Here is a 226985-nt window from a genome sequence, read left to right as displayed (position 1 = left end):
TTGGACCTTGATAAGCTCTCCACCTGCCCATGTTCGAGCGGCAATGCGGGCTTGGAAATTCCGCAAGCGTTGGATGCGATCGCAGCTGGCACGGGGCCAAAAACTGTCGAGGCAGACCTTGCCTTAATCGAGGCCTATGTCGCGAACGCTGAAGTGCATTCCTGTAAAACGCTCGTTTGGGAGGCTACATCGAACGGCGCCATTTTCCACCGCTTTGAAGACGACACACCTGACGAACACACACCATTAGGTCGCAGAACGGTCTCGCAAGAGCTCTTAACGCATTTGCATGATCTCGCCGTGAAGACCCACGTTCCTGAAACGGAAAGTTCGCGTGCTGGTGGTGCAGGTGCCGGGTTGACCGATAACGACTAGGCGAACGGGTCTTCGGGGTAGCCCACTTCGGCGAGGTATAATCCTTGTGGCGGGCAAACTGGCCCGCAACGGTTTCTGTCTTTCGCTTCAAGTGCTGCGGTCACATCATCAGGGGTCCAGCTGCCGGCGCCGACACGTTCCAAGGTTCCGACAAAGCTGCGCACTTGATTGTGCAAGAAGGACCGCGCACGAACATGAAAGTTGAACTCTTGCGCCCCGTCCCTGCGGTCGACTTGTTCGATATCCAACACATCAAGCGTGCGCATCGGGCTGTTTGCCTGACAGATCGTCGAGCGAAATGTTGTGAAGTCATGGCGCCCTAAAAGGCGCTTCGCGGCTTCTTGCATCGCAGCGAGATCAAGCGGTTGGCGCACTTGCCAGATTTTTCCGGTTTCCAAGATCAAAGGTGCGCGACGGCTCACAAGGCGGAACAAATAACGGCGCTCAAGGGCCGAGAACCGTGCATGCCAGTCATCGTCAACACGCACGCAAGCAGTTATCGCAACCGGCGCAGGTTTAAGGTGGTAGTTCAATGCCTCGGACAGGCGGAATGTCCCCCAGTCCTTTTCCATATCGCAATGGGCAACCTGACCCGTCGCATGAACACCCGTGTCCGTCCGCCCAGCCGCGACAATCGCATGTTCTCGTGGTTCAAGCTTTGCCAAGGCGTCCTCAATCGCGCCTTGCACGGTGGGCAGGCTCGTTTGGCGTTGCCAACCGCAATAGGGCAGACCGTCGTATTCAATTTTGAGGGCATAACGAGGCATAGAGGCGGCTTAGGGGGACAAACGCGCGAAATCAATCCCTACACATCACGCGGCGTGCCCCCTATCTTAAGGGGGATAAGTTTTCGAAAGGTACCAAAGCGTGGTGATCACAACCGTAGCCGACACGATCACGCGTAGCGTTGGGGCCGTGACAGGCACGCTTTCGGCACCTTTTACGGATCCGGTGATCCGTCTGGGGGTGACAGGGTTAAGCCGTGCAGGGAAGACCGTGTTCATCACGTCGTTGGTGGCGAACCTGTTGAACCGTCGGCGCATGCCGCAATTGCAGGCCGCCGCGTCGGGGCGCATCCAGACGGTTTATTTGCAGCCACAACCTGACGATACGGTGCCGCGCTTTGATTACGAGAACCACCTTGCGGCCTTGACCGCCAAACAACCGTTCTGGCCCGAAGGGACGCAGCGGATATCCGAGTTGCGCCTGTCGCTGAAGGTTCAACCCAGCGGCTTTTTCAGCGGACTGCAAGGCCCGCGCACGGTGCATCTGGATATTGTCGATTACCCCGGTGAATGGTTGTTGGATTTGTCATTGCTCGACAAAGACTTCGCCACGTGGTCGGCGGAAACTTTGGAACGCATGCCCACGCGCCCTGCCGCGGACGCATTCGTGGCTGAACTCGGTGCATGCGATGCCGCAAAAGGATTTGAGGAACCTCAAGCACAAGCCCTTGCATCAACGTTCACGGCCCATCTGAACGCAGCACGCGAGGCCGGCTTTTCTGACTGCACGCCGGGGCGTTTCTTGTTGCCCGGCGACCTCGAAGGATCGCCTGTGCTAACGTTCGCGCCGCTCCCGCTTATTGAAAAGCCAGCACGCAAGTCGCTGTGGCGCGAGTTTGAACGCCGCTTTGAGAGTTATAAACGCAACGTCGTGCGCCCGTTCTTTCGCGACCATTTCGCCAAGATCGACCGCCAGATCGTGCTGGTTGATGTCTTGGGCGCGATCCATGCAGGCCCGCAAGCCGTTGAAGACATGCGCCGTTCCATGGGCGACATTCTAGGCGCGTTTCGCCCCGGTCGGAACAGTTTCCTTAGCCAGCTGTTACAAGGACGACGTGTCGACAAGATCCTGTTCGCAGCGACCAAAGCTGATCATTTGCACCACCAACAACACCCTCAGCTTACCGCCATCACTCAGGCCCTGCTTCGTGATGCGCAAGACCGCGCCGAATTTTCGGGGGCCACGACGAAAGCCATGTCGATTGCCGCGCTGCGCACCACCGTTGAGGACACGCGCAACCACAATGGTGCAAGCCTTGGGGTCGTCCGTGGCCAGTTGTTAAATACCGACAAACAGGCCGCATTCTACCCCGGTGCTTTGCCCAGTGATCCTGCGCATTTGCTTGGGCCTGCGCGTTCTGGCGCTGAAAACTGGCTGGACGCGGATTACGAAGTGATGAGTTTTGCGCCCGCACCCCTTACCCTGAAACCGGGCGATGGGCCGCCTCACATCCGGCTTGATCGTGCCGCGCAATTCCTTTTGGGGGACAAGCTATGACAAATGGTCCGGTGCTTTTTGACCTTGAAGAAGGCGATGATGTAACGCCATCGACCGCGCCGCCAGTTCCCGAGCTGGAAGTCGTGCAAACACCAGCAGCCATGCAGCGTGTGGCGAGTTTGATTGCGAAACGCCCGAACCGCTTGGCCCGTTGGTTCTGGGGTTTGCTGGTCTCGCTTGTCGGGTTTTTCGTTGGCGTCGCCGCGTGGGATGTCGTCATCGGGCTGCTCGCGCGGTCCCCAATTTTGGGTTGGATCGCAGTTGGTCTAATTGGGCTATTCTGCGCGGTTCTACTGCTGATCACCTTGCGCGAGCTGGCGGCCTTCGGACGCTTGCGCCGCGTGGACCGTATCCAGCTGGGCGCGTCAGAGGCTTTGGCGGATGACAATCTAAGCCGTGCACGCGAAGTCACCGCAAAGATCAACGCGCTGTACCGTGGGCGCGACGACACCCAATGGGGGCGCGAAGCATTTGCTGAAAGAAAAGGCGATGTGTTGGATGCGGACGGGCTATTGGGTCTCGCAGAAACGACGATCCTGTCCCCGCTTGATGCGCGCGCCCGTATCGAAGTTGAAGCGGCAGCACGGCAAGTCGCGACCGTTACGGCGATTGTTCCGCTTGCTTTGGCGGACGTGTTCACCGCGCTGACAGCCAATATGCGCATGATCCGGCGGATCGCCGAAATCTATGGCGGGCGGTCTGGGACCTTGGGGTCTTGGCGGCTGACGAAACAGGTCTTGTCGCACCTTGTGGCGACAGGCGCTGTTGCGGTTGGTGATAACCTGATTGGTTCTGTCGCTGGCGGCGGCGTGTTGTCCAAAGTGTCCCGGCGTTTCGGCGAGGGCATAATCAACGGCGCATTAACGGCGCGTGTGGGGGTTGCCGCGATGGAAGTCTGCCGCCCAATGGCCTTCACCACGGAACCGAAACCCTCTGTGACCTCGCTCGTGAAGCGCGCGTTGACGGGGCTGTTCGGTGGAAGCGCAAAGTCCGATCAACTTTAATACGCCTCTGAGAATCGGGTGAAAGGTTAACAACTTGACCCAAAAAAGGACGCTTATCCCCTGATTTCTGGTCCGAAACCCCGCTTATCCCCAAGAAAAGGGTTTACAGAACACCCCTTCAGAACGCACGATATGTAGTAAGGAAGGGGCTATGTATCCTTTCCGATAGAGCAGGACACCAGATATAGCCTCTGCCAAGGCGCTCTGGATTGCACAGGAGGCTACATCGTATGGCACTCATCGAGCACTTTGATAGCGGCGACGACACGCACCCGATCGACCTGGTCGAGCACATTGCGGAACACCACGCGTGGGAATTTGACCGTATCCACGACGACCAAATCGCGTTTCAGGTCGAAGGGCAGTGGCGCACCTATGCCATTACGCTTGCGTGGTCGGCCTATGACCAAACCCTGCGCCTGATTTGCACCTTTGAAATGGAACCACCAGCGGATCGCATGGCGGAGCTTTACGAATGTCTGAACCTGACCAACGATATGTGTTGGGCGGGCGCGTTTACCTATTGGGCCGAACAAAAACTGATGGTTTACCGCTATGGTTTGGTGCTTGCAGGCGAGCAGGTTGCGGGACCAGAGCAGATCGACACGATGATTAACGCCGCAGTCCTTTCGGCTGAGCGTTTTTACCCAGCTTTCCAGTTGGTTACATGGGCGGAACGCAAACCGGCCGACGCATTGCAAGTCGCGATTACGGAAGCCTACGGGCGCGCCTAATTCAGATACCGACTACAGCTTGAACCCCCGCTTGGCGCGTCTTACGATCCGCGCAAACAGGCGGGGGTTTTCATGTCACTGGCATCAATTGAAACACACGGAATGGTCCTTTTGGGCTGCGGGAAAATGGGGTCCGCTATGTTGGCGGGTTGGCTGGCCAACGGGTTGTCGCCGTCCTCCGTTTGGGTGCTGGACCCATATCCATCCGAGTGGCTGCAAAGCACGGGTGTCCACATCAACGAAGGTGTGCCGGAGGCGCCCGCGATTGCGTTGATCGCGGTGAAACCACAGATGATGGGCGAAGCCTTGCCGTCAATGAAGGCGCTGGGAAATAGCGACACGGTGTTCTTATCCGTCGCTGCGGGGACGTCCATTGAAACCTTTGCCGATGTTTTGGGAGCACAAAGCCCTATCATCCGCGCGATGCCGAACACGCCCGCCGCCATCGGGCGGGGCATTACGGCGATTGTCGGGAATGCCCATACCAGCGAAGCGCAAATGGACCTCGCCGAGGCACTGTTGAGCGCGGTTGGACAGGTGGTTCGTTTGGACGATGAAGGACAGATGGATGCTGTGACGGCTGTTTCAGGGTCCGGTCCGGCATATGTATTCCACCTTATCGAAACGCTTGCCGCTGCCGGAGTGGCCGAAGGTCTGCCTGCTGAACTGGCGATGCAATTGGCCAAAGCGACGGTTGGTGGTGCGGGACAGTTGGCTGAGGAGGCAGATGAGGACCCGAACCAGTTGCGGGTCAATGTGACCTCACCCAATGGAACGACGCAGGCCGCGCTTGAGGTCTTGATGGACGCAGAAGCGGGTTTTCCAAATTTATTACGCCGCGCGGTGAAAGCGGCTGCTGATCGTAGTCGGGAGTTAGGCAAATGAGCGAGATAACCTTTGATGATTTCATGAAGGTCGACATCCGCGTTGGCCGCGTGATCCGCGCGGAACCTTACCCAGAGGCCCGCAAGCCTGCGATCAAGATGTGGGTCGATTTCGGCGAGGAAATTGGTGAACGTAAGACCTCGGCCCAAATCACCGACCACTATACAATCGATACGCTCGTCGGGCGGCAGGTCATGGGCGTGGTGAACTTTCCACCGCGTCAGATTGGCAAATTCATGTCCGAAGTCTTGGTGCTTGGGGCCTATGACGACACTGGCGTTGTCTTGATAGCGCCGGACAAAGAAACCCCTTTAGGAGCGCGGATGTGCTGAAAACGCTTTTGATAACGCGCCCCATTGCAGAACCCGTATTGGCGCAAGCGCGTCAGGCTTTTGATGTGACCGTGCACGAAAGTGGGGCGTTGTCCGTTGAACAGGCAGCACAGGCATTGGCGGAATATGATGCCATTCTACCAACGCTGGGCGATGCGTTTACCGCTGACGCCTTTAGCGGTGACATTCGTTGCAAGATGCTCGGTAATTTTGGTGTCGGATACAACCATATCGACGCCGATGCCGCCGCCGCGGCTGGGGTTATCGTGTCCAACACGCCTGACGTTTTGACAGACGCAACAGCCGATATTGCCATGACGCTGCTCCTCGCGACTGCGCGGCGTGCTGGCGAGGGTGAGCGCATGGTGCGTAGCGGCGCATGGGGTGGTTTTGACGTTAAAGGGCTGCTTGGGACCCATGTAACGGGCAAGACCCTTGGCGTGATTGGAATGGGGCGGATTGGTCTGGCGATCGCGGAACGCTGTCACTACGGGTTTGGCATGAAAGTGGTGTTTCACAACCGATCCCCTAAGGCGACCAAAGTTGCCGCGTTGCAATTGGACGATCTGAATGCCGTCATGGCAGAAGCGGATTTTGTCGTGGTCGCCACCCCAGGCGGTGCCGAGACAACAAAGCTGATTGATGCCGCTGCGATTGCCGCAATGAAGCCAACGGGGATTTTCATCAACATTTCGCGCGGCGAAGTCGTGGATGAAGGCGCGTTGATAGATGCGTTGGAACGGGGTGCTATCGCGGGCGCGGGTCTGGATGTCTACGAAAACGAGCCGTTTGTACCTGAACGCCTGCGTGCTTTGGAAAACTGTGTGCTGTTGCCGCACTTGGGCTCTGCGACGCAAGAAACCCGCCAGGCCATGGGGCAGATGGCGCTGGATAACATCATTGTGTGGCGCGATGGGGGTAATCCACCGCAGCGGGTGAACTAGGTTTCACGGACGGTAGTTGAGTATTTAAGAGCCAATGAAAGGTGATGAGCTAGTCTTTTGGGCAGGTGGTGCCTTCGCCGCTTGCATATGACCAGTCGGCCGCGCAACCAGTGCTGTCAAAACCGAAAAAGGCGGCGTTTTCGTCTTCTGTGGACATGAAAAGCGCGGGCTGGATTTAAACGCGAAGCCAATTCGAAAGCCCAGTTGGAGCGTGGCGCCAAACAAAATCGTCTACGTCCTGCACGGCCCAATCGCGTCGGCTGGCTTCTTCAATGATTGCTTCGCGGGTCAGGCAAGAATGCACTCTAAGAGTAGCTAAAAAGTCATCACGCGCTGCCTGATGGCCATCATCCATACTGGAGAGGTCCCAAGAGGTTCCGCGAAAACTCAAGATGACATGGGCGAAAGCTACGGTGGCACAAATGGCGAGGCCGCCAATCGCGATCAGAGTGATCTTAAACCAGCGTGGCATCGCCATCTTCCATCGCTTCGCGCCAATGGCGACGGCATAGGCTGACGTAGGATTCATTGCCGCCGATCTGGACCTGATTGCCGCCTGTCACCACGTCACCGTTGGCATCTTTGCGGACGACCATCGTGGCTTTTTTGCCGCAAAAACAAATGGTTCTGACTTCGCGCATTTCATCAGCCAGTGCGAGGAGCGTGGCGGAACCTGGGAACAACTCACCTTGGAAATCCACACGCAACCCGTAGGCCATGACCGGCACTCCGAGGTCATCAACGGCGCGCGCGAGCTGCCAAACCTGTTCAGAACTCAGGAATTGGGCTTCGTCAATGAAAATGCAGGCGCAGGGCCCTTCAGCAAGCCGACGTTCGATCTTGCGGAACAGATCATCGCTGATCGAAAACGTGTCCGCCGCTTCGCTAATGCCGATGCGGCTGGCAATTTGACCGTCACCCGCGCGATTGTCGAACTGCGCCGTCAGCAGATAGGTCTGCATACCGCGTTCGGCATAGTTATGTGCCGCCTGCAGTAGCACAGTCGACTTGCCGGCGTTCATTGTTGAGTAATTAAAATAGAGTTTGGCCATGTGGCGGAAAATGACCCGCCGACGAAGGGGTTGCAAGCCTTCGCGGCGGATCAATTCAAGTGTTTCGTCCATGAGTGGCGAGCCAAAAACCGGCTCTACGAAACGGTGGGCCAAGGGAACCGGGTACAAATGGCAAGCCATCTGTCCTTTGGATGGGGTCCGGGCCTTGGCCCTTCGACGTTGGGGACGCCGATCTCTGTGGTGTTCTGGTCTTCCCAATCGAACCCTTCCTCTATATCTGTCAGGTATGGATGGGGTGGTTTATGGGAAAAGCTTTGGGGCATTCCCCTCACCACCAATAAAGGACGACACATATGGCTGGCATCGGCAGCTACTTAAAAAAGCACACTGAAGCTCTTGTGAAAGACGTGGGGATTGAACCTGCGTGTGAATTGACGGGTAAGTCTAAGGCAACACTTGGGCGGTATTATTCAGATTCTGAAGAGCATTCGGATCGGTTTATGCCTGTTGACGCAGTTGCGCAGTTGGAAGCCGCAGCGAGCTACCCGCATGTCACGTCAGCCTTGGCTGAGTTGCACGGCAGCATGTTGAACAAAGACACGGCGCCAAAAAATTCGGAAGGCGGAATCAATTCTGACGTCATCTCGTTGAGCCAGCGGTTCGCGATGTTGATGGGGGAATACCAGCTGTCTATTGAAGATGGCGTGATCACCGTGAACGAAGCAAAGCGTCTGTTGCGTGAGACAGTTGAGCTGCAAAAAGTGTTGATTGATATGAAGCTGCATTTAGAAAATGAAAGCAGCTGACGTCGACACCTCCGATATGCCCAATATCGTTGCGGGGGCATTGAAGAAACTGGATATAGCAGCGTTGGTAGGGCCAAATGAGCCCGACCATGCGCCGCGCATTTTACTGTTATACGGGTCCCTGCGTGAAACCAGCTATTCACGGGCAGCCGCCGAAGAAGGTGCGCGGGTTTTACGTGCCCTAGGGTGCGAAACCAAAACGTTTGACCCAAGCGGGCTGCCGTTGCCCGATGACGCACCAGAAGATCACCCAAAAGTCGCAGAACTGCGTGATTTGGTTATGTGGTCTGAAGGCATGGTTTGGTCATCACCTGAACGTCACGGCGCGATGACTGGGATTATGAAGACCCAAATTGATTGGATTCCTTTAGCCCCAATCGGTGGCATTCGCCCAACCCAAGGCAAGACCCTTGCTGTGATGCAGGTGTCAGGCGGGTCACAGTCCTTCAATGCTGTGAACCAGATGCGGATTCTGGGTCGTTGGATGCGTATGGTAACGATCCCAAATCAGTCTTCCGTTCCAATGGCTTGGAAAGAATTTGAAGACGGGCGCATGAAGCCGTCTTCGCTGTACAACCGGATTGTTGATGTCATGGAAGAACTGGCACGTTTCACGGTATTGACGCGCGGGCGCAAGGATATGCTGGTGGATCGCTATTCAGAACGCGTCGAAAGCCTCGAAGATGTCCACAAGCGGGTTACGAGCTAGATAAACGGAACCGACGGGATTCCGCCACATGCTGCAAGTGTGAGGAGGGCCGCCAAAGTGAAGATAACTTTCATCAAACTTGACCTATGCGCGTTCAAGAATAACCGAGCCAACAGAGTAGCCTGCGCCGAACGAACAGATTAGTCCTACATCACCAGCGTTAAGATCGGATGAGTAATTCGCAAATGCGATGATGGACCCTGCGGACGACGTATTGGCATAGTCTTGCAAGATATTTGGCTGCTCATCTGCTTCTGGCACGCGGCCCAGAACCTTCTTCCCAATATAGTCGTTCATGGTCTTGTTGGCTTGGTGTAACCAAAGCCGTTTGAGATCAGATGCTTGCACGTCCTCGTCGTTCATATGCTCAGCGATATGTTTGCTGACCATAGGCAGCACCTCTTTGAAAACCTTGCGCCCGTTTTGCATGAATTGCATGTCGCGACGGTCTTCCATTTGGTCCCGCGTGCGGCGCAAAAACCCGTTGTTGTTGCGGATGTTGTTGGAGAATTTCGTGGCCAGACGTGTAGATTTGATCTTGAAATGATCGCCTTGAAGGCCTTCGTCACGTTCAATCAGCACGGCTGTAGCGACGTCACCGAAGATGAAATGGCAGTCGCGGTCGCGCCATTCCAGATGTGCGGAACAGATCTCTGGGCAGACGACCAAGGCGCTGGAAATGCTGCCAGATTTGATCATGTCGGTGGCGGTTTGAATGCCGAAGGTCGCGCTAGAACAGGCGACGTTCATGTCGAAGGCGAAGCCGTTGATTTCCAGAAGTTGTTGAATTTCCACGGCAATTGCGGGGTAGGCGCGCTCATGGTTGGAGGCGGCACAAATTACGGCGTCGATATCGTCGGCGGATTTGCCAGCCTGTGCCATTGCCTGCAGTGACGCATCAACGGCCATCTCAGCCATCAGGCTGGGCTCATCATCTGCGCGGTTTGGCAGCTTAGGGAACATACGAGTTGGGTCAAGAACGCCTTCTTTATCAAGTGTATAGCGTCGTTCGATCCCAGATGCCGCGAGGATAAATTCGCTACTGGAATGTGGCTTGGCCTCAATCGTTCCGGCGGCAATTGCGGCGGCATTCTCGGCATTAAACAGGTCAGCATGGGCGTTGAATGCGGCAACCAATTCGTCGTTGGTGATGGTGTGTTCGGGGGTGAAAACCCCTGTGCCGGTAATTGCTGCGCTGAACATCGTTAATCCCCCAATTTCTGTGCAGTTATAGGGGCCTACCACCCGCCAAAACGCAAGCGTTACGGTGCGTACACATCCCGTACACAACCTGTACACATTGCGTATGTACGCCGTGCACCGCCCGCAGGGGCAGGATCGCGTTAACAATTCACGCGCAAACTGCCCCACCAAAGGGGGCGAACATGCGCAAGATTGAACCGAAAACCATGACCAAGACGGAAAAGATGCACTGGGGCTTTGCTGTGGATGCCATCAAGATGATGGAGCACGAGCTGATGGGCTATCTGGCCGAGTACAAAGCCCTGCCGCGCGACTGGGACCGCATTTGGGAAGACGAGGACCGCCGCGACCCCAAACGCACCCGCGTCACGATCAGGCTGGACGCGGATGTGGTGAGGTTCTTCAAAGGGCTGGGGCCGGGATATCAGGTGCGGATCAACCGCGTGCTGCGGGCGTTCATGCATTTCCGACTGGCGAAACTGATCGAAGGGCCGGACACGATGGACTACGTGCTGCGGCCCGACGAGGTGCTGGAGAAAGCGCGGAGGAGGCCGGAATGGGGCGATACGGACCGGATGTTGGCGGAGGGGGAGAGGGCGAAACCCGCGAAGGGAAAACCGCGCAAGCGGGTGCCGAAATGCACGGAGCGACCTTGGGTGAAGGGATAGGTGGATGGGCTGAAGGGGAGGTGAGGCGGAAGAACACCATGAAGGCCTACACATAAATTACACATTAATTTGACCTTTGCTAGTAGATGTGTAATTTATGTGTAGGCCTTCATGGTGAAGGTCTGTACAACAAAAAGGAGTAACCGCCCGATGTCCCCCAGACGTAAGATTAAAAACTTACGGGCAGGCTTTGTTGAAGACTTCAATATCATTGAGGTTGAAATAGAGTTTCTGGAGGATGGAACTGAAGTCTCTGAGCAAGAAGGCGACTTGTCGCTGGACTTGGAGGATGACCGCGAAGAAAGTGAAGAGAACACAACTCAAGTATACAGATTTGGCACTGGTGTGATTCTCGGGGTTTTTGGTGTTGGTTTAGGTTTCGTTTCTCTCTTCCTGTGAGAGTTGGAGGGGGTTCGCCCCCTCCGCCTGCAGGCGTTGAGGTGACATGTGTGGATAATACTCTTTTTAGAAATGGGAGACTGTTAATGTCTTGTAAACCTATGACGAAAACTCAGCTAGTAGCTGCATTGGCGGGCCGCGTAACCGTCTGTTTGAGTGATGCTCTATCATTTGCAATCGAGTGCATTTCCGCCGGGGTAACTGCGTTTCGCGGATTAATCTTAAGAGGGGTTGCCTCGGTCGCCTTTCTTTTGACGTTACCCACTCGGTTGGCGTCTCACTGGACGCGATCAAGTAATTCCAGCTTGAGATCATTTGGCCGAACTGTGAGAAAGCGGGTAAATGGAATGCTGTCACCAGCGGTATCAACGATTTCAGATGCTGCGGTGCTGGAAGGATGTGCCTAAATGTTGGCAAAAAAAGATGATGCGGGTAAGCATGCAACTAAGGTTGCAGTTGACAATGTTAAGGAGCTTCCATCTGTAGCGATTGAAGCAGACTCGGCACCTGCCAGGCTTCAATTGATCCTTCCGAGCCAATCTATGGCGCGGTTGACCTCAATAAAGGATGTTACCGAAGCAGCTTCGTATGCTGAAGTTATTCGCCGTTCATTGCGGATATATGAAGGCCTTTTGGCAGAGGTTCTTGATGGGTCTTCAGTTGTTGTTCGGAGAACTGATGGCAGCGAAGAGTGTTTGCCAATTGCAACCGTACTTTGAAACATTCCGAGCGCCACTCTGTGGCGCTCGGAGCCAGTCACCCCTGCAAGGCCCGAACCTTAACATCCCCATCAACCTTGGCTTTCATCGCCAAAGCTGCGGCGTGTGAGCCGCTGAGGGTTGTGTAGTAGGGGATGCGGTCGTTTAGGGCGACGGCGCGGATGGAGCGGCTGTCTTCCACGGCGGCGGTGCCTTCGGTGCTGTTGAACACAAGTGCGATTTCGCCGTCTTTCAGCAGGTCAGCGACGGTGCGTCCGCCCTCGTAGACTTTGTTCACCACGTCCGCTTTGATACCTTGCTCGGCCAGCCAAGCGGCGGTGCCGCGGGTGGCGCAGATGGTCATGCCGAGGTCGGTAACGATTTGCGCGGTCTCAAGCAGTTGCGGGGTTTTGTCGGTGTCTTTGATTGAGAAGAACACGGTGCCCTTGGTCGGCAGGTCAACGCCCGCGCCCATCTGCGCCTTGAGGAAGGCCCGATCAAAGCTGCGCGCCCAGCCCATGACTTCGCCGGTGGAGCGCATTTCAGGCCCCAAGATCGTGTCGACGCCGGGGAAGCGGTTGAACGGCAGAACGGCCTCTTTCACGGAGAACCACGGGGTTTTGGGGTCGGCCAAGGTGAAGGCGTCGCCCAGCGGCATGACGTCCATCGGGTCCGCAGCGGCGGCGTAGGGCGCGCGCATCGGGAAGTTGCTCAGCGGCTCACCAGCCATAAGGCGGGCGGCGATGGAAGCGATGGCGGAGTCGGTGGCCTTGGCCACAAAAGGAACCGTGCGGGAGGCGCGTGGGTTCACTTCGATCAAGAAGACTTCTTCGATGCCTTGATTATTGGCTTTGACGGCGAACTGGATGTTCATCAGGCCGACGACCTTGAGGGCCAAGGCCAGCGCGTTGGTTTGGCGCTTGATTTCCGCGACGATTTCGTCGGACAGAGTGTGTGGCGGCAGGGAACAGGCGCTATCGCCGGAGTGAACGCCGGCTTCTTCGATGTGCTGCATGATGCCCGCAACATGGGTTTCTTTGCCGTCCGATAGGCAGTCGACGTCTACTTCGACTGCGCCAGCGAGGTAGCTGTCGAGCAGGACGGGGCTGTCACCGGAAACCACCACGGCGGTTGAGATGTAGCGTTCAAGCTGGGACATGTCGCGCACGATTTCCATGGCGCGACCACCCAGAACATAGGATGGGCGGATGACCAGCGGGAAGCCAATGTTTCCAGCAATTTCAAGAGCTTGTGTATCTGTAGACGCGATGCCGTTCTTGGGCTGCAACAGGCCGAGATCGTTGACGAGGGCTTGGAAACGCTCACGGTCTTCGGCCCAATCAATACTGTCGGGCGAAGTGCCGAGGATCGGGATGCCTTCGTCAGCGAGAGCCTGCGCGATCTTCAGTGGCGTCTGGCCACCGAACTGGACGATGACGCCGTGCAGGGTGCCGTTTTCCTGCTCAACCCGTAGGACTTCCATGACAGATTCAAACGTCAGCGGTTCGAAATACAAGCGATCCGAAGTGTCGTAGTCGGTGGACACGGTTTCGGGGTTGCAGTTGATCATGATGGTTTCATAGCCCTGATCGGTGAGGGCGTAACACGCGTGACAACAGCAATAATCAAACTCGATACCTTGGCCGATGCGGTTTGGGCCACCGCCAAGGATCACGACTTTTTTGCGGTCAGATGGGCGGGCTTCGCATTCAACTTCGCCCATCATGGGGGCTTCGTAAGTGGAATACATATAGGGTGTTTGCGCCTCAAACTCGGCGGCGCAGGTGTCGATACGTTTGAACACAGCTTTGACACCAAGGTTTTGACGCGCACGGCGCACGTTGTCTTCGTCGCGGCCTGTCAGAGTGGCGAGGCGTGCGTCCGAGAAGCCGAGCATTTTGAGCTGGCGAAGGCCGTCTTCGGTCGTTGGAAGCCCGTCTTTTTTGACGACAGTTTCCGCGTCGATGATTTCGCGGATACGTTCGAGGAACCACGGATCGAATGCGGTGACGTTCTGAATTTCGCCGTCTGACAGCCCGTGGCGCATGGCCTGCGCGATGACGCGGATACGGTCCGGTGTTTGCTGGGCGAGGGCCTTGGTGATGGCGGCTTTGTCTGGTGCGTCCTCGATTTCGATATCGTCGAACCCAGTCAGGCCCGTTTCCATAGACGCGAGCGCCTTTTGCATGGATTCGTGGAAGGTACGGCCGATGGCCATTGCTTCGCCCACGGATTTCATCGCCGTTGTGAGGTATGGTTCGGAGCCCGGGAATTTTTCAAACGCAAAGCGCGGAATCTTCGTGACGACGTAATCGATGGATGGCTCGAACGACGCAGGTGTGACGCCTGTGATGTCGTTGTCGAGTTCATCGAGCGTGAAGCCCACGGCGAGTTTCGCGGCGATCTTTGCGATCGGGAAACCTGTGGCCTTGGACGCCAGCGCGGAAGAACGGGACACGCGTGGGTTCATCTCAATAACGACCATGCGGCCGTCCGCAGGGTTCACGGCCCATTGTACGTTGGACCCGCCGGTTTCGACGCCGATTTCACGCAACACGTTGATCGAATGCGTGCGCATCAGTTGGTATTCTTTGTCGGTCAATGTGAGGGCAGGGGCGACAGTGATGGAGTCGCCTGTGTGAACGCCCATCGGGTCCACATTCTCAATTGAGCACACAATAATGGCGTTATCTGCGGTGTCGCGCACAACTTCCATTTCGTACTCTTTCCAACCAAGCAGGGATTGGTCGACCAGAATTTGTGCAACGGGGGAGGCTTCCATGCCCGTGCGGCAGAAGTGTTCGTATTCCTCGCGATTATACGCCACGCCGCCACCCGTTCCGCCCATTGTAAAGGCTGGGCGAATGATGGCAGGCAGACCGATTTCCTCCAAGGCTTCCATCGCGATGGCGATACCAGCGGGAATGTCGAATTTGTCGGTGATGCGCGGCGCGGTTTTGTCTTTGGTTGGCGCGGTAACAATCGTCGCCTTCGGGTTTTCGATGCCAAGGCGATCCATTGCTTCGCGGAACAGCTGGCGGTCTTCGGCCATCTCAATGGCTTCGCGTTTCGCGCCGATCATTTCAACGCCAGCAACTTCGAGGATGGATTTATCCGCAGCGTCTGCGCCGAATTCTTCCAGCACGGCGTCCAGTTCAGCACCTTCAAACAGCTGGGAGATCGTCATCTCATCGGCGGCCAGCGCCGTGTTTAGGCCTGTCTGCCCGCCCATGGTTGGCAGCAGCGCATCTGGGCGTTCTTTGAGGATGATCTTGGCGACAACAGCGGGTGTGATGGGTTCGATATAGGTCGCATCCGCAAGGCCGGGGTCTGTCATGATCGTTGCGGGGTTGGAATTCACCAGAACCACGCGGTAGCCTTCTTCGCGAAGGGCTTTACAGGCTTGGGCGCCAGAGTAGTCGAATTCGCAGGCCTGACCGATAACAATAGGACCCGCGCCAATAATCATAATCGACTGGATATCGGTTCTCTTTGGCATGGCAGCCCCCATAATTTGCAAATTGTCCTGCGTTTAGGGAGTCTGGACGCAGGGTGCAAGCGGATTTGACCTGAAAAATGACTGCATTTTGCACGGCGGCCGTTAATCTTTTGGATCAATTGAAAAATGGGTTAATGTGACCCCATCAGAGATGAAAAATAGGGGGCGATCATGGGAATGATTTTATCAAATACGAGCTGGCTGGCGGTGATCGTCAGTCTGGTTTTGTGCATGGGGCTGGGGTTCGTTTGGTACAATCCGAAGTGGCCGACGGGGCAAATCTGGGCCGAAGGGGCCGGTGTCGCGGCGGATAGCCCGACCGATAACATGGCTTTGGCGATGGGAATGAATACTTTGGGGCTGTTTCTGGCGGCGATCTTTGTTGGCGGTGTCGGCTTGTCGGTGTCGATCCTTGCGATTTTGGCTTACGGCGCGCTGAACACGGCGGGCGGTTTGTTTGCGGGCAAATCGGTGAACGTCGGGCTGATCCACATCGGCTACTGGCTGGTCGGGGCGGTCATAATCACGATCGTTCGCGCCGTTCTGGGGTGATCTGACGCAACAAACAGGCGGTGCCCCTTAAAAGACGGGGCGCTGCCCTTGACTTAGCGCGTTCAAAGGGGTGTATCGGGCCGACCGTTTGACCCGTTAAGGACCGATATTATGCACGCCTATCGCAGCCACACTTGCGCCGAATTGAACAAGGATAACGTGGGTGAAACCGTCCGTTTGTCCGGTTGGGTACATCGTATTCGCGACCACGGCGGGTTGTTGTTCATCGATTTGCGTGACCATTTCGGCATTACGCAGGTGATGGCGGACCCTGACAGCCCTGTATTCAAAGAGATCGAAAAGGTACGTTCCGAGTGGTGTATCCGCATTGATGGCAACGTCATGGCGCGCGACGAAAGCCTTGTGAACGAAAAGCTGCCGACCGGCGAAATCGAAGTGTTCATTCGTGACATCGAAGTTCTGGGTGCGGCAAACGAGCTGCCTTTGATGGTGTTTGGCGATCAAGAATACCCTGAAGACACGCGCCTGAAGTACCGTTACCTCGACCTGCGCCGCGAGAAGATGCAGGAAAACATGAAGCTGCGCTCTGACGTTGTGTCATCTATGCGCAAGCGGATGTGGGACAAGGGTTTCCGCGAGTATCAAACGCCGATTATCACAGCATCCTCCCCTGAGGGCGCGCGTGACTTCCTTGTGCCGTCGCGTTTGCACCCGGGTAAGTTCTATGCGCTACCGCAGGCGCCACAGCAGTTCAAGCAGCTGATCATGGTGTCGGGCTACGACAAATATTTCCAAATCGCGCCGTGTTTCCGTGATGAAGACCCGCGTGCGGATCGTTCGCCAACTGATTTCTACCAGCTTGACCTTGAGATGAGCTTTGTTGAGCAGCAAGACGTGTTCGACACGATCCAGCCGGTGATCACGGGCATCTTTGAGGAATTCGGCAAGGGCCGTAAGGTTGATCAGACGTGGGAGCAGATTAGCTACCGTGATGCGGCGCTTTGGTACGGCACCGATAAGCCTGACTTGCGCAACCCGATCAAGATGCAGGTTGTCTCCGAGCACTTTAAAGGGTCCGGTTTCGCGATTTTCGCGAAGTTGTTGGAAAACGAAGGCACCGAAGTCCGCGCTATTCCGGCACCTACCGGTGGTGGCCGCAAATTCTGTGACCGCATGAATGCGTTCGCGCAAAAAGAGGGGCTGCCCGGCATGGGCTATATCTTCTGGCGCAAACAATCGGCGGATTCCATCGCGCAAGAGCGTGGGATCACCGTTAAAGAAGTGAATGCGCTGATCAAATCCGGCGAGATCGTTCTGGGCGAAGAGGCCGCTGGCCCATTGGCCAAGAACATCGGCCCTGAGCGCACGGAAGCGATCCGTCAGCAGCTTGGCCTTGGTGTTGGCGATGCGGCGTTCTTCCTTGGTGGTAAGCCGAAAGCGTTTGAAACCGTTGCTGGTAAAGCCCGCGCCGTAATCGGCGATGAGCTTGGCCTGACGGACCTGAACCGTTTTGCCTTCGCTTGGATCGTGGACTTCCCGATTTACGAGCGTGACGAAGAAACCGGCAAGATCGACTTTGAACACAACCCGTTTTCCATGCCGCAAGGCGGGATGGCGGCGCTGGATGGCGACCCTGAAGATGTGCTTGGTTATCAGTATGACCTTGCCTGCAACGGCTATGAGCTGGTGTCTGGTGCGATCCGGAACCACCGCCCTGAAATCATGTTCAAGGCGTTTGAAATTGCGGGTTACGGCAAAGACGAAGTTGAAAAGCGTTTTGGCGGCATGGTTAATGCGTTCCAATACGGTGCTCCGCCCCACGGTGGTTGTGCGGCTGGTGTTGACCGGATCGTCATGTTGCTCGCAGATGCCGACAACCTGCGCGATGTCATAATGTTCCCGATGAATCAACGCGCCGAAGACGTTATGATGGGCGCGCCAAGCCTGCCGATGAACGAACAAATGCGCGAGTTGAGCCTGCGGGTCGTGCCGCAAGAAAGCTAATCGGCCTGAAATATTGAACGATGGGCGGGGTAATTCCCCGCCCATTTTCGTTTTGAACACGGGACATGGGTTGATTGCGCGTATAAACTGCACAAATTGATCCCGTAGGAGGACCCGTTCGTGCCGTTTGACCCGACCATTGCAGCGATCCGTTTTGGTATGGGGCTGTCCCCGACGATTGCACCGCCCGTGTCCGTTGCAGATATGTTGGCGCGTTTGGCTGGGCCAGATACGATCGCGGCGGAATTTCCGATCCCGACATACAAAGATGTCTACCCGTCGCCGTTGGATTATCTTGACGCGACACGGGCGTTAAACGCTGCCCGCGGAACTGACGACGAGGCGGCGGCAGATGAACAGCGTCGGCAGGTCGGTCAAGATGGCGGCGAAGCGATGTTGTCATTCGTCAAAGCCGATTTGAACCGCGCGGCCCATACCGAAGACGGTTTTCGCGAACGTCTTGTGCGGTTCTGGGCCGATCATTTTACGGCGCGTTCGACCAAGGGCATCAACAGGCACTTGGTGTCGCCATATATCGAAGAGGCCATTCGCCCGTTTGTCATGGGCGACTTTGCTGAGATGTTGATAGCGGTGGTGAGCAGTCCGATGATGATCTGGTCTTTGGATCAGCATCAGTCGATGGGGCCAAATTCGCGCGCAGCACGCAATAACGTGAAAGGTCTAAACGAAAATCTAGCGCGGGAGCTGTTGGAGCTGCACACGTTGGGTGTTGGCAGCGCCTATCAACAAACTGACGTTCGAGAATTGGCTGAACTGCTGACAGGGGTTTATGCGAATGTCCAAGAGGGTGGTGTTTTCAGACCCGCGCGGGCTGAACCCGGTGCAGAGCGGGTTTTAGGTGTTGAGTATGGGGGCGGGGAGGTTGCCTCGATCGAGGAAGTGAACGCAGGATTGCGCGGAATCGCGATCCACCCTGATACGGCGCGACACCTTGCGCGTAAGCTGGTGGTGCATTTCATCACTCCGACCCCTGATGGGGGTTTGGTCGATGCTATGGCTGCGCGGTATTTAGAAGATAACGGCGCTTTGATGGGGATGTATGGGGTGATGCTAGAGCATGAGACCGCATGGGCGCCTGATGCGTTGAAGGTAAAGCAACCATTTGATTTTATTGCATCATCTATACGTGCGTTGGGCGTGTCGCGCGATGAAATTATGAACGCTGAGAAGGGCGTGATCCGCCGGTCCATACAGCGTCCAATGACAGTAATGGGGCAAACATGGCAGCGCCCTGTTGGGCCGGATGGTTGGCCTGAGGAAGAGGAAAACTGGATCACTCCGCAGGGGATGGCGGGGCGGATCACGTGGTCGATGCAGATGCCGAGGACGTTATTGGACCGGCTTCCCGATCCGCGTGATTTTGTGTTTACGGCGCTTGGCCCGAAACCGCCTGAGGCGGTTTTGTTTGCCGCGAATGCGGCTGAAACTGTGAGCGACGGGGTTGGTCTTGTGCTGGCGTCCGCCGCGTTTCAGAGGAGATAGGCGATGGATCGTAGAAAGTTCCTGATTGGTGGCACGGCACTTGGGTGTTCTGCTGCGGCGTCGCCGTTTGTGACGCCTGTCGCGATGGCAGCAGCCCCGTGGGACGCGCGCTTGGTTGTGATTATTCTGCGCGGCGCGATGGATGGGCTGGATGTGATCCAGCCTTACGGCGACCCTGCGTTGGCGGGGTTAAGGCCGACGTTGTTTAATGGAAATGCCGCTGACTTGGACGGGTATTATGCGTTGCATCCGTCATTTGAACCGCTGCGTCCGCTTTGGAATACGGGTGAGTTTGGGGCAGTGCATGCGGTGTCCACGCCCTATCGCGACAAGCGTAGTCATTTTGACGGGCAAGATATTTTGGAGGCGGGGTTGCCTAACCTGACTAGCGGAGGTCTGCGTGATGGGTGGTTGAACCGCATGTTGCAGGTGGTGCCGGGGTTAGAACCTGAGGTGGCGTTTGCGATTGGGCGCGAGCAGATGTTGGTCCTGTCAGGGGATGCGCCTGCGTCACGATGGTCACCAGATGCGCGGCTGACGATTTCACCCAATGCACGGGCATTGCTGAATGTTGTGCATCATGATGATCCGCTGTTTCGGGATGCCTCAGACGAAGCCATCGCCATTGCCGAACAGATTTCGCTGGAGGCGGATCTGGCGGAAGAAACCGAAGTGATGATGGCGCAAAGCCCGATGATGGAGACGGTTTCACGAGGTGGCGAGCATGTGAAAATTGCGGAATTCGCAGCGTCCCGTTTGCGGGCAGATACGCGGATCGCGTCGTTTTCTATCAACGGATGGGACACCCATGCACGACAAAGTAATGGTATGAGGAACGTGGCACGGGCGCTGACGGATACGATTTTGACGCTGAAGGCGGGACTTGGGCCCGCTTGGGATAAGACTGCGGTGCTGTGTTTAACCGAGTTCGGGCGCACGGCGCGCGAGAATGGCAGTGGCGGCACGGACCACGGCACAGGCGGTGCGATGCTGTTTGCGGGTGGTGCGCTTCGCGGTGGGCAGGTGATCGGGGATTGGCCCGGATTGGGCGACGGCGACCTTTATGCAGGTCGCGATTTGCTGCCAACGCGTGATGTGCGTGCACATGTTGCATGGGTTATGCGGGGGTTAATCGGCCTTGATCAAGCGGTGCTAGAGCAGGCCATTTTTCCAGGTCTCGAGTTAGGCCCGAACCCTGGGTTGGTGCGTTAGGGCAGTTATACGCCCGTGTTTGGGCCGATTTCTTCGACAACCGCAGACGTGTCTTCAGCAAGTGATTGTACCGGCTGACCAACAGTTGCCATAACAGCGGCGCCCAACAAAACGAGGCCGGCGGTCAAAACCATCCAGTCGATTGTTGTGTTACCGTCTTCTTCAGTCCAAAACTTCTTAACAAAACGTTCCATTTACTCGATTTCCTCTTGCTGCCCCAACTCGTACTGGGGACTGTATGATTGGGAAATGGGGCAACTTTCTGCCCGACCTGCGGCGGGCGTGGGGGCATTTGGGGGAATTGTAGTGAACAAAATTGAACGGCCAATTGGCCATAAGGTGGCTTTTGCGGAAGCTGAGTTTCCGACGGATGAGACGCTGATCGGCCGTTATGTCCGCATGGAAAAGATTGACCTTGAAACGCACGGGCCCGCGCTTTGGGCGCGGATGGTGGGCGAGGACCATTTGTGGGACTACCTTTATGAGGAAGTTCCGAAAGATGAAGCAGAGTTTTTTGCAGGTTTGCGTGTGTCGATTGGGCGTGCCGACTGGAGCGGTTACGCCGTGTGTTTGCCGGATGGATCGCCTGTGGGGTATGCGTTTTACCTCAATATTGTGCCTAGCATGGGTACGATTGAAGTCGGCAACATCAACTTTTCACCTGCCTTGCAGCGCACACCGGCCGCGACGGAAGCGATGTTTTTGATGATGCAGAATGCCTTTGATCTTGGCTATCGGCGGTATGAGTGGAAATGCAATGCGCTGAATGCGCCGTCCCGTCGTGCCGCTCAGCGGTTGGGGTTTTCTTGGGAAGGGATTTTCCGGCAGCATTTGATTGTTAAGGGGCGCAATCGCGACACCGCATGGTTGGCGATGACGGACGGAGAATGGCCCGCATTGAAGGCTGCGTTTCAGACGTGGCTCGCGCCAGATAACTTCGATGCGGATGGACATCAGCGCCAGGCGTTGCGGGCCCTAACCACGCCTTGTCGCGCGGCCAGCGACCCTGACCAAGCTGGTTAAGTGAGATTAGATCGGGCTTGTGCGCGCTATGCGGTCTTGCACCATGGCGGCAACACGGGCGACTTGCGATTGGACGGCTTCGCCAGATGTTTGCATTTCCGCTAATGTGTCCATCTCACGCTCAAGCGAGGTGTCGGCGACGCTGCGTGCCACACCGCCCAGAAACTGGGTCAGATACCGTAGTGAGCGTTGATCGGTTGCATCTTCAAGCACGACGGCAGCGGCCTCAAGATCGTCGCGCAGGGCGACTTCGTCAGGGATGATAACTTCATCATTGAGGGTGCGTAGGCCTTTGGGCTGACGATCGGCGGGCAGATGTTCAAGGATTTTGGATTGGAAGTAGCCGATGCTGGAAACCGGTTTGGGCATGAACCCGTCTGCACCCGCCTTGATTGCTAGGGCTTCACCGTCAGGATCGCCAGATGTGCCAATCACAACTTCAATTCGGCTGGGGCCTTGGGTGAGGTCGCGAATAAGATCGACGCCGGACCCATCGGGTAGGCCAAGGTCGATAATCACCACAGAGGGGCGGTAGACGGCTAGGTGGCGTTGGGCGTGAAACAGGCTGTCGGCCCGTCTGATCCGCGCACCAGAGCGTAGACAAAGCAGGCGCATAGCCTCAGAAGCGAAACGGCTGTCCTCGACGACGAGAACCGTTAATCCCAACAAAGGCCGCGCCGCTGTTGGCGGGCGCATCTGCATAAAATCATCCAAGCTGTCCATGATCGGTCCCCCGTTACGTGTTTCGACTCACTAGACGATATGTTGGTGAATCTTAGGTTAATGGAGCCGCCGAAATGCCCGCGACATGCTGTACGTTGCGCCCATGCGCGCCATGGCCGATAAGACTGCCAAATCTTAAAAAAAGGGTATCAAAATGATAGGACGTTTGAACCATGTGGCAATTGCGGTGCCAGACCTTGAAGCAGCCTGTGCGCAGTATCGCGGTGCATTGGGTGCCAATGTAGGTGAACCCCAAGATGAACCTGATCATGGGGTTACAGTCGTCTTTATCGAACTGCCCAATACCAAGATCGAGTTCCTGTACCCGTTGGGCGACAACAGCCCGATTGCTGGCTTCCTTGAAAAGAACCCCGCAGGCGGCATTCACCACATTTGTTACGAAGTCGACGACATTGAAGTTGCACGCGACAAGTTGCTGGCTGAAGGCGCACGTGTGTTGGGTGACATCAAGATAGGTGCGCACAACAAGCCTGTGCTGTTCCTGCACCCCAAAGACTTCAACGGCTGCTTGGTTGAGCTGGAACAAGTCTGATGGGCATTACATCTGCCATCGTCCTGTTTGCTGTCGTGTGGTTCATGACATTTTTCGTCGTGCTACCGCTGCGCATGAAAACGCAGGGCGAGGCTGGGGAAGTGGTCCCCGGAACGCATAAATCCGCACCGGCTGACGCACAGATCGGGCGCAAGGCGCGTATCACGACCTATTTTGCCGTTCCCATTTGGGCCACGCTGGTCGCGATCATCCTATCAGGTTGGATTTCGGTGCGTGACTTAGACTGGTTTGACCGCATGGGTCCACCGAGCAGTTCTCAGGATACGTCCAACTGAACCCAAAGCGGGCGGTGGTCGGACAGGTGGTACTTCACATGTTTGCGAAAGGCTGAGACCCGTTTGTCTTCGTCTTGGATATCCGACAGCCGGTCCCAGAGGCCGGCGAAGACGGCGTTGTCAAAATCAAACACATCGTAGTCGATGATCTTGCTTTGCAAACGGCCCGGCGCGAAGGTCATTTGGTCATATGTCTTGTCCCCCGCAAGGTTCGAGCCACCCACGCGGGACGTATATTTAAGCGGCTGCATGCCGTATTCGATTAAGGCGCGATAGGTGCCCTGTTTGGGGGTCATCGTTGGGATGTTCATATCGCCCAACAGAACAATGTCTTGATCGTATGTCGTGTCTTTTTCGCTGCGTTTATTGGCCCAACGTGCTAACGCGTGCACTTCCATGATGCGGCGGGCATAGGCTTTGCGTTTGATCTGTGTGGTCGGGTTGCCGCCTTTTCCATAATACAAATGCACGTTCGCCAAGGTTAAATCGAGCATGCCGCAGGCGAAGGACCCAATATAGGGATTGCGATCAAAGGGTTCGAACAACAATTTTTCGAAGGTCTCTGATTTTGGCTTTTTGTAATAGGTATAGTGAACGGTCACATCGCGCTTGGGGTAGTCGCTCGCGCGCAAGGCAATTTCGCCGAATAACTGTTTAGGGGTGACGCGGGAACGGTCGAACACGAAGGCGAGGCGTTCAGAATTTCCCGCCGTATCAGACATCACAAAGTCCCAAGTTGGTCCCAAACGTTCCACCATCTCCGCGAGGGGGTGCCAGTTTTCATTGACCTCTTGCACCGCAATCAAATCAAACTTGCCACAGATATGAGCGAGGATGTCCAATGCGCCGTCGCTGCGGTTTTGCACGCCAAAGTTTGCGATGTTCCAGCAAGCCAGCAACAAGCGGTCATCGGCACGGGGCGGAACATTTCGCAGATCGAAATGGGTATCCAGCGCGCGGATTTCGACAGAGGTGCGAAAGCGAAACGCGTCTTCGGGTTTGCCATGAGGGGGCATGGTGGATCTCCGAGTCAAACAAGGAACACCACAACCCTAGGGTAGTTTGTGCGATCTAGCTAACGTTTCGGGCTACCCGCCAAACGATGATAGAGATGGGTGAAGGTTGCTGCGCCCAAGATGGGGATGAACAGGTTCATGATCGGCACCACAAGTGGGATAGCCATTAAGACCCCCGCCATCCAGATTTCCGCGCGATGTGCACGTGCCATTTGCTTGGCCCTTACGCGCCCTTCGCGGCGAAGCGCTGCGACTGTGAAATACTCTCGTCCGAGCAGGTAGCCGTTGAGCAAGAAGAAGATCGGCACCGCGAAGAATGGCAAAAACCCATAGGCGATCAGCGCCAAAAGGTTTGCCCCGATCAAAACACCAAAGAATGTGATCGTGTCGATAAGCGCGTCAGAGAACGGCACTTTGGGCGCTGGCATGAGGTCGGGGTAGTGTTTGGCCTCAACAGCGTCGGCTACGTCTTCTAGGAAGAACGAGGTGATGGCAGAGGCGGTGGGGATCATTAGGAAGATTGAGGCGAGGATGAGGACGCCAAGCCCGCCCCAGCCAAGGAGCGAGCCGATCCATGTGACTTCACCAACAAACGGAATCGTAAGAGGGCCGTCGGCAAATGTATCAACAAGCGCAAGCCACGCGGCGTAAACTCCGACGAGAAGCGCAATCGTTAGGCCAAGGCCAAGAAACAGAACGCGGCGAAAAGCGCGGTCGTCCATCTGGCCGAGGGCCTTTAGGAAGTCGGTGAATATCATTGCGAAACCCACGTGACCTTTTGTTCAAGGTCAGGGCGTGGGCGTTCTGGCGGCGCGCTGGTTTCTGTCCCAAGATGAATAAGGCCCGCAACACGTTCATGGGTCCCAAGGCCAAGCCCGTCTTTGCAAAACACAGGATCATGGGATGCCCAGCCGGACAGCCAGTTCGCACCCCAACCCGCCGCAAGGGCCGCGTTCAGAAGCGAAAGGCAGACAGCACCAGCGGAATAGGTTTGTTCAATCTGCGGCACCTTTTCGGAGGCTACGGGGCTGTCCACAACCACAACGGCAAGGTCGGCATCCCGGTATTGCGCCACGGCTTTGATAAGCTTGTCTTCGGGGATATCCAGTGCTGCTGCGCGTGCGGGGACCATTTTCGCAAGGCGCGTAAGGGCCTGCTTTTCCAGCACAATAAATCGCCATGGCTCCAGTTTGCCGTGATCAGGTGTGCGGGCCGCTGCCGTAAGCAGAACCTCAAGCGTGGCACGATCCGGTACAGGCGTCGTTAGAGTCTTGGCGGGGCGTGAACGGCGGGTCAGCAGGAAGTCGAGGGCGGCTTGGTTGCGGTCTGGCATGGGTCTCTCCGATAGGGTGCTAAACAGATAGTCGCTTGGCCCATCCTCTGCTAGGTCACAGGGGAATATCAAAAGGAAAAACCATGATTGAACGTATTGAAACCGGTGAACGCTCAAGCAAGATCGTCAAACACAACGGGGTAGTTTACCTGACAGGGCAAGTGGCCGAGGGCGATACCATTCAGGAGCAGGTACAAGCCTGCCTTGATAAAATCGACGCGCTGCTAATCCAAGCCGGTTCATCACGTGAACAGATGTTGCGGGTTACGGTCTGGCTGGCGGATATGGATGACTTTGCGGGCCTGAACGAGGTTTGGAATGCGTGGGTGCCAACGGGCCACGCGCCAGCGCGCGCCTGCGTAAACGCGAAACTTGCCCGTGACGTGTTGAAGGTCGAATTCATGGTGGATGCGGCGTACGAATAGCCCACAAACAGCGTCGAGGTTGCGTGAGGTTTGATGACAGGTTCACCAAGAACGCTTCGTGAAAAGCTAACAGCGAAGCCCCCGCAGCTGGCGGCCGACAAGGATGGTTGGTCAGCCCATGTCTGGTATCTTTTCGCCAACGCTTTGGTTCTGACGGGATTGACCGTATTGCCGCTGTTATGGGCGCAAAATCAATCGCTTGGATGGTGGCTCGGGCCTGCTTTCTTGGGGTTGCTTTTGCTTTGGGCATTCATCGCTTGGGTTGGTCCGCGCAGCCCTAAGCGGCACAATAAAACGGGCAAACCTGCCAACGAACATTTCCTGCTCTCCCATGACCAAAATGGCTTCATGGGAGCGCTTGAACTCGACGCCAAGACGGCCGTTTTTGACGGTAGCAATCTATACCATTTCGGGGTGGATCAGGGCATCGGCACACAGCCCGTGCGCCTGATTGCCCAGCAATTGCGCCGCGAGGGGTATCGGATCGTCAGTTTCTTTGACGCCAACATCTTTTACACCCTGATCGAAAACGGGGACTACCCTGCGGGCCAACGTCATGAGCAAACGGGTTTGCGCAATGTATTCGGGCTAGCGGCGGATGAAACCTATATCGTCCCAAGTGGCGTTCAGGCGGATAAATACATCCTCAGCAGCCTGAAACACCTGCCCGTGTCCTTTGCGATCAGCAATGACCAGTTCCGCGATTACGCAAAGGTATACGGCGACCTGATGAAGGGCAACCTATGGCGCAAAAGCGTGAGCATTGAGGGCCACGAAATCCGGTTAACGCAGCATAGATTCAAAACGCCGCTACGGATTAACTTGGCGGCCTGACGTCATAGCGCCTGCAACATTTCGTCCAAAACGCCATCCACGAACCGATCAAAGGCAGCATTTGGCTGGCGTAGCGGAAAGACCTCTTCAAACGGATCAGGCGCAGTGATTGCGCTGCCCGCCATTTCCGCCAATACGTGGTGCCCGCAAAACGGCACGTAGACCTCGGAATATCCGCCTTCATGGGCCATCATCAGTTTTCCGCCGCATAGTTCTGCCGCAAGGGTTTTGACCTGCTGCGTCATCACCTGAAACGTCTCAGCCGTCGCCAACATGCGCCCCAACGGATCAATCGCGGCCGCATCATAGCCGCAAGCGATGACGATGACGTCGGGCTTAAACGCACGGATTTGTGGCAACACGATACGCTCCATCGTGGCAATGTACCCGATGTGCCCCGTGCCTGGCGGCAGCGGAATGTTCAGGTTGAAACCCTCGCCCGCGCCACGCCCGCGATCGGCAAAATCGCCGGTATCCATCGGGTAATTGCGTTCTTGATGCATGGAAATGGTCAACACATCAGGGTCTTCATAGAAGATCGCCTCGGTGCCGTTGCCGTGATGAACATCCCAATCCAGCACCACAACGCGTTCTGCCAACCCTTTGGCGCGCGCCGATTGAATGGCGAGGGCGAGGTTGGCGAACAGACAAAAGCCGTTCGGATAATCCGGCAAACAATGGTGCCCCGGCGGGCGAGACAACGCGTAAGCATTGTCGACCTCACCGCGCAACACCGCCTCAAGTGCGGCGATCGACAGGCCCGCCGACAGCGCCGCCATCTCGTATCCGCCCGGACCAAAGGGCGTGCGCCGCCCAAGCTCCCCGCCGCCTGCATCTGAGGTGGTTTTGAACGTCTCGAGGTAAGACACAGGATGCACCCGCAAAAGATCTTCGCGCGTGGCCTCGGGGGCATGGCGCAGGTCAAGCTCACGCGCCAGCCCCGTCACGTCCATCAGGTTCATCAACCGCCGCTTGCTTTCAGGGCTTTCAGGCAGCCCGCCGCCGGCCATGGGCTGCACCAAACCACCGACAGGCAACATGCCAGCGTAGTTTCCGCCACCATGCCAAAAGCACCGCTCGTCCCAGAAAAACCCCGTGCTCATATGCAGCTCCTCTTTCTCTTTCTTTGGCTCTTAAATACTCAAATTCCGAACAACGCTTAGTCATCTTTGCGCAAACGGTACGCGCCTTCGGGCAAATCTAGCGCATGGGACAGATCCCGCAGTTGCTCCATCGATAGGGTTACGACCACGGGCATGTCTGTGCGCGGGTCGATCTGGGTCAGGGTCACGCAATCTGCAAATGCGGAAATAACGACATCCTCACGCAGGGGCGCTTCGCCATCATCCACCAAGGTGACAACCGTTGCGTCAAATTCGTGTTCAATCGTAAACATTTGGCCCCCGTTCTTTCTGTCACACTGACGGCGTGGCGGTATAGCCGTCAAGGGCGCTTCACCGCTTACAACTTCGTGATGGGGCTGGCGGGCGGTCGGTTCTCTGTTAGATTATTGGCAACGAGGCACGAGATAGGGAACGCGCACATGCAGGTATTCAAAGGATTGGCTGTTGCCGCTTTTGCACTGGCGGGGTGTGATGTTGCGGTGCAGCCATCGGTGCCTCCTGTAAGCCAGCCACCCGTTGAAACGCCAATCCAAGCAGCGTCACCGAATACGCGGTTCGAAATACCGCGCACCGAGCGCGGTATGGCGCGGGCTTTCGTTGATGTGGTTCAACAGGTCGAACCGGTTGCAGAGCGCGAGTGCCGCAATCGCTCCCCTCGATTGAATTGTGATTTCCTGATTGTCGTCGATGACCGCCCGGGCCAGCCGCCAAATGCGTTTCAAACCGTTGATGAGCAAGGGCGGCCGATCATTGCCTTTACGATTGCCCTGATTGCAGACGCACGCAATCGCGACGAGATCGCCTTTGTTATGGCCCATGAAGCGGCGCATCATGTTGAAAACCACCTCGGCCGTCAGCGCGAGAATGCGACTTTAGGGGCCGTGGTATTTGGCCAGCTGGCGGGGGTGACAGGGGGCGGTGACGAGGCCGTTCGGACCGCGCAAGAACTCGGTGCGGCTGTGGGCGCTCGTTCTTATTCCAAGGATTTCGAGCTTGAGGCAGACCGACTGGGCACCATAATCGCTGCACGTGCTGGGTATAATCCGGTTCGCGGGGCGGACTTCTTTTTCCGTATTCCTGATCCGGGCAATCGCTTCCTAGGAACCCATCCGGCCAATGCCGAACGGGTGCAGATTGTGCGTCAAACCGCTGCGGGTCTTTAGGCCAATTCGGCCGGCATCGTTTCACCCTTAGAGGTGCGCACGCGCATGATGATCGCGGCGATCGAAATGCCGATCCAGAACATCTGGATCAAAGCGGATGCCAGATTGAACGAAAACGCCATTCCCGTCAGAACCATGCTTGCGGCAACAAGATTGATCGCGAAATAGGTTTTGCAATGGGATGTGACGCGATGAAATGTCAGCATCGTGTAGTTCAAAACGTATAGCCCAAACCCGAAAACGCCGATGACGTCAAAGAGGGTGGGAGGCAGTTCGGAAATAGTTTCAAGCATGGTCTTATCCTTTAAAAGTGGTGTCGTCTGAAAACGTCGTCTTAGGCAGGTCGATAAATACTGACCCTAAAGCGGCACAAAAAATTGCCGATCGAGAAATTCGATGGATTGAGACTAGGCGCAGGGATGCCTGCCGTCAGGTCAGCAATACCATACGGTCAGGAATTCCAGACTTCGGTTGGTTAGATTGTGGGGAGCACGCCAAGCGCGATGGCGATGCAAAAGCAGATAGATGCGGTCAGCACTAACCCGTGCCAAATTGCATTCTGAAACCGCAACCCGTCGATGCTGAAGACAACTGCGCCTAGCGAATAGACCAAGCCACCGATGATGATGAGCGAAAGTGTGGCCCCAGACACCAGTGGGACAAGTGAGGTTATTAAGGCCGCACTGAGCCAGCCTAGGCCTAGATATAGCCCAACACCCCAACGTGTCGGCCGCCCCCAGAAGAATAGTTTTGTAATGGCCCCGACCGCAGCAAGTGTCCAGACGATCCCAAGGATGCTGTAAGCAAAGGCAGACCCGATAAGCACGACCAACGGTGTGTAGGTGCCGGCAATCTTTAGATAAATCGCTGCATGATCAATGCGGCGCAAAAGGTGGCGCGGCCCTTCCCATGGGGTGAAGTGGTAGCACGCGGAGGCCACAAAGGACCCGATCAGGGCAACCCCGTAAATGCTGAGCCCAATGACTGTGCTCAGGCTCGTTTCACCGCTCGCCCAGACGATCAAAAGAATGGTCGCTGTGATGGCAAACGCGATTCCGAAGGCGTGCATAACACCATCTGCAACCCGCTCTGCGCGGGTGAATTCGGGGTAAAGGTCCGGCTTGGTCATTGGCCCAATGTAGGGTGCAGATCGTGTATTGGGGCCATGCCGTTGCGTCACGGTGCCAATAGGGAAGGTTCGCCGCTTACCGTGGCAAGACGCTTAGCGGTCATAAACCTGCCACGCGCCGTCGTTCCAAATGTAGCTTAGCGCGGACAAAGGGTGCGCGCCATCTGCAATGATTTCGTCGCGATAGTCATTCATGAACGCAACGGATTCACCTGCGCTGGCGGGTGTGAACATCAACAGATCACGTGCAGGGACGGCCATGATAATGTCATCGCCCAGCTGCTCCGAGAAACTTTCCCAAAGGGCGTTATCAACGACCAAAGAACTTTCATAGAACCCGTCATTCACCACGAGAATGATATCGCCATGTTGTTGAAATTCTGTGCCTTCGATTTTGCGGCTCAGGTTTCGTGCCGCCACCGCGTGGAGCGTATCCACTGTAAGGCCGTCATCGAAGTGATCCTTTGTGACATAGGCCACGTAGTCCGGATAATCGATCGCGTAGACACGGACCATGTCGCCAACAAAGGGTTCAGAGTAGAGCCCCAAACTGCCGTCATTTTCGACAAAGCTCTGATGCCGAACCACGGGGTAAAGAATCTCCAACGGGAGCGCGCCTTCAAGTCCGGCGTCCGTGTTGGCGGTAATCATGGTTGCAATAAACGCGTTCAGCTCAGCCTCACGGTCGGCCCCGTTCTCGAGGTTTCGCAAAACAGAATGAATGTTGTCTGGGTTGAAGATGACATTCCCGGACGGGTCCAACACGATGTTCCGGTTGGCGCGATTTATGCGTGCCTCAGGATAGGTCGGCAGCAAACGCTCAAGCATCATTTCCAGCGTGTCGTCAAGTGTTTCTGGCTTTGGAATGTCGGCCCGAACTGTTGAAGACAAGGCTATGAAAAGGAATAATAAAATCGCGCGCATAAAGGCCTCCGCTGAGTTTGGGGAAGCTTAGGTGACTGCATTGAGGCACGCAATATGGGGATCGCGAATTGTATCCATGGGAAGGCTGGGGCAGGGTGGCGCGATGCAGGTGTTTGAAAATATATTTACCGACCGCGGGTCCAAATATGCGGTGTCGGGTGGGCCTTGTGCCAGTGCGGCGCAGGCCAAGGCGTTCATCAAAACGCTGTGCCGCCGCAAGAAATTCGCCAAAGCCACACACAACACATGGGCCGTGGTTTTGCCCGATGGCACGCCCCTGAAAAATGATGACGGCGAGGCAGGCGCAGGTATGGTGATTTTGCGCATGTTGGAACGGGACGGGCGCGTCGGGGAAATCATCGTGGTGACACGCTGGTTTGGCGGCGTGCATCTGGGTGGCGACCGGTTTCGCCGCGTTCAAGACGCCGTGCGGTACTATCTGGAGGAGGGGTAAATGGGGTTTTTCGAGCAGCTAAAGTGGCGCTGCATCTGGTCATGGGCCGGCTTGCGCGACACATGGACGTCCGAGCATTCGTTCCGGTCTTGGGTCTGGGCGAATGTGGTGTCGGGCGCTTTGGCGATCTGGTTGTTGGATGGCGCGGAATTGGCACTGATATTGGCGCTGGGCATTTTGGTGTTGGCAGTGGAACTGCTCAACACGGCGATTGAGCGGGCGGTGGATTTGGTCTCGCTTGAGAAAAGCGAACTGGCGCGCATGGCCAAAGATGCAGGCAGCGCAGGGGTGACGTTTACGGCGATCGCTGCTGGGGTCGCGTGGGTCGTGGTGCTGGTGGGGTAGGCGCCCTAACCTTTTGGATAGGGTGACGCGGCGGAACGCTGGCGGTGACGTGCGAAACGGTGTTTTCCCCTGAATAGTTCGTTAAAAATCTGTGAAGTTACGCTTGTGAAACATGTACCCAACATAGACGGCACCGCGCCAAATTCCGACGCTGAACACTTGGACGTTTCAGATGTGTCTGCACCAGAGACGGATGAGCCCGTGACAGGGAAACTCGCTAAGTTCCTCGATCTTTTGGACAGCGAGATGGCTGAGCACTGGGCGCAGAACTCCGCCGCTTAGGGTGGTTTGGCTGGGTACTATTACTGATCCAAATTGTCGGAATTAAAGGGTTCTGTAATGCTCTTAGCAAGAGGGTAGCTTGGGTTGTGGTGTTCGGTAGTTGATTCTTCTTTTAGTTGCAAAGGTTGAGTGCAATACTGAATTGAGTATTTCCATGTATTGCGGAGCACCTTTTGAACGAAGAATCCTTTTATCAACACCCAATATGGGCAAAAATCGAAAATGTGGAGGCTTCACTCAAAGGCTTCTCCGACCCTAATCGCGCTGACCCCCGATATGAAGACCTATGCAAAAAAATTGGATATCTAAAGTGGGTGCTGGAAAAGAGTGACGCGGCTTTGATTTCTGAGCCTGAGTTAAATTCTTCTAACGGGGACCTTCAAAATATTGCAAATCACTTAGCAAATAATGCAAAAAACTGGCAGCACTACACCAATATTGAAAATTTCTTTGCCGCTGTGTTTGGAAGGTTCCCTTACCCCAGATTACAAAAGATTTTCCGGTCTGAGGCTAACGAAGCGATAGAGCAAGTCACTGGGCAAGCCGCTTTATTAGAGGTGACACTTGAGGCTAGGCTTGCAGAAGCCGATAATAAATTCGGTGAGTTGGACATCAAGTATTCGTCCGCTGAAAAGATGTTGTCTGAAGTTGACGCTTCATTGGATGTCCTGCGTGCGTCGGTGGAATCACAGCAAAGAAACTGGGAAGCCAATCTTGACGCAAAAGTCACGAACAAGCTGTCAGAGTGGACGGAAACGTTTTCTAACGATGAGGCGAGCCGACAATCGCGTTCGAAAGAAAAGCTTGATGAAATTGCTACTGCATTGACCGAGGTTCGGTCCAACCAAAAAGAACTGATGGCCGCCAATGACAAAGCTTTAACGAAAGCGTCTGCTGACCTAGAGAAAGCGCAACGGGAGTTCCAACTAAGTGCGGAGGAGTCGCTGGCCAAACTAAAAGGGATTTATGACCAAGCGGGTCAAGTTGCGCTAGCTGGCGGATTTGTAGAAGCAGCGGTGTCAGAGCATAAATCATTTAAGATGTATTCGATTTTCGCGGCCCTCTTAATGATTGGATCCGCAGCGATCTTGGTCGGAATTTGGCTTAGCCTTCCAGAAGAAACAGTTTTTACAGCAGGAACACTTTTGGCTAAATTACCAATCTCTGCGGTTCTATTGATTCCAGCTTTTTACTTGGCTTCCTTGGCGTCACGAGCACGGCGAACCTCTTTAGCGCTTCGGTCTCGGGGCCTCCGAATAAAGGCATTTGATGCATACTTAATCGATTCCAAAGAGCCTGAACGATTGGCTCTACGAGAAAAACTTGTTGATGAGTTTTTCATGGAAAAAGATGATCAGCCGCAAAAAGACAGAATATTCTCGTTCGGTGGCGGCAAAATGGCGGACATCACGGAGAAAATAATTGATAAGCTTCCTGGAGGAAACTAGCGAACACATCCCCACAAATCATACTCTCCAGCCTCATCCACCTCGACGCTGACAATCTCACCAACCTTCAAGCCCGCTGTTCCCTCGTCGATAAACAAGTTCCCGTCGATCTCTGGAGCGTCTGACTTGGTGCGACACGTCGCGATGCCGTCTTCGTCGATGTCATCAATAATGACGTCCATGATCTGACCAACTTTCGCGGCGAGTTTGGCCTCGGATATCGCCTGCGCTTTTTCCATGAAACGGTCCCAGCGGTTTTGTTTGACCTCGGCGGGGACGTGGTCGGGCAGGGCGTTTGAACGCGCACCGTCGACGTTTTCGTATTGAAAGCACCCGACGCGATCCAGTTGGGCCTCGTCCATCCAATCAAGCAGGGTTTGAAATTCTTCTTCCGTTTCACCAGGGTAGCCGACGATGAAGGTCGAGCGCAGGGTGATGTCGGGGCACAGCCCGCGCCATTCCTCAATACGGTCCAGCGTGCGTTCGGCGTGCGCGGGGCGGGCCATGCGGCGCAGGGTTTCTGGGTGCGCGTGTTGGAACGGGATGTCGAGGTAGGGCAGGATCAGGCCGTCCGACATCAGCGGGATCAGCTCGCGCACGTTGGGGTAGGGGTAGACGTAGTGCAGGCGCACCCATGCACCCAAGGACCCCAAATCACGCGCCAGCGTGGTTATCGGCTGTTCGGTCAACCCGCGGCGCTGCTCGGACGGCCAATCGGTGCCATAGGCGGAGGTGTCTTGCGAGATCACCAGCAGTTCTTTGACGCCGTTATCCACCAGCTTTTCAGCCTCACGCATCACCGCGTGGGCAGGCCGAGAGGCGAGTTTGCCGCGCATGTCGGGGATGATGCAGAACTTGCATTTGTGGTTACAGCCCTCGGAGATTTTCAAATAGCTGTAGTGGCGCGGCGTGAGGGAGACACCGGACGCAGGCAGCAGGTCAATGAACGGATCGGGCGAGGGCGGCACATTGGCATGCACGGCATCCAGCACCTGTTCATATTGATGCGGGCCTGTCACGGCGAGGATTTGTGGGTGGTGTTCGCGGATGTAATCCGGCTCGGCCCCGAGGCAGCCAGTGACGATGACTTTGCCGTTTTCTTTCAGCGCTTCGCCTATGGCATCAAGGGATTCTGCCTTGGCAGAGTCCAGAAACCCGCAGGTGTTCACGATGACCGCGTCCGCGCCGGAATACTCTGGCGAGATCGCGTAGCCTTCGGCGCGCAATCGCGTGAGGATGCGTTCACTGTCCACCAGCGCCTTGGGGCAACCAAGGGACACCATGCCAATGGTCGGCTGGCCGTCGCGGGTTGGTTCTTGGATTTTGACCTTAGGGGCCAAGTCGGGGCGGAGATTGGGCGGGTTCTGGGACATGACGCGCGTATAGGTGCTGGCTGCGCTGTTGGGAAGCCTTGCAGGTGAAGCGCGGTCTAGTATCGTGCAGGTTGTAAAGAGGAGCCTTGGATGGACGAGAGAAAACTAACCCCCGCGAATGAGAACCCATGGTATATTTTGATGACGCTGTATGGGGAGCAGGAAGGGGCACGGATTGATAAGGAGTTGGCGGAGAAGAACCGCGATGCTTGGAATAAGTGGTTTTGTCGGTTTCGCACACTTGATGAGTTCAAGAGCTTGGCCGCCGGAATGCACACTGCTTTCGAAAAGGCGGAAATGTTGCCTTCCGAAGGTAACAAATTCGATGCATACGTTGAGCAAGAGTTTCAAAGGCGATCCCCTGACGGAAGCATCCAGCCTAACCGAAGCGGGCCTATCCTCCCCTTTTTCCTCGGTCTTGGGTTGCGGACGCGGTTCAGGTTGCGTTGACCTTGTGTTCCGCGTCATAGAAGGGACAGATACGGGAGACACATGATGATCATCGGACATATCGGGGCACGTAAGGGATCTAAGGGTGTGCCGGGGAAGAATTTTCGCGACATGTGCGGCAAGCCGTTGATGGATTGGTCGCTGGATCAATTGCTTGAATCAACGCGCATTGATGCGGTGGTGGTCAGCACCGACAGCCAAGAAATGTACGACCATGCAGTTGCAAAGGGCGCGTTGGACATTGGGCTGCGGCCTGCGCATTTGGCGACGGATGATGCACCAAAGTGGGGCGTGTGGCAGCACGCGCTTGACGCAGCCGAGGCGATTGCGGGAAAGGCGACCGCGTTTGTTGACCTTGATTGCACGTCACCATTGCGCCTTATGGAAGACATTGACGGTGCGTTGGACCTGTTTGAATCCGAAGCGCCAGACATGGTGATGTCCTGCTGCATCGCAGGCAAGAACCCCTATTTCAACATGGTCGAACCGGATGAAACGGGGGCGCTGCGGGTGTCAAAGCCGCTTCCGGGCGGCGTTTGGGCGCGCCAGAATGCGCCTGTGGTCTATGAACACGCCGCCAGCACCTATGTGCTGTCCCCCGACTATCTGCGCAAAGCCAGCACCATTTATGAAGGGCGTGTGATCCCCTTTGTGATGCCGTCCGAGCGCTGCATGGATGTGGACGAGCCGCTGGACTGGAAGATCGTAGAATTTTTAATGAAGGACACTCAAAATGGCGCAACTTGACGGCAGAACAGTATTTATCACAGGCTCTGGCGGCGTTTTGGGCAGCACCTATGTGCGCCGGATGCTGGAGCAGGGCGCTAAGGTCGTGGCGACAGACCTGCCAGGGCATCGATTTGACGGGCTACAGGAAACGCACGGCGACAACCCTGATTTCGCGATCTACCCGCTGGATGTGGGATCAGAAGAGCAAATCGTTGAAATTTTCAAAACCGTAGAAGGCGACGGCTGGAAACCTGACGTCGTGCTGAACAACGCGGCCATCACTGGCGAGATGTTGATGGGTGCGGGCGGGAGTTTCCCTGACTTTGCGGACACCACGTTGGACGATTGGGAAAAGACCATGCGCACCAACCTGACGGGGGCGTTTCTGGTCGCGCGTCAGATGGACCGCGATATCGTGGGCAAACGCCCGACAACGCTGATCAACGTGGCATCCATGTATGCGCTGAATGGCGCACACCACCCGATTTATGATGGTATGCCGTTTAAGAACTTCTCGGCTTACGGCGTGACCAAAGCAGGTATCCACGGGTTGACGGTTTGGCTGGCGGGCTATTGGGCGAAACGCCAAGCGACGGTCAACACCATTGCACCGGGCGCTGTGTTTAACGGCCATTCCGAAGAGTTCCAAAAGCGCGTGGGTGAGCTGATTATGGCGGGGCGTATGTGTGAACCTGATGAGATTGCCGATACGATGTTGTTCCTCGCGTCCAAGCAATCGGGCTATATGACGGGCCAGTTGATCAACGTTGATGGCGGTTTCTCCGCGTGGTGATTTTGGTCATCGGGGCGGGGTCTATTGGGCGCCGTCATGCGGACAATCTGACCGCACTTGGCGAGGTGACTGAGCTGATCTCGTGGCGATCCTACGATCGCGCGGCGCTTGAAAAACGCAATGATGTGAAGGGTTTGGTGATTGCCACGGCCACGCAAGTGCGCCTTGAACTGGTCACGCTTTGCGCTGCCAAAGGTTGGCCATTTTACGTGGAAAAGCCCTTGCATTGGACGGCTGCCGGCGTGGCTGAAATCTACGATGCGGCTGGGGATTTGGCGAAGCGGTCCATGCTTGGGTTCATGGCGCGCTACCATCCGGTCGTGCAGGCGCTGGCGGCGGGCGATTTGTCCGACGTTTATGGGTTCTCGTTTGAGATCGGCCATGATGTGCGCCAGTGGCGGCAAAACTGGTCTTTTCCTGATAGCTATGCCGCTAAGCCCGATGGCGGCGGGGTTTTGTTGGATTTGTGTCATGAGCTGGATTTGGCGAAAGCTTTGTTCCCGGATTTGGCCGTGCAATCGGTCGCGTCCGTCGGGCACGCGGATTTCGACGGGGTCGATTTCGCCAGCCGGATAGCGCTTACGGGCGGCGCTGGGCGCACGGGAACCGTGGCGATGGATTATCTGTCGCCGGTTAGCCTGCGTCGGTCTGAACTGTCGGGGGGCCGCGGTTTACGCAAGCTCGATATGTTGGCGGCTAAGATCACGCGCGATGATGGCAACGGTCCAGAAACCAAAAGCTTCCCGTTTGAACGCAACGACATGTTCCGTGCAATAACGCGCGATTGGCTGGCGTTGATCGAGGATGAGAGCGCAACGCTGGCACCACTCGCGCCGCGTTTGTCGGACATGCGCAGTTCAAGCGATTTGATCGCGGATGCATCGGGAAAACGCGTGTTTTTCGGCACTGCGGAAATGGAATTCTAAGCCCTTAGAAGGCCCAGCAGATCATCCGCAATGCGCGAAAGCCCCTGTGCCGCAGTGGTGCGTACCTGCATGGCACGATCCGACATTTGCGGCAGTGTCGTATCGAGCAAAGCTTCAGCAATGTCTTCTGCGGTCTTGACCAAACGGGCGGCATCGGCATCCGTTAGTATGGCGTAATCCATCGCGAAATTCTGCACGCGCGGCCCGTGCAGGATGGCGCAGTTCAGGGCCACAGCCTCCCAAGGGTTGTGTCCTTCTGTGGCGTCAAATGTACCGCCGATTTGCGCGAGAGACGCGACGCGATACCATGTTCCCAGCTCACCAAAGCTATCAGCGATGAAGGTGTCACAGGCAGGATCTGGCAGTTGCTTGGCGCTGCGTTTCGTCCAAGTTAGACCTCGATCTTCACACATGTTCTCAATGGGTTGTGTGTCGGTAAGGATGCGCGGAGCGATGATCAGAAACGATGTGAAGCCATGCTTCTCACGGGCTAGTATCTGCGCATCCAGGGCGAGTTTAATGTCAATCAGATGAGCTGAGGCGACGACCCAAACGGGGCTGAAGTCCGCGTCGAAACTGGCCAACAGATTTGCGTCGCAGACCAATGGAGCAGCGGCGGCTTTCAATGAGCCCGTGATTTGAACGTCTGTCTCATCGCCCATCAAGTCCCGCAATGCTGATGCTGTGCGGTCTTCTTGCGCATGGCGGGCGTCGAGCAAACGATAGAGATCGCCGTAAGCATCGCCAAACCGCGACTTGGCCGCGGCAGATTTGTCGGTTATCCGCGCGGCGACATAGGCCTGTGGGATTCCACGACGCGCACAGGTGACGGCAAGGCGCGGCCAGACTTCTTGATCGGACCACACCGCGAGGTCGGGTTTCCAATGATTAAGGAAACGCGACACGGGGCCGGGCATGTCGAGCGGAAGGTATTGATGCTGTGTGCGGGGCGGCAGGTTCTTTTCAAAAACTTCGCCCGAGGACCGAGCCGAGGACGTGACGAGAAAATTCAAATCGGGTCGCTTAGTCGACAGTGCGATAATCAAGCCACGCAGGGCCATAACTTCGCCAACCCCAACGCCGTGCATCCAAATCAGCGGGCCGTTGGGCCGTGCTGCAGTGGGTTCACCCAGCTTTTCGCGCCAACGGGCGGGGTCTTCTTTGCCTTTTGCCAAACGCCGTTTCAGCAGCGGTTGGGCCAGTGGTGACAGCACCGCGCCAACACCAAGCACCAGCCGCAACATGGGGCCAATGCTCGGCTTATTGGTCATGGAACCGTTTTTGCAGATCGCCTGTCCAGAAGGCCTCGTCACTGACGATATCAGCAAACCGCGCGGCTGCATCGCCTTGGCCAAACGCAACGTGGCGTTCATAGCGCTTGCCCCATTCCTCGTGCAGGAAGGCCGCTATGCCATCCGTGTCTGACGCCGCTTTTGCGTGCAAAGACGGGGCTTGGGCGCGGTTGGTTTGGCGGGTGCCGATATCCAAGGACGGCGTGCCAAGGAACGGCGCTTCACGCACGCCTGCGCTTGAATTGCCGATCATACAGGCGGCATTTTTCATCAGCTCGGAAAAATGGGCGAACCGCATGGAGGGCAGCACGCGAAACCGGTCTTTGGGGAGGGTCTCAATCGCGGCAAAAATATCGTCCGATCCAGGGTCATTGTTCGGGGCGATCACCACAAAGGATTTGCCCGAAGCATCAAGCGCGCCAAACAGGTCGCGGGCCTGCTGGCCCATCGTGTCGGCTTCGGATGTGACGGGGTGGAAGACGACGATGCCGAAGTCATCTTTCGGCAAATCATAATGCGCCCGCACGTCACCGATGGTCACCCCAGACGGGCCCGAATGAAAATCGAGCTCGGGTGAGCCGATCACATGAATTTCGTCCTCAGGTTCACCCATGGCCATGACGCGGCGCTTGGCGTCCTCGGAACTGACAAAGTGGTGGCTGGCGAGTTTGGAATTACAGTGGCGGAAGATTTCATCAATCGTTCCAGACACTTCGCCGCCTTCAATATGGGCTGAACGAATGTAATTTGTCGCTGCGACAAGGGCGCAAGCGAGGGCTTCAATCCGATCACCATGAACGACAACCAAGTCCGGCTTATGCTCGGCCACGAAGTCAGAAAACCCCATAACAGTCTTGGCTAAAACATGATCCTGCGGATCACCGGGGCGTTGATTGAGGTACTCATGAACACCCACACCTTCAGTGCGCGCGACTTCTTTCTTGGTCAGCCCGTAACGGTCGAGCATGTGCATGCCGGTCACCCAAAACCCGACATCATGTCCCGCATCCCGCGCAGCAATAGCCAGCGGTTCCATTTTCCCGAAATCTGCACGGGTTCCGGTAACGAAGAGGATGGATTTTTCGGTCATATTTCTTATCGGCCGTCCGAGCGGTGAGGGTTACTGGTGGGGCTTAGTTCCATGTCACTAAGATCAACAAACTGATCCTTGAAGAATGGTCACTTAAAATCATCCCATGTGAGCTGCTGGTTCTTTGTTACGGCAACCTTGAGCGTCTTCCCGACAACTTTGTCAAAATCATAGCCCGCAATCGCGCCGGAACCGGGGCGGCGAGCCCAGATGTCGGCCTCGGTTATGGTGTGGCCTGCAGGCAGGTCGGCGTCGGCCACTACAGAGGCGCGGGCGAAGCGGTAGACGTCTTCTTCGGCAGCGGTGCGTTCTTTGGGGTTGTGCAGTGCCGTGTGGATTTCAACGGAGCGGTCAATCAGGTGACGCAGTTCGGATGGGTCCATTGAGCAGCTGATGTCGGGGCCTTTGCGATAGCGCGTGTCGGTGTAGTGGCGTTCCAGAATGCTGGCGCCAAGAGCCACGGACGCCAGCGCCATTTCTGGCCCGATGGAATGGTCAGAAAAGCCTACAACCGCGTTCGGGAATGCGTTGCGCAGGTCTGTAACGCCTTGCAAAGAAACGATTTCAGGAGGGGACGGGTACAGGTTGGTGCATTCCAGAAGCGCGTAGTCAACGCCGCTGTCTTCCAGAATTTGAACGCTTGCACGGATGCTTTCGATCGTCTGCATGCCCGTGGACATGATGACCGGCTTACCCTTGGACGCAACGTGACGAATGAGGGGCAGGTTGTCTGCTTCGCCCGAGCCGATCTTGTAGGCCGGCACGTCGAGGGTTTCGAGGAAATCACAAGCGGCGCGGCTGAACGGGGTGGAGATAAAGATCATCCCGAGGTCTTCGATGTAATCCTTCAGCGCGGCTTCATCTTCGCGGCTAAGGGCGCATTCCGCCATCACATCCCAAATCGACACATCGGCGTTCGGTGGGAAGATTTGCTTGGCTTCCTCCGTCATTTCATCTTCGACGATGTGGGTCTGGTGCTTGACCATTTCACAGCCGGAAAGGGCCGCCAAACGCGCCATTTCTTTCGCAACTTCAAGGCTGCCACCGTGGTTGATGCCGATCTCGGCAATCACGAGGGGCGGGTGGTCTGGGCCGATGTCGCGGTTGGCGATTTTCATGTGGTCACTCCGATTAATTGAAGCAGTTGTGACACGCACTGAGCGGAAACTCTAGACGTCGCGTGCATGCGTAGTTTTGGCTTAGCCCCAGCGTCGATGCACCCAGAAATATTGGTCGGGATGCGCGCGCACGCGGTCTTCTAGGCGGTCTGTCACATCGCGCATGATTTGCTCTGGTGTGGTCAGCTCAACAGGGGCTTCAACGGTCACATCAAAATTCAAACCGTCTGCGCGACGTGTGCCAAAGTAGGGCAGGATCAGCGCGCCGGTTTTTAGGGCAATCGCGCCAAGACCCGTTGAGGTATGCGCGGGATGGCCGAGAAATGGGATTTTCGGGTATTTCGTAACACGAACGTCAAACAGCATCGTCCCCATGCCACCACCGTTCAGCAAACGCATAAAGCCTGCCATGCCTTCGCGGTCGATTGGAAAAACGGGGCCTGAGACTTCGTTGATCGTGCTAAGGTAGTGTTCGTTGAAATAGGGGTTTGAAATTGGTTTGTAGATGCCGCCGATCGTATAGCCCAAACGGTTCAACACATGGCGCGGCGCGTCGTGGTTTCCCAAATGGCCGGTGACGAACAATACCGGGCGTCCCTCGGATTTGGCATTGGCCAGGTATTCGAGGCCGGGACCTTCGGGTATCGTGTTAGACAATTGCGCGGTGTAGTCTCCACGCGAATAGCCTTCGATCATGGTGCGACCAAAGTTGTTGCAGCAAGCACGGGCGAGCCGGTTGACTTCGGTGTCATCCATGTCGGGCCAGATCATGCTAATCTGTGTGCGCGACCGCTTGAGATATCCCGCTGTGGGGGCAACAAGCCGTTCTGCCATCGCGCCGAACCAACGCACGCGTTGCTTATAGGGCAACGCCATCGCGGTTGCGATGATCGCGCGCAGGGCGCGATCGGTGATCCAGTCGGAGCGGGTGGCGGTTTCAAAGGTACGCATCAGCGCTGGTTTAGGGCGGTGTGATGCCCCCTGCAAGTCCTGTGCGCTGATGCACAGCCTTGGTGGTTGTGCGTCAATTGAATGCAGGACCGCGCAAGGCTAGGTTTTTCTCACACAACCGTTGGAGGTACATATGTCCATTCGCCCAATTCTTGAGACCCGTAAAGCCGTATCAACAGTGGAGGGTGCGGGCGTTCAGTTGCATCGTGCGTTCGGGTTTCAGGACCCGACGGAGCTGGACCCGTTCCTACTGTTCGATGATTTCCGCAACGATGACCCCGCGCATTTCATGAAGGGTTTCCCATGGCATCCCCACCGCGGGATTGAGACGATCACCTATGTGTTGAACGGAACGGTTGAGCATGAAGACAGCCTAGGAAACGTCGGTAAACTGGGTGCGGGTGATGTGCAGTGGATGACGGCTGGATCTGGTATCATGCATCAAGAAATGCCGCACGGTAACGCGGCGGGGCAGATGCATGGGTTTCAATTGTGGGGCAACCTACCGAGCGCGCAAAAGATGACGGACCCGCGCTACCAGGATGTAAACGCGGGTGAGATTCCGGAAATCACGGATGATGACGGCACTGTTGTGCGCGTCATCACCGGAGAATTTTGGGGCAAGCGCGGGCCGGTGGATGGCATCGCAGCCGACCCGCAATACCTCGATGTAAAAGTGCCTGCGGGCGTTCGCAAGACCTTCAAGATCGACACATACCGCCGTGCGTTTGCCTATGTATTTGAAGGCACGGCTGCATTTGCTGACGCAAGTCCGCCGTCTGGTGTGCTGCTTGAAAAGGAGGTCATGGGCGAAGAGGTGAACATCCGCGATATGTCTGGAGACCGCACATTGATCCGCTTTGGCACCGGCGATGAGGTGACAGTTCAGGCCGGAGAGCAGGGCGTTCGTTTTTTGCTGATTTCAGGCGCGCCTATTGAAGAACCAGTCGCGTGGCACGGCCCGATTGTGATGAACACCAAAGAAGAGTTGCAAACTGCGATCCGTGATTTAAGGAATGGAACGTTTATTAAACCCGCGCACTAAACTGCCCGCGCTGCTTGCGCTGGTACACTTTCGGAATCGATCGGATAGGGGCGAAAAAAACGTCCTGCATCCGGATCAGCAGGAAACAAAGCCGAACGTCCTTCCGGATCCAGTTCGGGGAAGTCTAGGGGCACAAAATTGTAATAGATTGCGCGGACCAAATACCGCGCTGGCAATTCACCCTCAACCGCCAGTGTCCCGATGTCCCAAATCGCCTTTGCGGTATCGTCCCCGCTCAACCACAGCGAAGTTGCGGCCGCAAGCTCAGGGGAAACGGACCAAACATCATCTTGGGATAGGGCTGGTGTCGCCGCGCATAGTCCAAGCGCGACGAACAAAGATTGAAGGGTCCGATTGGCAAATCTAACCCAAGCCACGTTTTTACCGGCGGCGGTCGCGGCGGGATGACATTGGCTGGAATGCCACGCTCACGTGTGCTTCGCAGTATGGTTTGCCTTGCTGTACGGCCAGACCGCAGAACCAGAATTGTTCTGTCGCTGGGTCGCCGACGGGCCACTTGCAGGTCTTTTCGGTCAATTCCATCAGCGTGATCTTTTTGGCGGTCTTTTCGACCTCATTCACCTTGGCCAAGACCTCGGGGCTGATTTCATTGGCGGATGGCTGTGGCGGCAGAGGCTGCCCAGCCGGAATGATCTGACGGCGTGCGTGCGGCACTTTTGGTTGAGGGGCAGGAGACGCTGACTCGGTCTTTGGCTCCTGAATTTCATCTTCTCTTGGCGCGGCAGCCTTTTTGGGCGCGGCCTTAGGCTTGGCGGGTGCCTTAGGCTTGGCGTCTGCTTTGGGTGCGGCAGACTTACCACCACCGGAACCGGCGCGATTGCTCAGCCCCAAACGGTGCACTTTGCCGATCACGGCATTGCGGGTTACGCCGCCGAGTTCTTTTGCGATCTGGCTGGCGGATTGACCCTCGCCCCACATCTTTTTCAACACATCGACGCGTTCGTCGGTCCAAGACATATTTATTCCACTTATTTGGCCAGAGGTTTGGCATGGGCCCCAAACAACCAAAATGGCGGTTATGGGGTTGAGAATTCTTTGATCCCCTATTCTAAGCACCCCAGCGGCGGATACAACCACCCAGCGGTGAAAAAGGAATCAGCGATGCATAGCAGCAAGACCGATATGGGCGTAAGACGTTTCGGGGCCGTAAACTGGCTTGGCACTTGGACGCTGGCACGCCGCGAAGTGTTGCGGTTTTTGAACGTCTGGTCGCAAACGATTATGGGGCCGCTGGTGAACGCGGGTTTGTTTCTGCTGATCTTTACGATCGCCATCGGCCCGACGCGTGGTGATGTTATGGGTGTTCCGTTCATGGTGTTTCTTGCGCCCGGTATCATGACGATGACGGTGATCCAGAACGCTTTTGCAAATACCTCCAGTTCGATTGCCTCGGCCAAGGTTGGTGGCAATATTGTTGATACGCTGATGCCGCCGCTATCCGCATTGGAATTGCTTGTGGGTTACATCGCAGGAGCAGTGGCACGCGGAATGATCGTGGCCGTGGTGATTACCGCAGGCGCGATGTGGTTTATCGGGATGCCGATGGAGCATCCGCTTTGGGCATTGGTGTTTGTGCTTTTGGGGTCAATCCTGATGGGGGCGCTTGGGATGGTTGCGGCGGTGTTTGCCAACAAATTCGATCAGCTGTCTGCGATCTCAAACTTCCTCATCACCCCGCTCGCGTTCCTGTCGGGTACATTCTATTCTATCGAAGCATTGCCGCCCGTCCTGCAAACCTTCAGCCACTGGAACCCGTTCTTCTACATCATTGATGGTGTACGCTATGGCACTATCGGCGTCAGCGACAGCAGCCCGTTGCTGGGCCTTGGCGTTGTATCGCTGTGGTCGCTGATTGTGTTGGCCGTCGTGTGGAACTGGCTACGCACGGGCTACCGGATGAAGGCCTAACGGGTTGCCGCCTAAACCCCTGAAACCGTTTTGATGTCGACCGTTACACCGCGTGCTTCTAGCTCAGCTTCGATTTCGCGCGCAGATGGTAAGGCTGCAGAACTCACGCCAATGGGCTTGGCGTCTTTCATATGAAGGCGGAAGCTAAAGCCTGAGATGCCGCTTTCCCTCACGGAAAGACGGTCAATGTCCTCAAGGTTAATTGTGCGCGGCTTTCCCGTCGAGATGATCGTAAGCTCTGTGTCGGAAAGGTCTATTCCGCGCTTTGGGTTGTAGATCAAAGCCCATATCACCAAGCCTAGTAGCCCCCAATAAATGACCCGCAGAAACAGTGCGGGATCATTGCTGGCTTCTATTGCCCAAACCATGAAGAGCCAAAAGGCAAGCATGCCCCAGACTGTTGGGGCGCGTCCGTTTGAGCGATAGCGATAGATGTTTTCCATTGGCGTTACATAGCCTCCTCATTTCGCGATTTTAAGGTCGCCTTAGACTCGCCCACCAAGGCTGGCTGGAACGCGGCGCAAGCGGCTTCGGTTCACCGTCTCGCGCCAAGCTAGCAAGGCCGCGCCGGACACGATGATGCAGGCGCCCACGACGCTCACCCAATCGGGAACGGATTTGAAGATCGCCCAGTCATAAAGGCTCGCGAAGATCAGCGTCAGGTAGCTGAACGGCGTGACATAGGACGCATCTGCGCGCGCCATTGCGTTGATGAAACAAGTCTGTGCCGATGCCATCATCAGGCCCAACGCCGCCAACGCGCCCCATTGCGCCAATGTCGGGGGTGCCCAATAGGCCGCGGCGGCGAGGCTCATCAACACGCATCCTAGGGCGTTGTTGATCAGCAGGATTTGCAGCGGTGGTTCGCGGTCTGCCAGCTTTTTGATGAAAATCAGCTCAAGCCCCATCGTGAAAGCAGCCCCCAGCGCCAGCAATGCCGCGACCTGAAATGTATCCGGCCCCGGACGCAGCAGTATCAACGCGCCGACAAATGCAATGGCGGCCGCCGCCCAGCGCCACGGGCCGACCTTCTCCCCAAGAAACGGGATCGCCAGCAACATCCCGAACACTGGGTTCAGAAAGCTAATCGCCGTGGCGTCTGACAGCGGAATGAAGGCCACAGCTGCGAACATCAGCGTCACCCCCGTCGCGCCGCAAATCGTGCGCGAGATATGCAAACGCAGATTGGGATTGCTGATTTTCGGGCGCAGCACGGCCGCCACGCTGAGCAAACCAAAGAACGCAAACACAAACCGCCCTTGGCTGATTTGCAGCGAATGCAGACTGGGGCCCAGCGTCTCAGTCCCCAACGCCTTGGCACACAGGGTCGTGCCCGCAATAAACACGGTCGCCAGAACCATCAGCGCAACGGCAGCTGTCGGGTTCTGTGGGCGCGGCGAAGGCGGTTGCGTCTGTACCATGTAGTTCGTGTTTCACGGCGCTTGTGCCAGATCAAGGTGCGTCGTTCACCAAGCCGCTAGTATCACGTAGAGGAGAACGCCATGCCTGCTGCCACCACCAAGATCGGCCTTCTTGCCGTCACCCAAAAGGAGTTTACCAAATTGCAGAAGCTGATCGCGGACATCCCGGATGACGTCGCGACGAGAAAGCTTGAAGACGACACATCCATCAAGGACGTGATCGCCCACCGTGCCCATTGGATCACCCTGTTCTTGGGCTGGTATCGTGACGGGCAAGCCGGACAGGAGGTTTTCTTTCCTGCCAAAGGTTACAAATGGAATGAACTGAAAACCTACAATGCCAAATTGCGTGAAGATCAGGCTGATTTGGGCTGGGAAGAAGCAGGTCTTCAACTCGAACAGGGGCAATTCGATTTGATGCAACTCATCGGAGGGAAGTCGGACACGCAGCTTTATGGTGGGCCCATGAAAGGCGCCAACAATGCATGGACCACAGGGCGCTGGGCAGAGGCTGCAGGTTCTTCGCATTATCGTTCTGCCGCGAAGTGGGTTCGTGCCTGCCTGCGCGCGGCCTAGCCATTCGACGTATAATGCTTGCAAAACCGCTCTGACCCAGCGTAAGACAGCTCCATGATGATGAACACGACACAAACTGAACTGCGACGCCGACGCTGATCTATTGATCGCGCCGATTGGCATCTCTGACACGTTCTGTCGAAAAACACATCTAACATCCCAACATTATTGACACATGGCCCGCGTTCCAACACCTATGGGCCTTTCTTACAAAGGAAGATCAAAATGATCCCGTCTGTACTGCCCACTTACAACCGTGCGCCGCTGAACTTCGTCAGCGGTGAAGGCTCTTGGCTGGTTGAGGCAGACGGCCGACGTTTCTTGGATCTTGGCGCAGGGATCGCTGTGAATGTGCTGGGCCACGCAAACCCCGAATTGGTTGAGGCCCTGACAAAACAGGCCAACACGCTTTGGCACGTGTCCAACCTGTACCACATCGGCCCACAGCAAGAACTGGCGGATAAACTGGTCGAAAGCACCTTCGCCGACACTGTGTTCTTTACGAACTCCGGTACCGAGGCCTGCGAGCTGGCCGTGAAAATGGCGCGCAAGTATCACTTTGATAATGGCGCGCCTGAGCGCACAGAAATCATCACGTTTGACGGCTCATTCCATGGCCGCTCCAGCGCTGGTATCGCTGCGGCGGGCTCCGAGAAAATGACGGCGGGTTTTGGCCCGTTGCTCCCCGGTTTTGTCCACTTGCCATTCGCGGACCACGACGCACTCGCAGAGGCCGCGAAATCGCCGAGCGTAGGCGCGATCATGGTTGAGCCCGTGCAAGGCGAAGGCGGCATCCGCCCCCTGCCGGACGCCGACCTAAAGGCAATGCGCGACCTATGTGACGCGCACGGCCTGCTGCTGATCCTTGATGAGGTCCAATGCGGCGTCGGGCGCACCGGAAAACTCTTCGCGCACGAATGGGCCGGCATTACCCCCGATATCATGATGGTCGCCAAAGGTATCGGCGGGGGCTTTTCGTTGGGCGCAGTTCTGGCTACCGAAAACGCAGCCAAAGGCATGACCGCTGGCACCCACGGGTCCACCTATGGCGGCAACCCTCTGGCCTGCGCCGTCGGCTGCAAGGTGATGGATATCGTCGCCGAACCGGCGTTCATCGCCGAGGTGAACCGCAAAGCCGGCCTGTTTCGCCAGAAACTCGAAGGGCTGATCGCATCCCACCCAGACGTCTTCGAAGAGGTCCGCGGGACGGGCCTTATGCTGGGCCTCAAATGCAAAGCCGTGAACACAGATATAGTTACGGCGGGTTACGCAAATAATCTCCTCACCGTTCCGGCCGCAGACAACGTTATCCGTCTGCTGCCCCCGCTCAACATCACAGACGCAGAAATCGACGAGGCACTTACCCGCCTTGAGAAAGCAGCAACGCAAATCACCCAACCCGCGTAACGCTTTCTTAACCTAGCTTTTGTTTCCCAAATATCCTGGGGGCTTGGGGGCTAGCCCCCAATTCCACAGCCAACCACAAGCGATTAACCAATGACCCATTTCCTAGACATCAACACCACATCCCCAGCAGACCTGCGGGGCATTATCGACAATGCCGCGACCATGAAGGCAGCACGTGCAGGCCAGCCCAAAGGCACACCTGACGCGGATCTGCCGCTCGCCAATCACATGGTCGCGCTGATCTTTGAAAAACCATCCACCCGTACGCGTATCTCGTTTGATGTTGGTGTGCGTCAGATGGGCGGTGAAACGATGGTGCTGTCTGGCAAGGACATGCAGCTTGGCCACGGTGAAACCATTGCCGACACGGCCCGCGTTCTGTCCCGCTACGTCGACCTGATCATGATCCGCACGTTTGAGGAACAGACGTTGTTGGAAATGGCCGAATACGCGTCCGTCCCTGTCATCAACGGGCTGACGGATCGCACGCACCCGTGTCAGATCATGGCTGATATCCTGACATTTGAAGAACACAACGGACCGATCAAAGGCAAAAAGGTTGTGTGGTCCGGCGACGGGAACAACGTGTTCGCCTCCTTCGCCCATGCGGCCAAACAATTTGACTTTGATCTCGTGTTCACGGGCCCCGAAACCCTGCAACCCGAGGCCGCACTCGACGGGCTTTACACGACTGTGCGCGACCCGAATGAGGCGGTGCAGGGCGCCGATCTGGTCGTCACCGATACATGGGTGTCTATGCATGATCCACAATCCGCACGCGAACGGCGCCACAACCAGCTGCGCGGCTATCAGGTCAACGCTGATCTGATGTCAAAGGCCAAGGACGATGCCTTGTTCATGCATTGCCTGCCCGCGCACCGCGATGATGAAGCGACGTCGGAAGTCATGGATGGCCCGAACTCGGTCATCTGGGATGAGGCGGAAAACCGGCTGCATGCGCAAAAGGCCGTAATGCGGTTTTGTTTGGACAAATAACTTCGGAAACCCTGACTTCGTCACGACATTGTTTGCGCGCGCGGTTGAAGACCCCGCGCGTGCAGCTTAGGCGTTGGGTGACACAATTGAGGGCACCCAATGACCGACTCCGCGACACTTGGCCTGTATGGGCTTGGAACCATGGGCAGTGCGCTGTCCCTTAATATTCTCGAAAAAGGGTTTGCGCTGCATGTAACGAACCTTCGACCCGAAGTGGTTGGCGAATTTCAAGCGGAAGCCGCGGGCGCGGGCCTCGCAGGGAAGCTTCACGGCGCAGACAGTTTGAAAGACATGGTCGCGGCAATGGCCCCGCCGCGTGCAATTATCTTGATGATCCCGTCGGGCGACCCTGTTGATGAAACGATCAAGAAACTGACGCCGCTATTGGCCAAAGGTGACACGATCATCGATGCAGGAAACGCGGATTTTCATGTAACACGTCGCCGAACCGCCGAGGTTGAGGCGCTTGGGTTTACCTATATCGGTATGGGCGTGTCAGGCGGCGAAGATGGTGCGCGTCACGGCCCGTCTATGATGGTTGGCGGATCACCCGCAGCATGGAGCGGCATTCGCAGCGTTGTTGAAAGCATTGCGGCCAAATTCAACAGCGAACCCTGCGCGGACCACTTCGGGCCAGACGGGGCAGGGCACTTCGTAAAGACCGTGCACAACGGAATCGAATATGCCGACATGCAGTTGATCGCGGAAACCTATGGGTTGATGCGCAACGGGCTGGGGCGGACACCGTCCGAAATTGGCGATGTATTTGAGCGTTGGAATGCCGGCGTGCTGGAAAGCTATCTGGTTGAGATCACCGCGAAGGTTCTACAAGCGACAGATAAACAATCGGGCCAGCCCGCCGTTGATGTGATCGTCGACGCCGCTGGGCAAAAAGGCACGGGCCGCTGGACGATCATCGAAGCGGTGCGTTTGGGCCAATCTGCCAACGTCATTGAAGCTGGTGTCGCCGCGCGGGCATGGTCATCGGAGGGCAAAGCGCGGGTCGCAGGCAGTGAGGTTTTTGACACGCCGCTCGAAACGTTGGAGTTGAGTGACGCTGATCTGGAAGCCGCGCTTCTGGTGGGGCGCATCGTTTCTTACGCGCAGGGTTTCCGGATATTGAACGCCGCATCGGATGAGTATCACTGGTCCATCGATTGCGCGCGCGTGGCTGAAGTCTGGCGTGCTGGATGCATCATTCGCTCTTCGTTGCTAGATGATATCGCGTCGGCCTTTCGCGGTGATCTGCCTGAGGGGCAGCTGATATTCTCCGAAACATTCGCAAAGTTCATCCGCGATGGGTTTCCAGCCCTTCGCCGTGTCGTCAGTGTGGCCGTTGCGGGTGGCCACCCGGTTCCTGCTTTGGCCTCAGCGTTGGGTTTCTTGGACACGATGCGTGCGGCGCGGGGGACGGCTGATGTAATCCAAGCGCAGCGTGATTTCTTTGGACACCACGGGTTTGAGCATATTGACGGGCGTCGTGACCAACACGGTCCTTGGTGGGATTGATGCCGTTGGGATGATCTGGCGATCAGCGCTTGCAGCGGGCGGGGTGCAAATTTTCTTTGAAAATTTGATCCTTAAGTGTCGGGGAGAAAGTGGGGGCCAGCCCCCGTCCTTCGGACTCCCCCGGGATATTTATGAAACAAAGGCAAACGTAAGAGTGCTTATTTGCGTGGCTTTGCGCGTAGGGTTGGGTCGGCTTGTGTCGGGTCTTCGGGCCAAGGATGGCGTGGATATCGGCCGCGCATGTCTTTGCGCACATCGGCGTAAGATGTGGCCCAAAAGCGGGGGACATCCATCGTGGTTTGTATCGGCTTTTGCCCTGGGGACAGGAACGTCACGCGCAGCGGGCGACCTGCGACCGTAGGGTGGCGTGTGGTGCCGAACATTTCTTGGATACGCAAAGTGATTTCGGGGGCCTCAGTGCTGTAGTCTATGGGGGTGTGGCGACCGAGGGGGGTGGTGAATTGCGCGGGTGCTTCGCGGTCAATCAGCTGCATCTGCTCCCAAGTCAGGGTCGCGCGCAGGGCTTGCAGGGTGTCGTGGGATTTCCAGTGCGCAGCGGTTTGCACCCCGTTGAGATACGGGAGAAGCCAGTCGTCCAAGGTGTTGTTTAGCGCATCGTCGGACAAGTCGGGGATGCTTGGGTCGTTGGCGCGGACAAGGGCGACGCGTGCGCGGAAGCGCTCGGCGGCCGGCGAGAATTTGAACCCAAGCATTCGCACCCCGTCGAGCATCGCGCGGGCGATTTCGTCTGCTGGGGCATCTTTCCAAGCGGTGTCTGATAGAACTAGCGCGCCGAGCCGCTCTTGTTTTCGTGCCAAAACTTTTCCGTCCCGTTTAGACCAGGCGCAGGTGTTGATGGTGCTGATTAAAGTGTCTGCCACGTCGCGGATGTCCGCTTCGGAAATTGAGAGTGCGAAGCGGATTTTAGCCTCGCGAGGATTACCGTCCGTGTCGGTGACCACAAGCAGACGTTGCCCTGCGAGCGGGTCTGCGCTGTCCATGTACGCGCCTTTTCCGCCGGACAAAACATAGCGGGGTTCGTTGCCAGAGCGGCGCAGAGCAATGCGGTCAGGGTAGGCCATTGCGGCATAGATTTCAGGTGGCTGAAGGGGCAAGTCGGGCGCGAATTTTGCCAGCCGTTTGGCCTCTTGTTTGACGCGGGCGAGGGCGCTTTTGTGGACGGGATGTGGACCGCGTTCGCCTGATAGAATTTTGATACGAAGCGATAAATCACTTGGTGCGCCTAGCAAGATGTCGCGTTCTGACAGCAGCGCGGCGAGGGGGGCAGAGGGCTTGCCACCTGTCACCAACATATGTGCAAGGCGTGGATGCAGCGGCAGTTTCGCCAATGCGCGTCCGTGCGATGTGATGCGACCATCGTCCAATGCGCCCAGTGCCGTTAACAACACGCGTGCTTCGCTTAGGGCGTGTTCTGGCGGGTCGGTCAGGAAGGGCAGGCCATCACCGCCCCAGACGGCCAGCTCAACGGCGAGGCCCGTTAGGTCAGCCGCTTCGATTTCAGCGGGCGGGAACGCGGTGAGGGCGCCATCTTCGCCCTTTGACCACAGTTTATAGGCGAGCCCTTCAGCAACACGTCCCGCGCGGCCTGCCCGTTGGGTTGCTTCGGCGCGGGTGACACGTTCGGTGACAAGTCGGGACATGCCAGAACCGGGGTCAAAGCGTGCGCGGCGTGATTTTCCGCAATCCACGACCACGCGGATGTCTTCAATCGTTAGGGACGTTTCCGCGATGGAGGTTGCAAGGACCACTTTGCGCCCCGATGTGACGGGTGCAATCGCGGCGCGTTGTTCAGTGAATGGTAGGGCGCCAAACAGGGGGCGAATGGCGCAATCATCAGGCAATCGCCCGTCCAATCGCGCCTGAACGCGGTGGATTTCGCCCTCGCCCGGAAGGAAGACCAGAACCCCGCCTTGGGTTTCGCCCACGGCCTGCGCCACCAAGTCGGCGGCGGCTTGATCGAACCTGATTTCTTTATGCAGGGGGCGGTCTAACCAGCGCGGTTCGACCGCAAAGGCGCGCCCTTGCGAGGTGACGATAGGTGCGTTGACCAATTCGGCGACAGGACCTGCGTCCAGCGTGGCGGACATGACCATCAACACCAAATCAGGACGCAATGCTTCGCGCACTTCCAGAGTAAGCGCGAGGCCAAGGTCGGCGTTCAAGGACCGCTCATGAAATTCATCAAAAATCACTGCGCCGATGCCTGGCAACTCAGGGTCGCTCTGGATCATGCGGGTCAGGATGCCTTCGGTCACGACCTCGATCTTGGTCGCGCCGGACACTTTGGTTTCGCCGCGCATGCGGTAGCCTACAGTTTCGCCCGTGCTTTCGCCCAATTGCTGGGCCAAACGTTCAGCCGCTGCGCGGGCCGCTAAGCGACGGGGTTCCAACATGACAATTTTGCCTTGGACGATACCCGTATCCATTAACGCCAATGGCACGCGCGTGGTTTTACCGGCACCGGGTGGGGCTTGCAGAACGGCACAGCCACGGTTGCGCACTGCCTCGATCAGCTCTGGCATTACGTCGTCAATGGGAAGTGCTGCGTTCATTTGCCCTTCATCACGGTAGAAACGCTCACTTTCAACCTTTTGGGCAATTATTCGTAAACACAACACCCTGATCTGGACGCGAGGCGCCGGTGATCCCATAAAGCGCCTATGGATATTACGACGACAGCTGAGAAAATCCGCGCGGGCGAGCGCCGCGCATTGGCCCGTGCGATTACACTGGTGGAAAGCACACGTGAATCGGATCGTGCATTGGCGGCCGAACTGCTTGGGGCCGTCGGAACGGACCGCCAAGCACTGCGCATCGGGCTTTCTGGAACCCCCGGTGTGGGCAAATCCACGTTCATCGAATCTTTCGGCAAAATGCTGACGGGGCAGGGGCTTCGGGTGGCGGTTTTGGCGGTTGATCCAAGCTCAACCCGTTCTGGCGGATCGATCCTTGGCGACAAAACCCGCATGGATCTGCTGTCGCGTGACCCAAATGCGTTTATCCGCCCATCACCAAGCCAGTCCCAATTGGGCGGCGTCGCGCGGCGCACCCGCGAGGCGATCGCCCTGTGTGAAGCGGCGGATTTCGATGTGGTACTGATTGAAACGGTCGGGGTCGGGCAGTCTGAAACGGCTGTCGCGGAAATGTCCGATCTGTTCTTGCTGTTGCTCGCCCCTGCGGGCGGGGACGAGTTGCAGGGCGTGAAACGTGGCATCATGGAAACCTGTGATATCATCCTTGTAAATAAGGCCGATGGCGACTTGAAAGCCCAAGCAACGCGCACCTGCGCGGATTATGCGGGCGCCCTTCGTCTGATGCGCAAACGCCCGCAAGACCCTGATGATTTCCCCAAAGCGGTAGCCGTTTCGGCCCTGCAAGAAGACGGAATCACCGCCGCATGGGACGAGATGAAAGCGCTGGTCGATTGGCGCAAAGAACACGGCGTCTGGGACGCGCGGCGCACAGATCAAGCGCGGTTCTGGTTCCAAGAAGAGGTGCGCGCAGGGCTTTTGGCGCGCCTTACGTCGGATGATGCGGTCAAAACCCAGCTTGCTGCGCTGGAACAAGACGTCGCGTCCGGGAAACTACGTGCCGCCCAAGCCGCTGAAGACCTGATTTCACAGCTTTTTCCAGCCACTCGGTAAATTCATTTGCAACGCAGCGGCGAAAAGGCGTGAATAGCGCCTAGATGGGTGCCTTGGCACTTGACGAAGCAAAGGAATCCACCTAATTCCCGCTCAATGAATTCAGCCCATGCCGCGTGCGGGGCTTCAACGCTATGATAATAAGGGTCGCGCGCTACGCTGCTGGCCTTTGATGAACAAGGAAAACGCTATGTCTCGCCGTTGCGAACTGACCGGAAAAGGCCCTATGACGGGCAACAACGTGAGCCACGCGAAAAACCGTACGCGTCGCCGTTTCTTGCCAAACCTGCAGGACGTCTCCTTGATGTCCGAATCTTTGGGCCGCACGTTCAAGTTCCGCATCTCCAACGCTGCCTTGCGCACCGTTGACCACCGTGGTGGCCTGGATGCGTTCTTCGCAAAATCCAAAGACGCTGAGCTGTCCCCAGCCGCGTTGAAGGTTAAGAAAGACATCGCCAAGGCATCCGCCGAAGCTTAAGTCTCTCGACCAGACAGATTGAAAAGGCCCGAACATCGCGTTCGGGCTTTTTTCGTTTCCGCGTCAAGATTTATGATGAACGGTGCGTGAACAAGAAAGGTCGCATCCGAGTGATAACCTTTTGTTTAATTAATGGGTTCACTTGTTATTCAACGAGGAGACCTACCATGAGCTATCGGGCACACAGATATCCCACCGTTTTTCCAATCGAGTTGAAATGCGGCGGGAGTACGCAGAAGGGCCATATAACAAATATTGCCCCCTCAGGAGCGGGCGTTTTTGATGTGCAAGGATTGGAAATCGGGGACGAGGTCGTGCTGAGTTGTTCAGCGGGAAACTTTGCCGGCACCGTACGTTGGGCCGATGACGATCAATGCGGGATTATCTTCAAGCAAAAGCTTGGGCCGCGCCAGATGGAACAGTTGCGTCACGCGCCGACAACGACGGGCCATGTTTTGCATCGTCACACGCACGCATTTACCGAATTGCGCTGACCGGGCTAATTCCGTTGATTGCGGGAATTCGCCTTGCGACCTTTATGCACTTTTCATTGCGCGTGCAGGCCTGTTAATGATCTCGCAATGAAACGCACTGCTCACCTTTTGTCCTTTGCGCTTGCGCTGTTGATTGCTGTGACCTCACAGCAAATGGCGATGGCGCGCGGCATGGCGCGGGATGCGTCCGGTCAGGTGGTCCTATGCACTGGGCAGGGGGTGATGACTGTCACGCTGGACGCGCAGGGCGAACCGATGGGTCCTGTACATATCTGCCCTGACTGCGCATTGACGTTGATGGACTTCGCCGAGACGTCAATTGCCGTCGAAAGCGCGGCTATCCACATTCAAATTCTGGCGCAAACGCCCGTCGACGCGTTGCAAATTCCTGTTATCCCCACCTCTGCGCAGGCGCGTGGCCCCCCTTTGTTTGTCTGAAAACCCACTTTCACTTTTCCAACATTCAGATTGAACAAACAGGAGCGGCACATGTCCCTCAAATCTACACTTATCGGTGCTGTCACAGCACTGTCTTTTGCCATGCCAGCCTTCGCCGAAATCGAAATTCATGACCCATATGCGCGGTCGTCCAACACAATGGCGGGTGCGGCGTTCATGACAATTCACAACCACGGTGATGTCGATGATCACCTGCTGAACGTCACGTCTGATGCCTCTGCGCGGGTTGAGCTGCATACGCATATTGAGGACGCAGACGGCGTCATGCGCATGACCCACGTCGAAGAGGGTTTCGTCCTGCCTGCGGGTGGCGAAATCACCATGCAGCGCGGCGCTGAGCACGTGATGTTCATGGGCTTGAACGCACCGTTTGAGCAGGATGACGTCGTCACAATCACCTTCACCTTCGAAAACGCAGGCGAAGTTGTGGTTGAAATTCCCGTTGATCAAAACCGCGAAGAACACGGCGCGATGAGCGGCGAGATGGACCATTCCGACATGGACCACTCTGACCATTAAAACGAAAACGGGCGCCCATGAAACAGGGCGCCCGTTTATCTAACCTATGGGCGCTCCTGCCCTAGCCACACTGGCTGCGCGCTGACGAGATAAAGGCGCGGTAGCGGTCCCAGAACGCATCATTTGCACTGCTGTTGCTAATCTTGGTTTCATTCGCGATTTCGGGATCGGCCATAAATGTTGCCACCCTTGCGCGATCGCGGCTCGACAATTCGGCATTCGCGACCCGTTGCACACAGCCACACAAGCTCGGATTTGCGGCGGACCGATCCGCGGCCAAACACGCGCGGCTAATATCGCCCGTCGCACCACGTGTTGATCCTGAATTGCTCCGGTTGCCGCCCGAACAGGCCGTCAACACGACCAAAGCTGATAAAACTACTAATTTCTTCATATCGCCTCACTAACGGGCCCAACTTATTTCGGGGTATTCCCCGTTGGTGCCTCAAACTGCTAGCCCCAGTATGGCGCACTGCGCGGGTTTGGGGAAGAGGGCGCGAGATCACGATTGCGGATGCTTATTTGCTAGGAAGTGCACGCTCCTTGCCAGGACAAAATTTCGGCAGCGCCCGCACCTCCCCTACGGGGGGCAGGACACTCTTAAAATGAATGCACGTAGGAAGTGTAAATCACACTTGCCTTTACACCCAAATGGCATGCACCATTGCTTGAGTTTTAGGAGATTGAGCGTGAAATGCATTAACGAGTTAAGTCCAACTAGCCCTAAGCCAACGTTGATGGACAAGAATAAAAAGCCTGAGCGAACGTTGTTGTCGGTTTTCATGAGATTGTTAGAGCTGGTGCCCGAACTGCGTGGCGAATTTCTTGCTGAGTGTGGATTCGGATCAGGCAAAACATGTGCTTATGATAGCTTTATGGAGGTTACGTTTCCTTCCTCGAAGATTCCGGATTATCGACCAGACGGTTTGCTGACGTGCAAGCGTGGTTCATCGGAGTGGACAGCGTTTGTCGAAGCAAAAGCGGGTAAGAGTGAAATTCGACCTGAGCAAATCCAAGATTACGCCCATCTTGCGACGCTTCTAAATGTCGATTGCGTTGTTTCAATTTCCAACGAATTTGCCCGAAACCCGACAGAGCTACCGTATCATCTCGCCGCAAACAAACGCAGGAAACGAGAGATCCGTCATTTTGCTTGGGCTGAATTGCGTTCAATGGTTGATCGGTTTGCGCGTGACCCAGAGATTTCGGACCTTGCGCGAAACGTTTTAAATGATGCGGCGAGTTTCTTTTGGGATCAGAATTCTGGCATAGTAACATTTGACCACATGCCGAAAGAATGGGGTGAGTTCGTACAATCGTCGGGTGTTGGTGTCGGATTTAGTGCGAAAACACCTGGAATTACAGAAATCGTTCATGGCTGGCATCAAGAACGCCGTGATCTTCGCTCCAAAATCGCGCACCAGTCGGCTAAAATTGTTGACCTGCGTCATGAGCTTGGCGTTCGTGCAGAATTTGACGCGATATTAACGTATGACAGAAAACGGCTTGCGCAGGACTATGAACTGTCCGCCACTTACCTTTTTAAACATAGTAGATTGTCGGTCGATATCTTGTGCGAATTGCAGGATCGTAAAACCACGGTCTCGATTGAAATTCCGCCGCCTTCCGATAAGGGAGCAAAAGCAGCGACTACTTGGTTGGCAAAGCAAACGGAGGATTTCGATCCAACAAAAACAGCAATTGTTATGGCATGGAAGGGAGGTAAGGGGAACGAACGTCATACGTCTCTTGAAGCGCTGCGAACCGATCCGGACAAGTTGTTCGATGGTTTTAGAGAGGCGCCAAAATCAATTCGATTGATCCGCCAAGTTCACGACGTTCGTAGATTTAGGTCTGCGAAGAATTTTATCACCGATCTGGAAGGACTTGTTCTAAGCCTTACTGCCGAATTGGATCGTGGCGGTTTCCTTTAGAAGTGGCGGTATAGCCCCTCGACAAACGCAGCAAACCCCTACATATCCTCGGTATGACAGCACTTTCACACATCCGCAATTTCTCCATCGTCGCCCATATCGACCATGGCAAATCCACCCTCGCTGATCGCTTGATCCAGTCCACGAATACTGTGGCGGAACGCGATATGAAGGCTCAGATGCTCGATAGCATGGATATTGAGCGTGAGCGCGGAATCACGATTAAGGCCAACACGGTGCGCATTGATTACACCGCGCAGAACGGTGAGGCCTACGTGCTGAACCTGATCGACACCCCCGGTCACGTCGATTTCGCCTATGAAGTTTCGCGGTCTATGCGGGCGGTTGAGGGCTCACTCCTCGTGGTGGATTCCACCCAAGGGGTTGAGGCGCAGACGCTGGCAAACGTGTATCACGCAATCGAGGCTGATCACGAAATCGTCCCTGTTTTCAACAAGATCGACCTTCCCGCGTCTGACATTTCCCGCGTGGCCGAGCAGGTTGAAGACGTTATCGGCATCGACGCATCCGGTGCCATCGCGGTGTCCGCCAAAACCGGCGAAGGCATCAATGAAACGCTAGAAGCCATCGTGCAGCACCTGCCGCCGCCAACGGGCGACGCGGATGCGCCGCTGAAGGCGATGCTGGTGGATTCATGGTATGACAGCTACCTCGGCGTGATCGTTCTGGTGCGCATCATCGACGGGAAGCTGAAGAAGGGCGAGAAGGTTAAGTTCGTCTCCAACGGCACCATTCACCACGTGGACCGCATCGGCGTGTTCCGCCCTGAAATGACGCCTGTAGACGAACTCGGCCCCGGCGAGATTGGTTTTCTGACCGCGTCGATCAAACAAGTGCGCGACACACGGGTGGGCGACACGATCACCCATCAGCGCGATGAGGTTGAACCGCTGCCCGGTTTCCAGCCCGCGCAACCTGTTGTTTTCTGTGGTTTGTTCCCCGTGGACAGCGCCCAGTTCGAAGACCTGCGTGAAGCGATTGATAAACTGGCGCTCAACGATGCGTCGTTCAGTTTTGAGATGGAATCCTCCGCCGCGCTTGGCTTTGGCTTCCGCTGTGGCTTCCTTGGCCTCCTCCACCTCGAGGTCATCCGCGACCGGATTGAACGCGAATATGACATCGACCTGATCACCACCGCGCCGAGCGTTATTTACCACGTTCACATGCGCGACGGCACCGCGTTCGATTTGCACAACCCCGCCGACATGCCCGACATGACCCATGTGGACCACATTGAGGAACCACGCATCAAGGCGACGATTTTGGTGCCGGATGAATACCTCGGTGAGGTGCTGAAACTCTGCCAAGACCGTCGCGGCATTCAGGAAGACCTGACCTATGCGGGCACGCGGGCGATGGCGGTCTATGACCTGCCGCTCAACGAGGTGGTGTTTGATTTCTACGACCGCCTGAAATCCGTGACCAAGGGCTATGCGTCGTTCGACTACGCCCTCATGGGGTATCGCGAGGACAATCTTGTGAAGATGTCGGTGCTGGTCAACGACGAGCCTGTGGACGCGCTGTCGATGATGGTGCACCGCGACCGCGCCGAGACCCGTGGCCGCGCGATGGTTGAAAAGCTCAAAGACCTGATCCCGCGCCACATGTTCAAAATCCCGATCCAAGCGGCCATCGGCGGCAAAGTCATCGCCCGCGAAACCCTGTCCGCCATGCGCAAAGACGTGACGGCCAAGTGCTACGGCGGCGACGCGTCGCGGAAACGCAAGCTGCTGGATAAGCAGAAAGCGGGTAAGAAGAAGATGCGCCAGTTCGGTAAGGTGGATATTCCGCAAGAAGCGTTTATTTCCGCTCTAAAGATGGACAGCTAAAAGCTGGCCAATTTTAGAGCGCGTGCGTGGCAGCGAACTTGCGAAGCAAGTCGCGTACGCACTCAGGAGTTAGGGTGCGCGGCTTAGTCTGTTTGGAGTTGGAACACTGAAATGAGCGACGAGTCAGAAAAACTAGCGGCAAGTTTATTCAGATATAGATCAAGCAACACTAAGCACTTTTTCGAAGAGCTATCTAAAGCGATTTTGAACTCTTCGATCTTTCTATCAAGTGCAGCCAGCTTAAACGATCCTATGGATTTTCGACCATACTATGATGAACTAAGCCTGCCCGATTTTGTGAGAATGTTCAAAGAACCAAATCGGCGTAGTCGATTGATGAGTCGAGAACGATTTAATGAAATTTCGGGCCGGAATTTGTCTAGAGGGGAATTCCGAAAGCTACCAGGTAATAAATTGAAGGCAGTAAACTCCGCTAGCGTTAAGCGAAAAATACTGCGTACGATGGCTAGCGAGTTTCCACACCATACTCGAGTTGCTTGTTTTAGCGAGGCCGAATCTTCGATTCCGATGTGGGCGCATTACACTGACAACCATCGCGGAATTTGTCTAAAATACCGATTGGATTGGGCGCAAAACGATTTACCAGAAAAAGCGGATATTTTCCCGCTTAAGGTTCAGTATGTCGACGAGAGGCCAATTCTAACAACAGAGGAGTGGAATAACTTTTCTGATAGATCAGACTATGAAACGGGAAATTTTGGCAATAGCGATATCTTGTCGAAGATCTGCTTACATAAAAGCGAAGAATGGTCATATGAACGAGAGTGGCGGGTGTTCGTAAATGACAATTCAAAACCAAAATATTGGTACGCGCCAAGATTAACGCCTGTCTCTCTTAGGCTCGGCCTGAATATTGGTGAAGAAACAAAGCGGGAAATTCTAGCTCGTTTCTCGAGCAAAATTGAAATTTTGCAAGCGGTTCTATCACCGAGGGATTTCTCTTTGATGTATAGCCCCGTTTAGCAGAGTAGACTTGCTCCCAAGATCGCGGACATCCCCTCGGATCGGGCGCAACTAAGCCTTAAGCCCCCCAACCTTGACCCAAATCAAAGCGCTCCGTCCTGTCTCATGCCAATCTCCCCCCACGCGCACTGGCGCTATGTTGATTGACACTTAAGGAGCGATCTCATGCTCAACCTTGCTTCCATTTTATATTCCGTGATCGGCTCTTCGCTGGCGGGGACGTTTGTTATTGCTGCGCTGGTGACAGGGTATGACACCATGTGGCCGATCCTGATTGCGGCTGTTGCTGGTGGCATTCTGGCGATCCCGCTGACCTATTTCATCACACGGGCGATGACCGGAAAATAAATCCTAATCGCGCGACGGAAACGGGACGTCGGGCCGTATTACCTTCATGACCACATGAGAAGCCGGCCATGTATTATCTTCCGCACGTCTTTCTAGTTGCCGCTGGCGGCGCGTCGTTGTTGGTGTTTTTAACGTCCTGTTTGTTCTAGCCGTTGCTGTCGGGCACGACCCTATCGCGCCCATACCGGACCCATACCAAACCCATACGCGACCCATATCGGGTTTTTAGACGAAAAAGGCCCGCAGCGTCGCCTCAAACTCGCGTGGTTTTTGGGCGTGGAGCCAGTGGCCCGCGCCGGGTAGTTTGGCGAAGCGGGCTTTCGGAAACATGTCCTTAATCACGGGGCGATGGGCGGGCGTGACGTAGTCGCTTTCGGCGCCTGACAGGAACAAAGTCGATCCGTCGTAGCGGCCTGAAATGGCTGGGAAGCCGATGATTTTGGGCATTTCGGACTCTAGCACATCTAGGTTCAGCGTCCATTTTTTCGCTTTTACATCAAGGGATTGCAACAGGAAGTCACGGACCTCTGGGTCGAGGGTTTCACCGGCCTGTGAGCGGCGCTCAATCCCGCTAAGGTCAATCGCGCGCATGGCGTTGATGTGTTGGGTTTGGGTGTGGGTGTAGGCGATAGGCGCAATATCCGCGACGACCAGCTTTTTGACCAGATGCGGGTGTTTGAGGGCCAAGACCATCGCCGCCTTGCCCCCCATAGAATGGCCAACCACAAAGGTCGGGCCATTTAGCAGCTCGGCGAGATCGTCCGCCATATCGTAATAACTTTGCGTGTCATACCAAGGGCTTGCACCATGGTTTCGCATGTCCGGCGTGATGACATGGTAGGTGTCAGACAGGCGTTTGGCGATTACACCCCAGTTGCGTGCGGACCCGAAGAGCCCATGGGCGATGAGGAGATGTGGCAGCGAAGGATCGCCGTAGGTGAGGATATTCAGCATCGCTTTTGGTTAAGCGCAAAGCGTGCGAATTGAAAGGGTGCAGCACGCAGGCTAAGCCTGAGGGTATGACTGGGGATTCTGTTAACAAGTTCGCAGATGAGGTGCAGAGCCTTATCGAGGAGAGGCTGCGCATCAAAGGCCGCACGCTGGAAAAGGCGCTGGCGCGCGCGGGACGTTTGTTGCCCAAATGGGCGCATCGTGAGGGTCGTTATCTGGCGCAGGCGTCACAGCTTATGCAGCATCCGAAACTGCGCCTTATGATTGATGAAGCGAAGGTCGTGAAGGCGCGCGATATGCTTGTCGCACACCTGAAAACCATTGATCCAAAGGAGCGCCGCAAGACCCGCGTTTTGGGCATGCTTGGGGTGATCAGTTTCAACCTGATCCTCGTTTTTGCGGCGTTTATCGTCTACTTGGTGTGGCGCGACTACGTTTGATATCGAGCGGGCTGCGCTCGACGACCGTGACCGTAACGAAGGCCACATAAAGCAACAAATACCAGCTGCCCATTTTGCTAAACGACGTCATCTCAAACGCGGCAGATCCGGCGTAGACCCATGTGCCGGTTAGGGTGCCAACGTTTTCCGCGATCCAGAGAAAGAAGCTCGCGAAGAGGACCGCGAGGGGTAGGGGGATTGCGTAGGTTCGGCCCAGTTCGAACACGACCCGCGTGCGCCAGAACAGCACAGCCGTCGCGGCGAACAGAAGCAAGCGGATGTCGGGCACGAAGTGGTGGGCGAAAAAGTTGACGTAAATCGCTACGGCCAGCACAACGGTCATCCAAAATGGCGGGTAGGGTGTGAAACGCAAGTCAAACAGGCGGATTACGCGGGCGATGTAGCTGCCCACAGAGGCATACATAAACCCGCTGAACATCGGCACGCCGAGGATCATGAATATCGCGTCTTCAGGATAGGCCCACGATCCAGCGCTGACCTTGAACCACTCCATCGCAGTTCCAGTTAGGTGAAACAGCGCGATGACCTTGGCTTCTTGCCATGTCTCCAGCTTGAACACCAACATTGCTACTTGCATCGCCAGCGCAAAGCCAAAAAGAGCGTCATAGCGGTTGATAGGCCAGTCAGAGGACCAGACCGCTTTGGTGACGATCACCGCGATTAGGATGAGGCCCGCAAACAGGCAGGCCCACGCGTGTTTGAGCACAAATAAAACGGGGCCAGCCGCGCGTGCAGGTAGGCGTGCGCGGACGGGGCGTTCTATGCGTGTTTCAAAGGTGCTTGGAGCGGTCATGGCGCTAGAAAAGCCAAAGCCGCCGAGGATGTCCACGGCGGCTTTGATTACGATTTTTGCAGAGGGTCAAATGTTTGGATACATCGGAAAGCCTTCGCAGAAGGCTTCGACTTCGGCTTTGACCTTGGCTTCCACGGCGGCGTTACCCTCGGCGCCATTGGCGGCCAGCCCATCGACCACTTCAACGATCCAATCCGCGATCTGGCGGAAGTCGTCTTCGGTGAACCCACGAGTCGTACCCGCTGGCGTGCCCAAACGAATGCCAGATGTGACGGTTGGCTTTTCTGGGTCAAACGGGATGCCGTTTTTGTTGGTGGTGATATGGGCACGGCCTAGCGCCGCGTCTGTGATGTTGCCTGTCACGCCTTTGGGGCGCAGATCGACCAGCATCACATGTGTGTCTGTGCCGCCGGTAACTATGTCCAAGCCACCTTTGATTAACTGATCTGCCAGTGCATCGGCGTTGGCGCGCACTTGGCGCATGTAGGCTTTGAATTCTGGGCGCAAGGCTTCGCCAAACGCCACGGCCTTACCTGCGATTACATGCATCAACGGGCCACCCTGAATGCCAGGGAAGATCGCCGAGTTGACCTTCTTGGCGATCGCTTCATCGTTGGTGAGGATCATGCCGCCACGCGGGCCGCGCAGCGTCTTGTGGGTTGTTGTTGTCGCAACATGGGCGTGCGGGAACGGAGACGGGTGCTCACCCGCTGCAACCAGACCGGCGAAATGGGCCATGTCAACGTGGAGATATGCGCCAACGGAATCAGCAATTTCACGCATCTTGGCGAAATCAATGACACGTGGAATGGCAGAGCCACCGGCGATAATCATTTTTGGCTGATGCTCTGTCGCCAAAGCCTGCACCTGATCGTAATCCAGCAGGTTGTCTTCTTCGCGCACACCGTATTGCACCGCGTTGAACCATTTGCCGGACTGGTTTGGCTTGGCGCCGTGGGTCAGGTGGCCGCCTGCATCCAAGGACATGCCAAGGATCGTATCACCAGGCTGCAACAACGCCTGAAACACGCCTTGGTTCGCTTGGGAGCCAGAGTTTGGTTGCACGTTGGCAAACTCACAACCAAACAGCTGCTTGGCGCGATTAATCGCGAGGTTTTCGGCAACATCAACGTGCTGGCAACCACCGTAGTAGCGACGGCCCGGGTAACCTTCGGCATATTTGTTCGTCATCACGCTGCCCTGAGCTTCCATGACGGCGGCGGAGACGATGTTTTCAGAGGCGATCAATTCGATCTCGTTGCGTTGACGGCCAAGTTCGGCGCCAATCGCAGCAGCAATCTCAGGGTCACGGGTGGAAAGGCTTTCTGTGAAGAAACCGGTGTCTTTGGTGGCAGCGCTCATGGTGGTATCCTTTGGAACATGCGTTGGGGCCGCTGATAAGCCGTCCCTAGGCTGCATAAAACCCCAAATTCTTCATTATCTTTATATCGGTTCCGACAGTCTTGGCCTGATCCGCGACTTGCGTTTCAGATGATGGCGGGGGACAAAAGGTTTCAACCATGAAAGTTCGCCCATGCCCGTTGATACAAACGCTCAGACAAAGCTCGCATTTGTTGCCAGCGATGCGCCTATTGCGCAGCAGGCCAAGGCCGCGCTGACGTCACAATATGGCGGCGTTGAGGTCGACGAGGCCGATATTATCGTTGCCCTCGGCGGTGACGGTTTCATGCTTGAAACCCTGCACGGCACCCAACATTTGCCCGCACCAGTTTACGGGATGAACCGTGGCACAGTTGGCTTTCTGATGAACAGCTATTCGGCGCAAGGGTTGCGGGATCGCCTCGCGAAGGCCGAAGAAGAGGTGATCAATCCTTTGCACATGGCCGCGACCTGTGTCGATGGGACTGAACATAAGGCATTGGCAATCAACGAAGTTTCGCTATTGCGCGCTGGGCCGCAGGCGGCAAAGCTGCGCATCCATGTTGACGGCAAAATGCGCATGGAAGAGCTGGTTTGTGACGGGGCGTTGCTGTCCACGCCTGCCGGATCGACGGCCTACAACTATTCCGCCCACGGGCCGATCGTGCCGATTGGATCGAACGTTTTGGCGCTGACCGCCGTTGCCCCGTTCCGACCGCGACGTTGGCGGGGGGCGTTGCTGCCCAAAGCCGCACGGGTGACGTTTGAGGTCACGAACGCCAAAAAACGCCCTGTGAATGCGGATGCCGACGGAATATCCGTCAAAGACGTGGCCTCAGTTGATGTTTGGTCCGCGCCGGAAATCGAACACCGCATTCTGTTTGATCCGGGGCATGGATTGGAAGAACGCTTAATTAGAGAACAATTTGCGTGAAGTGTTTATCGTTCGTCGCCGCTGTCGCTACACTTTCCGGCTGCATGGAACCAGTGTATTCTGTTCAAGGGGCAATACCGTTTGCACAAGTGTTAGCTGAAACCGAAGGGCGCCCGTATGAATGCGTGGATTATGAACCCTCCACGAACAGCTGCTCGTCGATTTCGCAATTTGTTACCGTCGGTCCGAACGCGTTTCAACTGACCACAACAAGTCGGCCAACACCACATCTGCCAGCCATTGAGCTGACTACTGTTATGCGCGAACGCGGCGCTGTGATGTGCTCTGACCGTTCGAATATGGACCTTCGGTTCGCGCAAGCAGGGGCCACATTCCAGATGGAAGCGGTGCTGGCACAAGTCGAGATTGCAATCGCCGAAGACGAGCAATTCTGTGGTGGCTACGTCCGTGCCGGCGATAACTATATCTTCCGCGTCGTGTCGGGCGCCGCGACCGAAACCAAACCTATTCAAAACATTCAGTTTTTCGCGGAACCCAAAAGGCTTCGGGTCGAAGAATAAGGGTCCGCGTTAATCTTTCGCATATCCCATCGGCTTCAAGGCCTCTTTGATCTCATCCAAGATCGCGGGGTCATCAATCGTTGCGGGCATCTTATACTCAGCGCTGTCGGCGATTTTTACCATGATGCCGCGCAGAATTTTGCCGGAACGGGTTTTGGGCAGGCGATCAACGACGGTACAGAGCTTGAACGCCGCAACAGGGCCGATCTTCTCGCGCACCAGTTTGACGCAGTCTTTGATGACGTCTTCCTCGCTGGTGGTGGTGCCCTTGTTCAAGCAGACAAACCCCATCGGCAGTTGGCCCTTAAGCTGGTCTGTCACACCAATCACGGCGCATTCTGCCACGTCTGGGTGCGCGGCAAGGACTTCTTCCATGCCGCCCGTGCTTAGACGGTGGCCGGCGACGTTAATCACGTCATCGGTGCGCGCCATGATATAAAGGTATCCGTCTTCGTCGATCATACCTGCATCGCCGGTTTCGTAGTAACCAGGGAAGGTGTTGAGGTAGCTTTTGCGGTAGCGGTCTTCTGCGTTCCAAAGCGTTGGCAATGTACCGGGGGGCAAGGGCAGCTTGATCGCAATCGCGCCCAACTCGCCGGATGGCATTTCATTGCCCTCATCATCGAGGATTTTCATTTCGTATCCCGGAAGTGGAACAGACGGGCTGCCGAGTTTGACGTCCATCAGTTCGATGCCGACAGGGTTACAAACGCCCGGGTAGCCGAGTTCCGTCTGCCACCAGTGGTCGATGACCGGCTTTTGCAACTGGTCTTGCGCCCAGATGATCGTGTCAGGGTCGGCGCGTTCACCGGCCAAGAACACTTGGTCGAGGCAGCTCAGGTCGTATTTCTTAACGAATTCACCTGTCGGGTCTTCACGCTTTACGGCGCGGAAAGCGGTTGGAGCGGTGAAGAAGGATTTGACGTTGTGTTCTTCGATCACGCGCCAGAATGTGCCAGCGTCGGGCGTGCCAACGGGCTTGCCCTCAAACACAATTGTGGTGTTGCCGTGGATTAGCGGGGCGTAGCAGATGTAGCTATGCCCAACGACCCAACCCACGTCAGACGCGGCCCAGAACACATCACCAGGATCAACGTTGTAGATGTTCTTCATCGTCCAGTTCAGCGCAACCAAGTGGCCCGCCGTGTGGCGCACAACACCTTTCGGGGCGCCCGTGGTGCCGGATGTATAAAGGATATAGGCGGGGTGGTTGCCCTCGACCGGAACGCATTCTGCTGGCTCAACACCGTACTGGAAACCGTGCCAGTTGAAGTCACGGCCTTCGATCAGCTTGGCAACCTCTTGTTCACGCTGCAAAATGACGCAGAAGTCCGGCTTGTGCTCGGCCAGTTCAATCGCACCGTCAACAAGCGGTTTATAGTGGACCACGCGGTTTGGTTCCAAACCACAAGACGCGGCGATGATCGCTTTTGGGGTGGCATCATCTATGCGCACGGCGAGTTCGTTGGCCGCAAAACCACCAAACACCACTGAGTGCACAGCACCGATACGCGCGCAGGCAAGCATCGCTTCAAGCGCTTCAGGGATCATCGGCATGTAGATGATGACGCGGTCACCCTTTTCGACACCTTTGGCGCGCAGGGCACCCGCAAGGCTGGCGACACGGTTGCGCAGTTCCACGTAGGAAATCTCGCGCTTAGTGTGGGTGATGGGGCTGTCATAGATGATCGCGGTTTGCTCACCGCGGCCATTTTCAATGTGGCGGTCCACGGCGTTGTAACAGGTGTTTACCTTGGCATCGCTGAACCATTCATAGAGCGGGGCGTTTTCATCAAACAGCGCTTTGGTGGGCTTTTGATCCCAATCGATGGCTTCAGCTGCCTTCATCCAGAACGCTTCTGGATCGGACTGCCAATTTTCGTAAACGTCGCGGTATCCCATGGTATTCCCCCCTATTTGCCATAGGGATAGGCCGTGCAGGGGGCGTTGAGCAAGGCTGTTAGCGCCGAACCTGCGCAGAGTTTGCAAAATGTCGCAGGTGATGGTTGCAAATATTTGCAAACAGCAGTTCACCGCGCCTGTTTGCTAAGTCGCGCACGGCGTATTGCAAAGTTGCGAAAAGCTGGGCTTGCTGTTGGCAGGTGGATTCGTCATTTTGACGGACCAAGCATTCTGTAAAGGCTACCCTTATGTTTCGTTCATCGGCGCTGTCCGTTCTTATTTTGGCGCTAGCTGGATGCATGACACCAAGCGATGACGGACATGGCGCTGGGATAGCGGATACGCGTATTACCTTTGCGTCCCCAGATCCAGAAGGTGGCCCGATCATCTTTGAATTTTATGCAGACGGCACGGGGCTACTTGTCTTTGACGAGGTTGCCGAACGGGGGCAGACTCCGCTGAATTGGCGGGTTGAAGGGGCGCAGGTCTGTTTGTCTTCGCAGGAGCGTCCGCGCGATGAATGCAGTGCCTTCACACTAATTGGCACGACCTTAACGCTCGTCGATGTGGACGATATGGTTGGGACAGTTACGCCGCTTTAACCATAATTCTTGACCGGTGTTCCGGCAATCGCAGCCATATTTAGCAAACCGCGGGGCGTGATTGACGGCGTTACGATGTGTGCGCGATTGCCCATGCCCATCAAGATCGGCCCGACCTCAAGGCCTCCCGCTTTCATTTTCAGGATGTTGCGCACACCGCTTGCGGCGTCTGCATGGCCAAAGATCAGCACATTGGCAGCACCTTTCATCCGGCCATGTGGCAAAAGGCGTTCGCGCAGGTCTGGATCTAGCGCCGCATCTACGTTCATCTCACCTTCATAGGTGAAATCAACTTTCTGGGCGTCAAGAATAGACATGGCGGCGCGGATACGTTGGCCCGTGTCGCATTCCAGATTGCCGAATTGGGATTGCGCACAGAAGGCGATGTTTGGCGCGAGACCAAAACGTTTCACGTGACGTGCGGCGCCGATCGCGGTTTGCGCAATCTGTTCGGGTGTCGGTTCAGAGCGCACGTGCGTGTCGGCGATGAACAAAGGCCCGTCCTCTAAGATCATCATGCTCAACGCACCCTGAACTTTGTGGTCTTTGCCCAAGATCTGTTCGATGTAATTGAGGTGCCAGCGGAACTGGCCGAAGGTGCCGCAGATCAGGCTGTCAGCTTCGCCGCGCTGGACCATGACGGCGCCAATCGCTGTGGTGTTGGTGCGCATTACTGCACGAGCAATGTCAGGTGAAACGCCCCGGCGGGACATCAGAGAGTGATAGGTCCCCCAGTAGTCGCGGTAACGGGAGTCGTGTTCCGGGTTTACGATGTCTAGACTTCTGACGTCGATATCGAGGCCAGCTCGTTCTGCGCGGGCTTCAATAACCTCAGGGCGGCCAATCAAAACGGGTGTTTCTGTGGTTTCTTCCAGCACGGCTTGCGCTGCACGCAACACACGCTCGTCTTCGCCTTCAGCAAATACAATCCGGCGCGATGCGGTTGCAGCGGATTCAAACACCGGACGCATGAGCATTGCGGATTTGAAGACAGACGCGTCAAGTTCTGCTTTATACTCTTCCAAGTCGATCGTTTTGGTCGCCACGCCCGTTTCCATCGCTGCCTTTGCAACGGCAGATGCAACGACCCCCATGAGGCGTGGGTCGAACGGTTTGGGAATAAGGTAGTCCGTGCCGAACGTCATTTGCTCACCCTTATAGGCGGCGGCGGCTTCTGCGGATGTGGTGGCGCGGGCGAGGGCGGCGATGCCTTCAACACAGCCGATCTGCATCGCATCATTGATCTCGGACGCGCCAACATCCAACGCACCGCGAAAGATGAACGGGAAGCACAGCACGTTGTTCACCTGGTTCGGGAAATCGCTGCGCCCTGTGGCCATGATCGCGTCTGGCGCCACTTTGCGGGCATCGTCGGGCGTGATTTCAGGGTTCGGGTTGGCGAGGGCGAAAATGATCGGGGCCTTCGCCATTTTCTCTACCATTTCAGGCTTTAACACGCCGGGCCCGGACAGACCGAGGAACATATCCGCGCCACCAATTACATCATCCAATGTCGCGGGTTTGGTCCCTTGGGCGAACTCTGCTTTTTGCGGCGTCATGTCCTTTTCGCGGCCCTCATAAACAAGGCCCTCAATATCGCACAGCCAAACGTTTTCGCGTTTCACGCCGAGTTTGAGCAGCATATTCAGGCATGCAATTCCCGCCGCGCCGCCCCCTGTACTGACGATCTTGATGTCTTCGAACTTCTTTTTGGACACCATCAGCGCGTTCGTCGCTGCGGCCCCAACAACAATCGCGGTACCGTGCTGGTCATCGTGGAAGACCGGAATATTCATCCGCTCACGACACAGCTTTTCGACGATGAAACATTCCGGCGCTTTGATGTCTTCAAGGTTGATCGCGCCAAAAGTCGGTTCCAGCGCGCAAACGATATCGGCCAGCTTTTCGGGGTCCGGCTCGTTCAGCTCAATATCAAAACAGTCGATGTTGGCGAATTTCTTGAACAAAACCGCCTTGCCTTCCATGACGGGTTTACTGGCCAGCGCCCCGATATTGCCAAGCCCCAACACAGCAGACCCGTTGGTCACAACCGCGACAAGGTTGCCACGGGCGGTGTAATCCTGCGCCGTTGTCGGGTTTTCCTTAATCTCAATGCAGGCTTCTGCCACACCTGGGGAATAGGCCCGCGCAAGGTCGCGGCCGTTGGCCATCGGTTTGGTCGCGCGAATCTCCAACTTCCCGGGCTTCGGGTGACGATGGTATTCCAAAGCCGCCTGTCGCAGCGTTTCTTTATGGGCGTCTGAAGGTGTGTCAGCCATGCTTTTGCCTATCTATCAGAGGGCGGATTAAAATTAGTTTAACGTTAAACTATATTCTTGCGGTTACGAAAGCCCTAACCCCGCTATAGGCGTAAGACGCACTTACTTGCAAATCCGAAAGGTCAGAAGCAGTCTGCAAGTATGACCACTACACCCGAAATTCGTGCCGCTGTCTGCCTCTCCTCGACTGATTTGTCGGGGGATATCAATTTTTTCACCAAAACGTTGCAAATGCGGATGGAGAGCATTTATCCAGCGGACGACCCAACGACTGTTGTGCTTTTCGGGCATGGGCTGCGCGTGCGGCTGGACCTTTCGGGCGCGAGCGGGGCAGGACGGGTACAAATTCTGTCAGGTGATGCGGAGTTTGCGGAGAGTTCGCCGCTTACGTCGCCCGGCGGCACGGTAGTGGAAATAGATGCGCTCAATCCACCCCTTCATTTGCCCGAAACTGACCACGCATTTGTTGTGCGCCGCCTTGCGGACCAAGCGCCGTGGGTTATCGGGCGCGCGGGCATGCATTACCGCGACCTCATTCCTAATCGCCTTGGTGGGTCGATCATCGCCAGCCATATTCGCATTCCTGACGGCGGACCCGTGCCAGACATGGTGCATTATCACAAAGTCGGCTTTCAGCTGATTTATTGTTACCGTGGTTGGGTCGATGTTTTGTATGAAGACCAAGGTGGCCCGATCCGCCTCCATGCCGGCGATTGCTTTATCCAGCCCCCAGAAATCCGCCACCGCGTTCTTGAAGCATCAGACGGGATTGAGGTGATCGAGATTGGCGTTCCTGCGGAACATATCACTGAAATCGAACATGAAATGACGTTGCCGACACCTAACCTGCGGCCTGATCGCGAATGGCAGGGTCAGCGGTTTGTGCACTACGTTGGCGCGGAATCGCCATGGTCGCCGTTCCGCCTAAACGGGTTTATCGCCCGTGATACGACGATCAATGATGCCACCAAGTCTGTGGCGGGTGTGCAAGTGGTGCGGCGTGGCGAGGGTACTCCTGAATGGACAAGGCACGACGCCGACATTCATTTCACCTTTGTGATGGAAGGCGAGATGACGTTGGAGGGTGAGGGCAAAGATCCTTATAGGCTGGTCGCGGGCGATGCTTTTGTCCTCCCGCCGAACATGGCAACGCGATACAACGACCCCAGCGATGATATCGAACTGCTAGAAGTCACGCTTGCCGGAACGTTTAGCACTTCTGCGGCTTGAACTTACCGAGATTGCGGCCCACTCTGACCTGAACAAAGAGGAGCAGCCATGTCCTTGTTGGATGACGCCCGCGCTGTGCGCGAAAACGCCTATGCACCCTATTCGAAATTCAAAGTTGGTGCTGCGCTGCGTACGCCAAGCGGCGCTGTGTTTAAGGGCATAAACGTTGAAAACGTTGCCTACCCCGAGGGGACCTGCGCCGAAGCGGGGGCAATCGCTGCGATGTGTGCCGCCGGAGAGCGTGAAATCGCCGAAATCGCCGTGATCGCAGATGCGCCCGCACCTGTGCCGCCCTGTGGTGGCTGCCGCCAGAAGATCGCTGAATTTGCGGGGGCCGATGCGGTTGTCACTATGTCCACAATGGATGGCACGACGTTGCAAATGACAGTGGCTGATTTGCTTCCAGGCAAGTTCACCGCGGATCACATGGCGAAAACCTGACATGGATGCACGTGCGATCATAGCCAAAGTCCGTCGGGGCAAAGACCCTAGCCCAGATGAATTAACGTGGTTTGCCAATGGTTTGGCGACGCGCGCTGTGTCTGATGCGCAGGCGGGGGCGTTCGCGATGGCCGTGTGTTTGAAAGGGCTGGGTGACGAAGGGCGCGTCGCGCTGACGACCGGAATGCGCGACAGCGGCGACGTGATGAAGTGGGATTTGCCCGGCCCAGTGTTGGACAAACATTCAACGGGTGGTGTTGGTGATCCGGTTTCATTGATCCTCGCACCTGCGCTTGCGGCGTGCGACGTTTTCGTTCCAATGGTGTCAGGGCGTGGCCTTGGGCACACGGGCGGCACGTTGGATAAGCTTGAGGCGATACCGGGGCTGAGCACCGATGTCCCACCCGCCACATTCCGCGCGATCACCCGCGACATTGGGTGCGCGATCGTCAGTGCGACAAAGGCCATCGCCCCTGCTGATAAACGTTTATATGCCATTCGGGATGTAACAGCGACCGTCGAGAGTGTTGATTTGATATGTGCGTCCATCCTATCCAAAAAGCTCGCTGCGGGTCTTGAGGGGTTGGTGTTGGACGTCAAGGCGGGCAGTGGTGCCTTTATGAAATCCCCAGCAGAGGCTATGACGCTGGCAAATGCGCTGGTGTCGACGGCCAATGGCGCGGGCACGCCGACGGCGGCTTTCATAACCGATATGTCCCAACCCCTCGCCCCGAGTTTGGGGAACGCGGTCGAGGTTGCGACATGTCTTGAAATCCTTTCAGGTAACCGTTCTGCCGCGCCTCGTTTGCATGATCTCACGGTAGCCCTTTGTGCGCGTGTGTTGGCCTTGGCGGGTCATGCCGAAGGTGAAGCCGAAGAGCGCGTGAGTGCTGCGATTTCATCAGGCCATGCGATGGTGTGTTTTGCATCAATGGTGCGTGCCATGGGCGGGCCGCCGGATATTGCCGAAGATTGGCACACGCACCTACCTAAGGCCCCTGTTATTGGCGATGTGCTTGCGCCTAAAGACGGCACAATCGCGAGGATCGATGGTGAGAAGCTTGGCTTAACGGTGGTTCAGATGGGCGGGGGGCGGCAGGTCGAAACGGACCGGATCGACCCGCGCGTCGGGCTTTCGGATGTTTTGCCGCTTGGCGCCAAGGTGTCGCGAGGTGACCCTATAGCGACTATTCATGCCGCTGACGAAGACAGTGCGCAAGAGGCGGCCCATGCAACGCTTCGCGCGATTGAAATCGGTGAACCAACTGAAATTGAAGACCTTATTATTGAGCGGATCAACCCATGAGCCAAATCGAAAATCGTGCCTTTCTCATTGTGATCGACAGCGTCGGCATCGGTGGTGCGCCTGATGCCGCTGATTTTTTCAATGGTGATACGCCTGACACAGGCGCCAATACGCTGGGCCATATTGCGCAAGCTTGCGCGGCAGGGCAGGCAGAAGATGGTCGATCTGGCCCACTTAAAATTCCAACGTTGAATGCGTTGGGGGCGGGGGCTGCGATGACACTATCAACAGGTCTCGATCTTGGTTGGCCTGCGCCAACGGGTGCCTATGCATCAGCGCGTGAAGTCAGCATTGGGAAAGACACTCCTTCGGGCCATTGGGAGCTTTCTGGCGTTCCTGTTCCGTGGGATTGGCACACTTTCCCAGACGTAACACCGACTTTCCCAGATGACGTTACTGCGCGCATTTGTGAGTTGGCGGAGACTGATGGCATCCTTGCCAATTGTCACGCCTCAGGCCTGCAAGTGATTGAAGATTTTGGTGCTGAACATATCCGTACAGGCTGGCCGATTTGCTATACTTCGGTGGACAGCGTGCTTCAGATCGCAGCCCATGAGGAACATTTCGGGTTGGATCGGTTGCTTAAGCTCTGCCAAGATCTTGCGCCAATGCTGCATGATCTAAAAGTCGGACGCGTTATTGCGCGCCCGTTTGTGGGCAAAGACGGTAATTTCGAACGCACCCTTAACCGTCACGACTACGCCATTGCACCGCCGTCCCCAACACTTTGTGATTGGGTGCAAGAGGCGGATCGATCCGTGCAAGCAATTGGTAAGATTGGTGATATCTTCTCAATGCGCGGCATTGATGAGGTGCGCAAAGGGGCAGACACGACCCTTATGGAGCATCTGTCAGACATGATTGAAACCGCGCCGGACGGCGGATTTGTCTTCGCGAACTTTGTGGAGTTTGACAGCCTTTATGGACATCGCCGAGACGTGTCCGGCTATGCCCGCCATCTTGAATGGTTCGACGCGGAACTTGCGAAGTTGCTGCCAAAACTGCGGGATGGGGATATGCTTTGCATCACCGCCGATCACGGAAATGACCCGACATGGGTTGGAACCGATCATACCCGCGAACAGGTGCCGGTTCTTGTTCACGGGATTGGCGCACGCGACCTTGGGCAGATCGATTTTGTTGATGTCGCCGCTTCCATTGCGGCACATTTGAAGATACCCGCGCAGGGCAACGGACGGAGTTTTTTATGACCTATAAGTCGATGCCAAAAGTGGAACTTCACACCCATATTGAGGGCTGCGCGCCGCCTGCATTTATTCGCAGTCTGGCGAAGGAAAAATCGATTGATATAAGTGGGATATTTAATGCGGATGGCACCTATGCCTACCGTGATTTCAATCACTTTCTCGAAGTCTATGAAGCCGCCTGTACAACGCTGCAAGGGCCGCAGGATTTCTATCGGCTAACCAAAGCGGTATTGGAAGAAAGCGCATCTCACGGTGTGGTTTACCAAGAAACGTTCGTTTCTCCTGATTTCTGCGGCGGTGGCGATGTTTCTGCGTGGCGCGAGTACCTCGCGGCGATTGAAGATGCGGCAACTGAGGCGGAGCGAGACCTTGGTATTACGCTGAAATGTGTTGCCACCTGCGTGCGCCATTTCGGCGGGGAAAAGGCCCAAGCCGCCGCCAAATGTGCTGCTGAAACCAAAGGGGATTTCGTGACGGGGTTTGGTATGGGAGGCGCTGAAACATTCGGAAGGCCTGCTGACTACGCCTATGCGTATGATATGGCACGGGAAGCCGGCCTATCTTTGACTTGCCATGCCGGAGAGTGGGGCGGTCCGGAAATGATCGCGGAAACGCTGCGCGACCTAAAGGTCACGCGTATCGGCCACGGCGTTGATGCCATCAAAGACCCCGCCTTGATGCAACAGATTGTCGAAACAGATGTTACACTTGAGGTTTGCCCCGGCTCGAACGTGTTCCTTAAGGCGACTGGCGGTTGGGCGGATCACCCTATACAGAAGCTGCGCGATGCGGGGGTAAAGGTTACGGTGTCAACGGATGACCCACCGTTCTTTAGCACGACAATGACAGATGAATTTAACATGCTCGCCCAGACATTTGGCTGGACCGAGGATGATTTCAACGAAGTTAACCAGACAGCACTAGCTGCGGCGTTCTGCGATGCTGATACCCGCGCAACCGTCGCCAAACGATTGGAACAAGCATGACCAAACTGCCCCACCTTACCCACGTGCAACACCCGCTGGTGCAACACAAGCTGACGTTGATGCGCGACAAAGACACGCCAACGGCGGTGTTCCGCCAGCTTCTGCGTGAGATTTCACAGTTGCTCGCCTATGAGGTCACGCGCGAATTGCCGATGACGACGAAGCGGATTGATACCCCGATGGAGGCGATGGACGCGCCGACACTTGAGGGGCGTAAACTGGCGCTGATTTCGATTTTGCGGGCGGGCAACGGGTTGCTTGATGGGATGCTTGAGCTGATCCCATCGGCGCGGGTTGGCTTTGTCGGGCTCTACCGTGACGAGGAAACGCTGCAGCCCGTTCAGTACTATTTCAAAGTGCCCGATCACATGGATGAGCGGCTTGTGATTGCTGTCGACCCAATGCTGGCGACAGGGAATTCGTCGATTGCGGCGATTGATTTGCTCAAGAAATCGGGTGCGAAAGACATCCGATTCTTGTGTCTGCTCGCCTCGCCCGAGGGGATTGCTGCCATGAAAGAAGCCCATCCCGATGTGCCGATTGTGACAGCTTCGGTAGATAGCCATTTGAATGACAATGGATATATTGTGCCAGGGCTAGGGGATGCGGGAGATCGCATGTTTGGCACAAAATAAGGGGGACAATCCCTTTACAAATTAGGCATTGTTCGGCATTGTTCCACAATATCTTGTGGGGACAACTATGTATATTTTCAGTCGAAGCTCTGGCTTGCTTTCAACCGTTGCGGTGGTTGCTGCGTTGATCGGCGGTGCCGCAAGCGCGCAGAGCCTACGGAACTCAAGCGGTCCAGCAGAGATCCCGCCAGCGTCGTTCACCTCTAACCAATACATTGACAGTCGCGGGTGTGTTTACGTGCGCGCCGGAATTGGCGGGACAACGAATTGGGTTCCGCGAGTGTCGCGCAGCAGAGAGCAGTTGTGTGGTTTCCAGCCGAGCAGCTCATCAAGGCCAGCGACAGTAGCACAGGCCCCTGTAGAAACCCCAACACCTGAACCAACGCCAGCCCCCGCGCCAGCACCGGTTGTTGCTGCGGCTCCTGAACCTGCTCCAGCCGTTCGCGCGCCAGCGCCTACTCCTGCTGTACAGCCACCTGTCATTGCCGCGGCCCCCGCACCGCGTACAACACGTCCGGCGACATCTATCGGTGCGATTGCCCCGCAAAACGCGCCGACAGTAGCGGCTCGCCCTGCATCGCCATCACCACGGGTAATCACTGCGCCGGCCACACCGGAACCACGTGTCATAACACGTGCGCAGGCCTGCGCTGGTTTGACAGGTGTCCAGCCTAACCTAATCAGTCAGCGCACGGGTCAACCGATTGATTGCGGCGGCGCCCCTGCGCCACAAGTTGCAGCTGTTACGCCTCGTCCAGTTGAGCAAGCACCAGCCGCCGCGCAGTCCCGTTTGACCCGCGCACAGGCTTGCGCCGACATGGCAACGGCAGGCCGCCAGTATATCAGTGCGCGAACCGGTCTCCCGATCCAGTGTGGCCAACCAGAAGTAGCCACAACACAAGGTGCATTTGGACGTTTGCAAGCTGATCTAAGGTTGCCACGGCGCCCTTACTCAAACCCGCTTGATTATGCGCCTGGCTCAACTTTTGATCCACGCCCAGCGCAGATTGCGGCGCAGCTGAACCGCACTCCTTATTCCAACCCGTTCGATAGTGCTCCGGGTTCAACGTTCACACCGAATGTTAATACGCGTTTAGCGGCGGCGCCTTCAGGTGCTTTGGCCAACCAAGAGGTCGTGTCACGTGCGCGCTCATCTGTGTCTTCGCAAGGTTTCATTGGCGATCTTTTTAACCAAAACCCACCGCCATATTCCAACCCGACGAATAGCTATGCGCTTGCTGCGCCAACGGTGCCAAGTGGCTATGACCGCGTTTGGAGCGATGGTCGCTTGAACACACAGCGCGGCATTCCGGCTGGATCATATACGCAGCAATACCCGACAACTAACCGCGTTCAATATGCGACCGCGCGCCGTGCGCCTCAAGCCGCCGAAGTGCAGCAACCGCGCGTATCAACACCCGCTGTCGCGCCGCAGCCGCAGCGCCGTGAGCAGATCAGTGGTCATCGTTATGTGCAGGTCGGAACCTATGAGACCCGCAATCAGGCACAGTCCATCGCGCAGTCCTTGCGTTCACGCGGCTTGCCAATGCGGATTGGTGTGTTCAACCAGAATGGCCGTGAAATGCGCATCGTACTGGCGGGGCCGTTTGGTAATGACAGCCAGTTACAAAACGCATTGGGGACCGCACGTGGGGCAGGCTACGCTGGGGCGTTCACCCGCCGCTGAGAACCGAGTTCAAACTGTTCTCCCGAGGAGGGGCCTTGCATGACGACGCAGGGCCTCTTCTTTTCTAAGGGGGCTAGCCGCAAATACCTTGCAGGCTAATCCACTCAGCATCACTCAAAAGTTCAGAAGCGGCGGCACCTTGCATGGAGTCCGCTTCGATCAATCCTAGTGTGGATTCACCGGTCACATCGACGGCATAGGCGTATGGCGTGCTGGACAGCTGCGCATCGTCGAACATCTCAAGCAGGATGACATCGTTGGCACGATCCGGTGGATTTGCGAATAGTGTTTCTGCGTAGTTGCGAAGTGTGTCAGGGGCGATCTCACCTTGGGTCAGCAAGTTGAACGTCGTGCCGATGCCAGACTCTTTCAGCAGTGCTTCTAATGGGTCACGTGCACGCAATTGTGCGGCGGCGGCGATGATGTGGCCACCGACAACCGCCGGGTCTTCAGTGTCTTCAATGAGGTCGCGGTTCATCACGATCAACCCGCCGGGCAAATAGATGGCAGTGTCGGGGCCTGATGGCACGACAAATACCTGACCACCCGCGTCGGGCCCCAAGACCCGTGCGTGCAGTTTTTCCAACGCCGCCGTTCCAAGTTGGCTGCGGCAGGTCTGTCCGGTAATTCGCTGGATGTGGCCCAGCAACGTGGCTCCAATTTCACCGCGCTGTATTGGCGGAACGACGCTTTGCGCCTCGCGGATCAATGCATCCGGTAGCCAGACCGCAGCGCCAATAACCATTGCGCCCAAGGCGGTTATCAGCCCAATATTGCGTAAACGACCCGGTCTGCTGCGGCGGCGCTTCACCGTTTTGCGAACCTTTTCCATTGCGTCAATCATCATATCGTCGCTTATTTCCAGCGTTTCAGTGGCATCCGAGCCTGGCGAGAACAGGGCAGGGCGTTCTCCAACGTTCAAACGCTCGACAGCAGGTAATGACCAATGGGTCAACGGACGGTCCGCTTTATCAGAGATGATGAGTGTGGCGTTGCCGAAAGATACGGTTACCTCACGGCGTTGCTCATCCGGCGATGCACGCCATAGGCCGCCGCTTTCCAATCGATCAAATTCCGTCAGTGCTGTCATTTGGGGCTGCTCTGCCTCCTGTTTGCTCTATTTTAACGGGCATTTTCCCGTTTTGACAGACGTTTATCGACACTCAGATGACGTAAATTGTTTCTGAAGTGTCAAATTGAGTGTTAAGCTTTGCAAGTACGCGCTGAGGAACCGCGGCGATAAAAAAACATATGAAACACTATTCGTTTCGAAAGGAGAGGGACAAATGGCACTCAAGGAACCATTTACGGATCTGGAAATCCCAAAACAGGGTGGCGGATTTTATGAAGGCTACAGTCTTCCAATTGCTTTGATTTCAAAAGGCCTCATGGTCGCGCTCGTGTTGTGGGCATTGATTTGGCCAGTATCGGCGGGCAGCACGCTTGACGGCTGGAACTGGTCGTTGCTGGGCGTCTTTAACAGCTTTTACATCATCGCCGTTGGCGCATTCGCATTCTTCCTGATCATTTTGGCAATCTTGCCAATTGGTAAGAAAAAGCTGGGCCGCGCGGACGAAGCGCCAGAATTCTCGAACTTCTCATGGTTCTCCATGATGTTCGGTGCTGGTCTGGGTGTGGGCCTGATGGTCTTCGCGACTGCTGAACCGCTTGGCCTTTGGGGTTCTAACCCAGAAGTCGTGTCCGGCGCAGTTGTCGGGAATTCCCCAGAAGCGGTCCAAAGTGGATACCGCTATACGTTCCTGCACTATGGTCTGCATGCTTGGGCGATCTACGTGGTGACAGGTCTGTCGCTGGCATACTATGCCTACACACGTGATATGCCGCTGACGATCCGCTCTGCGCTGACACCAATCTTGGGCAAAGCGGCAAACGGTCCGGTTGGCCATGTTGTCGACGTGCTGGGTGTTGTTGCGACGATCCTTGGTGTTTCCGTAACCATCGGGTTCGGTGTTAGCCAATTCGTAGACGGTGTTTATGCTGTAACAGGTATGGAATGGCTGATGGCTGCGACTGAGGGCGATGCCCCACCGGCACCTTCAACGGTAGGTCTGTTGACCGGTCTTGCGCTGATTATGTTCCTGTCGATCCTGTCAGCTGTGTCCGGTGTTGGTCGCGGTATTAAGTACCTGTCGAACTTGAACTTGGTTCTGTCGGTCATCCTGCTTTTGACCTTCGTGATCTTCGGTTCGTTCATGTTCGCAATGACGACATATGGCACGGCGTTGGTTGACTACATCATCCACTTCTTCAGCCTGTCCTTTGGCGCATATGGCCCGCAGTCTGCTGGCGCATTTGCAGCAGCCCTACCGGCTGACGCGGCACCATTTGCAGACTCCTTGGGCGCCGCTCAAGGTGCATGGGGATCTTATGATGGCTTCGTGGCTGGTCTTGAAGGCGACGCAGCGGCGCTCCCACCTGAGACACTGGCGGCTGTTTATGAAGCTGGTAACCAAGGTCGTCAGTTCGGTTGGCAGTCTGGTTGGACCACGTTCTACTGGGCTTGGTGGATTGCGTTCTCGCCATTCGTGGGTCTGTTCCTTGCGCGTATCTCGCGCGGGCGCACAGTTCGTGAATTCATCCTAGGCTGTGTGATTGCACCGTCTTTGGTGTGTTTTGCATGGATGACGATCCTTGGCGGTACAGCGATTGATCTGGAACTTGCAGGTCAAGCGGAAGGCGCAATTATCGGCGCGTCTAACACCAATAAGCTGTTCGTCACACTCAGCTACATGATCGAAGGTGGCTTCCTTCAACTTATCACTGTGATGTGTGTGGTTCTGATCATGACGTTCCTCGTGACGTCCGCTGACTCCGGCATTCTTGTGATGAACACCATCATGTCCGGTGGTGAACAGGAAACAGGCATCAAGCACCGCATCATTTGGGGTGTGATCCTGACGTTGGTCATTGGCTCGCTTCTGGTTGCGGGTGGTCTGAGCACCACAGGTAATCCGTTTGACGCCCTGCAGGATGCGATGATCATCGGCGCGCTGCCTTTCACGATCGTAATGGTCTTGATGGTGATCTCGCTGATCAAAGCGATGTGGAACGACAGCCGCCGCGGCAAAGCAGGGGTCGGTGCTTCGGCACAACCGGCCGAGTAAGCCGCTAGATTCACAAAGAAACGGCGCCCTGAAGAAATTCGGGGCGCCGTTTTACGTTCTACACTAGGGCCGCGCCAACAGATCGTTCTGTAAAGACACGGATGTAGTCGCCCGGCGATGAGCCCGCCCAAAGAACATACAGCCGATCAGGGCGGTCGGGATCAATCCAGACTTCATCGTTTTCTTCTAACCCGCGCAGGCGCTCGCCGATGAATGTCGCCTTGGTGCGGGCCAGAAAATCTGTGGCGCCCATGGTGTCTTGATAGGCGGCTATGCCAAGGATCGGCGCATCGAATTCGACAAAGGCAAATTGTGTGTCGTTGATGCTGTCAAAGAACATACAGTGGCTCGCGACTTCGGTGCCTTGTGCGATCAGGCCGTTGAGCCCGCCACTATCCACGTGAATGGGTTCGGGCAGCACGATGTTTTGGTCTTCGTCAAAGGCATAAAGGTGGCAGGTGTTGAAGTTGTCTTTGCCGACTGTGAAACCATCGTTGGGATCTAGCAGCACAAACCGGCCCGCGCAGGTTTCTTGCAGGATATCACCTGCAATCACCAACCCCGCCGCGGGTGAGGCAAGTGCACTGGCCATCAGCCATAGTGCTTTCATCCGAATGTCTTACGCAGTTCGAACTTCTGGATCTTGCCGGTCGATGTTTTGGGTAATTCCCCGAACACAACTTTCTTTGGGCATTTGAAACCTGCCAGCCGTTCGCGTGTGAACGCGATAAGGGCGGCCTCGTCCTCGTCGCGGCCTTCCTTTAGCTCGACAAAGGCACAAGGCACCTCGCCCCATTTGTCATCGGGCATGGCAACGATGGCGCAGAGCATCACATCTGGGTGCCCCATCAACGCGCCCTCGACCTCAACGCTTGAGATGTTTTCCCCGCCCGAGATGATGATGTCCTTGGCGCGATCCGCAATCTGCATGGATCCGTCTGGGTGTTGGATGGCGATGTCTTCTGAATGGAAGTACCCGCCCTTGAACGCCTTGGCCGTGGCTTTGGGGTTCTTGAGATACCCCTTCATTACTGAGTTACCACGGATCACGATTTCGCCCTGCGTCGCGCCGTCCATCGGGACTTGTTGCATGTCGTCAGACATGACGGTGATGTCTTCCATTTGTGGGAAAGCCACGCCTTGGCGGGCCTTGATCACGGCTTGGTCTTCCGCTGAAAGCGCGTCCCAGTCTTTGTTCCACAGGCATTCGGTGACGTGGCCATAGGTTTCGGTCAGCCCGTAGACTTGTTGTACATTAAACCCAAGATCGCCAATCGCGGCCAGCGTTGCAGGGGCAGGGGGAGCGCCTGCTGTGAAGACTTCAACCGTGTGATCAAAGTCGCGGCGGTCGGTGTCTTTAGCGTTCACGAGTAGGTTCAAAACGATAGGTGCGCCACCAAAATGGGTCACGCCTTCATCGGCAATCGCTTTATAGATCGCCTCTGCCGTGATATCGCGACAGCACACCACAGTGCCGCCCAAACTGGGCATCATCCATGTGTGGTTCCAGCCGTTACAATGAAACAGTGGTACAATGGTCAGGTAGCGCGGGTGCAGCGTCATCCGCCATGTGATTGGCGTTCCTGTTGTCATCAAATACGCGCCACGATGATGACAAACGACACCCTTGGGTCGCCCCGTGGTGCCAGAGGTGTAGTTTAGCGAAATGCTTTCCCACTCATCTTCGGGCAAAATCCATTCAAAGTTTGGATCGCCAGCCTCCAAGAACGTCTCATAGTCTATCTGCTCGCCAATCTCTGGAACACCCGCTTGTGTGTCAGGCACTTCGACAACCAGCGGCGCTTCTCCCTCCATCAACTCAATCGCTTGCATGCAAACCGGAAGGAACTGGCTGTCGCACAACACGACCTTGGCTTCGCCGTGATCGAAAATATAGGCAATCGTGTCGACATCGAGCCTGATGTTGATCGTGTTCAAAACGGCACCGCAGGCTGGCACGCCAAAATGGGCTTCGGCTTGCGCGGGGATGTTAGGCAGGAGCGTGGCGACGACATCGCCAGGGTTTACGCCCGACATCTGCAACGCACTGGCAAGCTGGGACACCCGCGCATGATATTGCGCGTAGGTTAGCCGGAAATCACCGTAAACAAGAGCCTCGTGATTTGTGAAGACCTTCGCAGCGCGTGCCAGATGGCTCAGCGGTGACAAAGGCACATAGTTGGCGGCACATTTATCCAGTCCGGTTTCGTCTCTTAACCATCCCATTCGCATTTCCTCCCAGAAGCGATTTGGCGGACAGAATGTCGCAGAATTTTGAAATGATAAACTCCCAAAACTTTAATTGGGTCGCTTTTGGGCTGGCACTTTGTTGCGCCCTTGGAAAGAGTGCCGACATGCAGACGACTTTTCCAAAGCTTTCAATGATGTTCACCCTGTCAGGGATGTTCACGTTGGCACTAACCGACAATTTGATTGTGCTGGTCTCAGAAACCTCATCCTTGTGGTTTTTTCAGACCTTAAGGGGTGTTTTTGCGGTTGGGCTGCTTTTGTTGCTCGCGCTGTTTGGTGTTGTCAGCCTGCACGCAAACCGACCCTCGCGCGTAATCTTACGCAACACGTTTAATGCGACGGCTCTGCTGATTTATTTTGCCTGCCTAGCGTTTCTTCCGATCGGAATTGTCGCAGCGGGGTTCTTAACCGCGCCCATTTTCGTCCTTGTGCTGTCGATCTTGTTTAGGGGCGAACGCGCAGGGGTTTGGCGCTGGGGTGCTGTAACGCTCGGTTTCGTTGGGGCGCTGATGCTGGTCTGGCCGGAAGACGGGGCATTGGCATGGTATTCCGCGCTTCCGGTGGTGGCTGGCTTGTTTTATGCCGTATCAGCCCTCGGGACGCGCATGTGGTGCGAAGGGGAGAGCGTTTGGGTGATGACGTTTGCTTATGTCTCCATACTTGGGTTGTTTGGCGCAATTGGTTTGGTGGTTCTGACAATCTGGCCTATCGCAGAGATACCGGACGGGAGCGGATGGGTTCTACAGGGCTATGTAACACCCGATAGAACGATGCTTTGGGTGACGGTTGCACAGGCGCTCGGCTCTGTTGTCGGCGTTATGCTTCTTACGCGCGGCTATCAGCTGGGGGAGGCCTCATATGTGGCCATCAACGAATATTCGATGATTGTTTTTGCGTCGTTTTTTGCTTGGCTTTTGTGGGGGCAAACTTTGAGTACAGTCGCGTTAATCGGTATGGCGCTGATTATCATGTCAGGCACAATCATCGCATTAAGGTCTACCAAATGATTATCTCCCGCGGGCGCGGATATATCTTTGTTCACATCCCCAAAACTGGTGGCACAGCAATGGCACTAGCGCTGGAAGACCGCGCCAAGGCTGATGACATAATGATCGGCGACACGCCAAAGGCCATAAAGCGGCGCGGGAAGGTGAAGGGTGTGCGAACGGCTGGGCGTTTGTGGAAGCACTCAACACTGGCGGACGCTGAGGGGCTGATCACACGCGACGAGATGGAAGCGCTGTTCACATTCACACTCGTGCGCAATCCTTGGGACCGAATGGTCAGTTATTACCATTGGCTAAAGACGCAGGATTTCGACCATCCAGCGGTGGCGTTGGCGAAGTTACACGAGTTTTCGCGATTTCTGAATGACCCGCTGACCCGATCCACATTCAGCAACAACCCGTATGAGAGCTACATGAAAGATGGAGCAGGGCGAATGCATGCGGATTTGTATATTCGGTTGGAATACTTGGCTGAGGACATGGTTCCGCTCGCTGAACATCTAGGGTTCACACCTGAAATTCCTGTCGCCAATCAAAGTGCGCGCGCGCGTGACTGGCGTGGCTACTACACAGAATCGGACGCAGAACTACTCGGAGCGCTTTGCGAGTCGGACATCAAAGCGCATGGCTACAGCTTCGATCCAGCATAACGCCCTGATTATTGTTTCCAGTTTTAAAGTTAATCCGCCGTTAACCAGTTTATTACAGATCACCCCTGATCAATGCCCCAAACTTGCCCCTTTGTGCGCCAAGGAGCGCCTTGGGAATCACCCCTTATGGTTTTGTTGCTACGGACCACCTCGCTGCCGAGACGGTTCAAAAATATAAAAACCAGACATGGGGATGTCAAAAATGTTTGCTTGGAAGAACACCACTTGGGACGCTGCTAAAACCGAAACCACTCAGCCAAAGCTGGACGCTCGGACAACTGGAATGGTTTCCGGAACGAAGGTCGCGACACAGGCGGGCTGGGCGCCGATCGAAATCATCCGCGAAGGTCAGCAGGTTCTGACATTTGATGGTGGGTTGCAGACAGTTGTCGCGATTACACGTCACGCGCTGATGGCAGACACAATGGATATCGCAAGCTGGCCACTGTCCGTACCTGCCGGTGCTTTGGGCAATCGCGAAGACATGATGATCCTGCCACACCAGTCCGTCATGATCGAAAGCGATGCTTCTGAAGATATGACAGGTGACCCGTTCGCACTCATCCCCGGTGCGGCTCTCGTTGGGTTTCGTGGCATCACACAAGAACGTCCGGCTGAATGGGTTGAAGTTATCCAATTGCACTTTGCGCAAGACGAAATCGTTTTTGCAAACATCGGTGCATTGTTTCTCTGCCGCGCGCAGGCTGATCTGATGAGCGACATGGGTGCATCATCTTATGAAGTCTTGAACATGGATATCGCCGAAGACCTCGTAGATTGCCTGATGTTTGAAGATGACGCTCGCGCGCCATTCAACCGCCCAGTTTACCACGCTGTCGCATAAGCCGGCGGTACGAGTTGCAAATGGGGGCTGACCTCGTTTGTGACCGTCGGTCTGCGCTTTCCCCCAGAAAAACCGGACCGTACGGGCCCCGTCCTTGGTAACAAGGGCGGGGCAATTTTCGTTCAAATTAGAACGCCCACCAGATTTGTAATAACTGACTGATGATGAAGGACCCTGTGAGTGCAATTCATAGATACAGCAAGCGATACTTGACGCCTTTAGCCGTCTGATGAACAAGAGACAAACCTATGACAGTACATCAATCACCCGGTCCGCAAGACCATTCAGGCTTTTGGTTGGATCTGCCAGAGCATCGGGCGTGGCTGGCCGCTGACGCCAAGCGGCAGTTCACGTTTTTTGAAAAAAGCCTTCGACATGATGCCGGCTTCGCAACCCTTGATCACAGAGGTGCAGCGCTTGCGGACAAGACTCAAGAACTGCACACGACCACACGACTCGTCCATTCTTTTGCGCTTGGTCAAATCTGGGGCCAACCAGATGCCGATAAGATTGTTGATCGCGGAATGGCCTACCTTAACAGTTGTCATCGCGACCCCGTTCACGGGGGTTTTCTTTGGGCGCTACAAGGTGACAATATCGCTGACGATCGCAAACAGGCTTATGGGCACATGTTCGTCCTTCTGGCGGCCTCGACTGCCAAGATTGCAGGCCATCCGGATGCGGATGCACTGCTTACGGATGTAACTAGGGTTCTCGATCAGCACTTTTGGGAAGACGATGCCGGCCTGTATTCCGACGAGATGAACAGGGATTGGACACCCTTTTCATCCTACCGCGGCATGAACGCTAATATGCATGGCGTTGAGGCCCACCTCAGCGCATTCGAGGCCACGGGCAATCAGGTCTATCTAGATCGTGCGGGTCGGATCTTAGATTTCTTCACCAAGAAAATTGCACCGCAAAATGATTGGCGTCTGCCGGAACATTACACGGTGACCTGGAAGGTTGATCGCAACTACGCAGGCAACCCAATGTTTCGTCCTGCGGGTACCACTCCGGGGCATTCTTTCGAACTGGGCCGCCTTCTTTTGCAGTATTGGGACCTGTGTGGTCGACCAAGCGGCGATGCGCCGACGAGAGCACGGCAATTGATTGAGCGGGCGTTACAAGACGCGTGGAGGCCGGATGGAGGCTTTGCCTATACGCTGAAGTTTGGCGGCGACATTGACATCGCGTCACGCTACTGGTGGCCGGTCACTGAGGCCATTGGTGCGGTTGCGGTGCTTATTCAACTTGATCGAAACCAAGCGGACGAAATCTGGTACCGCCGCCTCTGGTCCTTCGCGAACACGCATTTCATTGACCATGAACGAGGCGGGTGGTTCCCCGAAATCGATGAAAGTGGCGACGTCACAAGCACCATTTTCGCAGGCAAACCTGACATATACCATTCTTTACAGGCTTGCTTGTTTCCCTTGGCAGGTGAGTTGTCGAGAATTGCTATTAAGCTTAAGGATCAATCAATAATACGATCATAGGCAGCGCAATACTTTAGTCCAAGTTTGGATTGGTGGGCGACGAACCAAAGCCTGAATAGCCCTAGATTTGTAGACGCTTTCTTCCCGAACTTTGAGGCATGGAGGCCGTTCTAGAGAAGCCAAAAGGCGAAGAGCGGCCGGACGCTTCTTCTATTCGGATGACGGTTCCGTCTGCAAAGCAGAAATTTAAACAAAGCTGCCTTGGATCGTGTTCCCGAGTAGAAAAAAAGGCCGCAACCTCATGCGCGGCCTTTCCCAATTCGTGCAGCGGCTTTATGCAGCTTTGCTGTCCACTCCGGCACCAAAACGCCCGTAGAAGCTTTGGCCTTTGTCGGCCATTTCACGCAACAAGGCAGGGCAGGCGAAGCGGTCGCCGAATTCTGCGGCCAGTTGGTCACACCGTTCTGCCGCATAAGGTGCGCCAAGAATGTCGAGCCATGAGAATGGGCCGCCGGACCAAGGCGCAAAGCCCCAGCCAAGGATCGCGCCGACGTCGCCTTCGCGGATGTCCATCAGCACGCCTTCTTCCAGCGCACGAACAGCCTCGAGGACTTGAGAGAAGAGCAAACGGTGCTGCACTTCGATAAGCTCTGGTTGGTCGTCTTTAATGCTGTAACGCTCACCCAAACCGGACCACAGGCCCTGACGTTTGCCTTTGGCGTCGTAGTCGTAAAAGCCTGCGTTTGCTTTGCGACCCAAACGGCCTTCGGCTTCCATCCAGAAGATCAGCTCATCCGCGCTGTCGTCATACTCAGCGCCCAATGCGGCCTTCGTTGCCTTAGCAATTTTAGCGCCGAGGTCGATGGAGGTTTCGTCGGTCAACTGCAACGGACCGAGCGGCATACCAACCAGTTTAGCGGCATTTTCGATCAGGGCAGGGGCGACGCCTTCTTGCAGCATCCGCACGCCTTCGTTGACATAAGGAAGGATGCAGCGGTTTGCGTAAAAGAACCGTTCGTCATTCACGACAATCGGCGTTTTGCGGATTTGGCGCACGAAATCGAGGGACTTCGCAACGGCCACATCGCCGGTTTCGCGGCCTCTAATGATTTCCACCAGCAGCATTTTGTCGACAGGGCTGAAGAAGTGGATGCCGATGAACTGGTCAGGGCGCACAGATGCCTTGGCAAGTTCTGTGATCGGCAAGGTCGATGTGTTGGTGGCAAAGATCGCGTCATCACCGATGATCGCTTCGACCTTTTTGGTCATCTCGGCCTTAACGCCGACGTCTTCAAACACGGCTTCAACGATCAGATCACAATCTTTCAATGCGTCCAGATCGGTGGTGGCATTGATCAGGCCGAGTACCTTTTCTTTCTTCTCTTCGGTCGCTTTTTTGTGGGAAATCCCTTTGTCCATATAGGCGGTGGTGTAGGATTTGCCCTTGTCAGCGGCCTCTTGATCACGGTCGATCAAGACGACCTCAATCCCCGCCAAAGCAGATACAAGACTGATACCCGCCCCCATCATGCCAGCGCCCAAAACGCCAACTTTCTTAACGGTTTGGTCCGCAACGTCCGGGCGGTTAGCGCCCTTTTCAAGCGCTTCTTTGTTGATGAACAAGCTGCGGATCATCGCCTCAGAACTTGGGTTCAGCAGAACATTGGTAAACCAACGCGCTTCGATCTTGATGGCCGTGTCAAAGGGCACCATTGCGCCCTCATAAGCGGCAGATAGCAATGCTTTGGCTGCAGGGTAAACACCTTGGGTCTTGCCGTTGATCATCGCGGATGCGCCAACGTAGGTCATGAAACCAGCGGGGTGATAGGGTTCACCACCTGGCATTTTGTAGCCCTTTTCGTCCCACGGCTTCACGATGTTCGGCTCTGACAGAACCCATTCTTTTGCCGCAGACAACAATTCATCTGCTGGAACGACTTCATCCACGAGACCCGCAGACTTTGCCTTTGCAGGGTTCAGCAATTTGCCTTCCAGTAGGTAAGGCGAGGCCGCCATCGCGCCCATTTTGCGCACAAGGCGGGTCGTGCCGCCCATGCCGGGGAAAATGCCAACCATGATTTCCGGCAGGCCAATCTTGGCCTTCGGGTTGTCAGCGACAAAGATGCGGTGGCATGACAGCGGGATTTCGAACCCGATGCCAAGGCCAGTGCCCTGCATGGCGCAAGCAATCGGCTTGCCGCCTTTGTTGGTCTTTGGGTCCATGCCAGCGCGTTCAATCTTGCGCAGGATCGCGTGGCTGGCCATCAGGCCTTCCATCAGCCCTTGTGCCGGATTGTCGCCCGCGCTTTCTTTCATCTTCGCGATGATATTGAGGTCCATGCCGCCCGCAAAACTACCATCTTTGCCAGATGTGATGATCACGCCTTTTACCGCATCATCAGCCAGCGCCTGATCGATCAGTGCATCGAGGTCCATAAACCCCTGCTGGTTCATCACGTTCATGGATTTGCCAACAGTATCCCACGTAATCGTGGCCACGCCGTCAGCATCGGTTTTCATTGTAAAATCAGTCATGTCGATGCCCCTTTAAACGCGTTCGATGATTGTTGCTGCACCCATGCCGGATGCAATGCACAGCGTTGCAAGCCCGACTTCTTTGTCAGAACGTTCCAGCTCATCCAGCAGTGTGCCGATGATGATCGCGCCCGTTGCGCCCAGTGGGTGGCCCATGGCGATGGAGCCGCCGTTCACGTTGACCTTTGAATGATCCACATTGAAGGCCTGCATGAAACGCAACACAACAGAGGAAAATGCCTCGTTTACTTCAAAAAGATCAATATCGGATATGCTCATGCCGCTGTCGGCAAGGATTTTATGGGTCACGGGAACCGGACCTGTCAGCATGATTGTTGGATCAGTCCCGATTTTCGCGGTCTGACGAATGCGGGCACGTGGTTTCAACCCGAACTTCTCACCGAACTCCTTGGAGCCAACAAGAACACCCGCAGATCCATCAACGATACCGGAAGAGTTACCCGCCGTGTGGATGTGGTTGATCCGCTCAAGGTGGGGGTATTTCATCAGTGCGACCTTATCAAAGCCAGGCATCACTTCGCCCATCGCTTGGAAGGCAGCGTTCAACCCACCAAGGCTTTGCATGTCGGTTTGCGGGCGCATGTATTCGTCGTGATCCAGAATAGTCAGACCGTTCTGGTCTTTGACGGGAACGATAGACTTAGCAAACCGGTTGTCATTCCACGCGGCTTCGGCGCGCTGTTGGGAGGCAACGGCGAGTTCATCTGCATCATCGCGTGAGAACCCATATTCGGTCGCGATAATGTCGGCTGAAATGCCTTGCGGGACAAAGTAGGTGTTCATGGCGATGCTTGGGTCCACAGCAATTGCAGCCCCGTCAGACCCCATCGGTACACGACCCATCATTTCAACGCCGCCAGCGATATAGGCATCGCCCGCGCCACCCGCGACTTGGTTCGCAGCGAGGTTCACGGCCTCCATGCCGGACGCACAAAAGCGGTTGATCGCGAGACCGGGGATGGATTGATCCAGATCGGACGCTAGCACGGCGGTCCGCGCCAGACAGCCACCTGCCTCTTTGACCTGTGTGACATTGCCCCAAATCACATCCTCAACGGCGTGGCCTTCGAGGTTGTTGCGTTCTTTCAGCGCATTCAAAACGCCAGCGGACAGTTTTGCAGAAGTCACTTCGTGCAAGGATCCATCCTTGCGGCCCTTGCCGCGCGGCGTGCGGATCGCGTCGTAAATATATGCGTCAGTCATCAGGTGGGTCCTTTCGAATTCGTCTTTATCTTGACGTGAACGTCAACACTGGACATTTCAAGCCTATCGTGGCGTCACTTACGCGTCAGGCACGATCCGCGGGCGATCCCGGCATGAGATCGTAAGGATGTTTGTACCCCTTCGTGTTCTCGATGCGGGTCATCCACGCGTCAATATGGGGAAACTTCGTGCGGTCGAACCCGAAAGGTTCCGGATAAAACAGGTAACCAACACAGGCGATGTCCGCGATCGTGAGGGCGTCTCCGGTTAGGTAGGGCGTTTCAGTCAATTGCGTTTCCACAACCTTCAAAGCGGAATTCAAACGCATCTGCATGAACGCAATGACATCAGCGTTTTGTTTCTCTTTTGGAAGGAAATTCATGTTGAACCGTAATGGACCAGCAATTCCGCTGAGTTTGTGGTTGTCAAAGAACAACCAGCGCAGGATGTCGCGTCGCTCAGCGGCGGAACGGCCACCTAGCTTACCGGTCTTGGAGGACACGTAGTCCTGAATAACGCCGGATTGCGTCAATACTAGATCGCCATCTTCCATCACAGGGACTTCGCCCATGATGTTAAGTTCACGAAATGGGTCCGTGCGTGTCTCACCGTTGAAAAAATCAACGTACACGGGCTCCCACTCCGCCTCTGATAACTCGAGGGTCAGGGCGGCCTTGTAGGCGTTCCCACTTTCACCAAAACAATGCAATTTAATCATGTGGTTCCCCCTCCCAAGGGCGTTGGCCTGTTGGCCGGGGCTACTTTTTGCGCGCTTCTAACTCGGAATTGAAGATGCGTAGACGATGTCCGAATGTGTCTTCGTCAATCACACTGTCAAAGTTTTCGAACAGAAAGGACAGCGCTTCGCCTTCATCCAACCCTGCCTCTTTGGAAAAACGCTTCAGACGGCGATAACCGTCTTCGGTCATGGCGCAGGGAAAACGGCGGGTTAGGCGAAAACGTTTGGGCATGTGACCTCTAATATAGGAATTGAACGGGGCGGATTTAACCCGCCCCAATCAAAGCTTAGAAGTTTGCAGCGTCCAATGCCATCACAGTATCGGCACCAGTGTTGATACGCGCTAGGTGCATGCCCGTCGCGGGAAGCTGGCGTGCCATGTAGTAGCGGCCCGTTGCGATCTTGGTCTCGTGGAATTCGGTGTCCGTGTCGCCCGCGGCCAGTGCATCCATTGACGCCTTAGCCATACGTGCCCACATCAAACCGAAACAAACGTGCCCCATCATGTGCATGAAGTCATAGGACCCAGCCAGCGCGTGGTTCGGGTTCTTCATGCCGTTTTGCATAAAGTACATGCCGGCCGCTTGCAGGTCTTTGGACGCGGCTTTCAGTGGCTCAAGGAAATCGGCGCCAAACGCTTCGTCGCCCTTGTTCTCAGAGATGTAGGTTTTGATCATCTCAAAGAACGCCAAAACGTGCTTGCCGCCGTCCTGTGCGAGCTTACGTCCAACAAGGTCGAGCGCTTGCACGCCGTTTGCACCCTCATAGATCATCGCGATACGGGCGTCGCGTGCGTATTGGGACATGCCTGTTTCTTCGATGTAGCCGTGGCCGCCGAAAACCTGCTGTGCAGCTACCGTGGTTTCGAAACCTTTGTCGGTCAGGAAACCTTTGATGACCGGTGTCATCAACGAAATCAGACCTTCAGCAGCTTCGTCATCGTTTTTGTGCGCGCGGTCAATCAGCGTGGTGCCCCAATAGGTCAGCGCACGTGCGCCTTCCACGAAGGACTTTTGGTCCATCAGGTTGCGGCGGATATCCGGGTGTACGATCAACGGATCAGCAGGGCCGTCAGGGTTTTCGTCACCTGTTACGGCGCGGCCTTGAAGGCGGTCGTTGGCATAAGCAACGGCGTTCTGATACGCGATTTCGGCCTGCGCGTAGCCCTGTAGGCCAACACCCATACGTGCTTCGTTCATCATCACAAACATTGCGCGCATGCCTTTGTGCATTTCGCCAATGAGATAGCCCTCGGCGTTGTCGTAGTTCATCACGCAGGTTGAATTGCCGTGGATGCCCATCTTTTCTTCGATCTTACCGACCTCAACACCATTGCGATCGCCCAATGAACCGTCTTCTTTGACGATAAACTTCGGCACGATGAACAGGCTGACACCTTTAATGCCGTCTGGCCCGCCCGGAATCTTCGCAAGGACAAGGTGAATGATGTTGTCGGCCATATCATGGTCGCCAGCAGAGATGAAAATCTTGGTGCCGGAAATCTTGTAGCTGCCGTCGTCTTGTGGTTCGGCTTTGGTGCGCATCAGGCCAAGGTCAGTACCACAGTGTGGTTCTGTTAGGTTCATGGTGCCGGTCCATTCGCATGTGACCATCTTTGGCAGGAATTTTGCCTTCTGTTCGGGCGAACCGTGCACGTGGATCGCGCTATAGGCGCCGTGAGTCAGGCCTTGGTACATCTGGAACGCCATATTTGCGCTGACCAGTGTTTCCTGTGCCGCCGTATGCATCACGTAAGGCAGACCTTGGCCGCCGTATTCAGGGTCGCAATCCATTGCGGTCCAACCGCCGTCTTTCATCTGCTGGAAAGCTTCCAAGAAACCTTTTGGCGTGCGGACCACGCCGTTTTCCAGCACGCAGCCTTCGGTGTCGCCCACCTCGTTCAAAGGTAGCAAAACCTCTGTCGCCACTTTGCCTGCTTCTTCCAACACGGCACCCGTAAAATCACGGTCCAGTTCCTCATACCCGTCGATATCCTGCTCTGAGACCTTCAAAACATTATGAAGGATGAACTGCATGTCCTTGGTCGGGGCGTTATAGATAGGCATAAGGGCTCTCTTCGTGTTTGGTAGACGGGGCTAGACTGCCACCGCCCGCTTGGGTTCTAGTTTTGCCAATCGCGCAGCACCCCAATCCATTTGGGCCTTAAGCTCAGCGATGGCTTCGTCGAGTTCAGCGCGTTGCGCTTCCATGCCTTCGAGGTGCTTTTGTGCCAAGACGTAAGTCTCGCGCAATTGCGTCTCTTGGCTATCGTCCATGTAGTATAGGTCCAGCAGTTGGCGAATCTCCTCGAGAGAGAAGCCAAAGCGCTTGCCGCGTAGGATCAACTTCAGACGTGCACGGTCACGTTTTCCGTACAGTCGTTTTTGTCCCTCGCGTTTGGGGAACAAAAGTTCCTTCGCTTCATAGAACCGAAGCGTTCGCGGGGTAACTTCAAATTCTTCGCACATTTGGCGAATGGTCATGGTCTGGTCCGTCATTGTCATTTTCCTCAAAGCGGTTTGGCTGACCGTGAGATGAGGTATGTGGCCCTCACCTTACAAGCATTGGTGACGCGAACGTAAACGTAACGCCGCGTCAAAACGGACTTTACGAAAGGTCAGGAAAGAAACTGCATGGATTTGAGCAATTTTCTAAGTGGGAAGAATGGCGGAGATTTCCCCGTAGGCCTTATTTTTAAGGGCTTTTCGGTATGGATTTCCATACCCCTGCATATAGGCGCCAACGCGTGCTCCACCAGAATTTCATGCAACTTTGCGTTTAGCATTATGGATTTGCGGCCGTTTTCCTGTCCGAAAAGTCCAATTACCACCCTCGATTGACGGTTCGGTAGGTCTCAAAGCACAAGTGGTGACTCGTAAATTTGGTATGTCGGAGGGGCGCACTAGGTCGGTCAATTTGAAATGTTGGGCGCGTATAGTGTGATCAACGAGACAAAAACCGTTGCGTCAATCGGTTCTGGATCGCGGCCATCACTGAATGCCGCGACTTTAGCCAAGTGTTTTGGCTGTTTCGTCCCTTAGCGTTTTGAGCTCTTGCATCGTTTCATCCAGCTGTGTGCGCTGTTCATTCAGTTCAGCCATCTGGCGATCTGCAAGTTCAAGCCAGGTTTTCATCTGGGTTTCAGTGCCCTCATGTTCATAGATCATGAGCCATTGACGAATGTCTTCAAGCGGAAACCCAAATTTACGGCCCCGCAAAATCAGCGTCATTCGGGCAAGTTCCTTGGCACCGTAGAACCGTGAACGGCCGACACGTTCAGGTGAAAGCAGCTCAATGTACTCATAATAACGCAACGTGCGTGGGGTCACATCATACTTGGCACACATTTCTTTAAAACTTAGACGCGGCTCGGTCATAAGGATCTCCTTACATATAAGATGAGTCTACGCCCCAGTCGCTTCTGGGGCAACTGGGGACAGCATTGTTATGATTTGGGGCTTGTGCGCACCTTCACGGCAGGGTTCAAACAGGGCATGAGCAAAGAACGCCAAACTATGATTGCCAAACAATTCATCTCTGCGCTGCCGCATGCGCATGCGCTGGGTATGGATGTAACCGAAATCGGGGATGGCCACGCGACCATCACATTGCCTTATGATGAACGGCTCGTGGGGGATCCTGAAACGGGGGTTATTCACGGTGGCGCTGTTTCGGCGTTGCTAGATACCTGCGCTGGCGCCTCGGTAATGGTTCATGAAAGCCTTCCACTGGGAACAGCGACGCTTGGCTTGAGGATTGATTATATGCGGCCAGCCACGCCGGGCGATATGATCACCGCACGGGCCGAATGCTATCACGTGACACGTTCTGTTGCGTTCGTTCGCGCTACGGCGATGGATGCAGATTCTTCGCGCCCAGTTGCTACCGCGACCGGGGCCTTCACCATCCAAACCGAAAAGAAGGGTAAGTCATGAAGCGCCCAGAGTCGGTCCAAGTGATCAAGCAACGCCGCGATACTGCCCTGCAGTCGCTCCTTGCGGGTGTGCCATACATCCAGTTCATGGGGTTCAAGTTCGATCGTCGTGGTGATGAGCTGACGGGGGTCATGCCCTACCAAGACATGCTGATCGGGAATCCAATGTTGCCGGCACTGCATGGCGGTGCAACGGCTGCCTTCCTTGAAACCACCGCGATTGTTGAACTCAGCTGGGCGATGATGTGGGACCGTATGGAAGCCGGAGAAGACGTCGCCGAGCAGCGCTTGCCAAAGACCATCGATTTTACTGTGGATTACTTGCGCACAGGTCTGCCCCGCGATGCGTATGCCCGCGCAACCGTGAACCGTTCAGGACGTCGCTATGCATCCGTGCATGTGGAAGCTTGGCAGGACAATCGCTCGCGTCTATTTGCACAAGCGACGGGACATTTTCTGATGCCACAAACCGACCAAAACACGTGATGGCACACAGTGGCTGATCTAAACCATCGCCGCATCCTTCATATTGCGGTGCCGGTGGTGCTGGCCAATATCACCATTCCGATCTTGGGATTGGTAGACACGGGTGTGGTTGGGCAGCTGGGCGAGGCCGCCCCAATCGGTGCAGTCGGCATTGGTGCAATCATTCTCACCGCGCTCTATTGGGTTTTTGGGTTCCTGCGGATGGGAACCACGGGGTTCGCCGCACAGGCTATTGGAGCGGGGGACGGTGCGGAACATGCTGCGATCCTGATCCGTGCGCTGGGCATCGCTGCGCTCGGCGGGCTTTTGATCATCGTTTTGCAACGCCCGCTGTTTGCCGCTGGCTTTTGGATGTCGCCTGCCAGCGCAGAGGTCGAAACCCTCGCGCGTAGTTATATGTCGATCCGTGTGTGGTCGGCTCCATTCCTGATTTCAACCTTTGCCATCACGGGCTGGCTCGTCGCCGCGGAACGCACACGCGACATTCTGGTGATCCAATTGGTGATGAACGGCCTTAACATCGGCCTCGATCTGTTGTTCGTTCCCGTCTTTGGCTGGGGCGTTCAGGGCGTCGCAGGCGCGACAGTTATCGCTGAAATTGCAGGTTGTGCCCTCGGCTTCTGGTATTGCCGCGCTGCGTTTCAAGCCGCCCCATGGAAAGACCGCGCGCGCCTGTTTGATCCAATAAAGCTGAAACGTTTTGCATTGGTGAACACCGACATCCTAATCCGCTCGCTGTTCTTACAGGCAATTTTCATGTCGTTCTTGTTCTTTGGGGCTCGTTACGGCGACACGCAGTTGGCAGCCAACCACATCCTGTTGCAGTTCCTTTCTATCACCGCCTATGCGATGGACGGGTTTGCCTTTGCGGCTGAGTCCTTTGTGGGGCAGGCACTCGGCGCCCGTAACCGTGCTGCTTTTCGCCGTGCCGCAATGATGGTGTCCAAGTGGTGCTTTGGCACCGGTGCGCTGCTGTCGGTTGTGTTTGTTTTGACGGGTGGCTTGATCATCGACGCCATGACGACCGCATCCGATGTGCGTATCGCCGCGCGTGACTACTTGACTTACATGGCGCTGACCCCGTTGATTTCGGCGGCACCATTCATGCTGGATGGAATATTCATTGGGGCCACCCGAACACGGGACATGCGCAATATGATGGCTCTATCGACAGCAATTTACTTCGCAGCTGCTTTAGCGTTGATGCCGCTGGCCGCAAATCATGGCCTATGGATAGCGCTGCTCATTAGCTTTGCGGCACGAGGTGCGACGTTGGCATGGAAATACCCCGCGCTCGAACGCTCTGTAACCTGATCTTTCTTTGGCCTAAAAATACTCTAGAGGATGTCCAAGACCGCTTCGGGTGGCCGCCCAATCGCTGCCTTGCCATCAACGATCACGATTGGTCGCTCGATCAGGATCGGGTTCGCGACCATCGCAGCAATCAACTCGTCCTCAGTCGCGTCACGTAAACCTAGCTCCCGGTACAGCTTCTCGCCCTTGCGCATCATCGCGTCGGCGGTGACGCCAAGCGCATTGCGCACGGCGACGATCTCAGCCTCGCTTGGGGCATCTACCAGATAAAGCCGAACAGCAGGCTGCTGGTCGTTTTCCTGCAGCAAGGCCAAAGTCTGACGCGACTTGGTGCAGCGCGGATTGTGCCAGATCGTCAGTTGAGTGGGCATCATAGCCAATCCTCCCTTGCGGTTCCGACGGCGTCCGTGACATTCGCAAAACCGTCGCGGTTGAGCAATTCATCCAACCCTTGCGCAATTTCTCCTGCAAGCGAAATTCCACCATAGACCAAGGCCGTGTAAAACTGCACCGCCGAGGCTCCGGCGCGGATCTTGGCGTAGGCTTGCTCGGCCGAGCCAATACCGCCGACGCCTATCAGTGGAATATCCGTCAGGGTGGACAGTTTCGCCAGTATGCGTGTGGATTTCTCAAACAGAGGTTGTCCGGACAAGCCGCCCGCTTCCTCTTTGTGCGCACTTCGCAAACCATCACGCGATAGGGTCGTGTTGGTGGTGATGACGGCAGAGACTCCCGACGATGCAACCACATCGGCTACGTCCTGAAGGTCTGCATCAGTCAGGTCAGGCGCGATTTTCAGGAACACCGGTATGCCCGCAGCGTTCGCTTCCATTACGCCCCCTAACAGAGCCGCCAACGCGTCTTTGCCTTGCAGGTCACGCAGCTTTTCAGTGTTAGGCGATGAAACGTTGACGGTTGCGAAATCCACATAGGGCCCACAATGGGCCAAAACGCGCGCGAAATCCGCAGCGCGGTCTTCGCTGGTTTTATTTGCGCCAAGGTTCAGGCCCACGATCCGCCCCTTAGGTCGACCCGCGAGCCGCTTCGCGATTGGTTCCATGCCTTCATTGTTAAACCCGAAGCGATTGATTGCGGCTTCATCTTCGGTCAGGCGGAACAAACGGGGGCGGGGGTTTCCCTCCTGTGGGAGGGGGGTCGCGGCCCCTACTTCAAGAAATCCGAAACCAGTGCGCCCAAGCGCAGCCAAAGCCGTTGCGTTCTTGTCGAAACCAGCGGCCAGCCCAACGGGGTTTGGCAGGTCGAGTCCGGCCAAGGTGCAGTGTAAACGATCAGACGTAACCGCGCCACCACTTGGGCCAAGTCCAGTGTTCAGCGCTTTCAAAGCCAGCCCATGTGCCGTCTCAGGATCAAAGGCCCGCAGGGCACGAAGGCCGGCTGTTTCAAGTAGCTTCATGAGAAATCCAGAACGTGGCGGCCATCAATAAGGGGCATTCCCCGCGCCCAGATAACTTCGGATCGCAGCATCGGGCGGTTGTAGATATGCGGGAACTCAGCGCCGCCACGCGATACTTCCCAAACCAGATCGTCCCCGTAGGTTTCTGCGTCCAACGCGGCAAGCATCAGCCCTTTGACGCCTGCGAAATGCTTGTCTGCCGTTTCTTGGGCCTGCTCGGCGGTGGAGGTGTGTATGTAGCCATCGGCCAGATCAATTGGTGCACCCTCAAAGGTGCCTGTCTGGTCCAGTTCGCTCCATTGCTCAGCGGTAAGTATTTTATAGATCAACATAGTGTCGAAGTGCCGCGCTCTTGGCCAAAGGTCAAGTGTCACCGACCCGTCACAAAGCGACGCTACGCCAACTTTGACGCTTGGGCTTTGACTCTTTGACCCGACTCAACCCAAGCTGGTGACAGAAAAAAACCAATGGGGGCTATTATGCTTACGAGACTTCTAGCAACGACAAGCGCGATGACGATGATCGCGGGAATGGCTGCGGCGGATTACACGCTGCATATCGTTCACATCAATGATTTGCACAGCCGTATTGAGCCGATCAGCAAATATGACGGCACATGTAATGCCGAAGACAATGCCGCTGGCGAGTGTTTTGGCGGCGTGGCACGTGTTGCGACAATGATTAACCAGCTGCGCGCTGAGCTGGACGGCGAAAACCTAATCGTTCTGGATGCGGGTGATCAGTATCAGGGCTCGCTGATGTATACGACATACAAGGGCGACGCCGAGATCGAGTTTATGAATGCTATTGGTTTTGACGCCATGGCTGTAGGCAACCACGAGTTTGATGACGGCGACGAAGGTCTAGCGAAGCTGGCAAATGGCGTGGAGTTCCCTGTTATTTCTGGCAACATCGACGTGAGCCAATCCAACATTCTGGCAGGCCTCGTGGACAACCACGTTGTGCTTGAGGTCGGCGGGCAACGCATCGGTATCGTCTCAGCGCTGGCTGCGGATACTGTTGAGACGTCCTCCCCATCTGACACAGTTATCTTTACGGCTGAGATGGAAAGCCTCGCAGCGGATGTTGCTGCCCTTGAGGGTGAAGGTGTAGACAAAATTATCGCGCTGAACCACGTGGGCGTGAACATGGATATGGCGATTGCCGAAGGTATTGACGGGATCGACGCGGTTGTCGGCGGCCATTCGCACACCGAATTTTCCAACACGGTTGAAGGTGCCATGGCCTACCCGACAATGGTTGGTGATGTACCTGTTGTGCAGGCCTACGCCTATTCCAAATACGTTGGTCACTTGACGCTGGTCTTTGATGACGCAGGCAACGTTACTTCTGCAACAGGCGACACGATCTTGCTGGATGCGTCCGTGGCTGAAGACGAAGCCATCGTCGCGCGTGTGGCGGAACTGGCTGGTCCTATCGAAGAGATGAAGACGCAAGTTGTTGCGGACACATCTGAGGTGATCGAAGGATCACGTGAAGTTTGCCGTATGATGGAATGCGCGATGGGGAACCTCGTGGCGGATGCCATGCTCGCGCACACGGCCGATCAGGGCGTTGTGGCCGCGATCCAGAATGGTGGTGGCTTGCGGGCGTCCATTGATGCGGGCGAAATCACCATGGGCGAAGTGCTGACTGTGCTGCCGTTCCAGAATACGCTGGCAACGTTCGAAGTGAGCGGTTCAGACGTTCTTGCTGCGCTTGAGAACGGTGTTGGCCAAGTGGAAGACGGCGCAGGCCGTTTCCCTCAGGTTGCCGGTATTACCTATACTGCGACGTTGAGCGCTGAGCCCGGCAGTCGGATCAGCGACGTGACGATCGGTGGTGCGCCACTGGATGAAGCGGCGACCTATCTGTTGGCCACGAACAACTATGTTCGTAACGGTGGCGACGGGTATTCCATGTTTGAAGGCGCAGCAAACGCCTATGACTTTGGCCCGGGGCTAGAAACTGTCGTAGCAGACTTTCTGATCGAAAACGCGCCATACCAGCCGTACACGGATGGCCGCATTAACATGCAATAAGCCGTCTTTCGGCGAAACCAGCCCCGTCGCAAGCAATTGCGGCGGGGTTTTTCGTGACATAGGCTGTTTGCATGTCCGATGTGCAGACCCAATACGAGACCTACCCCTATCCGGAACGCGACCCTTCGGATGAGGCCAAGCGCCTGATCACAGGGTCCCCGTCTGACCCTCGAGAAATTGATCACTATCTCTTTGGCGGTCATCGCGACTGGTCTAAACCGCTGTGTGCCATGTTTGCAGGTGGCGGGACGGGTGACGGGTTGATCCAACTGGCGCAGATGATGAAGAGCGCTGGGCGACCATATGAGATTACCTATATCGACCTGTCTAAAGCTTCTCGTGAGATTGCAGAGGCCCGCGCAACGGCACGTGGACTAACGGGGATTACGTTTCATACCGGCAGCCTTCTGGATGCTGCCGAATTCGGACCTTTCGACTACATCGATTGCTGCGGTGTGTTGCACCACTTGCCTGATCCGGCAGCGGGGCTCGCCGCTTTGCGAACCGCATTAGCACCGGGCGGCGGGCTTGGATTTATGGTTTATGCGCCGCTTGGCAGGTCCGGTGTCTACCCCTTGCAAGCAGCCTTTGGTGCTGTTCTAGCGGGCTTGCCACCGCGGGACCGGCTGGCGCAAGCGAAGAAGATTTTTGAAAGGTTGCCGGAGGGTCATCCGTTCAAAATCAATCCCCATGTTGTCGATCACAATACGACTGATGCTGGGTTCTACGACCTGTTGCTGCATACACAGGATCAGGCTTTTGACGTCGCTTCGTTGTTGTCCGTTTTTGATGACACCGGTTGGCAACTTCAAAGCTTTTGCGAACCAATGCGATATGACCTAACACGGTTTTGCACACCGCCAGAAGGAATGGGTGCCGCAGCGCAATTGGCTGCCGCTGAGCAGTTTGACGGGACGATAAAAACCCACGTGGGGTATGCGCGTCTGAAATCGGCAGGTCCGCTCAAACGTGATATGGCCTGCATTCCCCATTTGCGCGGCGCGCCCGCGGCCAAAATTGCGAAAGCTGTTGCACAAGGACAATCGCTGCCAATCACGCGCGCTGGGCAAACAGTGCATATTTCATTGCCCGCCGCGGCGGCTCCTTTGATTGCTGGGTGCAACGGACGTCGTAGCCTGAACGAGATCGCGCAGGCGACCAAGACCGACCCTATCGCATTCAACACGCTCTGGGCTCCGGTTGAAGCGGCCTTAACAGGCTGGGGTATGCTGCTATATTCCGACGTGTTGAAGGGGCAGTAGGCGTTATGTGTGGACGAATGGCAACGACACTTCCTCATGATGCCATGGCGCAAATTTTTGCGGCCGCGCCTGCCAATGATCTGCCGGATGTGCCGAATTATAATGTCTGCCCAACGGTTCAAGTGGCCGCTATAGCCCTTGATGAGGCGGGGCGCAGGTATCGGCCAATGCGCTGGGGCTTTATCCCGCATTGGTATCAAAAGCCGAACGGCGGGCCGTTGTTGATAAACGCCCGTGCTGAAACAATTGCCGAGAAACCGGCGTTCAAAGCAGCCTGTCGGGAACGGCGCTGCATTATTCCGACGGCGGGGTTTTATGAATGGACCCGACTGGAGGACGGCACGAAGCTACCGTGGTATATTCAACGCAGTGACGCAGCCCCGATTGCATTTGGTGCGATTTGGCAAGACTGGGGAGACCTTGGCGCAACGGTGGCCATTGTCACAACAATCGCAAACGAGGCGATGGGAAAGATCCACCACCGAATACCGGTTATATTGGAACCGGATCAATGGGCGCTTTGGCTTGGCGAGGAAGGCAAAGGAGCGGCCAAACTGATGCGAGCCACGGGCGAGGACACGTTGTCGTTTCACCGAGTCGACCCAGCGGTCAATTCCAACCGTGCGAGCGGGCCAGAATTGATCGATCCGCTGGACGTCTAAGTTTTAGGTAATCACGTCTGGGTCTACCCGCCCAATCGTTGCCTGCATCTCGCTGATCTCAAACGCGGCGTCGCGTACGTTTTGCAGCGCGGTTTGCGTGTCTTGGTTGATGTCACCGTTCTGGCCTGAGTATTGCCCAAGATAGAGACGCACTGTCGCGCCTTGGGTGCCAGTTCCCGACAGGCGGAACACCGCACGGCCGTCGCCTTCAAACGTGATGCGCAAGCCTTGGTTATTGCTGACCGAACCATCGACAGGGTCGAGGTATGAGAACTCATCAGCAGAAACGACCGTTAGGCCCGCAAAGGATTTCCCTGTTAGGCCGTCAAGGCGACCGCGCAGGTTTTGCATCATGTCATTGGCTTTGTCTGACGCCACCGCTTCAAAATCAAACCGGGAGTAGTAATCGCGACCAAACGTTTTCCAATGGTCAGCAACGATTTCAGACACAGATTGTTTGCGAACTGCGAGGATGTTGAGCCAAAGCAGAACTGCCCATAAACCATCCTTCTCGCGCACGTGGTTTGAGCCGGTGCCTGCGCTTTCTTCGCCGCAGATCGTAACCTTGTCTGCGTCCAGCAAGTTGCCAAAGAATTTCCATCCCGTCGGAGTTTCAAAGGCTTGGATGCCAAGCTTTTGCGCTACGCGATCACCCGCAGCGCTGGTCGGCATAGATCGCGCGATTCCAGCCAGCCCAGCCGCATAAGCAGGCGCGAGGTGGGCGTTTGCCGCGAGAATGGCGAGGCTGTCAGACGGGGTGACATACGCGCCGCGCCCGACGATCATATTGCGATCCCCATCACCATCAGACGCAGCGCCAAGGTCAGGTGCATTGTCTGACGTCATAACATCCATCAGCTCTTTGGCCCAAATCGGGTTGGGGTCGGGGTGGCCCTTGCCGAAATCCTCAAGCGGGATGCCGTTGGTCACGGTGCCAGCTGGTGCGCCGAGCGCGTTCTCTAGAATAGCAGTACCGTATGGACCCGTAACGGCATGCATCGCGTCAAACCGCATGGTGAAACCACTGACAAACAACGCGCGGATGGCGTCGAAATCAAACAGGCTTTCCATCAGAGCTTGGTAGTCTGAAACTGGATCAACGACTTGGATTGTCATGTTGCCATGGCTGGTTGTTCCAATGCGAGACAGGTCAATGTCGTCGGTATCGATGGTTTCGAAAGCGCTAATCGTTGTCGTGGCTTCAAATACCTTCGCCGTGAGAGCTTCGGAGGCAGGGCCGCCATTGGCCGCATTGAACTTTACACCAAAATCTTCGTCGATGCCGCCGGGATTGTGGCTTGCGGACAGGATGAAACCACCGTCGGCTTTGTTCAGCCGGATCAGGTGGGACGCCGCAGGGGTCGACAGAATGCCATTTTGCCCAACGATAACCTTCGTTGCACCGTTGCCCGCAGCCATTTTCAGGATCACCTGTATTGCATCTTTATTGAAGTAGCGTCCATCGCCGCCGACAACGAATGTCTTGCCTGCACCACCGCCAATGGCGTCAAACGTCGCCTGTATGAAGTTTTCCAGGTAATTCGGCTCCATGAAAACGCGCGTTTTTTTGCGCAAACCTGAGGTGCCAGGCATTTGGCCTTCAATGGGAGCTGTCTTTACTGTCTTGAACTTCAACTGTCTGTCCTTTGATCTTGATGCCGTAACACAATGCGATACGCCGCCTGCCAAAGCCTAACATGACAATGAACCGAGAAACATCTGGAGATCACAGTCGAGGCCACGACTAACGACATAGATCGTTTGTTTATTCGCGAAATGTCAGAAAGGTCACCAATGGCAGTCCCTAGGGGAATCGAACCCCTCTTTCCAGGTTGAAAACCTGGCGTCCTAACCGATAGACGAAGGGACCGCTGTTGGTGAGGGCGTATTTAGGGAACACTCTCGAAACACGCAAGTAGAAACTTAGCAAAAAATCACAGAATTTTTCAGGCGGCTGGCGCGGCATCTTCGAGGCGTAATTGTGGACGTTGGCGGCCTTGCCATGTGTTGATTTCCAAACGGCCTGCCAGATGAAACCGTGCACCGCCATGGTCACGCAGCATCGGGCCGATTGCGTTGTCCATTGCGCCAAAGGCAATGGCATCGATGCGCGCGCTCAACCCGTCTCCGAAGGTAACCTTCAGGTGGTTCGCACCAACAACCTTGGTGAAGTTGATCGTACAATCAGGGAAAACAAAGCGCGGGGCAGGGGCGCCGGCGCCAAATGGCCCAGCCTGTTCGATAATTTCTATCAGATCAACGGTTGCGGCGCCGGGCATCAAAAGCCCGTCGACCTTTAGGTCAGCAGGCCCGATATCGCCTGCGCCTTGTTTGCCGAGAAGCTCTGATAAGCGCTCCATTGCCGCATCAATCTTGTCGCGCGCAACGGTTAGACCCGCCGCCATCTTGTGACCCCCGCCCTTGATCAACAGGCCCTCAGCGGCGCAGCGCTGGATTGCGGCCCCAAGATCAATACCTGACACAGAGCGACCTGAGCCTTTACCCTCGTCGCCGTCCAGCCCGATCACAATAGCCGGTCGGTTGGTCGATTCTTTCAAGCGCGACGCAACAATACCAACAACGCCCGGATGCCAGCCTTCTCCAGCGGCCCAAACCAAAGGAGCGTCAGTACCGCGCACTTCAGCCTGTTCAATCGCCATTTCGCGAACCTGATTCTCGATCTCTCGGCGTTCGGTATTTAAGTCATCCAATCGCGCGGCTATGGATTGGGCCTCGCGTGGGTCTGTTGTCGCCAAAAGGCGCGCACCAAGGTCCGCTTTGCCAATGCGCCCACCCGCATTCACCCGTGGCCCGAGCAGAAACCCAAGGTGATAGGATGATGGCGCCGTATCCATGCGCGAAACATCCGCCAGCGCGACAAGCCCTGCTCGTTGCCGACGCGCCATAACTGTTAACCCTTGGCGCACAAACGCGCGGTTCACCCCAATTAGCGGTGCAACATCGGCCACTGTACCAAGGGCCACTAGGTCGAGTAAGGCCATTAAGTCAGGCGTCTTTGATCCTGCTTCACGCAGTTGGCGGTTTGCCTCAACCAATGCCAAGAACACCACACCCGCCGCACAAAGATGCGCAAGGTCCCCAGATTCATCTTGTCGATTCGGGTTCACGACAGCCAACGCAGGGGGCAAGGTTTCTCCACCCAAGTGGTGGTCGAGCACAACGACATCCGCGCCCACCGCTGCTTCAATCGGACCATGTGACAGCGTCCCGCAGTCTACACAAATGATCAGGTCATGATCGCGTGCCAGCGCCGACATGGCCTCGTCATTTGGGCCATAGCCCTCATCAATTCGGTCGGGAACATATAAAGTGGGCGACACGTTAAACCCGCGCAACCAATCGATCAGCAGCGCCGCAGAGGTCCCACCATCCACATCATAATCTGCGAAAATTGCGATCCGTTCCCGCGCCGTGGCTGCCGCGACAACCCGCGCTGCCGCCTTTTCCATGTCCCGCATTGAACGCGGGTCAGGCATGAGATCGCGTAAGGTTGGCGCAAGAAACGAAGCGGCTTCGCTGGCTTCCACTCCACGGCGCACCAAAGTGCGGCAAACAGGCAAAGGGATAGCCGTTTCCTGTACCATCGCTTCGGCTAAACGGTCGTCTTCAACGCTCGGGCCAACCCACCGGCGCCCGGTCGCTGACGCCTCAACATTTAAAAATGCGCCTTTGTTATTTGGTGTCTCATTCATCACTCAACACCATATGTGCCGATGCGAGGATTCGCCACGCCCAAGCTTCTTTGACTCAAAAATACTCACGTCTTAGCGCACCGAAGGTGCGCCCCCCGCTCCCCGCAGGGGCGAACCGCAAGGTTTATACAGGGTTGCGGTAGGTCATGCGGCGCACAGAACCCGTTTTGGATCGCATCAGAACTGTTTCAGTCGTTAGGAAACCTGGCTCGCGCTTGATGCCTGCCAGCAAAGATCCATCCGTCACACCAGTCGCGGCAAAAATCACGTCAGACGTCACCATATCATCGCGGGTATAGACGCGATCGAAGTTGGTGATGCCAGCCTTTGTTGCACGACCACGTTCGTCGTCGTTGCGGAACAACAGCTTGCCGAACATTTGCCCGCCCATGCACTTCAGGGCAGCAGCCGCCAAAACACCCTCAGGTGCGCCACCGGACCCCATGTACATGTCGATGCCAGTGGTCGCCGCTTCAGCGCAGTGCATTACGCCAGCAACGTCGCCATCTGTGATCAGCCGGATCGCCGCACCCGTGCTGCGCAATTCCGCGATCATATCCTCATGGCGCGGGCGTTCTAGGACACAAACTGTGATGTCCTCTGTCGAACATCCCTTAGCAGCCGCCAGTGTAGAAACGCGTTCGGACGGTGACATGTCCATCGTTACAACACCAGGCTTGAACCCTGGGCCAATCGCCAACTTGTCCATGTAAACGTCCGGCGCGTGCAGCATTGAACCGCGTGGCCCCATTGCAATCACTGTCAGCGCGTTTGGCATGTCTTTCGCAGTCAGCGTTGTGCCCTCCAGCGGATCAAGCGCGATATCAACACCCGGACCGTTACCAGAGCCAACTTCTTCACCGATAAACAACATCGGTGCTTCGTCGCGTTCACCTTCACCGATCACCACGACGCCAGCGATGTCCAGTTTATTCAGCTGCTCACGCATTGCGTTCACCGCCGCTTGGTCGGCAGCCTTTTCATCACCGCGTCCGATCAAGGTGGCACTGGCGATCGCTGCAGCCTCTGACACGCGGGCGAGGCCCAATGAAAGCATACGGTCGTTGAAGTCGAGGGTAGCCATGTGGAGATCCTTATCTGAGTTACCCCGACCTATCGTCATGCACGGCAGAGCTACAAGCCTGAGAGCGCTAACAATCGGAATTTTTTGGCGCGGCAACTGTTATTTTGCTTGCGCCAAGGGCAAGCAACGCAAGTGTCGTGATCCCGATTACGGTTGCGATGGACAGGATGCGCGCGATGTCAGCATAGGGCATCAATCCGGCGTCCGTTGTTGATATCGCGCCGGCGGAAAGGGCCACCGCAAAAGTGAGGCGGCCTACAAAGCTTTTAAGGGACAGCCACGTCGCCCGGCTATCATCTGACAACAGCGGTTGAATGCGGCCAAGAATGAATGGACGAGATAAGGCGTCAGGCACCATGCGCAGCAGTAAAAAAACGAGCACGATAGCGCTGTCTGTAAGTGCCATTACACCGCTGATTACGATCTGCAGCCCGTACGCGCTGAGAAGCAGCAGTGGAAGGCCAAGTGCATTGCGTAATTGCAGGGCCACAAGTGAAACAGCAACGGAAATCCCCATCATCAAGGCCGTGATTGCGCCGCTAACCAAGGGTGCGCTGCTGGCAAAGCCAACATCGTTCAATGCTTCAAGAATAAAGGGTTGTCCAAACACAAACGGCAGGTGGCTAAAACAGTACATCAAGACGGTAAGGGCGAAGAACCACAACAGCACGGGGTTGCGAAAGTTTGCCCCCAAATGCGAAAGCCGTAGCAATTCAACCCCTTCCGCCATTTCCGTTGTGCGCGGAGGTTCGACAAAACGCCAAGTCACCCAGACCAAACCCGCCATTGCGCCGCCGGTTGCGATGAACGGCAGGCGCGGGTCAATCAATGCAAGTGCGCCACCCGTTACGGCTGACAGCGCGAGGCCGACAAAGGAGAACCGCCATGCGACGACTTCCTGTGCCTCGATCTCACCCTCACGCCCTGTCGCGGCTAGGCTTTCGTAAAGCAATGCTTCGTCTGTGCCGCTTGAAAATGCGCTGCCTGCACCGATAAGAATTTGTGCTGCTATGAAAACGGCAAAGCTGCTTCCAAAACCGAGAAGGGTAACCCCGATGAGGGTTACAGCGGCACTGGCGATCAGCGTTTTGCGTCGCCCAAGACGGTCAGACATATAGCCGGACGGGACCTCAAGAACGGTGATCGCCACGTCGAGCACGACATATAGAAGGATCGCTTGCGCACCTGACAGAATGTCTTGGAAATACAGGAACCAGACCGCCTGCCAAAAGGTCAAGCTGCGCAGGAAACGCGACCAGCGGTAAAGTGAAATATTGCTGGTGACGTCTGGTTGCATGACGCCACCCTAACAGGTCACCTAAAGTAAGCTAGCCAACATCTTCGATGCGAATGGCGACGGGGTCTCTTTGCACAACGGATGTTTTGGTCATCGCTGCAAGCGCTTCGTCAAGTGCTGTGCGTGTGACTTTGTGGGTCACAATCAGTACAGGCGCTTCTGTGTCTTGGTGGCCGTACTGGCGCATCCGGTCAATCGAAACGCCTGCATCGCCCAAGACGGCGGCGACTTTGGCGAGTGCACCGGGTTTGTCGACCAGTTGCATACGTAGATAATAAGGCGCAGGGACCGCAGCCTTAGCAGCGCGCGCTTTGCGCAGGGTCGTTGCGGGTTGCCCGAAAGTTTTCAAACGCAATCCACGAGCAATATCGATCACGTCGGACATGACCGCGCTTGCAGTTGGACCTTCTCCAGCACCAGCGCCGCGCAACACGATTTGGCCCACAGAATCGCCCTCAATGACGACCATATTGGTGCCGCCTTCGAGTTGACCGAGCGGGGACTGATCTGGCACCAAGCACGGGGACATGCGCTGCTCAAGGCCACGGCCGGTCATTTGCGCGACGCCAAGCAGTTTAATGCGGAAGCCCATATCAGCCGCCGCATCGATGTCTTCAAGGGTGATTGCCTGGATGCCTTCAAGCTCTACCGCGTCAAAATCGACCTGAGTGCCGAAGGCGACAGAGGACAAAAGCGAAAGCTTGTGGCCCGCATCGATGCCGCCCACATCAAGGTTCGGATCGGCTTCAAGATAGCCGAGCTTGTCGGCCTCATCAAACAGGGCGTTGTACCCCTGACGGGTCGCCTGCATTTGCGTCAGAATGTAGTTACAGGTGCCGTTCATCACGCCCATAACGCGGGTGATTTCGTTGCCTGCCAGACCTTCGGTCAGAGCCTTCATCACTGGAATGCCGCCCGCAACTGCGGCTTCATAGCGGATGACCAAACCAGCTTTCTCAGCGGCTTCGGCTAGTTCTTGGCCGTGGTGGGCGAGCATGGCTTTGTTGGCTGTAACCACGTCTTTGCCAGCTTTGATCGCGGCTTCGGTTGCGTCTTTGGCTGGGCCCTCGTCGCCCCCCATGAGTTCAACAAACACATCAATATCATCACGCTTGGCCAATGCGACCGGATCGTCTTCCCATGCGTAGTCCGTCAATGGAATGCCACGGTCTTTGTCTTTGGACCGCGCGGACACCGCGGAAATTGTGATTTTGCGGCCGGTACGGGCTTCTAGCAAGTCAGCCTGTTTGCGAATGATACGGACAACGCCCACACCAACTGTTCCGAGGCCAGCAATGCCGAGACGAAGGGGAGTGGTCATGAGGGATAGTCCTTAGATTAGAATTAGGCGGGTGTTAGCGTGTTGGCAGCGGGACTTCAACGTACGCCGCGCAACATGCGTGTGCGTATTGCGGCGGGAATAACTGGGCCACGCAAACGCGCAGCGCGTGCACGCAGGTTCGCCAGACGCGGTTCAAGGTCTGTAATCGCTGCTTCTGTTCCGCCTGTGCTGGTGTTTGCTTGTGCCAGAAGCGGTGCGAGGGGCACAAGTTCAGGGAAGGGCGCATTGGCCTGTTCCGGCGTGACTGTTCCATCAAGTTCCGGAAATCCGGAGCATGATGGCAGTGCAGCAAGCATAGCTAAAAGGGCGAAAGCGAAGCGCATGTTTTATGTCCATTCGGAGTTGCGGCGACCATAGATGCAGGTGACGAGGTCAGCAAGGAAGGCTGTACGTTTTGGACGTCAGAACCCCTGGCTGGAATATTCTAGAAACAAAGACAAGACGTGTCGTGAATGAAACAGACGTGTCGGACGCATGCAGGGACGTTTTCCCAAACAGGAGAAAAATTATGAAAGTTGGATTTGTCGGGCTTGGGTCAGTGGGCGGAAAACTGGCGGGGTCAGTCTTGCGTAACGGGTTTGATTTGTTCGTGCATGATTTGGATGCTGAGGCCGTGGCTGGATTTGTGGCACGCGGTGCACGTGATGGCGGATCGCCTGCACAACTAATGGCGGAGTGCGATGTGGTCATTACGTGTTTGCCGTCGCCAAAAGCCTGCGCCGCTGTGGTTGAAGCGATGATGCCCAGTGTGACTGAAGGTAAGATCTGGCTGGAAATGTCGACCACGGATTCGGAGGAACTCAAGCGCCACGCGGCAGCCGTGACTGAGCGTGGCGGTTTTGCGGTGGATTGTCCGGTGTCTGGTGGATGTCACCGTGCGGATACGGGCAACATTTCTATTTTTGCGGGTTGTGACCGCGCGACGTTTGAAAAGGTGTTGCCGTTGTTGACCACTTTGGGGCGGCGGGTTTTGCACACAGGCGACATTGGCACGGCCAGCACGCTTAAGGTGATGACGAACTATCTGGCGACGGCGAACCTGCTGACTGTTTGTGAGGCTATGGTTACGATGAAAGCTGCGGGAATGGATCTGGCGACCACCTATGAAGCGATCAAGATTTCAAGCGGAACGTCCTTTGTGCATGAAACTGAAAGCCAAGTTATTTTGAACGGCAGCCGCGATATCGGGTTCTCGATGGGGCTTGTAAAGAAAGACATTGGGCTGTTTCAGCAGATTGCCGAGGACAATGACGTACCATTGGAGATCAGCCCGATGATGGTGAAGATTTTTGAAGAAGGTATCGATCGATACGGGTTTGACGCGCAAAGCGATGACATCATCAAACGATTAGAGGAAGCCACAGGGTTGGACATTACGGCGCCAGGTTTCCCTGCTGAGATGGTTGATGATGAACCTGAAGAACCAGGATATGAGGTGACGCCGCCCCGCTAGACGCTTTTAAAGCTCCCTCGAGTTGGCTAGAGGAAAAGCAAGCAATCAGGGGCCGACATGAAAAACGCCAAAGAAGATGAGATAATCGCCACGCTTCAAGTGTCACGGCTGCGCAGGCTTTTTGCGTATTTCGCGATTTTCGCCTTGGGGGCCATGCTTATTCTGTTGGCGTTCGTGAAGCCGCCGGAGTTTGGCTGGCAAGTTTACTTAATGTTGCTTGGCTCTGGCGCACTTATTGTTGCGGAACGATTGCGCCGTGCGACGATGCTCGGGCTTGTGCTGACGGAACGCGAGTTGCGCGACACATCAGGCCACGTGTTGACGGAATTGACGAACGTCAGATCAGTTGATCGCGGAGCATTTGCGTTCAAATCATCAAACGGCTTTGTCTTACGCCTGCATCGTAGCCAGCCACGCGCTTGGGCTCCTGGCTTGTGGTGGCGGTTTTCGACGCGTGTTGGGGTCGGTGGGGTGACGGAATCTGGTCCGGCCAAATACATGGCAGAACAGATTGCTTTGCGGATCGATTAGGATCGTAAGGGCGAAAGCTTAGGCGCCACCACCAACCGGGCAAATTTCACTGCCGTTTGCGTTACCGTTGTGGTCATAGCAGATACCATTGGGTGCGAAACGGGGACGTGTAAAAATTGCATTCTCGAAGGTGAAAGCACCAAGACCAATACTAAAGTTTGGCTCATAATCGACCCATGTTTGCACCAGGATCAGCGTTTCACGATGAGGCATGACCGGGATTTCGTCCCTTCCATCCATTTGTGCCAAACCATTGTTGTTGAGCGTACCAGCGCCACCTTTTTGACGGGACCAAACAACGAAATAGTCGCCATTGTCGGTGCCATCGTCAGTGTCATCAATGTACTGGATGAGCGTCACACGCATCTTTGTGAGATCGGTAGAGTTGGTTAAAAAGCGGTGCAAGCGCCATGTATTGTTAATGAACCGGTTGGTGATGTACAATTCTTCCCGGCTAAACGCCTCAGAGATTGTGTACGCAGCCTTAAGGTTAATAGACTGGTTTCGGAACGCGTCAAAGAAAACGAAGGTCGCGATCACGGCCGCGAACAACGTCGGGAACATGATCATCGCTTCGACAACCATTGCGCCTTCATCTTCGCGTCGGAACTGGCGGAGTTTTGATTTGAAGAACTTCAGCATTTATAAAGGCTCCATCACAAAGGCAGCGGTTGCCACCAACGGGTAGTTGCCGTCGCCCCGTATCCGGGACAAGAAATAACCCAGCCCGAATTCAGGCAACATAGGCGAGAATAAGCCGCAGGCGCGGACGACCATCAGTTCGTTCGGAACACCATTGGTATAGTTCCGCGGCGCTTGGTTTGGGTAATCCAAGTTCGTGCAGGATGCATGGCGTGGAATCTGGTTGGTCGCGTTAGATCCAGTGTGCCGCAGATCAATATTACGCATTTCAAGGCGCAAGTTGACCATACAATTTGGAATGATCCCCGCGGAATTGCAGACCATAGTTTTAAACTGCGTTTCTGTGAAGGGGACGCCTGTGTTCAGGCGTACTTCGCGAATAGCCATATCCAACCCACGCTCAACCATAACATGGCGCGTCATGAGCAAGCCAAGCTCAAAGCCCGAAACCGGGATCATGACAAACGGAAGGAATATCAGAGCGAGCTCTAATGATTCACTGCCGTCTTCTTCCTTGCGGAAGAGTCGCAAGAAACGCGCGAGGGATTTGATAGCAAAGATCATATCAATTTCCTTATCGCGTTAGTTTCAGCGCGCGAATGTCAGATGCAATCGCAGAGAATGCGTCCGAAATGTCTGTGCCGGCCACGTCAAAGTAGTGACTTGGCGTACTTGCACAGTCGCGCAGTGCTTCTTGGCCACCGGTTGGCGCTTCAAATGCAACTGTGTATATCACGACGCCTTCGTTGCGGGCGGCGTCACAGATGGCTGACAGGCGCGCATTGGCTTGGTTGCCGTTTACAATCGAATAGTTAAGCGCGTAGTCGGGATCAATGAAGTCAGGACGCCCAGATATGCCGCTTCTATAGGGTAATGCTCGGGCGTTTAGTGCATCCCTCAGAACGGCGTCGTTGACTCGGGACGTGAAATGGATCGCGAACAATTCCTGCCAAGATGCATTCCGGACACTGTTTTGATAGGTTGGGCCTTGCCCTACTGTCAGAACATTTCCTTGGGAGTTCGTACGCGCGGTGATATATTCCGACCGATTGCTAAATCCCATAGGGTAGGACCGAAAGCGGGAATTGTTTGATTGGCCATTCCAATAGAAACGGTCGTCCCAATGATTGTTCTTCGTATGGAAGCCCCTATATTGAACGGACCATCCATTCTGAGCTGCGTCTTGCAGAGGTTGCGTGTCGCTGTCCAAATCGTACCACACGAACGACAACCCAGTTTTGAAGGGCTCAACAAGATCCCATTGGCTGGTGTTTTGGCCATCCGTCATCAATACGAGGATTTTAAGGACGTCGGACTGACCGAAATTTTCGGGGCGGCCGGATGCGATTGCCGGAACACCAGAGTTAGCTGTGCCCGCAAGGTCCGTAATTATCGAACGCGTGCTTGGGTCAAGAAGGGCCACCCCCCACTTCACACCCATGTCGATCGCTGTGTTCCCGAATGCGTGTAGATTTTCGATGGCCGTATGAAGTCTGTCTTCATCTGTCGTGTGGGGAATAATTGCGTTTCTCGTGCCTGCGAAACACCATGGATTCTCTGAAACAGAGTTACCATAGCCATTGTAACCGAAATGAGCGACGTGATTATAGGACCCGTTCAAATCTAGTGCTGTCGACGTAAATTCACTCGCATCAAACAGCAAACACATTGAATGTTCATGGACCCGGTTCACGTTTGGAAAGTGGGGCTCAAGCTGTGGGCCCGGATTAACCACAGCGCTATAGGGGACGATCGAAATCGTAATCAGGCCCTTCGGCGCATTCGTGTTGTTGGCCAGAACCGTCGAAACAAAGTCCCGTGCAGCCGGGCGCAGGTTTTGAATGCGATTGTTCTGGTCCATCGAACTGGACACGTCCAAAACGAGCGAAACTTCAACATCGGTAACACGTTCTTCGGCAGTCGATGTGCCGGAAACGGTGAGCGACGAAAGCTCTGCTGAGAACGGAGAAGAGAAAACAGATGGCAAGTCATAGAAGAACAGCGGCATTTCAGCATCCGCAACCGCAGTAACAACCCGATAGTTGATGCCTTGATCTACGGTACACGTGTCAAGGAACTGGGACATGCCCGCTTTCTCGAAGTAATCGGCGCAAACCTCTGCTGGTGGCAAAACTTGGTCAAGGTCGGCAGCTGCAAGGACTGCGCGGTCCAGCGTACCCTGAAGCTTTGCCCGCGTTGTTTCGAAGCGCATCAGGTCAACGGCCATGCCACCGAACCACAAGATTAAGACGAACATCATTAACGAGAAGATGATGATTGAACCATCTTCGTCACGATGCAGTTTTCTGAAGAGCCCTCGTAGGGATGTTTCTGCAGATAGCAATTTTTTCATCTTCTGTCTCATATTAACCTTCCTCGGCCCTACGCCGCATTCGAATTGCGGACGGATTCAGCCTTGCTCTCGATGGTGCTTAGAACATTGAGGAGTGGCTAAATTAGGGCGAAATTGGGCAGCAAAGTGTTAACGCGCCGTCCATTTCGCGACAGAAGGCGTTAGAATAGGGGGATTGTTTAGAGGTCGAGGACAATCGCCGGATTTTCCTTATTGTCGCGGGAAAATGGTGCGTCAATTTGTCGGGAATTGTGGATTGCTCCCGTTTCTGACCAGATTTGAAACTAACCGACACGGCCGCATAGAATCGTGTTTAACTCGATCTCATCATTAACGTTCGCCGCTTAACCTCTCCGAAAAGTATGTGGTTTAAGTGGAACTGGAACAAGTCTTGAGAGGACAACCAATGAGCGCATCAAACGCAGCAATTAAAGAACCATCCTTCCGTGAGAGCGTTGATATTATGTTCAACCGCGCCGTCGCATTGATGGATCTCCCGCCCGGCCTCGAAGAGAAAATTCGCGTTTGCAATGCCACCTATACTGTTCGATTCGGTGTTCGTTTGCGCGGAAAAATCGAAACATTCACTGGCTACCGATCTGTTCATTCCGAACATATGGAGCCGGTGAAAGGAGGTATTCGCTATTCACTTGGCGTTAACCAAAATGAAGTTGAGGCGCTTGCGGCTTTGATGACCTATAAGTGTGCTCTTGTGGAAACGCCGTTTGGCGGGTCCAAGGGGGGGCTGTGCATTGACCCGCGCGAGTGGGAAGAAGAAGAACTTGAACGCATCACCCGCCGTTTCGCGTATGAATTGGCGAAGCGTGATTTGATCCATCCGTCCCAAAACGTCCCAGCCCCAGATATGGGTACAGGCGAACGAGAAATGGCATGGATCGCGGATCAGTACCGCCGGATGAACACTACAGACATTAACGCAGCAGCTTGCGTTACCGGTAAGCCGACCCACGCGGGTGGTATTCAGGGCCGTGTTGAGGCGACAGGTCGCGGCGTCCAATACGCATTGCAGGAATTCTTCCGTCACCCCGAGGACATCAAGATGGCTGGGTTAAGTGGACAGCTCGACGGCAAGCGCGTCGTTGTGCAGGGGCTAGGTAACGTTGGGTATCATGCCGCGGCGTTTCTTCAAGAAGAAGATGGCTGCGTTATAACCGGCATCATCGAGCGTGATGGTGCGCTGTCGGATGAAGGTGGGTTGGATGTTGATGCCGTCCGCGACTGGATCGCAAAACATGGCGGCGTAAAAGATTACCCAAATGCGACCTACATCGAAAGCGGCGCGCTGGTTCTTGAACAGGATTGCGACATCCTTATTCCCGCGGCACTCGAAGGTGTGATTAACCTCACCAACGCAGCAAACATAAAAGCACCCTTAATTATTGAGGCCGCCAATGGCCCGATTACTGCGGGCGCCGATGAAATTCTACGCGAAAAGGGTACGGTTATCATTCCCGATATGTACGCAAACGCGGGCGGTGTGACCGTGTCGTATTTTGAGTGGGTAAAGAACCTCAGCCATATCCGTTTTGGTCGGATGCAGCGGCGCCAAGAAGAGGCGCGCCATGAATTGATAGTTGGCGAACTTCAGCGCTTGTCTGAACATCTGGGGGACCAATGGTCCATGACGCCGAATTTTAAATCCAAGTACCTGCGCGGCGCGGGCGAGCTTGAATTGGTTCGTTCCGGCCTCGATGACACGATGCGCACAGCATACCAATCCATGCGCGAAGTTTGGCACGCACGTGACGATGTCAAAGACTTGCGCACTGCTGCTTATCTCGTCTCGATTGGCAAAGTCGCAGCGAGCTATCGAGCCAAAGGTCTATAATTCTCTCTCCCTCGGCTCGTTCCACTGGCCGAGGGATTTCGCCGCTACTTATTCAGTAAATGTCGAAATGGGGCGTTGCACCTCGGGCACACTAAAGTAGGGTTGTCTTGGCAAGATCGGTCAAGAGGACAGCATGGGCTATTCAGGGTTCAAGGTAATCAAAGAAGGTTTGTTCGGCCAAAAAGGGTGGAAACCCGTATGGCGTAATCCAGATCCCAAACCTGAATATGACGTGATTGTTATTGGTGGCGGCGGGCATGGGCTTTCAACAGCGTATTACCTTGCTAAGGAACATGGCATCACCAATGTCGCTGTTCTTGAAAAAGGCTACCTTGGTGGCGGGAATGTCGGTCGCAATACCACGATCGTTCGCGCCAACTACATGCTTCCGGGTAACTCCGAATTCTATTCCCATTCTCTGAAACTGTGGGAAGGGATGGAACAAGACCTCAACTATAACACCATGATGTCCCAACGCGGCGTGATGATGTTGTGCCATTCGGATGGCCAGCGTGACTACTTTGCGCGAAGGGGCAATTCGATGGTTAATCAGGGCGATGACGCTGAGTTGTTGACCCCCGAACAGGTGCGTGCCGAGGCGCCAATGATTGATTTCGACAACGTCCGCTTCCCGATTTACGGCGGCCTCATGCATCGTCGCGGCGGAACGGCGCGCCACGATGCGGTTGCGTGGGGCTATGCCCGCGGGGCGGATCAGTGCGGCGTCGATCTAATCCAGAACTGCGAAGTGACGGGGATTGATATTGAGGGCGGTGTCGTACGCGGGGTGCAAACCAGCCGTGGCGCGATCCGTGCGAAAAAGGTAGCGATCGTTGTTGCAGGGCGGTCAAGCCAAGTGGCGGCAATGGCTGGAATGCGGTTGCCGATTGAAAGCCATGTTTTGCAGGCGTTCGTGTCAGAGGGTCTTAAGCCAATACTGCCCAGCGTGATTAGCTTTGGGATGGGTCACTTCTATATCAGCCAATCTGACAAAGGAGGCTTGGTATTCGGCGGCGACTTGGATTTTTACGCTTCCTATGCTGCGCGTGGTAATCTTCCGATGAAGGAGCACGTGATGGAGGCAGCAATGACGCTGATGCCGTCGATTGGCAAAGCGCGCGTGTTGCGCAGCTGGGGAGGTATTATGGATATGTCGCCCGATGGTTCACCGATTATCGACAAAACTGAAACCGAAGGCCTCTTTTTGAATTGCGGTTGGTGTTATGGCGGCTTCAAGGCCGTGCCTGGGTCTGGCTATAGCTATGCGCACCTCATTGCCAAGGGAGAACACCATGCTCCTGCAGCCCGTTTCCGTCTTGATCGTTTCCGTACCGGAGTGGGTCTGATGGATGAAGAAGGCACCGGCGCTCAGCACAATTTACACTAGGATCAAACATGCGCCTGCCATGCCCCATCTGCGGTGATCGCGATCGCCGGGAATTTTACTACCAAGGTCACGCGACCATGTTGAATCGGCCCTCAGCTGATGCAGGAACGGCCACTTGGGATGATTACCTTCACAATCGAGAAAACCCAGCCGGTGAAACCCGTGATCTCTGGCACCACGAAGCAGGGTGCGGTGCGTGGATCGTTGTGACACGAAATACCGTCACCCATGAAGTGTCCGGCGCGGTTCTGGCAGAAAAGGCTAAGACATGAGGATCGCAGGCAAAGGTTTGAACCCAGACGGCGCGCCGCTTTCTTTTACGTTTGATGGCAAGCCATATGCTGGACGCGAAGGCGACACGCTTTCTGCGGCGTTATTGGCAAATGGAGTGCGCCTTATGGGGCGTTCGTTCAAGTATCACCGCCCACGTGGGGCTCTGACAGCGGGTTCCGAGGAACCGAACGCGTTGGTCACAGTCGGGGCCGATGCGCGACAGGACGCCAACATTCGCGCCACCACGCAATCGTTGTACGATGGGCTTAGTGCGCGTAGCCAGAATGCGTGGCCGTCGCTGAAACACGATGCGATGGCGGTGAATGATCTCGCCGCGCCGTTCTTAAGTGCTGGATTTTATTATAAAACCTTCATGTGGCCGAAAGCGTTTTGGGAAAGAGTGTACGAGCCGATCATTCGCCGTGCTGCCGGACTGGGCGCGTTGTCGGGCGACGCAGTTGAAGAGATCTATGAGAAAGCGTTCGCCTATTGTGATGTCCTGATTATCGGCGCTGGGCCGGCGGGTATCATGGCGGCGCTTACGGCGGCAAAGGCTGGCGCGGACGTGATTTTGGCGGACGAAGACACCCAAATGGGCGGTCGGTTGTTGGCCGAAACGGGTGAAATTGATGGCCACGCTGGTTCCGACTGGGTCAAGCGCCAGTTGGAAGCGCTCGCTCAGATGGACAACGTTCGCTTGATGCCACGCACCACCGTCACAGGTGTGTATGATCAAGGAACGTTCAGCGCGCTTGAGCAGGTGAGCGAGCAGAATGCACCGTTGAATACGCCCCGCGAGTGTTTTTGGCGCATTACTGCGAAACGCTCGATCCTGTGTGCAGGTGCTCTAGAGCGCCCTATTGCATTCCCGAACAACGATCGCCCGGGGATTATGCTCGCCTCGGCCGTTCGGGCCTACCTAAACCGTTGGGGTGTTGCGGCTGGCAAGGCTGTGACGGTTTTTGCCAATAACGATGATGCGCATCGCACTGCGATGGATTTGATTGATGCCGGCGTGCGTGTTGCGGGCGTTATCGATAGCCGTTCAGATGCAAAGGCGCAGGGTGACTACCCACTGTTCAAAGGCGCGCAGGTTATTGCCACCAAAGGGCGGCGTGGTTTGCAAAGTATTACTGTTCAAGATGCGAACGGCACCCATGAGATCGAAACGGATTGTCTCGCGATGTCAGGTGGTTGGAACCCGTCTGTGCATCTTACGTGTCATATGAATGGACGGCCAACTTGGTCTGATGACATCCTGAGCTTCGTTCCGATGGATGGGTCAATTCCTGATATGTCGGTTGCTGGCGCAGCGCGTGGAAAGTTTTCGACGTTAGAATGTTTAGAGGACGGGATTGCGGTTGCAACAGCGGCGGTCACGTCGCTTGATTTGAAGCCGCAAAAGACCGAGACTCCAACCGCAGAAGACACTCCGTATGCCATCGAAGCGCTCTGGCAGGTGGAAGGTAAGGGGCGGAAATGGCTCGATTTTCAGAATGATGTGCACGTGAAGGATGTGCGTCTCGCAGCGCAAGAGAACTTCCGCAGCGTTGAGCATATGAAGCGGTATACGACGCAAGGAATGGCCACCGATCAGGGGAAAAATTCGAATGTAGCCGCGCTCGCGGTGCTGGCAGATGCCACTGGGCGCGGTATTCCGGAAACGGGCACGACGACGTTCCGCCCGCCTTATGTACCAGTCTCGATTGCTGCGATGGGTGCTGGATCACAGGGCCACGGTTTCGCGCCTGAGCGCCACTTGACGTCCCACACCGCGAGCGTTGATCGCAATGCGCCGATGATTGAAGTTGGGCTTTGGTATCGTGCGAGCTACTTCCCGAAGCCAAACGAAACCACATGGCTTGAAGCCTGTAATCGCGAAGTGAACATGGTACGCAACCATGTTGGCGTGTGTGATGTTTCGACCTTGGGCAAGATCGATATTCAGGGGCCGGATGCGGCCGAGTTCCTCGATTTCGTCTACTGCAACACGTTTTCTAGCCTGAAAGAAAACCGTGTGCGCTATGGCTTGATGCTGCGTGAAGATGGGCATGTCATGGACGATGGCACCACTGCGCGATTGGGGCCGAACCACTATGTGATGACAACAACGACCGCTGCGGCGGGGCAGGTGATGAAGCACGTCGATTGGGTTAGCCAGGCCCTGCGTCCCGATCTGGATGTGCGTTTTGCCTCAGTCACCGAACAATGGGCGCAGTTTGCGGTTGCTGGGCCGAAGTCACGTGAGTTGTTAAACACGATTCTGGACGAGCAGATTGATAACGACAGTTGGCCGTTTATGGCTTGTGGCGACGTCAGCGTTGCAGGCGTTCAGGGGCGCTTGTTCCGCATCTCGTTCTCAGGCGAACACGCTTATGAAATCGCGGTGCCAGCGCGCTATGGTGCGTCGCTGTTTGGGCTACTTACGACACAGGCTGAGGCGATGGGTGGCGGGCTTTATGGGATGGAAGCCCTGAACGTGTTGCGGATCGAAAAGGGATTTATCACCCATGCGGAAATTCATGGTCGCGTGACGGCATTTGATATCGGGTTTGACCGCATGGTGAGCCAGAAGAAAGACTGCATCGGCAATGCGATGTCACGCCGCGAGGGGTTACTGGATTCGGAACGTGAACAGATGGTCGGGCTGAAACCTGTTGAAATTGCTGACAAGTTAACAGCAGGTGCACATTTGTTTGTCGAAGGTGCGGACGCCGTTAGTGAAAACGATCAAGGGTATGTCACCTCCGTTTGTCACTCACCTACGCTGGGGTATGATATCGGTTTGGGTTTCTTGAAGGACGGTCCAAACCGCTATGGTGAACGGGTTATGTTGGTCGACCACGTGCGCGACAATCACGTGCTGTGCGAGATTTGCCATCCTGTCTTCATTGATCCCGAAGGAGGGCTTGCCCGTGGTTAAATTGATCGCCAGAACCGCTTGTGCAGGGTTGCTTCCAAAGACAATCGGCACAATTACGTTGGCTGAAATTGCCGCCGCGCCGGTTACGTTGATTGCCCCACATAGGGGGCAGAAAAAGGCCACGTCAGACGCATTGAAAGCAGCTGTTGGCGTTGGGTTTCCTGCGCCCAACCGCTGCGTCGGAATAGCCCCGCGTGCGATGTGGTGCGGCAAGGATCAGGCGCTACTAATTGGGGTGGGTTGCCCGGAACTAAGGGGCACCGCTTGCATCGATCACTCGGATGCATGGGCGATTGTCCAGATTGAGGGTGCCGATGCGGTGGCGGTTCTTTCGCGCCTTACACCCATTGATCTGCGTGCGACCGAGTTCAAAGCTGGCCATACGGCCCGCACGCTGATCGGTCATATGACGGGCGGCATCACGCGCCTTGGGTCGCAAAGTTTCGAAGTTATGGTGATGCGTTCAATGGCAGGCACGTTGGTGCATGACCTAACCCAAGCGGCCGAAAACATTGCTGCACGAGCGGTAAATGCACGCTAGCAGACGATAACTGCGACCTCTTCTTTGACGGTTACTCCCTTTGCCTCAAGCTCGTCGATGACGGCCTGCTGCGCTTCGGAAAGTGACCACGGCGTGATGTAGATTTCGCGTAAATTCGGGATCGTTTTAAGAACCGAAAAGTCAGCCACTGTTGAGGTATCAAGATCAAGCACTTCTAGGCTCGGGTGACGGCGCAGGGCTTCAAGGCTGGTGACGTCCGCGTAGCTTAGATTGAGTGACTTAAGCTGCGTGAGTTGACGCACAAACGCCATATCGCCTAGATCGGACCCACCAAGAGCCAGTTCTTGCAACCCGCGCAACTGGCCGATGACGCCGTAATCCTGAGCGTTTAGGTCTTGTGCGTGAAGCAACGTCAGGCTGGTGAAGTTCGACAACCCGCTGAGGTCGGTGACTTGGGTTCGCCCGATGTGAAGTTCGTCGAGCTGTATCATCGGCGCGATGTCGGCGAGGTCATCAAAGTCAGTGAAGCTCGCCATGAACGCTGTGACGTGGTCCAGTTCGGCAACTTGCGCATAATCTTCAAGGTAACCGGAATCGAGGTTTAGCCGCCCGCAAACACTTGCGCGGCAGTTTTCGACTTTGGCTTGCGTGGCGGCCAATCGTTCGGCCTGCATGTCTTCATAGGTTTGTGGCGTCCCGCCAGTTTCCAACTGGCAGGCGGACAACATCAACACGGCAGCGGCGACGAAAGCGGGGCTTGGAAATGGCAGCATTGAAAACATCCTTGTCAAATACGTCACAAGGATGGCCCGATCTTATGGGAACACGCAAGTCGTGTATTTCTAGGTTGCATCCTTTGGGCTGATCCGCGCCAGTACACTGCGTTGCGTAATCTGGCCAAGGGCCTTGCCGTTCTCAGTGACCGTCAACGCGCCGAATTCACAGAGATCGTCAATGACTTGGGAAACCGGCGTTTCGGCATCCACCTCATGTCCGCCTGATCCGTCAATCATGACATCACGCGCGCAGAGCACGCCAAGTGGGTTCATATTGGCAACAAAGTCAGCAACATAACCGTTGGCTGGTTTGCTGAAAATTTCACGCGGTGTACCGCATTGCACGATGCGCCCGCCTTCCATGATCGCGATGCGGTTTCCGATTTTGAAGGCCTCATCCAGATCGTGGGAGACGAAAATGATGGTGCGGTTCAGGCGCTGTTGCAAGTCCAGCAGTTCATTTTGAAGACGGGTTCGGATCAGCGGATCAAGCGCGGAAAACGGTTCATCCATCAGTAGGATCGGCGCGTCGGTCACGAACGCACGGGCAAGGCCTACGCGTTGTTGCATGCCGCCCGACAGCTCGCCCACAAGCGCAGTCGCGCGGTCCGCAAGGCCAACGAGTTCCAGCTGTTCATCAACTTTGCGCCGCTTTTCGACCTTGTTCATTCCAGCCAGTTCGAGGCCAAGCCCCACGTTATCGCGCACCGTGCGCCACGGTAGTAGGCCAAACTGTTGAAAGACCATCGAAACGCATTCGCGGCGCAATTTGCGCAGGTCTTTGGCGGGGGCAGAGCCGACTTCGCAGGACCAGTCGCCATCGTGGACAACCACACCACCACGCACAACGGGGTTCAGTCCGTTGACCGACCGCAAAAGCGTAGATTTACCCGATCCAGACAGGCCCATCAGCACAAGGATTTCACCAGCATCCACGTCAAGCGAACAGTTATGAACACCCAGGACCTGTCCGGTCGCTTTCTGAACTTCGGCGCGCTCGCCGCCTTCGTCCATCAGGGGTAGTGCGCTTTCAGGTTTTTCGCCGAACACAATGGAAACATCTTTAAATTCAACAGCTTTCATCGTTTGGCTCCTATACGCAGCAATCGGTCAAGCATGATTGCGACCACCACGATGATCAGGCCACTTTCGAATCCTTTGGCCGTATCAACGGTGTTCAGCGCGCGCACAACTGGCACGCCAAGGCCGTCTGCACCGACCAGTGCCGCGATGACGACCATTGATAGCGACAGCATGATGGTTTGGTTCAACCCTGCCATGATCTGAGGCAGTGCTGAGGGGAGTTCGACCTTGAACAGCTTTTGTCGTTTTGTTGCGCCGAACGCGTCGGCGGCTTCCAACAGTTCGTTCGGCGTTGATGAAATGCCAAGCTGGGTTAGGCGGATCGGGGCGGGCAGCACGAAGATCACAGTGGCGATCAATCCGGGCACCATGCCGATACCGAAGAACACGATCGCAGGGATCAGATAAACAAACGTTGGTAGCGTTTGCATCAGGTCCAACACAGGGCGCATCCACGCGTATAAACGCGGGCGGTGCGCGACGGCGATGCCGATGGGCACGCCGATGGACATACAAACAACACAGGCCGACAACACGAGGCTGAGGCTTTCGGCGGTTTCTTCAAAGTAGCCTTGATCGATGATGAACAGGAAGCCGACGATGATCAGAAGCGTCACCGTGATTTTGCGATGTAGTAGATAGGCGAGAACGGCGAAGAGCGTGACGATCAGGAAGGCATGGGTGTCTTCGGTCCACCCTGGAATGTAGGGTTCAAACCCACGTCCGCCGAGCCAGTTTGTCCCCGGTGGGCGCAGCAAAAGCGCCAGAAGAAATTCGATGAAGGCTTCGGTCAGGTCGGAAAACCCGTCCAAGAAGGGGGCCGCGCCGTCTTTGACGTAGTCAAATCCCGCACGCGCGGTCACACCGACGGGCAGTTTTTCATCCGTCAGGCCCAGCAAACGCTGCGGCAGCCACGTGACGAACCAAATGAGGGCAGGGACGAGCCAGACTACGAAGTCCCACAGCGCGGTAAAACACCATAGAATTCCGTTGAAAAACGAGACAATCCCGTTTCCGATGCTTTGAAAAATGTTCATCCCGTTCCCCCAATAGAAAAAGGGCCGCCTGGATTAAGCGGCCCTTATCAGTATCTTACATGTCCAATGCGGTTTTGACGGCTTCAACAGCGTCGCCGCCGTCCATCGTCGTCACGCCATCAAGCCAGCCCATCACGACATCCGTGTTGTCGGCCATCCATGCAGTTGCGGCTTCATTCGGCTCAGTCCCGTCGTTCAGGATCGCGCCCATGATTTCATTTTCCATGGCCAGCGTGAATTCAAGGTTTGTCAGCAGCTTACCAACGTTCGGGCAGGCATCAACGTAGCCAGCGGTCGTGTTTGTAAACACGGTCGCACCGCCAAGGTCAGGGCCAAACCAGTCGTCGCCACCTTCAAGGTAAGTCATGTCGTAGTTTGCGTTCATTGGGTGTGGTTCCCAACCGAGGAACACAACAGGCTCGTCGCGATCATCAGAACGGCCTACCTGCGCCAGCATGCCAGCCTCAGACGATTCAACGACTTCCATGTCCGCTGCGCCAAGACCGAACGCATCGGCCTCGATCATGTCCATGATCAAGCGGTTGCCGTCGTTGCCAGCTTCGATTCCGTAGATTTTACCGTCTAGCGCGTCAGCGTTGGCTGCAATTGCCTCGAAAGATGTGATTCCGAGGGCGGCACCAGCCGCGTTTGTCGCGAGCGTGTATTTTGCGCCTTCGAGGTTTGCACGAACCGTGTCGACGGTGCCAGCTTCACGATATGCCGCAATGTCGCCTTCCATTGTTGGCATCCAGTTGCCCAAGAACACATCAACGTCGCCTTCAGCAAGTGATGTGTAAGTTACTGGAACGGAAAGAACTTTGATATCTGTTTCGTATCCAAGTGCGCCCAGAACTACGGTAGTGGCAGCGGTTGTCGCTGTGATGTCTGTCCAGCCAACATCGGAAAACGTAACAAGGCCACAGTCTGCGGACGCTGTTGTTGCTGCACAGATTGCAAGAATTGAGATGGTAGATTTCATGATACTCTCCCTGAGTGTTTTTTGTTGATTGACGAGTCAATAAAGAACGATTTAATTCACTTGGCAACCGTTAAGAGGAAATGATGCCAAAGCTTGGGATGGAACCTATACGCCGCGCGGCGCTGGTTAAAGCCACGATTGACTGTATCGGCGCACAAGGGTCGCTGGACGTCACCGTTAGCCAAATTGCAAAGAGTGCGGGCATGTCTTCGGCCCTTGCGCACCACTACTTTGGCGGCAAGGATCAAATATTCTTGGCGGCGATGCGGTCCATCCTACGTGATTTCGGTGTCGAGGTGCGTGGCAGGTTACGGGACGCACTAACACCACGCGGCCGCGCGGAGGCCTTGATTTCAGCGTCTTTTGCGCCTTCCTGCTTTGATCCTGCGACTGTCAGCGCATGGATGACTCTTTACGCGCAAGCAACGACACAGCCCGACATGCACAGGCTTTTGCGGCTTTATCAGCGTCGTTTGCAATCCAACCTGACACATGCGCTTCGGCCTTTGTCTGTTACGCCGGTTGACGATGCACACACGCTCGCGGCGTTGATTGATGGGCTTTACTTACGGGCGGCATTGTCGCGAAGCCCCAACCCAGAAGCTGCACAGGCCACTGCATTGCGCACCCTTGATCAGATGGCCGGAGCAAACACATGAGCAAGCCTAACATTCTAATCATTATGGTCGACCAGTTGAACGGAACGCTGTTTCCGGATGGCCCCGTAGATTGGTTACACGCCCCGAACTTGAAAAAGCTTGCGGCGAAATCGACCCGTTTCAAGAATACCTACACCGCGTCGCCCTTGTGCGCACCGGGGCGGGCGTCGTTTATGTCCGGTCAATTGCCATCGCGAACACAAGTTTATGATAACGCGGCGGAATTTGCGTCATCCATACCGACTTATGCACACCATCTTCGCCGCGCTGGGTATCAAACCTGCTTGTCCGGTAAGATGCACTTTGTCGGCCCAGATCAGTTGCATGGCTTTGAAGAACGCCTGACCACGGACATCTATCCACCCGATTTCGGATGGACGCCGGATTATCGCAAATCGGGTGAACGGATCGACTGGTGGTACCACAATATGGGGTCGGTGACCGGTGCTGGGGTTGCCGAAATCACCAACCAAATGGAATACGATGACGAGGTTGCCTACAACGCGACCCGCAAACTGTATGATCTGTCACGCGCCCATGATGAACGTCCTTGGTGCTTGACGGTTTCGTTCACCCATCCGCATGATCCGTATGTTGCCCGCAAAAAATATTGGGACCTGTATGAGGATTGCGAGCATCTGATGCCGGACGTCGCTCCGATCCCCTATGAGGAGCAAGATGCGCACTCGAAACGAATTCTTGATGCGAATGATCACGAGAACTTCGACATTACTGAAGAGCAAGTGCGTCGAGCCCGACGCGCCTATTTCGCCAATATTTCCTACCTCGATGATAAGGTTGGTGAGGTTCTGCAAACTCTAGAGGACACCCGCCAAGACGCGACGATTCTGTTTGTGTCCGATCACGGGGATATGCTCGGGGATCGCGGGCTTTGGTTTAAAATGTCCTTCTTTGAAGGTTCGGCGCGTGTGCCGCTGATGATTTGTGCGCCGGAAATGGAAGCGGGACTTTTGGAAACGCCAGTTTCAAACATCGACGTCACACCAACGTTGTGTGACCTCGCGGGTGTGTCGATGGATGAGGTTATGCCGTGGACGGAAGGTATGTCGCTTGTTCCAATGGGGCAGGGCGCTGAGCGCACCGAACCCGTTGCGATGGAGTATGCGGCGGAAGGATCTTACAGCCCGCTGGTGTGTTTGCGGTACGGAAAATGGAAATACACGCGCTGTTTGCTCGATCCAGATCAGTTATTTGATATTGAGGCCGACCCGAACGAGTTGAGCAACCTCGCAGATGTTGCAAAACATCAAGGGACGTTGGACCAATTGCGTGCCAAATCCGAAGCGCGCTGGGACCTGAACGCTTTCGATGAAGCCGTGCGCGAAAGCCAAGCGCGCCGCTGGGTCGTCTATGAGGCTTTGCGCAACGGGAACTACTTCCCGTGGGATTACCAACCGCTTCAAAAAGCATCCGAGCGCTACATGCGCAATCACATGGACCTCAATGTTCTTGAGGAAAATCAACGCTTTCCGAGAGGGGAATAGAGTGACCTACGATATCCAGCCAACCGCCAGCCATTTCATTGATGGTCAATACGTAGAAGACAAAAACGGCACGCCGATACCTGTGATTTGCCCCGTTTCTGAAGAACAAGTCGCGATTGTTTACGAGGCGACCCCTGCGATTGTTGAGCAGGCGTTGACGGCTGCCAAACGGGCTCAAGGTGCATGGGAAGCGATGACCGGAACCGAACGCGGCCGCGTGCTGCGCCGCGCAGCTGAGATTATGCGCGAGCGCAATTACGACTTGTCCGTTTTGGAAACCAACGACACCGGAAAACCGCTGCAAGAAACCCTTGTCGCTGATGCCACGTCTGCGGCGGATGCATTGGAATACTTTGGTGGTTTGGCTGGGTCGTTGACAGGCGAACACATCCAGCTTGGCGATGATTTTGTCTACACCCGCCGTGAGGCGCTTGGCGTTTGCGTTGGTATTGGCGCATGGAACTACCCGACACAAATCGCGGCGTGGAAAGCGGCACCTGCGCTCGCCTGCGGGAACGCGATGGTGTTTAAACCGTCAGAACAAACACCTCTCTGCGCGCTTAAAGTCGCGGAAATCCTTCATGAAGCTGGCGCACCTGCGGGCATCTACAATGTCATTCAAGGGATGGGCGATGTTGGGGCCGCGCTGGTCACAGACCCGCGTGTTGATAAAGTGTCGCTGACGGGATCCGTCCCGACGGGCCGAAAAGTGTACGCCGCGGCCGCCGAAGGCATTCGCCATGTGACGATGGAACTTGGCGGCAAGTCCCCCATCGTGATCTTTGATGACGCGGATTTGGAAGACGCGGTTGGGGGGGCCATTCTGGGGAACTTTTACAGTTCTGGACAGGTCTGTTCCAACGGCACGCGCGTCTTCGTGCAATCCGGCATCAAAGAGGCGTTTCTGAAACGCCTTTCTGAGCGGTTGAAGGACGTCAAAATGGGTGATCCGTTGGACGAGTCCGTTAACTTCGGACCTATGGTATCTGGGCGCCAGATGGAAATCGTACAAGGTTTTATCGCCAAAGGGATCGAGCAAGGCGCACGTCTGGTCACAGGCGGCCAACGCGAAGGCGATAAAGGGTACTTCCTGCAACCTACTGTTTTTGCAGACGTTACCGATGACATGGTGATCGCCACGGATGAGATTTTTGGCCCCGTTCTTAGCGTCTTGGACTTCGACGATGAAGACGATGTTCTGAAACGGGCCAACGCTACAGACTTCGGGCTCGCGGCGGGTGTATTTACCAATGACCTGAAACGCGCGCACCGCATGGTTGCCGGGTTTGAAGCTGGCACGACCTATATCAACACATACAACCTTGCACCTGTTGAGGCACCGTTTGGTGGGTCGAAACTCTCGGGGGTCGGGCGTGAAAACTCTAAGGCGGCGATCGAACATTACAGCCAATTGAAGTCGGTTTATGTTGGGATGGCTCCAGTGGAGGCGCCGTTTTGATGCAAGCTGAATGTATCATTGTCGGTGCGGGTAGCGCTGGGTGCGCGATGGCCTATCGACTGGCCGAAGCTGGTCGCAAGGTCATCGTGATCGAAACAGGCGGCACCGATATTGGGCCGTTCATCAACATGCCCGCCGCGCTGTCCTACCCCATGAGCATGAAGAGATATGATTGGGGGTATAAATCCGCGCCCGAACCGCATCTTGGTGGGCGTGAATTGGCATGTCCACGTGGCAAGGTGATTGGAGGGTCGTCCTCGATCAACGGCATGATCTACGTGCGTGGCCACGCTAAAGATTTTGACCACTGGGCCGAAAGCGGTGCGCAGGGTTGGGCTTACGCTGACGTGTTGCCGTATTATAAACGTATGGAAGACTGGCATTCCGGCGGGCGCGGCGGCGACAAGAACTGGCGCGGCAAGGGTGGCCCGCTTCATGTCACCCGTGGCCCTGGAACCAACCGGCTAACCCGTGCCTTTATCAAGGCAGGCGAACAAGCGGGATACGAGCTAACCTCGGATTACAATGGCGAGAAACAAGAAGGTTTCGGCCCGTTTGACGCGACCATCTGGAAGGGCAAACGCTGGTCCGCAGCATCGGCATATTTGCGTCCGGCACAAGCCACTGGAAACTGCGAAGTGGTTCACGGCACTGCCGCGCGTGTGATCATGGACAATGGCCGCGCTACGGGTGTTGAGCTGACCGATGGGCGCGTGTTTGACGCGAGCGTTGAAGTCATAATCGCAGCTTCAGCGATTAACTCGCCCAAGTTGTTGATGCTGTCGGGTATTGGCCCCGCGGAACACCTGTCCGAGCATGGGATCGAAGTCGTGGCGGATCGCGCTGGAGTCGGGCAAAACTTGCAAGACCATCTCGAACTTTACGTTCAGATGGCCGGAAAGGGTCGTCATAGCCTCTACAAATACTGGTCAATGATCGCCAAAGCATGGGTTGGCGCGCGCTGGTTGTTTACAAAGACCGGCATCGGCGCGTCCAATCAGTTTGAGGCGGCAGGTTTTATCCGGTCCAAGGCCGGATTGGACTATCCTGACATTCAGTTTCATTTCCTTCCAATTGCTGTTCGGTATGACGGGACAGGCGCACAGGAAGGGTTTCAGGCCCATGTCGGGCCGATGCGTTCCAAATCACGCGGTGCTGTGACGTTGACGTCGGCTGATCCGAATGCCGATCCGAAGATTTTCTTCAACTACATGTCGCATCCCGATGACTGGGAAGAGTTTCGCAACTGCATCCGCCTCACACGTGAGATTTTCAGTCAGGACGCCTTTGCAAAATACCGTGGCGAGGAGCTTTTGCCTGGGCCAGACGCGCAATCTGATGAGGCGTTGGACGCCGCCATTCGTGAGGACGTGGAAAGCGCCTATCATCCGTGCGGTACCTGTAAGATGGGTAGTATCGACGACCCTATGGCGGTCGTTGATCCACAGGGGCGGGTCATCGGGGTTGAAGGTTTGCGCGTCGCGGACAGCTCAATTTTCCCGCGTATCACCAACGGGAACCTGAACGCCCCGTCAATCATGGTAGGTGAAAAAATGGCCGATCATGTCTTGGGAAAAACGCCACTTCCCCCAAGCAACGATGCGCCGTGGATTCATCCAGAGTGGAAAACCGCGCAGCGTTAACCCGTTAATAAGTTCTGACTTGCGAAGTGACCCCGTTAACAATTAGTTAGCGGAATGTTCCGCATTTTGTCACTCATGTTGTGCCTCTCGTCTCCTGTTTTGGCAGATGTAGAAGGAACTGTTCGTGTGGTTGACGGTGATACCTTGGACGTTTCAGGCCAGCGCGTACGCCTTCATGGCATTGATGCCCCCGAGACAGAGCAAACTTGCGAAGACGCGCAGGGGCGTGTTTGGCCATGTGGTGCATTTGTTCGTGAAGAGGTCGCACGGCGCTATCAGGGACAGCGTGCGACATGCCGCGAAGTTGAGCAGGATAGGTACGGGCGCAGCGTTGCCAAGTGTTTCGTAGATGGCCGTGACATCGGGGAGGCCCTCGTTTCTGATGGTTGGGCGCGGGCATACCGTGAATACTCAATGGACTACGACTTGGCTGAGAAAACGGCGCAGGTTCTTGGTCTCGGGCTATGGGCCAGTTCAATGCAGGAACCTTCGGCTTATCGGGCCGATCAGCGCGTGCCGACGCCTGATACCGCCGCTCCGGATGCCAATTGTATCATCAAGGGTAACATTTCTGGATCCGGACGCATTTACCACATGCCCCACAACCGCGACTACGCGAACACTCGTATCAACGAGGCGAGTGGCGAGCGTTGGTTTTGTAGCGAAGCGGAAGCACGGGCGGCGGGTTGGCGTGCGGCACGCAACTGAGTGATTTGTTGATCCTGATCAAGGCGCCGCATGTCACGTCGTTCTAGTTTTCCTACGACACTTACAGGAGAACACCAATGTCACATACAGCCCACGAACTCGCAGATGAATTCCCAGAGCACGCTGAAAAGATTAGCCAGCTAAAGCAGTCTGATGCACATTTCGCAAAGCTGTCAGATGCGTATCACGAAGTGAATCGCGCGATTCACCGTGCAGAAACAGATGTTGAACCAACAGATGATTTGCACATGCAAGACATGCGTAAAGAGCGGATGTCTTTGAAAGATCAAATCTGGTCTATGCTTGCGGTCTAAGCCGCGTTTCGATGCAGTACCCAGCTGCCTTAGTCTAATTGATAGGGCAGCATGCCGCGTTCATTCGGGTCAACGCTCAACTGGCGTTCCAGTGGCGGAACCGACCTGTGCGGGCAGGATTTTCGCTCGCAGATGCGGCAGGAAATACCGATAGGTTCAAAGGCGTCTGTGTCTTCGGCCATCATGTGGTCTGCGTAGACAAGTTTTGAGGCGTGTTTGACTTCGCACCCTAATCCAATCGCGTAGCGGCGGGTCGGAACGCCCCACGCGCCACCGGGTTTGCTGACGTCCCGTGCGAGGCAGAAATATCGAACCCCATCAGGGGTTTGTGCCAGTTGACGCAACCAACGGCCCGGCGTTTCAAACGCACTATGAACATTCCATAACGGGCAAGCGCCGCCAAATCGTGCGAATTGCAGCGTTGTTGCTGAGTGGCGTTTTGTGATTGTTCCCGCTGGATCAACACGCACAAAGAAAAACGGAATACCCTTCGCACCAGGGCGTTGCAGCGTCGATAGACGATGGGCGGCCTGTTCGAGGGACACACCGAACTGATCGGCTAAGCGTTCAAGGTCATGCCGGGTGTTTTGGGCGGCCGTTAGGAACGCCTCATAGGGCATGAGTGCCGCACCTGCGAAATAGTTGGCCAGCCCGACTTTGGCGATGCTGCGGGCTTGGGGCGATTGAAAACGTGCAAGATCCAGCGTCGCTTCCAACAGGTTTTCCTGTTTGATCAAAGCGACCTGTAGCAGTAATTGAAAGCGCTGTGTCGCTGCTGCGGCTTTCGCGGAAAGCGTGAGGACTCGTGTGGTGGGGTCATAGTGGCGGATCCCGTCAATATCTGCGTAAACGATACGAACGCCGTCTTCCGCCAGTGCGCTTCGGGCCGCGCTGTCAATGTCCCCCGCAGCCGTGGTGGCGAAATGTTCAGCCGCGCGATCAACCGCATCAATGTAGTTGTCGCAGTAGTGAAAAAAGTCGCGCACTTCTTCCCATGGGCTGGCGGAGAGGCGGCTGTCTTCACGCCCTAAGGCTTCGTCCAATGACGCCAGCCGCTCATGGGTTTGGCGGTAGGCTGTGTGTAACTCAAGGAAGGCGCGGGCAAGGGCAGGGGCGTTTGATGCAGCGAGGCGCAGATCGACAAGCGGTGGCGTGGTACTGGTGAAAATCGGGTCAGCCAAAGCTTCGCGCATGTCCCCGACAAGGCGGGCTTCGTCACCAGACTGTAGCTCTGTGACGTCAAACCCAAATTCCTGCGCCAAGGCCAAGACCACAGTCGTCGAAACCGGACGGTTGTTGTTTTCCATTTGGTTTAGGTAGGGCAGGGATACGCCGAGCTTTTCAGCGAATATCTTTTGGGTACAGCCAATGCGTCCGCGCAGTTCCCGTAGCTTAGCGCCAGCGTAAAGTTTATGCGGTGCCATACCGTGTCCCCTAATCGTTGAAATGCAAATTTGATAATAGACTTTGCAAAGTCACGAGTCGAGTGGTCAGCTAGTTTGCATCCTCAACAATGGCCGAGCGCTTGATAACCCAAAGTGCGCAGAAGACCGCGATAACTGCGGTGACGAGCATCAAGATTATTAATGGCCGCGCACCTGTATCTGGCCCAAGGATGAACCCTGCGATCACGGAGAGCGCAGCGCCGCCACCAATCATGAACGCTCCGCCAAGGCCCGCGGCTGAGCCAGCAAGCGCGGGACGCACCGACAGCATTCCAGCGTTCGAGTTCGGGAGCATGATGCCGTTCCCCAAGCCGATTGAAATCATGAACCCAAAGAAAACAAACGGATGAACGATGCCGAGCAGATCAAAGAGCAATAACATTGTCATGCCGCTGGCGGCTATAAGGGCGCCAAATAACACCATGCGATTGATGCCGACGCTGACCGAGTACCGACCCGACAGCCCGTTCCCAACGAGATACCCGATCGCAGGTGCGCCGAAATACAGCCCGAGTTCTGCGGGATCCATGTTGAAAACCTCGCTGCCGACGAAGGGCGCTCCGCCGAGGTAGGCGAAGAATGCGCCGGAGGAAAAAGCTGCAGCGAGGCAATACGCCCAGAAACGTTGTGACAGTAACAATTTGGGGTATTCGCGAAGTTGCTCTCTAAAGCCGCCTTCGCGTTTGGTTAGGGTCTCTCCTTGGTCAAAAAATGCGATTACCAACAATAAAAGCCCGCCACCTGCGAGAAGCCAGAATGAGGCTTGCCAGCCAAAGGCTTCGTCCAGTCGGCCACCCAGTGCCGGTCCCAGCATAGGAACCACCGACATACCCATCGTTACATAACCGATCATAGATGCGGCTTGAGCCTGCGGAACCATATCGCGGATGACCGCGCGGCTGATCGCAAATGCAGTGGCGATTGCAGTTTGCAGTAGGCGGCAAATCAAAAACACCGTAAAATTGGGGGCGTAGATTGCGCCCACGCTGGCCAAAATGAAGATCGACACAGTTGCAAGGACGATTGGCCGTCGCCCATAACGATCAGAAATCGGCCCAATCGCGATTTGCACCACTGCCGTCGTCGCAAGGTAGGCTGATACCGATAGCTGCATAAGGCTATATTCCACGCCAAAATGTTCGGCCATCGATGGCAATGATGGTAAGAAAACATTGAGTGAAAGCGCCCCGATGCCAGCCATCAGGATAAGTGTCGCGATATGGGGCGGGGTGGTGCGATCAAGGAATCGCGACGTAGCTGAAGTGGACATAGGTTACAGCTAGTCTTGTGAAGTGCCTTCGTCCAATGCAATTACGTCGTTAAGGGCGTTTCTTCTGGCGGATTTGCTGTTTTGCAAATACAGGGACCAGTTAATGAGTGAGTTTGCAAATTTGCGAGAAGGGACTCGGATCGCGATGCGAATGAGGATAGTTTCGCCGAAATCAATAGGGACAGATTTATGACCGATATCCTGCAAGAGCTTGAAGATCGACGCGAAGCAGCCCGTATGGGTGGTGGGCAAAAGCGCATCGACGCTCAACATGGCCGTGGCAAACTTACCGCACGCGAACGGATTGAGTTGTTGTTGGATGACGGCAGCTTTGAAGAATACGACACCTTCGTGACGCATCGTAGCACCGACTTCGGTATGGAAAAGACGCGCCCTGCAGGGGATGGTGTTGTGACGGGCTGGGGCACGGTTAACGGTCGTCAGGTCTACGTTTACTCGCAAGATTTCACAGTCCTCGGCGGTTCGGTGTCTGCAACACACGCGGCCAAGATCGTAAAAATCATGGATATGGCGATGCAGAACGGTGCGCCGATTGTGGGGATCAACGATTCCGGTGGCGCACGTATTCAGGAAGGCGTCGATGCCTTGGGTGGTTACGGCGAAATCTTCCAGCGTAACATCATGGCGTCTGGTGTGGTTCCGCAGATCAGCCTGATCATGGGGCCTTGTGCCGGTGGTGCGGTTTACTCGCCTGCGATGACGGACTTTATCTTTATGGTGAAGGACAGCTCGTACATGTTCGTCACGGGTCCTGATGTTGTAAAGACGGTTACAAACGAAGTTGTAACGGCAGAAGAACTCGGTGGTGCGACAACGCACACACGCAAATCGTCCGTGGCGGATGCTGCGTTTGAGAACGATGTTGAGGCAATTGCCGAAGCGCGCCGTTTGGTCGACTTCCTGCCACTCAACAACCAACAGAAGCCGCCCGTTCGTCCATTCTTTGATGATGTCGCGCGTACGGAATCCAGCCTTGATACGCTTATTCCAGACAACCCGAACCAGCCCTACGATATGAAAGAGTTGATTCATAAGATCGCAGACGAAGGCGATTTTTATGAGATCCAGAAGGACTTTGCGGGCAACATCTTGACGGGCTTTATTCGCCTTGAGGGGCAGACGGTCGGTGTTGTTGCCAACCAGCCAATGGTTTTGGCGGGTGTTCTGGACATTGATAGTGCGCGTAAAGCGGCACGTTTCGTGCGCTTCTGTGATGCGTTCGAAATTCCAATCCTGACACTTGTTGACGTTCCTGGCTTCTTGCCTGGTGTGACCCAGGAATATAACGGCGTAATTAAGCACGGTGCGAAGCTGCTGTACGCTTATGGCGAAGCGACCGTGCCAAAAGTCACCGTCATTACGCGTAAGGCCTATGGCGGCGCGTATGTTGTTATGTCGTCCAAACACCTGCGCGGTGACTTGAACTATGCATGGCCAACTGCGGAAATCGCAGTGATGGGCGCGAAGGGTGCAACCGAGATCATTCACCGTAAGGATCTGGATGACCCGGAAAAGACCGCTGCACACACCAAAGACTACGAAGACCGTTTCGCGAACCCGTTCGTGGCTGCGGAACGTGGCTTTGTAGACGAAGTAATTGTTCCATCTTCTACGCGCAGGCGCCTATGCCGTGCTTTCGCCGGTCTGCGTGGAAAGCAAACAAAGATGCCTTGGAAGAAACATGACAACATCCCGCTTTAATAAGCACCCAAGTCTACTAAGTATTTGTAAGCAGGCTGTTTTCTTCGGCCTGTGCTCAATCGGTGTGCCCACTGTATTGGCCGCTGATGGTATCGTCGTGCCGTCAGGCCAGCCGGTGTCCTTCATCGAATTCATTTCCGAGGAGGCGACTAATACAGTCCGCTTCCGTTTTCTGACCCCAGAGATAGGCAAATCTTTCCAGTACATGGATGTCGCTGATGACTTCCAAGTGGTGTGCGATGAATTAGTGATGCCAGCGCTGATTGAAAATGCAATCGAACCTAACCAAATCGTTCTGTCTATGTCGGCTGCGAACATTCCGTTTGGGGAAGACGATCCTGACGTTTTGCAGTTTTTCGAGATTTTTAGCCACGAAAATGGCACCTGCATCTGGGAGGAATTTTAATGTTCCTACAACATGTTGCGGCCCAAAGCTCATCTACTTGTCGTTCTGATGCAGCGGAGTCACAGGCCTGCGTGTCGAAATCCGTCTCGTATCTTTTCCTCAGGTTTCCCGTTAGTTTTCCACATGGTTACTCCCAAGTGACCTACCCTCAGAATGCGCGAGGGAACCGACCCAATGTTGGTTCTGATCGTGTGAAAAACAGAGACAGGAGAATAACATGTCTAAGAGCATTAAGAGTCTTTGCGCCATGTCCCTGCTTGCCCTCGTGGCAGCATGTGGCGGCAACAGCGCAGGTGACGTTGAAGAATTCGTGGTCGTTGACCCAGTTCCAGTCACAGTCGAGCCAGTATACACTGGCAAGTACAACTAAAGAATTTCCGGGGCAGGCGGCAACGCCTGCCCCAACCCATCGTGCCCCATCTCGGAGGGTCAACTGATGGAAAAGCACCGCGGATTCCCAAGCCGCCTCCCGAGTTCCGATTTTCAGTTCACAATTCGCCGCCCCGTCAAGAAGGGCTTGCCGCCTAAGTTGTTCAAGCGCGAACGCTATGCGGATCGTCGTCCTGCAGATCGTCGCGCGGATGAGGGGTTCATGTGGGCGCTAAAGGAACACTTCGGCGATGTCCCGTTTGCACGCGGGAACCTTGATGCAGGACGTTTGAATTTTGTCTTCGGCCGCGAAGTCATTCCCGCCGAAGATCCATTCGATCCGGAAAGTTATGAAGCACTGCTAAAGGTCGACCTGAAGCGTACAGAACAGTCCTTCCCAGAGATTTTTCGCCCTGACTGGGCGCCGGGGCAGAACTGATGATCAATATAGCAATGCGCGACAATTGGCCGATAACTACGCAACTTTGGCGGGAAACGGCCCACATTGGGCAATCGCCGACCATGGCTGATGACAGCTGCGTTTCGCTGTGCAAATCTCAATTTGTAGACGGTTCGCACAACGAGCGGACGACCCTACATTGTCAATACCGTTACCCTTCCCCTCGTCGGTCTGATCCCATTTTAGGGTTCAGGCCGACACCCCTTTTCTCGGGTCCTTTGGTGGTTTTCCGCCACTGCTTTCGCGCAGTGCAGAAAATGCTTGTGTTGCAGACGCAAAACGCCGAATCTACGCGGAATAAAACCAAGCAAACTTCAATGCAAAATAAGGGCAGTAACCTATGCTTAAATTCCGTCTTATCCTCGCCGCGACAGCAATCGCTTCGCTTTCCGCATGTCTCGACAACGACCTTGAGCGCGGCCTTGCCGGCGCTGCAGCTGGTGCTGTCATCGCAGACGCAACAGGTGGCAACGTTGTCACCGGTGCCGTCGCTGGTGGCGCTGTTGGCGCCCTTTGTGACGAAGTCACAAGCATCTGCCGATAAAAACATCCCGTCCCAATTTGGGGCGAACCGAAATTTTGACCGCCGTTCAGGATATCCCCTGAGCGGCGGTTTTGCATTCTAAGGGGCTAACAATGTTCAAAAAAATCCTAATCGCCAACCGTGGTGAGATCGCTTGCCGTGTCATCAAGACCGCGCGTAAGATGGGCATCAAAACGGTTGCCGTCTATTCAGACGCCGACCGCAACGCGCTGCATGTCACCATGGCGGATGAGGCCTATCACATCGGGCCGCCCCCTGCGAACCAGTCCTACATCGTGATCGACAAGATCATGGAAGCGGTCAAAGCGACGGGTGCCGAAGCTGTGCATCCCGGTTATGGCTTTTTGTCAGAGAATGCGAAATTCGCCGAAGCGCTGTCTGCCGCTGGTGTTGCCTTTATCGGGCCCCCAGTTGGTGCGATTGAAAAGATGGGCGACAAGATTACGTCTAAGAAGATTGCGCAAGACGCAAAAGTGTCGACTGTTCCGGGCCACATGGGATTGATCGAGGACGCGGACGAGGCGGTCAAGATCTCCCAAGACATCGGCTATCCGGTGATGATCAAAGCTTCCGCTGGTGGTGGTGGTAAGGGCATGCGGATTGCATGGGATGATGAAGGCGCGCGCGAGGGCTTTCAGTCTTCGAAAAACGAAGCGGCGAACTCTTTTGGCGATGACCGGATTTTCATTGAAAAATTCGTCACCCAGCCGCGCCACATCGAAATTCAGGTTCTGTGCGACACGCATGGTAACGGAATCTATTTGGGTGAGCGCGAATGCTCCATCCAGCGTCGCCAACAAAAGGTTGTTGAAGAAGCGCCGTCGCCGTTCCTTGACGAAGCAACGCGCAAAGCCATGGGTGAGCAATCCGTAGCCCTTGCGAAGGCCGTTGATTATGCGTCGGCGGGTACGGTTGAATTCATCGTTGATGGAGACCGGAACTTCTACTTCCTTGAAATGAATACACGTTTACAGGTGGAACACCCTGTAACCGAGTTGATCACAGGCGTTGATCTTGTGGAGCAGATGATCCGCGTGGCTTACGGCGAAAAGCTGAAGATCGCACAAAAGGATGTCACGCTGACAGGTTGGGCGATGGAAAGCCGTCTTTACGCGGAAGACCCATATCGTGGGTTCTTGCCGTCCATTGGCCGTTTGACGGCGTACCGTCCACCGGCTGAGGTCTCGGCTGGCCCGTTGCTCGCGAATGGTAAATGGCAGGGCGATGCCCCTGAAGGCAAGCACGCGGTGCGCAATGACACGGGTGTCTATGATGGGGGCGAAATCTCAATGTATTACGACCCGATGATCGCCAAGCTGTGTACTTGGGCGCCAAGCCGTGCTGAAGCGATTGAAGAAATGCGCGTCGCCTTGGACAGCTTTGAGGTTGAAGGCATTGGCCACAACATCCCATTCCTTAGCGCAGTTTATGACCATGAGAAATTCACCTCTGGCAACATGACAACAGCCTTTATCGAGGAAGAATTCCCTGAAGGCTTTGATGGTGTTGAACTGCCAGATGCCACATTGGACCGGATCGCAGCTGCGACTGTCGCAATGTACCGCGTTTGTGAAATCCGCCGTACGCAGATTTCTGGACGTATGGATAACCATGAACGTAAAGTTGGCGAAGATTGGGTTGTTACGCTCCCAGGTCGTTCGCTAGAAGCGCATGTTAGTGCTGACAAGCAGGGCGCGAACGTAACGGTCAATGGTTCCAGCATGCGTGTCGAAAGCGATTGGGTTCCGGGTCAGCCGCTCGCTTCCCTTTTGGTGGACGGTGAACCGCTGGTTCTGAAGGTCGGCCATATTTCTGCAGGGTTCCGTGTGCGATACCGCGGTGCTGATATGAACGTTCGCGTGCGCACACCACGTCAGGCCGAACTCGCAACATTGATGCCAGAAAAGCTGCCACCAGATACATCCAAGTTACTGCTTTGCCCGATGCCGGGGATGATCGTGAAGATTGACGTCGAAGTCGGTGACGAAGTGCAAGAAGGGCAGGTGCTTTGCACTGTTGAAGCAATGAAAATGGAAAACAACTTGCGCGCTGAGAAGCGCTCAATTGTGACCAAAATCAACGCGGGGGCCGGCGACAGTCTTGCGGTTGATGACGTGATTATTGAGTTCGAATAATCCCGTGACCTGTGCGCATCATCATTCAAACCTCAGATCGTCGATTTCTTGCTGCCTCAGCGGCATTTTATCGATGGATCGGGTGATTTCGCGCACATCCCACGGGTTTGGCTTTCGCAATTCTACTTCGCCGTCTTTGCCGATGATAACCAACCCAAACCCGCGCGGGCGTAGACGCGTGCGCAGCGGGCTTTGCGCGGATGGATCGGTGTCCGTCAACACGATGACATCCCGTTCTGCGAGGTCATCTACGTTTTCGAGCAACAGGTCCATTTGTTCCCGGAAGCGTGGATCATTCGGGCTATCGGCAAAGACAACGACAGGGCGCGCCAGCCAGATAAGCGTATCAATATCCAACGACGTTGCATCGAATACTTGCGTTTTGTCAGCGGCCCATGCGTCCGCGACGGACGGTGTCTCGGCTTCTTGTGCAGTGGCAATGGATGCAAATAACACCCAAGTAAACAAAGCTAAAATACGGATCATGAACGCCCCCTTTGGCAATGATATAGGGGCGCCACTCCAAAAGGCTAAGGGTAAATCGCCCGCTAGCCATAACATTTTCCGGAAGTGCCTAATCATATGCTTCCCTTTTTCGAGGGATTTCGACGGGCTTTGCAAGGTTTTCAGCGAGAGCTGAAGTGACACACACCGCCGGATAAATACGGCGTTATTAAGAGGACGAACCGATGGGATCGAAAAAGGAATGGGCCGAACGCGCGCAGGCTGAACTACGTGGTAAGCCGCTGGACGACCTGACGTGGAACACTATCGAAGGCATCGACGTCCAGCCTGTTTATGGCGCGGATGATGTTGAGGGTCTTGATCATCTTGGCACCTTGCCAGGCGAGGCACCGTTTACGCGTGGGGTTAAGGCGACGATGTACGCTGGCCGTCCTTGGACGATCCGCCAATACGCAGGCTTTTCCACCGCCGAAGAAAGCAACGCATTTTACCGCAAGGCGTTGGCCGCTGGTCAGCAGGGCGTGTCTGTTGCGTTCGATCTGGCGACGCACCGTGGGTATGACAGTGACCATGAACGCGTTGTTGGGGATGTGGGCAAGGCCGGTGTTGCGATCGACTCCGTTGAGGACATGAAAATCCTGTTTGATGGTATTCCATTGGACAAGGTCAGTGTTTCCATGACGATGAATGGCGCTGTTATTCCGATTTTGGCGAACTTCATCGTTGCTGGTGAAGAGCAGGGACATGACCGTAGCGTTTTGTCTGGCACGATCCAGAACGACATTCTCAAGGAATTCATGGTGCGAAACACCTACGTATATCCGCCTGAGCCGTCGATGCAGTTGGTCGCGGATATTATCGAATACACCGCCAACGAGATGCCGAAGTTTAACTCGATTTCGATTTCCGGCTACCACATGCAAGAAGCGGGTGCGAACCTTGTGCAGGAACTTGCGTTCACGCTAGCAGATGGGCGCGAATACGTGCGCACAGCCATCGCGCGTGGCATGGACGTGGACAAATTTGCGCCACGCCTGTCGTTCTTCTTTGCCATTGGCATGAACTTCTTCATGGAAGCCGCCAAGCTGCGTGCGGCCCGTTTGTTGTGGTCGAAAATCATGTCGGAGTTTGAGCCAAAATCCGAAAAGTCATCCATGTTGCGCACGCACTGCCAAACGTCCGGCGTATCGTTGCAGGAACAGGATCCCTATAACAACGTGGTCCGTACAGCCTATGAAGCGATGGCGGCGGTTTTGGGTGGCACCCAGTCCTTGCACACCAACGCCTTGGACGAAGCGATTGCATTGCCGACTGAATTCAGTTCGCGCATCGCACGTAATACCCAGTTGATTTTGCAGGAAGAAACGGGCGTCACAAACGTCGTCGATCCGCTTGCAGGGTCTTACTACGTTGAAAAGCTGACCGCGGATTTGGCAGATGAAGCGTGGAAGCTGATCGAAGAAGTCGAAGAGATGGGTGGTATGACCAAGGCTGTTGCATCCGGCATGCCTAAACTTCGGATTGAGGAATCAGCCGCCAAGCGCCAAGCGATGATTGACCGCGGAGACGAGGTGATCGTCGGTGTGAACAAATACCGTTTGGACAAAGAAGACCCGATCGACATCCTTGATGTTGATAACGTCGCAGTGCGCGAAGCACAGGTCGCACGGTTGGAGAAAATCCGTTCCACCCGTGATCAAGCTGCCTGTGATGCGGCCTTGGCCGAGGTCGAACGTCGCGCCCGTGAGGGAGGAAACGTGCTTGAGGCCGCCGTTGCAGCAGCGCGTCATCGCGCAACAGTAGGGGAAATCAGCATGGCAATGGAAAAAGAGTTCGGACGCCACCGCGCTGAAGTAAAGACCTTGGCGGGCGTTTACGGTGCCGCCTATGAAGGCGACGAAGGCTTTGCCGCGATCCAGAAAGACGTCGAAGATTTCGCTGAGGCTGAGGGCCGCCGTCCACGCATGTTGGTCGTGAAAATGGGCCAAGACGGGCATGATCGCGGCGCGAAAGTTATTGCCACGGCGTTCGCCGACATCGGCTTTGACGTAGACGTGGGCCCACTGTTCCAGACGCCGGAAGAAGCGGCGCAAGACGCGGTGGACAACGATGTGCACGTCATCGGAATTTCATCGCAGGCCGCGGGTCACAAAACGTTGGCGCCAAAGCTGATCGAAGCGCTGAAGGCTGCTGATGCGAACGATATTTTGGTCATTTGTGGGGGCGTCATCCCGCAGCAAGACTATGATTTCCTTAAGAAAGCTGGCGTGAAAGCGATCTTTGGACCGGGGACCAACATTCCAGAGGCTGCGCGCGACATTCTGAAACTGATCCGCGCGACACGGTAATGAAACGGGCCGCCATCGCAATCGGGATGGTGTTGGGCGCAGTTTGGGCGGTCGCGATAGTCTTGCTTCCGCTTCGGCTAGGTCTGCCGTTCGTGCCGCCTGCGTTGGCTATTCCGGCGGCGTTCTTGATACCGGGGATCGTCATGGCGATGATGATCGGTGTCCTTGCTGCACGACGGTTTTTCAATGCGGACCTGATTGATGGCTCTGCCGCAATCACGGGAACGCGTGTGGATATCGACGAGCGCGTTTTGCTTAATACCGTAGAGCAAATGGTACTTGCGCTGCTTATTTGGCCGTTTATCGGTTTCAATCTTGGCGGCGTATCTATCCTTGCGCTTGGCGTCGGGATGGCTGTGGCCCGTTTGATCTATTGGGTTGGCTATCATGTCTCGCCTCCGCTACGCTCGCTTGGGTTTGCAGCCAGCTTTTACCCGACGCTGTTTGGTGCGTTTTGGGCTGTGTGGATATGGATTAACTAGGGGTGACTTATGAAGTTGGACCATCTAGCGATCGCGGCTGAAACGCTAGAGGAAGGCGTTTCTTGGGCTGAAGAGCGTATGGGCGTTACCTTTCAAGGTGGCGGCAAGCATGAGCGGTTTGGGACCCACAATAAGTTGCTGGGACTGGAAGACGACATCTACATCGAAGTGATCGCAGCTGATCCGTCTGCAAATAGTATGGGGCCGCGCTGGTTCGGGCTTGATGTTTTCAGTGGGCCGCCGCGTTTGGTGAACTGGATTTGTGAACCCTGTGTCTTGGAGCCGCTGTTGATCCACGGGATGGAGGCCGTCGAGATGTCACGGGATGAATTGCGCTGGGACATGGGCGTGCCACCAGATGGAACGTTGCCGATGGGGGGCGGTTTTCCGACGGTTTTGTCATGGAAAACAGACACGCCACCGGGGGCGAAGTTGATTTCTTCGGGGCTTAAACTTGAGGTTCTAACGGTTCGACATCCAAATGCGTTGGACATCGCGGCAGAGCTTGATGGCGTATTGAGGGATGACAGGGTCCGGTTTGCCGAAGACGCCACCATATCGCTGTCCGCGCAGTTTTGCAGCGAAAATGGTTTGATAACATTATGATTGTTCGTCCGGCCACCCAAGACGACAGCACTGCTATTGCGGCGTTTTGGAATCCGCAAATCCGCGAAACCGTGGTGACGTTTAACTCTGTGACGAAGTCACCCGACGAAGTGGCGCAGATGATTGCCCAACGGCCGTGCTTTTTGGTGGTTGAGATTGACGGCGTTGTTCTTGGCTTTGCGACATATGACCAGTTTCGTGGCGGCATTGGATATGCTCACACGATGGAGCACACCATCATTCTTGCGCCTGAGGCTTCGGGGCAGGGCGCGGGTCGGGCGTTGATGCAGGTTTTGATGGACCATGCCCGCGCCGCGGATACCCATGTGCTTGTGGCGGGCGTTTGCGAAGAGAACGCGGCGGGTGTCGCGTTTCATCGTGCATTAGGGTTTGAAGAAATTGCGGTGCTTCCGGAAGTTGGGCGCAAGTTTGACCGTTGGATGGATCTCGTGTTGATGCAAAAACGGCTCTAACATCCCACGACAGATTGGTTAAGAATATGCCCATGTCGATTTGGACCCGTATCACCGACGCAGTGTCGTCCCTAGCCGCTGGCGAAGGCCTGTCAGAAGTTTTTGCAAACCTGCGCACGCCGCCGGAACGTTCTGTCGCGTTCGCGATTGCCGTTATAGCACTTGGTGCGAAAATGGCGAAGGCGGATGGGCAGGTCACCCGCGACGAGGTAACAGCGTTTCGTGAGGTGTTCACCATTCCTCAAGGGGAGGAAAAGAACGCAGGTAAGCTGTTTGATTTGGCCCGCACCGATGTCGCTGGGTATGAAGATTACGCTTATAAAATCAAAGCGATGTATGGAGGCGATGTCGCTGCACCGCTGTGTGATTTGATGGAAGGACTGTTTCATATCGCCCTTGCAGATGGGCACTATCACCCAAATGAAGATGCGTTCCTAGCGCGGGTCGGCGAAATTTTCGGACTGGATGAAACCCGCTTCAAACGGCTGCGGTCGCAGTTCGTTCCAGATGCCGAGCGCGATCCCTATGACGTATTGGGCGTTACGGCGGGAACCTCGATGGAGGAAATGCGCAAGGCGTGGCGTAAGCTGGTGCGCGAAACCCACCCAGACCAGATGGTCGCGCGGGGAGTTCCGGAAGAAGCCGTGAAACTTGCTGAGAAAAAGATGATCGCAATCAATCGGGCGTGGGACGAGATCAACGAACGTGGTGCTGCGTGAAGATTGCCACCTATAACGTCGAGTGGTTTTCGAACCTGTTTGATGATGAAGGTACGCCGTACAACGATGACCGTTGGTCAGGGCGTTGGGATGTCACGCGTGCCCAGCAAACGGCCGCACTTGGTGCGGTGTTTCAGGCATTAGACGCTGACGGGATCATGGTTGTCGAAGCGCCGGACAGCCATGCGAACCGTGATGGTGTGGCTGCGCTAGAAGGGTTTGCTACAAAGGTCGGCATCAGGGCACGCAAAGCGATCATCGGCTATGTTAATGAAACGCAACAGGAAATTATCTTTCTGTTTGATCCGGACGTTCTAAATGTGCGCCATGATCCGCGCGAGGATGGAGCGCCGCGTTTTGATCAGGCGATAAAGATGGACCTTGATGTCGATGCGCAACTCGACTCGGTCAAATGGTCAAAACCGCCTCTGGAAATTGAGGTGACGCATACCTCAGGTGCCGTTTTCCGATTGATCGGTGTGCATGCGAAATCCAAGGCGCCCCACGGTGCACGCAACGATGCGCAAGCCATGCGCATATCAATCGCCAACCGACGCAAGCAATTGGCGCAGTGCATTTGGCTGCGACGACGGGTCGAAGCGCATCTTGAGGTGGGCGATAACATGATCGTTTTGGGGGACTTCAACGATGGTCCGGGCCTAGACGAATACGAGAAACTGTTTGGGCGGTCCGGTGTGGAAATCGTGCTGGGAGAGGGCAATGGAGAGCAGCTGTTTGACCCACATGCACGCTTAGCGTTGTCGCAACGGATCGGCGCAATGCCTGTGACCGCTCGATTTACCGTCGGCAAGGACCGCCATTTTATGTCTGCCCTGTTGGATTACATTATGGTGTCGCAAAGTGTGCGCGCGATGAACCCGACATGGAGCATCATGCACCCGTTTGATGACCCGAAATGCTTTGCAGACAAAGACCTTTGCGCCGCGCTGTTATTGGCCTCAGATCACTTTCCGGTGGTAATAGATATTCCGCTCTGATTGAGAAATGGTGTCAGCGTCCCTATATTGAGGGCATGAAACATCTCATCCTTGCTGCCCTCATCGCTTTGCCTGCCCCTGCACTTGCGCAAGAAGAGGGAGAAATCGAAGAAGGCTTTTCGCTGATGGAAGAAGGCGCGAAGCTTCTGTTTCGCGGCATCATGAGTGAGATGGAACCGGCGATTGACGACTTTTCTGACCTCGCAGAGGAACTGGAACCAGCGTTGGAATTGCTTGCGACCGAAATGGGACCTGCTTTGATAGAGCTGATCCAAACGCTTGATTCTGTGCGGTATTATGAACGCCCCGAGGTATTGCCGAACGGGGACATCATCATCCGTCGCAGCCCAGACGCGCCGGAATATGAACCACGCGAAGAGGGCGACATCATCGACCTTTAGGCCCTAACGCGTCGCGCCCCTTTGACACGGACCGAGGCTTCGGCGCCGAGTGAGCTGGCGAGCGACTCCAAACGGACTTGAGCGACTTCTCCAAACAAAGGCGCTGCCGCTTCTTTCAGGACCAGTTCAAGTGTGTTCGTTTTGGCGGAATACTTTAGCGTTCCCGGCTGTTCGTCTGCTTTAATCCACAACATCGCGCCCAATCGCATGGCTTTACCGAGGACCTCGGCGTTGAGCTGCTCTTTAGGGTCAAGTAACTCGAACAATGGCTCAAACCGTGTACCATCTCGTTTGTTCGTATAACGATGCAGCAATGCGATCCCGAGGAACACGCGTTCTGAATGCTTCAATCCACCCAAGTTTGCACGAGTTGTGTTGTCGAACACGACTTCGTGGCGGTAATCGGGATGCGCGCGCCAGCTTACGTCGTGGAGCAAACACGCCGCCCTGATGATACGTTTGCGTGCGTGGCTTGTGCGGCCAAACAGGGGCAGGACAAAATGATATAGCGTGCGGCCGAACCCAGGCAGACGGGCGTCTTTCGCTTCTGCAAAACGGCTGGCTTCGATAAGTGGATCACGCTCGCGAAGCTCAGCCGGCATTTGTTCATAAAGCATACCTTCACGGATGCCGTAGCTGGAAACCGTGATGTCCTTGGGTTTGAAGCGGACGACGACGGCGCGCAAAACATGAACCGCGTAAGGGACCAGTGCCATTCGGCTGTCGGAAATCCCACACCGTGAACGTAGGTCCTGCAGGTCACTTTCTTCGATGTATTTCAATGTTTTGGCGATGCGCGTCGGCGTCATTCGATATTCATGCAAAACCGTTAACGGGTAACCGCGGCGTTCCATATCAATCCGCGCAATGGCTCGCCAAGATCCACCAACGAGGAAAAGACGTTTGCCGGTTTCACCGCCCATCTTATCGAACAGCTCTGCCACGGTTTCTTTGATAAACGCACGGCGGGCTTTTTTGCTATTCATTTCGCGCAGTTTTAGTGGGCCGAGCGCGGAAGTCACACGTCGCCCAACGCGTCCCTCAAACAGGTCGGCGAGTTCCATAGAGGACCCGCCAATATCACAGACTAAACCGTAGCTGCCGGGCCAACCAAGCAAGACGCCTTGCGCAGACAGACGCGCTTCCTCTTGTCCGTCGATGACCCAGAGTTTTAGGCCGGTTTCACGCAATACATCGGCACGAAAGTCTGGTCCATCGCTTGCTTCGCGTACGGCGGCAGTCGCAACAGCCGTAAGGGGCGGAATACCAAGGCTTTGTGCGAGAGCGACAAAGCGGTGGATCGCTGAAAGGGCACGCACGCGGCCTTCGGGATTGAGGCGGCCCGTTTCAGCCATACCTGCACCGAGGCCTGCCATGATTTTTTCGTTGTAGAAATAGGCCGGGCTTCGTGCCGCGCCATCAAAGATCACCAATCGTACAGAGTTAGAACCAACGTCGACCACTCCGACACGTGAGAGTGCACGCGCTTTTGGATCATTGAAAAGCGGACGACCAAAGGGGCCCCAATCATGCTCAGCATCCGAAGTTTTGCCGTCGCTCATATCGCCCTCGTTTGGTTCTTCGTGACCATGGCTAGCGGTTTTCGTTGAGTCAATTGCGTCACTTAGTCTTCGGTGTGGGTCAACTGCGGCACGTCAGACGCGCCAGCGGAACCGCGACCAGAAAGAGAGGGATTTTCCATAAAGAAACGGTGGCAATTAAAGGCAAATGTGCCTTCTTCAATGTCCGCTCGTTCGAAAACTCCATCTGGTCCCATGATCCAGCTTTGCGCCACGTCAGCTAGGTTTGCTGCCATGATCTGGCTGACGATCTGGGCTTTGACGGTGTTGTTATTTACTTCGACCAAGGTTTCGACACGTCGGTTCAAGTTCCTACTCATCCAGTCGGCACTGGAAAAGAAAACGCGGGACTTTTTGGCAGGAAGGCCGTGGCCATTGCCGAAACAAACGATCCGCGAATGTTCCAGAAAACGCCCAACGATGGATTTGACGCGAATGTTGTCTGACAGCCCCTTAACGCCGGGGCGAAGACCACAGATGCCGCGAATAACGAGGTTGATTTTAACGCCTGCTTGGGACGCTTCATAAAGCGCATCGATGACATCGGATTCAATTAGACTGTTCATCTTCGCCCAGATTTCAGCAGGCTTGCCAGCGCGCGCGTGATCTGCTTCGGCGGCGATCATTTCCAATAGTCGCGGCTTTAACGTGATCGGTGAAATTGCGAGGTTTTCAAGGTCGTCCGGCTGGACATATCCGCTGAGGTAGTTGAACACTTTCGTCGCATCGCGCCCAAGGGCAGCATCACACGTGAAGAACGACAGGTCAGTATAGATACGCGCAGTGATGGGGTGGTAGTTGCCTGTTCCATAGTGGGTATAGGTCACCAACTCATCGCCTTCGCGCCGTACCACAGTTGAGATTTTTGCGTGTGTTTTAAGGTCCAAGAAACCGTAAACAACATGCGCACCCGCGCGTTCCAAGCGGCGCGATTGGCGAATGTTGGCGGCCTCATCAAAGCGGGCTTTTAGTTCAACCAAGGCCGTTACGGATTTGCCATCCTCGGCTGCTTCACACAGGGCTTCAACAATCGGGGATTTCTTGGAGGTCCGATAAAGCGTCTGTTTGATTGCAACAACATCAGGGTCGCGCGCCGCCTGTTTAAGGAACCGCACAACCATATCGAAGGTCTCGTAGGGGTGGTGCAGCAGCATGTCTTTCTTGCGAATGGCCGCGAACATATCGCCGTCGTGGTCTTGAACACGCTCTGGCACACGCGGTGCAAACGGTGGCCACAACAAGTCTGGGCGCGCGTCTAAAACCAGCTCACTGATATCAGCCATGCCAATGACCCCATCAATCTCTACGACTTCGTTTTCGGAAACATGCAACTCTCCCATGATCAGGTTGCGCAGCCCTTTCGGTGCCCCCGCAGAGACCCGCATGCTGACAACTTCGCCGCGACGGCGGCGTTTCAACGCAACTTCGAATTCACGCACGAGGTCCTCGGCTTCGTCTTCAACTTCGAGGTCGCTGTCGCGCAGGATACGAAAGGCGCAAGAGCCTTTAACTTTGTAGCCTGGGAACAACCCGTCAAGATTGTCCATCAGTAGTTCTTCAAGCGGCAAGAAACGATGGCCGTCTTCACTGGGGCAAGCGATGTAGCGGTCAACTTGGGCTGGTACAGGTAACAATGCTCGCAACGCGCGTTTGTCTTTGCTTCGCTCTAACTCCAACGCCAATGCGAACCCTTCGTTCGGTAGGAACGGGAAGGGGTGGGCCGGATCAATTGCAAGTGGGGACAGCACGGGGAAAACTTGGCGGAAAAATACATCCTTTAGAAAGACGCGATCTTCGTCCGACAGGTCTTCGCGTTTGAGAATCGAGATTTTCTCACGGGCCATTTCAGCGTGCAGGTCGGTAAATACCTTTTGTTGTCGCGCCAATAAGTTTCGGGTGTTCTCATCGATTAGCGCCAGTTGTTCTTCCGGTGTTAGCCCGTCCATTGACGGGGTGGTATTGCCGTTGTGGGCCAGTTCCCTTAGGCCCGCGACGCGCACGGTGTAGAACTCGTCCAAGTTGGTTGCCGAAATGGATAGGAACCGTACGCGTTCCAGCAGTGGAATGCGTGGGTTCTCGGCCTCTTCCAAAACACGCCAATTGAACCCCAGCCAGCTGAGTTCACGGTTAAAAAACCGCGAGGGACCATTCATATCGCCGTCTACAACCTGCGCTTCTGGGAAGTCGGCCCTTAGGAAGTCTGCCTTTGTCATCAGTGTCTTGTGCCAGTCATTTATGTCAGCAAGGTGACACTATCCCTCATCTTGGTGCAAAGTGTCCAGCACGGCGCGCACAAAGGGACGCGAAAGGGGTTTGGATTGGGCCAAAGCTTCGCGATCTAGCGTCTCAACGATGTTGCGTACAGTATCAAACGCCCGTGGCAAATGCTTGATTAGATAGGCGATGGCATCGGGTGTTGGCGCAAGTTGGCGATCTGCGAAGTGTTTTAGAAGCACCGCGGTAAGCAGGGCATCATCAGGGTTTTCAATCGTAACACTGGTGGCGGCAGACAGGCGGCTGGCCAAGTCTGGCAATGTGATGCCCCAGCGCGACGGAGGTGTTTTACCGGTTAGCAACAGCGCGTGGTTGTCCCGACGAAGGGCATTGTGGGCGTGAAATAACCATTCTTCGTTTGCTATTGCGAGGGCGTCCCCATCTTCAATGACAAGCGGGTCGATTGGCATTGGGGTATCCGGTGTGATGTCTCCGGCGTTTAAAATCGTCGCGCCCGTTTGCTCGGCGAATACGCGAGCAAGGTGTGTTTTCCCGGAACCCGCAGGCCCAACCAGCGCGAGCTTATGGTCCGGCCAAGTGGCAGGGGTTTGCAGCAGGGCGTAAGCCAACTCATTCGCGCGGGAGACAAAAAAGTCCTGCGCTTCCAGCCGCACATTTGCGGGCAGGTCAAAAGCCAATTGGCGCGCCATGGTTTAGGTGTCCTTGCCGATATGGCCTTTGTAAAGCTGGCCGGCCTTGTATTCACCGATGAGGAACCGCGTCAAAACACCGATGACCGCGGCAACAGGTACAGCAACAAGCATCCCAACGAAGCCGAACAAGCTGCCGAACACAGACAGCGCGAGGATCAACCAAACAGGGTGCAATCCAACGGAGCTTCCAACCAGTTTCGGCGTAAGGATGTTTCCCTCAAAAAACTGACCAAACCCGAAGATTGCAGCGACAATGCCGATGCGCAACCAATTGAATCCAAGCTGTACTGTTTCACCGTCGACGATTTCGGTTCCGCCCCACCACTGGAACAGTGCCAGACCGATTGCCAAGACACCGCCCACAAGCGCACCGATATAGGGGATGAACGAGATCAAGCCTGCGATAAAGCCGACGATCAGGCCGAAGTTCAAACCGGCGATCATTAGGGCAACGGCGTAATATGTCCCTAGTACCAAGCAAACTGTGCCTTGCCCGCGTATGAACGACGCTAATGTGTTGTCGATCTGGCGGGCCAACTTGCGGACAGTCTCTTGGTGGTCGCGCGGCAGCAGATCATCGATTTGGGCAACCATACGGTCCCAATCCATGAGCATGTAGAATGTCACGACTGGTACGATCACCAGCAAAACAACAACGTTGATGATCCCTTGGGCCGAGCTGACCAGAGCGGCGACAACATCCCCGCCACGCGATTGGATTGCGCTGCCAAGACCGACAAGTTGATCCGTCAGAAAGCTGCCCTGCAAATCAAGGCTCGGGAAACGGGTCGCGAGCCACTCTTTGAAGCTGACCCAGGTTTGGGGCAGGTTCTCGATGATTTCGCCGATGGTATTAATCAGCTGCCCCAACTGCCCAATAAGCGTCGGAATGACGAGCAAGAAAATCAGGAAAAACAATAGGATCGCAGAAAGCGTGATGATGACCGTCGCCATCGCGCGGCTTTGGCCCCACGCTTCAAGCCGGTCTGCGATTGGGTCAAGGAAATAGGCGATTGCGCCACCCAGAATGAATGGCGTCAGCACATTCCCGAGCGCCCAAAGCAAGAAAATGAGGACACCGGTAGCAAGACCCCAGTACTGGAACTGTTTTTGTGAAGGTAAGGCCATTTGAACTCTCGGTGCTACTTGTGTGGTACTTGTTATCTTAACTGGCGCAGGTGCGGGCCATTTGCAAGATTTCACGAAAAGAAAGGCCGCAGGTTTGGGCTGCGTTGCCTTGCCCTTGGGCAGGTGTCTGACTAAACAAATGCCAACCTTATTTGAAAGTGATGCACATGCTTCTCAGCCGTTATTTCCTGCCCGTCCTCAAGGAATCCCCCCGCGACGCCACAATCGTCAGCCACCAGTACATGCTGCGCGCGGGAATGATTAAACAATCCAGTGCGGGTATCTATTCATGGCTGCCGTTGGGGTTCAAAGTTCTGAAGCGGATCGAACAGATTGTGCATGAAGAACAAGAACGTGCGGGCCATATTGCGATCCAGATGCCGACGATCCAGTCCGCTGAACTGTGGCGTGAAAGTGGGCGTTATGATGATTACGGCGAAGAAATGCTGCGCATCAAGGACCGCCATGATCATGATATGCTGTTCACACCCACGGCTGAGGAACTGGTGACAGACATTTTTCGCAGCCACGTGAGCAGCTATAAGGCGCTGCCGTTGACGCTCTATCAGATCCAGTGGAAATTCCGCGACGAACGCCGTCCGCGTTTTGGCGTAATGCGCGGCCGTGAATTCTACATGAAGGACGGCTACAACTTCGACCTGACCAAAGAAGATGCGATGCACGCCTACAACCGCCACCTTGTGTCCTACCTGCGCACGTATGAGCGTATGGGCCTTCAGGCGATCCCGATGCGTGCGGATTCCGGCCCTATTGGTGGGGATGATACGCATGAATTCCTTGTGCTCGCTGAAACTGGTGAATCCGAGGTATTCTATGACAGCGCGGTAACTGACCTGACCTTCGGAGATCGCGAAATTGACTATGACGACGTTGCGCAATGCGCTGGGGTGATGGAAGAATTCACAACAAAGTACGCGCGCACAGACGAAACGCATGACGAAGCGTTGTTTGCTGAAGTCCCCGCCGACCGTCAGCGCACGGCACGAGGTATTGAAGTTGGGCAAATCTTCTACTTCGGAACCAAATACTCCGAAGCGATGGGTGCAACCGTGCAAGGGCCGGACGGCAAGCCGACGCCTGTTCACATGGGATCGCACGGTATTGGCGTTTCACGTTTGTTGGGCGCGATTATTGAGGCGTCCCATGACGATAAGGGCATCATTTGGCCCGAGGGCGTAACGCCGTTCCACGTCGGTATCGTGAATCTTAAGCAGGGTGACGATGAAGCAGACGCCGCGTGTCAGGCACTCTACGATCAAGTCGCCGCACTTGGACTTGAGGCGTTGTATGATGACCGTGATGAACGGGCGGGCGCGAAGTTCGGAACAATGGATCTAATCGGACTGCCGTGGCGTATCACCGTCGGGCCACGTGGTTTAAAGAACGGTGTCGTTGAATTGACATCCCGCAAGACTGGCGAAAGCGAAGAGATGGCGCCGGACGCTGCGATTGCCAAAATCGAAGACATTTACCGCAAGCACGGCTTGGTAAAGTAGCCAATAAGCGGCGCGTTTTTTCCTGCGCGCCGCCTTTTGCCTAACAACGACCGATGGACGTGGCATGGTTGACCATAAAGGCAAAGCGCCGTTAGGTGTCCGTAAACAATGAGGCATCAAATAATGGCAGGCAAAACCGCCCCTTTTTCGAAATTCGAATGGATGATCGCATGGCGCTATATTCGCGCCAAACGCGCCGAGGGTGGCGTGAGCATCATGACGTGGATTTCACTCATCGGCGTGACGCTGGCGGTGTTTGCCTTGATCGCAGTTTTGGCTGTGCGTTCTGGCTTTCGCGCGGATTTCGTCGATACGATCGTGGGGGCCAATGCCCACCTGACCGTGCGCGAGAATTACATGGAAACTGTGACCGTCACACAGGGCGATCAATCCGTTGACGTCACGCGCCGTGTTGACACGATTGCCAACGGCGAAGTGCTTGCTGCGCAATTGGGTGCTGTGGATGGCGTGACCCGAGCGGCCCCCATCATGCGCGGTGAAGGGCTGGCGTCGCAGGCCGACAACAGCAGTTTTGTGCAAATTTATGGTATCACACAGAGCGATCTAAAGGACATTCCACTGGTATTGAATCCTCAATCCAGTGCAGGCTCGATTGAGGATTTTGGGCTGGAGGTCGAAGGTGGCGGTATTGCGCTTGGTTCCGGTGTGGCGGGCAAGTTGCGCGTCCAAGTCGGGGACCGCATTACTTTATTGTCCGCTACCGGCGTGCAAACTGCCGTAACGCGAAGCGCACGACGTGTTACATTTGAAGTAGCCTACATTTTTCAAACAGGGCGCTATATTACTGACGTTAGCCGCGTGTATCTGCCTCTAGAAGCTGCGCAGAGTTTCTTTAGCCGTGATGGTGTGCATGACGAGATCGAAATCTACGTCGCCGATCCAGATCGCGTCGAAGAATGGATTCAACCGCTTTACGCGGAACTTGGGCCAGAGGCGTTTCTCTATAGTTGGAAAGACAATGAAGGCGCCTATCTGCGTGCCCTGACCGTTGAGGACAATGTGATGTTTGTGATCATGGCGATCCTCGTGCTGATAGCATCAATGAACATCATTAGCGGCTTGATTATGCTGGTGAAAAACAAGGGTCGCGATATTGGAATATTGCGCACGATGGGGCTGACAGAAGGGTCCGTTTTGCGGATTTTCTTCATTTGTGGGGCGGGGCTTGGGACCGTCGGAACGCTTCTTGGGGTGATCCTCGGGTGTCTGTTCGCGATTTACATCGACCAGATTTTTGCGTTCGTGAACTACGTCGCTGGCGGCGGTGTTTGGGACCCATCCATTCGCGGCATCTACAACATCCCCGCCAAACTTGAGCTCGATGACGTGTTAAAGGCGGTCGTCTTGTCGCTGTCTCTCAGTTGGATTGTAACCATCTTCCCAGCGCGACGAGCCGCACGCATGAACCCTGTGGAGGCCCTGCGTTATGAGTGATGTGACCCTAAAGCTTGACGGCCTAAAGAAGGCCTACAACCAGGGAAAGCCCAACGAGGTGCAGGTGCTGCATGGCGTATCTTTGCAGGTCAATAAGGGCGAAGTTGTCGCTTTGGTCGCGCCATCCGGCGCGGGAAAATCGACGCTGCTGCACATCGCCGGTTTGCTGGATACGCCAGATACCGGAGCCGTTGCAATTGCAGGCGAAGACCTGACTAAGCTGGGTGACAGGAAACGCACTGCGGTTCGGCGCAATGACGTCGGTTTTATCTATCAGTTCCATCACCTGTTGCCCGAATTTACCGCCATCGAGAACATCGTCCTGCCGCAACTCGCGAATGGCGTGTCCCAAGTTAGCGCCGAAGCACATGCGATGGATTTACTGTCGCGTGTTGGCGTAGATAGCCGCGCTGAACATCGCCCTGCAGCCCTGTCAGGCGGTGAACAACAGAGGGTCGCGTTTTGCCGTGCTTTGGCGAACAAGCCGAAGCTTTTGCTCGCGGATGAACCTACGGGCAACCTTGATCCAGGCACATCTGATCGCGTATTTGACGCCTTGATGGAATTGGTCCGCTCGTCCGGGCTATCCGCCCTAATCGCTACACATAACTTAGAATTGGCCGCGCGGATGGACCGCACCGTACGCTTAGAAGCAGGATTGATCGCATGAAGGTATTCGTTTCCGAAATTGAAGAGGTCGCAAAGGCGGCGATGATTGCCCATGGTGCTGGCGCGTGGCAAGCGAGCGAAGTTGCCCGCGCTGTTGGGCGCGCGGAGGCATTCGGGAACGTTATTTGCGGCCTCTACTACCTTGAGAGCTATTGCACCCAGCTAAAGTCTGGCCGCGTTGATGGGCAGGTAGAACCCGTCGTGACACGGCCCAAAGCAGGGCAGGTTGTCGCTGACGCGCGGTTTGGTTTTGCGCAACCTGCATTCAGTCGCGGTTTGCCCGAAGCAATTGAAGCGGCACGTGAAAATGGCGTGGCGACATTGGCCGTTGCGCACGCGCACACCTGCACCAGCCTTGGGTTTTTCACGGAACAGATTGCGGCGGCTGGGCTTGTCGGGATCGGTTTTACCAATGCGTCACCCGTTGTCGCGCCGCCAAATGGCAACAAGGCCGTCATCGGCACGAACCCGATTTCCATGTCTCTGCCTGATGGCGGCATGCACTGGGACTTTTCAACTTCGGCTGTCGCTTTGGGCAAGATCACGATGGCGAAGGCGGCAGGAGAGAGTATTCCGCTTGGCTGGGCTGTCGATGTGAATGGCGAGCCTACAACCAACCCAGAAGAGGCGCTGAAAGGCGCGCTAGTGTCTGCAGGCGGGTACAAAGGTTGGGGCTTTGGCTTGATGGCAGAAGTCCTCGCGGCAGGGATGACAGGTTCGGTTAACTCGTTGGATGTCAGTGGTTTAAAGCTGCCCGATGGTAAGCCACACGACCTCGGGCAATTCTACATTCTGATGGAGCCGGGCGAAGATTTTGGCGAGCGTTTGGCACGTGTTGCACAGGCTGTAGCAGAACAAGACGGCGCGCGCATCCCCGGACAGGACCGTCAGCCGATGGGTGAAATTGACGTGCCCGACGCGCTGTGGGCTGCATCACGCGCCCTCGCGAAGACCTAACAATAGCGTGAGACTTAAAACCTTTCGTTGAGGTTGGCCGGTCCTTCGGGGCAACGTGTTGCCAACAAATTGAAAGGTGTTCTTATGCGTTTTCTGTCCCTTGTCCTCCCTCTGGTGATTTCTGCGTCCGCCGTTGCAGCTGGTCCGATTTCATTTGGAAGCAGCTGGAACGAGCAACGCCTGCAGCTGTTCAATTCGAACGACTACTCCTTCAACGGCGGATCCTTGGGTATTGCATCTGACGGCGGGGTTTCCCTTGCGTGGACACGTACTGCGCGCGGCGACTGGGGCGCACGGTCGGCATCATGGAACTGGTCGGTTGACCAGTCGGTTCCGGCGACGGATTTGCGCCGCAAGGGTGGGGATGACCGCAATATCTCGGTTTATTTCGTATTCTTGCCGGAAGCGGACGCCGCCAATATGGAAGGCGCCAATATCCGTCAGCTGAATGGCAATCCGAACGTGCGCATTTTGCAATATGTCTGGGGCGGCAACCATTCACGCGGCTCCGTCCAGCAATCCCCATATGCGCCGGGCCAAGGCGCGAACGTGATATTGCGTTCCGCTGGAACAGGTAGCAATTCCGAAAACGTGAACCTCGCTAGCGACTTCGCGGCCGCCTTTGGGGGTACGCCGGGTGCGCTTGTGGGGATCGCCGTGTCTGGTGATAGCGATGACACAGGCTCAACCATCCGCGCATCAGTTTCCAACTTCGCCGTGCGTTAGTCGCAAATTCCTAACAAATCTGCATCTTCATGAACGCCGAGCACCTCAGCAGGTCTCGGCGTTTGTGTTGGGTGCTGCACAGGCATCACCGCTGACAGGGTGTCGTATAACCGCTGTGTTCGCGCCGCTTCGGGGGCCAATGTGCGACAGCAAATGTATTCCTCAACCAAGGATGCCTGCTGCTCATATCCCATATCAAGGAAACGTATTTCCTCTGTTGGATCAAATAGATACGGATCCACGCCCGGTTTATGTTCCGCAAGACCACGAAACGGGGAATAGCCTGTTGTGGCGCGGTTTTGCCATTGCCAGACATGGGTCATTTCATGGGCGAAATACATCGCTGCGACGAGGTTAATTCGCTCAGGATAGCCCTCAGCGTAATTGGTTAACGTCCAGTCAGGATTGGTTAAGACGTGCTGCCATGCGACCACACCCGCGGTGCGTGTTCGGATTGTCGGGCCACTGGGTGGCGGCGCGATCTTTTCGCGACAAGTTACCTGCGGGCGCGCGGGGTAGGTCCGTGTTCGCATACCGATAAAACCAGACTCTAACATCTTGATTTCATTACTATTAAAGCTATCGCCCATCAGCTCTCCCATGAGGGTGCGTTCGCTGTTTGTAATGCCACGACCACAGGCAGAGAGGAGCAAAAAGGCGATCAGAATGCGCATGAACCAAGGGTATGCTCGGCGTGGCAAAGTGCCAAGGGGCAGCGTGCACAACCCGTACACATTGCGTACACAACCTGTACACACCGCGTATGTACAGGTTTCGGCTGATCTGGATCAAAGCAGTGCGAATTTGGGGGCGTATATTGGGGCAAAACAGGAGGACCCCATGATGAAAACCCTATGGATTGCACCGCTTCTTTTGGCGGGCTGTGTTGAGCAAGAACTGGATGTCAGTGTCGAGGCGGGGGGCGTTTTGTTCCAAGAAAACTGCGCAGCCTGTCACGGGGTGGACGCTAAAGGTATGGGCGATTTTGGAGAGCAACTGTTCACGATGCCGCCAGACCTGACTGTGCTTGCGGCGGATAACGGCGGCAACTTCCCGCGTGACTACGTGTTGGGCGTGATCGACGGGTTTGAGCGCGGCTCCCACTTCAGCGCCGCGATGCCGGAATTCGGCGCGGGCGATATGGGGCCGACGGTGGTGGTGGAAGACGAATTCGGTTTGGGCACGCCAATTCCCGCACGTTTGCTCGCGCTTGGGTCTTGGTTGGAGAGTGTTCAGGAGTAAGGCGCGACCTATCCGAAAGGAGAGGGGTGGTATGCCAAAGAACCGATCCATGACCATTTGGGCAACTATCGCGCGGAGCGGTGGCATGGCAAAACGATAACAGCACTGTAGCTCCGCTGCCCAACACCTGCGTCAAGACCCCCCGGTCTGACACCACTCCGCAGACTGTTTGGCTGCAACCTCGGAACGGTCGATCCTGAGTAGCCTCACAGGGTCGGCCGTTTTGGTTTTGGGGGAAGGTTGGCACCAAGCCAAATCAAAGATTTGGCAGCGCCCGTACCTCCGCCGTTTTACCGGAGGCAAACCTACGGTTTGACGGGGAGGGCGCTTCTCGCCCACCCCTCGGTTCGGGCGCAACGATCCTTTAATTACTGGCGATAGCGGCTCTCTGAAACTTGTATTTCAACGGTTGAAGTTTCGAACATCACATCAAAGCTCCGATCAACTAAAATAGGTCGAGCAACTAATTGCTCGTCTGGTCGGAGACCATCTGGAAGTGAGCCCGAATAGAAAACTTGAAATTCATCTCGAACACCAATTTGCTGTTCTGAATTGCGCCCTACCAAGACGACTTTCAGGTACTCAAGTGTGCAAATGGAAGAATTTGTTACAACAAATTCTATTTGCCTTCCCCAGCCGCCCACGTTCACAGACTCGGCTTCCGACTGTATCTCAACATCCGAGAATACAATGTCGGTGGATTCGCACGCAATTGCGCTCGTGGCAGACATTATCCAAAAAACAATAGAACTTCTAAAAGAAATCAAACATCCAACTCCTCAACGAACCGTGCGTTCTCTTGGATGTATTGGAACCGCATCTCCGGTTTCTTGCCCATCAAACGCTCCACCAGGTCGCCTGTTTCACCCGGTTCGTCTTCGTCGATTGAGACGCGGATCAGTTTGCGGGAGGCGGGGTCCATTGTGGTTTCTTTCAGGTCTTTGTGGTCCATTTCGCCCAGACCCTTAAAGCGGGAGACGTCCATTTTGCCGGACCCACCCAAACCGCGGGCCAGAACTTCGTTCTTCTCGGCCTCGTCCAGACAGTAAACGCGTTTGGCGCCTTGGGTGACGCGGAACAGGGGCGGGCAGGCGAGGTAGAGGTGGCCGGCGTCGATCATCGGGCGCATCTGGCTAAAGAAGAACGTCATCAAAAGTGCTGCGATATGCGCGCCGTCAACATCCGCATCGGTCATGATGATGACCTTGTCGTAGCGCAGATCGTCGACGTTGAATTTCGCCCCGAGCTGCACGCCAAGCGCCTGTGTCAGATCACTAATTTCCGCATTGGTGCCCAGTTTATTAGACGCAGCGCCCATCACGTTGAGGATTTTACCTTTGAGCGGCAGCAGCGCTTGGGTATTGCGGTTGCGGGCCATTTTCGCGGACCCGCCCGCTGAGTCACCCTCAACGATGAACAGCTCAGTGCCTTCGCGGTTTTTGTTGGAACAATCGGTCAGTTTCCCGGGGAGGCGCAGTTTCTGGGTCGCGGTTTTGCGCGAGGTTTCCTTTTCCTGCTTGCGGCGCAGACGTTCTTCGGCCCGCAGCACAAGGAAATCAAGGATCGCGCCCGCTGATTTGGTGTCAGACGCCAGCCAGTTGTCAAAGTGGTCGCGCACAGCACCTTCGACCATTTTAGCGGCACTTTCATTGGAAAGGCGGTCTTTGGTTTGGCCGACATATTGCGGGTCGCGCACAAAGATGCTGACCAGCGCACAGCCGCCCGTTGTCAGATCGTCGCGGTTGATAAGCTTGGCTTTTTTGTTGGAAACGCGGTCGCCGTAGTCGCGGATGCCTTTCAGGATCGCGGTCCAGAAGCCTTGTTCATGGGTGCCGCCTTCGGGCGTTGGAACGGTGTTACAATAAGACAGCGTGAAGCCATCGCGGGATGGAGTCCAGTTGACGGCCCATTCAACCTTGCCGGCCTCATTATACTTGTCGCGAAAATCCACGGTGCCGGCGAAGGGGACGTCTGAATAAACGGTGGCACCATCAAGGCGTTCTTTCAGATAGTCAGACAGGCCGCCGGGAAAGTGGAACTTGGCCTCCATCGGGGTGTCGCCATCTGCAATCGCGGTTTTCCAGCGGATTTCAACGCCAGAGAAAAGGTAGGCCTTGGAACGCGCCATCGCGAACAGGCGCGCCGGTTTGAGCTTGAGGGAACCGAAGATTTCAGGATCAGGGTGGAATGTCACGGCCGTACCACGGCGATTGGGGGCAGCACCGACGGTTTCCAATTTGGTTTGCGGGATGCCGCGTGAAAACTCCATCGCGACGAGTTCTTTGTTGCGGGCCACTTCGACGCGTACATGGTCTGACAGCGCGTTGACCACAGAGGAGCCAACCCCGTTCAGACCGCCAGATGTTTCGTAGTTTTCACCAGAGAATTTGCCGCCTGCGTTCAGCGTACAAAAGATGATCTCGAGGGTGGATTTGGTCGGATCAGACGGATGCGGATCCGTCGGGATGCCGCGTCCGTTGTCGCGCACGGTGACGTGGCCGTTTTCGTGCAGCTCAACTTCGATCCATGTAGCATGGCCTGCAACGGCTTCGTCCATCGAGTTGTCGACGATCTCGGCAACCATGTGATGCAGCGCGCGGTCGTCTTTACCGCCGATGTACATACCGGGGCGCAGGCGGACGTGTTCCATGTCCTCAAGCACCTGAATGCTGGAGGCGTCGTAGTCGGAAGGCGTTTGCCCGCTTAATAGATCGTTTGCCATGTGCTGCTCATTTGGTTTTGGTTTGCGAGAGTATGCCACGAGGCCGCGGGAGGGGGAAGTGCGCTTACCGAGTTGTGGATAAGGTTTGCCCGTAGCTTTTTATCGGCCGTTGGGTGAGAAGAGAAAAACGCTTCACAGATTATCCCTTTGCGCCTAGCCCCATTTTCATCAACGTTTTGCGAAGCGGAGCGAGACCATAAAGCGCTTCGACGCCCTTTGCACGCAGGTCGCGCAGCAGTGGGTTTTCAGCTTGGGACGCGCGGTTCAGTAGGTCAACGCCTTTGACGCGTAGCGTGATGTCGGTGTGGCGCGCGCGGTGGTATTTCTTCAACATGTCAGCATTGCCCAACCCATTTGGGTTGGCTTGCGCAAGGTCAAGAAGGCTCGCCATATCCGCAAGCGACATGTTCAGCCCCTGCGCGCCGATGGGCGGCACAACATGGGCCGCTTCCGCAACTAAGGCCACGCGTTCGGAGTTTAGCGAGTCTGCAATCTGGCTGATGATCGGCCAAACCATGCGGCGGCTGGCAAGTGTAAGGGGCCCGAATACGCCAGCGCTACGAAGGGTTGCCTCGGCGTTGAACTCATCTACTGGCAAGGCGGCAAGGCGCGCTGCTTCTGGTCCGTCTTCCATCCAGACAACCGCTGAACATGGCTTGCCTTCGTGGTCGGGCAGAGGAACCAGTGTGAACGGTCCGCCTGTGCGGTGGACCTCGGTCGAGACGTTATCATGGGGGGCTTCGTGTGCGACCGCAAAGGTTACAGCCTTTTGCCCTAAACGATTGGTTTTGACTGCGATGCCCGCGGCTTGGCGGACTGGAGAGTTACGACCGTCTGCACCTATGACAAGTTTGGTGCTGATGCGTGTACCGTCCGTAAGTGTGACGCGTGCCTCATTCGTCCGCGTAAGCATTGAGGCGAACCCGACACCAGTGCGGAATTCGACATTTGGAAGCTCCTCCAAACGGGCGACCATTTCACGACGCAAAAGCCAGTTAGACAGGTTCCAACCGAAGGGCAGATCGCCGAGATCAGCGGCATCAAAGTCTTTTGTAACGCGGGGCTCAGGCGTTTCACCGCCCGCATCAACGATGCGCATGATCTGTAACGGGGCCGCGAAAGGCGAGAGGCGATCCCAAAGACCCGCGGCAATCAGAAAATCACGCGCCGGCTGAAGGAACGCGGTTGTGCGCAGGTCCGCGCCATCGGTTTCTTCATCGGTAATGGGCGGCATTGGGTCCGCGATGAGAACCGAAAAGCCAGCCGCGCCAAACGCAGCTGCAGCCGTAAGCCCGGCAACACCGCCGCCGGAAATGAAAATATCCGTTTGTTTCATATGCCCAAATATAAGGCCGATCGGGGCGGCATGTAAGGCGTGTTAGACAAGCTGCGACAAGAAATCCGCGAGGTCGTCTGTGTGATGGTGGATATGGTCGTGCGATTGCGCTGTCGGCGCCACATGAACGGTGCGCATACCCATGGCGTGGGGGGCGGCAAGATTACGAATGTCATCTTCAAACATCGCACCCTGTTCAGCGGTCAGACCATCTATTGCGAATACGGCCTCAAATGCGGCTTGTTCCGGTTTTGGGCGATAGCTCGCATGTTCGACCCCGTAAACAGCATCGAAAATTCCGTCTAAGGCACGAGCATTTAAGACGCGGCGGGCGTAGGGTTCGGTGCCGTTGGTGTAAACGATCTTTCGCCCTGGCAGTGCGCTGATAGCGGCGGCAAGTTTGGGCGCTTTGGGCAGCACCGTGAAATCAATGTCATGCACGGCAATAAGAAACGGATCCGGGTCGACGTTATGTTCCGCCATTAGCCCCGCAAGCGTGGTGCCATAGGTTTTCCAATAATGATCGCGCAGCTGATTGGCGTGGGCTCTGTCGACGCCCAACGTTTCGGATACGTAATCCGTCATCAAGACTTCGATTTGACCGAATAGGTCGACGCTGGGCGGATAAAGCGTGTTGTCGAGGTCAAAGACCCAGGCACGCACATGTGAGAACGATGACTTAACCATATGCCCTGTTTAGTTCTTCTCGCGCTGAATTTCGAGAGGGTTGATACCGTGAAGTACCGTGACGTACAGTGGCGCAAATTCGCAAATAGGACGTACTTTATGAAATCCCCGCAAAAAGATGCTTACGAGTTGATCCTAGAAGCGATTGATACCGGTACATACTCGCCCGGCAGTCGTCTGGTTGAAAGCGAGCTGGCAGAGCGTTTCGGCGTATCTAGAACGCCAATTCGTGAGGCATTACAACGTCTTGAAACCCAAAGCTTACTGACGCGGGATGGACGATCCTTGATTGTCGCCTCATTGGATCACGGCCAGCTGAGTGAGCTTTACGTTGTTCGCGGGGCGCTTGAAGGGTTGGCGGCGCGGCTTGCGGCGCGTCATTCAACGCCCGAAGAATTGGCTGTTTTGCGCGACATGTTGGATGCTGATCGCAAGCTAATTGATGATCCAGAAGCGATGAGCCGTGCGAACCGTCGGTTCCATAAACAAATCCACCTCGCTAGCCACAATCGGTTTTTGGTTCAGCAGTTGGACCTTGTGCATCGTTCAATGGCGTTGCTGGCGTCCACGTCAATTGCTGCCGAAGGTCGCCCCAGCGACACATTGGAAGAACACGAGCGCATTGTATCAGCAATTGAAGCGGGGGACGGCGATGCCGCCGACCAAGCACTGCGCGATCATATCAGTGAGGCATTCATTATTCGGCTGCGATTGGATGCGGCTGCGGTTGAAGCTGGTTAACTGTTTGGTCTGTCCCCTGTTTTGACTGGGTTGGGGCGAAAATTCCGTGGCTTGTCTTGTCCCAGTAGAATGGTTTCGTTGCGAGTTCGAACACGCCTTTGTAGGCGGCGAGTGCTGCGAGTGGAAAATACAGATGCAAGGTCGGCGTCCACTTAATGAGGTCGCGTTTGCCTGCTGATGTCACAGCGATTGCCGAGACCGTTACGCCGATGATTTCAGAGAGTAAAAATATAGCGGCGAACGTAAGGGCCACGCTCGGTGAGAGGACGCCATCAAGTGGGTGAGGGATGCCAAAAAGCATCAACCAAAAAGACCATAGCAATGGCGCGAGTAGAAACTGCGAGATTGTTCCTGCAAACAACATTTGCGTTCCGAAAAACCGCCATGCGCCGAGTTCCTTCCATAATTTCAAAGGGTTTCGCATGTGAACGCCATATGTGATTGCGTACCCCTTTAGCCAACGGGACCGTTGTTTCACCCAAGGCCACGCGCGTGCGTTAGCTTCTTCTTGGGTGACAGTGTTGATGATTTCAGTGCGGTAGCCGTGACGGGCCAAGCGGATACCAAGGTCCGCGTCTTCGGTCACATTATGGGCGTCCCACCCGCCAAGGTCTTCCAGGATTTCGCGCCGAAAGAACAAGGTTGTTCCCCCCAAAGGGATAACAAGTCCCATGCGTTCAAGTCCGGGTAAAACGATGCGAAACCACGTGGCATACTCGACGGTGAAACACCGCGCAAGCCAGTTCGAATGAGAGTTATAGAAGTCGAGGCGTCCTTGTAGGCACGCCACTTCTGGTCCGCAGTGCGCAAAGCGATCAACGACTATGTTAATCTGGTCAGGGTCGGGCGCGTCTTCCGCGTCATAGACACCGATGATCGACCCTTTCGCGAAACACAGCGCGTAGTTCAAAGCGCGCGGTTTGGTTTGAAGCGTGCCAAGGGGTACTTTTATGGCCCGCATCCAGAACGGTAACTGTGTAACTGCAAGCGCTTCTTGGGTTGTGGCATCGTCCGCCTCAAGCACGAGGCAAACATCAAGTCTATCGGTTGGATATTTGAGCTGCGAAAGGCGCTTGATTAATGCACCCGCGATGTCCCGTTCGCGAAAGAGGGGGACGAGGATAGTGACGATCGGGAGTTGGTCAGCTGGCCGTCTTGCAGGTACCTGCGGGTCAGGTCTGGCAAACAGGTGTAAGATCGCCGCGGCGGTTTTTAGGAGGGTGTTGGCAAGCAACGCGAAGACCGCCCAACCGCACAACACGAGGAAGCTGATCTGAGGCCACAGTGTGAGGCAGCATAAAACCGTGAGGACTATGGCCAACCCCCAACGAAATGCCATGCCGGAGTTCCAGTCCCGGCAGGATTCGTTTGATCCTGTGCGCATTTCGGCGTTTTCCATCAAGGTGTTATGGCACGCGCGACTGAAGGCAATATCAAGGTTCTCGCTGGTTGCGATTGCTAAATGAACAGGGCCGAATAGAACAGTTAACGCGTCACGTACTCGCAGAAAATCTTGCGTTGTAGCTGCGAGTATTGTCACCCGACCCGCTACGCTACGCCAAGGAAGAACCCGGTGCTTTAGGCACAGGTTGGCGCCGAATTTCGCGATGAGCCGCGGGTCAGCTGGCGTTTTGATTGGGTCGACGATGGAGGTTCCGGAGAGTCCGGCCTCCAACTGCGCGAATGTCGTCTGCGGAAGGCCCAGACGATGGCGCAGTGTGTCACCTATCGCTTGGGAATTACGATTGGCGACATCAGCCCGTGCCAATGCGCTTGCGGCGTTTACGCCGTCTTGCCCAAGTACTTCACCCGTTGGCAAAGGTTGCGCCAAACGTGCCGCCATGTCTTTTGTCAGCGGCAACTTTTGTTGTCGACGCGTGCTAAATATCGTAGCCATAAGGCCCTCGTTACCTGTCCCGCGCCCACATTGGACGATGAACTGTTAACGGAGCGTTAAGGATAAAGTCAGAAGTGTTAAGCGCTCACACCTGCACGTTCCGCCATTGCCACTGCAAAGCGTTCAAACAGGTAGTAACTGTCCATTGGGCCGGGCGATGCCTCGGGGTGGTATTGCACAGAAAACACGGGCTTTCCGTCTACCGCGATGCCACAGTTAGACCCGTCAAACAGGGACACGTGGGTTTCACGAACACCGTCTGGCAAGGATTGCGTATCAACAGTAAACCCATGATTCATTGAAGTAATTTCAACTTTTCCAGTGTCGTTGTCCTTCACCGGATGGTTGGCGCCGTGGTGGCCGTGGTTCATTTTTATCGTCTTGGCACCCAATGCGAGGGCCAGCATTTGGTGCCCCAAACAAATGCCGAAAACGGGAAGATCTTTGGCCAAGATGTCCTTGATCATTGGTACGGCGTAGGCGCCCGTTGCCGCCGGATCACCGGGGCCATTGGACAAGAATACGCCGTCAGGATTGTACGACATAACGTCTTCAGCGGTTGCTGTTGCGGGCAGAACAGTCACATCGCAGCCTGCAGATGCGAGGCAGCGAAGGATGTTGCGTTTTGCGCCATAATCAACGGCCACAACCTTGAATTTTGGATCGGTCTGACGTGGGAAACCTTCAGGCCATGCCCAACGCATTTCATCCCAGCGATAAGATTGCGCGCAGGTCACGTCTTTCGCGAGGTCCAACCCTTCGAGGCCTGCAAATGCCCGCGCATCGGCAACCAGTTTCTCGATATCGAAATTGCCCTCGGGGTCATGGGATAGTGCAACATGCGGTGCGCCTTGCTGACGAATGGCGCGTGTCAGGCGGCGGGTATCAATGCCACCGATGCCAATGCGCCCACGTGCTTCGAGCCACGGCTCAAGGCGTTCAACCGAGCGCCAGCTAGATGGCAAAGTCGGGTCTTGCTTAACAACCATACCTGCAGCGAATGGATCAGCGGTCTCGTCGTCTTCAGGTGTGACGCCAGTGTTCCCGATATGAGGGAACGTGAAAGTCACGATCTGGCCCGCATAAGACGGGTCGGTCATGATTTCCTGATAACCGGTCATCGCCGTGTTGAAGCAAAGTTCAGCCGTGGTCTGGCCCGTTGCGCCAAAACCCTTGCCGTAAAACACCGTGCCATCGGCAAGAACAAGGCAGGCTGTTGGTTTGTTGGTGCTGGCCATTGGTCGAATCCCCCGATGAGCGACAAATCTGGTCGCTATGCGGGCATTCGCACAGCGAATTTCCACGCTTCCTAAGGGGTGGGTAAGTCCGGGTCAAGGCGCTGAAATGACCTTGCGACGGGTTACTTAATGGGCGCTTGTTATACATGTGCACTTCGAAGTATGGTCCGCGCCTGTTACCGCTCACAAAATCAGGGATGATCGAGATGGAATTGCGCGCGAAGGTCTCAACGGCCCTAAAAGAAGCGATGAAGGCAAAAGACGCTGATCGTCTGTCCACGCTGCGGCTGATCAATGCTGCCATTAAAGACCGCGATATCGATGCGCGGGGCTCTGGTAGTGATGAGGGCGTCGGAGATGACGTTGTGCTCGCGATCATGGGGAAGATGGTCAAGCAGCGCCAGGAAAGCGCTAAAGTCTATGAAGAAGGCGGGCGTCTTGAACTGGCTGAAAAAGAGCTTTCCGAGATCAAGATCATCGAAGACTTCTTACCACGTCAGCTGAGCGATGAAGAAGCCGCTGCTGCGATTGAAGCCGCGATCACTGCCGTTGGTGCTGAAAGCATCCGCGACATGGGTAAAGTCATGGGCGAGTTGAAAGCCAAATACACCGGTCAGATGGATTTCGGTAAGACTGGACCGATGGTTAAAGATAAGCTTGGCTAGCGTTTGAACAAGCGTCCGTCGAGGATCGTGAGGCCAAGTGCCAAGAGCGCGAGGCCAACATAGACGTTTGGTGACAAGCTTTCGTCGAGGACCAATGCGCCAAGGACGATCGACACAGGCGGAATGAGCAGCGTGACGATCATGGTGTTGGCAGACCCTGCTGCCGCCAGAATGCGATAGTACAACAAGTAAGCACCTGCTGTAGCGAAGATCACATAGTATGCAATTGCTCCAACCGCTGTAAGGCTAAGGTCGAACGATGGTACTCCGTCGATCAGCAAAGCTGTAGGTACCATTACAATCGACGACCCTGTTAGCATACCCGCTGCCGCAACTTGTGGAGGTAGGTCACTGAGGTTGATGCGCGCCCAAACGCCTGCGAAGGCATAGGAAACCGTGCCGCCGATAACGGCCAGCTGCGCCAAAGACGTGATGTCAAAGTTGCGCACCGAATCCAATCCAATCGCTGTAGCCACCCCAAAGAACCCAATCAGTGAGCCAACAACCTTGCGGGTCGTAAGGCGTTCGTCAGCGAGGATAAGCGCCGCAATGATAACGCCAAAAATGGCTGTGCCTGCATTGAAGACCGATGTTAGGCCGGTAGGGATGTACAACTGCCCCCAAGCCATAAGGCTAAACGGAATGACGTTGTTGAGCAGCCCCATAACAAACAATGCCGCCCAGATTTTCGGGTCACGGGGGATCGAAAGGCCGCGAAACGCGACGTAGCCCCATAGAATCAGCGCGGCCCAGAATACACGGTGCGCGACTGAGGTAACAAAGGGGACCTCGTTTAGGGCCAAACGAATGGCGAGGAAACTACCGCCCCAAAGAAAGGCCAGAAGGAACAGTTCGACCCATGTTTGGGTGGTGATGGTACGTTGTGTGTTCATGGTTGGACGCTAGCAACATGACATTTGGCGCGCGACCCGAAACGTGCGCGATTTACGTTAGATCGCGAAGGCGCTGAGTGAGGTCATCATGGAGGCTGGCGCGTTCGTCTTCGGACAGAAAACGACCAAGCTCAACTTCACGGTTTGCGCCTTTGAGGGTGAGGTAGTTCACGATGCGCTCGTTCTTGCGATCAATCTTGACGTGGACCCAATAGGGATTTGCTTCCCAAGACTTCGTGCCGTGGCGTGGGTGGATATGGTCGAGGCTCATCCGGTCGGGCCAGATGCGCAGCTCTTCGAGGATTTCACCGTCCTTGTAGGACCGTTGCAGCGCGTACCAAATGCCAGCAACTGCGATAATAAAGAACGGAAGAAGTCCCCAAAGCACAGGGGAGCCGATGACGGCGAGCAATGGCACGACGATCAGCAGGACGGTGGCAGAAATGAACACGACGAAGTCGCGGCGTAACAGGGATCGGTAGGGCCACAGATGGAGTTCCGCGTTAGGGGCATCCGGGCCGCTGGGTTTTATCCATTCGTAGGGCATTAGGTTGAAGCCCTCGTGCGACACCAGCTCAGGATCGGGCGGGCGGCAGCGGTCAAGATCAGGGAGGGCCAGTAAACAAACATCATGCCTCGTCGGATTGGCTGCAAAGAAAAGGCCCCGGCGTTTCCGCCGAGGCCCGTATTTCTGAACCCCGTGGTTCTTAGTGGTCGTGCTGGTGATCCCAGTCAGACTGCTTTGGAAGTGTTTCGAATGTGTGCTCCGGTGGAGGGGACGGCAATGTCCATTCCAGCGTATCAGCAAATTCGCCCCACGGGTTGTTCTCTGTCGCGTTTTTCGGGCTTAGCAGTGTCTTGAACAAGATCACGATGAAGAACACGAAGGACGCAAACGAGATGAAAGCACCGATGGAGGACACGTAGTTCCATGTTGCGAACGCTTCGTTGTAGTCGATGTAGCGGCGCGGCATGCCGTTACGACCAAGGAAGTGCTGCGGGAAGAACGTGATGTTCGCGCCGATGAACATCAGCCAGAAGTGCGTGTGGCCAGCCCATTCAGGGATCATGCGACCTGCCATTTTTGGCAGCCAGTAGTAGATACCCGCAAAAATACCGAACACTGCACCAAGCGACATAACATAGTGGAAGTGTGCAACAACGTAGTATGTGTCGTGGTATGCCCGGTCAACGCCAGCCTGTGACAGCACGATGCCGGTCACGCCACCAACGGTGAACAGGAACAAAAACCCGAACGCCCACATCATTGGCGTTTTGAACGTTACAGAACCGCCCCACATTGTCGCGATCCATGAGAAGATCTTAACGCCGGTAGGGACCGCAATAACCATCGTCGCCAGCATGAAGTAGGACTGCTGTGTCAGGGACATACCGACGGTGTACATGTGGTGCGCCCAGACGACGAAGCCCAGAACGCCAATCGCAACCATCGCGTAGACCATTGGCAGGTAACCAAAGACCGGCTTCTTAGAGAAGGTTGCAACGATGTGGCTGATGATGCCGAATGCAGGGATGACGATGATGTAAACTTCAGGGTGACCGAAGAACCACAAGATGTGCTGGTAAAGGACAGGGTCGCCGCCGCCAGCAGGGTCAAAGAAGGTCGTGCCGAAGTTACGGTCCATCAAAAGCATTGTGATCGCGCCAGCCAGAACAGGCAGAGCCAGAAGGATCAACCATGCAGTAACGAAGATCGACCAAGCAAAGAGCGGCACTTTGTGCAGCGTCATGCCAGGGGCGCGCATGTTCAGGAACGTGGTGATCATGTTGATCGCGCCAAGGATAGAAGAGGCACCGGATACGTGAACCGCGAAGATCGCGAGGTCCATTGAGATGCCTGTTTCAGTTGTGGAAAGCGGTGGGTACAGAACCCAACCAACGCCAGAGCCGAGCTGACCGTTACCACCTGGTGCAAGCAGGGAAGAAACACCAAGCGCAACACCGGTACAGAACAGCCAGAAAGACAGGTTGTTCAAACGCGGGAATGCCATGTCAGGCGCGCCGATTTGCAGTGGCATGAAGTAGTTACCAAAGCCGCCGAAAAGCGCAGGAATAACGACAAAGAACATCATCAGCACACCGTGGTACGTGATCATCACGTTCCAGAGATGGCCGTTAGGTGTACATTCGTCGAGCGCCGCAGGGAACAGACGCGCGCCTTCCATACACATGTATTGAACACCGGGGTTCATCAGTTCCATGCGCATGTAAACCGTAAAGCATACAGACAAGAACCCGACAAAGCCGGCTACGAACAGGTACAGAATACCGATGTCTTTGTGGTTGGTGGACATGAACCAACGGGTAAAGAACCCGCGGTTATCTTCATGCCCATGGTCGTGGACGGCTGCATCTACCATGTGGCGTTCCCTTAGCTTTAAATAATCGAATGGGCAGACAGACTCGCCCGACCAGAATTAGTCTTGTTTTAGATTGCAGAGGGTTACAGCACAACCACCCATTCCTGTATTGGCATGGGTTAAAATGGCGCAGTCTGTGTCATGCAGGCGCCGCGAGCATTGGGGAGGGTTCGCGACGCACGACATAGTTGGTTGGCCACGATGTGGCTGTGGTTAACTAACGCCTTTTCGTGAGTGATTCCCTTGATTTAGGTCAAACCGTTGAAGGTTTGGTTGGTGTCCGTCGCACACAACAAAAGAAGCCGCAGGGTTGTCCTGCGGCCTCGCTCGTGATGGGACGGTGTCTTAGCCGATGGTCTGGCCGTCTTCGCGCCACACCGAAATGACGGAAGAACGTGGTTTGCCTTCCCCGTCCGGCCAAGAGCCGCCAGGGTGCTGAATGCCGACGAACATTGTCTTGAGGTCCGCCGACCAGCACAGGCCAGTGACTTCGGCACCGTAAGGCGCAGTCAGGAACCGCGCGATCTCTCCGGTTTGGGTGTCGCCAACCAACATCTGATTGTTGCCCATGCCCTCAAAATCGCCCTCGTTCTTGTAATCGCCGTCAGTCTGGATCCAGAGCATGCCCTTGGTGTCAAAGATCATGCCGTCCGGTGAGTTGAACATATTGCCTTCGGTGATGTTCTCGGAGCCCCCATATTCGTTGTCGTAGACGGTAGGGTTTCCGGCCATAACATAGAGGTCCCAAGCGAAGGTTGATGCTGTATGATCTTCATCCACAGGTGTCCAGCGTACGATCTGGCCGTAGCGGTTTGTTTCACGCGGGTTGGGGCCGCCCACTGGGGTTTCGTCACCCCCAGCGTTCGCCTTCACACCGCGGTTTTTGTTATTGGTCAGGGCGCAATAGGCTTCGACGCGGGTCGGGTTCACGGCAACCCACTCAGGACGATCCATGGTTGTGGCGCCAACAGCAGACCCAGCCATGCGGGCGAATACGAGGATTTCCTCAGCGGACATGCCGGTAGTTTCTGGTGTGAGATCAAGCCATTCACCCGTCTGGTCGTCGTTGAACTTGGCAACCGAAAGCACACCGTCAGACAACAGCGCGCTTGTGTCGCCGCCTTCTGTGTAGGTGCCGTTGGAGACGTAGCGATACAGGAACTCGCCGCGCTCATCATCACCCATATAGACAACCACGCGGCCATCGGTGGCTTGAACCATCGCCGCGTTCTCGTGCTTGAAACGGCCAAGGGCGGTGTGTTTGACGGGTGTGCTGTTGGGGTCGGATGGGTCGATCTCGGTGATCCAGCCGTGGCGGTGCGGTTCGTTTGGCTCGTTCGCGATGTCGAAACGGGCGTCGAACTTTTCGTAGGCGTAACGGCCTTCTGCACCGATACCGTAGCGTTCATTGCCAGCACTCGCAGGCTCTTCGCCCGTTGCGCCGAAATAACCGTTAAAGTTTTCTTCGCAGGTCAAATAGGTACCCCAGAGCGTGCGGCCCGAACCACAGTTGTTCATTGTGCCGATAGGGGACATGCCTTCAGGATCAGCTGTCGTTTGAACGAGCAGCGAACCGGCAGCAGGGCCGTCCATCGTCATCTGAGTGTTGTGGTGGATTCGGCGGTTCAACGGGCTGTCCTGCACGATCCGGTAACCTTCGTTGCTGGCTGCGACTTCCATCACCGTCACGCCTTGCAGGTTTTGCAGCAGTTTCACTTCGTCGGCGGTGCGTGGCGTGCCATCTGCATCAGAGGGCAGGTTGATCTTCGGGTTCACGTACTCGGAATTCACAGCAATGACTTCTTTGCCGTTCACTTCGAACAATTCCATCCCGTCGGTGTTTTCGCCGAACACACGCTCGGACATGGCGAGGTCTACACCTGTTTCAGCGGAATAGGCGCCATTGGCATCAGAGAAAAGCGCGTCACCCCAGCGGACCAGAGGTTTCCATTGGTAGCCTTCAGGCACGTGGATATCGAAATCTGTCGCAACGTCGATGGGGGTGAAGTCGAATGCGTTGCCTGCCGCCTTAACAGCCGTTGAGGACAACAGACCTGTGCCCATAGCAACCGCGCCAGAGCCGAACGCCAGCGCGCCACCAAGGAAGCCGCGGCGCGAAATGGCGCGTTCTACAACGGTATCAAAGTCATTTGTGTCAGGGCGGGGGGATTTCAGCTCGTCCCAGTCGTCCCAGGATAGCTCGGTTGTGTCGATATCAGTCATTTCACGTTCCTTGCGTTCGAAGTTCGGAAGCATTTCCGAGGCGCAAGTTGGATTGGACTGGATTCAACTATGTGACGGTTTGATAGAAGTTTTGTGACGGTTTGGCGGGTTAGCTGCGTGGTGTTACGCTGCCCTCGAACGTTTTTTGCAAGGCAACGTCGACATCGTTCATTGTAACTGGCAGCCCCAGATCCACGAGCGATGTGACGCCATGTTCGGTAATTCCACACGGAACGATGCCGTTGAAATGGCTGAGGTCGGGTTCCACGTTTATGCTGATCCCGTGAAAGCTGATCCATTTGCGTAAACGAATGCCAAGGGCGGCTATCTTGTCTTCGGGAGGCTGGCCGAGTGCGTTCAGCGGTTTGTCGTCGCGCTGCACCCAAACCCCAACACGACCTTCACGGATTTCACCCTTTACGTTGAACTCTGCCAGCGTCGCGATCACCCAGTTTTCGAGGTCTTGAACAAAGCGGCGGACATCATGGCCACGTTTGCCCACGTCGAGCATGACATATGCGATCCGCTGCCCCGGGCCGTGATAGGTGTACTGGCCGCCACGTTTTGTCGTATGGACGGGAAAGCGATCTGGTTCCACCAAATCATCGGGTTTGGCAGAGGTGCCGGCCGTATAAAGTGGTGGATGCTCAAGCAGCCAAATGCACTCGTCAGCCTGACCGCGATAAATTGCGCCGGCACGTTCTTCCATGAATGCTTCGGCGGTTGCGTAGTCCGTAAGCCCGTCTGTGGTAATCCATTCAACCATTCAGGTTCGAGGCAACAACCCCGCCTCCTTGATTTTCGATATATTCGCACGACTGACAGGTATGTCAGGGCCTTGGGACATCGATAAGACAGCACCGTCACCTTTACGGGCGACTGAAGTAACCTGATCCAGCGCGATCCAGTGGGACCGATGTACCTGAAGGCCCGGCGTGTCGCCCACCTCACGCATGGCATCGGCAAGGCGCATCAGTATCATCTCTTCCCCTTTGGTCGTTCTGACCCTCACATAATGGTCTTCTACGCTAACCGAGATGAGTGAACCACGTTTGTCAAATGGGATGCGGTCTTGCAGTGATGGGCCGCTGGCGGGGATTTCCGTTTTAGCATTGTGGCTGTTTGCAACGTAAAAAACCGCTGTGATGATGGCTGAAATCACAATGACGTTCGAAGCGATGACGACCAGCTCTCGTCCTGTTGCCCAGTAGTTAAGCGCCAGCCCATTCAAAATGTATACAACTGCCAGAACGCCAATCGCCGTGAGTGGCACTGCAACGAATAGGCGCCGAAGTAGACCGGCGCGTGGTCCTGCAAGATGGTCCGCGTAGATATTTCCGAAGTAGCCAACGCTGTAGCACAACACGACGATTATACCCCAATAGGCAAATCGGGGCAGGGCAAGCATAGCGGTATCCGTTTCAAACGGCCCAACGATTGCCAAAATTAAGGACGCGCCCAGAAAACTCGCAACGCGTGTCGGTTCGACCATATGGCTCCGCCATTCACGAAGCGCGGACTGCGGTGCGGTGTCTTTCACGATCTAGGTCCGCCGTTGGCCATAGTGCGTGTTGGGGTCTTTCTCATCATGGCCCAAGACATATGCAATTCGAAACCGAACGCCAACGTGAAAGGCTACCCGATGTCGCTTGATCCAATTTTGTCTGCTCCTGTTTATCTTCAAATCCATGTCGCTTCTGCTTTGGTGGCCGTTACACTTGGACCTGTTCCGATGTATCGGCGCAGGCGCGACATGGTTCACAAGGTGCTTGGCTATGTCTGGGTTGTCGCGATGGCATCTGTGGCGCTGTCGTCATTCTGGATACATAGTTTTGCGGTCATCGGACCTTTTAGCCCGCTGCATGGGCTGGCGTTGTTGACGCTGTGGTCCTTGTGGCGCGGTATTTCTTCTGCGCGGATGGGGGACATCAAGACACATCTTGCAACGTTCCGTGCTTTGTATTGGTACGGATTGCTGATTGCGGGATTAGCCAATTTCTTGCCCGATCGTCGTATCAACGAAATCGCGTTCGGCGGGCAGGACCAACTGGGATGGGTCGTTATTTCTCTTGGGGCCGCAGCGCTTCTCGCGCGTGCCTTAAGGGGGCGAAACACGCAGGTATTTTGGGACATTGGCGCGGCCCGGAAGATTTCCTAACTATCGCAGGCATTTTGCGCTTGAGAAGTCGGCATTCCGCCGCTAAATGCCTCTCACGCTTAAAGACCTGCGGTCGTGGCGGAATTGGTAGACGCGCAGCGTTGAGGTCGCTGTGAGGTAACACTCGTGGGGGTTCGAGTCCCCCCGACCGCACCACCTCCTATCTAAGGGAAGGTAACTAAAGCGATTAGTTCCCTATGAAATTGATGTAATTTAGGTTCGCCTTACGGCAGAACGCTGATCCATAGTGCAGTTGTCAGAACCGACAAAGCTGTGCCGATTAGAACCGCAGAAGCGGCGACACGTTTCGCGGTTCCATACATGTTTGCAAACACATAGGCATTGATTCCCGGCGCAACAGACGCCGTCAGGACTGCTGAGCGGAAAGCCTCAGTGGAGAGGCCGATCGCTGACCCTAGGGTCCAGACGATGATCGGGTGAAGGCAAAGGGAAACCGTGCAGACAAACAAAATCGTGCGTAAATCGCCTTCCGGTCGGTAGCGAAACAGCACGCCACCCAAACCGAACAAGGCAGCGGGTAGAGCGGCCCGTGCCATCAAACCGATTGCGTCGGTTAAGACTTCGGGCAGTGGGATGCCGCCCAAGTTGACGACAAAACCAAGCCCAATCGCGAGAACCAACGCATTTGAGAACATCGCTTTGACGACTTTGGTTGGTAGGTGACGCAGTGCTGTCCCTTTTGCGCGAGCAAATTCCATTGCGGTAATGCCGAGCAGGTAACCAAATGGTGCATGGATCGCGATGATTGCGTAGTTGCCCAGCAAAGCGTCCGAACCATAGGCCCGTTCTGTGATTGGCAAACCAAGCAGCAAAGAGTTTGAAAACAAGCAACAAAACCCGATTGCAACGCTGTCTTCCCAAGAGCGCGAGAAAAAGAGCCGCGCACCGAGCAAGCCGACGGAAAATGCCGCGACCACGCCGGAATAGAAACTGAACAGGAGCGGGACATCGAAGTTCTGTTGCAAATCTAGCGTTGAAATAGCGCTGAACAAGAGACATGGAATTGCGAAGTTTTGTGCGAACTTCATCAGCCCGTCGACAGCTATGTCAGTAAAGAACCCGCGCCAAACCGCCAGATATCCAAACCCGATAACAAAGAAGACCGGTAGGACGACGGTGAGGATGCTCAGCATTTCGTTACTCGGTAAGTGTCAGTTCCAACCCGTCAAAGGCAGGTTGGATGTGGTCGGCGGTCTCCGCCTTGAGCGTCTCATAATCCAGATCAATATGCATGTTTGTCAGCACAGCGCGTTTCGGTTTTACGCGGTCGATCCATTCAAGCGTCTTGGCAAGATGCGCGTGGGTCGGGTGCGGGTCTCGACGTAGAGCATCTACGATCCACAGATCAAGATTTTCCAGCGTTGGCCAGACAGCATCAGGAATATCTGATACATCGGGCAGGTATGCAGCATTGCCTATGCGGAAACCTAGAGCATCGATACTACCATGTTCGACCTCAAAAGGTGAGAGTGTGATCGGGCCACCCGCACCCTCAATCGTAACATCGCCATTGATTGTGTTGAGATCGCATATCGGTGGGTAGCTAGAGCCCTTGGGCTGTACAAACGCATAACCAAATCGCGCCAATAGCTGGTTTCCCGTATCACCATCGGCCCAAACCTGAAGGCGTTGGCGCATGTTGTAGACGACCATGCGGATGTCATCGAGGCCGTGGACGTGATCGGCGTGGGCGTGTGTGTAGATCAATGCGTCCAATTCACCGACCTCGGCGTCCAACAACTGTTGGCGCAGGTCTGGTGACGTGTCGATCAGAACGCGGGTGGTTCCGGTGTCGGTCGTGCGCGTCACCAGTAATGAACAACGTTTGCGGGTGTTCTTGGGGTTGCTTGGGTCGCATTCGCCCCAATGCCCGCCAAGGCGTGGAACCCCGCCGGATGATCCGCAGCCAAGAATGCGCAGGGTTGTTGTCATGGTGCCCACCCCGCGACTTTGTCGAACAGGCGTTCGAAATTGGCTGTGGTTTGCGCGGCGAAGTCTTCATAGCTGAGGCCGAATACTTCGGCCCCGACTTTGGCTGTGTGTGCAGTGTAGGCAGGTTCGTTGCGGCGGCCCCGGTGAGGTGGGGGCGCAAGATAGGGGCTGTCTGTCTCCACGAGAATTCGATCCACTGGTGCGGCGGCGAAGATATCGCGTAGCTCTTGGGATTTCGGGAAGGCCGCGATGCCGGACATAGACAGGTAAAACCCGTGATCAAGTGCAGTGCGCGCCAGTTCAGCGCTGCTGGAAAAGCAGTGCATCACACATTTAAAGGGTTTTGCTTTGTGCGCGGACCCCAAGATTTCCGCCATATCATCATCCGATGCGCGGTTGTGGATGATCAAGGGTAGGCCAGTTTCTTGTGCGGCTTGCACATGCACGCGCAGAGATTGCTTTTGAACATCGGCCGTTTCGGCGGTGTAGTGGTAATCCAATCCGCTTTCACCGATGCCAACCATCTTTGGATGCTGGGTCAAGGCGACCAATTCGTCAACCTTCGCCAAAGGCTCGTCAGCGGCACTCATCGGGTGGGTGCCTGCCGCGTAAAACACAGGATCATAAGTTTCAGCGATTGCGCGAACTTGTGGTTCAAGGCGCAGACGGGTGCAGATCGTGACCATGCGACTTACGCCAGCTTCAACTGCGCGCGCAATTACATCAGCGCGTTCGTCGTCAAAGTCTGGAAAGTCTAGGTGGCAGTGGCTGTCGACAATCTGTGGCGTGCTCATGTGATCCTCACTTAGGTCACGTCCTGCGCGGCCTTTTCGATCTTAAATAGCGTATCAAGGATGAGGGCGGCAGGGTCAAGATTGACGGCCATGCCATGGCGCGTGCGTTCGGACACGTCTTGGGCCAAAGTGGCCCAAGCGCGGGCGGCGCCGTCATGTGGCGACAGCTTTGCCAGAAGCGCGGCTTCGCCTTGGGCGGCCTGTGTCGCAGGCGGCCCTTGAATGCCAGCGCGAGCGGTGCGAGCGAGGAATTTGTCGATCAGGTCAAGCAGGAGCGCAAAACGCGTGGCGTTAGCTTTGCCTGCACAACTATCGGCGAGCTTAAGTCCACGCTGACGGTCAAACCGGGGTAAGCCACTGAACAGGTTTATCAATTCGGCGTAAACGGACAGGCCGTCGAGGTTCGTCAAGCGGATCGCTTCACCTACAGAACCACCCGAGAGCGCGGTAAGGGCTTCGCCCGCGTCCGTTTCGATGCCAGCGGCGGCAAGGGCGGCTGTTACGTCTTCCGGTCCAAGTAAACCACAGCGCAATTCGCGACAGCGCGACCGGATGGTGGGCAAAAGGCGGGACGGTTGGTGGGACAGCAAAAGGATCACTGCATCCGCTGGCGGTTCTTCTAGCAATTTCAGGATCGCATTGGCGGCGTTGACGTTCATTTCATCAGCGGGGTCAACAATGACCACACGGCGCCCGCCGTCAGCCGCGGACATGCCGAAGAAATTCTTGAGCTTTCGGACTTCGTCCACTGTGATGACGGACTTAAGCTTGTCTTTTTTGTCATCCCACGCGCGGCGCAGCACAAACAAGCGCGGGTGCGCGCCAGACCGGATAAGGCGCATATCAAGGTGGTCATCGTCCAATACTAGGCTGGTCGGTGGTGGCGGCGCGCCAAACATATCGTCTTCGGCAACAAGTGGTTGAGACAAAAGAAATGCAGCCATGCGCCATGCGAGCGTCGCTTTGCCCACACCTTGCGGGCCAGTTATCAGCCATCCAGAATGCAGCCTACCAGACGCAAAAGCATCCAGAAAATCAGCTTCCGCGCGGGATTGCCCGAAAAGATCGACCGTCTCGGATGGGTGCGGTGCACCTTCAATCTGGTCGGGCAGGGGGCGATCTTCGGGGGCGGTGGCCATCAGCTGGCCATCGCGCGGTCAGCTACATGCACTGCGATTTCAGCGGCAACGGCAGCAGGGTCACGATTGCCATCAATCAGCACGCAGCGATTTGGGTGGGCGTTGGCAAGGGCAAGGAACCCGTGGCGTAGGGTTTCCTGAAACGCGAGCCCCATGTCTTCAAAGCGGTCTTCGCCGGAGCCCCGCGCAAGGCCGCGGGCAAGCGCGACTGCAGGGTCCATGTCGATGATAAAGGTCAGATCGGGTTCGCGCCCGATCATGACATCATGCAGCGTATCAACTGTGCCACGCAGATCACCACGTGTCGCGCCCTGATAAACACGGGTACTGTCAGCGAAACGGTCACAAATCACGGTCTTACCTGCGTCAAGCGCGGGCTGGATGGTCTTTTCCAAATGGTCGCGACGTGCAGCCGTGAACAGCAGGATTTCGGTTTCAGCGGACCAACGGTCTGGATCGCCTGTCAGTAGCAACGCGCGAATTTCTTCGGCACCGGCGCTTCCGCCTGGTTCGCGGGTTAGGATCGCCTCGGGAATGCGGTCCTGTAGTAGCTTGGTTTGTGTCGACTTGCCGGAACCGTCGATCCCCTCAAAGGAAATAAACAACCCTTGCGGCGTGCCGTCATGCGCGTGTTCTGCCACGTTTATTCAACCTCAACCTGAGCGTCGTCAGGAGTTCTGACGCGTTCGACCAAAACATCTGCAGCAGTGCGCAATCGGGTGCTGAACCCACCGGCAGCAATGCTCGTATCTGCAACAAGCGGCACTCGGGTTTCTGGTAGGTTTTCGAGGCGGATCACTAACTCAGCGATTGAATCACCTTGGGTGATCGGCGCTTGGATCGGGCCGTTGAAAATGACTTCGGCGTCAATTTCGGCGCCACCAGCGGTTGGCACCAATAAAGACAGGTCTTCTTCAAGCATCAGGCCGACATGTGGCATTTCGCCCATCCAGACTTCGGCTTGGGCGATACGGGTGCCGCCACGGGCAACATCGCGCTGGGCGAACTGACGGAAGGCCCAGTTGACGATGCGCTCGGCTTCCTCAGCACGGGCTTGAGCGCTGTCGAGACCTGTGATGACGAAGATCACACGACGGTCACCTTGTTTGGCGGATCCCACCAGCCCGTAGCCTGCCTCAGACGTATGGCCGGTTTTCAAACCATCTGCGCCAATGCCAAGAGCTAGCAATGGGTTGCGGTTCTGGGTGTTTGCCGGATGTTCGCCGTCATAGTCGAACGATTGCTCAGAAAAGAGCGGGTAGAACGTTGGGTAGTCTGTGATTAGCCGATCCGCCAGTATTCCAAGGTCACGCATAGACATGCGCTGGCCCGCTGCGGGCCAGCCATTGGAGTTGGCGAAGCTGGAATTCATCATGCCAAGTTCACGTGCACGCATTGCCATCTGCTGGGCGAACCCTGCTTCCGTTCCACTGCGTGATAGGCCTTCGGCCAACACACAGGACGCATCGTTGCCTGACAGAACGATCACACCGCGCAACAGGTCTTCGACGCTCACACGGTCTGTAGTGTCCAGAAACATCGTTGATCCGGTGTAATCCATGCAGTGCTGGGACACGGGCAAAACGTCATCGACGGTCACGATTGGATCTTGCCCGTTCAGCGGGTTGATCGCCTCAAACGCCATATAAAGCGTCATTAGTTTGGACATCGACGCGGGCGGCAGTGGGTCGTCCGCGTTCTTTTCCAGCAAAACGATGCCTGTGGAATGGTCCAGGACATAGGCAGCCGTGGCGCGCGTGTCGAAGGTTTGCGCGCCGATCGGTGCGGCGCTTGTGATCAACAGTGCAAGTGAAGCGAGATGGCGGATCATAGGGCCTCTTGGTGGCGGTTAGTTGGTGACGAAATACGCGTCTTCAAAGCCTTGTGCTTTGACTTGGCGCAAAATCTCGGCGCGTTCGGATTCGGATGTGGCAGGGCCGACGATAACACGCCAGAATGTACGACCTTGGCTGGTTTGCTCAAGCACTGTGGGCACGATGCCGTTGCCGCGCATGCGATCCGCAGTTCCACGGGCGTTGTCTTCAACCGAGAAGATGCCGAGCTGGATGAACGGGCGTTCAAGGCTGGAGGACGCAGCGGGTGCCGCTGCTGGGCGCGGGGTCGGAACCGGCGCTGGCGCCACATCAGCTGCGTCAATCGCGGCGGCGGCGGCGGCAATCGGATCAGGCGCGTCGCCATCAAGCGGGGAGCTTTCAATCGGCGCCGCAGCGATGTCTGTCGGGGCCTCGAAGTCGGCGGTTGGCATGGCCTCGGGCGTTTCAGCAACCTCTTCGCGGCGAAGTGCTGTAACCTGAAGCTGCGTTGGCGCTCCGGCAAGCATTTCAAGCGCGGATGCCGCATCTGAAGAAACTTGTAACGCAGGGCCGGGGTTTTCGTGTTCACGGCGGAACAAGGCACCGATTACAAAGGTGCCGTTTGTTTGGTTGCGAATGATGACGCGTTCCGGCTCAGACACGTCTGGATGCGCGACCCAAACGCCACCAAGCGATGGGCGACCATCCCACAAACCGGGCTCCGTTACTTGAAAAGCTTCCGGCGCTTCGACGTCTCGTTCGACAAGTTGCACACTTTGGGATGGTGTGACGGTTGTGTCAGCGTTGCCGTTGTTTGCCATTGTAGGGAACGCAAATTCCCCGTTCTCGTCACACGCAGTCAGCGCCAATACCGATGTGACGGCCAGTGCCATGGATAATTTCTTTTTTGATACCAGTGCTTTGCCTGAAATGCCGTGTGCCATTTTTTGCCCTCTTTGTTGCGCCGGTTTTTAGGCGCGATGCCCTTTTGGGCTTGGTCTGCTCAAACTGATCAACCCGCGATAGCAGGCCTTTCGGGAACATTAGCCGCGCGCGCGTTGCATTGAAAGGCTTTGGTGCGCTTTCGGCGGATTTCCTCTTTGGGCCGCATAGACAGGTTTGATGCAATTGAGGTCGTAAAGGGACTTTCAGAATCAAACATCCCGCCTTAAAGGTAGCGCGCAGCGGAGGTTTGGCAGAGTGGTCGAATGCACCGGTCTTGAAAACCGACGGGCGTGAAAGCGTCCCCAGGGTTCGAATCCCTGAGCCTCCGCCATATGCCCTTTTTCGGGGGCGTTTTGGCTTCGTTATAACTGAAAAACATCACTTTTAACTGTAATTCGGTAAATGCCAAATGTGGGGTTGAATGTGGGGCTGCTTTTGGCGCAATCCCGATATGCCCAAAGCAAAAGCACCACATAGCGAGAAACGATTATCAGCAGCCTTTGTAAGGACGGCACCTCCCGGGAGGCATACTGATGGTGCTGGTCTGTACCTTGTTGTTAGCAAGTCAGGGGCGAGGCATTGGATGCTTCGCGCAGTTTTGCGGGGAAAAAGAATTGATTTTGGTCTCGGACCACTTCGGTCGGTCTCACTTTCAGACGCTAGGGAGGCGGCGTTTCAGTATAGGCGCAAAATATTCGCTGGATTGGATCCGCGCGTTGAGATGTCAAAAAAAGACCTCGGTATCCTAACTTTTGCTGAGGCAGCAGTTCAGACCCATCAAGAACTAGTCGCGAACACGGGGAAAAATGGAAAGCATAAGGACCAATGGATTAACACTCTGCGGACCTACGCATTCCCTCACATCGGGCATCTAAACGTGGACGATATTCATGCAAGGCACGTCATTGCTGCTCTGAAACCTATCTGGAATAAAAAACAGGTAACTGCTCGGCGCGTGCGGCAGCGGATTGGTGTTACACTCGATTGGTCGACGGCGCACGGATACCGGACAGGTGACAACCCCGCTGGTGCAATCAGTGCAGGATTAGCTAAGCAAAAATCGAACGCAAAGCATTTCGCGGCCATGAGACATGACGATGTTCCTTTTTTATTCGAGGAATTAGAACACCAAAAGACCGTGGGTGCTGATGCTCTGAAATTCACTATCCTGACTGCTTTGCGGTCGGGAACTGTTAGGCATCTCCGTTGGGACCATATAAACGCTTGTGAAGAGCGCCCCAACCACATCCCGCGCAAAGCGATTAATGTCGTCAATGATGACAACGCAGGTTTCCTTTTGCGCTTTCAGATACGCCAGCAGGGCAATCATGGCGGGACGATCAGCATCACCGCCCGATTTGTTGTCACTGAAGACCTCAAGCACCTCATAGCCCTTATAACGGGCGTATTCACGACAACGGCTTTCTTGCGATGCCAACCCGTCACCCTTCTTCAATTGAGCGACGCTCGAAACGCGGGCGTAAATGACGGCGTGTTGTTTTGTTTCCATTAAAGACTCCCTTCCTGTTGCGCGTCAGTCTCGGGGGCTGCGGCAGTTTCAAAAGTTGTTTTGGTATTGGGTAAGTTTAGCACATCCACAGCGGGCATTTCTGCCAAAGACACGTCTTTTCCACAGGCCTGTTGAACAGGATGGATACCAAAGCCGAGATCAACGAAGCTCACCATGATCGACCACAGAGCTTCAATCAGCTCGCGCTTGTCCTCTTCCGAGATATCCTCATCTTCGAAAAACGGCAGATAGGCGTCCCAATCGATGTGCAGCGCGGGTGGCGCGGTCTCGGGATTAAACTCTGGGGGGATATCGGTCATGGCCTGCCTCTTTCTGCCTCTCGGCGTTTCTCTGGTTTGGGGTCTCCTTTTCGCCTCTCAGCATGAGAGAACATAAGTGGAACATCATAGGATAATATTCCCAAAACCCAAAGCGCGAATTTTCTGGCTTCGGGATTTGGATATCCTAGAATACCGCTGTAATGGCCGTAGGTTGCGGGTAAAATCGGGTAGTTTTGAGGCAAGGATTTTGATGTGGATAACACTTGGAAGACAGCAACCAAAGCTGATCGCGCTGCCCTCTATCTCGTCGCCCGCGCAATCGCAGATACCACCAGCTTGAGCGTGGAAGCCAATATGGAGCAGGCCTTTGGCCACAAGTTGATGGTTGGGACCGATTATCTATCAAATTTCCGCAGCGGAGCCATCGGACGCGCCAAAGCCAAGCTGATCCACGCTTGGATCGCAGAGCATCACTCTGAAACGGCGCATGTAGTTGATCCCAGATTATTTCCAAAACTGCATACAGACGCATGGGCTGATTACCTCGAGAACCATGCCATCAAAGGAAAATTGAGCATCGCGCGTTTCGACAAATCAATGGGATTGGTGCAGCGCACCCGCAAAGTCATCCCGCCACTGTTTATCCACAGTTTTCTTTAGGGAGTCATTGCTTCAAATCGTTACTCAGCGCGCCTTAGAAAAGGGAACCCTTTTCTCAAGAGGAAAACACCATGAAACGCGTTTGTGAGAACGATTTTGACTGCTACGATTTGGGTATGAATGAAGCCAAAGGACAGGGACGCAAAATTGGATATGTGCGCGTGTCAGACAAAGACCAAAGCGAGGCTTTGCAGGTAGATGCGCTGAAGGCGGTGGGGTGTGATGTGATTTACGGCGATCATGGCGTGTCAGGCAAAATCAAAAACCGTGTCGGCCTTGATGACATGCTCACCAGCCTAAAGGCGGGTGACACGCTGGTGGTTTGGAAACTGGATCGACTAGGGCGCTCAACCATCCACCTGTTGCAACTGCTCAGCGATTTGCGAGATCGCAATGTGGACTTTCAGGCGATCACACAAGGCATTGATACAACGACAGCCGTTGGGCGCATGCTTTACGGTCAGTTAGCCGTATTCGCAGAATTTGAGCGGGAAAATATCAGCGAGCGCACCAAGGCAGGTATGAAGGCGGCCCGAAAGCGCGGCGTTCACGTGGGGCGACCATCCCCAAGGCCTGCATCAACGTCAAACGCATCCATGCAACTTCGGCCACGGCGCATTTTAAATCCTCTTCCAGCTCTGGATCGAGGATCAGCGTGCCTTGGTTCAGGTGTTTGGCAATTTGATTGAGGTTGTTCGGATGCCGCGTCTGGGCAAGACGGGCCAGCACCTCAGCCAAGAGCTGTTGCTCCGCAACAGGTGGTTTCCGCCGCTTCCGATATTTAGGAGCTTCAGCAGCAAAAACCACAGACTTGATATAGGACGCCAGCGGCATTGCCCCAGCTTGGTCTTCAAGCTGGGAACGTTCCTCTGGGGTCAGGCGCAATGAAAATGGTGCGAGGCGGCTCATAGGCGTGGCCCTCGCAGGTCATTTTTATGGTGCTTGAGAACCTCGTTCCAGTTCTCCAATTCCTCAAACAAGGTGTTCGAACAAAGTTGCTCTCTGTCCGCCATTTACCTTTAAATGTTAGTTTTTTATCAATAACTTAGGTGTGCCATGGTTGAGTTTGTCCCCCATTTTACCCGCCAAATTGACTTTGGTAGCTCTGCTTCCTGCTAGGGTGGTTGGAAGTTGAAAGAGTTCAACCTAGCATGGACGTTAGCGCCAAGATGCGCTTACCTCTTGAGGTCGAACGGCTTATTAAATGGGTTAATGAGAATGAGTGTAATATCCACCTCAAGGTTGTTAATTTGGAGCGGTGACGGCCCAAATCTACCTTTCACGACCAGTCAAGATGCTGCGGTTGCAGCCTGCTTTGCAGCCATTCACCGGACTCGCGAAATACCAACTAGTGTACTCAAGCTTGGCAGTCGAGGTGGGCCAGTGGAGACCAATTCTAAGTGAATCAGCTTATCTTTATCTACATTGTCAACGGGAACGAGCAGAAGCAGATATTTTGCATATCTCACTGTCAGCATAATATCGAGACTGATCGAATTGGGGGGGTATATTGAAGGTCGCTTTGTTCCGAAATTTCAAATAGTGTTGCCATGATATCCGACTACAAATTAGCGAAAATAGGTTATTGATTTGTCAGAAGCTCGCAACAACTTTAGGCTCCTTATCGCAAATTTAGCATGCATGTTTCTTGCTACTTTTGGCATGTTTTTAGGATCGAGAATTTTCGAATGGGATGTGTCAGCTGGGATGAATTTCGTTGATGGTTTACAGCTCTATGTAGTTTTTGGTTTCTGCATCGGAATACCATTAGCCATTGTTACTATCGGAGTTTGGTTGTTACTGAGGAGGTTAGAAATCAATTTGGTTTGGTGGTTGCCACCTTTGTTGTTGGCAACTTTTGGGGGATTTGTCCTCAAAGATCAAATTACCCATGTATTTTATGGAATTGGGCTTGGGGTCACGACTGGTCTTGCCTTTTGGCTGCTTGCTGTTGGACCCCGGAAAACAAGTATGATCAAGATCTGAGATGGATTCAGTCGCAATAGTTCTGCTCTGATACCTCTAATGATAAATCGCGAAGTGTTCCCAAATTGTTGTTACACTCCCTCTGGTCACCTTGCTGCGCGCATAACGCCACCGGCCTAAATGAGATCGCATTAACTTCTGCTAAGTGCTCAAGGGGACGGAAAACTAGCTTAGTTTCCGAAGAGCCGCCCTCAATTGCGCCATCTAAAGCCTTTATTTGGGAGATGCACACATTGAGACAAAGTTGATCGTTTTGGTCCCAGTATCGCACCAAACGGCGCTTCCGGCTGACTAGATCAGTTCACTCATCAATCACGCTGAATAACAAAGCGGGCGGCTATGCCCATTGCCGTGTCCTCAAATGAGAGGGTACCACCATGTAGCTTAGCTATCGTCGCAACAATCGTCAGACCCAAGCCGTGACCATCGATCGTCGCCGTGTTCTCGCCACGCTGAAACGGTGCTAACAGGTTTTCGATGTCAACAGCAGTGCTTTGAGACCCCTCATCCTCAACCAAGATGGTTGCAGTGCGCGCGTCCGTTTCCAACGATACAGTGGCACGGCGACCATATTTAAGTGCATTGTCTATCAGATTGGTTATGGCCCGTTCGAGAGAAACAGGCCGCCCAGAGACGACAACATCGCGATCGTTGGATAACACTCCGTAGCCTTGGCGGGACATGAAGATCGATTTCGCGCCGGGCATGATGACGTCTTTGACAATTCGGAATGTAACAGGCCTGCCGACGTCTTGGTAGTTTGCAACAATCGCATCCAAGAGCGATGTCAGCGACAGGTTGCGTGGTTTCTCAGCGCCCATTTCAACATGCGTATAGGTTAGCACACTTTCGATGATGCCCGTCATGCTATCGAGGTCTGCTTCGAATTTGCGCCGCAGTTCTTGATCTTGGACCAAAGCCGCACGCAGGCGAAGCCGAGTGGCCGGAGTACCAAGATCGTGGCTGACACCCGACAGAACCGCGGCTCGACCTGCCAATTGCTCGCGTTCAATTTCTAGGTAGCTGTTTACCGCTCCAACGATTTCCTGCAATTCCTGCGGGCCTTCGGCTTCATATCGAGTGGGTCCTCCGATGCGGCGGCGGTTTCGCAATTGCCCCGCAAAAGCGGAGAACGTGGAGGGGAGGTTCAGCGCCACCGTCATAAGAATGCCAGTCCCGATGACGGCTACCAACCCCGCCAGAATACGCCGATCGGGCGGCGAAGCGGCACAGCCCCAAATCCCTTGGCCATCAAAGTGGACCCAAGCGCCATCGCCCATGCGGGCCACCACAAACGGGTCGCTGCAAAAAACTGCCAGCTTACGGGTGATCTCTCCCATGGTTTCAGCGGCGGTCTGGCCGTCGCGATGAGGCAGATCCGCAAGGCCATAGGTGATGCTCGGGGATAGGATGACCATCGTCACGGCGGCCCCGGTTGTCTGATTGGCAGCATCGGGCAAGATTGGAACGATGGTGATCCGTGGCGCCGTTGGAGTGCCGCTGATTTGGCGAAATGTCCCAGCGTTTGCGTAAATTTGGTCGACGTCGGGTAAGGCGCGCAGCGATACCCCTTCCGGTGGTGCCGTGCCATTTTGCATCGCGTAATACAGCGTCACACCGGCAGCGTAGGCACTGGCGCCATGGGCACGCCAACTGGCGGAGGATTTCGTCCACGTCCAAAGGGTGCCCGCACCGATGACAATGGCGGCTAGCACCAGCGTAGGGCCAATCACGCGCAGGCTGTTGAACCTGACACTCACGTTTCAAAGACCTCAACGTCCACAGCAAAAACATAGCCAACGCCCCGCTCCGTCTTAAGTATCTGAGGGTCTTTGGGGTTGGTTTCGATCTTGTTACGCAAACGGCCAACAAGGACATCGATCGCCCGGCCCGAAGCTTCGTTTGCGGGCTGGGTTTCACCAGTGACATCCAAAGACGTCGCGATTTCTTCGCGAGTCAGGGGTATGTGCGGATTAGCGAGGAGCACTTGCAGTAAGGCGGTTTCACGGCGCGACAAGGTGACCTGGATATGGGCGGGTGACAGGATCTCGCCCGATTTGGCGTCATATAGCCAGCCGCTGAAACGGAATGATTTGGTGTTGCGGCGGTGAACAAGGGATGCGGAGCGGCGCGTGCGTGACAACACGGCCTTGATCCGGGCCAACAACAATTCCGGGTTAAAGGGTTTGGCAATGTAGTCGTCCGCGCCAACGGCATAGCCTTCCATACGTTGGCTGTCTGCGGATAGGGCGGAAACCATGATGATCGGGACATCCTGTTCTGTGCGCAATTGGCGGCAAATTTCCAATCCGTTTTCATCACCGAGCATTACGTCAAGCAACACGAGGTCAACGCGCCCTCCATCGATATGGGTTCGCACCTCTGCCTCGTTGGCGGCCGGCAGTGCTATTGTTCCATTTTGGCGCAGGAACTGCGTCATCATCTGACGCATGTCCATGTCATCATCAACAACTAGGATTCGTGGAATTGCCATGCATTGCCCCTTTCTGATCTAGTTCTATGTAACATCGTGCAACAGAATCCACGCATTCGTAACGTTGTGTAACGAACCTGCCGAATAATTGCATGATCAGTGTGAAAGGCCGCATCCCAGCCGTTGCATGGCTGGAGCTGGGGCACCAAGGTCACGGCACTCTGCCCGTGATGGGCATTTCTTTGGGAGGAAACCAAAATGAAATCTTACGTATTGAGCACCGCATCCGCGATTGCAGTTTGTGCCGCTGGCGCAGCTTTTGCTGAAGGTCACGCTGAAGCAGAAGTTCTGCACTACTGGACATCTGGCGGCGAAGCTAAGTCCGTTGCAGTTCTACAAGAAGAATTTGCGGCCAACGGCGGCACTTGGACTGACATGCCTGTCGCTGGCGGCGGCGGTGACGCGGCTGGTACAGCACTGCGTGCACGTGTTCTGGCTGGCAACGCACCGACAGCAGCGCAAATTAAAGGCCCAGCCATTCAGGAATGGTTCCAAGAGGGCGTTCTGGCTGACATCTCTGCCGTTGCAGAAGCTGAAGATTGGGCAAACTTGCTGCCAGCATCCATCGCAGCACACATGCAGTGCGAAGGCACTTGGTGTGCGGCCCCTGTAAACGTTCACCGCGTTGACTGGATCTGGGCAAACACAGAAATCCTTGCCGCTAACGGTATCGAGATGCCGACGACTTGGGACGAGTTCAACGCTGCAGCCGAAACACTGCAAGCGGCGGGTATCATCCCGCTCGCACACGGTGGTCAGGCTTGGCAGGACGCGACAGTGTTCGAAACTGTTGTTCTTGGTCTTGGCGGAGCTGAATTCTATCAGGCAGCCCTCGTAGACCTTGATCCAGAAGCACTGACATCTGACACGATGGTTGCTGTTTTCGACCAGATGCGCACCATGCGCGGCTACGTTGACGACAACTTCTCGGGTCGTGACTGGAACCTCGCTACTGCAATGGTCATGAACGGCGAAGCCGCTTTCCAGATCATGGGTGACTGGGCAAAAGGTGAATTCATTGCTGCTGGTAAAGTGCCGGGTGTTGATTTCACATGTGCGTCCACTCCGGGTGATGGTTACCTTTACAACGTCGACAGCTTTGCAATGTTCGAAGTTGACGGTGAGGAAAAAGCAGCTGGTCAGGCGCTTTTGGCTGAACTCATCATGGGGCCAAACTTCCAAGAAGTGTTCAACATGAACAAAGGCTCCATCCCAGCACGTACAGACGTTGATCTGTCCGGCTTTGATGAGTGTGCACAGATTTCCGCGGCTGACATGGCGTCCACCAACGAAGGCGGCACACTGATGCCATCTTACGCACATGGCATGGCGCTGTTTGGTGCGCAGTCCGGCGCGATCACGGATGTTGTGACAGCGCACTTCAACTCTGATATGTCCTCCGCCGAGGCTGTTCAGATGTTGGCGGATGCAGTTGCGAACTCCCTGTAATCGCTAACGATTATTGAAGTCGGCCCTATCCCGTTCGGGGTGGGGCCACCAAACAATAGGGGGGACATCACATGACACGCTGGTTGCAAGACAACATGCCAAAGATCGTATTGGCGCCATCATTCATCATCGTCATGGTGTTTGTGTATGGTTTTATCGCCTGGACCGCATGGGTGTCGCTGACTCGCTCGCGGTTGATGCCGCGCTACGAGATTGACAGCTTCATTCAATATGAACGCCTTGCCGCATCTCCGCGCTTTGAAACCGCGATGGTCAATCTCGCCATTTTTGGCACGCTGTTTATTGTGATCGCCATGGTGCTGGGCCTGCTTCTGGCCATTCTGCTAGACCAGAAAATCCGCACCGAAGGCGCGATCCGCACGATTTATCTTTACCCGATGGCCCTGTCGATGATCGTCACCGGCACCGCATGGAAGTGGATCCTGAACCCCGAACTGGGGATTGAGGCGACCGTCCAAGGATGGGGGTTTGCCGGTTTCGAGTTCGGATGGCTCGTTGATCCGGACAAGGCAATCTACACGGTTGTTATTGCCGCGATCTGGCAAAGCTCTGGCTTCGTGATGGCGTTGTTTTTAGCTGGCCTGCGGTCTGTGGACGAAGAAATCATCAAGGCCGCGCAGGTCGATGGAATTCCCACATGGCGCGTCTATTCTGCCATCATCATTCCGTCGATGGCCCCGATTTTCCTCAGCGCGTTTATCGTGCTCGCCCACCTCGCGATTAAGTCCTTTGACCTTGTCATTGCCTTGACCGGAGGCGGCCCTGGATATGCCACCGATCTCCCCGCGACCTACATGTACGCAATGGCGTTTTCGCGTGGTGATATTGGTCAGGCCGCCAGCTCGGCCATGGTGATGATGCTCGTCGTCTTCGCGATTGTTGTCCCTTACCTTTATTCGGAACTGAGGACCAAAGATGACTGATTTGCCTTATAACCCCTCCCGCGGCCAGAGCCAGATGACCAAAATGGTTTTGCGCATCGTGCTCTATGTCCTGCTGGGCCTGTTCGCACTGTTCTATTTGATGCCGCTGTTTGTGATGCTCACAACCTCGCTCAAATCGCTGGATGAAATCCGCACAGGCGATCTGGTCTCCTTGCCCCGCGAAGTCACCTTTGATGCGTGGCGCACCGCATGGTCGACTGCTTGTACGGGCATCCAATGCGAAGGCGTGCGCCCCTATTTCCTGAACTCGCTGCTTATAGCCATTCCTGCCGTTATGATCTCGACCCTCATGGGCGCACTGAACGGCTATGTTGTGGCGCAATGGCGGTTCAAAGGTGCAAACATCTTCTTTGCACTTATGCTTTTTGGCTGCTTCATTCCGTTTCAGGTGGTTCTGCTCCCAATGGCGCGGATGTTAGGGATCATGGGCGTCGCGGGCACTATTCCCGGTCTGATCTTTGTGCACGTGATTTATGGCCTCGGCTTTACCACGCTGTTCTTTCGCAACTATTACGTCAGCATCCCATCAGAGCTGACAAAGGCGGCGAAAGTTGACGGCGCAGGGTTCTTCCGCATCTTCTGGTCGATCTTCCTGCCCCTGTCTTTGCCGATCATCGTTGTGACTGTCATTTGGCAATTCACCCAAATCTGGAACGACTTCCTGTTCGGCGTGAGCTTTAGCCAAGCGGGCACACAGCCTGTGACGGTCGCCCTCAATAACATCGTAAACTCAACCACTGGCGTCAAAGAATACAACGTTGATATGGCCGCTGCGATCATCGCCGCCCTGCCAACTCTGTTCGTCTATGTCGTCGCCGGCAAATATTTCATCCGCGGTCTGACCGCAGGTTCTGTGAAAGGATAATTTCCATGGCCCCCATTCTAGAAGTGAAGAACCTGTTTAAGAACTACGGCAGCACCGAAGTCCTGAAAGACATCAATGTGTCCATAGACGAAGGCGATTTCCTTGTCCTCGTCGGCCCGTCGGGTTGCGGTAAATCCACGCTGCTGAACTGCATCGCAGGGCTGGAGCCGATTACAGGCGGCGATTTGTTCATCGGTGGTCAGAACATGACCAACGTTAGCCCCAAGGATCGCGACATCGCCATGGTGTTCCAATCTTACGCTTTGTACCCGACCATGACAGTTGCCAAAAACATCACCTTCGGCATGAAGGTGCGCGGCATTGATCAGGCGACACAAGACGCCAAGCTCAACCAAGTGGCGACGCAGCTTCAGATCGAACCACTTCTGCACCGTAAACCGGGGCAATTGTCCGGCGGTCAGCGCCAGCGTGTGGCCATGGGGCGCGCACTTGTGCGTGATCCGAAGCTGTTCCTGTTCGATGAACCTCTGTCTAACCTTGATGCCAAACTGCGCGTTGAAATGCGCACCGAAATCAAGGCACTTCACCAACGCCTTGGGGCATCCATGGTTTACGTCACCCACGACCAGATCGAGGCCATGACATTGGCCACCAAAATCGTCGTGATGAAGGGCGGGATCATCCAGCAAATCGGCACCCCTGCGGAAATCTACAACCGTCCCGCCAATCTGTTCGTTGCTGACTTTATGGGATCCCCTGCGATGAACCTTATCCCCGCCAGAACCCGTATGAACGGTAAAGGGATGCTGGTTGAAATAGACCGCAAAGACGGTGATCCGATTGTTTTGACCGATACACGCAACAAAGACTTGCCCGAGAATGTGATCCTTGGTGTGCGTCCCGAAGACATTGCCGATGCCGCACTTGGCCGCGCCGGAGAGACGCAGGAAGCGGATTGCGTGATCGACATCGTCGAACCTGCCGGCGCCGACACTTTTGCGGTGATGCAGCTTGGCGGCAAACATGTAACAGCGCGACTGCACGCCGAAACATCCGCGTCAGCGGGTCAATCCCAACGCCTTACATTTGATCTTGGCAAGGTGTCCTACTTTGAACCTGAAACTGGGCTTCGATTGAACTAGTACATGCGTTTAGTAGCTGACATTGGGGGGACCAACGCGCGTATCGGGTTGTGTGAAAACGGCGAGATCGTGCCAGAGACGATCCAAAGCTACGCAAATGACCATTGGCCCCACTTCTACGAAATGTTGGCGGGCTACCTTGAGGGCCAATCGACCGCGCAGGTCCGTGAAATGGTCATCGCTGTCGCAGGTCCTGTCAGAGGTGCCCGGGCTGAATTGACCAATCGAAGTTGGATCATTGAATCAGCTCAGCTGGAAAAGGCATTCGGTATCAGGCAGGCAACTCTACTGAACGATCTAACCGCATTGGGACATGCGGTGTCTGTTCTTACGCCTAAAAGCCTCCAATCCCTCTACAGAGGCCAGAGCCAAAATCCGCAGGTCGGGCAATCCTTGGTTGTCGGGGTTGGAACCGGCTTCAATGCGAGCGCCATCATCAAGACCAAGGGTTCGGTGAATTGCCTGAGCGCTGAGGCAGGGCATATTTCAATGCCACTCAGCATATCTAAAGGCCTTGAAAAGAACGGCGTGCAAGTTGACAGATTTCCAACCGTTGAATCCTTATTTTCAGGTCGGGGCTTCAGTGCATATTGCCAGATTGTCAGCAATGACAACAAGCTTCAGGGTGTCGACGCAATCGCAACGTACGGACAATCGGATGCGACCTTTGCAACTTCTGCTGTGGATCAATACGCGGCCCTCTTCGGCCAACTGTTACGCGAATTGTGTCTGGTCTACATGCCGGACTCCGGTATCTACCTTGCAGGCAGCGTAGCGAGGGCGGTAACTGCCAAAGCGGCGGGTCATTGTACTGAAGTCTTTGCAAGGCATTGCGATATCCGAGACGTACAACCTTCTGATCTGTTCACAATTTTGGATGACCACGCGGCACTCAACGGGTGCACTGCGTTCGTGCAAACGAGCTAGGTGTAGTCCGTGTGAACCTCGTTTTTCTTACACCGCAATTCGAAACGAGGCGTGTCCTAATCGTTCTGTACAATCGCGTCTTCCCATTCGCGAATGAACGCGTCGCGTTTCATCTGGTCCAAATAGGTCATTAGCGCCGGATTCAGGTTGATGGTTCGCTGTGGCGCGTTTTCATCAGAACGAACCAGAGGCGGCAGAGGGAACGTTGCGGGGTCGCCGGTCGCTTCAAGTCTCAAGAGATGCCGAACGAAGTTTTGAGCACTTTGTTCATTTGAGGCATCGGTGGAAACCAAGACGGTTCGCATCATGGTTATCGGAAAATCTGAGGGAAGTATTACCATCAGCTCATTTGACGCCTCGGCCTCTTTGCGCGCGTAGCTTCCCAATACGTTGTACGCGATGATCAATTCGCCCTCTCGCAAGTCGTCGATCATTTGGCCCGAACAACAGTAGAGTTTTGCGCCCAAGCGACCCATGACTTCCATTAATCGCCAATAAGTCTCGGACGCGCGGGCGTCTTGAGTGGCGAAGAGGTAGCCCAACCCCGATAGCCTGACGTCATACGTTGCGACCCGGCCTTGAAAACGCTCAGGGTCCCCGCGCATCAGTTCGATCAGATCCTGTCGGTTGCTTGGAACGGGTAGGTCACCCATCGCGTTGCGATTGATAACGATGGCCGCCGGTTCAGACGTGAACGCGAACAACCTGTTGTGCCATTGCGCCCAATCTGGATGATCAACGTCCTCGATAGGCGCTGCAAAGCCATCGTTTGTCAGCTTCAATTGCAGGTCCATCGCGCTGGAGATCACCACGTCGAACTGCTCTGGCGACGCGCGGAAGATGAGATCAATGTCGGCGGTCCCCGTGACAAGGTACTCGACAGAGATGTCTGGTGACGCGGCAATGAAGTCTTCGATGATCGGGGCAAAGAAGGACGTGTCCGTGCTGGACAGAATGCGCAAAGGCGCAGCCTCGCTTTGACCAAATACTTGTCTGTCTTCCCAATCTTGGGTGAAGCCCGCGATTGGGGTCAGCAAAGCGATCAGAACGATAGGGTAACGCATGCGCCGCCTTCCGGTTTGTTGGTCAAAGACATGGTCCCGCCATGGGCTGCGGCAACCTCTTGAGCGATGGTCAGCCCTAGGCCGGACCCAACCTTGTTGCCCATGTTTTTGCCGCGAACAAAACGCCCAGAGAGGGTCTCGATTTCATCATCCGCAAAGCCCGGCCCCTCGTCAGAAACACTCACGGTTAGGGTCGGGGCATTTGTTACCTTCACAATGACGTCCGTTTCTGCCGGCGCATACTTCAGCGCGTTGTCGATCAGGTTGCGTAGTGCATTTTGCAGCAAGATCGCATCCCCCAGCAGCATGGCCGGACGATCTAACTTAGTGGTGAGCGTGATGTCGTTCATCTCCGCAACGGGTGTCATGCGCAAGACCAATTCATCCAGCAAGTCAGCCAAGTCAACTTCGGAGCGTTCCAGGTTTTCGGCGCGAAACGTCACCATGGCGTGGTCTAGCAGCTGCCCCGCTGCGCGGCTGCTTTCATCTATCGCGCGCACCATGGCCTGCAGTGATTTGCGATTTTCCGTGCGTTCTACCCGCTGCAATGTTGCTTCGGCATGAGAACGAACCGTTGCCAGTGGGGTTCGAATGCGATGCGCGGCTTCGGCGATAAAGTCTTCGGATTGGGTTAAGGTATGATCCAGCCGTGACATGAACGTATTCAAGGACCCAACCAAAGGTGCCATCTCCGTCGGAACGGGTTTGGCGACGGGGCTTAGATCCTGCGGGCCACGTCGTGTCACGGATGTTGCCAGTCGGCGCATTTGACCGCTGGTCGTGGACGCTGCCCAGATCGCGACAGCGGATGACATTACAAAGAAGCCCAACCCAAGCAACGCGACATTTCGTGTGCTGGCGTTCAATGTGTCGGACAATGCGTCCTGCGTTTGCGCGATGGACACAAACACATTCCGGGGGCCATCGGGCCCAATCAAAGTGCGCGACCCCGTCGCGACACGCAATGGGTCGTCGGCAAATGTCGTGCTTTCAAAATGGGTGCCATCGGATGCCAGATCGCGTGGCGACACAAGCCAGTCGTAGCCAGACAAAAGGGTCTCGTCTTCGTAGATGGCATAGTAAACCCTGTCATCCGCACCGGTGGTGAGCATTGACAAGGACGAATACGGGAAATCAAGTGCCACCCGTCCATCCTGCAGAACGGCTGTGTCCAATATGGAGGACATCGACGCGTTCAGGATGTTGTCTTGCCCTTGCTGAGCAATCTGTGCGGCCAAGATGCGAACCACGACGTATAAGATGATGGCCAACAACGCAGCCCCGCCGGTCAGGATCACCACCAACCGGTTGCGCAAGGAGCCAGAGACGTTGACCTCAGGTGTCATGCTCTAGCCTGTAACCTATTCCGCGCAGAGTCACGATCCGCACGCTAGACCCTTCCAGATGTTTGCGCAGGCGTCCGATATAGACTTCGATTGCGTTTTCGGACACGTCATCATCGTAAGAGAAAAGCCGATCCACGAGTTTTTGCTTTGAGAAGACCTGCCCCTTTGCGGTGATTAGAAGTTCTAACAATCGCAGTTCGCGGTTGCGCAGGTTGATCGCTTTGCCATGGACGTGAAGCAGACCCGAGACGGCATCGAATTCGACGTCCCCAATGGTCTGCACCGATTGGGCAGAGCCTGCGTTGCGGCGCAAAACCGCGCGGCAACGCGCCTGCAATTCGGCGTGATCAAACGGTTTGGTCAGATAATCATCCGCCCCCAAATCCAGCAAACTGATTCTGTCGGACACCTGACTGCGTGCGGTCAAAACAATCACGGGTGTTAGGTTTTTACGGGCGCGATGTTGTTTTAGAAAGCTTCGTCCATCGCCGTCCGGCAACATAATATCCAGCAAGATCAGATCATAGTCAGCGGTGTCAGAAAAGGCGACCGCTTCGGCAATTTTTGCAGCGTGATCAACAGTATGACCATCCAAGCGGATGCGTGAGGCCACGGCATCAGCCAGTTCTAAATTGTCTTCTACAAGAAGGAACTTCATCGCTGGCGTTATACCTTTTTGGTGCATGACAGGTTTGTGTCAGGTTGCTGTGTTTAGCTTTTCAAACGGTGCCGTGAGGAGAACGGCTACCAAATGGGAGACTAAAATGACAACTTTGAAATTGGGCCGCCGTGCCCTGATCGCGACTGCGGTCGCAACACTCGGGCTTGGAACACCAGCCTTCGCAGACGGGCACCAGGTGCTCGATGAGATCCATTTCATCATTCCAGGCGGCGCTGGCGGCGGCTGGGACGGCACAGCACGCGGCACAGGCGAAGCCCTGACAGAATCCGGCCTTGTCGGAACGGCGTCTTACGAAAACATGTCTGGCGGCGGCGGTGGTGTTGCGATCGGTTACATGATCGAAAACGCAGAAAGCCTTGAAGGCACCTTGATGGTGAACTCGACGCCCATCGTTATCCGCTCGCTCACAGGTGTGTTCCCGCATAACTTCCGCGATCTGACTCTGGTTGCCGGCACAATTGGCGATTACGCGGCGATTGTTGTTCCCGCAGGCAGCGACATTTCCAGCATGGAAGATTTCCTTGCCGTTTATGACGCTGATCCGGCTGGCACACCCATCGGTGGCGGTTCTGTTCCAGGCGGTATGGATCACCTTGTTGCAGCCATGGTTATGGAGGCATCCGGTCGTGACGCGCTTGGTGTGAACTACATTCCATACGACGCTGGTGGCACCGCAATGGCAGCTTTGCTGTCAGGCGAAATTAAGGCTCTGTCGACCGGTTTCTCCGAAGCTGTCGATCTGGCCAACCAAGGCGAAGTTAAGATCATCGGTGTGACGTCTGAGGACCGCGTTGACGCGGCACCAGAGGCCATGACCATGATGGAGCAGGGCATCGACACCTTCTTCGTAAACTGGCGTGGCTTCTTTGGCGCTCCGGGCATGTCCGACGAAAAGTTGGCGGAATACCAAACGGCTATCGCAGCGATGTATGAAACCGAAGAGTGGGAAACTGTCCGCGCACGTAACGGCTGGGTCAACATTCACAACTCAGGTGATGAGTTCCGCACCTTCCTTGAAGAGCAGGAAACCGTAATTGGTGATCTGATGACGAAATTGGGCTTCCTCTAGAAACCCTCGAAACGTCAAAGAGGCGGAGCGTTCAGGCGCTCCGCCTTATCGAACTACAATTCTTGGGGAGGGGTTTCGAATGGCTTTGGATCGCTGGATCGCACTTATTCTTTTGGGCATCTGTATCGTCTATGGATACACCGCATGGTTCACCATGGATGCCGGCCTTGCGCCGTTCATGCGGCGAAACCCTGTCTGGCCGAGCAGTTTCCCCAAAGTTTTGTCCGTCTTGGGCATCGCCGCCTCGTTCATCATCCTGACTGGACTTGAGAAGAGCGAAGAAAAGATCGGCGAAATCGATCACCGCCGTCTGACTGATTACTTCCTCGGACAAGCGCTTTTGCTGTTGAGCCTGATGGTCGTTTACGCCCTTTGCTTGCGCCCACTCGGGTTTCTATTCTCGACGTCGGCATTCCTTATCATTGGTTCGTTCATCTTGGGCGAACGCAAATGGCACGTGATGATCCCCGTTGCGCTGATTGCAACCGGATCCGTCTGGTATCTGGTTCAAGAAGTGCTCGGCATCTTCTTGCGCCCCCTGCCAATGTTCATGGGAGTTTGACATGCTTGAAGGTATCCTGATTGGCCTGCAAACGGCCCTGTCCTTACAAAACCTGTTGGTCGTCATTGGTGGGTGCCTAATCGGTACATTCATTGGCATGTTGCCCGGCCTCGGGCCCATGTCGATCATCGCTATCATGATCCCCGTGGCGATCACGATGGGCGATCCATCCGCCGCGCTGATCCTTCTGGCGGGCGTTTACTACGGGGCGATTTTTGGCGGCTCGACGTCTTCCATCCTGCTCAATGCGCCCGGCGTCGCAGGCACAGTGGCTTCGTCCTTTGATGGCTACCCGATGGCGCAGCAAGGCAAAGCAGGTAAGGCGCTGACCATTGCCGCCATCGCCAGCTTTGCGGGCGGCACAATTGGCGCGATCCTGTTGATGATCTTCGCACCCATGCTGTCGACCGTTGCACTGCTCTTCCACTCGCCAGAGTACTTCGCGCTCATGGTTGTGGGCTTGTCGGCCATTGCGGCTTTTGCGGGCCCCGGCCAGGTGACCAAAGCACTCCTGATGACGATCCTCGGTCTGATCATGGCGACCGTCGGGGAAGGCGCGCTGTTCAACATGCCCCGTTTCACCGCTGGGATCATGGATCTGCAATCGGGTTTCGGTTTCATTACGCTGGCCATGGCCATGTTTGCCTTGCCCGAAGCGATTTTTCTTGTGTTGAAACCAAAGAACCTCGGGGATGACGGCGGCGAAATCAAAGACCTGCGCATCACCCGTGCCGAAGCCCGCGCAATTGCGCCCGTGATTGGTCGTCAATCCGTTCAAGGGTTCTTCATCGGCGTTCTGCCGGGGGCAGGTGCAACAATCGCCTCGTTCCTTGGCTATGCCGTCGAGCGCAACATCGCACCGAAACATGAGCAAGAAGAGTTTGGCAAAGGGTCGATCAAAGGACTTGCCGCACCGGAAACCGCCAATAACGCGGCCTGCACTGGGTCTTTTGTACCCCTCTTGACGCTTGGCATTCCCGGATCAGGTACAACTGCCATTCTGCTGGGTGCGCTGATCGCTTTGAACGTCACACCCGGACCGCGCCTGATGATCGACGAACCACAGATTTTCTGGGCAGTCATTATGTCGATGTTCATCGGCAATCTGGTGCTGTTGGTCCTCAACCTGCCTTTGATCCCCTACATCGCCAAACTGCTGGCCATTCCGCGCAATTTCCTGATCCCGTTCATCTTGTTCTTCACCCTAATGGGCGCCTACATCGGTCAGAACAACGCGACAGAACTGCTTATGCTTGTCGGGTTCGGTATTTGCGGCATTGCACTGAAATTCGCCAATTATCCACTGCCGCCACTTCTGATTGGGTTCATCCTTGGCGGCATGATGGAGGACAACTTCTCGCGGTCCATGCAGCTCTATGGTGGAGTGTCCTTCGTCTTGGAGCGGCCTATGACGCTTGGACTATTGTTGATCGCTGCGGCTTTGATCATCGTCCCCGTCCTGCGTACACGCCTTGCAAAGTGAACTCTGTATCTCTGGGGGCGGCCAGGCTTAGCAAAGGTAGGTGCCAGTGAAATCTGCGGCGATTCTGCTTCCTGGCCCCGCGATTGCAGCACGGCAGCGCTGAAGTCGAGGATGAATGTCGGCTTAGGGCCGTGAGTGGTGCCGGCATTTCTTCAGTAGAGGCGAGATGCAGCACCGCCTTGGACGTCCGCTCAGCGCTAAATCTCCAAGGTCAACGAATGGCTGCCTGCTGGCTACCGCGTGATTTTCCAGACTGGCCTCATAAAAAACCCGAGAATGCGCCGAACTCCTTAAAAGCATGTTGTCAGCCATTCACAAAATTCCGCTGAGGCGCGTTTCTCAGATGAGGCTGAGTTCCGCTGGATGACGTAGTGAGACTGACCGTTTGAGACAGGCTCCCCGACAATCCTGATTGGTCTTCCTGCCTCGATCGCTTGTTGTGCAAACCTTTCGAACATAATGGCGCACCCGTTTTCGGCGGCGGCCAGTTCACAGGCTGCGACAGAGGTATCAACAACGATACGCGGGGAAACGACGCCCGTTGGCAGACCATTGGCCGAGAGATAGCGGGCCCAATGGTCATCAAAACCCAGAACATGGACCTTTTCGCACTGCATCAAATCCACAGGCGTAAGGATGTTTGCTGAAGTGCGCGCGCCGCAAACGGGAACGATTCTTTCTTCCGAGAGCTTCACCATACGGTGGTCGGATTGGTTTTGTGCAGCTAGCACAATCTCGACATCTACGGGGTGTTTTTCCATCTCGTTTTGCCAAAGCGACGTCACCAGTTTGATCCCAGTGTTTGGGTATTTGTCCTGAAAGTCAGACACCCTCGCTGACAACCAGATGATCATTGCCGCAGAGGCCCGCACGACGATCGTGGTTCGCAGCTCCGGCCCAAAGAGCCCGCTGGTCGAGAAGTCAATATGTTCAAGTGCATCGCGAACCGAGATCAAATAGGCTTGTCCGATCTCTGTCAGCTGCAGGCTTCTGGCACGCCGAATGAACAAGTTTTGTCCCAACTTGGTCTCTAACGCCTTGATGTGTTGGCTAACGGCAGTTTGGGTCAGGCCCAAATCGTGGCTTGCGGCTGTGAAACTTAGATGGCGCGCGGCGGCGTCGAAAGTTCTCAGCCAATTCAGATTGAGGTTCTGCTTCATCCGATTAGCATAAGTTATTTATGTTCATCGAGGGAAATAGTTTCGTTTATCTTCTGGAATTTTCAAGTCTACCAATGGAAAACACCCACCCGAGCACCCACCGATTTTTTTTAGGAGAGCACTATGTCAAAGGCCGATCTTGGAGCTGAAACAGACATGGCCCTGAACCTTGTCGATCTTGCACGCTATCCAATTGCTGATCTGGACTCAGGTGCGGGGGCTGCGTTTCTGAAGGAATGTCAGGATCATATGGATACCCACGGCTGGTGCAACCTTGATGGTTTCATCCGCCCGGATGCACTTACTGCCCTTGAAGATGAAGCCAGCAACCTGCTGCCGAGTGCGGAGGTTCTGACCATCAAGCGAAACATCTATCAAGGGGCGATTGATCCTTCTCTGCCCGAAGATGATCCTCGACGTCGCGAATATACTCATGTCGCAACCCAGTTGGCCGATGACCAATTGCCCGCAGAGACGCTCATCCAGCAGCTTTATAGGTCTGATCTCCTGACGGATTTTGTGCGGCGCGTGCAAAAGAAGTCCGTGCTTTATCGTTGCGCGGATGAGTTTCAGGCCTTGAACGTTGTGGCGCTTCACCCCGGGAGTTGGCACGCATGGCATTATGATACGACGGAATGCACCGTTACGCTGCTCTTGAAAGCGGCTGAAAGCGGCGGCGACTTCGCCTTCCTGCCCAATTCCCGCACCGACGAGAGCGAAGACCGCGACGCCGTGGATCGCCTGCTGGCGGGGGACATGTCGCACGCACAAAAGTTCGATCGGGGCGCAGGGACATTCACCTTGTTCCGTGGCGGGTATTCCCTACATGGCGTCACCGAAGTCTTTGGCACACATCCCAGAATTACGGCGATTATGACCTATGATGAACAGATGGGCCGTGTCATCAGTGACGACATCAACGTGCGCATCTATGGCAAACGTGTCGAAAAAATTCTGGCAGACCGCAAAGCTGCGTTGGCGCAGGCATAAAAGGACAAATCTCGATGAAAACTGCTCTCCTCGTTATTGATGTGCAAATGGCGCTTGCCCATGAAGACGCTGCCGGTGCCGCGCGATCCTGCCCGCAAGCCTCCGAAAACATTGCGCGGTTGCTGTCACAGTTCCGCGCGTCCGGCGACAAGATCGTCCATGTCCACCACCACGGCACAGATGCGGACGACCCGTTTCATCCAGACGCACCAGGCGCTGCTGTTCAGCCATTTGCAGCCCCTAAGGGCGGCGAACAAGTGATCATCAAACATGTCTCAAGCGCGTTTGGCGGTACCACGCTGCAATCAGATTTTCGGGATGCGGGCATTGAACGCGTGGTCATTTGTGGCGCAACGGCCAATCATTGCGCTGAATCCGCGGCACGATCTGCCAGCAGTCTCGGGTTTGATATGATCTATGCCTCCGATGCTGTGTGGGCCTATGGCGCGACCGGCCCCGACGGGGTTGCCCATTCTGCCGAGCAAATCCACTCGGTGACGCTCGCAAATCTTCATGGCGAATTTGGCGCGGTTCAATCGACTGAAGAGATCCTCTCTGCTGTCTAATCAACACACATCGGCAGCCGTTTGCCAAATTTCAGGAGACGAACCATGCGAATTGGCTTTATCGGGCTTGGCACGATGGGTGGGGCGGCGGCCCTGAATTTGATCAAGAGCGGGCATCAGTTGGCCGTATGTGATTTGGACCCCGCACGCGCGTTGCGACACCTTGAACTTGGGGCGGTTTGGGCGGGCACGCCAGCGGATGCCGCCAAGGATGCCGACATCGTCTTCACGATGGTTTTTGGCCCTAAGCAGATCGAACAGGTGGTGCGCGGTGAAAACGGTCTTCTCTCAGCGATGGGGGCTGGGCAGGTTTGGGTCGATATGACCACCAATCAACCCAACCTCGCGCGCGAACTTGGCGGTGAACTTGCCGCAAAAGGCGTCCAAGCCGTCGATGCGCCGGTTTCTGGGGCCGTTGATGGGGCCCGCACCGGTAACATGCCTCAATTTGCGGGTGGCGACGAAGAGACCATCGCGCGCATCCGCCCCGTGATGGAACTGATGGGACCGATGCATTACATGGGCGAAAGTGGCAGCGGATCAATTACCAAACTGGCCAGCAACCAACTTTGGGCCATTCACGCCACGGCGATGGGCGAAGCACTGGTCATGGCCGTGAAATCCGGCGTTGAACTGTCCCGCGCATGGGAGGCCCTAAAGATCGGGGCCAGTGAAAGCTGGTGCATGCACCACGACGCCCCTTCGGTCTTTGCCGGGCATTACGATCCGTCCTTCACGCTAGACCTGTGCCAAAAGGATCTGGGGCTTATAGTCGAGGCCTGTGATGATGCAGGGACACCGGCCCCGGCTACCCGATTGGTTTGCGCCCAATTTGAGAAAGCCCGAGAGACATATGGCGGCGACAAAGGCGAGCTGCATGTGGTCAAACTCGAAGAAGATGCCGCCGGCGTCTCACTGCGTCTTGATGGCGATTGGGTGCCGCATTGGGAGAAGTAGCCAGAGAGGTGCCTCCAAATCGTTTGATTGGGGACTTAGGAGCATCTCCAGCAAAAGATCACCAAGTCCATAGTTCCGGCAAGCTCCGCCATGGGCAGCGACTGACCATGAGGAATCTACGTTTAGATCAGTCAAAAGTAGCTAGTTCACAAGCTGTCTCCAGCAAGTCATTGGTGCCTGATCGCCAGCTCTTACAAAATCATCGCAGGCGAAAAACAATGCGTTGTTCGCACCCGCAAGGTAACTCACGGCATTGAGCGAAACGAAGCCAACCAACAGCCATATCAACAGCCGCCTGTCTTTTATTTCCATAGCTTCCTGAGCCGACACGCTGAGCAAGATGAAGCCGACGTAGGGGATCGACAACAATGCGCCCCATTCCAATAGATCGACCAACCACGGGAGCGTGGTTTGCCAAAGTGCGCTGGTCATCAGCACAGTCGGCGTAGCGAGCAGGATAACGCCCCACCAAGTGGCGTAGCTTTCGCCTTCTTTGGTGCGCCTAACGACCAGCGCCCCGAACAGAGCGGCCAAAGACACAATCCAAAGGGTCATCAAGTCGGCGTAAAAGATTTCCCCGTATGCACCGAGGTTGAAACTGACCTGCCAAGAGGCGAGGGCCAGCGCGATCGTCGCGAGATAGAAGGCACCCGCCTCGTTACTGTTGAAGGGTTTAGTCATAGGTCAGCTCAATGGCGTCCGTGGCTGCCAAAGACTGGCAGGAAAGGATCGCGCCGTCGTCGATGTCTTTGTCCTCAAGCGCCATGTAGGCACGCATGTGGACCTCGCCTTTGATAAGCTTGGCTTTGCACGATCCGCAAACACCGGACTGGCAGGAAAACGGCGGCTTTAGTCCGGCGGCTTTGACAGCTTCGAGCACCGTTTGCCCCTTGGTAATGGCAACGTTCTGGGTCTGGCCGTACAGGGTCACTTGGGCCGTGGCGGCCATGCTTTCGACGCTGGTATCCAGTTTCGCCGATCCGCCATAGCTTTCCATGTGGATTCGATCCACTGGCACGTCGAGCGACATGAGCGCCGCCTTGACAGCTCCGTTCATTCCGCCCGGCCCACAGACATAATACTGCGCGTCCTGTGCGTAGGGCGGGTTTTCTGCGATCAACGCCTCGATCGCGGGTTTGTCGATGTAGCCGTTGCGCCAATACTCAGCCGAAGACCACCAGCCGGGTTTGGTGAAGACATGGTGGATCGACATGCGATCCGGATTTGCCTGCCAAATAGCGTTCAACTCATCCTCTAGCAGGATCGAATTCTCGTTGTGGTTGCCATAGGCCAGATGCGCGAAGGAGTTTGGTTCCGCCGCCATGACCGAGGTCAGCATTGCATAAAGCGGGGTGATGCCGGATCCCGCGCCAAAGAAGTAGTGAGTGCGTCGTTTGGTGCCACCGGGGGCGAGCGTGAAGGTGCCGTTTGGCGCGGCGGCCTCGATCACGTCGCCTGCCTTGATCGTGTCATTGATGACGTTAGACACCAATCCGTCTTTCACACGCTTCACACAGATGCGCAGACCATCTTCGGTGTGCGGAGAGGCCGAGATCGAATAGCTGCGCCGCACTTCTTCGCCATTGATGACCAGCCGGATCGGCAGATGTTGCCCCGCCGTCCAATCCCAATCGGGGGCGTCAAAAACCACGGTCTTGGCCAGGCCGCCGATTTCTTCACGGGTTTCGCGGACGGTGAGAGGGGTATATTCGCCGCTCATTTGACCTCTCCCAACCATTCCAGCACGACTTTCTGGTGATCCACCACAGGGCTTTCGCCTTTACCCGCTGGGCCGGTTTCAAAGAATGGTGACTTCAGGGATGCCTGCTGTTGCTCGCAGGCATAGATATCCTCTGCCGTGAAGTCACCACTGACCATCGGGTCGTTGTCGTCCATCGCGTCGTAATCGGCATATTTTCCGCTAAGGCCGAATTTGGTCCAGAAATAGGAAGACCGCATGGATTGCTTGGCAAATTCCCAGCCCGACGACTCCGAAACACGGCCACGGTTGGAAACGCGGGTCAACTCGGGGCCGAGCGGTTCGATGATGAACACGTTCCAACCATCTTCAGACGCGGCAAGGCCGATCCCGGGCCAAAGCATCGGCACCCACGCGCCGTTCATGTCTTCTGGGATCACACGCGGCGCGATCAGTTTCTTTTCCTGGTCCGCAGCGAAACTTTCGACAGGGGGTTCCCAGAACATATAGTGCGGGCCTTCCCAGTGGAATTTTGCAGCCTTATGATCATACATCTGAAGCGTGCCGGAATGCAGATGGCTTAGGTGATAAACGTCGATGTAATTCTCGACGACCACTTTCCAGTTCGCCTTGATTTCGTAGCTTTGGTTAAGTTCTTCGTACTCAACAAGGTCTTCGGGAACATGCGGGCCGATATGCGCCTCGACCGGCCCAAACCATTCTGTGATCGACGGTGCGTCAGGGTCTGGATGCACGAAGAGCATGGATTTCCAGATGTCGACCTTTGCAGGCTTCAGCCCAAGGCATGATTTGTCGACCTTGCCAAACTCTTCTTCCTCCTCGGGCACCGAAACCAGATTGCCCTCAAGGTCATAGGTCCAGTCGTGATAGGGACAGGTCAACGCCTTTTGGGTCTTGCCGACCGCTCGGATCAGTTGCGTTCCGCGATGACGGCAAATATTGTGAAAGGCCCGCAGGCGACGGTCACGGCCCATAACGATGAAAATATTGTTCAGCCCCGCCTGCACGGTGATGTATTGGCCCGGTTCAGAGACGTCTTCCATAAAGCCCGCATAGCGCCAGGTCTTTGAAAAGATGTCGCGTTGTTCGCGGTCGAACCACTCTTGCCTCGTGTAGGCCTCAACCGGCAACAGATGTAGCATATTGGTCATGTGAACTGCTCCTTAGGCCATGCTTGGGAAGAAATCGGCGGCGACCATCACTAGGCCAAGAACCAGCCATGCAATCTGGATCAACCAGAACAGGACCGGGTCTTCATCGCGGGTGACATTCGACAGCAGGAATGCGTAGCCGGAATAGAAGTTCGGGATCGTCCAGTAGAGAAACAACACCCCCCAGAGCGATTGATAGCCCATGGCCGTCGCAGCCATCAGCAACGCGAAGGATACGTAGTTCAACATGCGTGATTGAGACATTTTGGTTCTTTCAGGTTTTTCAAAAGTTTAAGTGCGTTCTCTCGCGCGTTCGTTTTCCATGTTCCTGACATGGCGAGCGGCGATAGTGACATCACGTTGAAGTAGAGCGCCGCGATGCCTTGGGCCGACTGATCACAAGTGGATTGATCTGCACGGGGTTGCTCGGCTTTGATCGCTTGCGCAATCCTGGCCTCAAATTGTGAGATGGAGGCCCGACACGCGGTCCTGAGGTCTATGTCATCCGCTGATCGAGCCGTCAGAGCGGCAAATGCCAGGGTCAGTTCAGGGTCCGTGCCGCCCGCGTCCGAGAATAGAATGTCGATGAGGGCCATCGCAGGTTCATCATCTGGCAAAGCAGACGCCAGTGCGTCGGTTTGATCGCGGAACGCTTTAAGAACATAGTCTTGAAGGGATTTCAGAATGTCATCGCGGTTTCCCAGATGGTGGCGGATCGAGGGGCGGGATAGCCCCGCCTCCTCAGCAATCGCCGCCAACGTCGCCCCTTCAATTCCGAACCGTGCCACACAATGCACCAACGCCTGCATGACCTGTTCATATCTTTCATCTCGGTTCGACGGGCGTCCGACCATGATATCACCAATATTTCATACGAAGAACCGACCGCGCATCATCACCGGCAGCAACGATTGCGTCTTCAAACTTTGGCGTCAGGTCGCTCGGACCTATTGCAACAAAGGAATAGCCCTCGGTCGGCACATCTCCGTCCATGTTCTGGTCGCCATCCATGTTTTCGTCGTGCATCGCAGCGACAGCATAGTTCCCAATCGGGAGATCATGCAAAGTAACAGAAACAGAACTGGACGCCGCCGGAACAAAGGTGAGAGTGACAGCGTTTTGAACGTCCAACGCCTCAAATGCAGCAATGATAACTGCACCATTGCCGTTCTGAATTCCATTCACGGTTATGTTGAGCGGTGCGGTACAAATGTCTTGCGCCATCACGCTTAGGTCGGTTGCGGCAATGAATGAAGAAAGTAAGGGCAGCGCAGTTCGCATCAGGAAATCAGTCTACTAATTGTCATTAGTGACAGATATATGCGGCGCACCCAGTATATTGTCAATAATGACAATTTAATGTTACCAAGACCTAACTGCGGAAATTCGTGCCGCCGTAGCGAATTCTAACTTGGTCGGCATGGCGACCATCGGCCCAACGTAAATGCTGCGCTACACTGTCAAGGTCCGCTTTGGGAAAGGTACGACGCGGAATAGTCGGGATCGGTCGATATCCGGTTTGAGCCAAACGCTCACGCACAGCAGCGATGTAGCGCCTCTGGTTCCAAACTGGATTGATTTGGGTGTGCATGCCTCTGCTGGTACAATAGAGTTCTCCTGCTGTGGTATTAAATGTGGTATTTATATTAGAATGATCGTTAGAAACGTTCATTTTCAAAAATATACGGTTTTGTGCTGCGGACTTAGCCTCTGCCACAACACCTAAAATCCAAACGGAAATTCCTTCGATGTTTCGACATCAGTACAATTTTTAGTTACTGGCGGTGGAAATCCTTCAGTAGGCGGGAAGCTATCGAGCCCTATTTCTAGACAAGTTGGATCGCGTTTTGTCGATTGTGCCGTTGTCGATTACGTCGACTGACGGTTGCCTGAAATCACAAGGCCTATTTGATCGATGTTAAAACCAAAGCGATGTGTTTAGCGATCTATCGTTCCCAGACGCGTACCAACCCCATTACGTGCCTGTAGCGCAAGCCACCAATCTTCGTTGTCGAGATACCACTGAACGGTTCGCTCGAGGCCATGGTGCAAGTCTACGGACGGGTGCCAGCCAAGGTCAGCGGCAATACGCGAGGCATCGATTGCATACCTTTCATCATGACCAGGGCGGTCGGAAACGAAGGTTATTTGATCGGCGTAGGGGGTATTTTTCGGGCGTTTTTCATCCAAAAGTGCACATATGGTTTTCACGAGGTCAATATTGCGGACTTCATTGCCGCCGCCGATGTTGTAGCTATGGTTTGCTTTGCCGGCTTTAAGAACAGTAAGCAAAGCATCGGCATGATCTTCTACGAATAACCAATCTCGCACGTTTTTCCCGTCGCCGTAGACCGGAATTTTTGTTCCGGCCAGAGCATTGATGATGACAACTGGGATCAGCTTTTCGGGGAAATGGTACGGTCCGTAATTGTTCGAACAATTCGTCAGCAAAACAGGTAGGCCGTAGGTTTCGCCCCAAGCCCGAACTAAATGATCGCTCGCAGCTTTACTTGCAGAGTAGGGGGAGCGGGGGGCGTAGGGTGTCGTTTCGCTGAACTTTCCAGTTGCGCCGAGGGAGCCGAAAACTTCATCGGTTGAGACGTGAAGAAAACGGAACGTGTCAGGGTGACCTTGGGCTTCCCAATGACATCGTGCCGCTTCGAGAAGGTTAAAGGTACCAGTGATATTGGTTTCGACAAAGATGCTTGGGCCGTCAATCGAGCGATCGACGTGGCTTTCCGCAGCAAGGTGGAGAACGGCGGTTGGATTATGTGTCTCGAAAATTTTAGCAAGGGCTGAGGGATCGCGTATGTCCGCTTTGACGAAGGAATACAGCGGGTTGTCTTGCACGCTTGATAGATTGTCGAGGCAGGCTGCGTAGGTTAGGGCGTCTATGTTCACAACGCGCATCCCACGTGAAATCGCCGTGCGAACGACGGCGGACCCTATGAAACCTGCGCCGCCGGTCACCAGCAAAGTCATGCGGTAACCTCCCAGGTAAACGGGCTTTGCAGGTCTACGAAGAAACTGGCCTGTGCATCTTTATCGGATAGGACGACGTCGGATGATAGCATACCCCAGTCGACACCGATACTAGGGTCATTCCAACGCAAACTATGTTCCGCGTGAGGGGCGTATTCGTTTGAACATTTATAAATGACTTCAGTTTCTGGCACGCGTGTCACAAAACCATGGGCAAACCCAGCTGGAACCAAAAGCTGGCGTCCGTTTTCAAAGCTCAGTTCAACCCCAACCCATTTGCCAAATGTCGGCGAACCTACTCGGATATCAACAGCCACGTCGAAACACGCGCCGCGCCCGCAACGCACCAGTTTTGTTTGCGCGTATGGTGGGGACTGGAAATGTAGCCCGCGAACCGTGTTTCTATTAAGGGAAAAGGAATGGTTGTCCTGCACGAAAAGGGTTTCAATTCCCGCGTCGGTGAGAGCGCTTTGATTATAGGATTCTGAGAAGAAACCGCGCGTATCCGTGAAACGATCCGGTGTTAAGATCAACACACCATCCAAGTCCGTTGTTTCAATTTGTACAGCCATTCTGAACCCTTCGCGCGCACCGATTTCTGCTACACAACGCTTGCATTTAAAAGTTAACGGATACGGTTTCAAAGTTAACGAAGTGTTACTCAGAGAACGAGCCAAGCGGAAATGCGGTCAAAACAAGAAATCGCCAGCGTCCAGTAAAGTGATGTCGACATTCTCTAGCAATACAGAGCTGTTCGAGCCTGTGATGATGATCACATCGCTACCGATTTGCGTCATTGCATTCAAAACGTCGGCATAGTTGGCGATTTGTGAAACAAGCGCGAAATCAATGCGTTCCAAGGTGTTGTTTGCGTCGAAATCTAAGATTATGTCGTGGCCGTGATTGTCTTCGAAGACGAATCGATCCGCATTGAAGTTGCCCGCGAGAATGTCGGCATCCGCGCCACCAACAATCGTATCAAAACCTGACCCGCCATAAAGCGTGTCCGCTCCATCTTCTCCTAACAGCATGTCATTGCCCGACCCGCCAAAGAAGCGGTCATCGCCCGTTCCGCCCCACGCAATATCGTTTCCGTCGCCACCAAAATGTCCATCATTGCCTTCGCCGCCTGACAATAGATCATTTCCGGTGCCGCCGAATAATCGGTCCAAGCCTTTGTCGCCGTAAAGGGTATCGTTTCCGTCATCGCCGTAGACATTGTCTGCTTGGTGGCCGCCATCCATGATGTCGTCTCCGTCGCCCCCGACCAATAGGTCGTAACCAGCACTGCCAAACATCGTGTCGTTACCCGCGCCCCCCCAAAGCCCATCGACAGTGATGCCGTAGTTGCTGCCTGCATCCATGTAGTCATCACCGTCGCCGCCATAAAGACGATCAGCAGTGGTGCCAGCCCATAAGAAATCATCCCCATTGCCACCGAACAACCAGTCGTATCCAGCACCACCGATCAATTGATCTGAACCATTGTCTCCATACAACGTATCCGCGTGATCTTCCCCAAACAGGACATCATTGCCTGACCCGCCGTGCAAAGTATCAAAACCGATGCCGCCAAAGATGTGGTCGTTACCTCCTTGGCCATCAAGGATATCACCGCCTCCATCTCCAGAGATTTGATCATGGCCCGATCCTGCTGCGATTGTGTCGTCACCTGAAAGGCCGAAGATCGTGTCGTTGGCGTCATAGGAGGTGATATTATCGGGGGCCGGAGTACCATTGGTCACGTTGCTGCCGCTTGACGGAGTCATGTTTGGCGTACCCAAACGTTGCAACGGGTCTGGCGCGGGGCCGGGAAGAACTGTTGGCGGAAGCTCGAGAACCGTGGGCGGAACGGGATCATAAAGTGACATGTCATAGAGCGACGGGTCAACGCCCATGCGATTGCCAACGATGACGTTCAAGTGAGTAAAATCATCGGCACCTAACGCGGTTCCATCAGCACTATGAACGTCGAGGACGGAGTCGAAAAATTGAAGCTCTGCGCCCCATGTGTAGGAGGTGATTTGAAGGTTGTTCAGCCCTCCGATCAAACTAAGTGCGGAAAGATCAATAACGTCTTCACTTGGGTCAAAATCGGTAATGATATCGGTGTATTCGTCTTTCACCAATATGAAGAGATCCGCACCATTTGCGCCGCTCATGGTATCGAGGCCGTCACCGTCCATGATGGTGTCCTCGCCGTTGTTCCCCCTCAGTGAGTCGTTGCCATCGCCGCCCAGAAGGACGTCGTCATCGGCTTGACCCGCTATCGTGTCATTGCCGCCGGTGCCATTCCTGACCTGACCGGTGTCGTTGAGGGTGACTTCATATTCGACCAAGTATGGCGCACCTTGGGTCGTTACGAAGATGCGCGCACCATTGGTGGTTTCGGTGGCGATGATGCCTGTGATCCCGTTCAAAGGCGAGTCGTTGCTGCCTGCAATCGTTTCGACATGTTGAAGACGACCTTCGCTTAACATCACATACAGGCTAATGCCATCATCCGCCCCCGCCGCAAGAACGTAATCCATGCCGTTCATCGTGATCGTCGTAACGTGAGATGCGGCCTCAAACCGTGTGTCGAGTGTATCAAACAGATGGTCGACAACACGCATTTCCTCCCCATTGGTCGAGACTTCCAGCACGGAAAGTGTGCCGCTCCCTGAGGAGGCAACGACTACGTACAACCCGCCATCAATGCCATTTACAAATGTTATCGCGCCTGGGTCGTTGACCCAGAGACCGTTGTCGTTGGTTAGGTCATGTTGATGAATAAGGTCGCCGCTGCCATCGTCACGAAATAGGGAAACGATATCTGATGCGCCGTAACTGACCAAAGCAATCGTGTCTCCGTTGTGGGTCGTCGTTTCGATATGCGTTGCAACCGCGCCGGAAAGGGTGCTTGGAACTGAGATGTTTTGGTAGCTTAGCGACCCGTTCGCGTTGAACGTCAGCTGCGCCAAGCCGCCATCATTAAGGGCTACGAGCCCGTTTGAGGCGCCATTCCAAAGGGCAATCGTGCTGATATCCGCGGCATCCATGCCCGACGCCGACCAATCCGTCGCGGTATCAAAAGGTGATGTGGTTCCGTCCGGAGAGAGTGCGATACCTTGCAAGTCATTGTCATCAAGCCCCGCTAAGAGCAGCTCAAATGTGTTGGCTCCTGTGGCACGGATTGCAATGTCTGTGGTTTCCAGCTGGAGGTATGAGGCATCAATTGCCCAAGCGCCAACTTCAACGCTATCGCCCGCGTCATTTCCCAGATCGAACGCCGTGACCCAGCCGTCGCCGCGCGTTGTGACAAACAACATCGGCCCGTCAGCAGTATCAAGAATCTGTGCGTCTGTTATGCCCACAAGCGGATTGTCCTCGATAGGACCGCCGAACACCGAGACGGCGCCATGAGCTGAAAAAGATGCAAACATCGCTGCCCCGAAAAGCCACTTCACTATGGGCATTTGTGCGGAATCGATAGGGTCAACGGCGGCGCGAAATCGGGGCGGAGGGGTGGCATTCCCGATGTATTTTAAGCGATCTTTCACGGTTTTTTGTGGCCCGAGGTGTTGCGCGAGCCGGAACGGGTGCGAACGCTCGGTTTCCGACTTCTTAAGTCGAAACTCAGACCGTGCAGCAAATGAACCTCAATACCATTTCTTGAACGCGCAAGATCTTCCCTTGAAAGGACGCCTTATGTCGGACCAATCCCCAATTCTATCAATGCCTTACATTCAGCCCGCACAGGCGCAAAAACATGTGACCCATAACGAAGCATTGTTCTTGCTGGATGCTGTGGTTCAGCTGGCTGTTGAGGACGCTACTTTGTCTGCACCACCGGCAAGCCCTGCACCGAACGCGCGCTACATCGTTGGTGGGTCCGCCACTGGGGATTGGGCGGGCAATGAGAACAGTGTCGCGCTTTATACCAACGGGGCGTGGACGTTCTTTGTGCCAATTGCAGGCTGGCATGCCGATATTCTGTCAACCGGTGCAACGTTGCGGTTTGACGGTACGGATTGGGTGAGCCCTGTAAGCGCCCCAATCCAAAACGTAGATCATGCCGGCATCAATGCGACTGCGGATGACACCAACAGGCTAACGGTTGCGGCCGATGCGACGTTGCTGACAAATGTCGGTGATGGGCACCAGTTGAAGGTGAACAAAGCGGCGCCTGCGGATACCGCGAGCCTTTTGTTTCAGACGGGGTATTCGGGGCGTGCCGAAATGGGCACCACTGGCACGGATGATTTCGCGATTAAGGTCTCGGATGACGGTGCGACTTACCGCGATGCTATTGTGGTCGAGGCCGACACGGGTGCTGTGCAGATGCCGCAGGGCCAGTGCTATTTGGAAGATGTGTTCATCATGAACGACACGTCATTCAACATGCCAATCCCGTTCTCGGACCCTGCGCGAATTCTGATGTGGCTGTCGGTTAATATCATCGGGCGGTTTTATCTATTTTCGATCACAGGGAACTTAAGCGGTGCAAATAATTTTGGTTCGATGTTTGTTTCCCCTCCGGGATCATTGAATTTCCTGAGCGGGCCATTGAACGGTACAACAGGCCCCGCCAGTTCAATCAATGTTTCAGTTGATTCAACGACTGCCACGAAACGGTTGTTTATCGAAAACCGCCTTGGTTCTAACCGTTTGTTTACTTTGTCCACGATGGGCAAGTAGCGCGATTTTCACCCTCAAATATTGATCGGAGAACGATATGACCAAGAAGAAAAAAACTGACGATTCCGCAAAGGAAACAGAGTACCGCATTTTTAACTTACCCGGTTACGGACGCGTGCGTGCGCCCGTGACCATGACCGAGGAAAGCTTGATCGAAGCGCTGATAGAAGATGACCCAGCGGCTGTGCCTAAGTAGAGGTTCGCGTAGGTTAATGGGTGTTAACCTTTGCTAAAGCATTCGGATGCAAGCTAAGGCTGTACTGAACGAGGGCCATTTAAACATGTCTAGGCGACGACGTCTTTTTCTAGTGCGATTTGGAAAGACTTGATGACAATTTTGGCCTTTGGAAGAACAGGGCAGGTGGCGACTGAATTGTCGTACCTGCCCAACGTTATGTGCTTTGGGCGTGATGATGCAGATCTGACAGATCCTGTGGCCTGTGCGAAACTGGTGGAAACGCATCGCCCGCGCGCGGTGATCAATGCGGCGGCTTACACAAATGTTGATCGCGCCGAAGTGGAAGAAGACATCGCCCATTTGGTCAATGCAGAGGCACCAAAGGCGATAGCGCAAGCCTGCGCCGACATCGACATTCCGTTTGTTCACATTTCGACCGACTACGTTTTTGACGGTTCAGGTCATGACCCTTGGCCGCCTGATGCGCGGCCTTTTCCGCTTAACACTTACGGTCGAACAAAGCTGTCTGGTGAGAACGCAATCAGTGAGGTTGGGGGACGGTACGTAATCCTGCGTACGTCTTGGGTATTTTCGCCAAATGGGGAAAACTTTGTGAAATCAATGCTTCGGTTAGGTGCGACGCGTGATGAACTCAGGATCGTGGCGGATCAGGTTGGCGGACCGACCCCCGCGCGAGATATTGCGCTGGCGTGTCACACCATTGCTAAAGAATTGATGGTCTCACCTGGTAAAGCTGGCGTGTACCATCTGTCTGGAACGCCGGACTGCAGTCGCGCTGATTTCGCCCGCGAGATTTTCACCATTGCGCAGATGCCTTGTGACGTTGAAGCCATTCTAACCTGCGAGTTCCCGACACCGGCTGACCGCCCCAAAAATTCAAGGCTCGACTGTGGCAGCCTAGAGCAGAGGTTCGGCATTTCGCGCCCCAATTGGCATTCGTATTTACAAGCTCAGTTAACCGAATGTTAACCGCGTATCGGCACTACTGCTTTCATGCGTAAAGGTATTATTCTTGCTGGTGGGACGGGCTCACGACTACACCCAATAACGCTTGGCGTGTCCAAACATCTTTTGCCGATCTATGACAAACCGATGATCTATTACCCGATCAGCGTTCTGATGTTGGCTGGCATCCGCGACATCGCGATCATTACAACCCCCCAAGATCAAAACCAGTTCCAACGCACCCTTGGCGACGGAAGCCAGTGGGGAATTTCACTGACTTATATTGTCCAGCCTTCGCCTGACGGCTTGGCGCAGGCCTATCTTCTAGCTGAAGGTTTCCTGAACGGTGCACCTTCGGCAATGGTATTGGGCGACAATATATTCTTTGGTCACGGATTGCCGGAAATCTTGAACGACGCGAACAAACAGATGAGCGGTGGAACGATATTTGGCTACCGCGTTGCCGACCCAAACCGGTATGGAGTGGTCGATTTTGGGGACGATGGTGTTGCGCGAAGGATTGTCGAGAAGCCTATTGAGGCGCCGTCTAACTACGCTGTTACGGGCCTTTATTTTCTTGACGCGGATGCACCCAAACTCGCCCGTGACGTTCGCCCGTCCCAACGCGGTGAACTTGAGATTACGTCACTATTGGAGATGTATCTTGAGGCAGGAAAGCTGCGTGTGAACAAAATGGGGCGCGGCTATGCGTGGCTGGATACGGGCACACACGCAAGTCTATTGGACGCAGGGAACTTTGTCCGCACACTTACCCAGCGACAGGGACTTCAGACAGGCTGTTTAGAGGAAATCGCCCACGCTCAGGGGTGGATCTGCGATGAGACACTCTGCGCCATTGCTGCGCAGTTTTCAAAGAATAGCTATGGTTCCTACTTGAACAGTCTGCTCGACTAAAAGCGCCTATTTAGCCGCGAGCGTATTCATCCTCGTAACGAACGATGTCATCTTCACCCAAATATGAGCCAGTCTGCACCTCGATAAGCTCCATCGGTACATGTCCTGGGTTTTCAAGTCGGTGTTTTGCACCCAAGGGAACATAGATCGACTGGTTTTCAGACACGAGGCGAACGTCATCTGAAACTGTTACACGTGCGGTACCCGCGACGACAATCCAGTGTTCGGACCGATGAACATGGCTTTGTAGGCTCAGCGACGCACCAGGTTTGACAACGATACGTTTAACTTGAAAACGGTCGCGCAAAGTAAGGGTTTCGAAGTAACCCCAAGGCCGATAGTCGCGCGGAAAAGTGTCGGCTTGGCGGACCTTGTGTTTACGCATTTCTTTCACGACGACACCCAAGTCCGCGACGCGGCTGCGGTCGGCAACCAATACCGCATCAGGCATGGCAATCGCCACGATATCGCTGAGGCCCAGCCCGACAATCTGCACATCATCGTTTTCAGAGCGCAGCAAAGTATTCGCACAATCAACGGCGAGGCTAGGGCCGTGGGTGCTGACCCCGTCGTCATCAGTGGGCATTTGCTTTTGGATGGCGTCCCAACCGCCAAGATCGGACCAGTCACCTTCGTGTTTGATGACCGCAAGATTGCTGGCCTTTTCCATGATCGCAAAGTCGATTGAAATATCTTCGCAAGCGGCCCACGCGGTTGGGTCAAGACGTAGAAAACCCAGATCGTGTTGCGCGGCAGAAACGGCTGTTGCTACCAACCCCAGCATATCTGGCGCATGTTTTGAAAACGCATCGACCAATGTGCTGGCCTTGTAAAGAAAGATACCGGCGTTCCAAAGGAACCGATCCGTAGCGAGCATGTCTTGTGCGGTTTTCAGATCCGGCTTTTCGACGAAACGATGTAATGCAGTGCAGCCATCCGCAGTCTCGTCCCCGAGTTCAAGGTATCCGTATCCGGTTTCAGGATGCGTTGGCAGGATGCCAAACGTCACGATCTGCCCATTGAGCGCACAAGGTACAGCGCGTTCAACGCTCGCAAGGAACGTATCGGTGTCTTTGATGAAGTGGTCAGATGGCGCGGCAAGAATGAGGGTGTCTGGATCATCCTCTATCACCTTCAACGCAGCCGCGAGGAGGGCGGGCGCAGTATTGCGTGCCTCTGGTTCAATCAGCACTGCGCCAGGATCAATGCCGATGTCGGACAGTTGTTGGGTTGCGGTAAAGCGGAAGTCGGAGTTTGTAACGACGACAGGGGCGGCAAATGCGGGCGACGTAAATCGGGACGCAGATTGCTGAAACAGGCTGTCGTTACCGATTAGTTTGGTGAACTGTTTAGGGTAGCTTTTGCGTGAAAGCGGCCACAGCCTCGTCCCTGATCCGCCACACAGGATTACTGGGGTGATGGGATGCTTGTTCATTGCGGTCACTCAAATACTCTTTTCGTCGCTGTATGGGCGTTTGGCCTGTGTTTTGCATAACAATAGGCCAAAGGTATGGCCAAATTTCTCACCCTCTTATTATTAGTTAACCTTAACGCTGTCTTAAGATTTCGTAGCTAGTTTCAGCTGATACGCAAGAAATTTGGACATAGTGCATGACGGCCAAAAGAACGTTTGGGAATCTGTTTTTAAGCATTGGCGCAATGAAAGCAGGGACCACGTGGCTCTATTCTGTGTTGGCGCGCCATCCTGAGCTTCATTTCGCGATGGAAAAGGAAATCCACTATTTCAATCATCGCTACGTCGATAACTCGCTATTAAGCGAGGAACGCCGATTGTCCGAGGCGCGCGAGCGGTATTTGTGGCGTTTTGACCCTAAGGTCGCCAATATCGATGCGATCCGCCAGAACTTGCATTGGGTGGCGGCTTACCTTGATCGGCCCGTTGATGATTTCTGGTATCGCAATCTGTTTCAGCTGCGAAAATTCCAGACTTATGCCTGTGATTTTTCCAATTTGAACGCGCATCTTCCTGTTGAGGCGTGGCCTGTGATTGCATCAAAATGCGATAGTTTACGTGTGCTTTTCACCATGCGCGATCCGGTGAAACGGCTATGGAGTCATACCAAATTTCACCTGCAGGTGACGGGCGAATTGGAGAAACTGGACAGTTGGTCGAAGTCCGAGTTTGAGGCTTTCATACGCCAGCCACATATTTGGAATAATGGCGAGTATGGTGCAGTTTTACGTCGCCTTTCCAAAGGCTTGTCGGGTGAACAGTACAAGGCAATCTTTTATGAAGACCTGCACGATAACCAGCGCAGCAGATTGCGTGAAATCGAAGCGTTCTTAGGTATTGCACCATTTGACTATCCGCAGGCCGCGTTGGACAGGCGGTTAACAGAAAGTAAAAAGCGTGAGATGCCCGGTTTTTTTGCGGATTTGGTCTCGGACGACGTCGCGCGTATCCGCAAGGAGGTTGAGGACGAAGGATACGTTTTGCCGTTGTCCTGGGGCTAAAGCAGCGCTTTGCACAGCATTCGGGCGGCTTTGTCGTGTAAAGCTGGACTTGCGTAATAGACGTTGAGTGCGCGTAAATTGTCAGGGCGGTTCGGAAAATTTTGCTGATCGAAGACCCGTTCGACAACATGGCTGTGATCATTGACAAGGATCTGTACCGGTTCTGGATTTAAGATGCATTCAATGACCTCAAACCCCATATCGGGCAGCTCGGAAACCATTTCGGCGGAAACCATGTGCGGGAATTTCCCGATTGCTGAGTTGCCATAGTCCAAGTTGTCTCCGGGGGCTTCGTTGGAGAGCCACAAGAAAACTTTGCGACCCGGAACTTGGCTTGCAAGGTCACGATGTTGTTCTACCCATTTCTCTTGCACCGTTTTACGTTGTTCTATCAATGCGTCTTCACCGTACTCGATTTTGAGTAGTCTGTAAGCTTCCTGTGCCATGAAACTCTCGCCTTTGCGCGGGCCGGATTGGAAGCACAGAACGCCGTTGTTGCGTGCTGTTTTGAAGACGCCGGCGCTCACGGATCGTGCGGACATGCTTTGCACGACTACCGTGTCCGACGTGGCCAGAAGCGCCATCAACTTCGGGCGTTGGAGATAAAACTCTACGCCAGCACCCGAAAACCCAAGGTTGGCAATAGGGCGTTCAAGGAATTGCCCGACTTGCCGTGGAAACGGGTCGTGCACGAACCGCCCAAAGGTTTGGGCTGCGCCGATAAAACTAATGCGATTGTCAGCGTGCAGGTCGCTTTGGGGCCCGCGCAGCGCAAGGTTCGGCAGGCCCGCGTCAAACCAGATGTCATAGTCAAACGCGTTGCGATCCGTTTTTTGGTAGCCCAGTCCCATATCAGCCCTCCTTCACAAAACGAGCGCAGTTAGCGCGTCGAGTTTTTCGACGTCAGTTATTTTCTTCACGTCCAGCGCGATCAACGCACGCAAGGCCATCGCAAATTTCACCGACGGAACGTGTTGGTAAGTTTCAATCAGGTGATCAACAGACATCGCACGATCGGTTTTCGTGATCCCCCCGCGCGAGCTCGCGAATTTCGGATCGGGCAGGGCTAGCCCCGCTGCATCCGGCATTAGGTCCTTTTGGTGTGGCTCCATCGGAACCGGAATGAGCGCCATTAGCCGCGCGGTCTCGGTTTCTGGTGAGGCGCAAAAACTGTCGTAGCTCACAATTCGGAAGTGAAACCGCCGTGCATTTTCACATATGAGCCGCAGTGGGGCCCGCTGCCGGTCAAAAAAATGGGCGACACTTTCCTCGGTGATATCGGTGAGTTTCTTTTCCTCCCAATGATCGCGCGATGCCTCAACTTGAGACAGGAATGCTTCGAAAGGACATCGCAAGATCAGAATGAGGCTGGTGTATGTACCGCTGTTTTGAACATTTTGGGCAAGCTCCAATGACAGCTCAACGTTCCGCAATCGGGTGGTCGTTTCTTTCAGGGCCAAGTTAGGTGTATCGGTGAAATCGAGGCTATGGTCGGCTTTAAAGTCGGCGAAGTCCGTCGTGCCATAACCGTTCGCGCGCCCGTGTTGATAGGGTTCATGAACTCCGCATACCGTCGAATGTGACATGAACGTATTGGCAATTAGCGTAGTTCCGCTGCGTGGTGGACCTATCAATAGCGTAAAACTCTTCGGCATGTCAGTCACAGTCATCGGGTCCTATTCACCGCGCTGCGTTTGAAGCAGATCACGCAGGGTGCGCAAAACCACGAGGTCATCTGCATTCTTTTCACGGAGCAGTTGATTTAGATTTTCTGACACAAGAATGCTGTTGGACTTGGACGAATTTTCGCGTGCGTGGACCCAATGAAAATCTGGGAAATCCGTACGCAATCGCTTGCTAAGCAATTGGATGGTTCCGTTGAAATCAGACACAAGGCCGATAACGCCGGTGGCATTGATCAGGCGAACACCATCAAACGCACGCATGAGTTCGGGCTGTTTGTTCTGGCTAAACGAGGCAAGCCGATGGGTCTGAAAGTTGCGGCACTGCCTGTCTTTCACGCGTTCCAGACGGGCGCGAACGTAGCCTTCAAAATCGTGCTGCTTTGCAAGTTGCGCCCCCCAACTGTCAGACGTTTGAGCGCGTTCAAACTGATAGGCCGAACGGATGCGGGAGACGGGGTCGCGCAGCAGCAATACGGGAATGATTTTCACGCCTTCGATTAACGGTAACGGCCCTTTCATTGTGTGGGACGAGAAGGCGCAAGCTTCCGGATTTTGGACAATCCAGTTTTCAACGTCAGGCGTGTTGGACGCCAACCCTGTATCAAACTCGGCGGTAACCCATGTTGTCCCGAAGTTGTGCTTCAGGATTTGGTCAAGCGACGTTCCGGCGTTCTTGAAAAGGTGATAATGCAAGACGACAGTGCGCTGGGGTGGTTTTGGTGTGCTCATCAATCTAGTCGACGGTGTTGTAGAGGTCAGCGGCTTCAAAAGCGGCCCGCATCTGGGCGCGGCCTCGGGCGAATGAAAACGCTTCGCGCATATAGGCTTGAGCGTTGAATGACATTGTGTGCCAAAGGTCATCGTCTTCGTTCAATCGAGCGATCGCGCTGGCCCATTCTGACGTGGTGTTCACGATGAAACAGTCATAGCCATTGCGAAGGCCGATCCCTTCGGCAGCGGTCGGGGAAAGGACGCAGGGAATACCGTGGGCCAGGGCACTTAATACCTTGCCCTTAATTCCAGCACCCGATCGCAAGGGGGCAACGAAAATGCGGTGATTGTCGTAGGCGACGCTGATGTTTTCGACGAAGCCCACGGGGTGAACGATGTCGCAGGCCAACGCTTTGATGTCATCATTTATTGCGGCGCCGTAGATTGACAGATCTATCGGGGCGTTGGTTGCGTTTGTAACGGCGGGCAAGATATCACGGACAAACCACGATACGCCTTCACCGTTCGGATGGTGACGAAAGCTGCCAAGGAATGACATGCCGCGCCGATCCTTAAGGGGCGCACAGGTTTCCGGCAGGTCAACAACCCACGGGCATTTTACGACCTTCGCAGCCCCATCTGAATAGGCCTGAATGACGGAATGTTCGACGTCATTATAGGACAGTACGACGTCGACATTGTTGATAATATCCATCTCATCCGTGCGGGTTTGACGCGCTTTGTCGAGCAAGGCTGGATCGTTTTCAGACTGTGCGGCACGCAGCTCACGAAGGAAGTGAAGGTCCGCGTTGTTGAAAAGAATCCGCGCTTCAGGGGCGAGTTTACGCAGCTGGCTTAATACATCGCGTGCGACGTAATAGCGGGTGATGTAGAACGCGTCGAATTCAACGGCGTGCTGCGCGAGGTATTCCGATTGGCTGAGATAAAAGGGCGCATAGATCACCTCAACACCCATCTTTTGCAGCTCTTCGGTGTAGCTTCCAAGGTGCGCCATATTGGACGGCAAAAAGCTGACCTTATAGCCAAGGGACTGCACCAAACGGATTTCCTGTATTGCGGCGTAGGATCCAGCGTCTTGATCCGGACGGGGTGTTGAATAATCGATGAACAACACGCGCCCAACAATACCGCGATCTTTTTCAAGGTCAGGCATATTGCCTTCTTTGCCGAACTTGGCAAAGTCTTTGGCCCAACGACGTTTGAATTTAGGGCGGTTCACTTCTTGGTACTTCTTGAACCCTGTCGTTACATCCGTGCCAGATGTCATGCCCTCAAAATGATAAACAACCGAGGAAGGGACGAACCAAGTGCTGTAGCCTGCCTCGCGCACCTTAAAAGCGAAGTCCGTGTCCTCAAAATACATCGGTTCCATGTAGGAGGAAAATCCATCCAGCGCGCGCCACAGATCTGCGGGCACCATCATTGCGGCGCCACACAGGTAATCCGCTTGGCGGGCATAGCTGAAACGCGGGTCTTCGGGGTTTTGGCGATTACCATAGTTCCACGGGTTGCCTGTGCCCCAAACGATACCGCCCGCGTCCTGTAATGCGCCATCAGGATAGAGCAACTTGGATCCCGCCAAACCGACATTGTCGAACCGATCAAACGCGTTAAGGAGTTCATCCAGCCAGCCGGATGTGACCTCAACGTCATTGTTCAGAATTGCGATGAAATCGCCCTTAGCCTCTTCCGCGCCACGATTGCATGACCGGATAAAGCGCTGGGCGGTGTCGTTGTGCAAAACCGTGATGCCGCTGACGATGTCTTCAAGATGGCGGGTGGCATCCGTTGACGCATCATCGACGACGATCACTTCAAACGTGGCATGGTTGTGGGCTACCAACAGCGAACACAGCGCAAGGTATGTGACCTCGACTTTGTTATGCGCGGGGATCACGACCGTAACCTTCGGCGCGTCAGGTCGCGTGAATTTCAGTGGTTTGAGTTTGACATTGTCATGACCGCCTTCAAGCACCGACATCGCGTAGGCAATCTGCGCCATATCTACGGACGGATCCGCAGTTTCCATATGGGCTTTCAGGCTCGCGAAGCGGCGCGGTGTTTGGGCGAATACAGTGGAAGGAAAGGGGGCGGCGGCTTCGCGTTGCATAACGTCTGCCGGCGTAATGATCGCGGGGGCGAGGTGCTGCGTTTGCCAATACGTGATCGAGCCCGACCGATCCTTGAAACAGAGGTGGCGAGTTGTGCCTGTTAAGAATTTAGATGGAAGGCGCACAACGTTGTGGCTTGCGCCAAAGTTGACCTGCTCAACAGGGGTGCCGTCAATGACGAGCAACAGTTCGACCGCTTGATCTGATTCAATGACCAACGTGTGGCCATAGTCTTCTTTTAGTGTCAAAATGGGGGGCGTGATGTTCAGCAATATCTGTTCGTTTCCGCCGACTGAAAGACGGATTTCGTCGCCATTCATCAGGTGGCTCGGAATGTCGCCTTCCATCCAAACCTTGGTGCGTTCTTCGCTGGGCTTGCCGATGCGGATCGGATCAACCAGTGAGGTCGAAGGAACACTCGGAACGCTCACGCGGGTGTCGGCTAAGAAGAAAAACGGTTCAACATCATGGCCGTTTGGCACGTACCCCAAGTACTCAACGGCAAGCCAAACCTGCCCTGCCTGAAAATCTTCAGGAAGAGGAATGCGAACGTGTTGGTAGTTCTCCCGTGCAATACCGCCTTTAAAGGCCGGATCAAAGGCAATGGAATGAGAGGTCGTGCGTTGCGTTTTTGAGCATGTGAAATGAACCAAAAGGTTGCCACGACCACGGTGTTGCGCGAGCCATGCTTCAA

The 226985-nt window shown here is 55.2% G+C and carries 228 protein-coding genes, 3 tRNA genes and 1 pseudogene (2 of these 232 cut by a window edge); 124 read left to right on the top strand and 108 right to left on the bottom strand.

Annotation, left to right across the window (positions count from 1 at the left end; translation table 11 throughout):
- Nucleotides 1-375: the 3' portion of a DUF3726 domain-containing protein gene (locus tag OCA8868_RS05100; protein WP_245848038.1), read on the top strand. The gene continues 138 nt to the left of window position 1, outside the view; 375 of the gene's 513 nt are visible here — the last part of the coding sequence; its start codon lies off the left edge, out of view; its stop codon occupies nt 373-375.
- Here the strand turns inward: OCA8868_RS05100 and truA are convergent.
- Nucleotides 372-1142 (bottom strand): tRNA pseudouridine(38-40) synthase TruA, encoded by a 771-nt coding sequence (truA, locus tag OCA8868_RS05095; protein ID WP_093995411.1) that lies wholly within the window; start codon nt 1140-1142, stop codon nt 372-374. The two genes, OCA8868_RS05100 and truA, sit on opposite strands and share 4 nt — an antisense overlap.
- Nucleotides 1143-1242: 100 nt before the next feature.
- Between truA and OCA8868_RS05090 the strand changes: the two genes are divergently transcribed.
- The 6 genes from OCA8868_RS05090 to OCA8868_RS05065 all read left to right on the top strand — a co-directional run bounded on the left by OCA8868_RS05090 (nt 1243) and on the right by OCA8868_RS05065 (nt 6557).
- A complete protein-coding gene (locus tag OCA8868_RS05090; protein WP_093995410.1) occupies nt 1243-2658 on the top strand; it encodes a YcjX family GTP-binding protein in 1416 nt (471 codons plus the stop codon).
- Entirely contained in the window at nt 2655-3662 is a 1008-nt protein-coding gene (locus tag OCA8868_RS05085) for a YcjF family protein (RefSeq protein ID WP_093995409.1), read from the top strand. Before OCA8868_RS05090 ends, OCA8868_RS05085 begins: the two co-directional genes overlap by 4 nt.
- 230 nt (nt 3663-3892) lie before the next feature.
- Nucleotides 3893-4396 (top strand): type III secretion system chaperone family protein, encoded by a 504-nt coding sequence (locus tag OCA8868_RS05080; protein WP_093995408.1) that lies wholly within the window; start codon nt 3893-3895, stop codon nt 4394-4396.
- Between the two features lie 72 nt (nt 4397-4468).
- On the top strand, nt 4469-5281 hold the full coding sequence (proC, locus tag OCA8868_RS05075) for a pyrroline-5-carboxylate reductase (RefSeq protein ID WP_093995407.1): 813 nt from the start codon (nt 4469-4471) through the stop codon (nt 5279-5281).
- Entirely contained in the window at nt 5278-5613 is a 336-nt protein-coding gene (locus OCA8868_RS05070; RefSeq protein ID WP_093995406.1) for a tRNA-binding protein, read from the top strand. The genes proC and OCA8868_RS05070 overlap by 4 nt, the downstream gene beginning before the upstream one ends.
- Nucleotides 5607-6557, top strand: a complete 951-nt coding sequence (locus OCA8868_RS05065) for a 2-hydroxyacid dehydrogenase (protein ID WP_093995405.1) — start codon at nt 5607-5609, stop codon at nt 6555-6557. The genes OCA8868_RS05070 and OCA8868_RS05065 overlap by 7 nt, the downstream gene beginning before the upstream one ends.
- Before the next feature lie 175 nt (nt 6558-6732).
- Here OCA8868_RS05065 and OCA8868_RS05060 read toward each other — a convergent pair whose 3' ends face one another.
- Together OCA8868_RS05060 and OCA8868_RS05055 are read right to left on the bottom strand one after the other, a co-directional pair.
- A complete protein-coding gene (locus OCA8868_RS05060) occupies nt 6733-7029 on the bottom strand; it encodes a hypothetical protein (protein WP_143849516.1) in 297 nt (98 codons plus the stop codon).
- Complete coding sequence (locus tag OCA8868_RS05055) at nt 7013-7609, bottom strand: thymidine kinase (RefSeq protein ID WP_093995545.1); 597 nt, start codon at nt 7607-7609, stop codon at nt 7013-7015. Before OCA8868_RS05055 ends, OCA8868_RS05060 begins: the two co-directional genes overlap by 17 nt.
- 314 nt (nt 7610-7923) lie before the next feature.
- Here OCA8868_RS05055 and OCA8868_RS05050 point away from each other — a divergent pair, with 314 nt between their 5' ends.
- Both OCA8868_RS05050 and arsH read left to right on the top strand, forming a co-directional pair.
- Entirely contained in the window at nt 7924-8376 is a 453-nt protein-coding gene (locus OCA8868_RS05050) for a phage regulatory CII family protein (RefSeq protein WP_093995403.1), read from the top strand.
- A complete protein-coding gene (gene arsH / locus OCA8868_RS05045; RefSeq protein WP_093995402.1) occupies nt 8363-9085 on the top strand; it encodes an arsenical resistance protein ArsH in 723 nt (240 codons plus the stop codon). The genes OCA8868_RS05050 and arsH overlap by 14 nt, the downstream gene beginning before the upstream one ends.
- 84 nt (nt 9086-9169) lie before the next feature.
- Here arsH and OCA8868_RS05040 read toward each other — a convergent pair whose 3' ends face one another.
- Nucleotides 9170-10288 carry a beta-ketoacyl-ACP synthase III gene (locus OCA8868_RS05040; protein WP_093995401.1) on the bottom strand — a complete coding sequence of 373 codons (1119 nt, stop codon included), beginning with the start codon at nt 10286-10288 and terminating at the stop codon, nt 9170-9172.
- A 182-nt stretch (nt 10289-10470) separates the two neighbouring features.
- Between OCA8868_RS05040 and OCA8868_RS05035 the strand changes: the two genes are divergently transcribed.
- The 3 genes from OCA8868_RS05035 (at nt 10471) to OCA8868_RS05025 (ending at nt 12074) form a co-directional block, all read left to right on the top strand.
- Nucleotides 10471-10956, top strand: coding sequence for a BrnA antitoxin family protein (locus tag OCA8868_RS05035; protein WP_218822667.1), 486 nt, complete (start codon nt 10471-10473; stop codon nt 10954-10956).
- A 150-nt stretch (nt 10957-11106) separates the two neighbouring features.
- A complete protein-coding gene (locus tag OCA8868_RS05030; RefSeq protein ID WP_143849514.1) occupies nt 11107-11355 on the top strand; it encodes a hypothetical protein in 249 nt (82 codons plus the stop codon).
- A 407-nt stretch (nt 11356-11762) separates the two neighbouring features.
- The gene (locus OCA8868_RS05025) at nt 11763-12074 is read left to right on the top strand and encodes a hypothetical protein (RefSeq protein WP_093995399.1); all 312 of its coding nucleotides are present in this window, start codon (nt 11763-11765) and stop codon (nt 12072-12074) included.
- Between the two features lie 37 nt (nt 12075-12111).
- On the opposite strand, the gene carB is transcribed toward OCA8868_RS05025, so the two are convergent.
- The gene (gene carB, locus OCA8868_RS05020; RefSeq protein WP_093995543.1) at nt 12112-15552 is read right to left on the bottom strand and encodes a carbamoyl-phosphate synthase large subunit; all 3441 of its coding nucleotides are present in this window, start codon (nt 15550-15552) and stop codon (nt 12112-12114) included.
- 171 nt (nt 15553-15723) lie between these two features.
- Here carB and OCA8868_RS05015 point away from each other — a divergent pair, with 171 nt between their 5' ends.
- From OCA8868_RS05015 to OCA8868_RS05000, 4 genes are all read left to right on the top strand, one after another.
- Entirely contained in the window at nt 15724-16104 is a 381-nt protein-coding gene (locus OCA8868_RS05015) for a DUF1761 domain-containing protein (protein ID WP_093995398.1), read from the top strand.
- Between the two features lie 111 nt (nt 16105-16215).
- Nucleotides 16216-18069, top strand: a complete 1854-nt coding sequence (gene aspS, locus OCA8868_RS05010) for an aspartate--tRNA ligase (RefSeq protein ID WP_093995397.1) — start codon at nt 16216-16218, stop codon at nt 18067-18069.
- Between the two features lie 120 nt (nt 18070-18189).
- Entirely contained in the window at nt 18190-19572 is a 1383-nt protein-coding gene (locus tag OCA8868_RS05005; RefSeq protein ID WP_093995396.1) for a DUF1800 domain-containing protein, read from the top strand.
- Nucleotides 19573-19575: 3 nt separating this feature from the next.
- On the top strand, nt 19576-20784 hold the full coding sequence (locus OCA8868_RS05000; RefSeq protein WP_093995395.1) for a DUF1501 domain-containing protein: 1209 nt from the start codon (nt 19576-19578) through the stop codon (nt 20782-20784).
- Between the two features lie 5 nt (nt 20785-20789).
- On the opposite strand, the gene OCA8868_RS04995 is transcribed toward OCA8868_RS05000, so the two are convergent.
- Entirely contained in the window at nt 20790-20978 is a 189-nt protein-coding gene (locus tag OCA8868_RS04995) for a Flp family type IVb pilin (protein ID WP_093995394.1), read from the bottom strand.
- Nucleotides 20979-21090: 112 nt separating this feature from the next.
- Between OCA8868_RS04995 and OCA8868_RS04990 the strand changes: the two genes are divergently transcribed.
- Entirely contained in the window at nt 21091-21807 is a 717-nt protein-coding gene (locus OCA8868_RS04990) for a GNAT family N-acetyltransferase (RefSeq protein ID WP_245848037.1), read from the top strand.
- Nucleotides 21808-21813: 6 nt separating this feature from the next.
- Here OCA8868_RS04990 and OCA8868_RS04985 read toward each other — a convergent pair whose 3' ends face one another.
- Entirely contained in the window at nt 21814-22530 is a 717-nt protein-coding gene (locus OCA8868_RS04985; RefSeq protein ID WP_093995392.1) for a response regulator, read from the bottom strand.
- A gap of 154 nt (nt 22531-22684) precedes the next feature.
- Between OCA8868_RS04985 and mce the strand changes: the two genes are divergently transcribed.
- Both mce and OCA8868_RS04975 read left to right on the top strand, forming a co-directional pair.
- Entirely contained in the window at nt 22685-23083 is a 399-nt protein-coding gene (mce, locus tag OCA8868_RS04980) for a methylmalonyl-CoA epimerase (protein WP_093995391.1), read from the top strand.
- Nucleotides 23083-23379, top strand: coding sequence for a DUF1467 family protein (locus tag OCA8868_RS04975; RefSeq protein ID WP_093995390.1), 297 nt, complete (start codon nt 23083-23085; stop codon nt 23377-23379). Before mce ends, OCA8868_RS04975 begins: the two co-directional genes overlap by 1 nt.
- Here OCA8868_RS04975 and OCA8868_RS04970 read toward each other — a convergent pair.
- Genes OCA8868_RS04970 through OCA8868_RS04960 form a run of 3 tightly spaced genes read right to left on the bottom strand, consistent with a single transcriptional unit; the run spans nt 23361 to nt 25728 of the window.
- Complete coding sequence (locus OCA8868_RS04970; RefSeq protein ID WP_093995389.1) at nt 23361-24395, bottom strand: endonuclease/exonuclease/phosphatase family protein; 1035 nt, start codon at nt 24393-24395, stop codon at nt 23361-23363. The genes OCA8868_RS04975 and OCA8868_RS04970 overlap by 19 nt on opposite strands.
- A gap of 59 nt (nt 24396-24454) precedes the next feature.
- A complete protein-coding gene (locus tag OCA8868_RS04965) occupies nt 24455-25153 on the bottom strand; it encodes an EI24 domain-containing protein (protein ID WP_093995388.1) in 699 nt (232 codons plus the stop codon).
- Nucleotides 25150-25728, bottom strand: coding sequence for a nitroreductase family protein (locus tag OCA8868_RS04960; RefSeq protein ID WP_093995387.1), 579 nt, complete (start codon nt 25726-25728; stop codon nt 25150-25152). The genes OCA8868_RS04965 and OCA8868_RS04960 overlap by 4 nt, the downstream gene beginning before the upstream one ends.
- Before the next feature lie 83 nt (nt 25729-25811).
- Between OCA8868_RS04960 and OCA8868_RS04955 the strand changes: the two genes are divergently transcribed.
- Complete coding sequence (locus tag OCA8868_RS04955; RefSeq protein ID WP_093995386.1) at nt 25812-26153, top strand: RidA family protein; 342 nt, start codon at nt 25812-25814, stop codon at nt 26151-26153.
- A 33-nt stretch (nt 26154-26186) separates the two neighbouring features.
- Complete coding sequence (locus OCA8868_RS04950; RefSeq protein WP_093995385.1) at nt 26187-26987, top strand: hypothetical protein; 801 nt, start codon at nt 26187-26189, stop codon at nt 26985-26987.
- A gap of 2 nt (nt 26988-26989) precedes the next feature.
- On the opposite strand, the gene OCA8868_RS04945 is transcribed toward OCA8868_RS04950, so the two are convergent.
- Together OCA8868_RS04945 and OCA8868_RS04940 are read right to left on the bottom strand one after the other, a co-directional pair.
- The gene (locus tag OCA8868_RS04945) at nt 26990-28090 is read right to left on the bottom strand and encodes a histone deacetylase-like amidohydrolase (protein WP_093995384.1); all 1101 of its coding nucleotides are present in this window, start codon (nt 28088-28090) and stop codon (nt 26990-26992) included.
- A gap of 56 nt (nt 28091-28146) precedes the next feature.
- Entirely contained in the window at nt 28147-28383 is a 237-nt protein-coding gene (locus OCA8868_RS04940; protein ID WP_093995383.1) for a DUF8831 family protein, read from the bottom strand.
- 147 nt (nt 28384-28530) lie between these two features.
- Here OCA8868_RS04940 and OCA8868_RS04935 point away from each other — a divergent pair, with 147 nt between their 5' ends.
- Nucleotides 28531-29274: a M48 family metallopeptidase gene (locus tag OCA8868_RS04935; RefSeq protein ID WP_093995382.1), complete on the top strand. Its 744-nt coding sequence runs from the start codon at nt 28531-28533 to the stop codon at nt 29272-29274.
- Here OCA8868_RS04935 and OCA8868_RS04930 read toward each other — a convergent pair.
- From OCA8868_RS04930 to OCA8868_RS04920, 3 genes are all read right to left on the bottom strand, one after another.
- Entirely contained in the window at nt 29271-29567 is a 297-nt protein-coding gene (locus OCA8868_RS04930) for a CBU_0592 family membrane protein (RefSeq protein ID WP_093995381.1), read from the bottom strand. The genes OCA8868_RS04935 and OCA8868_RS04930 overlap by 4 nt on opposite strands.
- Nucleotides 29568-29749: 182 nt before the next feature.
- Nucleotides 29750-30403, bottom strand: a complete 654-nt coding sequence (gene trhA / locus OCA8868_RS04925) for a PAQR family membrane homeostasis protein TrhA (RefSeq protein WP_093995380.1) — start codon at nt 30401-30403, stop codon at nt 29750-29752.
- A 93-nt stretch (nt 30404-30496) separates the two neighbouring features.
- On the bottom strand, nt 30497-31327 hold the full coding sequence (locus tag OCA8868_RS04920) for a DUF1444 family protein (RefSeq protein ID WP_093995379.1): 831 nt from the start codon (nt 31325-31327) through the stop codon (nt 30497-30499).
- A gap of 103 nt (nt 31328-31430) precedes the next feature.
- Here OCA8868_RS04920 and OCA8868_RS04915 point away from each other — a divergent pair, with 103 nt between their 5' ends.
- From OCA8868_RS04915 to OCA8868_RS04905, 4 genes are all read left to right on the top strand, one after another.
- On the top strand, nt 31431-31781 hold the full coding sequence (locus tag OCA8868_RS04915) for a YigZ family protein (protein ID WP_093995542.1): 351 nt from the start codon (nt 31431-31433) through the stop codon (nt 31779-31781).
- Complete coding sequence (locus OCA8868_RS04910) at nt 31782-32126, top strand: diacylglycerol kinase (protein WP_093995378.1); 345 nt, start codon at nt 31782-31784, stop codon at nt 32124-32126.
- A gap of 105 nt (nt 32127-32231) precedes the next feature.
- Entirely contained in the window at nt 32232-32408 is a 177-nt protein-coding gene (locus OCA8868_RS16605) for a hypothetical protein (protein ID WP_179214774.1), read from the top strand.
- Between the two features lie 173 nt (nt 32409-32581).
- On the top strand, nt 32582-33856 hold the full coding sequence (locus OCA8868_RS04905) for a hypothetical protein (protein WP_093995377.1): 1275 nt from the start codon (nt 32582-32584) through the stop codon (nt 33854-33856).
- Here the strand turns inward: OCA8868_RS04905 and rimO are convergent.
- Nucleotides 33853-35229, bottom strand: coding sequence for a 30S ribosomal protein S12 methylthiotransferase RimO (rimO, locus tag OCA8868_RS04900; protein ID WP_093995376.1), 1377 nt, complete (start codon nt 35227-35229; stop codon nt 33853-33855). The two genes, OCA8868_RS04905 and rimO, sit on opposite strands and share 4 nt — an antisense overlap.
- A 90-nt stretch (nt 35230-35319) precedes the next feature.
- Here rimO and OCA8868_RS04895 point away from each other — a divergent pair, with 90 nt between their 5' ends.
- The 4 genes from OCA8868_RS04895 to OCA8868_RS04880 are packed head-to-tail and all read left to right on the top strand — an operon-like array spanning nt 35320 to nt 38127.
- Nucleotides 35320-35679, top strand: coding sequence for a hypothetical protein (locus OCA8868_RS04895; RefSeq protein WP_093995375.1), 360 nt, complete (start codon nt 35320-35322; stop codon nt 35677-35679).
- A 42-nt stretch (nt 35680-35721) separates the two neighbouring features.
- Nucleotides 35722-36426 (top strand): acylneuraminate cytidylyltransferase family protein, encoded by a 705-nt coding sequence (locus OCA8868_RS04890; protein ID WP_245848036.1) that lies wholly within the window; start codon nt 35722-35724, stop codon nt 36424-36426.
- Complete coding sequence (locus OCA8868_RS04885; protein ID WP_093995374.1) at nt 36413-37201, top strand: SDR family NAD(P)-dependent oxidoreductase; 789 nt, start codon at nt 36413-36415, stop codon at nt 37199-37201. Before OCA8868_RS04890 ends, OCA8868_RS04885 begins: the two co-directional genes overlap by 14 nt.
- Complete coding sequence (locus OCA8868_RS04880) at nt 37195-38127, top strand: Gfo/Idh/MocA family protein (protein WP_093995373.1); 933 nt, start codon at nt 37195-37197, stop codon at nt 38125-38127. The genes OCA8868_RS04885 and OCA8868_RS04880 overlap by 7 nt, the downstream gene beginning before the upstream one ends.
- Here OCA8868_RS04880 and OCA8868_RS04875 read toward each other — a convergent pair.
- The 4 genes from OCA8868_RS04875 to OCA8868_RS04860 all read right to left on the bottom strand — a co-directional run bounded on the left by OCA8868_RS04875 (nt 38124) and on the right by OCA8868_RS04860 (nt 42578).
- The gene (locus OCA8868_RS04875; RefSeq protein WP_179214773.1) at nt 38124-39398 is read right to left on the bottom strand and encodes a 3-deoxy-D-manno-octulosonic acid transferase; all 1275 of its coding nucleotides are present in this window, start codon (nt 39396-39398) and stop codon (nt 38124-38126) included. The genes OCA8868_RS04880 and OCA8868_RS04875 overlap by 4 nt on opposite strands.
- Nucleotides 39388-40509, bottom strand: coding sequence for a UDP-N-acetylglucosamine 2-epimerase (gene neuC / locus OCA8868_RS04870; RefSeq protein ID WP_093995371.1), 1122 nt, complete (start codon nt 40507-40509; stop codon nt 39388-39390). Before neuC ends, OCA8868_RS04875 begins: the two co-directional genes overlap by 11 nt.
- Nucleotides 40510-40598: 89 nt before the next feature.
- Nucleotides 40599-41627: an N-acetylneuraminate synthase family protein gene (locus OCA8868_RS04865; protein ID WP_093995370.1), complete on the bottom strand. Its 1029-nt coding sequence runs from the start codon at nt 41625-41627 to the stop codon at nt 40599-40601.
- 81 nt (nt 41628-41708) lie between these two features.
- Entirely contained in the window at nt 41709-42578 is an 870-nt protein-coding gene (locus OCA8868_RS04860; protein WP_093995369.1) for a lysophospholipid acyltransferase family protein, read from the bottom strand.
- Between the two features lie 133 nt (nt 42579-42711).
- On the opposite strand from OCA8868_RS04860, the gene OCA8868_RS04855 reads away from it, so the two are divergent.
- The gene (locus OCA8868_RS04855) at nt 42712-43623 is read left to right on the top strand and encodes a pirin family protein (RefSeq protein WP_093995368.1); all 912 of its coding nucleotides are present in this window, start codon (nt 42712-42714) and stop codon (nt 43621-43623) included.
- Here OCA8868_RS04855 and OCA8868_RS04850 read toward each other — a convergent pair.
- Entirely contained in the window at nt 43620-44000 is a 381-nt protein-coding gene (locus OCA8868_RS04850; protein ID WP_143849510.1) for a hypothetical protein, read from the bottom strand. The genes OCA8868_RS04855 and OCA8868_RS04850 overlap by 4 nt on opposite strands.
- A 4-nt stretch (nt 44001-44004) precedes the next feature.
- The gene (locus tag OCA8868_RS04845; protein WP_093995366.1) at nt 44005-44601 is read right to left on the bottom strand and encodes a GcrA family cell cycle regulator; all 597 of its coding nucleotides are present in this window, start codon (nt 44599-44601) and stop codon (nt 44005-44007) included.
- A 144-nt stretch (nt 44602-44745) separates the two neighbouring features.
- Between OCA8868_RS04845 and OCA8868_RS04840 the strand changes: the two genes are divergently transcribed.
- Nucleotides 44746-45552: an ABC transporter permease gene (locus OCA8868_RS04840; protein ID WP_245848035.1), complete on the top strand. Its 807-nt coding sequence runs from the start codon at nt 44746-44748 to the stop codon at nt 45550-45552.
- 11 nt (nt 45553-45563) lie between these two features.
- On the opposite strand, the gene OCA8868_RS04835 is transcribed toward OCA8868_RS04840, so the two are convergent.
- Nucleotides 45564-45995 carry a hypothetical protein gene (locus OCA8868_RS04835; RefSeq protein ID WP_093995365.1) on the bottom strand — a complete coding sequence of 144 codons (432 nt, stop codon included), beginning with the start codon at nt 45993-45995 and terminating at the stop codon, nt 45564-45566.
- Between the two features lie 42 nt (nt 45996-46037).
- Nucleotides 46038-46973, bottom strand: coding sequence for a DMT family transporter (locus OCA8868_RS04830; protein WP_093995364.1), 936 nt, complete (start codon nt 46971-46973; stop codon nt 46038-46040).
- An 81-nt stretch (nt 46974-47054) separates the two neighbouring features.
- On the opposite strand from OCA8868_RS04830, the gene OCA8868_RS04825 reads away from it, so the two are divergent.
- The 4 genes from OCA8868_RS04825 (at nt 47055) to gnd (ending at nt 51461) form a co-directional block, all read left to right on the top strand.
- A complete protein-coding gene (locus tag OCA8868_RS04825; RefSeq protein WP_093995363.1) occupies nt 47055-47549 on the top strand; it encodes a ClbS/DfsB family four-helix bundle protein in 495 nt (164 codons plus the stop codon).
- Between the two features lie 225 nt (nt 47550-47774).
- Nucleotides 47775-48956, top strand: coding sequence for an aspartate aminotransferase family protein (locus OCA8868_RS04820; protein ID WP_093995362.1), 1182 nt, complete (start codon nt 47775-47777; stop codon nt 48954-48956).
- A gap of 90 nt (nt 48957-49046) precedes the next feature.
- On the top strand, nt 49047-49952 hold the full coding sequence (gene argF / locus OCA8868_RS04815; RefSeq protein ID WP_093995361.1) for an ornithine carbamoyltransferase: 906 nt from the start codon (nt 49047-49049) through the stop codon (nt 49950-49952).
- 99 nt (nt 49953-50051) lie between these two features.
- Nucleotides 50052-51461, top strand: a complete 1410-nt coding sequence (gnd, locus tag OCA8868_RS04810; protein WP_093995360.1) for an NADP-dependent phosphogluconate dehydrogenase — start codon at nt 50052-50054, stop codon at nt 51459-51461.
- A 158-nt stretch (nt 51462-51619) separates the two neighbouring features.
- On the opposite strand, the gene hrpB is transcribed toward gnd, so the two are convergent.
- Nucleotides 51620-54034 carry an ATP-dependent helicase HrpB gene (gene hrpB, locus OCA8868_RS04805; protein WP_093995539.1) on the bottom strand — a complete coding sequence of 805 codons (2415 nt, stop codon included), beginning with the start codon at nt 54032-54034 and terminating at the stop codon, nt 51620-51622.
- 108 nt (nt 54035-54142) lie between these two features.
- On the opposite strand from hrpB, the gene meaB reads away from it, so the two are divergent.
- The 5 genes from meaB (at nt 54143) to OCA8868_RS04780 (ending at nt 57076) form a co-directional block, all read left to right on the top strand.
- Complete coding sequence (gene meaB, locus OCA8868_RS04800) at nt 54143-55126, top strand: methylmalonyl Co-A mutase-associated GTPase MeaB (RefSeq protein WP_093995359.1); 984 nt, start codon at nt 54143-54145, stop codon at nt 55124-55126.
- A gap of 190 nt (nt 55127-55316) precedes the next feature.
- Nucleotides 55317-55604: a 50S ribosomal protein L28 gene (rpmB, locus tag OCA8868_RS04795; RefSeq protein ID WP_093995538.1), complete on the top strand. Its 288-nt coding sequence runs from the start codon at nt 55317-55319 to the stop codon at nt 55602-55604.
- 167 nt (nt 55605-55771) lie between these two features.
- Nucleotides 55772-56098 carry a PilZ domain-containing protein gene (locus tag OCA8868_RS04790; protein ID WP_093995358.1) on the top strand — a complete coding sequence of 109 codons (327 nt, stop codon included), beginning with the start codon at nt 55772-55774 and terminating at the stop codon, nt 56096-56098.
- 87 nt (nt 56099-56185) lie between these two features.
- Nucleotides 56186-56536, top strand: coding sequence for a hypothetical protein (locus OCA8868_RS04785; protein WP_093995357.1), 351 nt, complete (start codon nt 56186-56188; stop codon nt 56534-56536).
- A gap of 51 nt (nt 56537-56587) precedes the next feature.
- A complete protein-coding gene (locus tag OCA8868_RS04780; protein WP_093995356.1) occupies nt 56588-57076 on the top strand; it encodes a copper chaperone PCu(A)C in 489 nt (162 codons plus the stop codon).
- Between the two features lie 61 nt (nt 57077-57137).
- Here the strand turns inward: OCA8868_RS04780 and OCA8868_RS04775 are convergent, their stop codons facing one another.
- Nucleotides 57138-57470, bottom strand: a complete 333-nt coding sequence (locus OCA8868_RS04775) for an arginine transporter (protein WP_093995355.1) — start codon at nt 57468-57470, stop codon at nt 57138-57140.
- 211 nt (nt 57471-57681) lie between these two features.
- Between OCA8868_RS04775 and OCA8868_RS04770 the strand changes: the two genes are divergently transcribed.
- The 4 genes from OCA8868_RS04770 to OCA8868_RS04755 all read left to right on the top strand — a co-directional run bounded on the left by OCA8868_RS04770 (nt 57682) and on the right by OCA8868_RS04755 (nt 62192).
- Nucleotides 57682-59010, top strand: coding sequence for a hypothetical protein (locus tag OCA8868_RS04770; RefSeq protein ID WP_143849508.1), 1329 nt, complete (start codon nt 57682-57684; stop codon nt 59008-59010).
- A gap of 53 nt (nt 59011-59063) precedes the next feature.
- Entirely contained in the window at nt 59064-60860 is a 1797-nt protein-coding gene (lepA, locus tag OCA8868_RS04765; protein ID WP_093995353.1) for a translation elongation factor 4, read from the top strand.
- Nucleotides 60861-60971: 111 nt separating this feature from the next.
- Complete coding sequence (locus OCA8868_RS04760; RefSeq protein WP_093995352.1) at nt 60972-61844, top strand: DUF2971 domain-containing protein; 873 nt, start codon at nt 60972-60974, stop codon at nt 61842-61844.
- Between the two features lie 165 nt (nt 61845-62009).
- Nucleotides 62010-62192 (top strand): CTP synthetase, encoded by a 183-nt coding sequence (locus tag OCA8868_RS04755; protein WP_093995351.1) that lies wholly within the window; start codon nt 62010-62012, stop codon nt 62190-62192.
- Nucleotides 62193-62417: 225 nt separating this feature from the next.
- On the opposite strand, the gene OCA8868_RS04750 is transcribed toward OCA8868_RS04755, so the two are convergent.
- Entirely contained in the window at nt 62418-63146 is a 729-nt protein-coding gene (locus OCA8868_RS04750) for an alpha/beta fold hydrolase (protein ID WP_093995350.1), read from the bottom strand.
- A 65-nt stretch (nt 63147-63211) separates the two neighbouring features.
- On the opposite strand from OCA8868_RS04750, the gene OCA8868_RS04745 reads away from it, so the two are divergent.
- Nucleotides 63212-63583 (top strand): hypothetical protein, encoded by a 372-nt coding sequence (locus tag OCA8868_RS04745; RefSeq protein WP_093995349.1) that lies wholly within the window; start codon nt 63212-63214, stop codon nt 63581-63583.
- Here the strand turns inward: OCA8868_RS04745 and OCA8868_RS04740 are convergent.
- Both OCA8868_RS04740 and glyA read right to left on the bottom strand, forming a co-directional pair.
- A complete protein-coding gene (locus OCA8868_RS04740) occupies nt 63549-64397 on the bottom strand; it encodes a DUF817 domain-containing protein (protein WP_093995537.1) in 849 nt (282 codons plus the stop codon). The genes OCA8868_RS04745 and OCA8868_RS04740 overlap by 35 nt on opposite strands.
- Before the next feature lie 66 nt (nt 64398-64463).
- Nucleotides 64464-65759 (bottom strand): serine hydroxymethyltransferase, encoded by a 1296-nt coding sequence (glyA, locus tag OCA8868_RS04735; protein ID WP_093995348.1) that lies wholly within the window; start codon nt 65757-65759, stop codon nt 64464-64466.
- Between the two features lie 172 nt (nt 65760-65931).
- Here glyA and OCA8868_RS04730 point away from each other — a divergent pair, with 172 nt between their 5' ends.
- Nucleotides 65932-66711, top strand: coding sequence for an NAD kinase (locus OCA8868_RS04730; RefSeq protein WP_093995347.1), 780 nt, complete (start codon nt 65932-65934; stop codon nt 66709-66711).
- The gene (locus tag OCA8868_RS04725; protein WP_143849506.1) at nt 66708-67232 is read left to right on the top strand and encodes a hypothetical protein; all 525 of its coding nucleotides are present in this window, start codon (nt 66708-66710) and stop codon (nt 67230-67232) included. The genes OCA8868_RS04730 and OCA8868_RS04725 overlap by 4 nt, the downstream gene beginning before the upstream one ends.
- A 9-nt stretch (nt 67233-67241) precedes the next feature.
- On the opposite strand, the gene prpE is transcribed toward OCA8868_RS04725, so the two are convergent.
- Complete coding sequence (prpE, locus tag OCA8868_RS04720) at nt 67242-69134, bottom strand: propionate-CoA ligase PrpE (protein ID WP_093995345.1); 1893 nt, start codon at nt 69132-69134, stop codon at nt 67242-67244.
- A 248-nt stretch (nt 69135-69382) separates the two neighbouring features.
- Here prpE and OCA8868_RS04710 point away from each other — a divergent pair, with 248 nt between their 5' ends.
- The gene (locus OCA8868_RS04710) at nt 69383-69736 is read left to right on the top strand and encodes a hypothetical protein (protein ID WP_093995343.1); all 354 of its coding nucleotides are present in this window, start codon (nt 69383-69385) and stop codon (nt 69734-69736) included.
- Here the strand turns inward: OCA8868_RS04710 and OCA8868_RS04705 are convergent.
- The gene (locus OCA8868_RS04705) at nt 69733-72015 is read right to left on the bottom strand and encodes an NADP-dependent malic enzyme (RefSeq protein ID WP_093995342.1); all 2283 of its coding nucleotides are present in this window, start codon (nt 72013-72015) and stop codon (nt 69733-69735) included. The two genes, OCA8868_RS04710 and OCA8868_RS04705, sit on opposite strands and share 4 nt — an antisense overlap.
- 141 nt (nt 72016-72156) lie before the next feature.
- On the opposite strand from OCA8868_RS04705, the gene OCA8868_RS04700 reads away from it, so the two are divergent.
- Genes OCA8868_RS04700 through upp form a run of 6 tightly spaced genes read left to right on the top strand, consistent with a single transcriptional unit; the run spans nt 72157 to nt 77821 of the window.
- Complete coding sequence (locus OCA8868_RS04700) at nt 72157-73245, top strand: cupin domain-containing protein (RefSeq protein ID WP_093995341.1); 1089 nt, start codon at nt 72157-72159, stop codon at nt 73243-73245.
- Between the two features lie 48 nt (nt 73246-73293).
- Nucleotides 73294-73686, top strand: a complete 393-nt coding sequence (locus OCA8868_RS04695; protein ID WP_093995340.1) for a cytidine deaminase — start codon at nt 73294-73296, stop codon at nt 73684-73686.
- Between the two features lies 1 nt (nt 73687).
- Entirely contained in the window at nt 73688-74992 is a 1305-nt protein-coding gene (locus OCA8868_RS04690) for a thymidine phosphorylase (protein ID WP_093995339.1), read from the top strand.
- Nucleotides 74989-76203, top strand: a complete 1215-nt coding sequence (locus OCA8868_RS04685; protein WP_093995338.1) for a phosphopentomutase — start codon at nt 74989-74991, stop codon at nt 76201-76203. Before OCA8868_RS04690 ends, OCA8868_RS04685 begins: the two co-directional genes overlap by 4 nt.
- Nucleotides 76200-77186 (top strand): adenosine deaminase, encoded by a 987-nt coding sequence (locus tag OCA8868_RS04680; protein WP_093995337.1) that lies wholly within the window; start codon nt 76200-76202, stop codon nt 77184-77186. The genes OCA8868_RS04685 and OCA8868_RS04680 overlap by 4 nt, the downstream gene beginning before the upstream one ends.
- Nucleotides 77183-77821: a uracil phosphoribosyltransferase gene (upp, locus tag OCA8868_RS04675; protein WP_093995336.1), complete on the top strand. Its 639-nt coding sequence runs from the start codon at nt 77183-77185 to the stop codon at nt 77819-77821. The genes OCA8868_RS04680 and upp overlap by 4 nt, the downstream gene beginning before the upstream one ends.
- Before the next feature lie 234 nt (nt 77822-78055).
- Here upp and OCA8868_RS16770 read toward each other — a convergent pair whose 3' ends face one another.
- Complete coding sequence (locus OCA8868_RS16770; RefSeq protein ID WP_245848034.1) at nt 78056-78451, bottom strand: hypothetical protein; 396 nt, start codon at nt 78449-78451, stop codon at nt 78056-78058.
- Nucleotides 78452-78476: 25 nt separating this feature from the next.
- On the opposite strand from OCA8868_RS16770, the gene OCA8868_RS16765 reads away from it, so the two are divergent.
- Nucleotides 78477-79508: an SPOR domain-containing protein gene (locus tag OCA8868_RS16765; protein WP_245848032.1), complete on the top strand. Its 1032-nt coding sequence runs from the start codon at nt 78477-78479 to the stop codon at nt 79506-79508.
- 73 nt (nt 79509-79581) lie between these two features.
- On the opposite strand, the gene OCA8868_RS04665 is transcribed toward OCA8868_RS16765, so the two are convergent.
- Entirely contained in the window at nt 79582-80598 is a 1017-nt protein-coding gene (locus OCA8868_RS04665; protein WP_093995334.1) for a hypothetical protein, read from the bottom strand.
- A gap of 196 nt (nt 80599-80794) precedes the next feature.
- Between OCA8868_RS04665 and OCA8868_RS04660 the strand changes: the two genes are divergently transcribed.
- Nucleotides 80795-82633: a BCCT family transporter gene (locus OCA8868_RS04660; protein ID WP_093995333.1), complete on the top strand. Its 1839-nt coding sequence runs from the start codon at nt 80795-80797 to the stop codon at nt 82631-82633.
- 58 nt (nt 82634-82691) lie between these two features.
- Here the strand turns inward: OCA8868_RS04660 and OCA8868_RS04655 are convergent, their stop codons facing one another.
- Nucleotides 82692-83243, bottom strand: a complete 552-nt coding sequence (locus OCA8868_RS04655) for a hypothetical protein (protein WP_093995332.1) — start codon at nt 83241-83243, stop codon at nt 82692-82694.
- Nucleotides 83240-84859 (bottom strand): AMP-binding protein, encoded by a 1620-nt coding sequence (locus OCA8868_RS04650; RefSeq protein ID WP_093995331.1) that lies wholly within the window; start codon nt 84857-84859, stop codon nt 83240-83242. Before OCA8868_RS04650 ends, OCA8868_RS04655 begins: the two co-directional genes overlap by 4 nt.
- A gap of 128 nt (nt 84860-84987) precedes the next feature.
- Here OCA8868_RS04650 and OCA8868_RS04645 point away from each other — a divergent pair, with 128 nt between their 5' ends.
- The 4 genes from OCA8868_RS04645 (at nt 84988) to OCA8868_RS04630 (ending at nt 88883) form a co-directional block, all read left to right on the top strand.
- On the top strand, nt 84988-85890 hold the full coding sequence (locus tag OCA8868_RS04645; RefSeq protein WP_093995536.1) for a DMT family transporter: 903 nt from the start codon (nt 84988-84990) through the stop codon (nt 85888-85890).
- On the top strand, nt 85887-86540 hold the full coding sequence (locus tag OCA8868_RS04640) for a sulfotransferase family 2 domain-containing protein (RefSeq protein WP_093995330.1): 654 nt from the start codon (nt 85887-85889) through the stop codon (nt 86538-86540). Before OCA8868_RS04645 ends, OCA8868_RS04640 begins: the two co-directional genes overlap by 4 nt.
- Before the next feature lie 202 nt (nt 86541-86742).
- Nucleotides 86743-87384, top strand: a complete 642-nt coding sequence (locus OCA8868_RS04635) for a Hint domain-containing protein (protein ID WP_179214772.1) — start codon at nt 86743-86745, stop codon at nt 87382-87384.
- Between the two features lie 248 nt (nt 87385-87632).
- The gene (locus tag OCA8868_RS04630) at nt 87633-88883 is read left to right on the top strand and encodes an AGE family epimerase/isomerase (protein ID WP_093995328.1); all 1251 of its coding nucleotides are present in this window, start codon (nt 87633-87635) and stop codon (nt 88881-88883) included.
- Between the two features lie 273 nt (nt 88884-89156).
- Here OCA8868_RS04630 and OCA8868_RS04625 read toward each other — a convergent pair whose 3' ends face one another.
- The 7 genes from OCA8868_RS04625 to OCA8868_RS04595 all read right to left on the bottom strand — a co-directional run bounded on the left by OCA8868_RS04625 (nt 89157) and on the right by OCA8868_RS04595 (nt 96698).
- Entirely contained in the window at nt 89157-91358 is a 2202-nt protein-coding gene (locus tag OCA8868_RS04625; protein WP_093995327.1) for a 3-hydroxyacyl-CoA dehydrogenase NAD-binding domain-containing protein, read from the bottom strand.
- Between the two features lie 12 nt (nt 91359-91370).
- A complete protein-coding gene (locus OCA8868_RS04620; RefSeq protein WP_093995326.1) occupies nt 91371-92582 on the bottom strand; it encodes an acetyl-CoA C-acetyltransferase in 1212 nt (403 codons plus the stop codon).
- Between the two features lie 85 nt (nt 92583-92667).
- Nucleotides 92668-93300: a glutathione S-transferase family protein gene (locus tag OCA8868_RS04615; RefSeq protein WP_093995325.1), complete on the bottom strand. Its 633-nt coding sequence runs from the start codon at nt 93298-93300 to the stop codon at nt 92668-92670.
- 40 nt (nt 93301-93340) lie between these two features.
- Nucleotides 93341-93553, bottom strand: coding sequence for a hypothetical protein (locus OCA8868_RS04610; protein WP_093995324.1), 213 nt, complete (start codon nt 93551-93553; stop codon nt 93341-93343).
- Nucleotides 93554-93608: 55 nt separating this feature from the next.
- Nucleotides 93609-95387 (bottom strand): acyl-CoA dehydrogenase C-terminal domain-containing protein, encoded by a 1779-nt coding sequence (locus OCA8868_RS04605; protein ID WP_093995323.1) that lies wholly within the window; start codon nt 95385-95387, stop codon nt 93609-93611.
- Nucleotides 95388-95417: 30 nt separating this feature from the next.
- Nucleotides 95418-95819: a MerR family transcriptional regulator gene (locus OCA8868_RS04600; RefSeq protein ID WP_093995535.1), complete on the bottom strand. Its 402-nt coding sequence runs from the start codon at nt 95817-95819 to the stop codon at nt 95418-95420.
- A gap of 510 nt (nt 95820-96329) precedes the next feature.
- A complete protein-coding gene (locus OCA8868_RS04595) occupies nt 96330-96698 on the bottom strand; it encodes a MerR family transcriptional regulator (protein ID WP_093995322.1) in 369 nt (122 codons plus the stop codon).
- 117 nt (nt 96699-96815) lie between these two features.
- Here OCA8868_RS04595 and OCA8868_RS04590 point away from each other — a divergent pair, with 117 nt between their 5' ends.
- Genes OCA8868_RS04590 through OCA8868_RS04580 form a run of 3 tightly spaced genes read left to right on the top strand, consistent with a single transcriptional unit; the run spans nt 96816 to nt 99055 of the window.
- Complete coding sequence (locus OCA8868_RS04590) at nt 96816-97256, top strand: PaaI family thioesterase (RefSeq protein ID WP_093995534.1); 441 nt, start codon at nt 96816-96818, stop codon at nt 97254-97256.
- Entirely contained in the window at nt 97253-97741 is a 489-nt protein-coding gene (locus OCA8868_RS04585) for a PaaI family thioesterase (protein ID WP_093995321.1), read from the top strand. Before OCA8868_RS04590 ends, OCA8868_RS04585 begins: the two co-directional genes overlap by 4 nt.
- A 9-nt stretch (nt 97742-97750) precedes the next feature.
- Nucleotides 97751-99055 (top strand): MATE family efflux transporter, encoded by a 1305-nt coding sequence (locus tag OCA8868_RS04580; RefSeq protein WP_093995320.1) that lies wholly within the window; start codon nt 97751-97753, stop codon nt 99053-99055.
- A gap of 23 nt (nt 99056-99078) precedes the next feature.
- On the opposite strand, the gene arsC is transcribed toward OCA8868_RS04580, so the two are convergent.
- From arsC to OCA8868_RS04565, 3 genes are read right to left on the bottom strand one after another with little or no spacing between them, the layout of a single operon-like run.
- Nucleotides 99079-99429: an arsenate reductase (glutaredoxin) gene (arsC, locus tag OCA8868_RS04575; RefSeq protein WP_093995319.1), complete on the bottom strand. Its 351-nt coding sequence runs from the start codon at nt 99427-99429 to the stop codon at nt 99079-99081.
- The gene (locus tag OCA8868_RS04570; RefSeq protein WP_093995318.1) at nt 99426-100469 is read right to left on the bottom strand and encodes a quinone-dependent dihydroorotate dehydrogenase; all 1044 of its coding nucleotides are present in this window, start codon (nt 100467-100469) and stop codon (nt 99426-99428) included. The genes arsC and OCA8868_RS04570 overlap by 4 nt, the downstream gene beginning before the upstream one ends.
- A complete protein-coding gene (locus OCA8868_RS04565; protein WP_093995317.1) occupies nt 100466-100801 on the bottom strand; it encodes a DUF952 domain-containing protein in 336 nt (111 codons plus the stop codon). Before OCA8868_RS04565 ends, OCA8868_RS04570 begins: the two co-directional genes overlap by 4 nt.
- A 147-nt stretch (nt 100802-100948) precedes the next feature.
- Here OCA8868_RS04565 and OCA8868_RS04560 point away from each other — a divergent pair, with 147 nt between their 5' ends.
- From OCA8868_RS04560 to OCA8868_RS04550, 3 genes are all read left to right on the top strand, one after another.
- The gene (locus OCA8868_RS04560; RefSeq protein WP_093995316.1) at nt 100949-102511 is read left to right on the top strand and encodes a bifunctional metallophosphatase/5'-nucleotidase; all 1563 of its coding nucleotides are present in this window, start codon (nt 100949-100951) and stop codon (nt 102509-102511) included.
- Nucleotides 102512-102582: 71 nt separating this feature from the next.
- Nucleotides 102583-103773 carry a class I SAM-dependent methyltransferase gene (locus OCA8868_RS04555; protein ID WP_093995315.1) on the top strand — a complete coding sequence of 397 codons (1191 nt, stop codon included), beginning with the start codon at nt 102583-102585 and terminating at the stop codon, nt 103771-103773.
- A gap of 5 nt (nt 103774-103778) precedes the next feature.
- Nucleotides 103779-104435 carry an SOS response-associated peptidase gene (locus OCA8868_RS04550; protein ID WP_093995314.1) on the top strand — a complete coding sequence of 219 codons (657 nt, stop codon included), beginning with the start codon at nt 103779-103781 and terminating at the stop codon, nt 104433-104435.
- A gap of 3 nt (nt 104436-104438) precedes the next feature.
- Here OCA8868_RS04550 and OCA8868_RS04545 read toward each other — a convergent pair whose 3' ends face one another.
- From OCA8868_RS04545 to OCA8868_RS04515, 7 genes are all read right to left on the bottom strand, one after another.
- Complete coding sequence (locus tag OCA8868_RS04545) at nt 104439-106070, bottom strand: alpha-D-glucose phosphate-specific phosphoglucomutase (protein WP_093995313.1); 1632 nt, start codon at nt 106068-106070, stop codon at nt 104439-104441.
- Between the two features lie 160 nt (nt 106071-106230).
- Nucleotides 106231-106305 (bottom strand) — tRNA-Glu (locus OCA8868_RS04540).
- A 76-nt stretch (nt 106306-106381) separates the two neighbouring features.
- Complete coding sequence (gene recJ, locus OCA8868_RS04535) at nt 106382-108148, bottom strand: single-stranded-DNA-specific exonuclease RecJ (protein ID WP_093995312.1); 1767 nt, start codon at nt 108146-108148, stop codon at nt 106382-106384.
- A gap of 124 nt (nt 108149-108272) precedes the next feature.
- Entirely contained in the window at nt 108273-109232 is a 960-nt protein-coding gene (gene glpX / locus OCA8868_RS04530; protein ID WP_093995311.1) for a class II fructose-bisphosphatase, read from the bottom strand.
- A gap of 67 nt (nt 109233-109299) precedes the next feature.
- On the bottom strand, nt 109300-110529 hold the full coding sequence (locus tag OCA8868_RS04525; protein ID WP_093995310.1) for an MFS transporter: 1230 nt from the start codon (nt 110527-110529) through the stop codon (nt 109300-109302).
- A 31-nt stretch (nt 110530-110560) separates the two neighbouring features.
- Complete coding sequence (locus tag OCA8868_RS04520; protein ID WP_093995309.1) at nt 110561-111850, bottom strand: homoserine dehydrogenase; 1290 nt, start codon at nt 111848-111850, stop codon at nt 110561-110563.
- A gap of 56 nt (nt 111851-111906) precedes the next feature.
- Entirely contained in the window at nt 111907-112194 is a 288-nt protein-coding gene (locus OCA8868_RS04515; protein ID WP_093995308.1) for a hypothetical protein, read from the bottom strand.
- Between the two features lie 185 nt (nt 112195-112379).
- On the opposite strand from OCA8868_RS04515, the gene OCA8868_RS04510 reads away from it, so the two are divergent.
- Both OCA8868_RS04510 and OCA8868_RS04505 read left to right on the top strand, forming a co-directional pair.
- Nucleotides 112380-113324 (top strand): NAD(P)-dependent oxidoreductase, encoded by a 945-nt coding sequence (locus OCA8868_RS04510; RefSeq protein WP_093995307.1) that lies wholly within the window; start codon nt 112380-112382, stop codon nt 113322-113324.
- A 57-nt stretch (nt 113325-113381) separates the two neighbouring features.
- Nucleotides 113382-113855, top strand: a complete 474-nt coding sequence (locus OCA8868_RS04505; RefSeq protein WP_093995306.1) for a hypothetical protein — start codon at nt 113382-113384, stop codon at nt 113853-113855.
- Between the two features lie 18 nt (nt 113856-113873).
- On the opposite strand, the gene OCA8868_RS04500 is transcribed toward OCA8868_RS04505, so the two are convergent.
- Genes OCA8868_RS04500 through OCA8868_RS04490 form a run of 3 tightly spaced genes read right to left on the bottom strand, consistent with a single transcriptional unit; the run spans nt 113874 to nt 116850 of the window.
- The gene (locus tag OCA8868_RS04500) at nt 113874-114497 is read right to left on the bottom strand and encodes a TadE/TadG family type IV pilus assembly protein (RefSeq protein WP_093995305.1); all 624 of its coding nucleotides are present in this window, start codon (nt 114495-114497) and stop codon (nt 113874-113876) included.
- The gene (locus tag OCA8868_RS04495; RefSeq protein ID WP_093995304.1) at nt 114498-115061 is read right to left on the bottom strand and encodes a TadE/TadG family type IV pilus assembly protein; all 564 of its coding nucleotides are present in this window, start codon (nt 115059-115061) and stop codon (nt 114498-114500) included. It abuts the gene before it with no gap.
- A gap of 10 nt (nt 115062-115071) precedes the next feature.
- Nucleotides 115072-116850 carry a TadE/TadG family type IV pilus assembly protein gene (locus OCA8868_RS04490; protein WP_179214771.1) on the bottom strand — a complete coding sequence of 593 codons (1779 nt, stop codon included), beginning with the start codon at nt 116848-116850 and terminating at the stop codon, nt 115072-115074.
- 406 nt (nt 116851-117256) lie between these two features.
- On the opposite strand from OCA8868_RS04490, the gene OCA8868_RS04485 reads away from it, so the two are divergent.
- The 5 genes from OCA8868_RS04485 to OCA8868_RS04465 all read left to right on the top strand — a co-directional run bounded on the left by OCA8868_RS04485 (nt 117257) and on the right by OCA8868_RS04465 (nt 123823).
- Nucleotides 117257-118699, top strand: a complete 1443-nt coding sequence (locus OCA8868_RS04485; RefSeq protein ID WP_093995302.1) for a Glu/Leu/Phe/Val family dehydrogenase — start codon at nt 117257-117259, stop codon at nt 118697-118699.
- 133 nt (nt 118700-118832) lie between these two features.
- Nucleotides 118833-120086 carry a sarcosine oxidase subunit beta family protein gene (locus OCA8868_RS04480; protein WP_093995301.1) on the top strand — a complete coding sequence of 418 codons (1254 nt, stop codon included), beginning with the start codon at nt 118833-118835 and terminating at the stop codon, nt 120084-120086.
- A gap of 8 nt (nt 120087-120094) precedes the next feature.
- Nucleotides 120095-120358, top strand: coding sequence for a sarcosine oxidase subunit delta (locus OCA8868_RS04475; RefSeq protein ID WP_093995300.1), 264 nt, complete (start codon nt 120095-120097; stop codon nt 120356-120358).
- Nucleotides 120355-123282 (top strand): sarcosine oxidase subunit alpha family protein, encoded by a 2928-nt coding sequence (locus OCA8868_RS04470; RefSeq protein WP_093995299.1) that lies wholly within the window; start codon nt 120355-120357, stop codon nt 123280-123282. Before OCA8868_RS04475 ends, OCA8868_RS04470 begins: the two co-directional genes overlap by 4 nt.
- Nucleotides 123275-123823 (top strand): sarcosine oxidase subunit gamma, encoded by a 549-nt coding sequence (locus OCA8868_RS04465; RefSeq protein ID WP_179214770.1) that lies wholly within the window; start codon nt 123275-123277, stop codon nt 123821-123823. Before OCA8868_RS04470 ends, OCA8868_RS04465 begins: the two co-directional genes overlap by 8 nt.
- Here the strand turns inward: OCA8868_RS04465 and OCA8868_RS04460 are convergent.
- The 4 genes from OCA8868_RS04460 to choX form a co-directional block, all read right to left on the bottom strand.
- The gene (locus OCA8868_RS04460; RefSeq protein ID WP_143849504.1) at nt 123820-124557 is read right to left on the bottom strand and encodes a leucine-rich repeat domain-containing protein; all 738 of its coding nucleotides are present in this window, start codon (nt 124555-124557) and stop codon (nt 123820-123822) included. The genes OCA8868_RS04465 and OCA8868_RS04460 overlap by 4 nt on opposite strands.
- Nucleotides 124558-124626: 69 nt before the next feature.
- Entirely contained in the window at nt 124627-125643 is a 1017-nt protein-coding gene (choV, locus tag OCA8868_RS04455) for a choline ABC transporter ATP-binding protein (RefSeq protein ID WP_093995296.1), read from the bottom strand.
- Nucleotides 125640-126680, bottom strand: coding sequence for a choline ABC transporter permease subunit (gene choW, locus OCA8868_RS04450; RefSeq protein ID WP_093995295.1), 1041 nt, complete (start codon nt 126678-126680; stop codon nt 125640-125642). The genes choV and choW overlap by 4 nt, the downstream gene beginning before the upstream one ends.
- A 55-nt stretch (nt 126681-126735) precedes the next feature.
- A complete protein-coding gene (gene choX, locus OCA8868_RS04445; protein ID WP_093995294.1) occupies nt 126736-127659 on the bottom strand; it encodes a choline ABC transporter substrate-binding protein in 924 nt (307 codons plus the stop codon).
- Between the two features lie 83 nt (nt 127660-127742).
- Here choX and betI point away from each other — a divergent pair, with 83 nt between their 5' ends.
- The 6 genes from betI to OCA8868_RS04415 all read left to right on the top strand — a co-directional run bounded on the left by betI (nt 127743) and on the right by OCA8868_RS04415 (nt 133947).
- Nucleotides 127743-128318 carry a choline-binding transcriptional repressor BetI gene (betI, locus tag OCA8868_RS04440; protein WP_093995533.1) on the top strand — a complete coding sequence of 192 codons (576 nt, stop codon included), beginning with the start codon at nt 127743-127745 and terminating at the stop codon, nt 128316-128318.
- Nucleotides 128315-129823 (top strand): choline-sulfatase, encoded by a 1509-nt coding sequence (gene betC / locus OCA8868_RS04435; RefSeq protein ID WP_093995293.1) that lies wholly within the window; start codon nt 128315-128317, stop codon nt 129821-129823. The genes betI and betC overlap by 4 nt, the downstream gene beginning before the upstream one ends.
- Before the next feature lies 1 nt (nt 129824).
- A complete protein-coding gene (betB, locus tag OCA8868_RS04430; RefSeq protein ID WP_093995292.1) occupies nt 129825-131282 on the top strand; it encodes a betaine-aldehyde dehydrogenase in 1458 nt (485 codons plus the stop codon).
- Complete coding sequence (gene betA / locus OCA8868_RS04425; protein WP_093995291.1) at nt 131282-132925, top strand: choline dehydrogenase; 1644 nt, start codon at nt 131282-131284, stop codon at nt 132923-132925. The genes betB and betA overlap by 1 nt, the downstream gene beginning before the upstream one ends.
- A 126-nt stretch (nt 132926-133051) precedes the next feature.
- Nucleotides 133052-133633, top strand: a complete 582-nt coding sequence (locus OCA8868_RS04420; RefSeq protein WP_370737982.1) for a thermonuclease family protein — start codon at nt 133052-133054, stop codon at nt 133631-133633.
- A gap of 77 nt (nt 133634-133710) precedes the next feature.
- Nucleotides 133711-133947, top strand: coding sequence for an HP1242/YdcH family protein (locus OCA8868_RS04415; protein WP_093995289.1), 237 nt, complete (start codon nt 133711-133713; stop codon nt 133945-133947).
- Between the two features lie 29 nt (nt 133948-133976).
- Here OCA8868_RS04415 and OCA8868_RS04410 read toward each other — a convergent pair whose 3' ends face one another.
- Nucleotides 133977-135371 carry a helix-turn-helix domain-containing protein gene (locus tag OCA8868_RS04410; RefSeq protein ID WP_093995288.1) on the bottom strand — a complete coding sequence of 465 codons (1395 nt, stop codon included), beginning with the start codon at nt 135369-135371 and terminating at the stop codon, nt 133977-133979.
- A 70-nt stretch (nt 135372-135441) separates the two neighbouring features.
- On the bottom strand, nt 135442-136662 hold the full coding sequence (locus OCA8868_RS04405; protein ID WP_093995287.1) for a multidrug effflux MFS transporter: 1221 nt from the start codon (nt 136660-136662) through the stop codon (nt 135442-135444).
- A gap of 189 nt (nt 136663-136851) precedes the next feature.
- Here OCA8868_RS04405 and OCA8868_RS04400 point away from each other — a divergent pair, with 189 nt between their 5' ends.
- From OCA8868_RS04400 to OCA8868_RS04380, 6 genes are all read left to right on the top strand, one after another.
- Nucleotides 136852-138384, top strand: a complete 1533-nt coding sequence (locus OCA8868_RS04400) for an acyl-CoA carboxylase subunit beta (protein ID WP_093995286.1) — start codon at nt 136852-136854, stop codon at nt 138382-138384.
- The gene (locus OCA8868_RS04395) at nt 138365-138790 is read left to right on the top strand and encodes a DUF6497 family protein (protein WP_245848030.1); all 426 of its coding nucleotides are present in this window, start codon (nt 138365-138367) and stop codon (nt 138788-138790) included. Before OCA8868_RS04400 ends, OCA8868_RS04395 begins: the two co-directional genes overlap by 20 nt.
- A 217-nt stretch (nt 138791-139007) precedes the next feature.
- Entirely contained in the window at nt 139008-139160 is a 153-nt protein-coding gene (locus OCA8868_RS16600) for a hypothetical protein (protein WP_179214769.1), read from the top strand.
- A gap of 66 nt (nt 139161-139226) precedes the next feature.
- Nucleotides 139227-139598 (top strand): hypothetical protein, encoded by a 372-nt coding sequence (locus tag OCA8868_RS04390; protein WP_179214768.1) that lies wholly within the window; start codon nt 139227-139229, stop codon nt 139596-139598.
- A 361-nt stretch (nt 139599-139959) separates the two neighbouring features.
- Nucleotides 139960-140163, top strand: coding sequence for a hypothetical protein (locus OCA8868_RS04385; RefSeq protein WP_093995284.1), 204 nt, complete (start codon nt 139960-139962; stop codon nt 140161-140163).
- A gap of 92 nt (nt 140164-140255) precedes the next feature.
- On the top strand, nt 140256-142298 hold the full coding sequence (locus OCA8868_RS04380) for an acetyl-CoA carboxylase biotin carboxylase subunit (protein WP_093995283.1): 2043 nt from the start codon (nt 140256-140258) through the stop codon (nt 142296-142298).
- A gap of 21 nt (nt 142299-142319) precedes the next feature.
- Here OCA8868_RS04380 and OCA8868_RS04375 read toward each other — a convergent pair whose 3' ends face one another.
- Nucleotides 142320-142784, bottom strand: a complete 465-nt coding sequence (locus tag OCA8868_RS04375) for a DUF4174 domain-containing protein (protein WP_093995282.1) — start codon at nt 142782-142784, stop codon at nt 142320-142322.
- A 203-nt stretch (nt 142785-142987) separates the two neighbouring features.
- Here OCA8868_RS04375 and scpA point away from each other — a divergent pair, with 203 nt between their 5' ends.
- The 7 genes from scpA to OCA8868_RS04340 are packed head-to-tail and all read left to right on the top strand — an operon-like array spanning nt 142988 to nt 148790.
- Nucleotides 142988-145111: a methylmalonyl-CoA mutase gene (gene scpA, locus OCA8868_RS04370; protein ID WP_093995281.1), complete on the top strand. Its 2124-nt coding sequence runs from the start codon at nt 142988-142990 to the stop codon at nt 145109-145111.
- On the top strand, nt 145111-145593 hold the full coding sequence (locus OCA8868_RS04365) for an MAPEG family protein (RefSeq protein ID WP_093995280.1): 483 nt from the start codon (nt 145111-145113) through the stop codon (nt 145591-145593). The genes scpA and OCA8868_RS04365 overlap by 1 nt, the downstream gene beginning before the upstream one ends.
- Before the next feature lie 9 nt (nt 145594-145602).
- The gene (locus tag OCA8868_RS04360; protein WP_093995279.1) at nt 145603-146199 is read left to right on the top strand and encodes a VOC family protein; all 597 of its coding nucleotides are present in this window, start codon (nt 145603-145605) and stop codon (nt 146197-146199) included.
- Nucleotides 146196-146672: a GNAT family N-acetyltransferase gene (locus OCA8868_RS04355; protein WP_093995278.1), complete on the top strand. Its 477-nt coding sequence runs from the start codon at nt 146196-146198 to the stop codon at nt 146670-146672. Before OCA8868_RS04360 ends, OCA8868_RS04355 begins: the two co-directional genes overlap by 4 nt.
- 32 nt (nt 146673-146704) lie before the next feature.
- On the top strand, nt 146705-147391 hold the full coding sequence (locus OCA8868_RS04350; protein WP_093995277.1) for a molecular chaperone DjiA: 687 nt from the start codon (nt 146705-146707) through the stop codon (nt 147389-147391).
- A complete protein-coding gene (locus OCA8868_RS04345; protein WP_093995276.1) occupies nt 147388-148389 on the top strand; it encodes an endonuclease/exonuclease/phosphatase family protein in 1002 nt (333 codons plus the stop codon). Before OCA8868_RS04350 ends, OCA8868_RS04345 begins: the two co-directional genes overlap by 4 nt.
- A gap of 35 nt (nt 148390-148424) precedes the next feature.
- Nucleotides 148425-148790 (top strand): hypothetical protein, encoded by a 366-nt coding sequence (locus OCA8868_RS04340; protein ID WP_093995275.1) that lies wholly within the window; start codon nt 148425-148427, stop codon nt 148788-148790.
- On the opposite strand, the gene OCA8868_RS04335 is transcribed toward OCA8868_RS04340, so the two are convergent.
- From OCA8868_RS04335 to OCA8868_RS04320, 4 genes are all read right to left on the bottom strand, one after another.
- Entirely contained in the window at nt 148787-150352 is a 1566-nt protein-coding gene (locus tag OCA8868_RS04335) for a Ppx/GppA family phosphatase (RefSeq protein WP_093995274.1), read from the bottom strand. The genes OCA8868_RS04340 and OCA8868_RS04335 overlap by 4 nt on opposite strands.
- A gap of 62 nt (nt 150353-150414) precedes the next feature.
- Nucleotides 150415-152583 (bottom strand): RNA degradosome polyphosphate kinase, encoded by a 2169-nt coding sequence (locus OCA8868_RS04330; RefSeq protein ID WP_093995273.1) that lies wholly within the window; start codon nt 152581-152583, stop codon nt 150415-150417.
- A 39-nt stretch (nt 152584-152622) separates the two neighbouring features.
- Entirely contained in the window at nt 152623-153294 is a 672-nt protein-coding gene (locus OCA8868_RS04325) for an HdaA/DnaA family protein (protein WP_093995272.1), read from the bottom strand.
- Between the two features lie 3 nt (nt 153295-153297).
- Nucleotides 153298-154425: an AI-2E family transporter gene (locus OCA8868_RS04320; protein WP_093995271.1), complete on the bottom strand. Its 1128-nt coding sequence runs from the start codon at nt 154423-154425 to the stop codon at nt 153298-153300.
- A 167-nt stretch (nt 154426-154592) separates the two neighbouring features.
- Here OCA8868_RS04320 and proS point away from each other — a divergent pair, with 167 nt between their 5' ends.
- The 5 genes from proS to OCA8868_RS04295 all read left to right on the top strand — a co-directional run bounded on the left by proS (nt 154593) and on the right by OCA8868_RS04295 (nt 159749).
- On the top strand, nt 154593-155942 hold the full coding sequence (proS, locus tag OCA8868_RS04315) for a proline--tRNA ligase (protein ID WP_093995270.1): 1350 nt from the start codon (nt 154593-154595) through the stop codon (nt 155940-155942).
- Nucleotides 155943-156065: 123 nt separating this feature from the next.
- Nucleotides 156066-157397 carry an ABC transporter permease gene (locus OCA8868_RS04310; RefSeq protein WP_093995269.1) on the top strand — a complete coding sequence of 444 codons (1332 nt, stop codon included), beginning with the start codon at nt 156066-156068 and terminating at the stop codon, nt 157395-157397.
- Entirely contained in the window at nt 157390-158067 is a 678-nt protein-coding gene (locus tag OCA8868_RS04305; protein ID WP_093995268.1) for an ABC transporter ATP-binding protein, read from the top strand. Before OCA8868_RS04310 ends, OCA8868_RS04305 begins: the two co-directional genes overlap by 8 nt.
- Nucleotides 158064-159023: an Ldh family oxidoreductase gene (locus OCA8868_RS04300; RefSeq protein ID WP_093995267.1), complete on the top strand. Its 960-nt coding sequence runs from the start codon at nt 158064-158066 to the stop codon at nt 159021-159023. Before OCA8868_RS04305 ends, OCA8868_RS04300 begins: the two co-directional genes overlap by 4 nt.
- 84 nt (nt 159024-159107) lie before the next feature.
- Nucleotides 159108-159749, top strand: coding sequence for a DUF3047 domain-containing protein (locus tag OCA8868_RS04295; protein WP_093995531.1), 642 nt, complete (start codon nt 159108-159110; stop codon nt 159747-159749).
- Here OCA8868_RS04295 and OCA8868_RS04290 read toward each other — a convergent pair.
- Complete coding sequence (locus OCA8868_RS04290) at nt 159746-160423, bottom strand: hypothetical protein (protein ID WP_093995266.1); 678 nt, start codon at nt 160421-160423, stop codon at nt 159746-159748. The genes OCA8868_RS04295 and OCA8868_RS04290 overlap by 4 nt on opposite strands.
- Nucleotides 160424-160589: 166 nt before the next feature.
- On the opposite strand from OCA8868_RS04290, the gene OCA8868_RS04285 reads away from it, so the two are divergent.
- On the top strand, nt 160590-160991 hold the full coding sequence (locus OCA8868_RS04285; RefSeq protein WP_306456102.1) for a c-type cytochrome: 402 nt from the start codon (nt 160590-160592) through the stop codon (nt 160989-160991).
- Nucleotides 160992-161359: 368 nt separating this feature from the next.
- Here OCA8868_RS04285 and OCA8868_RS04280 read toward each other — a convergent pair whose 3' ends face one another.
- The 4 genes from OCA8868_RS04280 to OCA8868_RS04265 all read right to left on the bottom strand — a co-directional run bounded on the left by OCA8868_RS04280 (nt 161360) and on the right by OCA8868_RS04265 (nt 165736).
- A complete protein-coding gene (locus OCA8868_RS04280) occupies nt 161360-161758 on the bottom strand; it encodes a hypothetical protein (protein WP_143849502.1) in 399 nt (132 codons plus the stop codon).
- A complete protein-coding gene (locus OCA8868_RS04275) occupies nt 161755-163713 on the bottom strand; it encodes a DNA gyrase/topoisomerase IV subunit B (RefSeq protein ID WP_093995264.1) in 1959 nt (652 codons plus the stop codon). The genes OCA8868_RS04280 and OCA8868_RS04275 overlap by 4 nt, the downstream gene beginning before the upstream one ends.
- A gap of 139 nt (nt 163714-163852) precedes the next feature.
- Nucleotides 163853-165049: a UbiH/UbiF family hydroxylase gene (locus tag OCA8868_RS04270; RefSeq protein WP_093995263.1), complete on the bottom strand. Its 1197-nt coding sequence runs from the start codon at nt 165047-165049 to the stop codon at nt 163853-163855.
- Between the two features lie 42 nt (nt 165050-165091).
- Nucleotides 165092-165736 carry a pyrimidine 5'-nucleotidase gene (locus tag OCA8868_RS04265; protein WP_093995262.1) on the bottom strand — a complete coding sequence of 215 codons (645 nt, stop codon included), beginning with the start codon at nt 165734-165736 and terminating at the stop codon, nt 165092-165094.
- Nucleotides 165737-165835: 99 nt separating this feature from the next.
- On the opposite strand from OCA8868_RS04265, the gene OCA8868_RS04260 reads away from it, so the two are divergent.
- Nucleotides 165836-166477 (top strand): GntR family transcriptional regulator, encoded by a 642-nt coding sequence (locus tag OCA8868_RS04260; protein WP_093995261.1) that lies wholly within the window; start codon nt 165836-165838, stop codon nt 166475-166477.
- Here the strand turns inward: OCA8868_RS04260 and OCA8868_RS04255 are convergent.
- A complete protein-coding gene (locus OCA8868_RS04255) occupies nt 166434-168374 on the bottom strand; it encodes a glycosyltransferase family 2 protein (RefSeq protein ID WP_093995260.1) in 1941 nt (646 codons plus the stop codon). The two genes, OCA8868_RS04260 and OCA8868_RS04255, sit on opposite strands and share 44 nt — an antisense overlap.
- Nucleotides 168375-168451: 77 nt before the next feature.
- Nucleotides 168452-169612 carry a glutamine-hydrolyzing carbamoyl-phosphate synthase small subunit gene (gene carA, locus OCA8868_RS04250; RefSeq protein ID WP_093995259.1) on the bottom strand — a complete coding sequence of 387 codons (1161 nt, stop codon included), beginning with the start codon at nt 169610-169612 and terminating at the stop codon, nt 168452-168454.
- Between the two features lie 206 nt (nt 169613-169818).
- Here carA and OCA8868_RS04245 point away from each other — a divergent pair, with 206 nt between their 5' ends.
- A complete protein-coding gene (locus OCA8868_RS04245) occupies nt 169819-170277 on the top strand; it encodes a GatB/YqeY domain-containing protein (protein WP_093995529.1) in 459 nt (152 codons plus the stop codon).
- On the opposite strand, the gene OCA8868_RS04240 is transcribed toward OCA8868_RS04245, so the two are convergent.
- From OCA8868_RS04240 to OCA8868_RS04215, 6 genes are all read right to left on the bottom strand, one after another.
- Nucleotides 170274-171170, bottom strand: coding sequence for a DMT family transporter (locus tag OCA8868_RS04240; protein ID WP_093995258.1), 897 nt, complete (start codon nt 171168-171170; stop codon nt 170274-170276). The genes OCA8868_RS04245 and OCA8868_RS04240 overlap by 4 nt on opposite strands.
- Nucleotides 171171-171222: 52 nt before the next feature.
- On the bottom strand, nt 171223-171717 hold the full coding sequence (locus OCA8868_RS04235; RefSeq protein ID WP_093995257.1) for a DUF2244 domain-containing protein: 495 nt from the start codon (nt 171715-171717) through the stop codon (nt 171223-171225).
- Nucleotides 171718-171877: 160 nt separating this feature from the next.
- Nucleotides 171878-173551 carry a cytochrome c oxidase subunit I gene (gene ctaD, locus OCA8868_RS04230; RefSeq protein ID WP_093995256.1) on the bottom strand — a complete coding sequence of 558 codons (1674 nt, stop codon included), beginning with the start codon at nt 173549-173551 and terminating at the stop codon, nt 171878-171880.
- A gap of 345 nt (nt 173552-173896) precedes the next feature.
- Nucleotides 173897-175774, bottom strand: coding sequence for a PhoX family protein (locus OCA8868_RS04225; RefSeq protein WP_093995528.1), 1878 nt, complete (start codon nt 175772-175774; stop codon nt 173897-173899).
- 109 nt (nt 175775-175883) lie between these two features.
- Complete coding sequence (gene lipB, locus OCA8868_RS04220) at nt 175884-176540, bottom strand: lipoyl(octanoyl) transferase LipB (RefSeq protein WP_093995255.1); 657 nt, start codon at nt 176538-176540, stop codon at nt 175884-175886.
- Nucleotides 176541-177314, bottom strand: coding sequence for a LytTR family DNA-binding domain-containing protein (locus OCA8868_RS04215; protein ID WP_143849500.1), 774 nt, complete (start codon nt 177312-177314; stop codon nt 176541-176543).
- A gap of 48 nt (nt 177315-177362) precedes the next feature.
- Between OCA8868_RS04215 and OCA8868_RS04210 the strand changes: the two genes are divergently transcribed.
- Both OCA8868_RS04210 and OCA8868_RS04205 read left to right on the top strand, forming a co-directional pair.
- Nucleotides 177363-177932 (top strand): DUF2306 domain-containing protein, encoded by a 570-nt coding sequence (locus OCA8868_RS04210; RefSeq protein WP_245848028.1) that lies wholly within the window; start codon nt 177363-177365, stop codon nt 177930-177932.
- A gap of 69 nt (nt 177933-178001) precedes the next feature.
- A tRNA-Leu gene (locus OCA8868_RS04205) sits at nt 178002-178088 on the top strand.
- A gap of 68 nt (nt 178089-178156) precedes the next feature.
- Here the strand turns inward: OCA8868_RS04205 and OCA8868_RS04200 are convergent.
- From OCA8868_RS04200 to OCA8868_RS04170, 7 genes are read right to left on the bottom strand one after another with little or no spacing between them, the layout of a single operon-like run.
- The gene (locus OCA8868_RS04200) at nt 178157-179086 is read right to left on the bottom strand and encodes an AEC family transporter (RefSeq protein ID WP_093995253.1); all 930 of its coding nucleotides are present in this window, start codon (nt 179084-179086) and stop codon (nt 178157-178159) included.
- A gap of 4 nt (nt 179087-179090) precedes the next feature.
- Complete coding sequence (locus OCA8868_RS04195) at nt 179091-179885, bottom strand: MBL fold metallo-hydrolase (protein WP_093995252.1); 795 nt, start codon at nt 179883-179885, stop codon at nt 179091-179093.
- Nucleotides 179882-180679, bottom strand: a complete 798-nt coding sequence (locus tag OCA8868_RS04190) for a TatD family hydrolase (protein ID WP_093995251.1) — start codon at nt 180677-180679, stop codon at nt 179882-179884. Before OCA8868_RS04190 ends, OCA8868_RS04195 begins: the two co-directional genes overlap by 4 nt.
- Before the next feature lie 11 nt (nt 180680-180690).
- Nucleotides 180691-181818 carry a DNA polymerase III subunit delta' gene (locus OCA8868_RS04185; RefSeq protein ID WP_093995250.1) on the bottom strand — a complete coding sequence of 376 codons (1128 nt, stop codon included), beginning with the start codon at nt 181816-181818 and terminating at the stop codon, nt 180691-180693.
- Nucleotides 181818-182459 (bottom strand): dTMP kinase, encoded by a 642-nt coding sequence (tmk, locus tag OCA8868_RS04180; protein ID WP_093995249.1) that lies wholly within the window; start codon nt 182457-182459, stop codon nt 181818-181820. The genes OCA8868_RS04185 and tmk overlap by 1 nt, the downstream gene beginning before the upstream one ends.
- Nucleotides 182460-182461: 2 nt before the next feature.
- Nucleotides 182462-183649, bottom strand: a complete 1188-nt coding sequence (locus OCA8868_RS04175; protein WP_093995248.1) for a D-alanyl-D-alanine carboxypeptidase family protein — start codon at nt 183647-183649, stop codon at nt 182462-182464.
- A gap of 18 nt (nt 183650-183667) precedes the next feature.
- The gene (locus OCA8868_RS04170; RefSeq protein ID WP_093995247.1) at nt 183668-184576 is read right to left on the bottom strand and encodes an SPOR domain-containing protein; all 909 of its coding nucleotides are present in this window, start codon (nt 184574-184576) and stop codon (nt 183668-183670) included.
- Nucleotides 184577-184818: 242 nt separating this feature from the next.
- On the opposite strand from OCA8868_RS04170, the gene OCA8868_RS04165 reads away from it, so the two are divergent.
- A tRNA-Ser gene (locus tag OCA8868_RS04165) sits at nt 184819-184908 on the top strand.
- A gap of 90 nt (nt 184909-184998) precedes the next feature.
- Nucleotides 184999-185595, top strand: a pseudogene (locus tag OCA8868_RS16995) (tyrosine-type recombinase/integrase); the annotation flags it as partial.
- Nucleotides 185596-185697: 102 nt separating this feature from the next.
- On the opposite strand, the gene OCA8868_RS16475 reads toward OCA8868_RS16995, so the two are convergent.
- Nucleotides 185698-186087, bottom strand: coding sequence for a recombinase family protein (locus OCA8868_RS16475; RefSeq protein WP_143849498.1), 390 nt, complete (start codon nt 186085-186087; stop codon nt 185698-185700).
- Entirely contained in the window at nt 186087-186407 is a 321-nt protein-coding gene (locus OCA8868_RS04155; protein WP_093995245.1) for a hypothetical protein, read from the bottom strand. Before OCA8868_RS04155 ends, OCA8868_RS16475 begins: the two co-directional genes overlap by 1 nt.
- Nucleotides 186408-186620: 213 nt before the next feature.
- On the opposite strand from OCA8868_RS04155, the gene OCA8868_RS04150 reads away from it, so the two are divergent.
- The 3 genes from OCA8868_RS04150 to OCA8868_RS04135 all read left to right on the top strand — a co-directional run bounded on the left by OCA8868_RS04150 (nt 186621) and on the right by OCA8868_RS04135 (nt 189014).
- Nucleotides 186621-187028 carry a hypothetical protein gene (locus OCA8868_RS04150; RefSeq protein WP_093995244.1) on the top strand — a complete coding sequence of 136 codons (408 nt, stop codon included), beginning with the start codon at nt 186621-186623 and terminating at the stop codon, nt 187026-187028.
- A gap of 71 nt (nt 187029-187099) precedes the next feature.
- Entirely contained in the window at nt 187100-187717 is a 618-nt protein-coding gene (locus tag OCA8868_RS04145) for a recombinase family protein (RefSeq protein WP_245848025.1), read from the top strand.
- A 901-nt stretch (nt 187718-188618) separates the two neighbouring features.
- Entirely contained in the window at nt 188619-189014 is a 396-nt protein-coding gene (locus OCA8868_RS04135; protein WP_143849496.1) for a hypothetical protein, read from the top strand.
- A gap of 308 nt (nt 189015-189322) precedes the next feature.
- On the opposite strand, the gene OCA8868_RS04130 is transcribed toward OCA8868_RS04135, so the two are convergent.
- Entirely contained in the window at nt 189323-190774 is a 1452-nt protein-coding gene (locus OCA8868_RS04130; RefSeq protein WP_093995241.1) for a sensor histidine kinase, read from the bottom strand.
- Nucleotides 190771-191508, bottom strand: coding sequence for a response regulator transcription factor (locus OCA8868_RS04125; protein ID WP_093995240.1), 738 nt, complete (start codon nt 191506-191508; stop codon nt 190771-190773). Before OCA8868_RS04125 ends, OCA8868_RS04130 begins: the two co-directional genes overlap by 4 nt.
- 198 nt (nt 191509-191706) lie before the next feature.
- On the opposite strand from OCA8868_RS04125, the gene OCA8868_RS04120 reads away from it, so the two are divergent.
- The 5 genes from OCA8868_RS04120 to OCA8868_RS04100 all read left to right on the top strand — a co-directional run bounded on the left by OCA8868_RS04120 (nt 191707) and on the right by OCA8868_RS04100 (nt 196817).
- Nucleotides 191707-192957: an ABC transporter substrate-binding protein gene (locus tag OCA8868_RS04120; RefSeq protein ID WP_093995239.1), complete on the top strand. Its 1251-nt coding sequence runs from the start codon at nt 191707-191709 to the stop codon at nt 192955-192957.
- 71 nt (nt 192958-193028) lie between these two features.
- Nucleotides 193029-193901: a carbohydrate ABC transporter permease gene (locus OCA8868_RS04115; RefSeq protein ID WP_093995238.1), complete on the top strand. Its 873-nt coding sequence runs from the start codon at nt 193029-193031 to the stop codon at nt 193899-193901.
- Nucleotides 193894-194787, top strand: coding sequence for a carbohydrate ABC transporter permease (locus OCA8868_RS04110; protein WP_093995237.1), 894 nt, complete (start codon nt 193894-193896; stop codon nt 194785-194787). The genes OCA8868_RS04115 and OCA8868_RS04110 overlap by 8 nt, the downstream gene beginning before the upstream one ends.
- A gap of 5 nt (nt 194788-194792) precedes the next feature.
- The gene (locus OCA8868_RS04105) at nt 194793-195890 is read left to right on the top strand and encodes an ABC transporter ATP-binding protein (RefSeq protein WP_093995236.1); all 1098 of its coding nucleotides are present in this window, start codon (nt 194793-194795) and stop codon (nt 195888-195890) included.
- Between the two features lie 3 nt (nt 195891-195893).
- Complete coding sequence (locus OCA8868_RS04100) at nt 195894-196817, top strand: glucokinase (RefSeq protein ID WP_093995235.1); 924 nt, start codon at nt 195894-195896, stop codon at nt 196815-196817.
- Nucleotides 196818-196873: 56 nt separating this feature from the next.
- Here the strand turns inward: OCA8868_RS04100 and OCA8868_RS04095 are convergent, their stop codons facing one another.
- Genes OCA8868_RS04095 through OCA8868_RS04085 form a run of 3 tightly spaced genes read right to left on the bottom strand, consistent with a single transcriptional unit; the run spans nt 196874 to nt 199885 of the window.
- On the bottom strand, nt 196874-197881 hold the full coding sequence (locus OCA8868_RS04095) for an ABC transporter substrate-binding protein (RefSeq protein WP_093995234.1): 1008 nt from the start codon (nt 197879-197881) through the stop codon (nt 196874-196876).
- Nucleotides 197860-199227: a sensor histidine kinase gene (locus tag OCA8868_RS04090; protein ID WP_093995233.1), complete on the bottom strand. Its 1368-nt coding sequence runs from the start codon at nt 199225-199227 to the stop codon at nt 197860-197862. The genes OCA8868_RS04095 and OCA8868_RS04090 overlap by 22 nt, the downstream gene beginning before the upstream one ends.
- The gene (locus OCA8868_RS04085) at nt 199217-199885 is read right to left on the bottom strand and encodes a response regulator (RefSeq protein ID WP_093995525.1); all 669 of its coding nucleotides are present in this window, start codon (nt 199883-199885) and stop codon (nt 199217-199219) included. Before OCA8868_RS04085 ends, OCA8868_RS04090 begins: the two co-directional genes overlap by 11 nt.
- Before the next feature lie 106 nt (nt 199886-199991).
- Here OCA8868_RS04085 and OCA8868_RS04080 point away from each other — a divergent pair, with 106 nt between their 5' ends.
- From OCA8868_RS04080 to OCA8868_RS04070, 3 genes are all read left to right on the top strand, one after another.
- Nucleotides 199992-200978 carry a Bug family tripartite tricarboxylate transporter substrate binding protein gene (locus tag OCA8868_RS04080; RefSeq protein ID WP_093995232.1) on the top strand — a complete coding sequence of 329 codons (987 nt, stop codon included), beginning with the start codon at nt 199992-199994 and terminating at the stop codon, nt 200976-200978.
- A 79-nt stretch (nt 200979-201057) separates the two neighbouring features.
- Nucleotides 201058-201540 (top strand): tripartite tricarboxylate transporter TctB family protein, encoded by a 483-nt coding sequence (locus OCA8868_RS04075; protein ID WP_093995231.1) that lies wholly within the window; start codon nt 201058-201060, stop codon nt 201538-201540.
- 1 nt (nt 201541) lies between these two features.
- The gene (locus OCA8868_RS04070; protein WP_093995230.1) at nt 201542-203023 is read left to right on the top strand and encodes a tripartite tricarboxylate transporter permease; all 1482 of its coding nucleotides are present in this window, start codon (nt 201542-201544) and stop codon (nt 203021-203023) included.
- Nucleotides 203024-203313: 290 nt separating this feature from the next.
- On the opposite strand, the gene OCA8868_RS04065 is transcribed toward OCA8868_RS04070, so the two are convergent.
- Nucleotides 203314-204183, bottom strand: coding sequence for a LysR family transcriptional regulator (locus OCA8868_RS04065; RefSeq protein ID WP_093995229.1), 870 nt, complete (start codon nt 204181-204183; stop codon nt 203314-203316).
- A gap of 123 nt (nt 204184-204306) precedes the next feature.
- Between OCA8868_RS04065 and OCA8868_RS04060 the strand changes: the two genes are divergently transcribed.
- The 3 genes from OCA8868_RS04060 to OCA8868_RS04050 are packed head-to-tail and all read left to right on the top strand — an operon-like array spanning nt 204307 to nt 206696.
- A complete protein-coding gene (locus tag OCA8868_RS04060) occupies nt 204307-205173 on the top strand; it encodes a HalD/BesD family halogenase (protein WP_093995228.1) in 867 nt (288 codons plus the stop codon).
- Between the two features lie 14 nt (nt 205174-205187).
- Nucleotides 205188-205739, top strand: a complete 552-nt coding sequence (locus OCA8868_RS04055) for an isochorismatase family protein (RefSeq protein ID WP_093995227.1) — start codon at nt 205188-205190, stop codon at nt 205737-205739.
- 45 nt (nt 205740-205784) lie between these two features.
- Complete coding sequence (locus tag OCA8868_RS04050; RefSeq protein ID WP_093995226.1) at nt 205785-206696, top strand: NAD(P)-dependent oxidoreductase; 912 nt, start codon at nt 205785-205787, stop codon at nt 206694-206696.
- A 141-nt stretch (nt 206697-206837) separates the two neighbouring features.
- Here the strand turns inward: OCA8868_RS04050 and OCA8868_RS04045 are convergent, their stop codons facing one another.
- The 9 genes from OCA8868_RS04045 to OCA8868_RS04005 all read right to left on the bottom strand — a co-directional run bounded on the left by OCA8868_RS04045 (nt 206838) and on the right by OCA8868_RS04005 (nt 215974).
- Nucleotides 206838-207377 carry a hypothetical protein gene (locus OCA8868_RS04045; protein ID WP_093995225.1) on the bottom strand — a complete coding sequence of 180 codons (540 nt, stop codon included), beginning with the start codon at nt 207375-207377 and terminating at the stop codon, nt 206838-206840.
- A complete protein-coding gene (locus tag OCA8868_RS04040; protein ID WP_179214767.1) occupies nt 207370-208416 on the bottom strand; it encodes a ferredoxin--NADP reductase in 1047 nt (348 codons plus the stop codon). The genes OCA8868_RS04045 and OCA8868_RS04040 overlap by 8 nt, the downstream gene beginning before the upstream one ends.
- Entirely contained in the window at nt 208413-209567 is a 1155-nt protein-coding gene (locus OCA8868_RS04035; RefSeq protein WP_093995223.1) for an aromatic ring-hydroxylating oxygenase subunit alpha, read from the bottom strand. Before OCA8868_RS04035 ends, OCA8868_RS04040 begins: the two co-directional genes overlap by 4 nt.
- 12 nt (nt 209568-209579) lie before the next feature.
- Complete coding sequence (locus tag OCA8868_RS04030; RefSeq protein ID WP_143849494.1) at nt 209580-209831, bottom strand: hypothetical protein; 252 nt, start codon at nt 209829-209831, stop codon at nt 209580-209582.
- Nucleotides 209810-210421, bottom strand: a complete 612-nt coding sequence (locus OCA8868_RS04025; RefSeq protein WP_093995221.1) for a TetR/AcrR family transcriptional regulator — start codon at nt 210419-210421, stop codon at nt 209810-209812. The genes OCA8868_RS04030 and OCA8868_RS04025 overlap by 22 nt, the downstream gene beginning before the upstream one ends.
- 4 nt (nt 210422-210425) lie before the next feature.
- Nucleotides 210426-210848 carry a DUF2141 domain-containing protein gene (locus OCA8868_RS04020; protein WP_093995220.1) on the bottom strand — a complete coding sequence of 141 codons (423 nt, stop codon included), beginning with the start codon at nt 210846-210848 and terminating at the stop codon, nt 210426-210428.
- 657 nt (nt 210849-211505) lie between these two features.
- The gene (rfbB, locus tag OCA8868_RS04015) at nt 211506-212549 is read right to left on the bottom strand and encodes a dTDP-glucose 4,6-dehydratase (protein WP_093995219.1); all 1044 of its coding nucleotides are present in this window, start codon (nt 212547-212549) and stop codon (nt 211506-211508) included.
- A complete protein-coding gene (gene rfbC, locus OCA8868_RS04010) occupies nt 212546-213121 on the bottom strand; it encodes a dTDP-4-dehydrorhamnose 3,5-epimerase (protein ID WP_093995218.1) in 576 nt (191 codons plus the stop codon). The genes rfbB and rfbC overlap by 4 nt, the downstream gene beginning before the upstream one ends.
- 117 nt (nt 213122-213238) lie before the next feature.
- Nucleotides 213239-215974 (bottom strand): calcium-binding protein, encoded by a 2736-nt coding sequence (locus OCA8868_RS04005; RefSeq protein WP_179214766.1) that lies wholly within the window; start codon nt 215972-215974, stop codon nt 213239-213241.
- Nucleotides 215975-216239: 265 nt separating this feature from the next.
- Between OCA8868_RS04005 and OCA8868_RS04000 the strand changes: the two genes are divergently transcribed.
- The 4 genes from OCA8868_RS04000 (at nt 216240) to rfbA (ending at nt 219288) form a co-directional block, all read left to right on the top strand.
- Nucleotides 216240-217229, top strand: coding sequence for a DUF2793 domain-containing protein (locus OCA8868_RS04000; RefSeq protein ID WP_179214765.1), 990 nt, complete (start codon nt 216240-216242; stop codon nt 217227-217229).
- A 37-nt stretch (nt 217230-217266) separates the two neighbouring features.
- Complete coding sequence (locus OCA8868_RS16595) at nt 217267-217425, top strand: hypothetical protein (protein ID WP_179214764.1); 159 nt, start codon at nt 217267-217269, stop codon at nt 217423-217425.
- A 132-nt stretch (nt 217426-217557) separates the two neighbouring features.
- Nucleotides 217558-218397: a dTDP-4-dehydrorhamnose reductase gene (gene rfbD, locus OCA8868_RS03995; RefSeq protein WP_093995215.1), complete on the top strand. Its 840-nt coding sequence runs from the start codon at nt 217558-217560 to the stop codon at nt 218395-218397.
- Nucleotides 218398-218421: 24 nt separating this feature from the next.
- Entirely contained in the window at nt 218422-219288 is an 867-nt protein-coding gene (gene rfbA, locus OCA8868_RS03990) for a glucose-1-phosphate thymidylyltransferase RfbA (RefSeq protein WP_093995214.1), read from the top strand.
- 10 nt (nt 219289-219298) lie between these two features.
- On the opposite strand, the gene OCA8868_RS03985 is transcribed toward rfbA, so the two are convergent.
- A complete protein-coding gene (locus OCA8868_RS03985; protein WP_093995213.1) occupies nt 219299-220723 on the bottom strand; it encodes a mannose-1-phosphate guanylyltransferase/mannose-6-phosphate isomerase in 1425 nt (474 codons plus the stop codon).
- 224 nt (nt 220724-220947) lie between these two features.
- Between OCA8868_RS03985 and OCA8868_RS03980 the strand changes: the two genes are divergently transcribed.
- A complete protein-coding gene (locus OCA8868_RS03980; RefSeq protein ID WP_245848023.1) occupies nt 220948-221763 on the top strand; it encodes a sulfotransferase in 816 nt (271 codons plus the stop codon).
- On the opposite strand, the gene OCA8868_RS03975 is transcribed toward OCA8868_RS03980, so the two are convergent.
- The 4 genes in view from OCA8868_RS03975 to OCA8868_RS03960 are tightly spaced (at most 12 nt apart) and all read right to left on the bottom strand, a layout consistent with a single transcriptional unit that may run on beyond the window.
- Entirely contained in the window at nt 221760-222614 is an 855-nt protein-coding gene (locus OCA8868_RS03975) for a DUF6473 family protein (RefSeq protein WP_093995211.1), read from the bottom strand. The genes OCA8868_RS03980 and OCA8868_RS03975 overlap by 4 nt on opposite strands.
- Before the next feature lie 12 nt (nt 222615-222626).
- A complete protein-coding gene (locus OCA8868_RS03970) occupies nt 222627-223427 on the bottom strand; it encodes a hypothetical protein (protein ID WP_179214763.1) in 801 nt (266 codons plus the stop codon).
- Nucleotides 223428-223439: 12 nt separating this feature from the next.
- On the bottom strand, nt 223440-224177 hold the full coding sequence (locus OCA8868_RS03965) for a sulfotransferase family 2 domain-containing protein (protein WP_093995209.1): 738 nt from the start codon (nt 224175-224177) through the stop codon (nt 223440-223442).
- A gap of 4 nt (nt 224178-224181) precedes the next feature.
- On the bottom strand, nt 224182-226985 hold the 3' portion of the coding sequence (locus OCA8868_RS03960; protein ID WP_093995208.1) for a glycosyltransferase. 409 nt of this gene lie beyond the right edge of the window; only the last 2804 of its 3213 coding nucleotides appear in the window; its start codon lies beyond the right edge, outside the window; it ends in the stop codon at nt 224182-224184.

Source organism: Octadecabacter ascidiaceicola (assembly GCF_900185015.1).
GTDB classification, from domain to species: Bacteria; Pseudomonadota; Alphaproteobacteria; order Rhodobacterales; family Rhodobacteraceae; genus Octadecabacter; species Octadecabacter ascidiaceicola.
The sequence above is the reverse complement of the archived record's forward strand: the minus strand, read 5'-3'. Positions and strand labels throughout refer to the sequence as shown.

Coding starts and splice junctions, on each gene's coding strand:
- OCA8868_RS04500 (WP_093995305.1), bottom strand. CDS start 114,497: ATGCTGAAGTTCTTCAAATCAAAACTCCGCCAGTTCCGACGCGAAGAT.
- OCA8868_RS04955 (WP_093995386.1), top strand. CDS start 25,812: ATGATTGAACGTATTGAAACCGGTGAACGCTCAAGCAAGATCGTCAAA.
- OCA8868_RS04655 (WP_093995332.1), bottom strand. CDS start 83,243: ATGAAAGCACTATGGCTGATGGCCAGTGCACTTGCCTCACCCGCGGCG.
- OCA8868_RS04560 (WP_093995316.1), top strand. CDS start 100,949: ATGCTTACGAGACTTCTAGCAACGACAAGCGCGATGACGATGATCGCG.
- OCA8868_RS04915 (WP_093995542.1), top strand. CDS start 31,431: ATGCAGGTGTTTGAAAATATATTTACCGACCGCGGGTCCAAATATGCG.
- OCA8868_RS04255 (WP_093995260.1), bottom strand. CDS start 168,374: ATGGCTACGATATTTAGCACGCGTCGACAACAAAAGTTGCCGCTGACA.
- OCA8868_RS04235 (WP_093995257.1), bottom strand. CDS start 171,717: ATGCCCTACGAATGGATAAAACCCAGCGGCCCGGATGCCCCTAACGCG.
- rpmB (WP_093995538.1), top strand. CDS start 55,317: ATGTCTCGCCGTTGCGAACTGACCGGAAAAGGCCCTATGACGGGCAAC.
- OCA8868_RS04930 (WP_093995381.1), bottom strand. CDS start 29,567: ATGCTTGAAACTATTTCCGAACTGCCTCCCACCCTCTTTGACGTCATC.
- OCA8868_RS04290 (WP_093995266.1), bottom strand. CDS start 160,423: ATGCGCATTCTGATCGCCTTTTTGCTCCTCTCTGCCTGTGGTCGTGGC.
- OCA8868_RS04400 (WP_093995286.1), top strand. CDS start 136,852: ATGACCGATATCCTGCAAGAGCTTGAAGATCGACGCGAAGCAGCCCGT.
- OCA8868_RS04030 (WP_143849494.1), bottom strand. CDS start 209,831: ATGTCTCAATCACGCATGTTGAACTACGTATCCTTCGCGTTGCTGATG.
- OCA8868_RS04295 (WP_093995531.1), top strand. CDS start 159,108: ATGCGTTTTCTGTCCCTTGTCCTCCCTCTGGTGATTTCTGCGTCCGCC.
- OCA8868_RS04940 (WP_093995383.1), bottom strand. CDS start 28,383: ATGTTTACGATTGAACACGAATTTGACGCAACGGTTGTCACCTTGGTG.
- OCA8868_RS04600 (WP_093995535.1), bottom strand. CDS start 95,819: ATGACGGACCAGACCATGACCATTCGCCAAATGTGCGAAGAATTTGAA.
- OCA8868_RS03985 (WP_093995213.1), bottom strand. CDS start 220,723: ATGAACAAGCATCCCATCACCCCAGTAATCCTGTGTGGCGGATCAGGG.
- OCA8868_RS04460 (WP_143849504.1), bottom strand. CDS start 124,557: ATGCTGCCATTTCCAAGCCCCGCTTTCGTCGCCGCTGCCGTGTTGATG.
- OCA8868_RS04610 (WP_093995324.1), bottom strand. CDS start 93,553: ATGCCCAAACGTTTTCGCCTAACCCGCCGTTTTCCCTGCGCCATGACC.
- OCA8868_RS04605 (WP_093995323.1), bottom strand. CDS start 95,387: ATGCCTATCTATAACGCCCCGACCAAGGACATGCAGTTCATCCTTCAT.
- rfbC (WP_093995218.1), bottom strand. CDS start 213,121: ATGGCTGTACAAATTGAAACAACGGACTTGGATGGTGTGTTGATCTTA.
- rimO (WP_093995376.1), bottom strand. CDS start 35,229: ATGTCCCAGAACCCGCCCAATCTCCGCCCCGACTTGGCCCCTAAGGTC.
- OCA8868_RS04865 (WP_093995370.1), bottom strand. CDS start 41,627: ATGAAAATCGCCAACCGCGACATCGGCCCAGACCACCCGCCCCTCGTG.
- OCA8868_RS04005 (WP_179214766.1), bottom strand. CDS start 215,974: ATGTTTGCATCTTTTTCAGCTCATGGCGCCGTCTCGGTGTTCGGCGGT.
- OCA8868_RS04835 (WP_093995365.1), bottom strand. CDS start 45,995: ATGGAAAACATCTATCGCTATCGCTCAAACGGACGCGCCCCAACAGTC.
- betI (WP_093995533.1), top strand. CDS start 127,743: ATGCCAAAGCTTGGGATGGAACCTATACGCCGCGCGGCGCTGGTTAAA.
- OCA8868_RS04770 (WP_143849508.1), top strand. CDS start 57,682: ATGAATGCACGTAGGAAGTGTAAATCACACTTGCCTTTACACCCAAAT.
- OCA8868_RS04995 (WP_093995394.1), bottom strand. CDS start 20,978: ATGGAACGTTTTGTTAAGAAGTTTTGGACTGAAGAAGACGGTAACACA.
- rfbD (WP_093995215.1), top strand. CDS start 217,558: ATGACAATTTTGGCCTTTGGAAGAACAGGGCAGGTGGCGACTGAATTG.
- OCA8868_RS05030 (WP_143849514.1), top strand. CDS start 11,107: ATGTCCCCCAGACGTAAGATTAAAAACTTACGGGCAGGCTTTGTTGAA.
- OCA8868_RS04410 (WP_093995288.1), bottom strand. CDS start 135,371: ATGGCACCGCATAAACTTTACGCTGGCGCTAAGCTACGGGAACTGCGC.
- OCA8868_RS04335 (WP_093995274.1), bottom strand. CDS start 150,352: ATGAGCGACGGCAAAACTTCGGATGCTGAGCATGATTGGGGCCCCTTT.
- OCA8868_RS04755 (WP_093995351.1), top strand. CDS start 62,010: ATGCTCAACCTTGCTTCCATTTTATATTCCGTGATCGGCTCTTCGCTG.
- OCA8868_RS04270 (WP_093995263.1), bottom strand. CDS start 165,049: ATGAAACAAACGGATATTTTCATTTCCGGCGGCGGTGTTGCCGGGCTT.
- OCA8868_RS04965 (WP_093995388.1), bottom strand. CDS start 25,153: ATGATATTCACCGACTTCCTAAAGGCCCTCGGCCAGATGGACGACCGC.
- OCA8868_RS04020 (WP_093995220.1), bottom strand. CDS start 210,848: ATGCGAACTGCGCTGCCCTTACTTTCTTCATTCATTGCCGCAACCGAC.
- OCA8868_RS04060 (WP_093995228.1), top strand. CDS start 204,307: ATGTCAAAGGCCGATCTTGGAGCTGAAACAGACATGGCCCTGAACCTT.
- OCA8868_RS04875 (WP_179214773.1), bottom strand. CDS start 39,398: ATGACCAATAAGCCGAGCATTGGCCCCATGTTGCGGCTGGTGCTTGGT.
- OCA8868_RS04265 (WP_093995262.1), bottom strand. CDS start 165,736: ATGGTTAAGTCATCGTTCTCACATGTGCGTGCCTGGGTCTTTGACCTC.
- rfbB (WP_093995219.1), bottom strand. CDS start 212,549: ATGACTTTGCTGGTGACCGGCGGCGCAGGTTTCATAGGGTCCGCCGTC.
- OCA8868_RS04355 (WP_093995278.1), top strand. CDS start 146,196: ATGATTGTTCGTCCGGCCACCCAAGACGACAGCACTGCTATTGCGGCG.
- OCA8868_RS04000 (WP_179214765.1), top strand. CDS start 216,240: ATGTCGGACCAATCCCCAATTCTATCAATGCCTTACATTCAGCCCGCA.
- OCA8868_RS04760 (WP_093995352.1), top strand. CDS start 60,972: ATGAGCGACGAGTCAGAAAAACTAGCGGCAAGTTTATTCAGATATAGA.
- OCA8868_RS05070 (WP_093995406.1), top strand. CDS start 5,278: ATGAGCGAGATAACCTTTGATGATTTCATGAAGGTCGACATCCGCGTT.
- OCA8868_RS04625 (WP_093995327.1), bottom strand. CDS start 91,358: ATGACTGATTTTACAATGAAAACCGATGCTGACGGCGTGGCCACGATT.
- rfbA (WP_093995214.1), top strand. CDS start 218,422: ATGCGTAAAGGTATTATTCTTGCTGGTGGGACGGGCTCACGACTACAC.
- OCA8868_RS05000 (WP_093995395.1), top strand. CDS start 19,576: ATGGATCGTAGAAAGTTCCTGATTGGTGGCACGGCACTTGGGTGTTCT.
- OCA8868_RS04190 (WP_093995251.1), bottom strand. CDS start 180,679: ATGAGCACGCCACAGATTGTCGACAGCCACTGCCACCTAGACTTTCCA.
- OCA8868_RS04515 (WP_093995308.1), bottom strand. CDS start 112,194: ATGCGCTTCGCTTTCGCCCTTTTAGCTATGCTTGCTGCACTGCCATCA.
- OCA8868_RS04635 (WP_179214772.1), top strand. CDS start 86,743: ATGTTTGCTTGGAAGAACACCACTTGGGACGCTGCTAAAACCGAAACC.
- OCA8868_RS04490 (WP_179214771.1), bottom strand. CDS start 116,850: ATGAAAAAATTGCTATCTGCAGAAACATCCCTACGAGGGCTCTTCAGA.
- OCA8868_RS04630 (WP_093995328.1), top strand. CDS start 87,633: ATGACAGTACATCAATCACCCGGTCCGCAAGACCATTCAGGCTTTTGG.
- OCA8868_RS04565 (WP_093995317.1), bottom strand. CDS start 100,801: ATGTTGATCTATAAAATACTTACCGCTGAGCAATGGAGCGAACTGGAC.
- choW (WP_093995295.1), bottom strand. CDS start 126,680: ATGAACATTTTTCAAAGCATCGGAAACGGGATTGTCTCGTTTTTCAAC.
- OCA8868_RS04155 (WP_093995245.1), bottom strand. CDS start 186,407: ATGACCGATATCCCCCCAGAGTTTAATCCCGAGACCGCGCCACCCGCG.
- OCA8868_RS04285 (WP_306456102.1), top strand. CDS start 160,590: ATGATGAAAACCCTATGGATTGCACCGCTTCTTTTGGCGGGCTGTGTT.
- OCA8868_RS04305 (WP_093995268.1), top strand. CDS start 157,390: ATGAGTGATGTGACCCTAAAGCTTGACGGCCTAAAGAAGGCCTACAAC.
- OCA8868_RS04185 (WP_093995250.1), bottom strand. CDS start 181,818: ATGGCCACCGCCCCCGAAGATCGCCCCCTGCCCGACCAGATTGAAGGT.
- OCA8868_RS04895 (WP_093995375.1), top strand. CDS start 35,320: ATGGACGAGAGAAAACTAACCCCCGCGAATGAGAACCCATGGTATATT.
- OCA8868_RS04485 (WP_093995302.1), top strand. CDS start 117,257: ATGAGCGCATCAAACGCAGCAATTAAAGAACCATCCTTCCGTGAGAGC.
- OCA8868_RS04110 (WP_093995237.1), top strand. CDS start 193,894: ATGACTGATTTGCCTTATAACCCCTCCCGCGGCCAGAGCCAGATGACC.
- OCA8868_RS04275 (WP_093995264.1), bottom strand. CDS start 163,713: ATGGCAAACGATCTATTAAGCGGGCAAACGCCTTCCGACTACGACGCC.
- recJ (WP_093995312.1), bottom strand. CDS start 108,148: ATGAATGAGACACCAAATAACAAAGGCGCATTTTTAAATGTTGAGGCG.
- OCA8868_RS04860 (WP_093995369.1), bottom strand. CDS start 42,578: ATGCGTACCTTTGAAACCGCCACCCGCTCCGACTGGATCACCGATCGC.
- OCA8868_RS05055 (WP_093995545.1), bottom strand. CDS start 7,609: ATGGCCAAACTCTATTTTAATTACTCAACAATGAACGCCGGCAAGTCG.
- OCA8868_RS04240 (WP_093995258.1), bottom strand. CDS start 171,170: ATGAACACACAACGTACCATCACCACCCAAACATGGGTCGAACTGTTC.
- OCA8868_RS04885 (WP_093995374.1), top strand. CDS start 36,413: ATGGCGCAACTTGACGGCAGAACAGTATTTATCACAGGCTCTGGCGGC.
- OCA8868_RS04665 (WP_093995334.1), bottom strand. CDS start 80,598: ATGACAGCACTGACGGAATTTGATCGATTGGAAAGCGGCGGCCTATGG.
- OCA8868_RS16600 (WP_179214769.1), top strand. CDS start 139,008: ATGTCTAAGAGCATTAAGAGTCTTTGCGCCATGTCCCTGCTTGCCCTC.
- OCA8868_RS04475 (WP_093995300.1), top strand. CDS start 120,095: ATGCGCCTGCCATGCCCCATCTGCGGTGATCGCGATCGCCGGGAATTT.
- proC (WP_093995407.1), top strand. CDS start 4,469: ATGTCACTGGCATCAATTGAAACACACGGAATGGTCCTTTTGGGCTGC.
- OCA8868_RS04260 (WP_093995261.1), top strand. CDS start 165,836: ATGAAATCCCCGCAAAAAGATGCTTACGAGTTGATCCTAGAAGCGATT.
- OCA8868_RS16475 (WP_143849498.1), bottom strand. CDS start 186,087: ATGGAAACAAAACAACACGCCGTCATTTACGCCCGCGTTTCGAGCGTC.
- OCA8868_RS04590 (WP_093995534.1), top strand. CDS start 96,816: ATGAGCAAAGAACGCCAAACTATGATTGCCAAACAATTCATCTCTGCG.
- OCA8868_RS04975 (WP_093995390.1), top strand. CDS start 23,083: ATGGGCATTACATCTGCCATCGTCCTGTTTGCTGTCGTGTGGTTCATG.
- OCA8868_RS04585 (WP_093995321.1), top strand. CDS start 97,253: ATGAAGCGCCCAGAGTCGGTCCAAGTGATCAAGCAACGCCGCGATACT.
- OCA8868_RS04740 (WP_093995537.1), bottom strand. CDS start 64,397: ATGACCGCTCCAAGCACCTTTGAAACACGCATAGAACGCCCCGTCCGC.
- OCA8868_RS04685 (WP_093995338.1), top strand. CDS start 74,989: ATGAGCCAAATCGAAAATCGTGCCTTTCTCATTGTGATCGACAGCGTC.
- OCA8868_RS04695 (WP_093995340.1), top strand. CDS start 73,294: ATGTCCTTGTTGGATGACGCCCGCGCTGTGCGCGAAAACGCCTATGCA.
- OCA8868_RS04145 (WP_245848025.1), top strand. CDS start 187,100: ATGAAACGCGTTTGTGAGAACGATTTTGACTGCTACGATTTGGGTATG.
- lepA (WP_093995353.1), top strand. CDS start 59,064: ATGACAGCACTTTCACACATCCGCAATTTCTCCATCGTCGCCCATATC.
- OCA8868_RS04175 (WP_093995248.1), bottom strand. CDS start 183,649: ATGATCCGCCATCTCGCTTCACTTGCACTGTTGATCACAAGCGCCGCA.
- upp (WP_093995336.1), top strand. CDS start 77,183: ATGACCAAACTGCCCCACCTTACCCACGTGCAACACCCGCTGGTGCAA.
- OCA8868_RS04195 (WP_093995252.1), bottom strand. CDS start 179,885: ATGACAACAACCCTGCGCATTCTTGGCTGCGGATCATCCGGCGGGGTT.
- OCA8868_RS04350 (WP_093995277.1), top strand. CDS start 146,705: ATGTCGATTTGGACCCGTATCACCGACGCAGTGTCGTCCCTAGCCGCT.
- OCA8868_RS04045 (WP_093995225.1), bottom strand. CDS start 207,377: ATGACTAAACCCTTCAACAGTAACGAGGCGGGTGCCTTCTATCTCGCG.
- OCA8868_RS04700 (WP_093995341.1), top strand. CDS start 72,157: ATGACCACTACACCCGAAATTCGTGCCGCTGTCTGCCTCTCCTCGACT.
- choV (WP_093995296.1), bottom strand. CDS start 125,643: ATGAAAGCTGTTGAATTTAAAGATGTTTCCATTGTGTTCGGCGAAAAA.
- OCA8868_RS04120 (WP_093995239.1), top strand. CDS start 191,707: ATGAAATCTTACGTATTGAGCACCGCATCCGCGATTGCAGTTTGTGCC.
- OCA8868_RS04650 (WP_093995331.1), bottom strand. CDS start 84,859: ATGGGATGGTTAAGAGACGAAACCGGACTGGATAAATGTGCCGCCAAC.
- OCA8868_RS03965 (WP_093995209.1), bottom strand. CDS start 224,177: ATGAGCACACCAAAACCACCCCAGCGCACTGTCGTCTTGCATTATCAC.
- choX (WP_093995294.1), bottom strand. CDS start 127,659: ATGAAATCTACCATCTCAATTCTTGCAATCTGTGCAGCAACAACAGCG.
- OCA8868_RS04790 (WP_093995358.1), top strand. CDS start 55,772: ATGAGCTATCGGGCACACAGATATCCCACCGTTTTTCCAATCGAGTTG.
- OCA8868_RS16770 (WP_245848034.1), bottom strand. CDS start 78,451: ATGACACGTGGTTCCGGTGTGGCCGGCGCAGTGATTACCCGTGGTGAT.
- OCA8868_RS04055 (WP_093995227.1), top strand. CDS start 205,188: ATGAAAACTGCTCTCCTCGTTATTGATGTGCAAATGGCGCTTGCCCAT.
- OCA8868_RS04645 (WP_093995536.1), top strand. CDS start 84,988: ATGCAGACGACTTTTCCAAAGCTTTCAATGATGTTCACCCTGTCAGGG.
- OCA8868_RS04415 (WP_093995289.1), top strand. CDS start 133,711: ATGTCACATACAGCCCACGAACTCGCAGATGAATTCCCAGAGCACGCT.
- OCA8868_RS05015 (WP_093995398.1), top strand. CDS start 15,724: ATGGGAATGATTTTATCAAATACGAGCTGGCTGGCGGTGATCGTCAGT.
- lipB (WP_093995255.1), bottom strand. CDS start 176,540: ATGGTTGAATGGATTACCACAGACGGGCTTACGGACTACGCAACCGCC.
- OCA8868_RS04830 (WP_093995364.1), bottom strand. CDS start 46,973: ATGGTACAGACGCAACCGCCTTCGCCGCGCCCACAGAACCCGACAGCT.
- OCA8868_RS04910 (WP_093995378.1), top strand. CDS start 31,782: ATGGGGTTTTTCGAGCAGCTAAAGTGGCGCTGCATCTGGTCATGGGCC.
- OCA8868_RS04100 (WP_093995235.1), top strand. CDS start 195,894: ATGCGTTTAGTAGCTGACATTGGGGGGACCAACGCGCGTATCGGGTTG.
- OCA8868_RS04375 (WP_093995282.1), bottom strand. CDS start 142,784: ATGATCCGTATTTTAGCTTTGTTTACTTGGGTGTTATTTGCATCCATT.
- OCA8868_RS04470 (WP_093995299.1), top strand. CDS start 120,355: ATGAGGATCGCAGGCAAAGGTTTGAACCCAGACGGCGCGCCGCTTTCT.
- OCA8868_RS04385 (WP_093995284.1), top strand. CDS start 139,960: ATGCTTAAATTCCGTCTTATCCTCGCCGCGACAGCAATCGCTTCGCTT.
- OCA8868_RS04115 (WP_093995238.1), top strand. CDS start 193,029: ATGACACGCTGGTTGCAAGACAACATGCCAAAGATCGTATTGGCGCCA.
- OCA8868_RS04365 (WP_093995280.1), top strand. CDS start 145,111: ATGAAACGGGCCGCCATCGCAATCGGGATGGTGTTGGGCGCAGTTTGG.
- OCA8868_RS04745 (WP_093995349.1), top strand. CDS start 63,212: ATGACTGGGGATTCTGTTAACAAGTTCGCAGATGAGGTGCAGAGCCTT.
- OCA8868_RS04035 (WP_093995223.1), bottom strand. CDS start 209,567: ATGACCAATATGCTACATCTGTTGCCGGTTGAGGCCTACACGAGGCAA.
- OCA8868_RS04730 (WP_093995347.1), top strand. CDS start 65,932: ATGCCCGTTGATACAAACGCTCAGACAAAGCTCGCATTTGTTGCCAGC.
- carB (WP_093995543.1), bottom strand. CDS start 15,552: ATGCCAAAGAGAACCGATATCCAGTCGATTATGATTATTGGCGCGGGT.
- OCA8868_RS05035 (WP_218822667.1), top strand. CDS start 10,471: ATGCGCAAGATTGAACCGAAAACCATGACCAAGACGGAAAAGATGCAC.
- scpA (WP_093995281.1), top strand. CDS start 142,988: ATGGGATCGAAAAAGGAATGGGCCGAACGCGCGCAGGCTGAACTACGT.
- OCA8868_RS04945 (WP_093995384.1), bottom strand. CDS start 28,090: ATGAGCACGGGGTTTTTCTGGGACGAGCGGTGCTTTTGGCATGGTGGC.
- OCA8868_RS04105 (WP_093995236.1), top strand. CDS start 194,793: ATGGCCCCCATTCTAGAAGTGAAGAACCTGTTTAAGAACTACGGCAGC.
- OCA8868_RS04935 (WP_093995382.1), top strand. CDS start 28,531: ATGCAGGTATTCAAAGGATTGGCTGTTGCCGCTTTTGCACTGGCGGGG.
- OCA8868_RS05050 (WP_093995403.1), top strand. CDS start 7,924: ATGGCTGGCATCGGCAGCTACTTAAAAAAGCACACTGAAGCTCTTGTG.
- prpE (WP_093995345.1), bottom strand. CDS start 69,134: ATGGGATACCGCGACGTTTACGAAAATTGGCAGTCCGATCCAGAAGCG.
- OCA8868_RS04640 (WP_093995330.1), top strand. CDS start 85,887: ATGATTATCTCCCGCGGGCGCGGATATATCTTTGTTCACATCCCCAAA.
- OCA8868_RS04690 (WP_093995339.1), top strand. CDS start 73,688: ATGGATGCACGTGCGATCATAGCCAAAGTCCGTCGGGGCAAAGACCCT.
- hrpB (WP_093995539.1), bottom strand. CDS start 54,034: ATGAACGCAGCACTTCCCATTGACGACGTAATGCCAGAGCTGATCGAG.
- OCA8868_RS04310 (WP_093995269.1), top strand. CDS start 156,066: ATGGCAGGCAAAACCGCCCCTTTTTCGAAATTCGAATGGATGATCGCA.
- OCA8868_RS04090 (WP_093995233.1), bottom strand. CDS start 199,227: ATGACACCTGAGGTCAACGTCTCTGGCTCCTTGCGCAACCGGTTGGTG.
- neuC (WP_093995371.1), bottom strand. CDS start 40,509: ATGACCGAAAAATCCATCCTCTTCGTTACCGGAACCCGTGCAGATTTC.
- OCA8868_RS04390 (WP_179214768.1), top strand. CDS start 139,227: ATGGAAAAGCACCGCGGATTCCCAAGCCGCCTCCCGAGTTCCGATTTT.
- OCA8868_RS04360 (WP_093995279.1), top strand. CDS start 145,603: ATGAAGTTGGACCATCTAGCGATCGCGGCTGAAACGCTAGAGGAAGGC.
- betC (WP_093995293.1), top strand. CDS start 128,315: ATGAGCAAGCCTAACATTCTAATCATTATGGTCGACCAGTTGAACGGA.
- OCA8868_RS04680 (WP_093995337.1), top strand. CDS start 76,200: ATGACCTATAAGTCGATGCCAAAAGTGGAACTTCACACCCATATTGAG.
- OCA8868_RS04845 (WP_093995366.1), bottom strand. CDS start 44,601: ATGTCTTGGACCGACGAACGCGTCGATGTGTTGAAAAAGATGTGGGGC.
- OCA8868_RS04300 (WP_093995267.1), top strand. CDS start 158,064: ATGAAGGTATTCGTTTCCGAAATTGAAGAGGTCGCAAAGGCGGCGATG.
- OCA8868_RS04395 (WP_245848030.1), top strand. CDS start 138,365: ATGACAACATCCCGCTTTAATAAGCACCCAAGTCTACTAAGTATTTGT.
- OCA8868_RS05040 (WP_093995401.1), bottom strand. CDS start 10,288: ATGTTCAGCGCAGCAATTACCGGCACAGGGGTTTTCACCCCCGAACAC.
- OCA8868_RS04615 (WP_093995325.1), bottom strand. CDS start 93,300: ATGATTAAATTGCATTGTTTTGGTGAAAGTGGGAACGCCTACAAGGCC.
- aspS (WP_093995397.1), top strand. CDS start 16,216: ATGCACGCCTATCGCAGCCACACTTGCGCCGAATTGAACAAGGATAAC.
- OCA8868_RS03975 (WP_093995211.1), bottom strand. CDS start 222,614: ATGGGACTGGGCTACCAAAAAACGGATCGCAACGCGTTTGACTATGAC.
- OCA8868_RS04775 (WP_093995355.1), bottom strand. CDS start 57,470: ATGAAGAAATTAGTAGTTTTATCAGCTTTGGTCGTGTTGACGGCCTGT.
- mce (WP_093995391.1), top strand. CDS start 22,685: ATGATAGGACGTTTGAACCATGTGGCAATTGCGGTGCCAGACCTTGAA.
- OCA8868_RS04040 (WP_179214767.1), bottom strand. CDS start 208,416: ATGAGCGGCGAATATACCCCTCTCACCGTCCGCGAAACCCGTGAAGAA.
- OCA8868_RS04065 (WP_093995229.1), bottom strand. CDS start 204,183: ATGAAGCAGAACCTCAATCTGAATTGGCTGAGAACTTTCGACGCCGCC.
- proS (WP_093995270.1), top strand. CDS start 154,593: ATGCTTCTCAGCCGTTATTTCCTGCCCGTCCTCAAGGAATCCCCCCGC.
- OCA8868_RS04890 (WP_245848036.1), top strand. CDS start 35,722: ATGATGATCATCGGACATATCGGGGCACGTAAGGGATCTAAGGGTGTG.
- OCA8868_RS04200 (WP_093995253.1), bottom strand. CDS start 179,086: ATGCTGAGCATCCTCACCGTCGTCCTACCGGTCTTCTTTGTTATCGGG.
- arsC (WP_093995319.1), bottom strand. CDS start 99,429: ATGATGCCCACTCAACTGACGATCTGGCACAATCCGCGCTGCACCAAG.
- OCA8868_RS05025 (WP_093995399.1), top strand. CDS start 11,763: ATGTTGGCAAAAAAAGATGATGCGGGTAAGCATGCAACTAAGGTTGCA.
- OCA8868_RS04125 (WP_093995240.1), bottom strand. CDS start 191,508: ATGGCAATTCCACGAATCCTAGTTGTTGATGATGACATGGACATGCGT.
- OCA8868_RS04780 (WP_093995356.1), top strand. CDS start 56,588: ATGTCCCTCAAATCTACACTTATCGGTGCTGTCACAGCACTGTCTTTT.
- OCA8868_RS04245 (WP_093995529.1), top strand. CDS start 169,819: ATGGAATTGCGCGCGAAGGTCTCAACGGCCCTAAAAGAAGCGATGAAG.
- OCA8868_RS04080 (WP_093995232.1), top strand. CDS start 199,992: ATGACAACTTTGAAATTGGGCCGCCGTGCCCTGATCGCGACTGCGGTC.
- OCA8868_RS04070 (WP_093995230.1), top strand. CDS start 201,542: ATGCTTGAAGGTATCCTGATTGGCCTGCAAACGGCCCTGTCCTTACAA.
- OCA8868_RS04505 (WP_093995306.1), top strand. CDS start 113,382: ATGAAAAACGCCAAAGAAGATGAGATAATCGCCACGCTTCAAGTGTCA.
- OCA8868_RS04510 (WP_093995307.1), top strand. CDS start 112,380: ATGAAAGTTGGATTTGTCGGGCTTGGGTCAGTGGGCGGAAAACTGGCG.
- OCA8868_RS04025 (WP_093995221.1), bottom strand. CDS start 210,421: ATGGTCGGACGCCCGTCGAACCGAGATGAAAGATATGAACAGGTCATG.
- OCA8868_RS04495 (WP_093995304.1), bottom strand. CDS start 115,061: ATGATCTTTGCTATCAAATCCCTCGCGCGTTTCTTGCGACTCTTCCGC.
- OCA8868_RS04710 (WP_093995343.1), top strand. CDS start 69,383: ATGTTTCGTTCATCGGCGCTGTCCGTTCTTATTTTGGCGCTAGCTGGA.
- OCA8868_RS04825 (WP_093995363.1), top strand. CDS start 47,055: ATGCCTGCTGCCACCACCAAGATCGGCCTTCTTGCCGTCACCCAAAAG.
- OCA8868_RS04660 (WP_093995333.1), top strand. CDS start 80,795: ATGGCACTCAAGGAACCATTTACGGATCTGGAAATCCCAAAACAGGGT.
- OCA8868_RS05080 (WP_093995408.1), top strand. CDS start 3,893: ATGGCACTCATCGAGCACTTTGATAGCGGCGACGACACGCACCCGATC.
- OCA8868_RS04595 (WP_093995322.1), bottom strand. CDS start 96,698: ATGACCGAGCCGCGTCTAAGTTTTAAAGAAATGTGTGCCAAGTATGAT.
- OCA8868_RS04325 (WP_093995272.1), bottom strand. CDS start 153,294: ATGGCGCGCCAATTGGCTTTTGACCTGCCCGCAAATGTGCGGCTGGAA.
- OCA8868_RS04525 (WP_093995310.1), bottom strand. CDS start 110,529: ATGCAACCAGACGTCACCAGCAATATTTCACTTTACCGCTGGTCGCGT.
- arsH (WP_093995402.1), top strand. CDS start 8,363: ATGAAAGCAGCTGACGTCGACACCTCCGATATGCCCAATATCGTTGCG.
- OCA8868_RS04920 (WP_093995379.1), bottom strand. CDS start 31,327: ATGCGCGCGATTTTATTATTCCTTTTCATAGCCTTGTCTTCAACAGTT.
- carA (WP_093995259.1), bottom strand. CDS start 169,612: ATGGCCAGCACCAACAAACCAACAGCCTGCCTTGTTCTTGCCGATGGC.
- OCA8868_RS04785 (WP_093995357.1), top strand. CDS start 56,186: ATGAAACGCACTGCTCACCTTTTGTCCTTTGCGCTTGCGCTGTTGATT.
- OCA8868_RS04330 (WP_093995273.1), bottom strand. CDS start 152,583: ATGACAAAGGCAGACTTCCTAAGGGCCGACTTCCCAGAAGCGCAGGTT.
- OCA8868_RS04405 (WP_093995287.1), bottom strand. CDS start 136,662: ATGTCCACTTCAGCTACGTCGCGATTCCTTGATCGCACCACCCCGCCC.
- OCA8868_RS04555 (WP_093995315.1), top strand. CDS start 102,583: ATGTCCGATGTGCAGACCCAATACGAGACCTACCCCTATCCGGAACGC.
- OCA8868_RS16595 (WP_179214764.1), top strand. CDS start 217,267: ATGACCAAGAAGAAAAAAACTGACGATTCCGCAAAGGAAACAGAGTAC.
- OCA8868_RS04085 (WP_093995525.1), bottom strand. CDS start 199,885: ATGAAGTTCCTTCTTGTAGAAGACAATTTAGAACTGGCTGATGCCGTG.
- OCA8868_RS04320 (WP_093995271.1), bottom strand. CDS start 154,425: ATGGCCTTACCTTCACAAAAACAGTTCCAGTACTGGGGTCTTGCTACC.
- OCA8868_RS04970 (WP_093995389.1), bottom strand. CDS start 24,395: ATGCCCCCTCATGGCAAACCCGAAGACGCGTTTCGCTTTCGCACCTCT.
- OCA8868_RS04340 (WP_093995275.1), top strand. CDS start 148,425: ATGAAACATCTCATCCTTGCTGCCCTCATCGCTTTGCCTGCCCCTGCA.
- meaB (WP_093995359.1), top strand. CDS start 54,143: ATGGATATTACGACGACAGCTGAGAAAATCCGCGCGGGCGAGCGCCGC.
- argF (WP_093995361.1), top strand. CDS start 49,047: ATGACCCATTTCCTAGACATCAACACCACATCCCCAGCAGACCTGCGG.
- OCA8868_RS04550 (WP_093995314.1), top strand. CDS start 103,779: ATGTGTGGACGAATGGCAACGACACTTCCTCATGATGCCATGGCGCAA.
- OCA8868_RS04705 (WP_093995342.1), bottom strand. CDS start 72,015: ATGGCTGACACACCTTCAGACGCCCATAAAGAAACGCTGCGACAGGCG.
- OCA8868_RS04820 (WP_093995362.1), top strand. CDS start 47,775: ATGATCCCGTCTGTACTGCCCACTTACAACCGTGCGCCGCTGAACTTC.
- OCA8868_RS04210 (WP_245848028.1), top strand. CDS start 177,363: ATGGCCCAAGACATATGCAATTCGAAACCGAACGCCAACGTGAAAGGC.
- OCA8868_RS04950 (WP_093995385.1), top strand. CDS start 26,187: ATGACAGGTTCACCAAGAACGCTTCGTGAAAAGCTAACAGCGAAGCCC.
- ctaD (WP_093995256.1), bottom strand. CDS start 173,551: ATGGTAGATGCAGCCGTCCACGACCATGGGCATGAAGATAACCGCGGG.
- OCA8868_RS04050 (WP_093995226.1), top strand. CDS start 205,785: ATGCGAATTGGCTTTATCGGGCTTGGCACGATGGGTGGGGCGGCGGCC.
- OCA8868_RS04750 (WP_093995350.1), bottom strand. CDS start 63,146: ATGCTGAATATCCTCACCTACGGCGATCCTTCGCTGCCACATCTCCTC.
- OCA8868_RS04170 (WP_093995247.1), bottom strand. CDS start 184,576: ATGGCACACGGCATTTCAGGCAAAGCACTGGTATCAAAAAAGAAATTA.
- OCA8868_RS04855 (WP_093995368.1), top strand. CDS start 42,712: ATGTCCATTCGCCCAATTCTTGAGACCCGTAAAGCCGTATCAACAGTG.
- OCA8868_RS04985 (WP_093995392.1), bottom strand. CDS start 22,530: ATGGACAGCTTGGATGATTTTATGCAGATGCGCCCGCCAACAGCGGCG.
- glyA (WP_093995348.1), bottom strand. CDS start 65,759: ATGAGCGCTGCCACCAAAGACACCGGTTTCTTCACAGAAAGCCTTTCC.
- OCA8868_RS04480 (WP_093995301.1), top strand. CDS start 118,833: ATGGGCTATTCAGGGTTCAAGGTAATCAAAGAAGGTTTGTTCGGCCAA.
- trhA (WP_093995380.1), bottom strand. CDS start 30,403: ATGACCAAGCCGGACCTTTACCCCGAATTCACCCGCGCAGAGCGGGTT.
- OCA8868_RS04095 (WP_093995234.1), bottom strand. CDS start 197,881: ATGCGTTACCCTATCGTTCTGATCGCTTTGCTGACCCCAATCGCGGGC.
- truA (WP_093995411.1), bottom strand. CDS start 1,142: ATGCCTCGTTATGCCCTCAAAATTGAATACGACGGTCTGCCCTATTGC.
- OCA8868_RS04225 (WP_093995528.1), bottom strand. CDS start 175,774: ATGACTGATATCGACACAACCGAGCTATCCTGGGACGACTGGGACGAG.
- betA (WP_093995291.1), top strand. CDS start 131,282: ATGCAAGCTGAATGTATCATTGTCGGTGCGGGTAGCGCTGGGTGCGCG.
- OCA8868_RS03980 (WP_245848023.1), top strand. CDS start 220,948: ATGAAAGCAGGGACCACGTGGCTCTATTCTGTGTTGGCGCGCCATCCT.
- OCA8868_RS04620 (WP_093995326.1), bottom strand. CDS start 92,582: ATGACTGACGCATATATTTACGACGCGATCCGCACGCCGCGCGGCAAG.
- OCA8868_RS04075 (WP_093995231.1), top strand. CDS start 201,058: ATGGCTTTGGATCGCTGGATCGCACTTATTCTTTTGGGCATCTGTATC.
- glpX (WP_093995311.1), bottom strand. CDS start 109,232: ATGGCTACCCTCGACTTCAACGACCGTATGCTTTCATTGGGCCTCGCC.
- OCA8868_RS04840 (WP_245848035.1), top strand. CDS start 44,746: ATGCATAGCAGCAAGACCGATATGGGCGTAAGACGTTTCGGGGCCGTA.
- gnd (WP_093995360.1), top strand. CDS start 50,052: ATGACCGACTCCGCGACACTTGGCCTGTATGGGCTTGGAACCATGGGC.
- OCA8868_RS04520 (WP_093995309.1), bottom strand. CDS start 111,850: ATGACCACTCCCCTTCGTCTCGGCATTGCTGGCCTCGGAACAGTTGGT.
- OCA8868_RS04960 (WP_093995387.1), bottom strand. CDS start 25,728: ATGCCAGACCGCAACCAAGCCGCCCTCGACTTCCTGCTGACCCGCCGT.
- OCA8868_RS05060 (WP_143849516.1), bottom strand. CDS start 7,029: ATGCCACGCTGGTTTAAGATCACTCTGATCGCGATTGGCGGCCTCGCC.
- OCA8868_RS04570 (WP_093995318.1), bottom strand. CDS start 100,469: ATGAAGCTACTTGAAACAGCCGGCCTTCGTGCCCTGCGGGCCTTTGAT.
- OCA8868_RS05085 (WP_093995409.1), top strand. CDS start 2,655: ATGACAAATGGTCCGGTGCTTTTTGACCTTGAAGAAGGCGATGATGTA.
- OCA8868_RS04380 (WP_093995283.1), top strand. CDS start 140,256: ATGTTCAAAAAAATCCTAATCGCCAACCGTGGTGAGATCGCTTGCCGT.